General features: G+C 67.0%; 206 protein-coding genes, 4 tRNA genes, 1 other RNA gene and 4 riboswitches (1 of these 215 only partly in view). Of the genes, 108 read left to right on the top strand and 103 right to left on the bottom strand.

Features of this window, described 5'->3' with window-relative positions; all coding sequences use genetic code 11:
- Positions 1-71 precede the first annotated feature (71 nt).
- Positions 72-1,088: a universal stress protein gene (locus tag AC5RVS_RS02100; protein WP_494106938.1), complete on the top strand. Its 1,017-nt coding sequence runs from the start codon at positions 72-74 to the stop codon at positions 1,086-1,088.
- A gap of 97 nt (positions 1,089-1,185) precedes the next feature.
- Here the strand turns inward: AC5RVS_RS02100 and AC5RVS_RS02095 are convergent, their stop codons facing one another.
- Complete coding sequence (locus tag AC5RVS_RS02095) at positions 1,186-2,763, bottom strand: C40 family peptidase (RefSeq protein ID WP_494106937.1); 1,578 nt, start codon at positions 2,761-2,763, stop codon at positions 1,186-1,188.
- Positions 2,764-3,192: 429 nt separating this feature from the next.
- Positions 3,193-3,558, bottom strand: a complete 366-nt coding sequence (locus AC5RVS_RS02090; protein ID WP_494107297.1) for a metallopeptidase family protein — start codon at positions 3,556-3,558, stop codon at positions 3,193-3,195.
- Between the two features lie 152 nt (positions 3,559-3,710).
- Here AC5RVS_RS02090 and AC5RVS_RS02085 point away from each other — a divergent pair.
- The 10 genes from AC5RVS_RS02085 to AC5RVS_RS02040 all read left to right on the top strand — a co-directional run bounded on the left by AC5RVS_RS02085 (position 3,711) and on the right by AC5RVS_RS02040 (position 8,136).
- Positions 3,711-3,783 (top strand) — tRNA-Glu (locus tag AC5RVS_RS02085).
- A gap of 84 nt (positions 3,784-3,867) precedes the next feature.
- Positions 3,868-3,941, top strand: a tRNA-Asp gene (locus AC5RVS_RS02080).
- A gap of 57 nt (positions 3,942-3,998) precedes the next feature.
- Positions 3,999-4,074, top strand: a tRNA-Phe gene (locus AC5RVS_RS02075).
- A gap of 96 nt (positions 4,075-4,170) precedes the next feature.
- Positions 4,171-4,941: an MBL fold metallo-hydrolase gene (locus AC5RVS_RS02070; RefSeq protein WP_494106936.1), complete on the top strand. Its 771-nt coding sequence runs from the start codon at positions 4,171-4,173 to the stop codon at positions 4,939-4,941.
- A gap of 150 nt (positions 4,942-5,091) precedes the next feature.
- On the top strand, positions 5,092-5,643 hold the full coding sequence (locus AC5RVS_RS02065; RefSeq protein WP_494106935.1) for a hypothetical protein: 552 nt from the start codon (positions 5,092-5,094) through the stop codon (positions 5,641-5,643).
- 47 nt (positions 5,644-5,690) lie between these two features.
- Entirely contained in the window at positions 5,691-6,230 is a 540-nt protein-coding gene (locus AC5RVS_RS02060) for an Asp23/Gls24 family envelope stress response protein (protein ID WP_494106934.1), read from the top strand.
- A 31-nt stretch (positions 6,231-6,261) separates the two neighbouring features.
- Positions 6,262-6,453 (top strand): hypothetical protein, encoded by a 192-nt coding sequence (locus AC5RVS_RS02055; protein WP_493977246.1) that lies wholly within the window; start codon positions 6,262-6,264, stop codon positions 6,451-6,453.
- Positions 6,450-6,914, top strand: coding sequence for a hypothetical protein (locus tag AC5RVS_RS02050; RefSeq protein WP_494106933.1), 465 nt, complete (start codon positions 6,450-6,452; stop codon positions 6,912-6,914). The genes AC5RVS_RS02055 and AC5RVS_RS02050 overlap by 4 nt, the downstream gene beginning before the upstream one ends.
- Positions 6,911-7,528 carry a hypothetical protein gene (locus AC5RVS_RS02045; protein WP_494106932.1) on the top strand — a complete coding sequence of 206 codons (618 nt, stop codon included), beginning with the start codon at positions 6,911-6,913 and terminating at the stop codon, positions 7,526-7,528. Before AC5RVS_RS02050 ends, AC5RVS_RS02045 begins: the two co-directional genes overlap by 4 nt.
- The gene (locus tag AC5RVS_RS02040) at positions 7,525-8,136 is read left to right on the top strand and encodes a hypothetical protein (protein ID WP_494106931.1); all 612 of its coding nucleotides are present in this window, start codon (positions 7,525-7,527) and stop codon (positions 8,134-8,136) included. The genes AC5RVS_RS02045 and AC5RVS_RS02040 overlap by 4 nt, the downstream gene beginning before the upstream one ends.
- On the opposite strand, the gene AC5RVS_RS02035 is transcribed toward AC5RVS_RS02040, so the two are convergent.
- On the bottom strand, positions 8,133-9,986 hold the full coding sequence (locus AC5RVS_RS02035; RefSeq protein WP_494106930.1) for a glycoside hydrolase family 13 protein: 1,854 nt from the start codon (positions 9,984-9,986) through the stop codon (positions 8,133-8,135). The two genes, AC5RVS_RS02040 and AC5RVS_RS02035, sit on opposite strands and share 4 nt — an antisense overlap.
- Before the next feature lie 242 nt (positions 9,987-10,228).
- Here AC5RVS_RS02035 and AC5RVS_RS02030 point away from each other — a divergent pair, with 242 nt between their 5' ends.
- From AC5RVS_RS02030 to AC5RVS_RS02015, 4 genes are all read left to right on the top strand, one after another.
- Entirely contained in the window at positions 10,229-11,578 is a 1,350-nt protein-coding gene (locus AC5RVS_RS02030; RefSeq protein WP_494106929.1) for an ABC transporter substrate-binding protein, read from the top strand.
- Between the two features lie 97 nt (positions 11,579-11,675).
- The gene (locus tag AC5RVS_RS02025; RefSeq protein WP_494106928.1) at positions 11,676-12,641 is read left to right on the top strand and encodes a carbohydrate ABC transporter permease; all 966 of its coding nucleotides are present in this window, start codon (positions 11,676-11,678) and stop codon (positions 12,639-12,641) included.
- The gene (locus AC5RVS_RS02020; protein ID WP_493988524.1) at positions 12,638-13,594 is read left to right on the top strand and encodes a carbohydrate ABC transporter permease; all 957 of its coding nucleotides are present in this window, start codon (positions 12,638-12,640) and stop codon (positions 13,592-13,594) included. Before AC5RVS_RS02025 ends, AC5RVS_RS02020 begins: the two co-directional genes overlap by 4 nt.
- A gap of 7 nt (positions 13,595-13,601) precedes the next feature.
- The gene (locus tag AC5RVS_RS02015; RefSeq protein WP_494106927.1) at positions 13,602-14,612 is read left to right on the top strand and encodes a LacI family DNA-binding transcriptional regulator; all 1,011 of its coding nucleotides are present in this window, start codon (positions 13,602-13,604) and stop codon (positions 14,610-14,612) included.
- Between the two features lie 25 nt (positions 14,613-14,637).
- Here AC5RVS_RS02015 and AC5RVS_RS02010 read toward each other — a convergent pair whose 3' ends face one another.
- Positions 14,638-15,462, bottom strand: coding sequence for a DUF8083 family protein (locus AC5RVS_RS02010; protein WP_493988526.1), 825 nt, complete (start codon positions 15,460-15,462; stop codon positions 14,638-14,640).
- Position 15,463: 1 nt separating this feature from the next.
- Positions 15,464-16,267 (bottom strand): exodeoxyribonuclease III, encoded by an 804-nt coding sequence (locus tag AC5RVS_RS02005; protein WP_493988527.1) that lies wholly within the window; start codon positions 16,265-16,267, stop codon positions 15,464-15,466.
- Positions 16,268-16,438: 171 nt separating this feature from the next.
- On the opposite strand from AC5RVS_RS02005, the gene AC5RVS_RS02000 reads away from it, so the two are divergent.
- Positions 16,439-17,041: a uracil-DNA glycosylase gene (locus AC5RVS_RS02000; protein WP_494106926.1), complete on the top strand. Its 603-nt coding sequence runs from the start codon at positions 16,439-16,441 to the stop codon at positions 17,039-17,041.
- A gap of 151 nt (positions 17,042-17,192) precedes the next feature.
- Here AC5RVS_RS02000 and nadE read toward each other — a convergent pair whose 3' ends face one another.
- The 8 genes from nadE to AC5RVS_RS01960 form a co-directional block, all read right to left on the bottom strand.
- Positions 17,193-18,017, bottom strand: a complete 825-nt coding sequence (gene nadE / locus AC5RVS_RS01995) for an NAD(+) synthase (RefSeq protein WP_494106925.1) — start codon at positions 18,015-18,017, stop codon at positions 17,193-17,195.
- A gap of 348 nt (positions 18,018-18,365) precedes the next feature.
- Positions 18,366-19,361 carry a sugar phosphate isomerase/epimerase family protein gene (locus tag AC5RVS_RS01990; RefSeq protein ID WP_494106924.1) on the bottom strand — a complete coding sequence of 332 codons (996 nt, stop codon included), beginning with the start codon at positions 19,359-19,361 and terminating at the stop codon, positions 18,366-18,368.
- The gene (locus AC5RVS_RS01985) at positions 19,351-20,544 is read right to left on the bottom strand and encodes a Gfo/Idh/MocA family protein (RefSeq protein ID WP_494106923.1); all 1,194 of its coding nucleotides are present in this window, start codon (positions 20,542-20,544) and stop codon (positions 19,351-19,353) included. The genes AC5RVS_RS01990 and AC5RVS_RS01985 overlap by 11 nt, the downstream gene beginning before the upstream one ends.
- 86 nt (positions 20,545-20,630) lie before the next feature.
- A complete protein-coding gene (locus AC5RVS_RS01980) occupies positions 20,631-21,479 on the bottom strand; it encodes a sugar phosphate isomerase/epimerase family protein (protein WP_494106922.1) in 849 nt (282 codons plus the stop codon).
- A gap of 207 nt (positions 21,480-21,686) precedes the next feature.
- A complete protein-coding gene (locus tag AC5RVS_RS01975; protein WP_493988533.1) occupies positions 21,687-22,922 on the bottom strand; it encodes a substrate-binding domain-containing protein in 1,236 nt (411 codons plus the stop codon).
- Position 22,923: 1 nt separating this feature from the next.
- Positions 22,924-24,030 carry an ABC transporter permease gene (locus AC5RVS_RS01970; protein ID WP_494106921.1) on the bottom strand — a complete coding sequence of 369 codons (1,107 nt, stop codon included), beginning with the start codon at positions 24,028-24,030 and terminating at the stop codon, positions 22,924-22,926.
- Positions 24,027-25,076, bottom strand: a complete 1,050-nt coding sequence (locus tag AC5RVS_RS01965; protein WP_493988535.1) for an ABC transporter permease — start codon at positions 25,074-25,076, stop codon at positions 24,027-24,029. The genes AC5RVS_RS01970 and AC5RVS_RS01965 overlap by 4 nt, the downstream gene beginning before the upstream one ends.
- The gene (locus AC5RVS_RS01960; RefSeq protein WP_494106920.1) at positions 25,073-26,806 is read right to left on the bottom strand and encodes a sugar ABC transporter ATP-binding protein; all 1,734 of its coding nucleotides are present in this window, start codon (positions 26,804-26,806) and stop codon (positions 25,073-25,075) included. The genes AC5RVS_RS01965 and AC5RVS_RS01960 overlap by 4 nt, the downstream gene beginning before the upstream one ends.
- Before the next feature lie 116 nt (positions 26,807-26,922).
- On the opposite strand from AC5RVS_RS01960, the gene AC5RVS_RS01955 reads away from it, so the two are divergent.
- From AC5RVS_RS01955 to AC5RVS_RS01940, 4 genes are all read left to right on the top strand, one after another.
- The gene (locus AC5RVS_RS01955) at positions 26,923-28,125 is read left to right on the top strand and encodes an ROK family transcriptional regulator (protein WP_494106919.1); all 1,203 of its coding nucleotides are present in this window, start codon (positions 26,923-26,925) and stop codon (positions 28,123-28,125) included.
- A gap of 96 nt (positions 28,126-28,221) precedes the next feature.
- The gene (locus tag AC5RVS_RS01950) at positions 28,222-28,644 is read left to right on the top strand and encodes a hypothetical protein (protein ID WP_494106918.1); all 423 of its coding nucleotides are present in this window, start codon (positions 28,222-28,224) and stop codon (positions 28,642-28,644) included.
- Positions 28,645-28,773: 129 nt separating this feature from the next.
- Positions 28,774-29,352: an orotate phosphoribosyltransferase gene (gene pyrE, locus AC5RVS_RS01945; RefSeq protein ID WP_493988539.1), complete on the top strand. Its 579-nt coding sequence runs from the start codon at positions 28,774-28,776 to the stop codon at positions 29,350-29,352.
- 26 nt (positions 29,353-29,378) lie between these two features.
- Positions 29,379-30,389 (top strand): thioesterase domain-containing protein, encoded by a 1,011-nt coding sequence (locus AC5RVS_RS01940; RefSeq protein ID WP_493988540.1) that lies wholly within the window; start codon positions 29,379-29,381, stop codon positions 30,387-30,389.
- Positions 30,390-30,668: 279 nt separating this feature from the next.
- Here the strand turns inward: AC5RVS_RS01940 and AC5RVS_RS01935 are convergent, their stop codons facing one another.
- On the bottom strand, positions 30,669-31,160 hold the full coding sequence (locus AC5RVS_RS01935; protein WP_494106917.1) for a YciE/YciF ferroxidase family protein: 492 nt from the start codon (positions 31,158-31,160) through the stop codon (positions 30,669-30,671).
- Between the two features lie 379 nt (positions 31,161-31,539).
- On the opposite strand from AC5RVS_RS01935, the gene AC5RVS_RS01930 reads away from it, so the two are divergent.
- Positions 31,540-32,157, top strand: coding sequence for a TrmH family RNA methyltransferase (locus AC5RVS_RS01930; protein WP_493988906.1), 618 nt, complete (start codon positions 31,540-31,542; stop codon positions 32,155-32,157).
- Between the two features lie 206 nt (positions 32,158-32,363).
- Here AC5RVS_RS01930 and AC5RVS_RS01925 read toward each other — a convergent pair whose 3' ends face one another.
- Positions 32,364-33,461, bottom strand: coding sequence for an NUDIX domain-containing protein (locus AC5RVS_RS01925; protein ID WP_494106916.1), 1,098 nt, complete (start codon positions 33,459-33,461; stop codon positions 32,364-32,366).
- 336 nt (positions 33,462-33,797) lie between these two features.
- Between AC5RVS_RS01925 and fbaA the strand changes: the two genes are divergently transcribed.
- From fbaA to AC5RVS_RS01910, 3 genes are all read left to right on the top strand, one after another.
- Positions 33,798-34,820, top strand: coding sequence for a class II fructose-bisphosphate aldolase (gene fbaA / locus AC5RVS_RS01920; RefSeq protein ID WP_493977221.1), 1,023 nt, complete (start codon positions 33,798-33,800; stop codon positions 34,818-34,820).
- On the top strand, positions 34,821-35,243 hold the full coding sequence (locus AC5RVS_RS01915) for a DUF3151 domain-containing protein (RefSeq protein ID WP_494106915.1): 423 nt from the start codon (positions 34,821-34,823) through the stop codon (positions 35,241-35,243).
- Between the two features lie 192 nt (positions 35,244-35,435).
- Positions 35,436-36,122, top strand: a complete 687-nt coding sequence (locus tag AC5RVS_RS01910) for a cyclodeaminase/cyclohydrolase family protein (RefSeq protein WP_494106914.1) — start codon at positions 35,436-35,438, stop codon at positions 36,120-36,122.
- Positions 36,123-36,178: 56 nt separating this feature from the next.
- Here AC5RVS_RS01910 and AC5RVS_RS01905 read toward each other — a convergent pair whose 3' ends face one another.
- Positions 36,179-36,571 (bottom strand): VOC family protein, encoded by a 393-nt coding sequence (locus AC5RVS_RS01905; RefSeq protein ID WP_494106913.1) that lies wholly within the window; start codon positions 36,569-36,571, stop codon positions 36,179-36,181.
- The gene (locus tag AC5RVS_RS01900; protein WP_494106912.1) at positions 36,568-36,960 is read right to left on the bottom strand and encodes an ArsR/SmtB family transcription factor; all 393 of its coding nucleotides are present in this window, start codon (positions 36,958-36,960) and stop codon (positions 36,568-36,570) included. The genes AC5RVS_RS01905 and AC5RVS_RS01900 overlap by 4 nt, the downstream gene beginning before the upstream one ends.
- 9 nt (positions 36,961-36,969) lie before the next feature.
- Here AC5RVS_RS01900 and AC5RVS_RS01895 point away from each other — a divergent pair, with 9 nt between their 5' ends.
- Both AC5RVS_RS01895 and AC5RVS_RS01890 read left to right on the top strand, forming a co-directional pair.
- Positions 36,970-37,398, top strand: a complete 429-nt coding sequence (locus AC5RVS_RS01895) for an SRPBCC family protein (RefSeq protein ID WP_494106911.1) — start codon at positions 36,970-36,972, stop codon at positions 37,396-37,398.
- 169 nt (positions 37,399-37,567) lie between these two features.
- Positions 37,568-38,188: a thymidine kinase gene (locus tag AC5RVS_RS01890; protein ID WP_494106910.1), complete on the top strand. Its 621-nt coding sequence runs from the start codon at positions 37,568-37,570 to the stop codon at positions 38,186-38,188.
- 47 nt (positions 38,189-38,235) lie between these two features.
- Here AC5RVS_RS01890 and AC5RVS_RS01885 read toward each other — a convergent pair whose 3' ends face one another.
- Positions 38,236-39,099, bottom strand: coding sequence for a DUF72 domain-containing protein (locus tag AC5RVS_RS01885; protein WP_494106909.1), 864 nt, complete (start codon positions 39,097-39,099; stop codon positions 38,236-38,238).
- A gap of 569 nt (positions 39,100-39,668) precedes the next feature.
- Here AC5RVS_RS01885 and AC5RVS_RS01880 point away from each other — a divergent pair.
- From AC5RVS_RS01880 to AC5RVS_RS01850, 7 genes are all read left to right on the top strand, one after another.
- Positions 39,669-40,958, top strand: coding sequence for an adenylosuccinate synthase (locus AC5RVS_RS01880; RefSeq protein WP_493988550.1), 1,290 nt, complete (start codon positions 39,669-39,671; stop codon positions 40,956-40,958).
- A gap of 244 nt (positions 40,959-41,202) precedes the next feature.
- Positions 41,203-41,313, top strand: a riboswitch (TPP riboswitch).
- Positions 41,314-41,346: 33 nt separating this feature from the next.
- Positions 41,347-42,018: a YkoF family thiamine/hydroxymethylpyrimidine-binding protein gene (locus AC5RVS_RS01875; RefSeq protein WP_494106908.1), complete on the top strand. Its 672-nt coding sequence runs from the start codon at positions 41,347-41,349 to the stop codon at positions 42,016-42,018.
- A 16-nt stretch (positions 42,019-42,034) separates the two neighbouring features.
- The gene (locus AC5RVS_RS01870; RefSeq protein WP_494106907.1) at positions 42,035-42,661 is read left to right on the top strand and encodes an ECF transporter S component; all 627 of its coding nucleotides are present in this window, start codon (positions 42,035-42,037) and stop codon (positions 42,659-42,661) included.
- Positions 42,648-44,372 (top strand): ABC transporter ATP-binding protein, encoded by a 1,725-nt coding sequence (locus AC5RVS_RS01865; protein WP_494106906.1) that lies wholly within the window; start codon positions 42,648-42,650, stop codon positions 44,370-44,372. The genes AC5RVS_RS01870 and AC5RVS_RS01865 overlap by 14 nt, the downstream gene beginning before the upstream one ends.
- Positions 44,369-45,184, top strand: a complete 816-nt coding sequence (locus AC5RVS_RS01860) for an energy-coupling factor transporter transmembrane component T family protein (RefSeq protein ID WP_494106905.1) — start codon at positions 44,369-44,371, stop codon at positions 45,182-45,184. The genes AC5RVS_RS01865 and AC5RVS_RS01860 overlap by 4 nt, the downstream gene beginning before the upstream one ends.
- A gap of 129 nt (positions 45,185-45,313) precedes the next feature.
- Positions 45,314-46,711, top strand: coding sequence for a pyridoxal phosphate-dependent decarboxylase family protein (locus tag AC5RVS_RS01855; RefSeq protein ID WP_494106904.1), 1,398 nt, complete (start codon positions 45,314-45,316; stop codon positions 46,709-46,711).
- Between the two features lie 209 nt (positions 46,712-46,920).
- Entirely contained in the window at positions 46,921-47,727 is an 807-nt protein-coding gene (locus tag AC5RVS_RS01850; RefSeq protein ID WP_494106903.1) for a carbon-nitrogen hydrolase family protein, read from the top strand.
- A gap of 255 nt (positions 47,728-47,982) precedes the next feature.
- On the opposite strand, the gene AC5RVS_RS01845 is transcribed toward AC5RVS_RS01850, so the two are convergent.
- The 3 genes from AC5RVS_RS01845 to AC5RVS_RS01835 all read right to left on the bottom strand — a co-directional run bounded on the left by AC5RVS_RS01845 (position 47,983) and on the right by AC5RVS_RS01835 (position 56,105).
- Complete coding sequence (locus AC5RVS_RS01845) at positions 47,983-53,850, bottom strand: Ig-like domain-containing protein (protein ID WP_494106902.1); 5,868 nt, start codon at positions 53,848-53,850, stop codon at positions 47,983-47,985.
- Between the two features lie 285 nt (positions 53,851-54,135).
- Positions 54,136-54,633 (bottom strand): CoA-binding protein, encoded by a 498-nt coding sequence (locus AC5RVS_RS01840; protein WP_494106901.1) that lies wholly within the window; start codon positions 54,631-54,633, stop codon positions 54,136-54,138.
- Positions 54,630-56,105, bottom strand: coding sequence for an O-acetylhomoserine aminocarboxypropyltransferase/cysteine synthase family protein (locus AC5RVS_RS01835; RefSeq protein WP_494106900.1), 1,476 nt, complete (start codon positions 56,103-56,105; stop codon positions 54,630-54,632). The genes AC5RVS_RS01840 and AC5RVS_RS01835 overlap by 4 nt, the downstream gene beginning before the upstream one ends.
- 91 nt (positions 56,106-56,196) lie before the next feature.
- A riboswitch (SAM riboswitch) is annotated at positions 56,197-56,289 on the bottom strand.
- Positions 56,290-56,411: 122 nt separating this feature from the next.
- Here AC5RVS_RS01835 and malQ point away from each other — a divergent pair.
- Complete coding sequence (gene malQ / locus AC5RVS_RS01830) at positions 56,412-58,517, top strand: 4-alpha-glucanotransferase (protein ID WP_494106899.1); 2,106 nt, start codon at positions 56,412-56,414, stop codon at positions 58,515-58,517.
- 246 nt (positions 58,518-58,763) lie between these two features.
- Here malQ and AC5RVS_RS01825 read toward each other — a convergent pair whose 3' ends face one another.
- The gene (locus tag AC5RVS_RS01825) at positions 58,764-59,753 is read right to left on the bottom strand and encodes an ArsR/SmtB family transcription factor (RefSeq protein ID WP_494106898.1); all 990 of its coding nucleotides are present in this window, start codon (positions 59,751-59,753) and stop codon (positions 58,764-58,766) included.
- A 769-nt stretch (positions 59,754-60,522) separates the two neighbouring features.
- Here AC5RVS_RS01825 and AC5RVS_RS01820 point away from each other — a divergent pair.
- A complete protein-coding gene (locus AC5RVS_RS01820; RefSeq protein WP_494106897.1) occupies positions 60,523-61,350 on the top strand; it encodes an endonuclease domain-containing protein in 828 nt (275 codons plus the stop codon).
- 154 nt (positions 61,351-61,504) lie between these two features.
- On the opposite strand, the gene acs is transcribed toward AC5RVS_RS01820, so the two are convergent.
- The 5 genes from acs to AC5RVS_RS01795 form a co-directional block, all read right to left on the bottom strand.
- The gene (gene acs, locus AC5RVS_RS01815) at positions 61,505-63,601 is read right to left on the bottom strand and encodes an acetate--CoA ligase (RefSeq protein ID WP_494106896.1); all 2,097 of its coding nucleotides are present in this window, start codon (positions 63,599-63,601) and stop codon (positions 61,505-61,507) included.
- Complete coding sequence (locus tag AC5RVS_RS01810; RefSeq protein ID WP_494106895.1) at positions 63,577-64,497, bottom strand: ABC transporter permease; 921 nt, start codon at positions 64,495-64,497, stop codon at positions 63,577-63,579. The genes acs and AC5RVS_RS01810 overlap by 25 nt, the downstream gene beginning before the upstream one ends.
- Entirely contained in the window at positions 64,497-65,540 is a 1,044-nt protein-coding gene (locus AC5RVS_RS01805; protein WP_494106894.1) for an aliphatic sulfonate ABC transporter substrate-binding protein, read from the bottom strand. The genes AC5RVS_RS01810 and AC5RVS_RS01805 overlap by 1 nt, the downstream gene beginning before the upstream one ends.
- A 106-nt stretch (positions 65,541-65,646) precedes the next feature.
- Positions 65,647-66,486, bottom strand: a complete 840-nt coding sequence (locus AC5RVS_RS01800) for an ABC transporter ATP-binding protein (RefSeq protein WP_494106893.1) — start codon at positions 66,484-66,486, stop codon at positions 65,647-65,649.
- 470 nt (positions 66,487-66,956) lie between these two features.
- Positions 66,957-67,499: a helix-turn-helix domain-containing protein gene (locus AC5RVS_RS01795; protein ID WP_494106892.1), complete on the bottom strand. Its 543-nt coding sequence runs from the start codon at positions 67,497-67,499 to the stop codon at positions 66,957-66,959.
- A gap of 120 nt (positions 67,500-67,619) precedes the next feature.
- Here AC5RVS_RS01795 and AC5RVS_RS01790 point away from each other — a divergent pair, with 120 nt between their 5' ends.
- The 8 genes from AC5RVS_RS01790 to AC5RVS_RS01755 all read left to right on the top strand — a co-directional run bounded on the left by AC5RVS_RS01790 (position 67,620) and on the right by AC5RVS_RS01755 (position 78,518).
- On the top strand, positions 67,620-68,954 hold the full coding sequence (locus AC5RVS_RS01790) for an alpha/beta hydrolase (RefSeq protein WP_494106891.1): 1,335 nt from the start codon (positions 67,620-67,622) through the stop codon (positions 68,952-68,954).
- A 133-nt stretch (positions 68,955-69,087) separates the two neighbouring features.
- Positions 69,088-69,504, top strand: a complete 417-nt coding sequence (locus AC5RVS_RS01785) for a CoA-binding protein (protein ID WP_494106890.1) — start codon at positions 69,088-69,090, stop codon at positions 69,502-69,504.
- 151 nt (positions 69,505-69,655) lie between these two features.
- A riboswitch (SAM riboswitch) is annotated at positions 69,656-69,770 on the top strand.
- Between the two features lie 74 nt (positions 69,771-69,844).
- Positions 69,845-71,083 carry an acyl-CoA dehydrogenase family protein gene (locus AC5RVS_RS01780; protein WP_494106889.1) on the top strand — a complete coding sequence of 413 codons (1,239 nt, stop codon included), beginning with the start codon at positions 69,845-69,847 and terminating at the stop codon, positions 71,081-71,083.
- A 201-nt stretch (positions 71,084-71,284) separates the two neighbouring features.
- The gene (locus AC5RVS_RS01775) at positions 71,285-72,541 is read left to right on the top strand and encodes an acyl-CoA dehydrogenase family protein (protein WP_494106888.1); all 1,257 of its coding nucleotides are present in this window, start codon (positions 71,285-71,287) and stop codon (positions 72,539-72,541) included.
- Positions 72,542-72,557: 16 nt separating this feature from the next.
- On the top strand, positions 72,558-74,006 hold the full coding sequence (locus tag AC5RVS_RS01770; protein WP_494106887.1) for an APC family permease: 1,449 nt from the start codon (positions 72,558-72,560) through the stop codon (positions 74,004-74,006).
- Positions 74,007-74,069: 63 nt separating this feature from the next.
- Positions 74,070-74,160, top strand: a riboswitch (SAM riboswitch).
- Between the two features lie 88 nt (positions 74,161-74,248).
- Positions 74,249-75,664 carry an LLM class flavin-dependent oxidoreductase gene (locus AC5RVS_RS01765; protein ID WP_494106886.1) on the top strand — a complete coding sequence of 472 codons (1,416 nt, stop codon included), beginning with the start codon at positions 74,249-74,251 and terminating at the stop codon, positions 75,662-75,664.
- A 326-nt stretch (positions 75,665-75,990) separates the two neighbouring features.
- Positions 75,991-76,899: an ABC transporter ATP-binding protein gene (locus tag AC5RVS_RS01760; protein WP_494106885.1), complete on the top strand. Its 909-nt coding sequence runs from the start codon at positions 75,991-75,993 to the stop codon at positions 76,897-76,899.
- Entirely contained in the window at positions 76,899-78,518 is a 1,620-nt protein-coding gene (locus AC5RVS_RS01755; protein WP_494106884.1) for an ABC transporter permease, read from the top strand. The genes AC5RVS_RS01760 and AC5RVS_RS01755 overlap by 1 nt, the downstream gene beginning before the upstream one ends.
- 70 nt (positions 78,519-78,588) lie before the next feature.
- On the opposite strand, the gene AC5RVS_RS01750 is transcribed toward AC5RVS_RS01755, so the two are convergent.
- A complete protein-coding gene (locus tag AC5RVS_RS01750; RefSeq protein WP_494106883.1) occupies positions 78,589-79,428 on the bottom strand; it encodes a DUF1206 domain-containing protein in 840 nt (279 codons plus the stop codon).
- Positions 79,429-79,779: 351 nt separating this feature from the next.
- On the opposite strand from AC5RVS_RS01750, the gene AC5RVS_RS01745 reads away from it, so the two are divergent.
- The 4 genes from AC5RVS_RS01745 (at position 79,780) to AC5RVS_RS01730 (ending at position 82,071) form a co-directional block, all read left to right on the top strand.
- The gene (locus tag AC5RVS_RS01745; protein WP_494106882.1) at positions 79,780-80,184 is read left to right on the top strand and encodes an MmcQ/YjbR family DNA-binding protein; all 405 of its coding nucleotides are present in this window, start codon (positions 79,780-79,782) and stop codon (positions 80,182-80,184) included.
- A 3-nt stretch (positions 80,185-80,187) separates the two neighbouring features.
- Positions 80,188-80,733 carry a DUF1990 domain-containing protein gene (locus AC5RVS_RS01740; protein WP_494106881.1) on the top strand — a complete coding sequence of 182 codons (546 nt, stop codon included), beginning with the start codon at positions 80,188-80,190 and terminating at the stop codon, positions 80,731-80,733.
- Between the two features lie 158 nt (positions 80,734-80,891).
- Complete coding sequence (locus AC5RVS_RS01735) at positions 80,892-81,212, top strand: putative quinol monooxygenase (RefSeq protein WP_494106880.1); 321 nt, start codon at positions 80,892-80,894, stop codon at positions 81,210-81,212.
- A 58-nt stretch (positions 81,213-81,270) separates the two neighbouring features.
- The gene (locus AC5RVS_RS01730) at positions 81,271-82,071 is read left to right on the top strand and encodes an SDR family oxidoreductase (protein WP_494106879.1); all 801 of its coding nucleotides are present in this window, start codon (positions 81,271-81,273) and stop codon (positions 82,069-82,071) included.
- Positions 82,072-82,110: 39 nt separating this feature from the next.
- On the opposite strand, the gene AC5RVS_RS01725 is transcribed toward AC5RVS_RS01730, so the two are convergent.
- Positions 82,111-83,112, bottom strand: coding sequence for a LacI family DNA-binding transcriptional regulator (locus AC5RVS_RS01725; protein WP_494107296.1), 1,002 nt, complete (start codon positions 83,110-83,112; stop codon positions 82,111-82,113).
- A 214-nt stretch (positions 83,113-83,326) separates the two neighbouring features.
- On the opposite strand from AC5RVS_RS01725, the gene uriH reads away from it, so the two are divergent.
- The 3 genes from uriH to AC5RVS_RS01710 are packed head-to-tail and all read left to right on the top strand — an operon-like array spanning position 83,327 to position 86,750.
- Positions 83,327-84,373: a uridine-preferring nucleoside hydrolase UriH gene (gene uriH, locus AC5RVS_RS01720; RefSeq protein WP_494106878.1), complete on the top strand. Its 1,047-nt coding sequence runs from the start codon at positions 83,327-83,329 to the stop codon at positions 84,371-84,373.
- On the top strand, positions 84,370-85,794 hold the full coding sequence (gene uriT / locus AC5RVS_RS01715; protein WP_494106877.1) for a uridine transporter UriT: 1,425 nt from the start codon (positions 84,370-84,372) through the stop codon (positions 85,792-85,794). The genes uriH and uriT overlap by 4 nt, the downstream gene beginning before the upstream one ends.
- Positions 85,791-86,750: a ribokinase gene (locus tag AC5RVS_RS01710; protein WP_494106876.1), complete on the top strand. Its 960-nt coding sequence runs from the start codon at positions 85,791-85,793 to the stop codon at positions 86,748-86,750. Before uriT ends, AC5RVS_RS01710 begins: the two co-directional genes overlap by 4 nt.
- 2 nt (positions 86,751-86,752) lie before the next feature.
- On the opposite strand, the gene AC5RVS_RS01705 is transcribed toward AC5RVS_RS01710, so the two are convergent.
- The 4 genes from AC5RVS_RS01705 to purS all read right to left on the bottom strand — a co-directional run bounded on the left by AC5RVS_RS01705 (position 86,753) and on the right by purS (position 90,758).
- Positions 86,753-87,154: a VOC family protein gene (locus tag AC5RVS_RS01705; protein ID WP_493988584.1), complete on the bottom strand. Its 402-nt coding sequence runs from the start codon at positions 87,152-87,154 to the stop codon at positions 86,753-86,755.
- 134 nt (positions 87,155-87,288) lie between these two features.
- Positions 87,289-89,703, bottom strand: a complete 2,415-nt coding sequence (gene purL, locus AC5RVS_RS01700; protein WP_494106875.1) for a phosphoribosylformylglycinamidine synthase subunit PurL — start codon at positions 89,701-89,703, stop codon at positions 87,289-87,291.
- Positions 89,704-90,486, bottom strand: a complete 783-nt coding sequence (purQ, locus tag AC5RVS_RS01695; RefSeq protein WP_493988586.1) for a phosphoribosylformylglycinamidine synthase subunit PurQ — start codon at positions 90,484-90,486, stop codon at positions 89,704-89,706.
- Positions 90,486-90,758: a phosphoribosylformylglycinamidine synthase subunit PurS gene (gene purS, locus AC5RVS_RS01690; protein WP_494106874.1), complete on the bottom strand. Its 273-nt coding sequence runs from the start codon at positions 90,756-90,758 to the stop codon at positions 90,486-90,488. Before purS ends, purQ begins: the two co-directional genes overlap by 1 nt.
- 222 nt (positions 90,759-90,980) lie before the next feature.
- Here purS and AC5RVS_RS01685 point away from each other — a divergent pair, with 222 nt between their 5' ends.
- Positions 90,981-91,151, top strand: a complete 171-nt coding sequence (locus tag AC5RVS_RS01685; RefSeq protein WP_493988588.1) for a hypothetical protein — start codon at positions 90,981-90,983, stop codon at positions 91,149-91,151.
- 92 nt (positions 91,152-91,243) lie between these two features.
- Here AC5RVS_RS01685 and AC5RVS_RS01680 read toward each other — a convergent pair whose 3' ends face one another.
- Positions 91,244-91,585 (bottom strand): SSI family serine proteinase inhibitor, encoded by a 342-nt coding sequence (locus AC5RVS_RS01680; RefSeq protein ID WP_493988589.1) that lies wholly within the window; start codon positions 91,583-91,585, stop codon positions 91,244-91,246.
- Positions 91,586-91,908: 323 nt separating this feature from the next.
- Positions 91,909-92,931, bottom strand: coding sequence for a 3-methyladenine DNA glycosylase (locus AC5RVS_RS01675; RefSeq protein ID WP_494106873.1), 1,023 nt, complete (start codon positions 92,929-92,931; stop codon positions 91,909-91,911).
- Between the two features lie 320 nt (positions 92,932-93,251).
- On the opposite strand from AC5RVS_RS01675, the gene AC5RVS_RS01670 reads away from it, so the two are divergent.
- On the top strand, positions 93,252-96,431 hold the full coding sequence (locus AC5RVS_RS01670) for a S8 family peptidase (protein WP_494106872.1): 3,180 nt from the start codon (positions 93,252-93,254) through the stop codon (positions 96,429-96,431).
- Between the two features lie 121 nt (positions 96,432-96,552).
- Here the strand turns inward: AC5RVS_RS01670 and AC5RVS_RS01665 are convergent, their stop codons facing one another.
- Positions 96,553-97,014, bottom strand: a complete 462-nt coding sequence (locus AC5RVS_RS01665; RefSeq protein ID WP_493988592.1) for a MarR family winged helix-turn-helix transcriptional regulator — start codon at positions 97,012-97,014, stop codon at positions 96,553-96,555.
- Between the two features lie 94 nt (positions 97,015-97,108).
- Between AC5RVS_RS01665 and AC5RVS_RS01660 the strand changes: the two genes are divergently transcribed.
- Both AC5RVS_RS01660 and AC5RVS_RS01655 read left to right on the top strand, forming a co-directional pair.
- Positions 97,109-97,321: a hypothetical protein gene (locus AC5RVS_RS01660; protein ID WP_493988593.1), complete on the top strand. Its 213-nt coding sequence runs from the start codon at positions 97,109-97,111 to the stop codon at positions 97,319-97,321.
- Positions 97,322-97,395: 74 nt separating this feature from the next.
- Positions 97,396-97,608: a hypothetical protein gene (locus AC5RVS_RS01655; RefSeq protein WP_493988594.1), complete on the top strand. Its 213-nt coding sequence runs from the start codon at positions 97,396-97,398 to the stop codon at positions 97,606-97,608.
- 63 nt (positions 97,609-97,671) lie between these two features.
- Here the strand turns inward: AC5RVS_RS01655 and AC5RVS_RS01650 are convergent, their stop codons facing one another.
- The 5 genes from AC5RVS_RS01650 to AC5RVS_RS01630 all read right to left on the bottom strand — a co-directional run bounded on the left by AC5RVS_RS01650 (position 97,672) and on the right by AC5RVS_RS01630 (position 104,538).
- Positions 97,672-98,958, bottom strand: a complete 1,287-nt coding sequence (locus AC5RVS_RS01650) for an aspartate kinase (RefSeq protein WP_494106871.1) — start codon at positions 98,956-98,958, stop codon at positions 97,672-97,674.
- A 200-nt stretch (positions 98,959-99,158) separates the two neighbouring features.
- Entirely contained in the window at positions 99,159-99,755 is a 597-nt protein-coding gene (gene recR / locus AC5RVS_RS01645) for a recombination mediator RecR (RefSeq protein ID WP_493988596.1), read from the bottom strand.
- Between the two features lie 24 nt (positions 99,756-99,779).
- A complete protein-coding gene (locus AC5RVS_RS01640) occupies positions 99,780-103,352 on the bottom strand; it encodes a DNA polymerase III subunit gamma and tau (protein WP_494106870.1) in 3,573 nt (1,190 codons plus the stop codon).
- Positions 103,353-103,427: 75 nt separating this feature from the next.
- Positions 103,428-103,523, bottom strand: an RNA gene (gene ffs / locus AC5RVS_RS01635) — signal recognition particle sRNA small type.
- 7 nt (positions 103,524-103,530) lie between these two features.
- The gene (locus tag AC5RVS_RS01630) at positions 103,531-104,538 is read right to left on the bottom strand and encodes a hypothetical protein (RefSeq protein ID WP_494106869.1); all 1,008 of its coding nucleotides are present in this window, start codon (positions 104,536-104,538) and stop codon (positions 103,531-103,533) included.
- A gap of 483 nt (positions 104,539-105,021) precedes the next feature.
- Between AC5RVS_RS01630 and AC5RVS_RS01625 the strand changes: the two genes are divergently transcribed.
- A tRNA-Ser gene (locus tag AC5RVS_RS01625) sits at positions 105,022-105,109 on the top strand.
- 193 nt (positions 105,110-105,302) lie between these two features.
- Here AC5RVS_RS01625 and AC5RVS_RS01620 read toward each other — a convergent pair.
- The 5 genes from AC5RVS_RS01620 to AC5RVS_RS01600 form a co-directional block, all read right to left on the bottom strand.
- Entirely contained in the window at positions 105,303-105,608 is a 306-nt protein-coding gene (locus AC5RVS_RS01620; RefSeq protein WP_494106868.1) for a transcriptional regulator, read from the bottom strand.
- On the bottom strand, positions 105,601-106,071 hold the full coding sequence (locus AC5RVS_RS01615; protein WP_494106867.1) for a hypothetical protein: 471 nt from the start codon (positions 106,069-106,071) through the stop codon (positions 105,601-105,603). Before AC5RVS_RS01615 ends, AC5RVS_RS01620 begins: the two co-directional genes overlap by 8 nt.
- A gap of 237 nt (positions 106,072-106,308) precedes the next feature.
- Complete coding sequence (locus AC5RVS_RS01610; RefSeq protein WP_494107295.1) at positions 106,309-107,223, bottom strand: oxygenase MpaB family protein; 915 nt, start codon at positions 107,221-107,223, stop codon at positions 106,309-106,311.
- A gap of 268 nt (positions 107,224-107,491) precedes the next feature.
- Positions 107,492-108,523 carry an isopenicillin N synthase family dioxygenase gene (locus AC5RVS_RS01605; protein ID WP_494106866.1) on the bottom strand — a complete coding sequence of 344 codons (1,032 nt, stop codon included), beginning with the start codon at positions 108,521-108,523 and terminating at the stop codon, positions 107,492-107,494.
- Between the two features lie 131 nt (positions 108,524-108,654).
- Entirely contained in the window at positions 108,655-109,566 is a 912-nt protein-coding gene (locus AC5RVS_RS01600; protein ID WP_494106865.1) for a hypothetical protein, read from the bottom strand.
- Between the two features lie 73 nt (positions 109,567-109,639).
- Here AC5RVS_RS01600 and AC5RVS_RS01595 point away from each other — a divergent pair, with 73 nt between their 5' ends.
- The 5 genes from AC5RVS_RS01595 (at position 109,640) to AC5RVS_RS01575 (ending at position 114,676) form a co-directional block, all read left to right on the top strand.
- A complete protein-coding gene (locus tag AC5RVS_RS01595; protein WP_494106864.1) occupies positions 109,640-110,401 on the top strand; it encodes a hypothetical protein in 762 nt (253 codons plus the stop codon).
- On the top strand, positions 110,394-111,920 hold the full coding sequence (locus AC5RVS_RS01590) for a multicopper oxidase domain-containing protein (protein ID WP_494106863.1): 1,527 nt from the start codon (positions 110,394-110,396) through the stop codon (positions 111,918-111,920). Before AC5RVS_RS01595 ends, AC5RVS_RS01590 begins: the two co-directional genes overlap by 8 nt.
- Entirely contained in the window at positions 111,920-113,521 is a 1,602-nt protein-coding gene (locus tag AC5RVS_RS01585; protein ID WP_494106862.1) for a multicopper oxidase domain-containing protein, read from the top strand. Before AC5RVS_RS01590 ends, AC5RVS_RS01585 begins: the two co-directional genes overlap by 1 nt.
- A gap of 185 nt (positions 113,522-113,706) precedes the next feature.
- Positions 113,707-114,006, top strand: a complete 300-nt coding sequence (locus AC5RVS_RS01580; RefSeq protein WP_493977152.1) for a type II toxin-antitoxin system VapB family antitoxin — start codon at positions 113,707-113,709, stop codon at positions 114,004-114,006.
- Entirely contained in the window at positions 113,999-114,676 is a 678-nt protein-coding gene (locus AC5RVS_RS01575; RefSeq protein WP_494106861.1) for a LytR C-terminal domain-containing protein, read from the top strand. The genes AC5RVS_RS01580 and AC5RVS_RS01575 overlap by 8 nt, the downstream gene beginning before the upstream one ends.
- Before the next feature lie 61 nt (positions 114,677-114,737).
- On the opposite strand, the gene AC5RVS_RS01570 is transcribed toward AC5RVS_RS01575, so the two are convergent.
- Positions 114,738-115,928: an MFS transporter gene (locus AC5RVS_RS01570; protein ID WP_494106860.1), complete on the bottom strand. Its 1,191-nt coding sequence runs from the start codon at positions 115,926-115,928 to the stop codon at positions 114,738-114,740.
- A gap of 473 nt (positions 115,929-116,401) precedes the next feature.
- Between AC5RVS_RS01570 and AC5RVS_RS01565 the strand changes: the two genes are divergently transcribed.
- The gene (locus AC5RVS_RS01565; protein ID WP_494106859.1) at positions 116,402-117,037 is read left to right on the top strand and encodes a dihydrofolate reductase family protein; all 636 of its coding nucleotides are present in this window, start codon (positions 116,402-116,404) and stop codon (positions 117,035-117,037) included.
- Between the two features lie 59 nt (positions 117,038-117,096).
- Here the strand turns inward: AC5RVS_RS01565 and AC5RVS_RS01560 are convergent, their stop codons facing one another.
- Positions 117,097-117,801, bottom strand: a complete 705-nt coding sequence (locus AC5RVS_RS01560; protein WP_494107294.1) for a DsbA family oxidoreductase — start codon at positions 117,799-117,801, stop codon at positions 117,097-117,099.
- A gap of 186 nt (positions 117,802-117,987) precedes the next feature.
- Between AC5RVS_RS01560 and AC5RVS_RS01555 the strand changes: the two genes are divergently transcribed.
- Positions 117,988-118,641 carry a GDSL-type esterase/lipase family protein gene (locus AC5RVS_RS01555; RefSeq protein WP_494106858.1) on the top strand — a complete coding sequence of 218 codons (654 nt, stop codon included), beginning with the start codon at positions 117,988-117,990 and terminating at the stop codon, positions 118,639-118,641.
- Between the two features lies 1 nt (position 118,642).
- Here the strand turns inward: AC5RVS_RS01555 and AC5RVS_RS01550 are convergent, their stop codons facing one another.
- The gene (locus AC5RVS_RS01550) at positions 118,643-120,079 is read right to left on the bottom strand and encodes an amino acid permease (protein WP_494106857.1); all 1,437 of its coding nucleotides are present in this window, start codon (positions 120,077-120,079) and stop codon (positions 118,643-118,645) included.
- Positions 120,080-120,398: 319 nt separating this feature from the next.
- Here AC5RVS_RS01550 and AC5RVS_RS01545 point away from each other — a divergent pair, with 319 nt between their 5' ends.
- From AC5RVS_RS01545 to AC5RVS_RS01505, 9 genes are all read left to right on the top strand, one after another.
- Positions 120,399-121,745, top strand: a complete 1,347-nt coding sequence (locus tag AC5RVS_RS01545) for a hemolysin family protein (protein WP_494106856.1) — start codon at positions 120,399-120,401, stop codon at positions 121,743-121,745.
- Positions 121,746-122,786: a hemolysin family protein gene (locus tag AC5RVS_RS01540; RefSeq protein WP_494106855.1), complete on the top strand. Its 1,041-nt coding sequence runs from the start codon at positions 121,746-121,748 to the stop codon at positions 122,784-122,786.
- 175 nt (positions 122,787-122,961) lie between these two features.
- Complete coding sequence (locus AC5RVS_RS01535) at positions 122,962-123,294, top strand: ArsR/SmtB family transcription factor (protein ID WP_493988624.1); 333 nt, start codon at positions 122,962-122,964, stop codon at positions 123,292-123,294.
- A 13-nt stretch (positions 123,295-123,307) separates the two neighbouring features.
- Positions 123,308-123,805: an SRPBCC family protein gene (locus tag AC5RVS_RS01530; protein ID WP_494106854.1), complete on the top strand. Its 498-nt coding sequence runs from the start codon at positions 123,308-123,310 to the stop codon at positions 123,803-123,805.
- A 32-nt stretch (positions 123,806-123,837) separates the two neighbouring features.
- On the top strand, positions 123,838-124,245 hold the full coding sequence (locus AC5RVS_RS01525) for a VOC family protein (RefSeq protein ID WP_493988626.1): 408 nt from the start codon (positions 123,838-123,840) through the stop codon (positions 124,243-124,245).
- A 115-nt stretch (positions 124,246-124,360) separates the two neighbouring features.
- Complete coding sequence (locus AC5RVS_RS01520; RefSeq protein ID WP_494106853.1) at positions 124,361-124,990, top strand: CG0192-related protein; 630 nt, start codon at positions 124,361-124,363, stop codon at positions 124,988-124,990.
- Positions 124,991-125,217: 227 nt separating this feature from the next.
- A complete protein-coding gene (cycA, locus tag AC5RVS_RS01515) occupies positions 125,218-126,681 on the top strand; it encodes a D-serine/D-alanine/glycine transporter (RefSeq protein WP_494106852.1) in 1,464 nt (487 codons plus the stop codon).
- Positions 126,682-126,836: 155 nt separating this feature from the next.
- Positions 126,837-127,790, top strand: coding sequence for an acyl-CoA thioesterase (locus tag AC5RVS_RS01510; protein ID WP_494106851.1), 954 nt, complete (start codon positions 126,837-126,839; stop codon positions 127,788-127,790).
- A gap of 167 nt (positions 127,791-127,957) precedes the next feature.
- Entirely contained in the window at positions 127,958-128,398 is a 441-nt protein-coding gene (locus tag AC5RVS_RS01505) for a VOC family protein (protein WP_494106850.1), read from the top strand.
- Between the two features lie 70 nt (positions 128,399-128,468).
- Here the strand turns inward: AC5RVS_RS01505 and AC5RVS_RS01500 are convergent, their stop codons facing one another.
- Entirely contained in the window at positions 128,469-129,236 is a 768-nt protein-coding gene (locus tag AC5RVS_RS01500; protein ID WP_494106849.1) for a hypothetical protein, read from the bottom strand.
- Positions 129,237-129,549: 313 nt separating this feature from the next.
- On the opposite strand from AC5RVS_RS01500, the gene AC5RVS_RS01495 reads away from it, so the two are divergent.
- Entirely contained in the window at positions 129,550-130,572 is a 1,023-nt protein-coding gene (locus AC5RVS_RS01495; protein ID WP_494107293.1) for a 1-aminocyclopropane-1-carboxylate deaminase, read from the top strand.
- Between the two features lie 184 nt (positions 130,573-130,756).
- Here the strand turns inward: AC5RVS_RS01495 and AC5RVS_RS01490 are convergent, their stop codons facing one another.
- The 3 genes from AC5RVS_RS01490 to AC5RVS_RS01480 all read right to left on the bottom strand — a co-directional run bounded on the left by AC5RVS_RS01490 (position 130,757) and on the right by AC5RVS_RS01480 (position 132,046).
- Positions 130,757-131,020 (bottom strand): ribbon-helix-helix domain-containing protein, encoded by a 264-nt coding sequence (locus AC5RVS_RS01490; RefSeq protein ID WP_494106848.1) that lies wholly within the window; start codon positions 131,018-131,020, stop codon positions 130,757-130,759.
- A gap of 136 nt (positions 131,021-131,156) precedes the next feature.
- Positions 131,157-131,486 carry a hypothetical protein gene (locus tag AC5RVS_RS01485; protein ID WP_494106847.1) on the bottom strand — a complete coding sequence of 110 codons (330 nt, stop codon included), beginning with the start codon at positions 131,484-131,486 and terminating at the stop codon, positions 131,157-131,159.
- 47 nt (positions 131,487-131,533) lie between these two features.
- Positions 131,534-132,046: a hypothetical protein gene (locus AC5RVS_RS01480; RefSeq protein ID WP_494106846.1), complete on the bottom strand. Its 513-nt coding sequence runs from the start codon at positions 132,044-132,046 to the stop codon at positions 131,534-131,536.
- A gap of 146 nt (positions 132,047-132,192) precedes the next feature.
- Here AC5RVS_RS01480 and AC5RVS_RS01475 point away from each other — a divergent pair, with 146 nt between their 5' ends.
- Positions 132,193-132,510 (top strand): XRE family transcriptional regulator, encoded by a 318-nt coding sequence (locus tag AC5RVS_RS01475; RefSeq protein ID WP_494106845.1) that lies wholly within the window; start codon positions 132,193-132,195, stop codon positions 132,508-132,510.
- 109 nt (positions 132,511-132,619) lie between these two features.
- On the opposite strand, the gene AC5RVS_RS01470 is transcribed toward AC5RVS_RS01475, so the two are convergent.
- Entirely contained in the window at positions 132,620-132,814 is a 195-nt protein-coding gene (locus AC5RVS_RS01470; RefSeq protein ID WP_494106844.1) for a hypothetical protein, read from the bottom strand.
- 627 nt (positions 132,815-133,441) lie between these two features.
- Here AC5RVS_RS01470 and AC5RVS_RS01465 point away from each other — a divergent pair.
- Positions 133,442-133,780 carry a YciI family protein gene (locus tag AC5RVS_RS01465; protein ID WP_494106843.1) on the top strand — a complete coding sequence of 113 codons (339 nt, stop codon included), beginning with the start codon at positions 133,442-133,444 and terminating at the stop codon, positions 133,778-133,780.
- A 277-nt stretch (positions 133,781-134,057) separates the two neighbouring features.
- On the opposite strand, the gene aceB is transcribed toward AC5RVS_RS01465, so the two are convergent.
- Both aceB and aceA read right to left on the bottom strand, forming a co-directional pair.
- Positions 134,058-135,701: a malate synthase A gene (gene aceB, locus AC5RVS_RS01460; protein ID WP_494106842.1), complete on the bottom strand. Its 1,644-nt coding sequence runs from the start codon at positions 135,699-135,701 to the stop codon at positions 134,058-134,060.
- A gap of 97 nt (positions 135,702-135,798) precedes the next feature.
- Positions 135,799-137,115: an isocitrate lyase gene (gene aceA, locus AC5RVS_RS01455; protein WP_494106841.1), complete on the bottom strand. Its 1,317-nt coding sequence runs from the start codon at positions 137,113-137,115 to the stop codon at positions 135,799-135,801.
- A 128-nt stretch (positions 137,116-137,243) separates the two neighbouring features.
- Here aceA and AC5RVS_RS01450 point away from each other — a divergent pair, with 128 nt between their 5' ends.
- Positions 137,244-138,758: a helix-turn-helix domain-containing protein gene (locus tag AC5RVS_RS01450; protein WP_494106840.1), complete on the top strand. Its 1,515-nt coding sequence runs from the start codon at positions 137,244-137,246 to the stop codon at positions 138,756-138,758.
- 665 nt (positions 138,759-139,423) lie between these two features.
- Entirely contained in the window at positions 139,424-141,949 is a 2,526-nt protein-coding gene (locus tag AC5RVS_RS01445; RefSeq protein WP_494106839.1) for a DEAD/DEAH box helicase, read from the top strand.
- A 294-nt stretch (positions 141,950-142,243) separates the two neighbouring features.
- Here AC5RVS_RS01445 and AC5RVS_RS01440 read toward each other — a convergent pair whose 3' ends face one another.
- From AC5RVS_RS01440 to AC5RVS_RS01430, 3 genes are all read right to left on the bottom strand, one after another.
- Positions 142,244-142,546 carry a terminase small subunit gene (locus tag AC5RVS_RS01440; RefSeq protein WP_494106838.1) on the bottom strand — a complete coding sequence of 101 codons (303 nt, stop codon included), beginning with the start codon at positions 142,544-142,546 and terminating at the stop codon, positions 142,244-142,246.
- Positions 142,547-142,617: 71 nt separating this feature from the next.
- Positions 142,618-142,782 carry a hypothetical protein gene (locus tag AC5RVS_RS01435; protein ID WP_494106837.1) on the bottom strand — a complete coding sequence of 55 codons (165 nt, stop codon included), beginning with the start codon at positions 142,780-142,782 and terminating at the stop codon, positions 142,618-142,620.
- A 12-nt stretch (positions 142,783-142,794) separates the two neighbouring features.
- The gene (locus tag AC5RVS_RS01430) at positions 142,795-143,124 is read right to left on the bottom strand and encodes a hypothetical protein (protein WP_494106836.1); all 330 of its coding nucleotides are present in this window, start codon (positions 143,122-143,124) and stop codon (positions 142,795-142,797) included.
- Between the two features lie 395 nt (positions 143,125-143,519).
- Here AC5RVS_RS01430 and AC5RVS_RS01425 point away from each other — a divergent pair, with 395 nt between their 5' ends.
- From AC5RVS_RS01425 to AC5RVS_RS01415, 3 genes are all read left to right on the top strand, one after another.
- The gene (locus AC5RVS_RS01425; RefSeq protein WP_494106835.1) at positions 143,520-144,332 is read left to right on the top strand and encodes a BglII/BstYI family type II restriction endonuclease; all 813 of its coding nucleotides are present in this window, start codon (positions 143,520-143,522) and stop codon (positions 144,330-144,332) included.
- A gap of 12 nt (positions 144,333-144,344) precedes the next feature.
- Positions 144,345-145,061, top strand: coding sequence for an MT-A70 family methyltransferase (locus tag AC5RVS_RS01420; protein WP_494106834.1), 717 nt, complete (start codon positions 144,345-144,347; stop codon positions 145,059-145,061).
- Between the two features lie 122 nt (positions 145,062-145,183).
- Positions 145,184-145,483, top strand: coding sequence for a hypothetical protein (locus AC5RVS_RS01415; RefSeq protein WP_494106833.1), 300 nt, complete (start codon positions 145,184-145,186; stop codon positions 145,481-145,483).
- 408 nt (positions 145,484-145,891) lie between these two features.
- Here the strand turns inward: AC5RVS_RS01415 and AC5RVS_RS01410 are convergent, their stop codons facing one another.
- Both AC5RVS_RS01410 and AC5RVS_RS01405 read right to left on the bottom strand, forming a co-directional pair.
- Positions 145,892-146,332 (bottom strand): DUF7255 family protein, encoded by a 441-nt coding sequence (locus tag AC5RVS_RS01410; protein ID WP_494106832.1) that lies wholly within the window; start codon positions 146,330-146,332, stop codon positions 145,892-145,894.
- Between the two features lie 180 nt (positions 146,333-146,512).
- Complete coding sequence (locus AC5RVS_RS01405) at positions 146,513-147,466, bottom strand: hypothetical protein (RefSeq protein ID WP_494106831.1); 954 nt, start codon at positions 147,464-147,466, stop codon at positions 146,513-146,515.
- Positions 147,467-147,615: 149 nt separating this feature from the next.
- Between AC5RVS_RS01405 and AC5RVS_RS01400 the strand changes: the two genes are divergently transcribed.
- Entirely contained in the window at positions 147,616-148,089 is a 474-nt protein-coding gene (locus AC5RVS_RS01400; RefSeq protein WP_494106830.1) for a hypothetical protein, read from the top strand.
- 82 nt (positions 148,090-148,171) lie between these two features.
- On the opposite strand, the gene AC5RVS_RS01395 is transcribed toward AC5RVS_RS01400, so the two are convergent.
- The 7 genes from AC5RVS_RS01395 to AC5RVS_RS01365 form a co-directional block, all read right to left on the bottom strand.
- A complete protein-coding gene (locus AC5RVS_RS01395; protein ID WP_494106829.1) occupies positions 148,172-148,462 on the bottom strand; it encodes an aggregation-promoting factor C-terminal-like domain-containing protein in 291 nt (96 codons plus the stop codon).
- Positions 148,463-148,763: 301 nt separating this feature from the next.
- On the bottom strand, positions 148,764-149,141 hold the full coding sequence (locus AC5RVS_RS01390; protein ID WP_494106828.1) for a hypothetical protein: 378 nt from the start codon (positions 149,139-149,141) through the stop codon (positions 148,764-148,766).
- 59 nt (positions 149,142-149,200) lie between these two features.
- Positions 149,201-150,412, bottom strand: coding sequence for an AIPR family protein (locus tag AC5RVS_RS01385; RefSeq protein WP_494106827.1), 1,212 nt, complete (start codon positions 150,410-150,412; stop codon positions 149,201-149,203).
- A gap of 175 nt (positions 150,413-150,587) precedes the next feature.
- Positions 150,588-151,895 carry a 5-methylcytosine restriction system specificity protein McrC gene (locus tag AC5RVS_RS01380; protein ID WP_494106826.1) on the bottom strand — a complete coding sequence of 436 codons (1,308 nt, stop codon included), beginning with the start codon at positions 151,893-151,895 and terminating at the stop codon, positions 150,588-150,590.
- 3 nt (positions 151,896-151,898) lie between these two features.
- Entirely contained in the window at positions 151,899-153,674 is a 1,776-nt protein-coding gene (locus AC5RVS_RS01375) for an McrB family protein (RefSeq protein WP_494106825.1), read from the bottom strand.
- Positions 153,675-154,063: 389 nt separating this feature from the next.
- A complete protein-coding gene (locus AC5RVS_RS01370; protein ID WP_494106824.1) occupies positions 154,064-154,960 on the bottom strand; it encodes an Lrp/AsnC family transcriptional regulator in 897 nt (298 codons plus the stop codon).
- Positions 154,961-154,967: 7 nt separating this feature from the next.
- Positions 154,968-155,153 (bottom strand): hypothetical protein, encoded by a 186-nt coding sequence (locus AC5RVS_RS01365; protein WP_494106823.1) that lies wholly within the window; start codon positions 155,151-155,153, stop codon positions 154,968-154,970.
- A 24-nt stretch (positions 155,154-155,177) separates the two neighbouring features.
- Between AC5RVS_RS01365 and AC5RVS_RS01360 the strand changes: the two genes are divergently transcribed.
- Genes AC5RVS_RS01360 through AC5RVS_RS01345 form a run of 4 tightly spaced genes read left to right on the top strand, consistent with a single transcriptional unit; the run spans position 155,178 to position 160,915 of the window.
- A complete protein-coding gene (locus tag AC5RVS_RS01360; protein WP_494106822.1) occupies positions 155,178-156,545 on the top strand; it encodes an MFS transporter in 1,368 nt (455 codons plus the stop codon).
- Complete coding sequence (locus AC5RVS_RS01355) at positions 156,542-158,254, top strand: amidohydrolase (RefSeq protein WP_494106821.1); 1,713 nt, start codon at positions 156,542-156,544, stop codon at positions 158,252-158,254. The genes AC5RVS_RS01360 and AC5RVS_RS01355 overlap by 4 nt, the downstream gene beginning before the upstream one ends.
- The gene (locus AC5RVS_RS01350; protein ID WP_494106820.1) at positions 158,247-159,932 is read left to right on the top strand and encodes a thiamine pyrophosphate-binding protein; all 1,686 of its coding nucleotides are present in this window, start codon (positions 158,247-158,249) and stop codon (positions 159,930-159,932) included. Before AC5RVS_RS01355 ends, AC5RVS_RS01350 begins: the two co-directional genes overlap by 8 nt.
- On the top strand, positions 159,929-160,915 hold the full coding sequence (locus AC5RVS_RS01345) for a C-terminal binding protein (protein ID WP_494106819.1): 987 nt from the start codon (positions 159,929-159,931) through the stop codon (positions 160,913-160,915). The genes AC5RVS_RS01350 and AC5RVS_RS01345 overlap by 4 nt, the downstream gene beginning before the upstream one ends.
- An 87-nt stretch (positions 160,916-161,002) precedes the next feature.
- On the opposite strand, the gene AC5RVS_RS01340 is transcribed toward AC5RVS_RS01345, so the two are convergent.
- A complete protein-coding gene (locus AC5RVS_RS01340) occupies positions 161,003-161,509 on the bottom strand; it encodes a hypothetical protein (RefSeq protein WP_494106818.1) in 507 nt (168 codons plus the stop codon).
- A gap of 355 nt (positions 161,510-161,864) precedes the next feature.
- Between AC5RVS_RS01340 and AC5RVS_RS01335 the strand changes: the two genes are divergently transcribed.
- Together AC5RVS_RS01335 and AC5RVS_RS01330 are read left to right on the top strand one after the other, a co-directional pair.
- A complete protein-coding gene (locus AC5RVS_RS01335; RefSeq protein WP_494106817.1) occupies positions 161,865-163,040 on the top strand; it encodes a PP2C family protein-serine/threonine phosphatase in 1,176 nt (391 codons plus the stop codon).
- Positions 163,041-163,207: 167 nt separating this feature from the next.
- A complete protein-coding gene (locus AC5RVS_RS01330; protein ID WP_494106816.1) occupies positions 163,208-164,473 on the top strand; it encodes a glycosyl hydrolase in 1,266 nt (421 codons plus the stop codon).
- A 280-nt stretch (positions 164,474-164,753) separates the two neighbouring features.
- Here AC5RVS_RS01330 and bioD read toward each other — a convergent pair whose 3' ends face one another.
- Genes bioD through bioB form a run of 5 tightly spaced genes read right to left on the bottom strand, consistent with a single transcriptional unit; the run spans position 164,754 to position 170,145 of the window.
- Complete coding sequence (gene bioD, locus AC5RVS_RS01325) at positions 164,754-165,527, bottom strand: dethiobiotin synthase (protein ID WP_494106815.1); 774 nt, start codon at positions 165,525-165,527, stop codon at positions 164,754-164,756.
- Positions 165,524-166,615: a cytochrome P450 gene (locus AC5RVS_RS01320; protein ID WP_494106814.1), complete on the bottom strand. Its 1,092-nt coding sequence runs from the start codon at positions 166,613-166,615 to the stop codon at positions 165,524-165,526. Before AC5RVS_RS01320 ends, bioD begins: the two co-directional genes overlap by 4 nt.
- A complete protein-coding gene (locus tag AC5RVS_RS01315) occupies positions 166,612-167,742 on the bottom strand; it encodes an 8-amino-7-oxononanoate synthase (RefSeq protein ID WP_494106813.1) in 1,131 nt (376 codons plus the stop codon). Before AC5RVS_RS01315 ends, AC5RVS_RS01320 begins: the two co-directional genes overlap by 4 nt.
- Positions 167,742-169,073, bottom strand: coding sequence for an adenosylmethionine--8-amino-7-oxononanoate transaminase (locus tag AC5RVS_RS01310; protein WP_494106812.1), 1,332 nt, complete (start codon positions 169,071-169,073; stop codon positions 167,742-167,744). Before AC5RVS_RS01310 ends, AC5RVS_RS01315 begins: the two co-directional genes overlap by 1 nt.
- The gene (gene bioB, locus AC5RVS_RS01305) at positions 169,066-170,145 is read right to left on the bottom strand and encodes a biotin synthase BioB (RefSeq protein ID WP_494106811.1); all 1,080 of its coding nucleotides are present in this window, start codon (positions 170,143-170,145) and stop codon (positions 169,066-169,068) included. Before bioB ends, AC5RVS_RS01310 begins: the two co-directional genes overlap by 8 nt.
- Positions 170,146-170,243: 98 nt before the next feature.
- On the opposite strand from bioB, the gene AC5RVS_RS01300 reads away from it, so the two are divergent.
- The 3 genes from AC5RVS_RS01300 to AC5RVS_RS01290 all read left to right on the top strand — a co-directional run bounded on the left by AC5RVS_RS01300 (position 170,244) and on the right by AC5RVS_RS01290 (position 171,838).
- Positions 170,244-170,807 carry a TetR family transcriptional regulator gene (locus AC5RVS_RS01300; protein ID WP_494106810.1) on the top strand — a complete coding sequence of 188 codons (564 nt, stop codon included), beginning with the start codon at positions 170,244-170,246 and terminating at the stop codon, positions 170,805-170,807.
- 166 nt (positions 170,808-170,973) lie between these two features.
- Positions 170,974-171,489, top strand: a complete 516-nt coding sequence (locus AC5RVS_RS01295; RefSeq protein WP_494106809.1) for a nucleotidyltransferase family protein — start codon at positions 170,974-170,976, stop codon at positions 171,487-171,489.
- Between the two features lie 133 nt (positions 171,490-171,622).
- Positions 171,623-171,838: a HepT-like ribonuclease domain-containing protein gene (locus AC5RVS_RS01290; protein ID WP_494106808.1), complete on the top strand. Its 216-nt coding sequence runs from the start codon at positions 171,623-171,625 to the stop codon at positions 171,836-171,838.
- 22 nt (positions 171,839-171,860) lie between these two features.
- Here AC5RVS_RS01290 and AC5RVS_RS01285 read toward each other — a convergent pair whose 3' ends face one another.
- Complete coding sequence (locus AC5RVS_RS01285) at positions 171,861-173,825, bottom strand: transglycosylase domain-containing protein (RefSeq protein ID WP_494106807.1); 1,965 nt, start codon at positions 173,823-173,825, stop codon at positions 171,861-171,863.
- 386 nt (positions 173,826-174,211) lie between these two features.
- On the opposite strand from AC5RVS_RS01285, the gene AC5RVS_RS01280 reads away from it, so the two are divergent.
- The gene (locus tag AC5RVS_RS01280; RefSeq protein ID WP_494106806.1) at positions 174,212-174,541 is read left to right on the top strand and encodes a cupin domain-containing protein; all 330 of its coding nucleotides are present in this window, start codon (positions 174,212-174,214) and stop codon (positions 174,539-174,541) included.
- A 30-nt stretch (positions 174,542-174,571) separates the two neighbouring features.
- Here AC5RVS_RS01280 and mdlC read toward each other — a convergent pair whose 3' ends face one another.
- Positions 174,572-176,182 carry a benzoylformate decarboxylase gene (gene mdlC / locus AC5RVS_RS01275; protein ID WP_494106805.1) on the bottom strand — a complete coding sequence of 537 codons (1,611 nt, stop codon included), beginning with the start codon at positions 176,180-176,182 and terminating at the stop codon, positions 174,572-174,574.
- Positions 176,183-176,434: 252 nt separating this feature from the next.
- On the opposite strand from mdlC, the gene AC5RVS_RS01270 reads away from it, so the two are divergent.
- Positions 176,435-176,728 (top strand): antibiotic biosynthesis monooxygenase family protein, encoded by a 294-nt coding sequence (locus tag AC5RVS_RS01270; RefSeq protein WP_494075798.1) that lies wholly within the window; start codon positions 176,435-176,437, stop codon positions 176,726-176,728.
- Positions 176,729-176,797: 69 nt separating this feature from the next.
- Here the strand turns inward: AC5RVS_RS01270 and AC5RVS_RS01265 are convergent, their stop codons facing one another.
- Positions 176,798-178,045, bottom strand: coding sequence for an MFS transporter (locus AC5RVS_RS01265; protein ID WP_494106804.1), 1,248 nt, complete (start codon positions 178,043-178,045; stop codon positions 176,798-176,800).
- A gap of 58 nt (positions 178,046-178,103) precedes the next feature.
- On the opposite strand from AC5RVS_RS01265, the gene AC5RVS_RS01260 reads away from it, so the two are divergent.
- The 3 genes from AC5RVS_RS01260 to AC5RVS_RS01250 all read left to right on the top strand — a co-directional run bounded on the left by AC5RVS_RS01260 (position 178,104) and on the right by AC5RVS_RS01250 (position 180,136).
- Positions 178,104-178,706 carry a TetR/AcrR family transcriptional regulator gene (locus AC5RVS_RS01260; protein ID WP_494106803.1) on the top strand — a complete coding sequence of 201 codons (603 nt, stop codon included), beginning with the start codon at positions 178,104-178,106 and terminating at the stop codon, positions 178,704-178,706.
- A 26-nt stretch (positions 178,707-178,732) separates the two neighbouring features.
- Positions 178,733-179,617 (top strand): DNA-formamidopyrimidine glycosylase family protein, encoded by an 885-nt coding sequence (locus tag AC5RVS_RS01255; RefSeq protein WP_494106802.1) that lies wholly within the window; start codon positions 178,733-178,735, stop codon positions 179,615-179,617.
- Between the two features lie 111 nt (positions 179,618-179,728).
- Positions 179,729-180,136: a VOC family protein gene (locus tag AC5RVS_RS01250; RefSeq protein WP_494106801.1), complete on the top strand. Its 408-nt coding sequence runs from the start codon at positions 179,729-179,731 to the stop codon at positions 180,134-180,136.
- Between the two features lie 129 nt (positions 180,137-180,265).
- Here the strand turns inward: AC5RVS_RS01250 and AC5RVS_RS01245 are convergent, their stop codons facing one another.
- From AC5RVS_RS01245 to AC5RVS_RS01220, 6 genes are all read right to left on the bottom strand, one after another.
- Positions 180,266-181,909, bottom strand: a complete 1,644-nt coding sequence (locus tag AC5RVS_RS01245; protein ID WP_494106800.1) for a GMC family oxidoreductase — start codon at positions 181,907-181,909, stop codon at positions 180,266-180,268.
- Complete coding sequence (locus tag AC5RVS_RS01240) at positions 181,909-183,405, bottom strand: aldehyde dehydrogenase family protein (RefSeq protein ID WP_494106799.1); 1,497 nt, start codon at positions 183,403-183,405, stop codon at positions 181,909-181,911. The genes AC5RVS_RS01245 and AC5RVS_RS01240 overlap by 1 nt, the downstream gene beginning before the upstream one ends.
- The gene (gene betT / locus AC5RVS_RS01235) at positions 183,402-185,615 is read right to left on the bottom strand and encodes a choline BCCT transporter BetT (protein WP_494106798.1); all 2,214 of its coding nucleotides are present in this window, start codon (positions 185,613-185,615) and stop codon (positions 183,402-183,404) included. The genes AC5RVS_RS01240 and betT overlap by 4 nt, the downstream gene beginning before the upstream one ends.
- A gap of 240 nt (positions 185,616-185,855) precedes the next feature.
- On the bottom strand, positions 185,856-186,494 hold the full coding sequence (locus AC5RVS_RS01230; RefSeq protein WP_494106797.1) for a hypothetical protein: 639 nt from the start codon (positions 186,492-186,494) through the stop codon (positions 185,856-185,858).
- Positions 186,491-188,476, bottom strand: a complete 1,986-nt coding sequence (locus tag AC5RVS_RS01225) for an alpha/beta hydrolase (protein ID WP_494106796.1) — start codon at positions 188,474-188,476, stop codon at positions 186,491-186,493. The genes AC5RVS_RS01230 and AC5RVS_RS01225 overlap by 4 nt, the downstream gene beginning before the upstream one ends.
- Positions 188,473-188,874: a hypothetical protein gene (locus tag AC5RVS_RS01220; RefSeq protein ID WP_493988680.1), complete on the bottom strand. Its 402-nt coding sequence runs from the start codon at positions 188,872-188,874 to the stop codon at positions 188,473-188,475. The genes AC5RVS_RS01225 and AC5RVS_RS01220 overlap by 4 nt, the downstream gene beginning before the upstream one ends.
- A gap of 157 nt (positions 188,875-189,031) precedes the next feature.
- Between AC5RVS_RS01220 and AC5RVS_RS01215 the strand changes: the two genes are divergently transcribed.
- Positions 189,032-190,021 (top strand): nuclease-related domain-containing protein, encoded by a 990-nt coding sequence (locus AC5RVS_RS01215; protein WP_494106795.1) that lies wholly within the window; start codon positions 189,032-189,034, stop codon positions 190,019-190,021.
- Positions 190,022-190,156: 135 nt separating this feature from the next.
- Here the strand turns inward: AC5RVS_RS01215 and AC5RVS_RS01210 are convergent, their stop codons facing one another.
- The 3 genes from AC5RVS_RS01210 to AC5RVS_RS01200 all read right to left on the bottom strand — a co-directional run bounded on the left by AC5RVS_RS01210 (position 190,157) and on the right by AC5RVS_RS01200 (position 192,214).
- Positions 190,157-190,798: an NAD(P)-dependent oxidoreductase gene (locus AC5RVS_RS01210; RefSeq protein ID WP_494106794.1), complete on the bottom strand. Its 642-nt coding sequence runs from the start codon at positions 190,796-190,798 to the stop codon at positions 190,157-190,159.
- Positions 190,799-190,931: 133 nt separating this feature from the next.
- The gene (locus AC5RVS_RS01205; RefSeq protein WP_494106793.1) at positions 190,932-192,074 is read right to left on the bottom strand and encodes a N(5)-(carboxyethyl)ornithine synthase; all 1,143 of its coding nucleotides are present in this window, start codon (positions 192,072-192,074) and stop codon (positions 190,932-190,934) included.
- A 5-nt stretch (positions 192,075-192,079) separates the two neighbouring features.
- Complete coding sequence (locus AC5RVS_RS01200; RefSeq protein ID WP_494106792.1) at positions 192,080-192,214, bottom strand: hypothetical protein; 135 nt, start codon at positions 192,212-192,214, stop codon at positions 192,080-192,082.
- A gap of 458 nt (positions 192,215-192,672) precedes the next feature.
- Between AC5RVS_RS01200 and AC5RVS_RS01195 the strand changes: the two genes are divergently transcribed.
- Positions 192,673-193,344 (top strand): DNA alkylation repair protein, encoded by a 672-nt coding sequence (locus AC5RVS_RS01195; RefSeq protein WP_494106791.1) that lies wholly within the window; start codon positions 192,673-192,675, stop codon positions 193,342-193,344.
- A 33-nt stretch (positions 193,345-193,377) separates the two neighbouring features.
- Here AC5RVS_RS01195 and AC5RVS_RS01190 read toward each other — a convergent pair whose 3' ends face one another.
- From AC5RVS_RS01190 to AC5RVS_RS01160, 7 genes are all read right to left on the bottom strand, one after another.
- Complete coding sequence (locus tag AC5RVS_RS01190) at positions 193,378-193,953, bottom strand: CueP family metal-binding protein (protein WP_494106790.1); 576 nt, start codon at positions 193,951-193,953, stop codon at positions 193,378-193,380.
- A 124-nt stretch (positions 193,954-194,077) separates the two neighbouring features.
- The gene (locus AC5RVS_RS01185) at positions 194,078-195,976 is read right to left on the bottom strand and encodes an FAD-binding monooxygenase (RefSeq protein WP_494107292.1); all 1,899 of its coding nucleotides are present in this window, start codon (positions 195,974-195,976) and stop codon (positions 194,078-194,080) included.
- 301 nt (positions 195,977-196,277) lie between these two features.
- Positions 196,278-197,060 carry an SDR family oxidoreductase gene (locus tag AC5RVS_RS01180; protein ID WP_494106789.1) on the bottom strand — a complete coding sequence of 261 codons (783 nt, stop codon included), beginning with the start codon at positions 197,058-197,060 and terminating at the stop codon, positions 196,278-196,280.
- Between the two features lie 292 nt (positions 197,061-197,352).
- Positions 197,353-197,637, bottom strand: coding sequence for a DUF1540 domain-containing protein (locus AC5RVS_RS01175; protein WP_493988912.1), 285 nt, complete (start codon positions 197,635-197,637; stop codon positions 197,353-197,355).
- 139 nt (positions 197,638-197,776) lie between these two features.
- Complete coding sequence (locus AC5RVS_RS01170; protein WP_494106788.1) at positions 197,777-198,994, bottom strand: MFS transporter; 1,218 nt, start codon at positions 198,992-198,994, stop codon at positions 197,777-197,779.
- Between the two features lie 87 nt (positions 198,995-199,081).
- Positions 199,082-199,996: a matrixin family metalloprotease gene (locus AC5RVS_RS01165; protein ID WP_494106787.1), complete on the bottom strand. Its 915-nt coding sequence runs from the start codon at positions 199,994-199,996 to the stop codon at positions 199,082-199,084.
- A 237-nt stretch (positions 199,997-200,233) separates the two neighbouring features.
- Positions 200,234-201,457, bottom strand: coding sequence for an MFS transporter (locus AC5RVS_RS01160; protein ID WP_494106786.1), 1,224 nt, complete (start codon positions 201,455-201,457; stop codon positions 200,234-200,236).
- A 365-nt stretch (positions 201,458-201,822) separates the two neighbouring features.
- Here AC5RVS_RS01160 and AC5RVS_RS01155 point away from each other — a divergent pair, with 365 nt between their 5' ends.
- Positions 201,823-203,496, top strand: coding sequence for a ribonuclease J (locus tag AC5RVS_RS01155; protein WP_493969597.1), 1,674 nt, complete (start codon positions 201,823-201,825; stop codon positions 203,494-203,496).
- Between the two features lie 139 nt (positions 203,497-203,635).
- Here the strand turns inward: AC5RVS_RS01155 and AC5RVS_RS01150 are convergent, their stop codons facing one another.
- Together AC5RVS_RS01150 and AC5RVS_RS01145 are read right to left on the bottom strand one after the other, a co-directional pair.
- Positions 203,636-204,385: a TMEM175 family protein gene (locus tag AC5RVS_RS01150; protein WP_494106785.1), complete on the bottom strand. Its 750-nt coding sequence runs from the start codon at positions 204,383-204,385 to the stop codon at positions 203,636-203,638.
- A 166-nt stretch (positions 204,386-204,551) separates the two neighbouring features.
- Positions 204,552-205,748 carry a M14 family zinc carboxypeptidase gene (locus AC5RVS_RS01145; RefSeq protein WP_494106784.1) on the bottom strand — a complete coding sequence of 399 codons (1,197 nt, stop codon included), beginning with the start codon at positions 205,746-205,748 and terminating at the stop codon, positions 204,552-204,554.
- A gap of 351 nt (positions 205,749-206,099) precedes the next feature.
- Here AC5RVS_RS01145 and AC5RVS_RS01140 point away from each other — a divergent pair, with 351 nt between their 5' ends.
- Both AC5RVS_RS01140 and AC5RVS_RS01135 read left to right on the top strand, forming a co-directional pair.
- Complete coding sequence (locus tag AC5RVS_RS01140; RefSeq protein WP_494106783.1) at positions 206,100-206,540, top strand: helix-turn-helix transcriptional regulator; 441 nt, start codon at positions 206,100-206,102, stop codon at positions 206,538-206,540.
- Between the two features lie 9 nt (positions 206,541-206,549).
- Positions 206,550-206,954 (top strand): VOC family protein, encoded by a 405-nt coding sequence (locus tag AC5RVS_RS01135; RefSeq protein WP_493977066.1) that lies wholly within the window; start codon positions 206,550-206,552, stop codon positions 206,952-206,954.
- 84 nt (positions 206,955-207,038) lie between these two features.
- On the opposite strand, the gene AC5RVS_RS01130 is transcribed toward AC5RVS_RS01135, so the two are convergent.
- A complete protein-coding gene (locus AC5RVS_RS01130) occupies positions 207,039-207,683 on the bottom strand; it encodes a TetR/AcrR family transcriptional regulator (RefSeq protein WP_494106782.1) in 645 nt (214 codons plus the stop codon).
- 98 nt (positions 207,684-207,781) lie between these two features.
- On the opposite strand from AC5RVS_RS01130, the gene AC5RVS_RS01125 reads away from it, so the two are divergent.
- Together AC5RVS_RS01125 and AC5RVS_RS01120 are read left to right on the top strand one after the other, a co-directional pair.
- On the top strand, positions 207,782-208,828 hold the full coding sequence (locus AC5RVS_RS01125) for an agmatine deiminase family protein (protein WP_494106781.1): 1,047 nt from the start codon (positions 207,782-207,784) through the stop codon (positions 208,826-208,828).
- A complete protein-coding gene (locus AC5RVS_RS01120) occupies positions 208,825-210,543 on the top strand; it encodes an amidase (RefSeq protein WP_494106780.1) in 1,719 nt (572 codons plus the stop codon). The genes AC5RVS_RS01125 and AC5RVS_RS01120 overlap by 4 nt, the downstream gene beginning before the upstream one ends.
- 72 nt (positions 210,544-210,615) lie before the next feature.
- On the opposite strand, the gene AC5RVS_RS01115 is transcribed toward AC5RVS_RS01120, so the two are convergent.
- From AC5RVS_RS01115 to AC5RVS_RS01090, 6 genes are all read right to left on the bottom strand, one after another.
- Complete coding sequence (locus AC5RVS_RS01115) at positions 210,616-211,392, bottom strand: VOC family protein (protein WP_494106779.1); 777 nt, start codon at positions 211,390-211,392, stop codon at positions 210,616-210,618.
- A gap of 187 nt (positions 211,393-211,579) precedes the next feature.
- Complete coding sequence (locus tag AC5RVS_RS01110) at positions 211,580-212,851, bottom strand: ABC transporter substrate-binding protein (RefSeq protein WP_494106778.1); 1,272 nt, start codon at positions 212,849-212,851, stop codon at positions 211,580-211,582.
- Positions 212,852-212,909: 58 nt separating this feature from the next.
- Positions 212,910-213,941, bottom strand: a complete 1,032-nt coding sequence (locus AC5RVS_RS01105; RefSeq protein ID WP_494106777.1) for a branched-chain amino acid ABC transporter permease — start codon at positions 213,939-213,941, stop codon at positions 212,910-212,912.
- On the bottom strand, positions 213,938-214,822 hold the full coding sequence (locus AC5RVS_RS01100; protein WP_493988699.1) for a branched-chain amino acid ABC transporter permease: 885 nt from the start codon (positions 214,820-214,822) through the stop codon (positions 213,938-213,940). Before AC5RVS_RS01100 ends, AC5RVS_RS01105 begins: the two co-directional genes overlap by 4 nt.
- Before the next feature lie 3 nt (positions 214,823-214,825).
- On the bottom strand, positions 214,826-215,536 hold the full coding sequence (locus AC5RVS_RS01095; protein WP_493988700.1) for an ABC transporter ATP-binding protein: 711 nt from the start codon (positions 215,534-215,536) through the stop codon (positions 214,826-214,828).
- A complete protein-coding gene (locus AC5RVS_RS01090; RefSeq protein ID WP_494106776.1) occupies positions 215,536-216,306 on the bottom strand; it encodes an ABC transporter ATP-binding protein in 771 nt (256 codons plus the stop codon). Before AC5RVS_RS01090 ends, AC5RVS_RS01095 begins: the two co-directional genes overlap by 1 nt.
- A gap of 235 nt (positions 216,307-216,541) precedes the next feature.
- Here AC5RVS_RS01090 and AC5RVS_RS01085 point away from each other — a divergent pair, with 235 nt between their 5' ends.
- The gene (locus AC5RVS_RS01085; protein WP_494106775.1) at positions 216,542-218,212 is read left to right on the top strand and encodes a CocE/NonD family hydrolase; all 1,671 of its coding nucleotides are present in this window, start codon (positions 216,542-216,544) and stop codon (positions 218,210-218,212) included.
- 75 nt (positions 218,213-218,287) lie between these two features.
- The gene (locus AC5RVS_RS01080; protein ID WP_494106774.1) at positions 218,288-219,640 is read left to right on the top strand and encodes an aminomethyl transferase family protein; all 1,353 of its coding nucleotides are present in this window, start codon (positions 218,288-218,290) and stop codon (positions 219,638-219,640) included.
- A gap of 114 nt (positions 219,641-219,754) precedes the next feature.
- On the opposite strand, the gene purU is transcribed toward AC5RVS_RS01080, so the two are convergent.
- Positions 219,755-220,654 carry a formyltetrahydrofolate deformylase gene (purU, locus tag AC5RVS_RS01075; RefSeq protein WP_494106773.1) on the bottom strand — a complete coding sequence of 300 codons (900 nt, stop codon included), beginning with the start codon at positions 220,652-220,654 and terminating at the stop codon, positions 219,755-219,757.
- A 194-nt stretch (positions 220,655-220,848) separates the two neighbouring features.
- Between purU and AC5RVS_RS01070 the strand changes: the two genes are divergently transcribed.
- The 5 genes in view from AC5RVS_RS01070 to AC5RVS_RS01050 are tightly spaced (at most 51 nt apart) and all read left to right on the top strand, a layout consistent with a single transcriptional unit that may run on beyond the window.
- A complete protein-coding gene (locus AC5RVS_RS01070; RefSeq protein WP_494106772.1) occupies positions 220,849-221,583 on the top strand; it encodes a PIG-L deacetylase family protein in 735 nt (244 codons plus the stop codon).
- Positions 221,580-222,275 carry a 4-carboxy-4-hydroxy-2-oxoadipate aldolase/oxaloacetate decarboxylase gene (locus AC5RVS_RS01065; RefSeq protein WP_493988706.1) on the top strand — a complete coding sequence of 232 codons (696 nt, stop codon included), beginning with the start codon at positions 221,580-221,582 and terminating at the stop codon, positions 222,273-222,275. Before AC5RVS_RS01070 ends, AC5RVS_RS01065 begins: the two co-directional genes overlap by 4 nt.
- Positions 222,265-223,434 (top strand): 4-oxalomesaconate tautomerase, encoded by a 1,170-nt coding sequence (locus tag AC5RVS_RS01060; RefSeq protein ID WP_494106771.1) that lies wholly within the window; start codon positions 222,265-222,267, stop codon positions 223,432-223,434. The genes AC5RVS_RS01065 and AC5RVS_RS01060 overlap by 11 nt, the downstream gene beginning before the upstream one ends.
- Positions 223,431-224,393 carry a VOC family protein gene (locus AC5RVS_RS01055; RefSeq protein ID WP_493988708.1) on the top strand — a complete coding sequence of 321 codons (963 nt, stop codon included), beginning with the start codon at positions 223,431-223,433 and terminating at the stop codon, positions 224,391-224,393. The genes AC5RVS_RS01060 and AC5RVS_RS01055 overlap by 4 nt, the downstream gene beginning before the upstream one ends.
- Before the next feature lie 51 nt (positions 224,394-224,444).
- Positions 224,445-224,734, top strand: partial view of a GntR family transcriptional regulator gene (locus tag AC5RVS_RS01050; RefSeq protein ID WP_494106770.1) — the 5' end (the start) only. Its footprint extends 400 nt past the window's final position; only the first 290 of its 690 coding nucleotides appear in the window; its start codon is at positions 224,445-224,447; its stop codon lies beyond the right edge, outside the window.

Below are 224,734 nucleotides of genomic sequence, written 5' to 3'. Positions count from 1 at the left end.
GCACCTTGTTGCAGAGTAAGCTGAGGGTAACGGGCGAGGAGGCCCGCGCGACGTTGAGGGAGGCGGAACTAATGACAGAAGCCACAGGTTCAGACGCCGGACAGGGCGCCGCACCCCGCGGCATTGTCGTCGGAGTCGATGGCTCCGATCAGAGTATCTGCGCGTTGGTTTGGGCTGCGGAGGAGGCGCAACGGCGCAGGACCCCGCTGCACGTCGTGACCGCCTACACCGTTCCGGTCTTCGCTGCCTCCAGCATGGATGCCGGCTATGCCACGCTGGATGATTCGGTGATCCGCGAAGGCGCCGAAGCCGTGCTCGAGCAGGCAGTGTCCAAAGTCACCGGTTACGGCTTGGATATCGATGCCCGGGTGGAAACCGGCGACGCCGCCGGGGTCCTGCTGGAACTCTCCGAACAGGCCGAGCTGGTCGTGGTCGGTACGCGCGGCCGCGGCGGCTTCATGGGCCGGTTGTTGGGCTCGGTGAGCAGCGCTGTCCCGGCCCACGCCTCCTGCCCGACGGTGACGATTCCGCTGGCCTGCGCGCCGCGTCTCGGCGACTTGGACATCGAGGTTCCACGGTCGAAGGACCAGGCGATCCGCCCCGAGGACGTCCAGAAGGTGGTCGTGGTCGGGGTCGATGGTTCCGAGCAGGCACGCAACGCCACCCTGGTGGCCGCAGAGCAGGCCGAGCGGCTCGGCTATCCGCTGAAGGTCATATGCGCCGTGCCGCCGTTCACCGGCTCGCTGGCCTGGGTGCCGGCACCGCTGGACCGCGAGGCGCTCTATGCGGACATCCGTGAGCAGCTCGACGCCGGCGTGGCATGGCTCAAGAGCCACTTCCCCGGGCTGCACGTCACCGGTGAAGTACAGGACGGCTCCCCGGTGGAACTGTTAATTGAGGCGTCACGAACCGCCGAACTGCTGGTGGTTGGCACCCGCGGCCGCGGCGGCTTCGCCGGCATGTTGCTCGGCTCCACCAGCCAGGGTGTGCTGCACCATGCCAAGGGTCCCGTCATGGTGGTACCGGACAAGCACGATCCGCGCCTGGACGACCGCCGGAACTTTGGTCCCCTGCCGGACGTCGAATAGCAGTCCCCTGCCGGACACCGGATAGCAGCAGCTTGGAAACGGGCCGGGCCCGGAACCCCAAAGGTTCCGGGCCCGGCTCGGTTAAGCGGCGTCTGCCTTAGACGGCCCAGCGGGCACCGAACGTGTGCAGCTTGCCGTACATGTGGCTGATGTTGGTGACGGTCAAGCCGACCTCTGGATTCAGGGCGTGGACCACCTGCCAGTTGCCGACGTAGATGCCAACGTGCCAGAGGGCGTTCGGCTCGCCCCAGAAGACCAAATCGCCCGGCTGGAGCTGGGCAAGCGGCACCTTGTACGGTGCGTAGTCGAACTGGGCCTGGGCAACGCGGGGGAGACTGCGGCCTGCATTGGCGAACGCCTGCTGCGTCAGACCGGAGCAGTCGAATCCGACCGGACCGTTGCCGCCCCAGACATACTTTGCTTTCGGGTCGGCCTGCCGGGCCATCGCGTAGTTGATGGCAGCGTTGGCGATGCCCGCGTTGCTGCCGGGGGCCGGAGCCGGTGCGGGCGGTGCCGGGCTCGGCTTGGGCTCCGGGGCCGGTTGAGGGGCCGGCGGCGGAGGCGGGGCCGGGGCGGGCGTCGAGGGCCGGGACGGCGCAGGCGCCGCGGGACGTGACGCCGGTGGCGGAGTGGACGGAGCCGGCCGGGAGGTTGCCGGCGGGGTGGACGGAGCTTCCGGCCGGGAGGTTGCCGGCGGGGCAGCCGGCCGGGCCGGCGAGATGTCTTCACTGGCCGCCGCAACCGTGGAGTCCTGCGCGTTTGAACTGCCGCCGGAGGGCCGCTGGGCCGCAGCGGCCTCCTGCGCCGACTGCTCGACCAGGGCCTGGAGCGCTCGTTCCTGCTCGGCGCGCTCCAGAGCGGTGATGCGTGCGTCCTCTTCGCCGGTGCTGGTCCCACGCAGTTCGGCCAGATGCACCAGGAGGGCCTGCCGCTGTTCCTCGTAGCGCACGACGAGCTGCTCCTGTGCGGCGCTGGCGGCCTTCGCGTCCGATTCCGCGGCCTCCGCGGCTACTGCCGCGTCCCGCGCGGCCTCTTCGGCCTGCGTGACGTAGAGCTCCCAGGATGCCCACAGCTGGGCGGCCTGCTGGGATTCGCTCAGCGTCTGCGAGCGGTTCGTCGTCAGGGCGTCGAGAGTTGAGGCCTTGTACAGGACGTCGCCGGCTGCCCTGCTGTCCAGCAGCGAGCTGAGGGCGGGGTTGACGCCGCCGTTCCGGTACAGCTCACCGGCCAGCTGTCCCACCTGATTCTTGACCGACTCGAAGTACTCCGCGGCTTGCGACGCCTTGGCCTTGGCGTCATCGAGTTCGGCGGTCCGCTCCTGCTGCTTCAACAGCGACTCGCTGTAGGCGTTTTGCGATCGCATTGAATCGAACTGCGCGTTGGCAAGATTTCCAGAAGCTGCCCTGAGCTGCTCTTCGATCCGGTCCACAAGGGCCTGGGTGGCCGCTGCATCGCCCTTGGCGTCGTCGATCTCCTCGCCGGACGGCAGCGTGGGTGCCGCCGGCAGGATGATGCGCTGCGACGTCACCTGCGGCAACTGTCCCGCCGGTGCGGCTACGGCCGGCGCCAGGGCCGGAACGCAGATTAACAGGGCGGTAGCCGAGAAGAGCACGACGGCGCGCATCGGCCTCGTCGATCGATGCGGGGCAGGACGCCCCGCGGGAAGCAGCCTCATCCGAACGGGTCCTTACTAGGAGCGCTGTAAATGCACGCGCCCTTTCAGGACGGCCGGCCTTGGGACCGGAGCGGTCAATGTGCGAACTGGTGGCACCCCAACTAGACCGAACTGCATTCACACAGCACGTTGAGGATATGCAACTTCATTCACAGTTGCAACATTTGTCCCAGCAGTAACATAAACAACATCAGTGTCATTTGCGGTGTATTGCCGAGAGATCGGCGTGTCGGCCCCTCGTTTCCCATAGCAGTTGGATTGCAGGGCGGCGGAGGCCGGGCGCGCATGGTCCACCGAGGGAGTGTGGCCCTCCGCGCAGGTGCTGAGCCGCCGCGGTCATCCGAGTAGGCGTCGAGCCAGGCGGGTCGGCAGGCGAAGAAGCCGGCCAGCTTTCGCCGGCCAGCTGCGTTCAACTAGGCCGCGCGGCGGTCAGCCCCAGCCCAGTTCGTGGAGACGGTCGTCGTCGATGCCGAAGTGGTGGGCAACTTCGTGGATCACGGTGACCAGGACCTCGTGGACCAATTCTTCGCGGGAAGAACACATTCGTTGGAGTGGACCCCGGAAAACGACGATTCGGTCCGGCATGGACCCGGCGTCCCACCAGTGGTCCCTCTCGGTGAGCGGAGTGCCTTCGTAGACGCCCAGCAGTTCCGTCTCCGGGTCCTCCCAAGGCTGCGGGAGGTATTCCTCTTCGACGAAGATGCCCACGTTGGTCATCTCGCGCATGATGTCTTCCGGGATCTGGTCGATCGCGTCGTTCACCGCGTCCTCGAATTCCGGCAGGGACATCTCCATCGGCATGCAGCCGACTTTACCTGCGGGCGGCGGGCTTAAAAGTTCCCAGGCGTCGGCCGCGGCAGGTCACGGTGGCCGGTTTTGGTTTTTCCCCAGACAGGCCCTATAGTTTTATAGGTCCACAGCGGGGAAATGAATCCCAAGTGGTCCTGGCCCCCATCGTCTAGCGGCCTAGGACACCGCCCTTTCACGGCGGCGGCACGGGTTCGAATCCCGTTGGGGGTACGCGAGACGTCATGAATGGCAGCCGCTGGAGTGGTCAGAACCGCTTCGAAAGGCTGGTAGGATTGAGTCTCGTAAAAAATGCAAGGCCCTGTAGCGCAGTTGGTTAGCGCGCCGCCCTGTCACGGCGGAGGTCGCGGGTTCAAGTCCCGTCAGGGTCGCTTTGGTTTCCGGAGCGATTCGGAAGGCCATCGGTGATCATCGCAAGATGTTGCCACGGCTCTGTAGCTCAGTTGGTAGAGCGTTCGACTGAAAATCGAAAGGTCACCGGATCGACGCCGGTCGGAGCCACCAGCACAAACGAAGCCCCGCAGTCCTGGTTCAGGATGCGGGGCTTCGTCGTGTCCGGCCACTCTGTCCACCTCCGGCTTCGTCGGGCACCATGGGTGCATGAACGAAACCGCAATCACCCACATTGGCGGTCCGACAGCGTTGCTGGAGTTCGGCGGCTGGACGTTCCTGACCGACCCCACGTTCGATGAACCCGGCGAGTACCCGGGAGCAGCCGGAACGCTCGTGAAAACCGCCGGGCCTGCCGTTCAAGTCGCAGACCTGCCGGTGGTGGACGCCATCCTCCTCTCGCATGACCAGCATGCGGACAACCTGGATGCGTCCGGTCGGCGTCTGGTGGAATCCGGCGGAGCCAAGGTCCTCGGCACCCTGGAGGCGGCAGACCGGCTCGCGACGGTCACCGGCATGGCCCCGTGGGAGCGGACTGTACTCGAGGCCGCCGATCGGACCACGATCACGGTCACCGCCGTCCCGGCCCGGCACGGACCGGAAGGATGCGAACCGGTGACCGGTACCGTGACCGGATTCGTCCTGACAGGATCCGACCTGCCGACTGTCTACATCAGCGGCGACAACGCCTCGCTGGACGTGGTCGACGCCGTCGCGGTACGTTTCGCCCCGATCGGCACGGCGGTGCTCTTCGCCGGGGCCGCCCGCGTGGGAGCCTTCGATAATGCCGCGCTAACCCTCACCGCCGAAGCCGCGGTGGAGGCGGCGCGCAAACTGGACGCGGCCACCGTCGTGCCGGTCCATGCAGAGGGTTGGAAGCACTTGAGCGAAGGCCACGAAGAGCTCCGCGCCCGGTTCTCCGCCACCGGCCTCGAAGACCGGCTCCGCATCCCCACTCCGGGACGGACAGTGGCCCTGTAACCCGGCACGCCGGCGGCCGGCCCGCCCGCGGCGGCCGCTCCACGTTCCCAGTCTCCACTCAGGGTCACTGGCCTACCATGGAAGGGATTCCCGTGCCGCCTGCACCTGATGAGGCACCGGACGAGGGGGACGATTGGAGCGAGGAGCATAGTGCAGGCCCTTCTGAAGGCGACCGCGATCGGCCTGGCAACCGCCGTCCTGCTGACGTCCTGCAGCGGCGCGGACCCAGCGTTGGAATCAACGACGACGGCGCCCGCCCCCACTGCTTCGTCAGCCGCCGAAGCGACGGCTCCGGCGGAAACACCCCCCGCGGAACAACCGGCCACGGCACCGCCCGGCCAGGCGCCGCTGCCGGACTCCGCTGGCCCCGCCGACGGAAGCGGGGCAACCGGCGGAGGCTCCACCCACTGGGGCAGCTACGAAAGCAGGGACCACGCTTGCGCCGCCGTGGCCGCAAACGTCGCCTCCCTGCTGCTGGTCCCGCTCGGCTTCATGACCGGCGTGGAGGACTCCGACCTGAAGGCGCTGCAGGAGGAGCTGGACGAATTCAGCCGCGGCGTTCCGGCCCAGCTGGGCGACGACCTGGCCCGGGTGGAGGACCAGCTGGACCACGCAGCTGCAACCGGCCACCTCGACGCCGCCGGGTTTGCCGGCGCCCTGCAACCGGTGGAGGACTGGCTGGCCGAACACTGCGGGGAATGAGGCGTTAGGCTTGCCCTGAGAGTCATCACAGCGTCAGGGGAGAACAGATGCACAACGAGGATCGGCCGGCTGCCCCGTCCGCCGGAGTATCGCCCGGGGCACGCCCTGTCACCGCACCTGTCGACGTCCCGGGCGGGCCGGCGTCCGAGCAGTCAGCGGTGGACCTGAACCAGCCTGCAGCCGTTGGCATCCCGGACGCTCCCGGCCGTACCACCATTTCCGAGGCCGCCGTGGCCAAGGTGGCGGCGGTTGCCGCCCGCTCCGTCCCGGGGGTCTACGCGCTGGGCAGCGGCACGGCCCGTGCACTGAGTGCGCTACGCGATGTCGTGGGCGGCAGCGATGCGGGCCAGGGCGTCCATGTGGAGGTCGGCCAGACGCAGGTTGCCGTGGACATCAGCCTGGTGGCCGTTTACGGCAAGCCGTTGCAGGAGCTGGCGGGCGGCGTACGCGCGGCGGTGTACACCGCCGTCGAGCAATTGGTGGGGCTGGACGTGATCGAGGTGAACGTGGAGATCAATGACGTCCACGTGCCCGGCCTGGACGCCAAGGCGCCGGCCGAGAAGCCGGTCCGACAGGGCGCCCAGTAACAGGATGTTCGGGACGGCGAGAGGAGCAAGGATGAGCTACACGGTAGTCGGCATGGCCGTCGGTGCGGTGCTGGCGTGGGCCGCGCTGGTATTCAACTTCTGGGGCTTCCTGCTGATGGCGGTCTTCCTGATGGTGGGGGCCCTGCTGGGCCGGGCCGCGGAGGGCAAGCTTGACTGGCGCAGCATCCGCGATGCGCTGACCGGACGCCGCTCGTCTTCATGACGGACCCCGTTGTGGACGCCGACGAGATGCCTCCCCGCCCGGAGGGACCGCCGCTCGCGGAGCGCCCGGACTCACCGCCCCCGGCGTCGCTCCCCGCCGGGCCGCCCGGGCGACGCTACGCCGGACACACCCGGGTCAGCACGCAGGCGTTGACCAGCACCGCGCAGGGGGTTGCCGCAGAGCTGCTGGGAATTTCACCGGGCCTGATCCGCGCGACGTGGCGCGACGATGCCGGTTCCCTGGCCTTGTCCCTGGCGCTTCCCATGGGCATTCCTTCGCTGAACCGGGTGGTGCGGGACCCGCACCTGGTGGACGGCTTTGGCGGATCGGTCTGGGACCGGGCACACGCCGCCAAGGGAACCATCCTGGATAAAATCTCCCGGATCAGCGGTTCGAAGTTGAGCCGGGTGGACATCAGGGTGACCGGCATCCGCGTGCAGGAAGGAGGCCGGGTCCGGTGAGCAGCACCAACGTGAAAACCGGCGAGCGATCGGCTGACCAACGCCCCGCCGACGAGCGCCTGGCCAGCCGCGAATTGCGCAGTTCCCGCGCTACCGCAGCTGTGATCGCCGCGGTTCTCGTCGCACTGGCCTGCCTCTACCTGCTGCTCGAGGCGGCGTTGAAGGCGATCGGGCAGCGCCCGTGGTTGGCCTCGCCGGAAGAGATGGCGGGCTGGATCCACCAACTGCCGGGGAACATCGCGCCCACCGTCCTGGGCGCCTCCGGTGCGCTGATCCTGTTCCTGGGTTTGCTCTTCTTCCTGCAGGGCGTGCTCCCCGGACACCTGCACCGGCACCGCATTCCCGGCCGGCGCGGCGTGGTGGTGGTGGACGATGAAGTCATCGCCGCATCGCTGGCGCGGCGTGCCCGCATCGAGGCGCAAGTGACGCGCGAGCAGGTGCTGGTGGTCGTCTCGCGCGGCGTGGTGGACGTCCGGCTCCGGCCAACCTCCGGCCAACCGGTGGACGCCGATGCCGTCCAGGCGGCGGTGGAGGACGAGGTCCGCAGGGCGCGGATCAGTCCGGTTCCGCAGGTGCGCGTCTTCGTTTCCAGCTCCGGGGTGGTGGGACAGTGAACCAGACGCCCCGGACACTAAACCGTATCCTGATCACCCTTCTCGGGCTGCTGCTCATGCTGGCCGGCGGCACCGCGTTGGCGCTGGCGCTGGTTCCCGCGCTCGCCGGCTGGTGGCACGCCGCCACGGAGCAGGCCGGCGCCAACCTGCGGACGGTGCTGGACGCCGCCACCTTGCCCGGACAGCGGGACAGCTGGTTGTGGATTGTGGTGGCGCTGGTGCTGCTCCTGCTGGTGCTGCTGATGATCGCGTGGGCCGCCCAGCAGGGCAAGGGCCGCACCGGTACCATCGCCGCTGATTACGACGGCGCAGGCGAACCCGGCGCCGTCTGGCTCAGTGCCGCCGTGGCCGAGCAGGCGCTGCGCGACGCACTGCGGGAACGCGACAGCATCCTGCAGGCCACGGTCACCGCCTACGACTACGAGGGCGGCGGAGGCCTGCGCGTCCGGGTGGTTCCGCGCCTCGGGGTATCCCCGCAGGCGGTGGCGGACGAAGTCTCCGACCTCGTCGAAGCGCTGGACCTGACCCTCGGAATCAGCTTCCCGGTGGTCATCCACCTGGTGGCCGGCGCGCGCTCGCGGCTGGTCCGCGCCGACCGCGTCCGCTAGGCGGACTGCCCGTCGGCGGCAGGCGTCAGCCAGACGGCCCCGTTGGGCTGCAGCAACCCGTCGGCGACTGCGCCCTCCTGCGACGCCAGCACCAGGGAGGCGCCCGCGGGCAGCCGGATGGCGGAGCTGCCCAGGTTGGCCAGCACCTGAAGTGTCCCGTTGCGGTAGCTGAGGATTCCCGACGCCGGATCGTGCTCCGCGGCCCACTCCAGGCTGCCCTGGCCCAGCTTCTGCTCCGCACGCAGGCGCAGCGCCGCCCGATACAACTCGTAGGTGGAAGCGGCTACTCCCACCTGCTGGTCCACCGCATAGCGCGCGAAGCTCTCGGGCTGCGGCAACCATGGTTCGTGTTCGGTGGAGCCCCAGCCGCAGCCGTGTGCCTCCGCGCGCCAGGGAATCGGCACCCGGCAGCCGTCGCGGCCCCGCTCTTCGCCGCCGGTGCGGAAGAACGCCGGGTCCTGGCGCACCTCGGCCGGCAGGGTGGTGTGCTCCGGAAGGCCAAGCTCATCGCCCTGGTAGATGTAGGCGGAGCCGGGCAGGGCCAGCATCACCAGCGCAGCGGCGCGACCGCGGGCGTGACCGAGCTCCTCGTCGGGCTGTTCGTCGCCGGAGCCAATGCCCTTGGGAAACGTGGTGGGGTCGGTCAGCCCGTAGCGGGTGCTGTGGCGGACGGTGTCGTGATTGGACAGCACCCAGGTGCTCGGCGCACCCACTGAAGCTGCAGCGGCCAGCGAATCCTCGATGCTGCGGGCCATCCGCCGGGCATCCCAGCCCGCGAGCAGGAAATCGAAGTTGAAGGCCTGCTGCATTTCGTCGGGGCGGACGTAGGCAAAGAGCCGCTCGACCGGCTCGACCCAGGCTTCAGCCACCAGCATGCGGTCGCCGTCGTACTCGGCCAAGACCTTGTGCCACTCGCGGTAGATCCCGTGTACGCCGTCCTGGTCGAAGTAGGGCGGAGTCTCCGGATGGACGCCGGCCTCCGGCAGCGCAGCAACCTGCTGTGCCAGGGCTCCGGGGGCATCCGCCCCGGCTGGTACCAGGACCTGTTCACCGGAGGCACGGGCATCGGGGGTGGGCGAGGCGCCGGCGGGTTGGCCGACCGCGGCCCCGTCGCCGCCGGGCAGCGCGTCTTCGCCCGGGAGCCGCTCGTTGCCGGCCACCATCGAGGTCTTGGCCGCCCAATCCGGCAGACCCTCGGCCTTGACCAGGCCATGGGCCACGTCAATCCGGAAGCCGTCCACGCCGCGGTCCAGCCAGAACCGCAGGATGGAGACCATTTCGGCCCGGACCTCCGGGTTCTCCCAGTTCAGGTCCGGCTGCGTGGAATCGAACAGGTGAAGGTACCACTGGCCGGGCGTGCCGTCGGGTTCGGTGATCCGGGTCCAGGCATCGCCGCCGAATACCGACTGCCAGTTGTTGGGCGGCTCATTGCCGTCCGGGCCCCTGCCGTCGCGGAAGATGTAGCGGGCACGTTCCGGCGATCCCGCCTCGGAGGTCAGCGCGCTCACGAACCATTCGTGCCGGTCGGACGTGTGGTTTGGCACCAGGTCGACAATCACCCGCATGCCGAGCTCGTGGGTGCGTGCCAGCAGCGAGTCGAAGTCGTCCAGGCTGCCGAACAGCGGGTCGACGTCGCGGTAGTCGGCAACGTCGTAGCCTGCATCGTTTTGCGGGGAGACGTAGAAGGGCGACAGCCAGATGGCGTCCACCCCGAGGTTTTTCAGGTAGGGGATCTTGGCGCTGATTCCGGCCAGGTCGCCCATTCCGTCGCCGTTCTGGTCAGCGAAGGAGCGCGGATAGATCTGGTAGATGACGGCGTCGCGCCACCAGGGAACGGTTGCTGCGGTCATTGGCTCTCCTCGACTCGGGGGGTCAGGACCACTTCCAGCCTAATGATCATTCCCGCCGAACAGGCAGCATAGGCCGCGGATGCGGCGCAGATCACGATTCGGCATCGAAGGCCACCGCCCCAAAAATGTGCCTTGCGACACACTCCGTAAGCGTTTACGTTACGAGTTATCAGAAGGGTACTTGGTGGCTGCACTCTGACCTGTTCAGCTCTCTCGGAGCCACCGGACAAAGGAGTCACATCATGCACTTTGCACGCTCCAGAAAGGCCGTCCTGCCGGTGGCAGCGCTCGGCGCCATGGCACTGACACTTTCCGCCTGTGGGGGAGGGACAGAATCCGAGGAGTCGCCGGCGCCCGCCGCAGACTGTGCCGCCTACGAGGCCTACGGCACCTTTGACGGCGCCGAGGTCAGCGTCTACTCCACCATCACCGATGCCGAGCAGGATCTGCTGGAGAACTCCTGGGTGGACTTTGAGGAGTGCACCGGGATCGACGTGGTGTACGAGGGATCCAACGAGTTCGAGACGCAGATCGGCGTCCGCGCCCAGGCCGGCAACCCGCCGGACGTGGCGATCTTCCCGCAGCCCGGCCTGCTGGCCGCCCAGGCCGAGGCCGGGTACCTGAAGCCCGCGCCGCAGGAGGTATCCGACCTGGTCGACGAGAACTGGTCCGAGGACTGGAAGACCTACGGCACGGTGGACGGCACCTTCTACGCCGCCCCCATGCTGGCCAGCGTGAAGGGCTACATCTGGTACGTTCCGGCTACCTTCCAGGAAAAGGGCTGGGAAGTTCCGCAGACCTGGGACGAGATGATGGAACTCACCCAGACCATCGCCGACGAGGGCACCATGAAGCCCTGGTGCGCCGGGTTCGAGTCCGGCGAGGCCACCGGCTGGCCGGGCACCGACTGGATCGAGGACGCGCTGCTGCGCCAGGCCGGACCGGACGTGTACGACCAGTGGGTCAACCACGAGATCCCGTTCAACGACCCGCAGGTGGCCGAGGCGTTCGACGCCGTCGGCGACATCCTGAAGAACGAGGACTACGTCAACGGCGGCATCGGCGACGTCCGCTCGATCATCTCCACCTCGGTGGACGACGGCGGCATCCCGGTGATCGACGGTACCTGCGCCATGCACCACCAGGCCACGTTCCAGGCCGCCAACTGGCCGGAAGGCACCAACGTGGCTGAGGACGGCGACGTCTGGGCGTTCATCACTCCCGGCCAGGAGGCCGGCGCCACCGCCATCACCGGCGGCGGCGAGTTCGTGGCCGCCTACACCGAAAGCGAAGAGGTCTCGGCCTACCTGCAGTTCATGGCCTCCGCCGAGTTCGCCAACAACCGGGTGGAGCAGGGCGCCGCGATCAGCGCCAACAAGGGCCTCGACCCGGCGCTGGCCGCCAGCGACCTGGACCGCCAGTCCATCGAGCTGCTGCAGTCGGAGGACACCACCTTCCGGTTCGACGGCTCGGACCTGATGCCGGGCGCGGTGGGCGCCAACTCCTTCTGGAGCGGCATCGTGGAGTGGATCAACGGCAAGTCGACGCAAGAGGTCGTGGACTCCATCGAAGCCAGCTGGCCCAAGGACTAAACCGGTACCGGTAGCCCGGCCGCACCGCCTGTGACCCGATGCAGGCGGTGCGGCCGGGCACGGTCTGTCCCTTCCACGCACCAAGGAGGCAAGTGCCATGGAGGACGTTGGCGAGAAGCTCATGCAGGTGGCGATCGCCCTGGCGGTCTTCGCTGCGATCATCGCCGTGATCATGCTGTTGGTGGACCGGGCTCCGAAGTCGTTCCGCGATAAGGCGACGATCATCGGCTTCCTGGCCCCCGCCGTCGTACTCCTGGCCATTGGGTTGGTGTGGCCGGCCATCCAAACCACGTACCTGGCGTTCACGGACCGCACCGGAACGCCTAACGGCCTGGACAACTTCGTGTGGATGTTCACCCAACCCGAAGCGCTGGTCACGCTGCGCAACACGCTTTTGTGGGTCGTCCTGGTGCCGCTGCTGTCCACCGGCATCGGCCTGGCTTACGCGGTGTTCATCGACCGGGCGCGCGGCGAGAAGGCGCTGAAGGCGCTGGTGTTCATGCCGATGGCCATCTCCATGGTGGGCGCCGGCGTGATCTGGAAATTCATGTACACGTACCGCGGCGGCGAACGCGAACAGATCGGCCTGCTGAACCAGGTTTTGGTTTGGTTCGGCGGCGAACCCAAGCAGTTCCTGCTGGACGCGCCGGAGAACACGTTCTTCCTGATCGCGGTGATGGTCTGGATCCAGACCGGCTTCGCCATGGTGATCCTCTCCGCGGCGATCAAGGGCATCCCCACCGAAATCGTGGAGGCGGCCCGGCTGGACGGGGCCAGCGCCTGGCAGCAGTTCCGCTCCATCACCATCCCGTCCATCCGGGGGGCGCTGATCGTCGTGGTCACCACCATCACCATCGGCACGCTGAAGGTCTTCGACATTGTGCGGACGATGACCGCGGGGAACTTCGAAACATCGGTGGTGGCCAATGAGATGTACACCCAGGCGTTCCGCGCAAATGAGCCCGGACGCGGCGCCGCGCTGGCCTTGATCCTGTTCCTGATGGTGCTGCCGATCGTCATCTACAACGCCCGGCAGCTGAAGAAGCAGAGGGAAATCCGATGAGCGCAACGCCTGCCATCCCGACCGCTCCCGACGCCGTCCTGGCCAGCACCACCGAACAGCAGATCCCGATCACCCGGCGGGTGAAGCAGCGCCTGACCTCGCGCGGGGCCACCGCTGCGGCGATCATCATCGCCGTCATCTGGACCGTGCCGACCTTCGGCCTGTTCATTTCCTCGCTGCGCCCGGAGGACAACATCCAGGCCAACGGCTGGTGGAACATCCTGGGCGACCTGCAGTTCACCACCAAGAACTACACCGACGTGTTGGACTCCCAGGGCGGTTCCGCGTCCAACCTGGGCCAGTACTTCATCAACTCGCTGGCGATCGTCATCCCGGGCACCCTGATTCCCCTGGTGATCGCTTCGATGGCGGCCTACGTCTTCGCCTGGGGCAGGTTCCGCGGCAAGGACACCTTGTTCATCGTCGTGTTCGCGCTGCAGATCGTGCCGCTGCAGATGGCGCTGATCCCGCTGCTCTCGCTGTTCATCAACCTCAAGATCGGCGAGCTCCAGGTGCTGCCGGCCGGAACCTACGCCCAGCTGTGGATTGCGCACACCATCTTCGCGCTGCCGCTGGCCATCTTCCTGCTGCACAACTTCATCTCCGAGATCCCGGGTGAGGTCATCGAGGCGGCGCGGGTGGACGGCGCCGGGCACGCGACGATCTTCTGGCGGATCATCCTGCCGCTGTCCGTGCCGGCGATTGCATCCTTCGGCATTTTCCAGTTCCTGTGGGTCTGGAACGACCTGCTGGTGGCGCTGGTGTTCTCCGGCGGCACGGCCGACGTCGCCCCGATTACCCAGCGGCTGGCCGAGCTGACGGGCACCCGCGGCGACGAGTGGCACCGGTTGACCGCCGGCGCGTTCGTTTCCATGATCGTGCCGCTTGCGGTGTTCTTCGGCCTGCAGCGCTACTTTGTCCGCGGCCTGCTGGCTGGTGGCCTTAAGGGGTGAGCGCACCGTGACCGGGATCGACGACGTCGCGCGGGCCGCCGGCGTCTCGACCGCAACGGTTTCCCGTGCCCTTCGCGGATTGTCCGGGGTGTCCACGGCCACCCGCGACCGCGTGCTGGCGACAGCCGACTCGCTGGGCTACGTGCCGTCGTCGTCGGCGGCCCACCTGGCCTCCGGCCGCACGAGGGCCATGGGCGTGCTGCTGCCGGTGATCGACCGGTGGTACTTCGCGTCCGCCCTGGAAGGCGTGGATCGTGTGTTGCGGGCGGCCGGCTACGACCTGATCGTGTTCAGCCTGGGCGGCACCGGCACCAACCGCGAACGGGTGTTCCACCGGTCCATGCTGCGCAAGCGGATCGACGCGCTGCTGGTGATGTGCATGCAGCTGACCCCGGACGAACTGGCGGCGCTGCAGGCGCTGGAGTATCCGAACGTGATCGTGGGCGGGCAGGTGGACGGATTGCGCAGCGTGAGTGTGGATGACAACGCCGCGGCCGCCGACGCCGTCGAGCATCTCATCGGGCTGGGGCATACGCGGATCGCGCACCTGCAGGGCGGCGGCGCCTACGGGATCGACTTCGACGTGCCGCGCCGGCGGGAGCTGGCCTTCCGGGACACGATGGCCCGGCACGGGCTGCGGGTGCGGCCGGAATGGCTGGCCATGGGGGACTTCCGGTTCGCCGGCGGCAGGATGGCCGCCGGCACGCTGCTCGATACACCGGGGGAACGGCCGACGGCGATCTTCGCCTCCGCGGACGAGATGGCCTTCGGCGCGCTCAGGGCCGCGCAGGAGCGCGGACTGCGGGTCCCCGAGGACGTTTCCGTGGTGGGCATCGACGACCACGAGTTCGCCGAGCCGATGGGGCTGACGACCGTGAGGCAACGGCCGGACGAGCAGGGGGCCTACGCGGCGCGGCTGCTGCTGGCCGAACTGCAGGGGAAGGCCCGGCTGGACGTGCCGCGGATCCAGCCCCACGAACTGGTGGTCCGGGCCTCGACCGCGCCGCCGTCGTCGTAATTGTCGGCCGGCGTCATGCCGGCGGTCAGGACGCGCGGGCCAGCTGGCGGATCTTGATCCAGCGGCCGGCGAGGCGGCGGTACGCGGCGGCGGCGCCGGTCATGTCGCCGTCGGCCAGCGATTCGATGCCGGCGTGCACGTCCGAGGGGGATTCGTCCGGGTAGACCAGCTCGGCCACGCGGCCGTAATCCAGTTCCACGATGCCGTCCGCGGTGAAGGTTTCCAGCCATTCGGTCAACTCGGTCAGTTCTTCCAGCAGGTCCAAACCCGGGGCCGCGAGGGCCAGGGAAGCCGCTGCATAGCGGGCCCGGTCGATGCACTGCGGAACCGGGGCGGCCAGGCGGACCGTCTGCAGCGTGTGGTCGCTCTCCACCTTTTCGGTATGGTCGTCCTCGCGGAACAGCACGAACCAACCGAACGGGATGCCCCAGGTGGAGCTGCGCGTGTGCAGCTTGGCCAGTGCGTCCACGAAGTTGTCCGGGTCCAGCCGGGACTGCTGGGCGTCCCGCGCGGCTTCGGGCACCAGCAGCCCCAGCAGCGGATCGCGCAGGCTGCTGGAGAGCGATTCGGCGGCCAGGGTGCTGCGGACGGCCAGCTGGTTGGGGCAGTACCGCGGCGTGGTGATGCCCTCGGGCGTCGGATAATGCAGGACCCGGATCAGGTCGTCGCTGGAGTGCGGGAACGGGTCCGACACCGTGCGCGTGATCCGGCGCAGCGAGTCACCGCGGTCCATATCCTCCGTCACGTCCCGGCCGCGGCCGCGCTGGCTCATGATGAGCAGCTGCTGGTCGTCGTCGAACACATCCAGTGGTTCGAAGACCCGCAGGTAGGAGACGTACGGGAACTTCATCTCAGTCCAGCTCCGCGATGACCGGTGCGTGGTCCGAGGCGCCCTTGCCCTTGCGCTCTTCGCGGTCGATCATCGCCCCGGTGACGCGGGCGGCCAGCGCCGGGGAGGCCAGAATGAAGTCGATGCGCATGCCTTCCTTCTTGGGGAAGCGCAGCTGCGTGTAGTCCCAGTAGGTGTAGACGCCGGGCCCGGGCGTGTGCGGGCGGACGACGTCGACGAATCCGGCTTCTTCGAACGCGCGGAAGGCGGCGCGCTCGGGTTCGGTCACGTGCGTGGCGTTCTGCGCGCGGAACCAATCGATGTCCCAGACGTCGTCGTCCGTCGGGGCGATGTTCCAGTCACCCATAAGCGCGAGGTTGAGCGTCGGGTCCTCCTGAACCCAGCCGGCGGCCTCTTCCTTGAGGGCCTTGAGCCAATTCAGCTTGTAGGGCATGTGCGGATCGTTGACCGCCCGGCCGTTGGGCACATACAGGCTCCACACCCGAACACCGCCGCAGGTTGCCCCGATGGCACGGGCCTCGGCGGCGGTGCTGTCCTCCGACTTGCCGAAGTGCGGCTGGCCGTCAAAGGTCCGGACCACGTCATCCAGGCCCACGCGGGAGGCGATGGCCACGCCGTTCCACTGGTTCAGGCCGAAGTGAGCCACCTCGTAGCCGTTCTTCTCGAACAGGTCCCACGGGAAGTTCTCATCCTTGGCCTTGGTCTCCTGAATGGCCAGCACGTCCACGTCGGAGCGCTGCAGCCAAGACTCAACGCGGTCGGCGCGGGCACGAATCGAGTTCACATTCCAGGTAGCAATCTTCACAACAGCTACGTTACCCAACGGCGGCAGGCTGTGCTCGCCGTTCGGGGCGGCTGGGCTCGCCGCTCGGTGCGGTTGTGCTCGCCGTTCGGGGCGACCGGGCTCGCCGCTCCGGGCGGCTGCGCTCGCCGTCGGACCTCCAACGGCGTTCTGGCTTCAGGGTATGTTGGACAGATGTTTGCCGATAAGCCGCAGTCTTTAGCAGATCCACTCGAACGGCAGCGGCGGCAAGCCATGCTGTCGTCGGAGCCGTCCATACAGAAGCTTGAGGAATGGCGGGACGCCTACGCGCAGACCCGCACGGAGCCCGTTCCGCATTTTGACCCGGCGGATGCAGGCGTCGAGGCGCGGGTGCTCTTTCTGCTCGATAGTCCCGGGAGCCAAACGGTCCCCGCCGAGGGGCCGGGATTCGTTTCAGTAGACAACCCCGACCAAGCGGCCGAGCGGTGCTGGAACGAACGCCGGGAAGCGGGGCTGCACGAGGGGGTTCTCCTCTGGAATACGGTGCCGTTTTTCCTCGACGGCGCCGAACCGACAGCCGTCCAGACAATCGCCGGCGTCAAGGCACTGAAGTCCGTCCTGGGGCTGCTGCCTCGTCTCCAAGCCGTCGTGCTGTGCGGGACCTTCACCAAGACCCAGTGGGCGAAGCACATGGGTGCATTCACCCGCCCGACCGTCATCAAGGCGCCCAGCCCCGGCGGCAGGGCGATGATCAGCAGGAAGAACCAGGAAGAGTTCCGGAAGGCAGTGATGCGGGCGAAGAGCCTGGTCGGCTGACGGTTTAGCGGGTCGGCCGCACCTTACCTGGCCGGGTGACGGTTCAGCGGGCCGGCTGCGCTTTACCTGGCCGGGTGACGGTTCAGCGGGTGCCCGGGCCAACGGTGTCAAAGGCTTCGGCCAGCAGCGCCTCGCCGGCTGACGCTTCAGCCTAGCTCCGCCACCATTTGTCGAGGATTGACACCGGCGTGGTCCGCTTGTGCCGGGTCATCAGGTAGCGCTGCTCGATCTTTTCGGCGACCTCGTCGGGGATCGCGCGTCCCTCAAGGTAGTCGTCGATGTGGTCGTAGCTGATCCCCAGCTCGTCCTCGTCGGTGCGGCCGGGCGTGGTGTCCAGCAGGTCTGCCGTCGGGACCTTGTGCGCCACCTGGTCGCTGGCACCAAGGTGCTCCAAAAGCTGACGGTTTTGGCGCTTGTTGAGCCCGAACAGGGGCAGCACGTCGGCAGCGCCGTCGCCGAACTTGGTGAAGAAGCCGGTGACCGACTCGGCGCCGTGGTCCGTGCCCAGCACCAGGTAGTTGTGCTGGCCGGCCAGGGCGTACTGGGCCATCATCCGGGCCCGGGCCTTGATGTTGCCCTTGTTGAAGTCGGTGATCTCTTCGCCGGTCGTCGTCGTGAATTCGGCTTCGAAGCCGTCGACCGCCGACTTGATGTTGAACGTCCACGAGGTTTTCGGCCGGATGAAATCCATGGCTGCCTGCGCGTCGGCTTCATCGTGCTGGACCCCGTAGGGCAGGCGAACCGCGACGAAGTTGGCGTCGACGCCTTCTGCTTCGAGTTCGTCGACCGCCAGTTGGGCCAGCTTGCCGGCGAGGCTGGAGTCGACGCCGCCGCTGATGCCCAGCACAAAACCTTTGGTGCCGGTCGTCTTGAGGTAGTCCTTCAAAAATCCGACGCGCCGTGCGACTTCCTGCGACGGGTCGATGGAGGGCTGGACGCCCAGTTCGTCAATGATCGTGGCCTGAAGTTCGCGCATGGCCACAGCCTACTAAAGGATCCTGGCCAGCTGCAGAGAATCCGGCGGGCAGGTCCGCACGGCTCAAGCCAGAGGCCCCGGTTGTCCTTGTTTTGGGCGGCCGTTCGGCATCCTCGCAGGTCAGGGCCGCAGGTCCCTCCAAAACATGGACAGTTCCGGCTGAACTTGGACAGCCAGCGTGTTCGGGAGGCAGGGGGCTGGCAGCAGGCAGGGAGCACTTTCGCTCCCACGTCTTGAATAGGCTTCCGGCATCGCCGCAGTCAGCGGCTTGCGGGGTTCTTAGACGTGGGAAGTTAGGCCCATACCTGGGAGCGAACGGGTCGGCCACGGTGCCACCCGGCGCCGCCCCTACTGCTTGAACGCGGCGTCGAAGGACGACTGCGGCGGATCGAAGTCGAACCGCTTGAGGAACCGGAGGGCTTCCGGCGCCCCCTGCAGCCGGTCCATTCCGGCGTCTTCCCACTCCACCGAGATCGGCCCGTCGTAGCCGATCGCCGCCAGGGCGCGGAAGCTGGCCTCCCACGGCACGTCACCGCGCCCGGTGGAGACGAAGTCCCAGCCGCGCCGCGGGTCGCCCCACGGCAGATGCGACCCCAGCCGCGTGTTGCGCCCGGTGATCCGCAGCTTCGTGTCCTTGCAGTCCACGTGGTAGATCCGGTCCTTGAAGTCCCAGATCAGCGAGACCGGGTCGATGTCCTGCCACATCATGTGGCTGGGATCCCAGTTGATGCCGAACGCCTCGCGGTGCCCCAAAGCCTCCAGCGCCCGCACCGTGGACCAGTAGTCGTACGCGATCTCGGAGGGGTGGATCTCGTGCGCGAACCGCACCCCGCACTCGTCGAACACATCCAGGATCGGGTTCCACCGGTCGGCGAAGTCCCGGTAGCCGGCGTCGATCACATCGGCGGAAACCGGCGGAAACATTGCCACGTACTGCCAGATCGAGGACCCGGTGAATCCCACCACGGTCTTCACCCCAAGCCGCTGCGCCAGCCGAGCGGTGTGCTTCATCTCCTCGGCCGCCCGCGCCCGCACGCCCTCCGGCTCGCCGTCGCCCCACACGCGTGCCCCGACGATCGCCCGGTGGCGGAAGTCGATCGGGTCGTCGCACACCGCCTGGCCCTTCAGGTGGTTGGAGATCGCCCACACCCGCAGCCCGCAGCGCTCCAGGATGCCAAGCCGCTCGGCGATGTAGTCGTCGTCGTCCCAGCGCCACGCATCCAGGTGGTCCCCGGACACCGCGATCTCCAGGCCGTCGTAGCCCCAGCCCGCGGCCAGTTCCGCGATCTTCTCCAGGGGCAGGTCCGCCCACTGCCCGGTGAACAGCGTGAAATTACGTGCCATCTGTTGCTCCTGCGTAATCGGCGCGGGTGTCGGTTTCGGCAAGGACGACGGCGGCGCCCGCCTGCGCGGAGCTGCGCACCATGGCGTCCAGCACCTTTTGCACAGCCAGGCCGTCCTCGAAGCTTGGGCTGGGCGCCCGGCCGGCTGCCACCGCGGCCAGGAAATCGGCGGCCTGGCTGGTGAACGTGTGGTCCCAGCCGAGCACGTGCCCGGGCGGCCACCAGGCCTGCAGGTAGGGGTGCGTCTCCTCGGTGACCAGGATCCTCGCCGCACCCGCGAGCCCCGGCGGGGCACCGGCGTCGTAATAGGAGAGCTCGTTAAGCCGCTCCAGGTCGAAGCCCAGGTGCCCGGCGGACCCGTAGACCTCGATCCGCAGCGCGTTCTTGCGGCCCGCGGCCATCCGGCTGACCTCCAGGCTGGCCACCGCGCCGGAATCGAGCCGCAGGGTCGCCCACGCGGCGTCGTCGACCGTCACCGGTTCGGGCCCGCCCGGTCCCTGCCGGGTTTCGACGAACGTGTTGAGCGTTGCGGAGACCGACGTGACCCGGGCGCCGAGCAGGAAGTGGATCTGGTCCACCGCGTGCGAAGCCAGGTCGCCGAGCGCCCCGGAGCCGGCGGTCTCCCGGCGCAACCGCCAGGTCATCGGGGCGGTGTCGTCCGCCAGCCAGTCCTGCAGGTAGGCGACGCGCACCTGCCGCACGTCGCCGATCCTTCCTTCGGCGATCAATTGACGCGCCAGCGCCAGCGCCGGGACCCGCCGGTAGTTGAAGCCGACCATCGACCGGACGCCGGCCGCTCCGGCGGCGCGGGCCGCGGCCGCCATACGCTCGGCTTCGGCCACCGAGTTGGCCAGCGGCTTCTCCACCAGCACGTGCTTGCCCGCCTCCAGCGCGGCCACCGCCAGGTCGGCATGCAGGTGGCCGGGGGTGCAGATGTCCACGATCTGCACGTCGTCGCGCTCGAGCACGGCACGCCAGTCCGTGGAGCCCTCCGCCCACCCGTACCGGGCCGCGTCCGTGGCCACTCCGTCTGCATTCCGGCCGACCAGCACCCGCCGGGCCACCGCGGGCCCACCGGGATAGAAAGCGGACACGTTGCGCCAGGCATTGGAGTGCGCCTTGCCCATGAAGGCATGTCCCAGCACCGCCACCCCCAGCGGCGGCGACTCCGGATTGGCGGTCATCGTCTTCTCCTTCGTGCTCGTCGGTCGGTGGTGCGGCGGGATGGGCTGACGTCCGGGTCCGGGCTGCACCTCGACGCCGGGACGGGCTAGAGGCTGCGCAGGAATGCCAGCCCGTCCTCCGCCAGTTGATTCTGGCTCGGCGCCAGCGGCCGCCAGATCGATGCGGCGGTCGCGATGGCCGCGTTGTCCGCGGTGAAACTTTCGATGTTCAGTGGGCCGGCGTAGCCCACGTCGTCCAGCGCCTTGACCAGCGCCTGCCAGTCGGTCTGGTCGCCGCCGGGCGCCCCGCGGTCGTTGCCGCACACCTGCAGATGAACCAGGTGTTCACCGGCGGCGCGGATGGCGGCGGCGCTGGAGCGTTCTTCGATGTTCAGGTGGTAGCTGTCCAGCGCCAGCCCCACCCCGTGTCCGAGCAGCGGTCCCAGCGCGTCGAGCGCCTGTTCCACGGTGTTGAGCAGCGAGGTCTCGTACCGGTTGAGCGGCTCAATTCCCAGCACGACGCCGGCCGCCTCGGCTTGGGCGGCCAGCGGCGCCAGGTTCTCCCGCAGCTGGCGGTACGCTTCGGCGCGGTCTTCCGCGTCGATCCGCCACACCCGCCCCGTGCTGGAGTAGAAGGGACCGCACACCGCCCGCGCACCGACGTCGTGCGCCAGGTCGATGCAGGCCGCCAGATAGTCCTGGGTTGCCTGCACCGACCCGGCGTCGGCCAGGACCAATTCGCGGCCGGGTGCCATGGCGCCCACGATGTAGGGCTTCAAGCCGGCAGCCGCGAGGGCGTCCCGGGCGGTGCCGGCGGTGAAGTCGCCGACGTTCTCCAGCGGCAGTTCGACGCCGTCAAAGCCCATGCCGGCGATCTTCGCCAGCAGCCCGGGCAGCTCGGCGTCGCGCAGCGGCGACTGCCACACCCAGGTGTTGACGCCGATCGGCCGGTCCATTGATCCGTCTCCTTTGTCTGCGGCTGCTGGTGGCACCTCGTCCGGTTGCCGCCGGACGCTGTCGCGCCGGCCCTACGGGATCCCTCGGGAACGTGCCGGGCCCGCGCCGGCGGCCCGGGCTCGCGCCGGGCTCCCGGCGGACATGCGTCCGAACGGGAAGTTGCGGGCCGGCCGGGCACCCTCCCGGGCCCGGCCGGCCCGCAAGTTCTACGGAATCTGGCGTTGCTGCCAGACCTCCGGGTAGCCCGGCAGGTCCTCGCCGCCGAACTTGGCGTAGTGGCCGTCAGGCATGCCGTCGTTGCGTTCCAGCCAGTCGTCCAGCTCGTCGGCCGGGATCGGAACCTGCGGCAGCACCCACTCGGCCGGGATTTCCTCGCCGGCAAAGATCTTCTGCACGGCCAGCAGCGGCGTGCGCCACTGGAAGTTGGAGTAGACCGGAGCCAGCGCCTCGATGCCGGTGTCCTTCCACTTGCGCAGGAAGCTCAGCTCGTCCTCGCCGGTCATGACCGGCAGGTCCTTGCCGGCGTCCTCGAACGCCTCGATCGCAGCCACCGCGCCGTCGCCGGCATCCATCCAGACACCCTGGACATCGCCGGTAGCGAGCTCGTCGGAAATGATCTTCTTGATCTCGGTCGGGTCGGCGCCGGTGAAGTAATCGGTGGCTTCGATGCCGTTCTCCTCGAAGATCTTCTCCGCCGCCGCCCAGCGCTGCTCCAGCACATCCACGCCGGGCAGGATGCGCAGCGCCACCACCTTGTCGCCTTCCTGCAGCCGTTCGGTCAGGAAGTTGGCGGTGTCGATGCCCCAGGCGAACCCGCCGATCGGGTGGATGAACGTGGTGGCGCAGTCGGTTTCCACGCCGCGGTCGAACACCACCACCGGCTTGCCGGTCTCGCAGGCGCGCTCCACCGCCGGCGTTAGCGCCGCGGTAGCGTTCGGCGAGATAATGAACGCGTCGCAGTCGCCTTCACTGATGAAGTAATCGATGTCGGCAATCTGGGTATTCGAGTCGTCCTGCGCGTCGCGGGTTTCCATCTCGGAAATCACGCCCTCGTCCTGCAGCACCTGCAACTGCTGGTTCATGGTGATCCAGCCGGTCTGCCGCCACGGGTTGGAAATCGACGCGTTGGCGAAGCAGACCTTCTTGGCGCCCTCGGAGGCGAAGTCGGCGGTGTCGGTCATCTCGCCGTCGATGTACTGAAGCCACGGCTGCTCCGGATCGCCTTGGAATTCCGCCGTCCGCTGTTCGAACTGTTCGTCGTAGACGGCCTGGTCGAACCATTCCGTGGAAGCCTCGGTGGTTTCCGCCGGTGACGGGCTGGCCGCGCCGCCGGGGCCGCCGGTCTCCTCGGTGATGGACGGATCGGTGGTGCAGCCGGTCATGGCCATTAACGACGCGGCCGCTGTGAGCGCGACCGCGGTACTTAGACGTTTTCCCGTCATGTCAGTTCCCTCCCTTGTCGGTGCCCTCAGCGGGCTCTGGTGCCGCGATGATGTGTTGTTCGGAATGCGCGGCCGCAGAGCCCCCGCGCCGCTTGCGCTGCCAGGACTGCGCGGCGGCAGCAACAGCGACGATGATGATGGCGCCCTGCACGGTGTCCCGCCAGGTGGACGCCACGCCCAGGAAATTCAGCAGCGTGAACAGCAACTCCAGGGCGAACGCACCGGCTGCGGCAGAGAGCACCCAGCCGCGGCCGCCGCCCAGCACCACCCCTCCCAGGACGACGGCGGTGATCGCCGTGAACTCGTAGCCTTGGCCCACCGACGGATGGACCCCGGCATACCCGACGAGCAGGATCCCCGAGACGGTGGCCGCGAGCGACGAAAGCATGAAGGCCCGCGTGCGCACCCACCAGACCCGGGCGCCGGTCAGGGCCGCGGCCACGTCGTTGTCGCCGACGGCGACCAGCGTGCGCCCGTAGGGCCGGCGCATCATCCAGACGGCGAGCACGGCGACGGCCGCCAGGATGATCACCGGATAGGGGATGACCTCCAGCACCGGCACGTTTTCGATGCCGCCGCGGCCGATTTGCCGGAAGCTGTCCGCCGGGTTGCCCTGGGCGGCGCCGCCGGTCCAGTTGAGCACCAGGCCCAGCAGCGCCAGCATCATGCCCAGGGTGACAATGAAGCTGGGGACCTTGAGCAAGGTGGTGACCAGGCCGTTGATCAGCCCGATGAGCGCCCCGAGGACAAACATCAGCACCAGCACGGGGAGGACCTTGGCGTCGTCCTGGCCGATCAGGTTGCCGGCCACGATCACCTGCATGGTCACTACCGATCCCATGGACAGATCGAACTCGCCGGAAACGATCACGAAGTACTGCCCGATGGCGGCGATCGCAATCGGCGCGGTCCGGCCGATGAAGCGGATGAAGGACCCGGGCTCGCCGAACGACGGGTTCAGGATGATGATGGCGACCAGCAGCGCGGCCAGGAGCACGAAGATGCCGCCGCCGGGAGTCCGCAGGCCGCGCAGGAAGCGTTGGCCGAGGCCGGCCCGGTTGTGCTGCAGGACCCTGCCGCCCGCCTCCGAGTCCAGAACTGTGCTCATGCCTGCGCCTCCTGCTGTTGGCCGCCGTGCCCGTAACGCGGCGGCCGGGCGACGATGGTTCGGCGGGCATAGACGGCGACGGCGACTACGATCACCACGCCGCGGACCACGTCCTTAAGGAACGGGTTGATCTGGAGCACGGACATGATGTTGTCCAGCATGGCGAAGATCAGCACGCCGCCCAGGGTGCCGGTAACGGAGCCCTTGCCGCCGGCCAGCAGGGTTCCGCCCAGGACGACGGCGGCGATCGAGAGCAGGTCATAGCCGCCTTGCGAGCCCACGGTGGGGCTGCCGACGCCCAGCCGGCTGGCCAGCAGCAGTCCGGCCATGCCGGAGAGTGTGGAGCAGATGACGTGGGCGGTGATCACCGCTCCCGGGACGCGGATGCCGGACATCCGGGCCACGTTGCTGTCGCCGCCCACGGCGTAGATGTGATGCCCCATGCGGGTGCGGTGCAGCATCAGCAGCACGAGGGCGGCGCAGGCGAGCATGATGAGGGTGGAGATCGGCACCGGCCCTATGCCGGTGGCGCCGATCAGCCGGAAGGAGAACGGCGTCTGGCCGAAACTGCCCTTGTAGTTGGTGCCCAGGTAGCCGCTGATCACCAGGCCCATGCCGAGCGTGGCGATGAAGCCGTGCACCTTGAGGCCGGCAACAATCAGTCCGTTGGCCAGACCGATGACGGCGGAGACACCCAGTGCCAGCAGCACGGCGGCCGGCACGTTTTCGCTCCGGTTGGCCATCACCCCGGCAGCTATCAGGCTGGCCAGGCTGGTCACGTAGGGCACCGAGAGGTCCAGGCTGCCGACCAGGATCACCAGGGTCTGGCCGATGGCGATGAAGCCCAGCACGCTGGTGCCGGTCAGGATGGCGGAGATGTTGCCCGGGCTGAAGAAGTTCCGGCCGGCCGTGGCCACCAGGATGCTGCCGGCGATCAGGGTCAGCAGGGCCACCAGGTACACGATCTGGGTGGAGGTCAGCCGCGCGAAGATGCCGCCGCCGGCCCGTGCCCGCTTGGTTCGGGCCGGGGTTTGCGTGGTCGTCATGGTGTCCCTCCCGTGGTGCCGCGGTCCTCCGCGAGGTGTGACCCGCCCTCGTGCCCTGCGTCCGCCAGGCGGGCACCGCCGTCGTGCCCCGTTTCCGCGCGGCGATCCCCGCCGTCGTTCCCCGCGTCCGGAAGAGGGGCGCCGCCGTCGTTATCCGGAGCCGGCGGCGGGCCGTCGGAGGCCGCGCCCGGTACCCGCGCGCCGGTGGCCAGCCGCAGGATCTCCTCCTCGGTGGCGCCGGCCGGCAGTTCGCCGGCAATCTGTCCGTCGCGCATCACCAGGATCCGGTCGGACATCCCGATCACCTCCGGCAGCTCGCTGGAAACCATCAGGACGCCCTTTCCCTCGGCGGCCAGCTGGCGCATCAGCCGGTACACCGCCACCTTGGCCCCGACGTCGATGCCCCGGGTCGGTTCGTCCAGCAGCACCACGCCCGGGGACACCGCCAGCCACTTGGCCAGCACGATCTTCTGCTGGTTGCCGCCGGAGAGGTACTGCACCTCCTGATCCAGGTCCCGGGCCACGACTTCCAGCGCGCTGAACGAGCCGGCGACGGCGCGGCGCACCGTGGCGGTGCGCTTGGGGAACACGGCGCGGACCACGCCCAGCGCGTTGTCCAGCAGGGACTGGTTCAGGCTCAGGCCCTGCGCCTTGCGGTCCTCGGTGATCAGCGCGATGCCGTGCCGCACCGCTTGGCGGGGAGAATGCGGACGGACCGGACGGCCGCCCAGCCGCATGTTGCCGCGGTTGAACGGCGCGGCGCCGAAGATCGCCTGCAGCAGTTCGGTGCGGCCGGAGCCTTGCAGGCCGGCGATGCCGACGATCTCGCCCGGCATGAGGCGCAGGCTGATGCCGTCCAGCTGGTCGTTGCCGGCGTCGGCGAGTTCGAGCAACGGGGCGTTGGTATCGGGGCTTGGTGCCGCGGGCGCGGGCGGAAGCTTGTCCGGGAAATAGGCGGAGATGGGGCGGCCGACCATCATCCGCACCAGCGAGGCGTCGTCGAGTTCGGCTGCCGGTTTGGTTCCGACGATCCGCCCGTCCTTGAGCACGGTGATGGTGTCGCAGAGGTCGAAGACCTCGCGCAGCCGGTGCGAGACGTAGAGGATGGCGGTGCCGCGTTCGGCCAGCCTCCGCACGATCCCGTACAGCAGGGACACTTCCGGCCCGGACAATGCGGCGGTCGGCTCGTCCATGGAAATGATCCTGGCGTCGTAGCTGACGGCCTTGGCGATCTCGACGATCTGCTGCTCGGCCACGGAGAGCGACCGGACCAGCGCCGTGGGTCGGATGGAGCCGATGCCCAGCGACTCCAGCAGTTCCGCGGTGGCGGCGTTCATCTTGGCCCGGTTGACCAGCAGGCCCTTGCGGGGCTCGCGGCCCAGGTAAATGTTCTCCGCCACCGTGCGGTCCGGCAGCAGGTTGAATTCCTGGAAGACAGTGGACAGGCCGGCTTCGTGCGCCTGGGTGGGATGGCTGAACTGGACGCTTTGGCCGTCCAGCAGCACCGTTCCCGAGTCGCGCTGGTACACGCCCGCCAGGATCTTCATCAGGGTCGACTTTCCTGCCCCGTTTTCCCCGACGACGCCGTGGACCTCGCCGGCATGCAGCGTCAGTGACGCGTCCTGCAGCACGGGATTGCCGAAGAAACTCTTGGTCAGGCCGCGGACTTCGAGAACGGGTTCCCCCCGTCCGGCGCCGCTGTCGGCCACGGTGTTGCTCGTCTGCTCCACCCACTCACTGTGGCACGGGTCACATAGTTTTGTCGAGAGTCAGGCAAAAGTTGTTTGAACACGAATTGTTAGTTTCGCTAGAGACAAACAGAAGTGGTGCGTGCTGTACTGAAAGCGTGTTGAAGTCCGATGTCGCCCCGCCGCAACGCCTGGCCACCCAGCCGGCCGCCGGAGCAAGCGAGGTATTCCAACTCCTGCGCGACGGCCAGCCGCGCACCCGCGCCGAGCTGGCGCAGTTGACCGGCCTGGCGCGGTCCACGGTGACCGCCCGGGTGGATTCGCTGATGCGGCTGGGGCTTATTGCCCCCATTGGGGGGGCGACCTCCACCGGCGGAAGGCCGCCGTCGTTGTTTGCGCTCAACCCGGCCGCCCGCCTGGTGATCGGCGCCGACCTCGGCGCCACGCACGCCCGGGTCGTCGTGGCCGACCTCTCCGGCGACGTGCTGGCCGAGGAGCGCGCCGAGCTGAGCATCGCCAGCGGCCCGGACATCGTGCTGGGTTGGCTGACCGACGCCGTGGCGCGGCTGCTGCACGAGGCCGGGCGGAGTGCCGCTGACCTGGGCGCGTTCGGCATCGGGCTGCCGGGACCGGTCGAGCATGACACGGGACGGCCGATCAATCCGCCGATCATGCCCGGCTGGGACCGCGTGGACGTCCCGGCGCTGGTGCAGCAGCATTTCGCCGTGCCGGTGTTGGTGGACAACGACGTCAACATCATGGCGCTGGGCGAGCAGGCCATGGCCTGGCCCGACACCGCCGACCTGATGCTGATCAAGGTGGCCACGGGGATCGGGGCCGGCATCATTTCCTCCGGACAGCTGCAGCGCGGCGCCCAGGGCACCGCCGGGGACCTGGGGCATGTGCGCGTGTCCCGGGGCGACGACGTGGTGTGCCGGTGCGGGAACACCGGCTGCCTGGAGGCGCTCGCCGGCGGGCCGGCGCTGGCGGCCAGGCTCTCGGCCCAAGGGAAGAAGGCCGAAAGCAGCCAGGACGTGATCGATCTGGTCCGCGCCGGCGACCCGCAGGCGATCCAGGCGGTGCGCCAGGCCGGCCGGGACATTGGGGACGTGCTGGCAACGTGCGTGAACCTGGTCAACCCCTCGGTCATCGTGATCGGCGGGCGGCTGGCGCAGGCGGGCGAGCACCTGTTGGCCGGGATCCGGGAAGTGGTTTACCGGCGCTCGCTGCCGCTGGCGACCGAGCATCTGCGGATCGCCCCGTCAGTGGCCGGGCAGCGCGCCGGCGTGCTGGGGGCGGTGGCGCTGGCCATCGGGCACGTGCTCTCGCCCGAGGCGATCGAAGCGGCCGCGTCCGCCTGACTGCGAAGTTATCGCTTCGTAACGGGGCGAGCCTCCCGGGCGCGTGCCAGCGCGGCTAGCGTGGGACAAAACGTCTATCGAGGGGGCTGGGGCGCCATGCGCAGATTAACCACATTGGCGGCCGGTGCCGCCGTCCTGCTATCGCTCGCCGGCTGCGGGGGACCGACGTCCGGAATCGGCGCGCTGGAGGCCCCGGCCGGCCCGGATGACAAGCTGGTCGGCGGAGCCGAAGTCCTGCGCGTAGCGGCAGGCAGCGTCCGGTCCTTGGCGGAAACGAGCGATTTCGCCTTCTATGCTGCCGTCCCGGACAACCCGGCCGAACGCGGCGTGTGCGTGATCATCGTGGATGTGGAGGCTGCCGGGGCGTCAAGCAGTTGCGGCGGTACTGGGCGGGAGCCTGTTGAACTCGGCACCTCCGGAGTGTGGGCCAAGCTGGTCCAGGACAACTACGACGCCGGCAAAGACCTCGCCGAGGGCTGGGAGCAGCTGCACCCGAACCTGCTGGTCCGCGGGCTCTAGCCGGCTCAGGCGCCTCCCGACGGCGTCCGGTCTGGGGGCCGGCGGCGTCGGGTCTGGGGCCAGCCCTGGGCCCGCACGACCTGTCATGGATTCCGGGTGCGGCGGGGGCAACCCCATAGACTAAGAGCCATGACCCAGACTCCTGCGGCCGATCCAGCGGCCGACCGCGCCCGCCTGCTCGAACTGATTAAGGAACTGGCCGTGGTGCGCGGCAAGGTCACCCTCTCCAGCGGCGCCGAAGCCGACTACTACATCGACCTGCGCCGGGTCACCCTGCACCATGAGGCGTCCCGCCTGGTCGGCAGGGTCATGCTGGCGATGCTCGACGAGGCCGGAATCCAATTCCAGGCGGCCGGCGGCCTGACCATGGGGGCCGATCCGGTGGGGACGGCGCTGATGCACGCGGCCGGAGACGACGGGCGGGCCGTTGACGCCTTCGTCGTGCGCAAGGCGCAGAAGTCCTACGGCATGGGCCGCCAGGTGGAGGGCCCGGAGGTGAAGGATCGCCCCGTCGTCGTGCTGGAAGACACCTCCACTACCGGCGGCTCCGCGCTGACCGCGGTGGAAGGCGTGCGCCAGGCCGGCGGGCAGGTCAAGGCGGTGGCCGTCATTGTGGACCGCGACACCGGCGCGAAGGAACGCATCGAGGCCGAAGCCGGCGTGCCGTATCTCTTTGCTTTCGGCAAGGACGAACTGGAGCTGGACTAGCCGCCGGTGGCCGGCCAGCTCACATGATGGATGTTCGCAGGAACCACGCCTTCCGCCAGCTGCGCCTGGCCAGCAGCCTGCACCGGGTTTCGCGCCGCTCGTTCCTGATCGGTGCCGCCTTCGGACTGGGCACCGCCGCGGACCTGGCGGCCACCCGGGTCATCCAGGAGATGCGCAACGAAGCGCAGATCCTCACGCTGGACGACGAACGCGCGGACCGGCGCTTCCCCCGCACCAGCTGGGTGCTCTTCCCGGGGTACAAGACCAGCTGGGAAGAGGGCCTGTGGATCTTGAACTCCTTGCGTGGCGGCCTGGTGGACCGCGGCCGGCTGGCGGTGGCGGGGTATTCGAACCGCGGCCTTGACCTGGCCGAATTGACCGAGGTGCTGCAGAAGCACATCCAGGACAACGACCTGCAACGGCTCTACTTCTACGGGCACAGCTTCGGCGGCATGGTGGCCGTGGAAATGACCGCACGGCTGCGCGCCAAGGGCTTCCCGGTGGAGCTGATCCTGATGGATTCGTCCCCATACAGCCGCTTCGATGTGCTGGACAAGACCATGTTCGAAGGCGTGGTCTTCCTGTACGAGGCCGGCTACCGGGTGCCCAGCTACCTGCGGGGCGGATACGAGCTGGGCGAGCGGATCGTGCACAAGGACGAGCGCACCTGGCGGCAAATCGTGGAGCAGACCATGGAGCAGCTGTCGCCGCTGGCCGTGTCCAGCACGCTGATCCAGTCCCAGTCCTCGTACATCTATCACTTCGACGCGCATCGCTTCCGCCACAGTATCGGCGACACCCGCATCGCTTGGATGGGCAACCCGGGAGACCAGACGGTCAACTATTCGACCGCCCGGCGCAGCTGGCAGGTGAACTACGAGGCGAACTTCCTCACCAACAATCTGGTCACCGAAGGCGCCCGGCCGGCGCATGCCAGCCCGCAGTGGAATTCAGCAATCTACGTGCCGATCATCCAGCAGGTGGCGGACGAATTCTTCCCGCTGCCGGTGGTCGGCGCCCGCAAGCGCTACTACTGACAAGAGCAGCGGCGACGGCGAGGTTCCACCGGCCGAGCGTCACGGGAAGCGGGGCGGCAGGCACGCGAAGGGGAGCGGCGCCGCTGGAAGCTGAGGGGCCGCCTCGGGCAGCGGAGCGGCAGACACGCGGAGGGGAGCGATGCCGCAGGCACGCGAAGGGGAGCGGCGCCGCTGCACGGCTCCGCTCCCCTTTGGTATGTCCGCGTGGGCCGGCCGGGTTAATTACGTGCCGGCCGCGTTATCCGTGCGCCGACCCGGCCCTCGCGCTTCCCGGCCTGCCTACTTGGCGACGGCTTCCTGGGCGAGCTTCCGGCCGAACTCGGTCAGCTTGTCCCGGGTGCTCTCCTCCTGGCCCAGGATCTGCTGAAGCAGCTCCACGACTTCGGTCTGGCCCTGGGCCTCCGCGGAGGTAATCAGCGTGGTGTAGCAGGCGACCTCATGGTGTTCCGTGTCCAGCGCCCCGGCCACGATGACCATGTCCACCAAGCTGGGGTCCACCTTGTCCAAGGCGGCCTGCGCTTCCTCGGCCAGGCCTTTGCTCACCGGGGAGCGCTGCTCCTTGGCCTCCAGGCCCAAGACCTTGAAGCACTTTTCGATATACGTGATCTGTTCGCGGGTCTCGTCCTGGTGGTGGCTGAGCATTTCCTTCAGCTCTTGGCTCCGTGCAACCTTCTGGTTCTCTTCGAGCATCTTGAGCACGTCATGTTCCGACCGCAGGGCGACGCCCAGCTTGAAAGCGAAAAGTTCCTCGGGGGTGGTCAGTTCAGCCATTGAAACTCCTTTTCCGATGAATCGTTACTCAGCATGCTTATCATCCCCGATTGATCGTGCACAACCTGCCGCAGGCCCGTCGGGCGGCTCCTGCCGCGGCCCTTCCGCGCCACGGTGCATGGGGCTGCGGTCTGTCCCCTAGGCTTGTGGGGTGGAAGAAAAAGCAGGTGAAACCGGGGGTGGACCGAGGTTGACCGGCGGTTCCGGCGAACGGCCGGCCGCCCCGGAGGCGGCCCCCAATGACTCCGAAACCGACGGGCCCGAGGCTGCCCCGAACGGCTCCGAAACCGGCGCGCGCGAAGCCGCCCCGAACGGTTCCGAGACCGGCGCGGGCGAAGCCGCCCCGAACGGTTCCGAGACTGGCGGGCCGGAGCCGGCCATCGGCGTCGGACCGTGGGACGGGCCGTTGCCCGAAGGCGACCATTGGGACCCACAACTGCTGGCCGAAGGCGACCGACGCAACGTGACTGACCAGTACCGCTACTGGAAGCACGAGGCGATCGTCGCGGACCTGGACACCCGCCGGCACAACTTCCACGTGGCCATTGAGAACTGGCAGCATGACCTCAACATCGGCTCGGTGGTGCGGTGCGCCAACGCCTTCCTGGCCAAGGAAGTGCACATCATCGGACGACGGCGGTGGAACCGGCGCGGGGCAATGGTCACCGACCGCTACCAGCACGTCCGGCACCATCCCACCGTGGAGGACTTCGTGGCGTGGGCGCAGGGCGAGGGCCTGCGGATCATCGGGATCGACAACTTCCCCGACTCGGTGCCGTTGGAGACCTACGACCTGCCGGAGAACGCCGTGCTGGTGTTCGGGCAGGAGGGGCCCGGGCTGACCCCGGAGGTCCACGCCGCAGCCGATGCCACGCTGTCCATCGCGCAGTTCGGCTCGACACGATCGATCAACGCTTCGGCCGCCGCGGCCATCGCGATGCACGCGTGGATCCGGCGCCACGTTTTCGCCCAGCCGGTGGTTCCGACCGCCCCTTAGCGTGCAGGTCACGCGTCCGGCCTCGGGTAGCCGGCCCCAGCGGTCGGTCCCGCGGCTAACTTCCCAGCTTTAGCCGTATCTGCCCATGTTTGGGGCTGTCCATCTGTCCCTGACGTGCGGAAACGTTCTGGGGGCCGTCCGAAACGTGGGAGCGCAGGGAGCGGGTGCGGGACGTGCCGGGTGCCGCTGCGGGAAAGGCCCCGCAGTCAGCCGAGCAGGTCCAGCAGCGCTCCGGCGCCGACGGTGCGCGCCCCGAGGCTTTCAGCCCGACCGCGCAGCCCGCGGTCCGACGTTGCCACTGTCACCGGCGCCTCGGGGTCGGTGCCGAACGCCTTCTCCACCTGGGCCACAATCTCGTCGTCGCCGGACCCGGCCGCGTGCACCACTTCCAGTTCCACACCTCGGCGGCGCGCGGCCGAGGCCTGGGCTGCTGTCTCGCCGTCCTGAGCCGTCGCCGGGGAGTCCGCGGCGACGCCGGCCCGTGCCCGGTCCGCCCCGCCGTCGTGCCCATCCTGGCTTGCTAATTCTGCCGGACGTGTCTGCCCGTCCGGGTTCCCCGCCCCTGCGGCAGCTGCAGCACCGGCCGGAGCCGCCGGACCCGCCAGCCCCGCCGGGGCGGCCTCCTTCGCGGCGCCTTCCAGCACGACGACGGTGCGCGGCCACACGGTGCCGGCGGGCACCTCCAGCAGGTCGGCGGGAAGCCCCGCCTCCAGGGTGGCGTGCAACGAGGCGAGCAGCCGGCGCGCCGCGCCGGGGCGGTCCTTCCACCAGCCGTCCGGCCGGGAGCCGACCACGTTTGCCGCGTCGACCACAAGCACCGGCGGGTGCTCCAGCAGCGTGCGGAGCCGGGGCCACGCCTCGCCGAAGTGCGGATGCAGCGGCAGCTGGTCCACCTCATCCAGCGGGACCCAGGCCAGGGCCAGGCTCTCGGCGTCGGTGATTTCCGGTTCAAAGGGGCGAACGGTCCTGGCGGCGGCGGTTGTGTAGGACCAGAAGCCCAGGTCCAGGACCGAAGTGAACAGCGGCGCCAGCGCGTCGACAGGGACGTCGGCTTCTTCGTTTGCCTCGCGCAGGGCGGCATCAACGGCCGGCTCGTCCTGATGCCGGGCCCCGCCGGGAATTCCCCAGGTGCCGCCGAAGTGGCTCCACTGCGCGCGGTGCTGGAGCAGGATGCCGCGCTCGCGATCCACCGCCAACAGCCCGGCGGATCCGAACCGGCCCCACATCCGCGTGCCGTCCGGCCCCTCCACCCAGGCGTCGCCGGGATCGCGCGGACCGTGGAATGGCGGCGGGGTTTCAGTCATGATTCCAGCTTGCCACGGTCGGCGGCGCCACGTGGAGAGCGAGGAACGGCCGGGCGGAGAGTGAGGAACGGCCACACGGAGCCTAGGAACGGCGAGGTGGAGGGTCGGCACGGCCGAGGTCGAGACCGAGGAACGGCCACATGAAGAACGCGGCACGGCCACATGAAGAACGCGGCACGGCCGAGGTTGAGAGCGATGCAAGGCCCGCCGGCTCCACCAGGCAACGGGTGTAACCCCGCTTCACAGTCGCCGCCGCCGCTGCTGCCCGGACACGAGTCGATAGGATGGGCTCAGAGGCAACGCCTTCGAATCCGTATCGCTAGCCAAGGAGTCAGCATGCCCGTTGCAACCCCTGAGATCTATGCCGACATGATTGACCGCGCCAAGGCGGGCGGCTTCGCCTACCCGGCCATCAACGTGACCTCCTCGCAGACCCTCAACGCAGCCCTGCAGGGCTTTGCCGACGCCGGTTCCGACGGCATCATCCAGGTCTCCACCGGCGGCGCCGCCTACTGGTCCGGCGCCGGGGTCAAGGACATGGTCGCCGGCTCGCTGGGCTTCGCCGCCTTCGCCCGCGAAGTGGCCAAGAAGTACCCGGTCAACGTGGCGCTGCACACCGACCACTGCCCGAAGGACAAGCTGGACGGCTTTGTGCTGCCGCTGCTGGCCGAGTCCGAGGCTGCCGTGAAGCGCGGCGAGGACCCCATCTTCCAGTCGCACATGTGGGACGGGTCGGCGGAGACGCTGGAGGAGAACCTGCGCATCGCCGAGGACCTGCTGGCCCGCACTGCCGCGGCCAAGATCATCCTGGAAGTGGAGATCGGCACCGTCGGCGGCGAGGAAGACGGCGTCGAAAACGAGATCAACGAAAAGCTTTACACCACTGTCGACGACGGCCTGAAGACCATCGAGGCGCTTGGCGCAGGGGAGAAGGGCCGCTACATCACCGCGCTGACCTTCGGCAACGTGCACGGCGTGTACAAGCCGGGCGGAGTGAAGCTGCGCCCCGAGCTGCTCAAGCAGATCCAGGCCGAAGTCGGCGCCAAGATCGGCAAGACCAATCCCTTTGACCTGGTCTTCCACGGCGGCTCCGGATCCTCCGAGCAGGAGATCGCCGACGCCGTGGCCTACGGGGTCATCAAGATGAACGTGGACACCGATACCCAGTACGCCTTCACCCGCCCGGTCGCCGGCCACATGTTCAGCAATTACGACGGCGTGCTGAAGGTGGACGGCGAGGTCGGCAACAAGAAGGCCTACGACCCGCGTGTCTGGGGCGCCGCCGCCGAGAAGTCGATGGCCGCCCGGGTCGTGGAGGCCGCCGAGCGCCTGGGCTCGGCCGGAAAGTCGGTGAAGTAAATGACCGAGCCCTTCCGCACCAACCTGCTGGGCCCGGAGCCGACCTACCTGCCGGAGGAGACCGACGTCCTGGCCCGGCTGGAGGCCGGCGACGAAGCTCTGGACCTGGCCGCGAAGTTCCCCACCTCCTCGCTGGTCTGGGCAATCCTTGCCGACGAGGCCTACTCCGAAGGCCGGACCATCGAGTCGTACGCCTACGCCCGCGTGGGCTACCACCGCGGTCTCGATTCTCTGCGCCGGGCGGGCTGGCGCGGAGCCGGCCCGATCCCCTGGGAGCATGAGCCCAACCGCGGATTCCTGCGGGCGCTCTACGCCCTGGGCCGCGCCGCCGGCGCCATCGGCGAGGCGGAAGAAGTGGACCGGATCGGCAAGTTCCTGGCCGACTCGGACCCGAACGCCAGGGCGGCCATCGAAGGCGCCTGAACCGCAATAAATTCCTCGGGTGGAAACGGGAGCTCGCCGCACGGCAGCTCCCGTTTTCGGTGCCGGGGTGGTGGCTGTCCTGCGTCCCCCCGCCCGTCGGGCACTTTCCTGTCGACCCGTTGTTGGGCATGATGCAGACATGGGAGCAGGCAGCAGCGGCACGGCCGCTGGATCAACGGAAGGAGCCGGGGCGTGAGCGGATCGGAGACCATCGACGAGTACCTGGGTCGGCTCGGTTCCAACCAGCCGACGCCCGGCGCCGGAGCGGTCGGCGCGATCCACGCGGCGCAGGCAGCGGCGCTGATCGGCATGGTGACGCGGTTTACCGAGCGGAGCGCGGCGAAAAACAACGACGGCGGTGCCTCCGCAAGTGCGGCGCACGACGACGGCGGTGCCTCCGCCGACTCCGGCCCGGGTCCGGACCTGGACGCCATACTGGCCGAGGCCGGCGAACTGACCCGGGCGGCAGTACACGCGGCGGTGTCCGACGAGGAGAAGTTCCGCAGGGTCGTCGACTGCTACAAGCTCCCGAGCACAACAGACGACGAACGCAGTCGTCGCAGCGCGGCCATCCGGGAGGCGCTCGTGGAGGCGACGCTCCCGGCGAGGGCGCAGCTGGACCTGGCTTCGGCCGTCGTGCGTCTCGGGACAGAGCTGGTGGGCGTGTGCAATCCGAACGTCCTGAGCGACATCGCCGTGGCCGCGGAGGCGGCGCGGGCCGCCGCCGCCACCGCACGCATCACGGTGGAGGCCAACCTGGCGTCGATCCGGGAGGAATCCATCCAGGAGTCGCTGAGAGAACACACGCAGAAGGCGGACGACATGGTGCGCCGAGCCGAAGAGCTCTCCGCGTCGGTCCGGCGCCGCGTCCTGGACTGACCGGGCGCGGGGGACGGAGCTCGACCCCGCCTCGCGCTTGACGGAGCGGGCCCCGGCTACGCCTCCTTCGTGCTGGCAATCTGAATGAGGTTGCCGCAGGTGTCGTCAAACACGGCCGTGACAACCGGTCCCATGTCGGCCGGCTCCTGAACGAACTGCACTCCCAGCGCGGTCAGGCGCTCGTATTCGGCGTGCACGTCGTCGACCCCGAAGCTAGTGAAGGGGATGCCGTCGGCGACCAGGGCTTCCTTGAACGGCTTCACCGCCGGATGGCCGGACGGTTCCAGGAGCAGTTCCACGCCGTCCCGGGCCGATGGTGAGACAACGGTCAGCCAGCGGTCGTCGCCGACGGGCACATCGTTCTTGAGCTGGAACCCCAGCTTCCCGGTGTAGAACTCGAGGGCCTTCTGCTGGTCGTCCACAAAAATGCTGGCGGTGGTGATGATCATGGTGTCTCCTTCGAAGAGGGCGGGAGATTGGCGAGCCATTCCCTCGCATTGCTGAGCGGGGCAGTATCCAGATGGTGGATGGTGGTGCGCCCACGGTTGCTGGCGGTCACCAGGCCGGCCTCACGCAGAATCGCGAGGTGCTTGGTGACGGCCTGACGGGTGATGGCGAGATGGTGGTTGTTGATCAGGCGCACGGTCAGCTCGAACAGCGTCTGGTCGTTGTGCGCGGCCAGTTCGTCCAGCAAGATCCGCCGAGTCGGATGACTTAGGGCCTGGAAAACCGTGTCCACGTGTCCATAATAGGCAACCTTCAGGTTGCCAATCAAGCGTCGGGCGATCTTGCCTTCGATCCGCCGCGTGGGCTTTCGCCGCCGCATCCGGGCAGGCATGATGCAGGTATGGGTGCGAACACGGCATTCACGGCCTCCGAGCAGATTTATGTGCCGCCGGCGCGGGCGTGGGCGCTGTTGACGGATTGGGCCGCGGCGCCCGCATGGATGCCCGGCGTGAACGAGATGCACGCCGAGGGGCCGCTGGCGGTCGGGCAGGCCATCAGCTTCCGCTCCCAGGGCCACGACCGCAGCAGCACGGTGACCGAGCTCGACGTCGGCCGCAGCATCACCATTACCTCGTCGCAGGGGGACGTGCGGGCTGACTACCGCTACGTATTGGACGGCGACGGCGGCGCGACCCGGCTGACGCTGACTGCCGATGTCGTCGTCAGCGAGGAGCTGGCCGCCATGGCAGAACAGATCCGACGGGCGATCGCCGAGGCCGATGCCGGCCAGCTGGCCAGCTTCAAGCAGTTTGCGGAAGCTGCACCGTGATCCCGCCAAGGCGCTTCGCGGAAGCCACGCTGATCGCGGTCGTGCGCTGCACGTAAGCCGCCCTGATCCCGGTCGTGCGCTGCGCGGAAGCCGCGCGCCGACCCTGCTCCCGCCCACCCGGCTACCGGCTCAGTAGAATCGACTGCTGGGACCGCTTGAAAGGACTGCGTTGGCCAAGCTCTACTTCCGCTACGGGGCGATGAACTCCGGCAAATCGACCGGACTGCTCCAGGTAGCCTTCAACTACGAGGAGCGCGGGCAGCGCGTGTTGCTGGCCAAGCCGCAGATGGACACCAAGGGGGACAGCAAGATCGTCTCCCGACTGGGCATGGCCCGGGACGTGGACTTTATGATCCGACCGGGTGAATCCGTTCGCGACCACTTCGGCCGGGTGGCCGCCGGCGAGGATCCCGAAGCCCTGCTGGAGCATGTGGACGTGCAGCCGGTGGCGTGCCTGCTGGTGGACGAGGCGCAGTTTTTGGAGCCGGAACAAATCGACGACCTGTTCCGCATCGCGGTGATGGACAACGTGCCGGTGCTGGCCTACGGCATCCGCACCGACTTCCGCACCCAGGCCTTCCCCGGTGCTCGCCGGCTGCTGGAAATCTCGCACTCCCTCGAGGAGCTGAAAACCATCTGCCGTTGCGGACGCAAGGCGGTCTTTAACACGCGCCGCGTGGGCGGGGAGATTGTGTTCGACGGCGAGCAGGTCGCCATCGACGGCGAAGACGTCTGGTACGAATCGCTTTGCGGCACCTGTTACCTCGAGGCCTCCGGCGGCACGCTCTAGCTCTGAGGGCGGCACGCAATAGGTTTGACGGCGGCGCTTCCCCCGGGTCACGGGCCGGTAGGCAGGCCCAGCCTTTGCGCCAGCCCGATCGCGTTGAACGGCGCGTGGACCTTGACGTCGTTGTCGAAGTACACGTAAGCATCCCGGCCCGCGCCGTCGGGGCAGCCCGAGCCGTCCAGCCATCCGGCGACCGTCGATGCCAGCCTGTCCAGGTCGCCGTCCGGGTAGCCGCCAACGTAGAGTTCGTCCTTTCCGTGCAGCCGCACGTAGGTGAAGTCGGCCGTGATTTCGTCCAGCATCGGCCACTTGTCCGCGCTGTCGGCCAGCACCAAAGCCGTGTTGTGCCGCCGCAACTGGTCGTAGAACTCCTCGTTGATGAACGTGGTGCTGCGGATCTCGAGGGCGTGGCGCAGCGGCCTGTCGGCCCCGTCGTCGGGGATCCAGGTCCTGTCCTTCATCAGGTCGGTGTGCCCGGCGGCCAAGGCGGCTGCGGCGTGCGTGCTGCGCGGCAGTTGGACCAGAAACTTTTCCATCACCTCGGCGTCGTAGTTGGCCCGCTCGGGCAACTGCCACAGGAACGGTCCGAGCTTTTCGCCGAGACCGAGGACCCCCGAAGCGTAGAAATTCGCCAAGGCGTCCCGGACGTCCTTCAGGCCCTTCATATGGGTGATGTACCGCCCGCCCTTGACCGCGAACACGAAGTCCGGAGGCGTCTCGGCGTGCCACTGCCGGAAGCTGGAGGGTCGCTGCAGCGAATAGAACGTGCCGTTGATTTCGACTGAATTCAGGTGGCCGGAGGCATACTCCAGCTCGCGGCGCTGGGGCAGGCCCTTCGGGTAGAACGTGCCGCGCCAGCGCGGGTATCGCCAGCCGGAAATGCCGATCCGTGCCATCGGTTGAGAGGCGGCCATGTTCCGCAGGCTACCCGGCTCCGCCGGTACAGGCCAGAGCAGGCAGCGCTCCGCCGTCGTGCTGTGGGGCGTTGCGCAACCTCTAGAGCGCTGCCGCATCCGGGCGCGAGAGCCCTCGCTTTTCGAGTGGAGAGAAGATGTAGGTTTACGCCCGGTTTCGCTGCATCTTCTCTCCACTCGACGTGCCGTCCCGGTTCCGCCCCGGGATCGACGTCGCGGGTGCGGTAGTTGGAGGGGCTGCAATAGCTGAGGGGCTGCGACCGCTTTCCTGTTCAGCCCGGGATCGATGTCCCGCTCCGGGAGCCGGAGGGCTGCGATCGCTTTCCGGCTCCCGCCCCGGGGAGCGACGTCCCGCCTCGGGCGTCTGAGGGCTGCGATCGCTTCCCGGTTTCCGCCTTGGAACCAATCAGGCGGCGCGGATTCCGGTCGATTGAGGCCCATCCGCTAAACTTGGCGGGTAAGAGCCCCAAATACTCCGCCCGGAGTGAGGGGCGTTCTCATGCGCGGCAGCGGCTCCTTGATGTGCAGTCTGTCCGGGGCTTCCGCCGCATCGAATGGGGGAGGATCCCATGCCAGCAATTGTGATCGTCGGAGCCCAGTGGGGCGACGAAGGAAAAGGCAAGGCTACCGACCTGCTCGGCGGCCGCGTGGATTACGTGGTCAAGCCGAACGGCGGCAACAACGCGGGGCACACCGTCGTCGTCGGCGGGGAGAAGTACGAGCTGAAGCTGTTGCCGGCCGGCATCCTGTCCCCCAACGCCACTCCGATCATCGGCAACGGCTGCGTGGTCAACCTTGAGGCCCTCTTCGAGGAGATCGACGGGCTCGAGGCCCGCGGCGCGGACACCTCGCGGCTGCGCGTCTCCGCCAACGCACACCTCGTTGCCCCGTTCCACCAGACCATGGACAAGGTGACCGAACGCTTCCTGGGCAAGCGCGCTATCGGCACCACCGGCCGCGGCATCGGCCCCGCCTACATGGACAAGGTGGCCCGGCTGGGTATCCGCGTGCAGGACGTGTTCGACGAATCGATCCTGCGGCAAAAGGTCGAAGGGTCGCTGCGGCAGAAGAACGAACTGCTGGTCAAGGTGTACAACCGCCGGGACGTGCACGTGGAGGAGGTCGTCGAGTACTTCCTGTCCTTCGCCGAGCGGCTGCGCCCGATGGTCATCGACTCCACCTACGTGCTGAACAAGGCGCTGGACGAGGGCAAGGTCGTGCTGATGGAGGGCGGCCAGGCCACCTTCCTGGACGTTGACCACGGCACCTACCCGTTCGTGACCTCCTCCAACCCGACGGCCGGCGGCGCGTCCGTGGGCTCGGGCATCGGCCCCACCCGGATCAACCGTGCCGTGGGCATCATCAAGGCGTACACCACCCGGGTGGGCGCCGGGCCGTTCCCCACCGAACTGTTCGACGACATGGGCGAGTACCTGCAGAAGAAGGGCGGGGAGTTCGGCGTGAACACCGGCCGGCCGCGGCGCTGCGGCTGGTACGACGCCGTGCTGGCCCGTCACGCCGCCCGGGTCAACGGCTTCACGGACTACTTCGTGACCAAGCTGGACGTGCTCACCGGCATCGAACAGATCCCGGTCTGCGTGGCCTACGACGTGGACGGCGTCCGGCACGACGAAATGCCGATGACCCAGACCGAGTTCCACCACGCCAAGCCGATCTTCGAGTACTTCGAGGGCTGGACCGAGGACATCACCGGCGCCAGGACCCTGGAAGACCTGCCGGAGAACGCCCGCAACTACGTGCTGGCGCTCGAAAAGCTCTCCGGCACCCGGTTCTCCGCCATCGGCGTGGGCCCCGACCGCGACCAGACCATCGTGGTCCGGGACCTGATCAGCGAATAGCAGGACTAACGACGGCGATGGCCGGCTTAGCCGTCGGACCGTCACCGATGGAGTACGACGGCGGGGGCGCAGTTCGGCCGTCGGACCGTCACCGATGGATGACGACGGCGATGGCCGGCTTAGCCGTCGGACCGTCACCGATGGATTATGACGGCGGGGCGGGGGCGGCGATGTCCGCGCCCCGCTGCGTTCCCGGCCCCGCGCTTAAACCTTTTCGTGTCCGGTGCGCGCCATGGGTTAGACTCGTGGGCAACACGGGAGTCCGGTGAGCCGGGCTGAGAGGAAACTTCTCAAGTTTCGACCGTCGAACCTGATCTGGATCATGCCAGCGCAGGGACGTTGACTCTTTACTACCCGTGCCCCGTTTAACAAACCTAAGGGCGCGAAAATGCGAACATCAGACTCGATCGTCACAGCGACGAACACCCCCACTGCTGCCCCCGGCAGCGATAAGTTCACCGCCACTCCCCGCGAGTTCGGCGTGGGCGCGAGATTGACCCTGGCGGTGATGGCCGACAACTATGCCGACTTCATCCTGGCGGCACTGGACGAGGCCGACGCCACCGGCCTTGAGGTGCAGACCGGTGAGGTGAGCACCTACCTGACCGGCGCCGAGCAGGACGTGCTGCGCTACCTGAGCCAAGTGATTGCCGCGGCGGGACGCACCGGGGCGCATGTCTCGGCTTCCGTGCTCTTGTCCCGGGGCTGCCCCGGCGGCGTCAGCTGCGAAATACCCGAGGGAGGCGCCGCCCTGTACTCGGAGATCCCGGAGCTGGAGCCCACCGGAATCGAGGCCGCGGCCGACTGGGCGCTGTATCCACTGGCCGACGCCGGTACCGGCGGCGCCTCAGCCGACCACATGCGCGATATCTACGCCGCCATCGACTATGCAAAGTCCACAGGTGTTGCCGTGCAGGCGGAGCATTTTGTCACCCGCTTGGACGGCGATGTTGCCCAGGTGCTGCAGGCCGTTGCCGCCGGCTGGATACTGGTGGGCCGTTCCGTCCAGCACGTCACCACGCACGCGACGCTGTCCATCAACAGCCCCAGCGCCTCCTGAAGCGGAAGGACCAGTCATGTCATCATCGTCTTCGCAGCAGCATGCCCTCCCGCGCGGTGCCTGGACCCTGAAGGACCTCGTCCTCCTGGTTGTCCTCGGCGTCGTCTTCGGTTTTCTCTACTGGGTCTTCGTCCAGGCCTGGACCGCCCTGTCCCTGCTGATGGGGCCGGCCGGAGACCTGTCGCAGCACTTCCTGGCCGGAAGCTGGCTGCTGGTGGCTCCGATCGCCATCGCGATTGTCCAGCGTCCCTTCGCCGGCGTGCTGGCCGAGGTCCTGGCCTCGGTGATCGAGGTGGTGTTCCTGGGCTCCGCCGTCGGTCCGCTGCTGTTCGTGGCAGCCGCGATCCAGGGCATTGGCAGCGAGATCCCGTTCGCGGCCACCCGCTACCGTTCCTACGGCTGGCTTACCTACGCCCTGTCCGGACTGTTCGGCGCCGGCCTGGTCTTCTTCTATTCGGCCTTCCGGTCCGGCTGGTACGGACAGGACTTGTTCTGGACCCGCCTGGTCATCCACCTGATCTCCGGCGTGATTTTGGGCGGGCTGCTGGGCAAGATCATCGTCGAGGGGCTGGCGAAGACCGGCGTGGTGGACAACTTTGCGATTGGCCGCGCCCGGATGGGCACAACCGATGCGCACCGCTGACCCGGTCCTGGAGCTCGATGACGTATCCGTAGGCTTCCCCCGGCGGGACACAGCCGTGCTGCGCAACGTCATGCTGCGGCTCAAGCCCGGGGAACACCTGATCGTGTTTGGTGCCTCCGGATCGGGAAAGTCCACGCTGCTGCAGGCCGTCACGGGGGTGGTCCCGCACTCGGTGGTCGCCACCCTCACCGGCACGGTGTCGGTCAACGGCTTGGCCACGACCGATTCCTCGGTCGCCGAGCTTTCCCGCCACGTCGGCGTGCTGGCCCAGGATCCCTCCTCCGGGGTCTGTCTTCCGGACGTCGAACAGGAGTTGGCGCTGCCGCTGGAGAACCGTGCGGTGCCTCCGGAGGAAATATCGGCACGGATCGACGCAGTGCTGGCTTCGGTCGGTGCCGCCGGCCTCCGCGGCCGCCCAACGGCCCAGCTGTCCGGCGGAGAAGGCCAGCGGGTGGCGCTGGCTGCCGGCCTCATCGCCGAACCGGACCTGCTGCTGCTCGACGAACCCACCTCCATGCTCGATCCGGCAGGCCTGGCCGCTGTGCGGGACGCCGTCGCCGCTGCCACGGCCGCCTACGGGCCGGCAGTGGTTTTGGTCGAACACCGGCTGGACGACTACGCCGGTGAAGCGGGCATAGCCGGCCTGCCGCACCGGGCGGTCGTCCTGGGCGGTGCAGGCCAGGTCCTGGCCGACGGCGTGACCGCCGAAGTGCTGGGGGCCCATGCCGTACGGCTGAATGAGGCCGGATGCTGGCTGCCGCTGGAGACGGAACTGCTGGCCGTCACGGGCCGGACCGGCGGTCTCGACGCGCCCGACGTCTGCTCGGCCTTGCGGCAGCTGGCAGCGCCGGACCACGCCCAGGATGCCGCGGCGCCCGCGGTCGGCGAGACGGTGCTGGCCGCGGAGAGTCTCTCCGTCTCGCGGACGGTACCCGGGCGGAAAAAGCGCCGGAACGCGGGGGATGTCCGGCCGGAATCGGCCATTCTCCATGATGTGACCCTCCGGCTGAAGCGCGGCGAAATTGCAGCCCTGCTGGGAGCCAACGGGGCCGGCAAGACCTCCTTGCTGCTCACCCTCGCCCGGCTCCTGCAGCCGGCGGCGGGAACCATCCGCGGGGAACGTCCGGGGATGGTGTTCCAGAACCCCGAGCACCAGTTCGTGGCACACACCGTCCAGGACGAAGTCCGGCACGGCCTTCCCGACGCTCCCGCCGAACGGTTCGGCCGCCTCCTGGCGCAGCACCGGCTCACCCATGTGGCGGACCAGAGCCCCTTCCGGTTGTCGGGCGGCGAAAAGCGACGCCTGAGCGTGGCGGCCATGCTGGCCCACGAGTGGCCTGCGCTCCTGGCTGATGAACCCACGTTCGGCCTCGACCGGCGGGACACGATCGCCACGGTGGCAGCCTTCAAGGAGGCCGCCGCCGCTGGCCGCGGCATCCTCTTCTCCAGCCACGACCTGCGGACCGTCGCGACGCTGGCTGACCGAACCATCGTGATCGCGGACCGCACGGTAATTGCCGACGGCCCCGTCTTCGACGTCCTGCGCGACCCTGAGGTCCTGCAGCGTGCCGGCCTGCGGCTGCCGCCGCTGATCGAATGGCTGCTGGCCGAGTTCGCCTCGGCCCACGAGATCCGGCGGGTCCTTGACCGGCTCGATGCTGCGGTATCCCGCGCCGGTACGGTTCATCCGCAGATCGGAAGCCGGGCATGAGCGCCGCCTTCGCCCCCGGCCCGGTTTCCGCCGTCGCCGGCGGCGTCCTGGCGCGGCGCAATCCGACCATCAAGCTCGCGCTCCTGTTTGTGGTGTCGCTGACCCTGATCTTCATCTTCGATCCGGTGACGCCTGCCGTCCTCTACCTGGTCGCCCTGGCCGCTGTCGCTGCCTCCACACGCCTCAGGCCCAGGACCATGGCGCTGGCGCACGTACCCTTCGTCGCCTTCGGGCTGGGGATTTTCATGGTCAACGCGCTGAGCCGGCCCGGCGAGGTGTTATGGGAGTCCGGGCCGCTGCGGATTACAGTCGAGGGCCTCGCCGTCGGCGGTTCCCTGGCCCTGCGCACCCTGGTCATCGGGATCCTGGCCATCGGTTTTATTGCCTCGACCGACGGCGTTGCGCTGATGGGCAGCCTGCACCAGCACGCCCGGCTCGGGCCCCGGATCACCTACGCCATCCTGGCCGGGTATCGGATGCTGCAGGAAATGCCGCGGGAATGGCTGACCATCCGGCAGGCCCACGCCGTCCGGGCCCGGCTCCGTCCGGACGGTTCCTTGCCGTGCGGCTTGCGCGCCCACGGGAATGCGGCGTTTGCCCTGCTGGTCGTCTCTGTGCGCAAGGGCGAACGGATGGCACAGGCGCTGGAGTCGCGGGGCCTGGGCCTGAGTCCGCGGACTATTTGGCGGAGGATCCCGCTGACCGGCGCGGACTGGCTGATGGTCGCCGGCGTCCTGGCGGTCCTAGCGGCCGTCCTGCTCACCAGCCATGCCCTGGGGTACCTGGCGGGCTTTGAAGCGCTCGGCAGCTGACAACCCTTACGATCGGCGGCCATCCCGGACCCCTGGTCGACCCCCGACGCTGCTGGAACCTGCCGCCAGCAAGAGCGTGCCGGCCCTTCCGCCTGTCGCAGGGCAGGGTCCCGGCGTAACATGCTCGTCATGGGGGACGACGAACTTCTCCGCCGGACGGCCGAGCTGGCCGCAAAATACCTGCAATCCCTGCCCGGGCGCCCGGTGAAATCGGGGCTGGACGTGGCGGCCCTGCGCCGCGAGCTGGCGGGAGAGCTACCGCGGCGGGGCGAAGACCCGCAGGCGGTCATTGAGCATCTGGCCGACGTAGGCGGGCGGGCTGCCGTGGCCATGGCAGGTCCGCGTTACTTCGGCTTCGTGATCGGCGGCGCCCAACCGGCCGCGCTCGCCGCGGACTGGCTCACCTCCACCTGGGACCAGAACGCCGGACTGTATGTGGCCGGTCCGGCCGCCTCCGTGGTGGAAGAGGCAGTGGGCGCCTGGCTGCTGGACTTGTTCAACCTGCCCGCGGATTCCGGCTTCGGGCTGGTCACCGGCTGCCAGATGGCCCACTTCACCTGCCTGGCCGCGGCACGGACGGCAGTGCTGGAACGCACGGGCTGGGACGTGGTCAGCGACGGCCTGTTCGGCGCGCCGGACATCGCCGTCGTTGTGGGGGAAGAAGCCCACAGCACCGTGCTGACCGCGCTGCAGTACCTGGGCCTGGGCCGCCGCAGGATCTATTCGGTGGACACCGACGCGCAGGGCCGCATCACGCTGGACTCGCTCGACGCCGTGCTGGACCGGATTCCCGTCCACCTGCCGCTGATCGTTAATCTGCAGGCCGGCAATGTGAACACCGGTTCCTGCGATCCCATCCGGCCGGCGGTGGAACGAGTACGACGGCGGGACGGCGCCTGGGTTCATGTCGACGGCGCGTTCGGGCTGTGGGCCGCCGCCAGCCCGGATTACCGGCACCTGGTGGACGGCGTGGAGCTGGCAGACTCCTGGGCCACCGACGCGCACAAGTGGCTCAACGTTCCGTACGACTCCGGCGTGGCCTTTGTCCGCGACGCCGAGGTGCACCAGCGCACGATGTCCCCGCCGCATGCCGCCTATCTGGAGTACGGCGCCGAACGGGACGAGGTGGCGTGGGTGCCGGAGTTCTCCCGGCGTGCCCGCGGCTTCCCGGCCTACGCCGCGCTGCGGACGCTCGGCCGCGAGGGGGTGGCGGACCTCGTGGGGCGCTGCTGTTCGCTGGCGTCCCGGATGGCCGGGCGGCTGGCCGAGGCGGACGGCGTGCAGATCCTCAACGACGTGGTGCTCAACCAGGTGCTGGTCCGGTTCACGCCGCAGGACGGCTCGGACCCGGACGACTTCACCCGCGAGGTGGTGCGCCGGGTGCAGGAGGACGGAACACTCTGGCTCTCGGGGAGCACGTGGCACGGCCGGGCCGCCATGCGGATCAGCGTCAGCAACTGGTCCACTACCGAAGAAGACGCCGACCGCTCCGTGGAAGCCATCCTGCGCTGCGCCGGTAGCCGCTGAAGCCGGCCGGGATTGCCGGGGCACTCCGCAAGTCGGCCCAAGGATTGGCGCCGGTAACCACCAAAGCCGCCCCCGGGATCGACGCCACTAACCACTGAGCCGGCGCGCCGCCGTCGGGCGGTGAATCCACTGCGCCCGCGGAAGCGCCGGGCAAGTTGGTCTTAGGTAGGCTGGAAGGACACACACCGCCATCAAGACGGGAGCGCATTATGAAGATCAGCGTCGGACAGCTCAACCCCAGCGGGGACGTGACGGAGAACCTCCAGACGGTGCGCTCACTCGCGGAAGAAGCCAAGGCCGACGGCGCCGAGCTGGTCGTGTTTCCCGAGGAATCGATGTTCACCGTTCGCCACGTCGAGGGCGACCTGGCGGCGGCCGTCGACGCCAACTGGACCAAGTTCGTGCAGCAGCTGTCCTTCATCGCCGCTGAAGTCGGCATCGCGATCATCGCCGGCGGCTACGAATCCAGCGGCGAGGAACGGCCGTACAACACGCTGGTGATCGTCGATGCCACGGGCCGGATCGTCGACACCTACCGCAAGCTCCACCTCTACGACGCGTTCTCCTACCAGGAGTCCAAGCGGATCAAGCCCGGCGACGGCGGCCTGAAGATCGTGCAGCTGGGCGACCTGAACATCGGGGTGCTCACCTGCTACGACCTGCGCTTCCCCGAGCTCGCCCGCGCGCTGGCGTCGGAGGGCGCCGACTTGCTGTGCGTGCCGGCCGCCTGGTTCAAGGGAGACCACAAGATCGAACACTGGGAAACGCTGCTGCGCGCCCGTGCCATCGAGAACACCTGCTGGGTGGCCGCGGCCGGAACGTCGAGCACCAACACCGTGGGGCATTCGGCCATCCTGGACCCGATGGGCATTCCGAAGGGCTTCCTGGACGATGAACTCCGTGGCGTGGTCACCGTTGACGTGACCAGGCGCCGGATCGACGAGGTGCGCGAGTTCCTGCCGGTGCTGAAAAACCGGCGGCTCGCCAGCAGCGTGGAGATCGTCGCGGCGCACTGATGGTGCCCGCGGCCGGCGGCGGCCGAAAACTCTTTCAAAAAGTTTCGCCGAACCCGTAACTTTTCCGTACCCGGCCGCGATTACGTAGATGAGGAAGCCGCGCCACAGCTTATCCCCCCAACAAGCTGTGGCGCGGCTTCTGTCATCCCGCCGGACGGGGACGCGGCGGCTAGCGTGAGCCCCCGGCTCCCGGCACGCAAGAGTCCAGGCCCCGGATTTCTCCGAAGCCTGGACTCTTCCTGTTTGAGCGGTTATTTACCGTCCGGTCCGGAAGGACCAGCTGGTGGCCGACAGCCGGTTGCCCGAGGCATCCTTGATGCTGGTGCTCAGCCGAACTGTGTAGCTGGCATTAGCCTTCAGGTTGCCCGACGGATTCAGGGTTGCCGTCCGGGTCCGCGAGTTGTAGCTGACCTTGGCTGAAACCGTTTTGCCCTTGCTGTCGACCAGCTTGAGGCTGGAGCCGCTAACACCGGAGACTGCCTTGCTGAACGTCACCGAGACGTTGCCGCTCCGGCTGACCGACTTGGCTCCGGCTGCTGGCGTCCGCTTGGACACCCTGGGCCGGCTCTCCGTCGTGAAGCTCCAGCTGGAGGCCGGCAGGCGGTTGCCGCTCATGTCGGTGATGCCGTTGGTGAGCCCGACCGTGAAACGGGTGCTGCTCGGCAGGATCGCCTTGGGCTTCAGCGTGGCCGTGCGCTTCGCAGCGTCGTAGCTGACCGTCGCCGGTACGAGCGTGCCCGCGGCGGTCCTCAACGTCACCGTGCTGGCGCTGACGCCCCGGACCGGTTCGCTGAACGTCACCGCCAGATTACGGTTGGTGGCCGTATTGGCGGCGTTCACCCCCGGGGTCCGTCCGGCGATGGCCGGCGCGGCTTCGGTGGTGAAGTTCCACGTGGTGGCCGTGATCGGGTTACCCGTTGAGTCCGTAATGCCGTTGGTCAGCCGCACGGTGTAGGTGCGGCTGGTCAGCAGGTTGGCGTTCGGGTTGACGGTGGCCGTCCGGGTTGCAGCGTCGTAGCTCACTGCTGCAGCCACTGCCGTGCCTGCCGAGTTGGTGACCCGGAAGGTAGTGGCGTTGACTCCGATGACCGGTTTGCTGAAGGTGGCGGTGATGTTGCTGTTGGTGGCCACGTTGGTGGCGTCCACCGCCGGCATGCGTGCGGTGATAACCGGCGCGGCTTCGGTGGTGAAGCTCCACGTGGTTGCCGTGATCGGGTTACCCGAAAGGTCCCGGATGCCGCTGGTCAGCTGCACGGTGTAGGTGCGGTTGGCCAGCAGGTTGGCGGGGTCGAGGGTAGCCGTCCGGGTCACATCGTCGTAGCTGACGGTTGCGGTCACTGCCGTGCCGGCCGCGTTGGTGACCCGGAAGGTGGTGCCGTTGACTCCGGTGACCGGTTTGCTGAACGTGGCGGTGATGTTGCTGTTGGTGGCCACGTTCGTGGCGTTCACCGCCGGGGTCCGTTCGGTGATGACCGGTGCGGCCTCGGTGGTGAAGTTCCACGTAGTGGCCGGCAGGGCATTGCCCTGCAGATCCCGGATGCCGCTGGTCAGCTGCACGGTGTAGGTGCGGTTCACCAGCAGGTTGGCGGGGTCGAGGGTAGCCGTCCGGGTCGCGTCGTCGTAGCTGACGCTAGCGATCACTGCCGTGCCGGCCGCGTTGGTGACCCGGAAGGTGGTGCCGTCGACTCCGGTGACCGGTTCGCTGAAGGTGGCGGTGATGTTGCTGTTGGTGGCCACGTTCGTGGCGTTCGCCTCAGGGCTGCGCCCGGTCACCGAGGGAGCCGGTCCGGCTGTGGTGAACGTCCAGCTGGTGGCGGCGAGCGGGTTGCCCGCCGCGTCCCGGATGCCGTTGGCGAGCGCAACGGTGTAGACCGTGTCGATCGCCAGGTCCGCCACGGGGTCGAGCGTCGCCGTTCGGGTCACCGGATCGTAGGTTACGGTGGCCGCGGTCGGTGCCGTTGCTTCCGCGGCCGTCAGCGTGGCCGTTGTCCCGGAGATCCCCTGGACGTCCTCGCTGAAGGTCGCCGTGATGTCGGACCCGACTGCCACATTAGTTGCCCCGTCAGCCGGAGAGCGGTCCGTCACCGTAGGTCCCTCGGTATCTTCCGGGGCGGTGAGGTCGACGGTCCGATCGGTAAACCGGAGGCGCTCGACGTTGGTGATGGTGTCGGTGCCGTCGTCCCCGGTGCCGCGGACGTGGGCCACAGTTGTGACTCCGTTGGCGGTGGTGATCTCGTATTCATCGCGTGCGCCGGAGAAGTTGGCGGTGTCGATGTCAGTGGGAGCCGCGCTATTGAGGATTTCCCGCACGATGACCACGTCGCCCGGGTCAATCCGGCCAGCCATGATGTCGGCCTGAATGCTCTTTAAGGTGGTGACAGACCGCAGTTCAGCGCCCCGGGCGTCGCGGACGCTTAGCCGCACGTTCAGCCACTTGTCGCCATCGATGATGTCATCCGCGCCGTTGCCCCAGATCTGGTCGCTGCCGGAGCCGCCGATGATGATGTTGCCGGCGCCGAAATCGGTAGCACCGGCGGGTAGCAGGTCGGCCAGGCCGGCGATCCGCTTGATGCCCTCGGCGTCGAGCGTGTTTGTGAGGCCGGGCACTTCGACCTCATTGTCCGGATCGGCGGGAACGACGTCGTCGCCGCGCAAGACGTCGTCCTTGTCCCAACCGGAGAGGGCCTCGACCAGCAGGAACCGGTCCTTTAGCGCTTTGGGGCCCTCCACGATGACCATGCGCATATCGGAATCGGCCGCTTCCACGGACCGTGCATGGGTCACCCAGTCGAAGCCGTAGACGCCGTGATTGCGCTCGATCCCGGGGCCGGCGACCATGATGTCGTCACCGCCCTCGGCGTCGTAGTCGTCCTCGCCGCTGTCGCCGATGAGGACGTCGTGGCCGGGGTTGTTGATGTCGTCGAAGAACGGTGCGCCGCTGTCGCCCTGGAGCAGGTCGTTGGCGTTGCCGCCTTCCTGCCAGTCATCGCCGCCGCCGCCGAACACCGTGTCCGGTCCGTCGCCGGCTATCACCAGGTCATTGCCCTCGCCGGCGAAGGTCTGGTTGCCGTTGAGCCCGCCGTTGGAGAAGTCGTCTCCGTCGCCCGACATGATGATGTCCAGGCCGGGACCGGCGTCGATTGCGTCGTTGCCCGGCCCGCCCTTGAGCACGTCGTCCCCGTGGGAGTCGGTGATCCGGTCGTTGCCGGCGCCGCCCAGGAGGGTGTCCGCGCCGTCGTTGCCTTCGATGATGTCATCGCCGCCGTTGCCCCAGACGGTGTCGTTGTCGACGCCGCCCCAGATCCGATCCGTCCCGTCGGCGCCGCCGGCGTCGTCCTTGCCGTTGTAGGTCGCCTGGGCGTTCAGGCCCGGACGGTCCACGCTGTTGGAGACGCGGTAGCGGATGGTGCCGTCCGCCATCCGGAGCAGCAGTGCCGACTCGTCACAGGCAGAGGTGGGATCATCGGCCACATTGTTGCCCGTAGTGTGGACGATGTTGCGCATCTCGAACTCGCAGTCGGCGACGCCGAAGACATCCGCCTTGAGCGAAGCGGCGTCGGTATTGCGCATCACCAGCTCGGCCATGGAGTTGCCTTCGAGCTGGGCCCGCAGGTTGAGGCCCGAGGTGCGGGACAGGTAGTAAAGCCGGTCCCCGTCCTGCAGGTCCGTCATCTGGCGTTCGAAGATGTAGTTGAAGGTGGAGCCGAGCAGCCCGCCGAAGAGGTTCTGCGCCTCGGCCAGGCCTCCCACCCACAGATCAACCGTGTCGAGCCCGGTCTTGGAGGCGGCGCCGTCGTTGTCCCAGTCCCCGTTGCTGTTGACGAAGTCGTAGGCATCGGCCGGAGTTTCCGCCGCCGGGTCGGGGCTCATGTCGAAGAGTTTCTGCGCCGCCGCGCGCTTGGCATCAATGCTCGTCGCCCCGGTGATGCTGGGGTGCGTGCCGTAAGTGGCCATGAAGTTGACCACCGAATCCGGATGCTTCAGCGCCTGCCCGAAGTCCACCCAGCTGCTGTAGGGCTTCAGGGACGACTCGCTCGTCTTCGCGTAGAGGTCCTTGCGGAAATTGTTCAGCGACGGGACGCCGGTCTCCCGGCCGCGGGCGATGTTGAGCGCGGCCAGGTCCAGGGGCAGGCCCAGAACGCTGTTGCGCAGCGTGTCGGTGACGAACTCGTCGAGTTCAGCGCCCACCTGGTCGGTCATGCCCATCGCGATCGCGCCTGCGGCCTGCTCGGGAGTCATTGTGCTGTCCCCGTTGGCGTAGTAGGCCGGTGGATTCAGGAACGCGTCCAGCAGCGGCAGGCCGATGTCGGCGCCGGTGTTGGTCTTCCGGTCCACAGTCTCCGTCAGCATGGAGTGTCCGAAGCGGTAGGTCGCGTGGGCGAACTCCGCCTCAATCGCCGGGTCAATTGCCGTGTCCGCCTGGGTGAAGACGTTGAACGGATTGATGCCCGGTTGGATCTTGCGCGCGAAGTCCTCGAAGACGATGTGCTGGTACTCCATCTCCGTGACGAACCGTGCGGCCTGGAAGAGACGCTCCCCGTTCCATTCGCCGTTGGGGAGCTTCCACTCGTTCAGGTCCAGGTTCAGGGACGTCAGCAGTTCTTCCATGTAGGTGACCAGCCGGTTGTGCTCCGAGTGGAAGACCTGGTGGACGGCGGTGAGTCCGATGTTCTCGTTCACGCGGCCGTCGCCGGCAACGAAGTGCGCGTTGAGCATTTCGTCGTCGTAGGTGCCCGGGTCCTGCCGGCCGCTGGTGGGGGTGATGCCGTCGTCTCCGTCGGGTGCCAGCGCCGCGCCGCGCGAGTCGAACGGTGCCGCAAAGTGGGAGATATCGTCCAGGAACGCGATGCCGATCCGCTGGACATTCTCCGGCGGCGCAACGGGGCTTTCCACGTTCCCTTCCACGAACTGTTTGTCCTGCGTGATGTACTGCGGCAGCCCGTTGGGACCGCGCAGGAAGCGCCCGTACTGGTCGGTGGCCAGCATCGGGATGTTGACGACGTCGGCGTCGGAGAGCCTCAGGCCGAGCATGGTCTCGGCCTGGGCCTTGATGTCCGCCCAGGTGGCCATGCCGCCGGGGGCGCCTTCGGCCAGTTCGCCGGTCGAGACCGGGTCGCCCTCCTCGTTGAGCTCGTACTCCCGGAGGAAGACATGGTGGGACGGGTTCGAACCGTAGGTCTGACTCTGGTCGACCCACGGAGAGTCCGTGTTCGTGGCGTCCTGGATATCGTCGGCGGTGCCGAGTTCACCGTCGGGGCCGGGCTGGTTCTCCGCCCGGTTGAGCAGCATGAAGTTCGTGGGCGAGCCCTCGACGTACAGCGGGTCGTCCTTCGCCAGGGGCATCATGACGACGTTGCTGGTCTTCTTGGTGAAGTCTATGCCGTGGTCGAAAAACTGGCCGAACAGGGCAAAGAAGCCGTTGTATGGTGGCGAGAGCCCAAAGTCGGTGGTGACATTCGGGATGTCAAGGGTCTCGCCTTCGGGCACGCAATTCAGGGGCCGGCCCTCGGCGTCGCAGGGAACCGCCGTCGGGCCGTCGTTCACCGTCCGGTGCGCCTTGCCGGCCGCAGCGATCGCGGCCGGATTGCTGGAGGTCTGGTCGACGATGACGTTGCTGACGAAGCGCGGGTCCGCGTCCCGGATCATCGGAACGTTGACCGACTTGTACGACTGGCCCCCGGCGGTGGTCCGCCATTCCGGTTCTGCCAGTCGCGGGAAGGGCAGGCTGGCGGCGCCGAAGTGCCCTTGGTTGGGGACCAGGTTGTTGTCGGACCCGTCCACGGTGCGCAGCCCGTAGGGCAGCAGCGGATTGGCTATCTGGTTGGGGCCGGGGCCGAGGAGCGGCTGACCCGGCACGGGCTTGCCGTCGGCGTCTTCCTTGGTTGCGTGGTTCTCCGCGATCTTGATCTGCTTCAGGATGAACCTCATGTCCCCGGCATTGAGGGTCAGGCCTTGGCCTACCGGCGCTGCCAACGCCGCGGGGGCGAGGGCGGAGGGCAGTACGCCCGCGCCCAACACCAGCGCGGCGAGCCCTGCCGTAACTTTTTGGGGGAAGGATGGCTTCCCCTTGTGGGCACGTTCGGTGCCCCTCCTCGGTTGTGGATCGGTTGGTGCAGTAAACACGGTGACTCCCCCTAGTCGTGTGATGTGTGGCTGGCCACAGCATCCGATGAGGACCTTGGGGAAATCCTTGGAGGCTTCTTCTAGCTACTTTCGGGCAGGAAAAAACCCGCCCCATGCTCCGGCCATCCACGTGGGAGGACGGGGACAAGGGGCGGGCTTTCGCTGCGATCGGCGGCGGCCTCGCGCCTGCCGGTCCTAAGCCGTCGACGGCGCGTCCGGGCAATGGCGACCACTCCGCCGTCGTTAGTACAGCGTGGCGCCGTCGTTGGGGAAGCGCCTCGCGCCCTAGGCGGTCAGCTGCCGCTTGGAGGAGATCACGCCGGTGTCGAAGCCGGCCAGGTGCAGGCCGCCGTGGAAGCGGGCGTGCTCGATCTTCACGCAGCGGTCCATCACCACGTTCAGCCCGGCGGCCTCGGCCTTGGCCGCGACCTCCTCGTGCCAGGAACCCAGCTGAAGCCAGAGGGTCTTGGCGCCGACGGCCAGGGTTTCCTCCAGCACCGTGGGCAGGTCGTCGTGTTTGCGGAACACGTCCACCAGGTCCGGTACCTCGGGCAGGTCCGCCAGCGACTTGTAGACCGGCTGGCCGAGGATTTCCTTGGCCACCGGGTTCACGAAGTACACCTTGTACGGCGAGCTGGAGAGCAGATATGTCGAAACGAAGTAGCTGGCCCGGCTCGGCTTGTCGGAGGCGCCGACGATGGCGATGGACTTGGTGTTGCGCAGGATGTTCAGACGCTCCGCCGCGGACGGGCCGATCCGGGTGCGTTCTGGTGTCGCGGTCACTTGGCGGCTCCTTCTTCGGCTTCGATCAGTTCTTCCACGGACTCGACTACGCGCGTTCCGGGCTCTGTCCGGGCGGCACGCGCTGCCGGGATCGTGCAGGACTCGCCGGCATAGCTGGGCGAGGCGAACTCGGAGGTGTTGAACGCGTCGTCCTCATGGTCACGGCTGGGGCCGTGCTCGGCGCCTGCTTGCTGCGAGGCGGCCAGCGCCTGGTCCAGGTCCCAGAGAATATCGTCCACGTCTTCCAGGCCTACGGAGATGCGGATCAGGTCCTCCGGCACGCCGGCAGCCACCAGCTGGTCGGCGGTCAGCTGCTGGTGGGTGGTCGATCCCGGGTGCAGCACCAGGGTGCGGGCGTCGCCGATGTTGGCCAGGTGGCTGGCCAGCTGCAGCGATTCGATGAACTTCTGGCCCGCGGCGCGGCCGCCCTTGACGCCGAAGCTGAACACGGAGCCCACGCCCTTGGGCAGGTACTTCCGGCCCCGCTCGTAATGCGGGTGCGCGGGCAGGCCGGCGTAGCTGACCCAGGAGACGCGCTCGTCGGCATCCAGCCACTCGGCCACCGTGCGGGCGTTGGCCAGGTGTTCGTCCATCCGCTGGGCCAGCGTTTCCACGCCCTGCAGCAGCTGGAACGCGGACTGCGCGGACAGCGACGGGCCGATGTCGCGCAGCTGCTCGGACCGGAGCTTGGTGAGGAAGCCGTACTCGCCGAAGTTGCCCCACCAGGACACGTTGCCGTAGCTGGGCACCGGTTCGGTCATCTGCGGGAACTTGCCGTTGCCCCAGTTGAAACGGCCGGATTCGACGACGACGCCGCCCAGGGTGGTGCCGTGGCCTCCGAGGAACTTGGTGGCGGAGTGGATCACGATGTCCGCGCCGTGCTCGATCGGGCGGATCAGGTAGGGCGTGCTCAAGGTGGCGTCCACGACCAGGGGGATCCCGGCGTCGTGCGCCACGGCGGCCAGGCCCGCCAGGTCAGCTATGTCGCCGGACGGGTTGGCCACGATCTCCGTGTAGACGGCCTTCGTGTTCTCGTTGATGGCCGCGGCGAAGTCGGCAGGGTCGTTGGAGTCGACGAACGTGGTCTCCACGCCGAACCGGCGCAGCGTCACGTCCAGCTGGGTGATGGTGCCGCCGTAGAGCTTGGACGAGGCCACGATGTGGTCGCCCGCCCCGGCCAGGGCGGCGAAGGTGATGAACTCGGCGGCCATGCCCGAGGACGTGGCCACCGCGCCGATGCCGCCCTCGAGCGAGGCGATGCGCTCCTCGAACGCCGCGACCGTGGGGTTGCCGATGCGGGAGTAGATGTTGCCGTACTTCTGCAGCGCGAAAAGGTTGGCGGCGTCGTCGGTGTCTTTGAACACGAACGAGGTGCTCTGGTAGATCGGTACGGCCCGGGCGCCGTGCTCGGCGTCGGGCGTGCCGCCGGCGTGCAGGGCACGGGTGCGGAAACCGAATGTGCGTTCAGCCATCAGGCAGCTCCTTCAAAACTTGGGTTCCCGGGCAATGACGGTCCTGGCGGCGCCGCGCGGGCGTCGTCCGGATCAAAGATTGCTTGCGCTCTCTCCATCGCTTCTGGCGGTAGCACCTTTCCGGTAGGCCGGATGGTTGCTGCGGTGTCAAAGAGCCAGATCTCTCAACCGCTCGGGATGGTCGCGTCCATTCTCGCAACCAACTGCCGCGGCGCCAAAAAATGTTGAGCCGCGTTGCGTCCGCCTAGCCTGCCGGTTGCGCCGACCTCCCGGCAAAGGTCCGCCTAGTTCCCGTAGATTGGGTCTATGGCTGAGCTCTCGGCGTTGCAGCGCCTCGCACAGGAACACGGTGTCGGCATTACCTTCCGCGGTTGGGACGGCGGCGAGAAAGAAGTCGGACCGGCAACCCTGGTTGCCGTCCTCACCGCGCTTGACGTCCCCTGCGCGACCGACGACGATGTCGCCGCATCCCTCCGCGCTGCCGAGCTCGAGCCGTTGCAGCGCACGCTGCCGCCCGCCGTCGTCCTTCGCCAAGGCGCCGCCACCGAGGTTCCTGTCAATGTCGCGGCGGGCCTCCGCCCGCGTGTCAGGGTCCTGTTGGAGGACGGGTCTTGGCGCGACGTCGAGGTGGTGTCCGGCAGTTCCGGCGCGGAAGGTGACCCCGGCGGCCGTTTCACGGCGGTTCTGCCGGCTGACCTCCCGCTCGGCTGGCACACGCTTGAGGTTGCGGAACGGTCGGAGGCGCCCGGAACCGACGCGGCCGCGGAACCATCCGGCAGCCTGGCACAGTGCGCGCTGGTGGTCACTCCGCGACGGCTCACCACCGCCGACAAGCTTCCCCGGACCTGGGGCCTGATGGCACAGCTGTACTCGGTGCGCTCGCGGTCCTCTTGGGGCATCGGTGATCTCGCGGACCTTGCCAGCCTCGCCGAGACGGCTGCCGCCAAGGGCGCCGGCTTCGTCCTGATCAACCCGCTGCACGCGGCACAACCCATGCCGCCGGTGGAGCCCTCGCCCTACCTGCCCGCAACGCGCCGGTTCGTCAATCCGCTGTACCTGCGGATTGAGGACGTGCCGGAATCCCGGGACATCCCGCTGGCCAACAACTTCCACGAGGCAAACCTGGACACCGGCATTCTGGACCGTGACCCCATTTTTGCGGCCAAGCTGCAGGCCCTGGAAGCGGTCTTTGCGGTGCCCCGATCCGCCGAACGGCAGCAGCGCTTCGAGGCCTTCCGCAGTCACGAGGGCGAGGGCCTGGAGCGTTTTGCCCTGTGGTGCGCGCTCGCCGAAACCCTTCCGCCAGGCGCTCCCGAGTGGTTGGATCCTGCGTTCATCGAGTCGCAGCGCAGCGCACTGAAGGACCGCATCGAGTTCCACCAGTGGCTGCAGTGGCTGTGCGACGAGCAACTCGAGGCGGCGCAACGCCGCGCCGTCGAAGCGGGAATGAACATCGGGGTAATGCATGACCTCGCGGTCGGCGTCCATCCGACCGGCGCCGATGCCTGGACGTTGCACGACGTCCTGGCCCCCGGAATCTCGGTGGGCGCGCCGCCGGACATGTTCAACCAGCAGGGCCAGAACTGGTCCCAGCCGCCGTGGCACCCGCGCCGCTTGGCGGAATCCGGCTATGCCGCCTACCGGGACATGCTGCGGACCATTCTGCGGCACGCCGGCGGCATCCGGGTGGACCATATCCTCGGCCTGTTCCGGCTGTGGTGGATCCCCGTCGGCGGCCCTCCCGGCGAAGGCGCCTACGTGTATTACGATCACGAGGCCTTGATCGGCATCCTCGCCTTGGAAGCGGAACGGGCCGGCGTCGTCGTGATCGGCGAGGACCTCGGGGTCTTCGAGCCGGGGGTGCAGGACTACCTGGCGGAGCGCGGCATCCTGGGCACCTCCATCCTGTGGTTCGAGTACGACGGCGGCAGCCCCCGCCCGCCGGAGGGGTACCGCCGCTCCTGCCTCACGAGCGTCACCACCCACGACCTGCCGCCCACCGCCGGCTACCTCGCCGGTGAGCACGTGGACCTGCGCGAATCCCTGGGCCTGCTGAACCGGCCGGTGGAGGAGGAACGGGCTTTGGACCAGGCAGCCCAGGAGGCAGTGCTTTCCCTGGTGCGCTCGCGGGTTCCGGCTGCCGAGCACGACGACGGCGCCGGCACCACCGCCGAACAACGCACCGTTGAGGCACTTCACGCTTACATCGCCCAGACCCCTTCGGTGCTGCTGGGGGTTGCCCTCACCGACGCCGTGGGGGAGAGGCGGACCCAGAACCAGCCGGGCACCGCGGACGAGTACCCGAACTGGCGTATTCCGCTGGCCGGGCCGGACGGGGAAGCCATCCTGATCGAGGACCTGCCGGGCAACGAGAGGTTCGACTCGCTGGTGCGCGCCCTGCGGGAGCGGTAGGCGGGTCCACGCGGGGCGCGCCGCACCGGCGCCGGCCGGGGTTACCTACCCCTGGACGGAAGCGCACCGTCGCCCGCGACGAGTGGCCTGACCCACCCTGCCAAGGAACGGGGGCGCTGCTGAAGGTGACAGTTGTCCACGTTCAGCAGGAACTGTCCATATCTTGGAGCGGGGTCTGGCGCTGACTAGGACAAAGGCAAAAGCTTTCCCCAAAACGTGGACAGTGCCGGGGGCGTGGCCGGGTCGCTACAGCCGGGCCAGCAGCGCTTCGCCGGTTTCGGCCCGCCGATAAAACACTTCGCGGCCCGATCGCATGGTGGCCGCCAAACCGCTCTCGGACATGACCTTGAGATGCTCGTTGACCGTCCCGGCGGCGAGGTCCAGGCAGCGGGCGAGCTGCGTCGTCGTCATCGGGACATCGAGTTGGGCGAGGATCTGCGCCCGGGTCTTGCCGAGCAGCCGCGCCACCGGGCTGTGCGTCGCCTCGCGGCTGGCTTCCCAGAGCCGGCCGACGCCGCGCGGCGCGTAGGTCAGCGTGGGCACGAACGGCCGCACGTTGAGCACCAAGGTGTTGGGCCAGACGAACGCGTTGGGCACCAGCAGCAGCCCGCCGCCGGGTTCGGGCACGTCGTCGGCCTCACAGCCGCGCATAATTTCCAAGCCGGTGGGAGTGGGACGGACGCTGGGGTGCAGGCTCTTGAACACTTCCAGGATGCCGTCGCGCGCCAGCTGGGCCAGCCGGCTGTCGATATCGGCCAACAGCAGGGAGCGCAGGCGCGGCCATACCGGCTCGACGGCGGTGCCCCAGTACCACTCAAGGGCGGCGGTGATGCGTGGGATGCCCGCGTCGATATCCTCCGCGAGCCGCTGCAGTTCCTCGCGGGCGTAACCGACCGGACTCTGGTTCAGCAGGTGGGCGACGTCACGCTGCCACAGCTCCGGCGGCACATCGGCGACGGCGGCGAGCCCCTCGGCGAACGTGTCTTGGTACCTCGGGGTGGGGGTGATGGAGTCAGCCAGGAAGCCCTTCGGTGGAACCAGCGCAGTCAGCAGGCGCAGGTGGCCGCGGGCCTGCGGGTCGGCCGACTCGGCGATGCGCCGCTTGGTGGCTTCGATCCATGGGCGGTGGATGGGAGTGCCCACCTGCAAGGCGCGCAAACTGGCGACGGTTTCGCCCAGCGGCGCCGCCTCAAACCGGACCTTGGTGAGGTCCTCGCTGCTGAGCGTAATGTGCATGGAAACAGCGTAAGGTTGCCGGTCACGCCAGTCGAGGATTCGGGCTGGACCGAATCCGGGAGGGCCGGGGGTGGCGTCGTTGCTTCGGACTTCCGGCTTCCTGTGGCCTTCCGCTCGCGTGCACCTTCCGCTTCCTCGATCCCTCGGCCCCATGGGCCCGCCGCTTCCCGGTTTTCTATCCACCAGGGCTCCCGGGATTATTCCCGGATTCGGGTTGTGCCGAATCGTGGCTGGCGATGTCCGATGGGCGGAATCTGAAGTCATGACTACCTGCACCCAAACCCCGCACCACATCCTCGACGCTGATGGCCGGTCATACCGCTCCAGCCAGTCCTCCACTGCCGCCTTGCTCCGTGCCACGACTGCAACGGGCCGTCCGGCCACTGCCACCGCTCGCCCTAGCAATGCAGGCGCGCCGTTGAGCCTGTCGCAGCCGGTGCACGCGGCTACACGGACTGGCGTCTTCAGCGCTACCGGGAATTTCGTAACCGCCACTTTCCATGGCCTGGCCGCGGCGGCCCGCTGGCTCCGTTCAGCCTGGCAAGCCGGGGCCGCGAAGGAAGCCTTGATGGAGGAGCACAGGGACAAGGTCCGTACGCAGATTTATCAATTCGGCGGCCGCTACTGACGCACACGCCTGGTGCGCCCCTCCTGTAAAGGCACGCCCACCTCATCTCAATCCCAAGGTCTGCCCAGGCCACCCAGCACGTTGTCCACAGGGAGTGCGGCCGTCTAGCTGTCCGCGGCCGCAGCCTACATGCTCGTGGATATGGACGAGGCGATAGCTGGTTACGTTGAACGGCGCGGTGGAACACTCCCGGCCAGCGAACTGGCCCGCTGCGGTTTCAGCCGAGACCAGATCCAGGCAGCCATCAAGAACGGCGTGATCACTGTGCTCCGCCAAGGAATCGTCGGTACGGAGAAGGCTGATGCGAACGTACGCGTAGCCGTGCTGGCCAACGGATTGATTACCTGCATTTCAGCGGCTCGGGAACTAGGGCTTTGGACGATCAAAGACCCGGATCGACTGCACCTGTGGACGCTCCATAGCCGGCAGCCGCCGTCCACCGTCAAGCACCGAGGCGAATTGCTGGGGAGGCAGCGGCCTGGGAGCTACGTGAGCATCCTGGACTGCGTACTGCACGCCATCCGATGCCGGCCTCGGCTGGAGGCGTTGGTCGTAGCGGAATCAGCCGTGCGCAGGGGTGTCGTCACCAAAGCTGAACTGGTGGAGCTGCTTCCTGGCAAACGCAACGGCATGCGTCGAGCAGTCGTTTTGAGCATCGGTGACGACGCCGATTCGCCGCTCGAGATTATCGCCCGCGACCTGTTCCACACGGTCGGGCTTCGGGTGGAAACCCAGGTACCGATTCAGGGGCTTGGACGAGTGGACATGGTGGTGGAAGGCCGAATCATCATCGAGCTCGATGGGTTCGACTTCCACTGGAACCGGGCGACTTTCAAGAAGGACCGCAGAAGGAACAACGCCGGCATGCTCAGCGGGTTTCCAACCCTGCGGTACGTGTACGAGGATCTTGTCTTCACGCCCCAGAACGTTGTCGCCGAGGTCATGACGATGTTGCGGCGTGTTGCCTGAGTGCCAGAGGTTTTCTCCGGAGCCATGCAGGCGGCAGGCCGGCTGTCCAAGTTCTGCAGCAACTGTCCATCTTTTGGAGCGGCCTCTAGCGCTGACTAGGGAAAACGCTCAGCGGTCCGCCAAGACATGGACAGCCCTGACCGGTGAAGGGGGTTTACCGTGCGTCGCAGATGGCCTGGATCTGCGCGATGCACGGCTCGTTCTGCAGGCTGGTGGTGTCGCCCAGCTCCGTCCCCTCGAACAACTGGGTCAGCAGCCGCCGCATGATCTTGCCACTGCGGGTCTTGGGTACGTCGGGCACAAACACCACGTCGCGAGGCTTGGCGATCGGTCCGATCTGCGTGGTCACGTGCTCCCGCAAGGCCGCAACCGCGGCGGCCCGCTTTGCCGCAAGCTCCGCCGGCTGTCCCTCGGACTGCCCGGCCGCCGCTCCGATCAGCGACTTGTCGCGCGGCACCACAAAGGCCGTGGCCGCGTGGCCGGTCTTGGCGTCGTAGGTCGGGCAGACGCCGGCCTCCACCACCGCCGGGTGCGAGACCAGCGCGGACTCGATCTCGATCGTGGACAGCCGGTGCCCCGAGATGTTGATGACGTCGTCGGTGCGGCCCAGGATCCAGGTGTCGCCGTCGGCGTCGAAGCGGGCACCGTCGCCGGCCAGGAACCAGCCCTGCGCCGCGTACTTTTCCCAGTAGGACGTGAAGTAGCGCTCCGGATTGCCCCACACCGTCCGGGCCATCGCCGGCCCGGTGCTGGTGACCACAATGTTGCCCTGCTCCCCGGCACCCACCCGGGCGCCGCCGTCGTCCACAATGTCCGTGGCCAACCCCGGCAGGGCGCGGGTGGCGCAGCCGGGCTTGAAGGACGCATCGGTCTGGCGCGGCGAGAGCACGGTCGCGCCGGTTTCCGACTGCCACCAGGTATCCACCATCGGCACGCCCGACGACGGGTCCCCGGCGACCAGCGAATCCCGCCCCACCTGGTTGCGCAGCCAGCGCCAGGCCTCCGGGTTCACGGCCTCGCCCACGGTGCCGGCCAGGCGGACGGAGCTGAGGTCGTATCTGGCGGGAATGCCGTCGGGGAACCAGCCCATCAGCGACCGGACCAGCGTGGGCGCGGTGTAGTAGCTGGTCACGCCGTAGCGCTCGATGACCTCGAAGTGCCGGCCGGGGTGCGGGGCGTTCGGCACTCCCTCGTAGATCACCTGCGTGACGCCGTTGCTCAGCGGCCCGTAGATCTCGTAGGTGTGCGCGGTGACCCAGGCCAGGTCCGCGGTGCACCAGTGCACGTCGTCCTCGCGCGCGTCCGGGTCCGGGTTGCTGAACAGGTACGAGTGGCTGAACGAGGCCTGCGTCAGGTAGCCGCCGGTGGTGTGGACCAGGCCCTTGGGCTGGCCGGTGGTGCCCGAGGTGTACATGATGAACAGCGGCGTCTCGGCGTCGAACGCCTCGGCCTCGTGGACGCGCGGCTGCGTCTCGACGACGTCGTGCCACCACACGTCGCGGCCTTCCACCCAGTTGATGTCCGTGTGTCCGGTGCGGTTGATCACCAACACGTGCTCGATCGCGTTCTCGCCGGAGACGGCCGCGTCCGCGTTGGCCTTGACCGGGACGGCGGTGCCGCGGCGGTACTGGCCGTCGGTCGTGACCAGCAGCTTGGCGCGGGTGTCCTCCACCCGGAACTTCAGGGCCTCCGCGGAGAAGCCGCCGAAGACCAGGGAGTGCACGGCCCCGATCCGCGCGCAGGCCAGCGTGATGACCACCGTTTCCACCAGAACCGGCAGGTAGATGACCACCCGGTCGCCCTTGCCGACGCCCAGCGCCAGCAGCGCATTGGCGGCCTGCGAGACCAGCTCCTGCAGCTCGCGGTAGGTCACGGTGCGGCGGTCACCGGGCTCGCCTTCGAAGTGCAGCGCCACCTTGTCGCCCCGCCCGGCGGTTACGTGCCGGTCGGCACAGTTGATCGCGGCGTTCAGCTTGCCGCCGTCGAACCAGCGCAACTCCGGTCCCCGCCGCGCCGCGGTGTCCACCGGGCTGGCGGAGTGTGCGGTGTGCCACGGCTCGGCCCACTCAAGCCGGGCCGCCGCGCGTTCCCAGAAAGCAATCCGGTCGGCCTCGGTCTGCGGCTCCGGCCAGTCGGTCACCTGGTCGCGGTACGGCGCCAGGCCCTCTTCGAGCACGACGGCGGTGCTTCCGGCGGTGCGGCGACCGCCGGCGGTTTCGGCTACTTCTATGCCCATCTCTTGACTGCCCATTTCTCCGCGACTCCCAGGAGCGCATCGGTGATCTTGCCGATGATGGCCAACAGGACGATGGCCAGCAGCAGCCGGTCGGTGCGGCCGTTGTTCTGCGAATCCGTCAACAGGAAGCCCAGGCCCATGGAGGAGGCGATCAGTTCCGCCGCCACCAGGAACAGCCACGCCTGCGCCAGGGCCAGCCGCAGTCCGGAGAACACGGCGGGCACCACGGCCGGCAGTTGCACGGTGGTCAGCAGCTTCACGCCCTTCAGCCCGAAGGCGCGGCCGGCCTCCACCAGGTTCTTGTCCACGTGGCGCAGCGCCAGCGAGACCGTCGTGAACACCGGGAAGAACGCGCCAATCAGGATCAGCGTGACCTTGGAGTCTTCGCCGATCTTCATCCACAGGATCAGCAGCGGCACCCACGCCAGCGACGGCACCGCACGCAGCGCGCCGATGGTGGGGGAGAGCAGCACATCGGCTACCTTGGACAGCCCGATCAGCGCGCCGAAGACCAGGCCGAGGGCGGCACCGAAGGCGAAACCGAGCAGCACACGCTGGGTGGAGATGGCCACGTGCTGGGCCAGTTCGCCGCGCTGGATCAGGTCGACCGCGGCGTCGATGACCGCACCCGGTGCCGGCAGCTGGACCGAGCTGAACAGGCCGGCGGATGTGCTCCACTGCCAGGCTGCCAGCAGGGCGGCGGGCAGCAGCAGGCCAAGGATCAGGCGGGCCCAGCCGTTGCCGAGCACCCCGGTCGGGGACCCCCCATTGGCCGGGGACTCCGGTGAGGGGCCGTCCTGATCCGGCCTGGGCGCGCCCGCGGTCTTGAGGACGCCGGCGGCCGCGAGGCCTTCCTGGCTGGCCGGGTAAACGCTGTTGCCGGATGCGCCGGGGTTGCCGAGGTGCGTCATCAGGATTCCTTGATGGCCGACGGATCGGCCTTCTTCACCAGCGAGTCGTCAAGCAGGGTGGCGAGGGCCTCGTCGATGTCGGCCTGACTCTTTACGTCGCCGGTCTCGACGAACGCCGGGCCGACCTTCTCCAGCACGGCGCGCTGCTTCTCGCCGGGGGCAGCCTCCACATTCAGGTTGCTGCGCTCGCTGATCACCTTGGTGGCGACCTCGAGGTCCAGGCCGGCAACATCGGCCAGGATCTGCGCGGTTTCCTCGGGGTTTTCGGCTGCCCAGGCGCGGGCCTTCTCGTAGGCGTTCACCACGGCCTGCGCCAGCTCCGGTTCCTCCTCGAGGAAGGACTCCGTGGCGTTCAGGAAACCGTAGGTGTTGAAGTCCAGGTTCCGGTAGAACAGTTCGGCGCCGTCCTGCTCGGCTCCGGCCATGATCGGATCAAGGCCGGACCAGGCGTCGACGGAGCCCTGCTGCAGGGCGGTCAGGCCGTCGGCGTGCTGCAGGTTCTGCACGGTCACGTCGTCGGCGGAGAGGCCGGCTTCTTCCAGGGACTGCAACAGGAAGAAGTAGGGGTCGGTGCCCTTGGTGGCGGCCACCGACTTGCCCTTGAGGTCCTGGACGGACTCGATGCCGGAGTCGGGCAGCGCCACGAGGGCCGCCCATTCCGGCTGCGAGTAGAGGCTGATGGTCTTGATCGGCGAGCCGTTGGCGCGGGCCAGCAGCGCCGCGGAACCGGCGGTGGAGCCGACGTCGACCGCCCCGGAGCGCAGCGCCTCGTTGGCCTTGTTGGAACCGGCCGACTGCAGCCAGTTCACCTCGACCCCGTCGTCGGCAAGGGTGGCCTCCAGCCAGCCCTTTTCCTTGATGATCAGGCTCAGCGGGTTGTAGGTGGCGAAGTCGATGTTGAGCACGCCATCGCCGGTGCCCTGGGCGGCGGTGGCTTCGGAATCCTCACCGGCAACGCAGCCGGTCAGGGCCAGCGAGGCGGTGGCGGCAACGGCGGCTGCGCCCAGGAGCGGGCGGCGGGAGAAACGGCTGGCAAGAGACATGGTGGTTCCTTTGAACGGTGTGCGGAACAGGAGAAATTCCGCGACGGATGATGTTGGGCGCGTACGGCCCGGGAATTGCTTGGCTTGATGAGGGGTGACGGCGGCCCTAATGGCCGTCGACGCCGAGGCTTTCGAGCAGCGAGCGGCGCATTCGGGCCAGCTCGACCGATCCGCGGTCCCGCGGACGGGCGCCGGGGACATCGACGGTGCGCACGATCGTGGCGCCGTCGTCCTCGCGGCCTTCTTCCTTGCCGAGCACGATGATCCTGTCCGCCAGTTGCAGGGCTTCGTCCACGTCGTGGGTGACCAGCAGCACGGTGGTGGGTTCAGCCGCGTGGATATCGAGCAGCAAATCCTGCATCTTGATCCGGGTCAGCGCGTCCAGCGCGCCGAACGGTTCGTCCAGCAGCAGCACGCCGGGGTTGCGGGCCAACGCCCGGGCCAGGGATGCCCGCTGGGCCATGCCGCCGGAGACCTCGCGCGGCCGGTGCTTGGCGAAGGTGGCCAGGCCGACCAGTTCCAGCAGCCGGGCGACCTTGGTCTTGCCCTGCTTGGCACTGGAGCTCTTGGGCAGGCCGATGGCCACGTTGGCCTGCAGGGTGTGCCACGGCAGCAGCCGCGGTTCCTGGAACGCGACGGCGCAGCGGGAGTCGATGCCCTGGACCGGCGTGCCGTCGATCTCCACGGTGCCGGCGCTGGGCGCGTCGAGGCCGGCGGTGGCGCGCAGCAAGGTGGACTTGCCACAGCCGGACGGGCCCAGGATGGCCAGCACCTCGCCGGGACGGACATCGAAGTTCACGTCGCGCAGCACGGTGTGGGCCTGGGCTCCCGTGCCGAACGTCCGGTTCAGGCCGCGGAAGGAAACGGCCAGGGCGGAGTCGGAACGGGCCGCGGGTGCAGCGGAAGCGGGAGCCGCGTGGCGGGACGACGACAGTACTGCAGTCATGGGATCACTCCATCGATCCTGGCAGTAGCACCCTACGGATCAAGCCGTGCGGCCCGGCTTCCGCCGGCCGTACCCGTGGCTTGTCACCTCGTTATCACCGGCAGTCTGGGTGGGCTTCCGGTGACCAGGGTTGCTGCGGCGTCGTCGATCCAGGTCTCTCGGCCGCTCGGGATGGTCACCACCAACTAAACGGCACGCGCGGGGCTCCCGGCAAACTGCCCGTAATAATGACCCGTAACAAACGCGACGATAATCTGCCGTAACAAACGGGCGATCCGCTCGTTGGGGAACCGGCCGGTGAAACAGCCACGCCCCGCCTATCCATGGACGCCGGTTGCCCGCCCTCTGAGGTCATTACGACGGCGATGCCTCCTGTCGGAAGGAGCCGCCGACGGCGCGGCCTCCTGTCGGAAGGAGCCGCCGACGGCGCGGCCTCCTCCCGTCCACGAGCCGCAGGCGGCGGCAGGCGGTCAGGCGGGCGGATCCGCCGGGATGAGGACCGTGGAGAACAAGCGGCGGTGCCGCCCCTCTTCCGGTCCGTTGGCCGCCACCTTCTGGGCGGCAGCCCTGATGGCGGAGGTGAATTCGTCGAACTCTTCGTCCGTCATCCAGAGGGCGGTCTGCCGGTAGCCGGCCCCGTCGCGCAGGAAATCCGGATTCTCCCCGGCGATGTACTGGTCGAAGGCCTCCAGCAGCCCGGCCGTGAAGGCCATGAAGCCGCGCCGGTGATCCTCGGCGGTCATGGAGGCCAGATCGTCCTCGGCCACCGAACTCTTGGCCACGTCCAGCCGGAAGGTGCGTTCGGTGGTGCCGCGTACCGGCCTTTCCTGGGCCACCGCCAGCACGCCCGCCTTGGAGAGCGTGCCGATGTGGCGGTAAAGCGTCGCCGTGGGAATGTCGGGGAGTTCGGCGGAGATCTCCGCCGTCGTCAGCTCGCGGTTGCCCAGCAGCGTCTGCACAATCCGCAGGCGTACCGGGTGCAGGATCAGGTCGGCGCTCGCTGAGGAGGACATGGCTCTACATTCTCACAGTTGACATTGTTCCCACAACTGATAATAATCGGACTGTCCGGCTACCGAAGCCGGGCTCGAACGGCCAAGACACGAGCAATAAACGACCCGAAGGGAGGCGCAGTGGCGGCGATAGTGGTGGAGAACAAGGAGGACGTTCTGCTGGAGTTGGACCGGTTTGAAAAGGTTGCGGGGCTGCTCGGCGACCAAAGTTTCCCGCTGTCTGCGGTGACCTCAGTCCGGGTGCTCGCGGACGCGTTCGACGGCGTCCGCGGCCTGCGGGCTCCCGGGCTTGCAATCCCGAGACGGACTCGGGTGGGAACGTGGCGCGGCCGAGGCAAGACCCTCGCCGTCGCCCGCCGCGGCACCCCGGCAGTGCAGCTTGACCTGGACGGGCAAAAGTACGCCCGAGTCGTTGTGTCGCTTCCCGATGCGGAGGACGTTGCGGCCCGAATCCGTGCCGCCGCCGGCCTGCCCGCCGGGCAATCGGTCACGGAAGAAGAGGTCCGCTTCCCCTCCGGGACCGTGCAGTTGGCGGGAACCTGGGCCGAGCCGGCAGGAACGGTCCGTGCCGTGGCGCTGATCCTGCCCGGTTCGGGACCGATCGACCGCAATGCCGACCATAAACGGATGCCTTTGGGCATCAGCCGTGACCTGGCAAACGCGCTGGCCAACCACGGGATCGCTTCGCTGCGCTACGACAAGCGCGGCACCGGCGCCTCGGATGGAACCTTTTGGGCGGCCGGTTTCCGTCAGAACACCGACGACGCCGCTGCCGCCCTGCGATGGATGGTCACGCAAAAGACAGGGGACCTGCCGGTGTTCCTGGTCGGCCACAGCGAAGGCAGCTACCACGCAGCGGCCGTGGCGGCAGATCCCGGCACGCGGGTGGATGGTGCGGTGCTGCTTTCGGCCTCGGCACAGACCGGCTTTGAGACAGGCAGGTGGCAGACAGCCCAGATCAGCGACTCGCTGCCCGCATTCCCGCGCTTGCTGCTGAAGCTCTTCCGCCAGAATCTGGTCAAGATCCAGGCGAAGTCGGTGGAAAAACTTCGGACCACCACCGAGGACGTGGTGCGCATGCAGGGCCGTAAAATCAACGCTCTCTGGCACCGCGAGTTCATTGACTTCGACCCCGTTCCGTACCTGGGGCGCTTGCAGCTGCCGGTGCTGGCCATCACGGGCGCCAAAGACGTGCAGGTGGACCCGGCCGACCTGGACATCATCGCGGCCACCGTTCCCGGCCCGGTGACCACGCGGAAGATGGAGGATCTGTCGCATCTGCTGCGCCGCGACCCGAAGGCTCCGACCCTCTCCGACTACAAGCGCCAGATCCGCGAGCCCGTGGACGCTGAGCTGCTGGAGCTGGTGGGACGTTGGATCTCCAAGCAGGCCGGCACCGCCTCCGGGGCGTCCGGCGGGGCTGGAACTTCTGCCCCCGGGCAGCTGGCTCGTTAGCCACTGAGTGCACGGAGGGCCCCAGAGCTGCCGGATGGCATTGGAGGCGCCCGAGACGGGATTGCCTACCTCTCGGTGAGGCGGCAGTTCGCGGGCGGTTCCGGTGCAGAAGAGTCGCGGGTAGGGTCGAGCCATGGCACACCAGAATGACCCTAAAGTCGTCCGGCGGCTGCTGGAAACCCCGGGCCGCTGGGCCGTCGTCGGCCTGTCCACGAACCCGCACCGGGTGGCCATGCGCATTTCCCGGTACCTGATGGACCAACTGGACATGGAAGTCGTCCCCGTCAACCTGAAAGGCGACGACGTCCTCGGCCTGACCGGTTACCAAAAGCTCGCGGACATTCCCGGCGAGATCGACGTGGTGGACTGCTTCGTGAACTCGCAGAAGGTCGGACCCGTGGTGGACCAGGCCATCGAAGTCGGTGCCAAGGCGGTGTGGCTCCAGCTGGGCGTGGTCGACGAAGCCGCCGCGGACCGGGCCAAGGCGGCCGGCCTGGACGTAGTCATGGATACCTGCCCGGCAATAGAGGCCCCGCGCTTCGGCCTCTAGCCCGCGGCGTCCGCCCGGCAGCCCTCAACATTCCGCCCGCCGGGCATCGCCGCCTTCACATGATGAGGCGCCCGTAACATTACGCCGTCGAACGTCACGGCCTGTCACGTGCTTCCCGGCGCCGGATCGGCCCCGGCATACTCAACTCCGAGATCAAGAGTCCCAACGACAAGCTCTGGCTGGTTGGGCGGCAACCCTCTCCCGTAGCGGGGTGCCCCAGATGAGGATCCGGCCGCGCACAACACCGTGCCCGGCAAGTACGGCCCCCGCCAAGCTGCGTCCCCAACCGTGATGGTTGCTGCGCCGCAGGCAGGCGGGAGCCCCGCCTCGAGGAGCGAACATGACCGCCGTCGTGACTGAAATCAACCCGCAAACCGGCCGATCCCCGTGGGCCGGGCAGGCTACCGCCGAAGAACTGGCCCACTGGCAGCAGATAGCCGAAGGCGTTGCCGCCGCACTGGCGCCGGACGTGCTGGAGCGCGACCGCCGCAATGCCGACCCGCACGCCGAGGTGGAGCTGCTGCGCAACTCCGGGCTGCTCAACCTGATCATCCCGGCCGAATGGGGCGGCGAGGGCGGGCACTGGGAAAGCGCGCTGCACGCCGTGCGCATCCTGGCCCGCACCGACGCGTCGATCGCGCAAATTCTCGGCTACCACTACGCGAACCTGGGCGCCGTCGTCTTCTACGGTGATGCGCAGGTCCAGGAACGCTTGCTCCGTCGCTCCGCGCTGGGCCGCTGGTCCTGGGGCGACTCCGTGAACCCCGTGGACCCGAATCTGGAACTGGTTCCCGACGGCGACGGCTACCGGCTGAATGGCATCAAGCACTTCTCTACCGGCGCTTCCGTCGGTGACGCCATCCTAGTCAACGCCGTGATCGCTGCCGGGCCGGAGCAGGGCACGTTCCTGGCCCTCGCGCTGGAGCATGACCGAACGGGCATCGAATACCTCGGGGACTGGGACGCGCTGGGCCAGCGCCTCTCGGCCAGTGGTTCGGTGAAGTACGACGGCGTGCAGATCACCGCCGCGGACATCATCGGCGAGGTAGGGGACGAGCCTTTCTCCACACTGGTCACCCCGTACATCCAGCTGGCCTTCGGCAACCTCTACCTGGGCATCGCGCAGGGGGCGCTGGAGCGCGGACGCCGGATCACGCTGGCGCGCAGGAACTCCTGGTTCCTCAGCTCGAAGGAGACCTATGCCCAGGATCCGCTGACCCAACGGGTCTACGGCGAGCTGGCTTCGCGCGTTGCCGCGGTGGAAGCCCTGGCAGATCGGACGAATGCAAGGTTCGACGCGGTCATCGCCGTCGGCGCGCAGCTGACCGCGGAATCTCGGGCGGACATGGCGATCGAGATCGCGCGGCTCAAGGTCGTGTCCACCGAGGTCGGTGTCGACGTGGCGAACCGTATCTTCGAGACCACCGGCTCGTCCTCCGCGAAATCGGAGGTTGGGCTGGACATTTTCTGGCGCAACATCCGCACGCACACGCTGCACGACCCGGTCGACTACAAGAAGGTCGAGGTCGGCGCCAACTACCTGCTCGGCGACGTCCAGCCGATTTCGCTCTACACCTGAGCCGCGCCTAACGCTGCCATTACAGCCCGGTGGCCCGCGGGCCCCATAGCGACTCCCGCCGACCGCGGGCCCATCATTACTACCCGCTGACAGGCGGGCCCCATCCCGACTACCCGCTGACCGGCGGGCCCCATCACGATTGCCCGCCGACCGCGGGCCCGTCACCCCCGCCCTCGCGACAGAACCTCCAGGAGAACCAGCATGACTGAAACCATTGACGACATCGCCACGGCCTTCGGCGCCGCAGCCGCCAAATACCGTCCGATCTTCGCGCGCGTCGCAGCCGGGGCGCTGAGCCGCGAGCTCACCCGCGAGCTGCCGTATGAACAGATCCGCTGGCTGAAGGAAGCCGGCTTCGGTGCCGCCCGGATTCCGGCCGAGTTCGGAGGCGACGGGCTGGACTGGGAAGAGTTAACCCAACTCCTGATCGAGCTGGGCGCCGCAGACAGCAATATTCCGCAGGCACTGCGTTCGCACCTTGCCTTGGTGGAGGAGAACCTGTACCACCACGGCCGCACCTCGGACCGCAGCGCCTGGCTGCGGCGCTTCGCCTCCGGCGAGCTGGCCGGCAACGCCTGGACCGAACCGGGTGCCGGGGGAACCGCCACCGTGCTGTCCGAGTCCACCGGCAAGCTGCTGCTGAACGGCCGCAAGTTCTACACCACCGGAACCATCTTCGCCGACTGGATCGATGTCACCGCCAAGCGCCCGGACGGCTCCGATGTCTCGGTGATCATCTCCGCCAAGACGCCGGGCGTGGAAACCTTCGACGACTGGGACGGTTTCGGCCAGCGGCTGACCGGCAGCGGCACCACTGTGTTTACCGACGCGGTTGTGGCCCCGGCCAACGTGTCAGCCTTCGCCGACCGCTTCCCGTACCAGACGGCGCTCTACCAGCACATCCTGCTGGTCACCCTGGCCGGCATCGCCCGGGCCGTCACAGCCGAAGCCGCAGACAACGTGCGGGACCGCACGCGGGTGTTCGGCCACGGAAACGCCCCGCTGGTCCGGCACGACGCGCAAGTCCTGCAAGTGGTCGGCGAAATCAGCGCCAAATCCTACGCCGCGACGGCGACGACCCTGAGTGTGGCCCGCAGCCTGGACAGGGCTTTCGAGGCTCGGCGCCTGGATGCCGACGCCGAAAAGTCGGCCAACATCGCCGTCGAACTGGAATCGGGCCGGGCGCAGATAGTGCTCAGCACCCTGGTCCCCGACGCCGCGGGCGCCCTCTTCAACGCGCTCGGTGCTTCCTCCACCAGCACGGACAAGGCGCTGGACCGGCACTGGCGCAACGCCCGCACCGTGGCGACGCACAACCCGTTCATCTACAAGTCCCGGATCGTCGGCGACTGGGAAGTCAACGCCACGGAACCCCCCTTCGTGTGGACCATCGGCGAGGCCAATGCCGACGCCGGCCGCCCGCCAGTCAACCCCGCCGCCCGTTCCGCGGCCGTCTAGGAAGAACCCACACACCATGTCTGTATCCACCCAAAACCCAACCCTCGCGGCACCCGAAGCCGCGGCCGGCGCTGCCGGCGCTCCGCGGCTCTCCGGCCGGCTGGGTGTCGCCAGCATTGTGCTCATCGTGCTGGCCGCCGCGTCGCCGCTGGGTGTCATCGGCGGAACCGTCCCGCTGGCCATCGCCAGCGGCAACGGCGCCGGCCTTCCCTTCATCTACCTGCTGGCCATGGCCATTCTGCTGTTGTTTGCCGTCGGCTTCACCACGATGACACCGCATGTGCCAACGGCCGGCGCGTTCTACAGCTACGTCGACAAAGGCCTCGGCCGCAGGGCGGGCCTGGGGGCGGCCTTCGTTGCCCTGCTCTCCTACCTCGCCCTGGAAGCAGGCGTCTACGGCCTCTTCGCCCCGGCGGTCGACGAAGTGGTCCGCGCCTACGGCGGCCCCGAACTGCCCTGGTGGGTGTGGGCCGCGGCCGCGCTGGCGGCCGTCGCCTGGCTGGGACACCGCAACATCGAGCTCTCCGGCAAGGTGCTGGCCGTGCTGCTCGTGGCCGAGGTGCTGATCGTGCTGGTTTTGGACGCCTTCATCATCTTTGGCGGAGGCGGTGCCGGCGGCCTGTCCACCGGGTTCGCCACCCCGACCACCGTCCTGTCCGGGGCGCCCGGCATCGCGTTGCTGTTCGCCATCCTGAGTTTCATCGGCTTCGAGGCCACCGCTGTCTTCCGCGACGAAGCGCGCGACCCGGACAAGACCATCCCGCGCGCCACCTATGTGGCCCTCATCGTGGTGGGCGCCTTCTACGCCCTTTCCAGCTGGCTGCTGATCAGCGTCTGGGGCGACGAGGGAGTCGTCCAAAAGGCCACGGACGCGCCGGGCACCTTGCTCTCGGAGACCACGATGCTCTATCTGGGCACGGCCGGCAGCCACATCATCCAACTGCTGCTGGCGACCAGCCTCTTCGCCTGCATCCTGTCCCTGCACAACATCGGTTCCCGCTACTTTTTCCAAGTCGCCGGGCAGGGCATCTTCCCGGCCAAGCTGGCCGGCACCCACGGCCGGCACCGCTCCCCGCATCTGGCTTCCGCAGCGGCCAACACGGTGGTGGCCCTGTTCCTGCTGGCCGCCGTCGTGGCCGGCTGGGATCCGATCATGCAGTTCTACACCTGGTTCGCGGGCTTCGCGTCGTTGGGAATCGTGGTGCTGATGACGTTGACCAGCGCAGCCGTCCTGGTCTTTTTCCGCCGGAACGGTGCGCCCCTCCGGAACTGGAAACGCACCGTCGCCCCGGCCCTCGGACTCATCGGGCTGCTGGGAATCCTGGGGCTGATCCTGCAGAACCTCCCGACCCTGGTCGGCAACAGCGTCCCGCTGGCGGTCGCCGTCGTCGTCCTGATCCTGCTGTGCTTCGCGGTCGGAGCAATAGCGGGGGCGAAGAGGCGGGAGGGCGCACCGGCGTCGTAATTCTTACCTCGCGTGACGGCGAACATTTCCCTCCGGGACGCCCCCGGGTGTCCAATGGAGGGGTACCCATCCAGAGCGGCCGAGAGACCTGGCTTGTTGACGCCGCAGCAACCCCCTCCTTCGAGGAAGGTGCTACCGCCAGGACCGATGGAGAAGCTCGATCTCTCGTTGGTCTTCCGTTGGCAGCCGCATGCCCAACGGAGGGCCGGCGCGGGCTCTTCTCATCAGAAAAGGAGCCTGACATGACCCTGAATAACCCGAACCCTAACCCCCGGCGCCAGATTCGTTTCAACGCCTTCGACATGAACTGCGTGGGCCATCAGTCGCCCGGACTGTGGCGCCACCCGCAGGACAAGTCCGCCACCTACAACACTATCGGCTACTGGACCCACCTGGCCAAGGTGCTGGAAAAGGGCCTGTTCGACGGCCTGTTCATTGCCGACGTGCTCGGCACCTACGACGTCTTCGGGTCCTCCAACGAGACCACGCTGCGCGCCGGCACACAGGTCCCGGTAAACGATCCGTTCATGCTGGTTTCGGCGATGGCCGCGGTCACCGAGAACCTCGGCTTCGGCGTCACCGCCGGCACCGCCTACGAGCACCCGTACCCGTTCGCCCGCCGCCTGGCCACGCTGGACCACCTGACCAACGGGCGGGTCGGCTGGAACGTGGTCACCGGTTACCTGCCCTCGGCGGCGCGCAACATGGGCCAGGAAGACCAGCTGGAGCACGACGAGCGCTACAACCACGCGGACGAATACCTCGAGGTCATCTACAAGCTGCTCGAGGGCTCGTGGGAGGACGACGCCGTGGTCAAGGACGTCGAAACCGGCGTCTTCACCGACCCGGCCAAGGTCCACGAGATCCGGCACGAGGGCAAGTACTTCAAGGTTCCCGGCATCGCGATCACCGAGCCGAGCCCGCAGCGCACCCCGGTCATCTTCCAGGCCGGGGCCTCCAAGCGCGGCACCGAGTTCGCCGCCGGGAACGCCGAGGCGGTGTTCGTGACCTGCCCGACCAAGGAGATGCTCGCGGCGTCGGTGAAGAAGATCCGCGACGCCGTGGAAGCGGCGGGCCGCGACCGCTACGACGTGCGCATCTACGCGATGCAGACCGTGGTGACCGGACCGGACACCGCCACCGCGCAGGCCAAATTCGAGGACTACAAGTCCTACGCGGACATCAACGGCGCGCTGGCCCTGATCTCCGGCTGGATGGGCGTTGACCTCTCCACCTACGGCCCGGACGACGTGATCGGCGGGAACGTGAAGTCCAATGCCATCCAGTCCTCGGTGGAGACCTTCCAGAAGGCTTCCGGCGACAGCGGCAAGCCGTGGACCATCCGCCAGCTGGCCGAATGGGTCGGCGTCGGCGGCTTCGGCCCGATTACCGTCGGTTCCGGCGCGGAGGTGGCCGCCAAGCTGGTGGAGTGGGTCGACGAGACCGACGTGGACGGGTTCAACCTGGCCTACGCGATCACCCCGGGCACCTTCGAGGACATCGTGGAATACGTCGTGCCGGAGCTGCAGAAGCTGGGCGCCTACCCCACGGAGTACGCGCCGGGGACCCTGCGCAACAAGCTCTTCGGCCGCGGCGACAAGCTGCCGGAGAACCACCGCGCCGCCGGCTTCCGGCTGCAGAACGCGCTGGTCGACTAAGCGTGGACAACAGCAGAACCTTCTGAACAACGACGGCGGTGGCCGCCCCTTGAGGGACGGTCACCGTCGTCTGCACAAACATCGCTAACGCCAGACGCTCCGAATTCCAGGAGAAAGCGGTTGTCCCGGGCTGAAGAGTTTTTCAAGGGGCCTAACGCGCAGCCTGACCGGCGTTGGTCGCTCTTCCCTGGCGGGTCGGACCGGACGTAGTCTGTGGATCGGATAGCCGGGAAGCCTGGTCGGCCCGGGGGTAACAGTGGGAGAGTTCCCGCGGAACGCCGTGGCAGCCTCGGTCGTCGTCGCTGGACCGAGGGAGCGGGCCCCACATGACATCAGCAGCAGATCCGGTCATTGACGTCACATGTCTCGCGAAGACCTTCGGCAGGACCCGTGCCTTGGGAGGCCTTGATCTGCGCGTGACTTCGGGCGAGGTCCATGGATTCCTTGGTCCCAACGGGGCCGGCAAATCGACAACCTTGCGGGTGCTCCTCGGTCTCATCCGCCCGACCTCAGGAACTGCGCGCGTGTTCGGGCTGGATCCTTGGCGGGATCCGGTCCGCGTCCACAAGGACATCGCTTACGTTCCCGGGGACGTGAGCTTATGGCCGAACCTGTCCGGTGGGGAGGTCATTGACCTGCTCACCGGATTGCGCGGCGGCCCCGAGGAGCGGCTGCGCCGGGAACTGATCGATGAGTTTGAGTTTGATCCCCGGCGCAAGGCCCGGACGTATTCGAAAGGCAACCGGCAGAAGGTTGCACTCATCGCTGCGTTCGCTCGCCCGGCCCGGCTCTACCTGCTCGATGAGCCCAGTGCCGGCTTGGACCCGGTGATGGACTCGGTGTTCCGTCGGCAGGTCCGGCGCGTCAGCGCTGACGGTGCGACTGTACTGCTCTCCAGCCACATCCTCAGCGAAGTCGAGCAACTGTGCGGCAGGGTGACCATCATTCGTTCCGGCCGGGCCGTGGAATCGGGGACCCTGGCGGAGCTGAGGCATCTCAAACTAACCCATTTCCGCATCGAGGGGTCTGATGCCGGGCTGTTGAGGTCCCTGCCCTGGGCGCAGGGCGTCCTGACCGACGGTGACGTTGTCGAGTTTGACGTGGACGCAGCCGACCTCGCACCTGTGTTGGAAGCGGTTACGGCGGCAGGGATCAGCGGTCTGCAAGTCTCCCCGCCATCGCTGGAATCCCTGTTCCTGAGCCATTACGGTGACTCCACCGGCCAGGTTCTCTGATGTCCGGCATCATGCGCCTGGTGTTGGTCCAGGCACAGCGGGACCGAATTATTCTGCCCGTCTGGATCCTAGGCATCGCCTTTCTGGGATTCGCCGTGGCAGGTGCGGTGGCCACGGAATTCGCGGACGAGGCCGACAGGGCGGCGATCATCGGTGTGGCGGCGGTGAACCCGGCGTTCCTGTTCCTCCGCGGCCTGCCCGACGGGACCGGTATCGGAGCAATGGTGTTCTTTCAGGGCTATGCCTTCACCGCCGTGCTCGCAGGACTGATGAGCACGTTCTTGGTCATCCGACATACCCGTTCCGATGAAGAGCTGGGACGCGCGGAGCTCATCGGCTCCGTGCCGATCCCGCGGGCCGCGTCACTGACAGCAACCCTGACGGTGGGGGCAGCCGCGAATCTGGTGCTGGCTGTCTGCGTGGCCGCCGGTTTCGCCGCCGCCGGGCTGCCCGGACCGGGGGCAGTCACGGCCGGGGCGGCCGTCGGCGCTGTCGGGGCTTTTTTCGTGGCCGTCTCTGCGGTCATCGCACAGGTCATGCCCTCGGGGCGGGCCGCCAACGGAGCGGCCGCGGGGCTGGTCGGTGCAGCATATTTCCTTCGCGGTATCGGCGATGCGTTCGGTACCCCGAGCGCCGATCTGACCCAGGTCACCAGCGGTTGGGTTTCGCTGCTCTCGCCCATCGGGTGGGGCCAGCGCTCCCGGCCCTTCTCGGCCGCCGATCCCGCGCCGCTGCTGGTCTTGCTGGCGGCGGCCGGCGCCCTTGCCGTTACCGCACTAGTGGTTAGAAGCGGGAGAGATCTGGGCGCCAGTCTGCTGACTGAACGTGTCGGCAGAGCGCGTGCCGGTGCCGGGGGTAGCTCGTTCCTTGGTTTGGCTTGGCGCCAACAGCGGCCCACCCTGATCGGCTGGTGCGTCTTCGCAGCCCTGCTGGGTGGGATCGCAGGGGGGCTCGGGCCGGTGGTCGGTGACGTGATTGGCGGCAACGAATCGCTCCGGGAGCTGATCCTCCGGCTCGTCCCTGGCAGCCGGGCGGAGATCATCGATGTGTTCACGGCTGCCCTGCTGGGCATCGCCGGTGTCCTGGCCGCGGCCGCCGGTATCCAAGCTGTGCTGCGGTTGCGCGCAGAGGAAGCGGAGGGCCGGGCCGAGCTTCTGCTGGCCACGCCCCGCTCCCGGGCACGGTGGCTTGGCGCGAACCTGGTACTTGCTACCGCCTCGGTGGTGATCGTGACCGTCGTCGCCGGGACCGCAGCGACCATCGGCCTCACCCTGTCCGGCGTGGTGAACGGCCCCCCGGGCCTGCTCGTGGCTGCTGCCTTGTCCCACGCCCCGGCCGCGGCCGTGTTCATCGCCGCAACGGCGTTTCTCTTCGCAGCGGCGCCCAGGTTAAGTATTCCGGTGGGCTGGGGCATGTTGGCCGGTGGCCTGGTCCTAGGGCAGTTCGGTGAACTGCTGCGCCTGCCTGCCTGGCTGCAGGATGTGAGCCCGTTCCGACACTCCGCGGCGATGCCGGTCGAGCCGTTTGACCCAGCAGCTGCCCTGATCATGTCTGGTATTGCCCTCGCCTGGGCAGGGGTCGCTGCCTATCTGCTCCGGCGCCGCGACCTCACCGCGTGACGCCGACCGCTCGGATAAGTGGTGCCCGCTGTATGCGCGGAGTAGCGGTGGAGCACGCTGCCCGGGCGCGCTACATCTTGGCGTAGCGTGCCCGGGCGCCCATGTACAGGCCGTAACAAATCAGGCCAACGGCGACGAGGGCGAGGGCGGCCGGGCCGAAGGCCTGGTCGCGCAGCGCCTTGAGCGCCCCGTCCAGCCCCTTGACCTCCTGCGGGTCGTGCTGCACCGCGGCCACCGCCAGCAGCAGCCCCAACACGAACAGTGCCAGCCCCTTGCCCACATAGCCCACGACGCCGAGCCACGTCACGGCGGTGCCGGTGCTGCCGCGGGGGAGCCTTTTGAGGTCGCTCAGGAACTTCTTCTTCAGGCCCTTGAACACGTAGTAGACGCCGGCGCCCATGATGACAGCGCCAATCAGGAACAGGACAACGACACCGCCGGGCCATTGCATCAGCCGGGTGCTGGCGTCCTGGGAGCTCTGGCTGCTGTCGGCGCCGGAGCCCAGCGCGAAGCTGCCGAACGACACCGCCACCACCGTGTAAGCGATGGCCAGTCCCACGCACTTGGCCCGGTAGCCCCATTTCTTCTTAGCCTGGCGGCCGCGTCCGCCGAACACCGCTTCGCTAATCTGCCACAAGGCCAAGGCCGCGGCGGCAAGCATGCCCGCCCAGAGCAGGAACATTCCGCCCGGGCGCTGTGCCAGGCTTGAGGCGGCCCCGGTCTGGTCCGCCTCGCCACCTCCGCCGAAGGCGAGCCGGAGCGCGATTGCTCCAATCAGCACGTGCAGCAGGCCGCTGGCCACGTATCCGAACCGCGCTACCCGCTCGAAAACCTTGGAATTGGCAGCGTCCTCGGTCTTGTCCTTCGCCCTGCCGGCCGCCCGCTTCGCTTCCCTGCCGGTGTCTGCCATGGGTCTCCTCTCTAAAGCCGTGGCCCATTCCGAAACCCGCCGGCGGCACGGAAGCCCCGCCGTCGTTCCCCGTGAAACAACTGTGAAACCATCCTGCCACCGAAGTTGCCGCCGCGCACCGGGGGGACTCGGGCGGGCGCGGGGCACGGGCGCGGGCGTACACCTGGTTCTCCCCGAACGGTGACGCGGACGGGTGCGGGACGGGCAGGCACCTGGGTCTCCCCGGCGGGCGCGGGGTACGGGGTGCGGGCGTACACCTGGTTCTTCCCCGGACGGTGGCCCGAGCGGGGCGCCACCGCGGTTCCCGCAGAACCGTGACCCGCGCGGGCGGGGAGCAGTAGGCTCGTGCCTATGGACGCAACCGCGCTGCGCGCATTCTGCCTGTCCCTGCCCGGGGCGTTCGAGGATTTCCCGTTTGGCCCGGAGGCGTCGGTGTTCAAGGTCCGGGCGGCGGGACGGGCCGGCAAGATGTTCGCGCTCTCGGACCTGCAGGCGCCACAGCTGAGCATCAGCCTCAAGTGTGAACCGGTGCTGGCGCAGCAGCTGCGCGCGGCGCATCCGGAGATCACGGGTGCCTATCACATGAACAAAACGCACTGGAACGGCGTGCGCTGCGACGGCGGGTTGCCCGACGACATGCTGCGCGACATGATCGAGGACTCCTACGATCTGGTGGTGGCATCCCTGCCGCGCCGCGACCGCGAGATGCTGGGCTGGATGGGCCTGGCCAGGGGCGAAGATGCGCGGCAGGGCTGAAGGATGAAGTCCAAGGACCTGGGCAGCGCCCCGCTGACGTACGACGGCGTGGGGCTGAGTCGGGAACGCACCTCGCCGCCGGGATACCGTGTCGTCGACCATCGGGTCGGTGTCGGTGTGGGGGAAGATGCTTTTCACCGGCTCGCCGAAGGGCTGGTGGGGTGGGAAGTGCATCGGCTGGCCGGGCTGCGGGTCGATGCCACGGAGCCGGTGGCCGCCGAAGGCGTGGAGGTGGTGTGCGGGTTCGGAGTCGGTCCGCTGCGGCTCGCCATCCCGTGCCGCGTGGTGTGGACGGAACGGACGCCAACGCGGACGGGCTTTGGCTACGGCACGCTGCCAGGGCATCCGGAGTCGGGGGAAGAAGGCTTCGCTGCTGTGCTGGAGGGGAACGGGCGGGTGGTCTTCGAGGTGTTCGCGTTCAGCCGGCATTCCAACTGGTTCTACCGGACAGGCGCGCCGGTGGCGGAAGCCGCCCAGCGGCTGGTCACGCGGCGCTATATTGCAGCAGCCAAGGCGCTCGCCGGCGGACAGGCCGGGCAGCGCCGCTAACTGACTGGCCGTCGACAGGCACCGGCGGGCTGGCGGACGGGCCGGGCAGCGACGCCAACTGACGCTGGGCCAATCCTGCCTGGCCGCACCTGACCTGACGGACCGCGCGGTGCATGGCAGGATGAAAAGACATCCCAAAGAAGAAAGGCTGATGCCGCGTGATTTTCATTGTGGTCAAGTTCAAGGTCAAGGACGAGTACGCCGACAGCTTCCCCGAACTCGTGCGCGAGTTCACCGAGGCAACGCGTGCCGAGCCGGGCAACCTGTGGTTCGACTGGTCACGCAGCGTGGACGACGCCAACACCTACGTGCTGGTGGAGGCCTTCCGGGACGACGCGGCCGAAGCACACGTGAAGAGCGACCACTTCAAGAAGGCCATGCAGGAGCAGCCGCAGTACCTGCAGGAGACGCCGCGGATCATCAGCCGGCAGGTCGAGGGCGAAGACTGGGACCTGATGGGTGAAATGACCGTCGCGTAGCGGTCCCCGGCGGCCGGAGGGGCTGGCAAGCGGCCGGTTCTTCGCCACAATAGGGCGCATGGAACAGTTCACGCCCCGCACAGCCATCGTCACCGGTTCCGACTCCGGCATCGGCCGGGCCACCGCCGTCGCCTTGGCCCGTGCCGGCATGGATGTCGGGATCACCTGGCATTCGGACCGGGACGGAGCCGAGGACACGGCGAAGGAGGTCCGCGCGCTCGGCCGCAGCGCCGCCGTCGCCCGCTTGGACACCACGGACCTGCCCGGCTGCGGGGACGTGGTCGATTCGCTCGCGGAGCAACTCGGCGGGCTGGACGTGTTCGTCAACAACTCGGGCACGGGCGCCTCGGAGCCGTTCCTGGAGCTGGACTACGAGACGTGGCGGAGAGTGGTTGCCACCGACTTGGACGGCGCGTTTGTCTGCATGCAGCGGGCAGCCCGGCGCATGGCGGAGGCCGGCCGCGGGGGCCGGATCATCGCCGTGACCAGCGTGCACGAGCACCAGCCGATGATCGGGGCCGCCCCCTACGACGCCGCCAAGCATGGCCTCGGCGGGCTGGTGAAGAACATGGCGCTGGAGCTCGGCCGGCACGGCATCACGGTCAACTCCGTCGCGCCGGGGGAGATCGCCACCGCCATGACCGGCAACGAGGACGAAGACCCGCACCGCATCGACCGCCCCGGCATCCCGCTGGCCCGCCCCGGCGACGCCCGCGAGGTCGCCGCCGTGATCGCCTTCCTGGCGTCCGCGGAAGCCGGCTACGTCACCGGGGCGTCGTGGGTGGTGGACGGAGGCATGCTGCAGATGGGGCCGCAGGCCGGGGCGGCCGTGACCGGCCACGACTGGCGCAAGGTGTAGCAGTAGCAGTACAACGGCCCGGACCGCTTCCGTCGTTAATTAGTTGGCGTAGTTGGCGGCGATCCGCTCCGTGGAGCCGCGCACAATCAGCGAGGCCTCCAAGGTGAGCTGGGGCTGCTCGAGGTCGCGGCCTTCGATCAGGCCGCGCAGCTGTTCGCCGGCCTTGAGGCCCAGGCGGGCGGCGGGAAGGTGGACGCTGGTGAGGCCGGGGTTGCTGGTGGCGGAGTAGGGCAGGTCGTCGAAGCCGGCGACGGCGAGTTGGTCCGGGATCCGCACGCCGGCAACGCGCGCTTGCTGCAGCACGCCGTACGCGTGGGTATCGGTGGCGCAGACGACGGCGGTGACACCGGACTGCCGCCACTGGGGCCAGGCGGCTGCAAACGCCTCGGTCGACGCGCCGACGTCGATCGTGCTGCTGATCAGGTGGGCCGGGTCCACGGTCATCCCGCGCGCGGCCGCCTCCGCCAGGAAGGCCGTCCGGCGAATGGTGAAGGTGGCTGTGCCGGTCACGCTGTCCAGGTACGCCACCCGCTGGTGGCCGGAGGCGGCCAGATGCGCCGCGAGTTCGCGGGCGCCGTGGGCCACGTCGAGGTTGACGGACGGCGCATAAGCCTCCAGCCCGGGCGCGTCGAGCAGCACCAGGGGGCCCGTGGCGGAGAGGTCCTCGAGGAACGCGGCATCGGGGGCATCCACCAACAGGCCTGCCGGGCGCAGGGCGAGGATCCGGCGGATGTCATCCGCGCGGGGGAATTCACCGGCTTCGGTGACGGAGAGCAGCAGCTGGAAGTCCGCGCCGAGGGATTCCCGGACGCCGGCAACGACCTTGGCGAAGAACGGGTTGGAAATGTCCGGCGCCACCAGAACCACAATGGAGCTGACCCCCTTGGCCAGCGAACTGCCCACGCTGTCCACCACGTATCCGAGTTCGGCGATGGCCTGGCTGACCCGGGAGATGTTGTCCGCGGAAACCCGTCCGCGCGTCTTGCCGTTGGCCACCAGGGAAACCGTCGCAGTGGAGACCCCGGCGCGTGCCGCCACCATCGCCGCGGTCACCCGCCCACCGACGCGCGGCGGGTGCTGAACGGGAGGGCGGGCGGAATCCATGAGCCCATGATAAGCACGGTCAAGCAAGACAAGGCATCAAGCGCTTGACGCATGTTTACGTCAAGCGTTTGACGTGAACCGGAAAGGGGTGTCACACTTCCTGAGACTGAATCCCCGCTGCGGCGGACCCCGATGACGTGGAGAGAAAAACATGGACGCCACTTCCGCGACGCCCGGACCGAAAAAGATCATCTTGGACTGCGATCCGGGGCACGACGACGCCGTGGCGCTGCTCCTGGCCCACGGCAACCCGGAGATCGAACTGCTCGCCGTGACCACCGTTGTCGGCAACCAGACCTTGGCGAAGGTCACCAAGAACGCTCTGGCCGTGGGAACCATCGCCGGCATCACCGGTGTCCCGTTCGCCGCCGGCTGCGACCGCCCGCTGGTGCGCACCATCGAAACGGCGCCGGACATCCACGGCGAGTCCGGCATGGACGGCCCCGCGCAGCCGGAGTCCAGCATTGAACTGGACCCGCGCCACGCCGTTGATCTCATCATCGACACGATCATGGGGCACGAACCCGGCACCGTAACCCTGGTCCCGACCGGCGGCCTGACCAACATCGCGATGGCCGCCCGCAAGGAGCCGCGCATCGTCGAGCGGGTCAAGGAAGTCGTGCTGATGGGCGGCGGCTACCACGTGGGCAACTGGTCCGCCGTGGCCGAGTTCAACATCATGATCGACCCCGAGGCCGCCCACATCGTCTTCAACGAGAAGTGGCCGGTGGTCATGGTGGGACTGGACCTCACACACCAGGCGCTGGCCACCCCCGACGTCGTCGAGCAGATCGAAGCGGTCGGCACCGGTCCGGCCCGCTTTGTCCGCGAACTGATGGACTTTTTCGCCCAAACCTACAAGGACGCGCAGGGCTTCGACCATCCGCCGGTCCACGATCCGTGCGCCGTCGCCTACGTCATCGACCCCACGGTGATGACCACCCGCAAGGTCCCGGTCGACATCGAACTGCAGGGCAAGCTGACCCTCGGCATGACCGTCGCTGACTTCCGCGCCCCCGCACCGGACGACTGCCACACCTCCGTGGCCGTGGACCTTGACCGCACCAAGTTCTGGAACCTGGTGACCGACGCGCTGGTCCGGATCGGCGAGGTAGAGATTGGAACCGCCGCCACCACAACAACGACGGCGTCACCCGCCTCCGCGGCGCCCCAGAACTCCGGGATGGCAGCGAAATGAGCGCCGTTCTCCACGAAGCCAAGGCAACCCGCCGCGGCACCACCGCCTTGATGGTTGCCCTGCTGACGGCCTGCGTGGCCTTCCAGCTCAATGCCTCCATGCTCAGCCCCGCCCTGGTCACCATGGGGGAGGAACTGCAGACAGACCAGGCCTCGATCGGCCTGTCCCAGACGTGGTTCTTCACCACAGCCGCGCTGTTCTCCCTGTTCCTGCCCCGGCTGAGCGATATTGTCGGCCGCAAGCGGATCCTCGTCGGGATGATGCTGCTGACGGCCGCTGGCTCCGTGATCGCAGCGCTGGCCCCGGACGTTACGTGGCTCTTCGTGGGCCGGATCATCCAGGGCGCCAGCGGCCCCACCGTGCCGCTGTGCCTCATCATGCTGCGCACCGCCGTGCCCAACCCGCGCACCTACGGCACCCTGATGGGCGTCATCCTCGCGGTCAACGGCGGCGTAGCCGGCGTCGATGCCTTCCTCGGCGGCTACATGGCCGAGCACTACGGCTTCCGCAGCATCTTCTGGTTCATGGTGGTCCTCGCCGTGATCGCCGCGGTTCTCGTCGCCGTCCTGACGCCCGAGAGCAAACCGCAGGCCGGGACGCGGATGGACTGGACCGGCGTCGTCTTTATTGTTGTCGCGGTCGGTGCCCTGCTCACCGCGCTGAACGAGGCGGCCAAGCTGGTCGGCGGGTTCTCCAGTGAAACCCTGGTCCTCTCGCTGGTGTTGATCGCCGTGGCCGCCGCCGCGTTCGCCGCCTTCTGGGTCACCGAAAAGCGCGCGAAGCAGCCGATGGTCGAGATTGTCCATCTGCGCCAGCGCTCCACGTGGGCGCCGCTGCTGACCACGGTCCTGACCATGACCGGCATCTTCGCCGTCATCAACGGGATTGTCCCCGCCTACGTACAGGCAGCGGCACCCGGCTTCGGCCTCGGCCCCACCGAAACGGCGCTGCTCATCTTGACCCCCTACGCGCTGCTGGGCTGGGTCTTCGGCCCGATCAGCGGACGGCTCGCCCCGGTACTGGGCTACACCAATGTGCTGCGCATCGGCATGATCGGCAGCATTATCTCCCTGGTGATCATTGTGCTGTTCGGCCTGAACAGCCTGCCGGTGATGGTCGCCGCCACTGCGCTGCTCGGCATCATGTACGCCGGCACCGCGAACATTATGCTCAACGGGCTCGGCGTGGTGCTCTCGCCCCCGGGCAACCCCGGCTTCCTGCCGGGCATGAACGCCGGAGCCTTCAACCTCGGCGCCGGGCTGAGCTTCCTGGTGCTGCCGGCGGTGCTCGTGGGCACTTCGGCGCTGGGCGACCGCGCCTCTTACCTCACGGTGGTGGTGGTCGGCCTGGTCATCACGGTCGCGGCCTTCGCCGCCTCGCTGCTGATCCCCAAGCCCGTCGATGCCGAGGTGGAACAGTGAATCCGCAGGCCGGACGCATCGTCGTCGTTGGTTCCCTGAACGCGGACCTGACCATCTACACCGAGCGGCTGCCCAACCCCGGCGAAACCCTCCGCGGGGAAGGGTTCGCCGTGAACCCGGGCGGCAAGAGCGCCAACCAAGCCGTGGCCGCTGGCCGGCTCGGCGGCAACGTCGCCATGATCGGCGCGGTGGGCGAGGACTCCAATGGAGACATGCTGCTGGCCTCCGTTGCAGGGGCCGGCGTGGACGTTTCCCGTGTGCGCCGCGCCGCCGACGTCGAGACCGGCGTCGCCGTCATTACCGTTGACGCCGCGGGGGAGAACAGCATCGTCATTTCCCCTGGCGCCAACGGCACCGTAGTTCCGGATGACGTAGTCGCCGCCAGGGACGTTTTCGATGGCGCAGCCGTGGTTTGCCTCTGCCTCGAGGTCGGCCTGGACGCCGTGGAGGCGGCAGCAAGATCGGGGCACGACGCCGGATCAACAGTGCTGCTCAACCTCTCGCCTTACGCGCCCGTGCCGCAGAGCCTGGCCGAACTCACCGACGTCCTGCTGGTCAACGCGCACGAGGCTTCGCAGTTCCTCGGCGGCGCCGCAATGCCCGGCGCCGATGCCGCCGTTGCCGACTGGGAGCAGGTGGGCTTGAAGTTTGCGGCGCAGGGGATGGAGCGCGTCGTGGTCACCCTGGGCGCCGACGGCTCCATCGTGCTGGATGCGCAGGCCGAGGAGGGGCGCTGTTTCACCCGGATCGCCCCCACCAAGGTTGACGCCGTGGACACCACCGGCGCCGGCGACGCCTTCACCGGGTCCCTCGCGGCACGGCTTGCCGCAGGGGAGACCTTGGCCGAGGCGGCGGCGTTCTCTTCGGTCGCTGCCGCTCTGGCTGCCACGAAGAAGGGAACCCAGGCCGCGTATCCGCGATTGGCAGACGTGGAGAGTCTGCGGCTAGGCGCCTGACGTCACGGCGCTGGTTCGTAGCCGACGAGCCAGTGAAGCCCGTGACGATCGATCACCTGGCCATCGGAGGCACCCCACGGCTTCGGGGCAAGGGGATCGACCACCCGGCCGCCAACGGCGAGCTTGTCGAACCATTCGTGCAGCACCTCGGGCTCGGCGGTCCCGAGCAACGAGAGCATGACGCCCTCGAGCCGGACGCTCTTCTCGCCGGGGGCCGCATCCGATCCGGCCAGGGCGACCACGCCGTTGAGCATTCCGTGGGCTATGTGCCCCGGCGGTCCCTCGCTGTTGCCGAAGTCCTCATTGGTGTGCAGGGAAAGCTCTCCGCCGAAGACGTCCGCGTAGAAGCCCAGTGCTTCGCGGGCAGTGCCGGGGAAACTGACGTAGATCTGGGGTGCCGTCATACGCACAGCATACAGATACGGATTTCCGGCAGCGGCGCGGTGCCGGTCCCCGAGGGGGAAGACGAAGAGGGATGTTCCCTGCACAGCGGTGCGGGGAACATCCCTCTTTCGTTTGCCCTGAGGCAGGGCGGAACCTACGCGAAGTGCTTCGGCAGGGTGCCCTCGTGGGCTTCCTTCAGTTCGGCCAGCGGCACGGAGAATTCGCTCTGGAAGTCCAGCGCGTCGTTCTCGGTGTCCACCACGCCGATGCGCATGAACGGGAAGCCCCGCGCACCGCACATGTCCTTGAAGCGGACCTCTTCGCTGCGCGCAACGGACACGACGGCGCGTGCCTGGGACTCGCTGAACAGCAGCGTGAACAGGTCCACGCCGTCGCGCTCGCAGACCTCGCCCAGGCCGATCCGGGCGCCGACGCCGAAGCGCAGTGCCATCTCGGACAGGGCGGCGGCCAGGCCGCCTTCGGAGAGGTCGTGGGCGGCGTCGATCATGCCGTCCCGGGAGGCATTGATCAGCAGCTCGCCCAGCAGCTTCTCGGCGGCCAGGTCCAAGACCGGGGGCTTGCCGCCCAGGTGTCCGCGCAGGTTGGCCCACTCGGAGCCGTCCAGCTCGTCGCGGGTGGTGCCCAGCAGGTAAATCGCCTGGCCGTCCTCGCGCCAGCCGGACGGGGTGCGGCGGCCGACGTCGTCGAGCTTGCCGAGCATCGCCACGACGGGAGTCGGGTGGATCGGGGTGTTGCCGGTCTGGTTGTACAGCGAGACGTTGCCGCCGGTGACTGGGACGCCCAGTTCCATGCAGCCGTCGGAGAGGCCGCGGATCGCTTCGGCCAGCTGCCACATGACGTCCGGGTCTTCCGGGGAGCCGAAGTTTAGGCAGTCGGACACGGCCATCGGCACGGCACCCACGGTTGCGACGTTCCGGTAGGCCTCGGCCAGGGCCAGTTGCGCCCCCTGGTAGGGATCCAGGTAGGTGTAGCGGCCGTTGGCGTCGGTGGCCAGGGCAACGCCGAGACCGGTTTCCTCGTCCACCCGGACCACTCCGGCGTCGTCGGGCATGGCCAGTGCGGTATTGCCGCCCACGTAGCGGTCGTACTGGTTGGTCACCCAGTCCTTTGAGCACATGTTCGGGGACGCCATCAGTTCCAGCACGGCTGCCTTGAGGTCCTCGGCGCTGGCCGGGGGGTTGGCGCCGGCCGCGGAGGCGCGGAAGCTGTCGGCCTGGACCCTGTCCTGCCATTCCGGACGGGCGTAGGGGCGGTTGTAGACCGGGCCGTCGTGGGCGACGGTGCGCGGATCGACGTCGACGATGGTCTCGCCGTCCCATTTGATCACCAGGCGGCCGGTGTCGGTGACCTCGCCCAGCCAGGAGTATTCCACGGCCCACTTGGCCATGACGGCCTCAAACGCCTCGACGTTTTCGGGGGAGACGACCGCCATCATGCGTTCCTGCGACTCGGACATCAGGATTTCGCCCGGCGTCAGGGTCGGATCGCGCAGCAGCACCGACGTCAGCTCAACGTCCATGCCGCCGTCGCCGTTGGAGGCCAGTTCCGAGGTGGCGCAGGAGATGCCGGCGGCCCCCAGGTCCTGGATGCCCTCGACCAGCGAGCCCTTGAACAGTTCCAGGCAGCACTCGATGAGCACCTTCTCTGCGAACGGGTCGCCGACCTGGACCGCGGGGCGCTTGGAGGGCTTGGTGTCGTCGAAGGATTCCGAGGACAGGATGGAGGCGCCGCCGATGCCGTCGCCGCCGGTGCGCGCGCCGAACAGCACCACCTTGTTGCCCTTGCCGGAGGCGTTGGCCAGCCGGATGTCCTCGTGGCGCATGACGCCCACGGCCAGGGCGTTCACCAGCGGGTTGCCCTGGTAGACGGAGTCGAAGACGACCTCGCCGCCGATATTCGGCAGGCCCAGGGAGTTGCCGTAGCCGCCGATGCCGGCGACCGCACCGTGGACCACGCGGGCGGTGTCCGGGTGGTCGATCGCGCCGAAGCGAAGCGGGTCCATCACGGCCACCGGACGCGCGCCCATGGAAATGATGTCGCGCACGATGCCGCCGATGCCGGTCGCGGCGCCCTGGTACGGCTCCACCATGGTCGGCGAGTTGTGCGACTCGATCTTGAAGGTCACGGCCCAGCCGTCACCCAGGTCCGTCACGCCGGCGTTCTCGCCGATGCCCACCAGCATGTGCTTCTTCATGTCCTCGGTGACCTTGTCGCCAAACTGGCGCAAGTGGACCTTGGAAGACTTATAGGAGCAGTGCTCGGACCACATCACCGAATACATGGCCAGCTCGGCGGCGGTCGGGCGGCGGCCCAGCACCTTGACGACCTCGTCGAACTCGTTGCGCTTCAACCCCAGCTCTGCCCAGGGCAATTCCGTGTCCGGGGTCTGCGCGGCATGCTCCACGGTGTCGATGTTGAACTGGCGTCCCTCGACGCGTTCGACGGCGTCGGCCGCCCCGCCGTAGCTCTGCACGTGCTCATTGCGTGCCTCGGCCTCGGTTTCCAGCCGGGTATCCACTGATGCGCTGGTCGAATTGGTCTCGGTCATTTACTTGGCACCTGCCACAATCTTCGTCAATACGGAGGTGAAAATTCCCAGGCCGTCGGTGCCGCCGCGCAGCGCGACGTCGCCGAAGGCGGAGGAGTCCGGGCCGAAGCCGGCTTCCACGGCGTGCTCGGGGTGCGGCATCAGGCCCACCACATTGCCTGCGGCGTTGCTGATGCCGGCGATGTCGCGGCGCGACCCGTTCGGGTTCCCGTCCGCATAGCGGAACACCACGCGGTTTTCAGCTTCCAGCTCGTCGAGGGTCTTCTCGTCCGCGACGTACTGGCCGTCCTGGTTCTTCAGCGGCACCACAATCTCCGCGCCGGCTTCGTACTGGCTGGTCCAGGCGGTGGTGTTGTTCTCCACGCGCAGCCTTTGGTCGCGGCAGAGGAAGTGCAGATGGTTGTTCTTGATCATCGAGCCGGGCAGCAGGTGTGCCTCGGTCAGCACCTGGAAGCCGTTGCAGATGCCCAGCACCGGCAGCGGATCGTGCTGCGCGTTGGCGGCATCGGCGATCTGCTCCATCAGCGGGGCAAAGCGGGAGATCGCGCCCGCGCGCAGGTAGTCGCCGTAGGAGAAGCCGCCGGGGATGATCACGCCGTCCACGCCCTGCAGGTCGTGGTCGCCGTGCCACAGGCTGACCGGCGTGCCGCCGGCAATCCGGACGGCACGGGCCGCGTCGCGATCGTCCAGCGTGCCGGGGAAGGTGACGACGCCGATGCGCGCGCCTGAGAGGCCGGCGTCGGGGGCGGGCGAGAAATCGCCGATCAGGGGAGTCTCAGTCATTATTTGCCGGCCCCGATGGTCGCCTCGGTGATGACCTCCACCCGGGTAACGTCTTCGATCACGGGGTTGGAGAGCAGCGTGGCGGCAGCATGCCGGGCCTGTTCCAGGAGTTCCTCGGTCACCTCGCCGTCAACCGTCAGTTCGAAGCGCTTGCCCTGGCGGACTTCGCTGAAGCCGGTCAGGCCCAGGCGGTTCAGTGCGCCGGCAATGGCTTTGCCCTGCGGATCAAGGATTTCGGGCTTGGGCATGACATCAACAACGATCCGGGGCATCCGGCCACTCCTGTGCTTGGATTGTGCTCTTCAAACGAAGCGAGGCGCGCGGAACTCAGTGCAGTGTCAATCCAACAATTGGTGCCGTCTCACGCTGACCCAGCGCTCCGCGAGCTTGCAGCACCATTCTACCGGCATCACGGGGTGCTGATTTTACGGGACGACGACGGCGGATCCCGGCAAAACCGTGCCGTTGACGAGCGGGGCTCGTAGCATGGCTCTATGACTGAAAAGCCGCAGTCCATGCTGCTGCCCATCCTGGCCGCCGTCGTGCTGGGCGGTCTTGGGCGGATGGTCATCCAAAAGAAGCGCGAAGACCGGCGGACCGCCCGCGCCGCAAGCGAGGATCTTGGCCGCCGGGTGAGCGACATCATGCGCGACGGCCGACGCTGACCTGGTCGAGGCTGCGCTGGCCGACACCGCCCCCGTCGAACATCAATACGTCGAGCCGGGTTTGGGCGGGCAGCCGGGTGCCGCTGCCGGGCTCAGGCTTCGCCGGCGCGGCTGCCCAGCAGGGCGGCCATGGCGTTCCACTCGGAAATCTTGCACCCGTCGGTGAGGGAGAAATGCTTGTTCACCTCGCGGCCGTTGAAGGTGCCGGTGACGTGGGCCTGCTGCGGACCGCCGTATTGCTGGGTGCAGAGGCGGTTGGGATCGGGCAGTTCGAAGAAGACCTTGTCCCCGTGCTTGGCCAGCGCCGCGCACGCCGCCTCCGCGTCGCTGACCGTGGAACCTGCGGCGGGGCGGGAATCCCGGCAGACCAGCAGTTGCTCAAACCGGGCGGTGCTGTCCGCGGAGGTCAGCATGATGGATAGTTCTGCATCCACGGCTACTCCTTTCTGGTCGTCTGTCGGGGCGGGTTCCGACGGGCCGGGTTCCGACGGAGCCGGTTTCGAGGGTGCGGGTTCCGACGGAGCCGGTTCCGATGGGTCGGGTTCCGACGGGGCAGGCTTCGAAGTTGCGGGTTCCGAGGGGGAAGGGGTGTCGCCGTCGCCGGGGGACGCGGGAACCGCGATGCCGGGGGAAGGTTGCGGCTGGCCGTCCTGGGCGCAGGCCGCCAGCCAGGGCAGGAAGAGCAGGCAGGACAGGAGCACGGCCGCTTGACGGGGTGCCCGCCGAGGTCCCGGACGCTCCGCTTCAACCGTCATGATCAGTCCTCCGTTCGGATGGTTTCCGGAGCGGTGTGCCGCGCGCCGGCACGGTGCGACGACGAGTCCCCCTCCGTCCCGCGGTCCAGCCCGTCAAGCGCTTCCAGCGCGTCCAGAGCTTCCAGGAGCCGCAGGCGCAGCGCCTGGGCCTCGTCGGCAAACGCCCGCTGGGCCGCCACGTACTGCGCGCGGCCCTCGGTGGTCTCGATCCTGACCGGTTCGTAGCCCCAGCCCGACAGGTCGTAGGGCGAGGCCCGCATGTCCAGCTCGCGGATCCGCCAAGACAGCTCGAAGCAGTCCATCACCAGTTCGCTGGGCAGCGCCGGGGCCAGCTTGTACGCCCACTTGTACAGGTCCATGTTGGCGTGCAGGCAGCCGGGCTGTTCCATCTGCCGCTGGTTTTCACGGGTGGGCCGAAGCGTGTTCAGCGGTACGGCCTGCGGCGTGTAGAACCGGAAAGCATCGAAGTGCGAGCAGTTGATCCGGCTGCTGTCCACCACGTGGTCCGTTCCATCGGCGCCGAGCCGCAGGTCCAGGTAGTCGTGGCGGACGCCGTTGAGCCGTGACTTGTAGGCCATGGCCCACTCGTGCAGCCCGAAACAGCCGAACCGGGCCGGCCGCGACGCCGCACCGGCGAGGATTTCCCGCGAGAACGCCACCGCGGTTCCCCGCGCCGCAAGGAAAGCTTCCGCGTCGAAGGTGACGGCACCGGCGTCGTGCTCCACGCCCGCCGTGCGGCACTCCGCGGCGGTCAGCGCCCGGTAGAACTTCCACCCGTGGCGCTCGCCGGCGTCGGCGCCGGTCAGCACCACGCCCGCGCCGGGATGCCAGCGCACCAGCTGGCCCGGCTTGAGGCTGTAATAGGTGAAGAGAAAGTCTTCCACCGGGTGTTTCAGCCCGGCCGAACGGCGCTGCAGGTACGGCTGGGTGAAGCGCACGGCGCGCTCGCGGTGGGCCCGGGCGCGCGGCAGCCACTGCTCCGGTTCGAGCACCCGGAGCCGGTCGAGGAGAACCTGCGGCGCCATGGTTCCATTGTTCCAGCCGCCGGGGCAGATTGGCACCCGGCTTATAGCACCGCCGGCCTCGGCAGGGAAGTACCCGCAGGAGATTTCCGCCGCGGCGCAGAAAACTAGGGTGAAACGGTTCTTTCAGACCTCCCGGTGCGGTACTTTGATCCCACAGACGCACCAATGTGGCTGTTGTCACAGTTGGGGATGGGGCCGGCCTCGCACGCCGGGGAAATCCAATACCCTGCGGGCCGTACGGCCCGCAGGATAGGCATTCGGCTGCGTCTGCGGGCCGGCCAAAGCGGTCGGGCCCACCGGATGAAAGGCATTTCCTTCTCATGACACAGCAAAGCAGCAGCTTTGTGCACCGGCAGGGATTGCGCTCTGCCGCAGCACTCGCACTGGGGATACCGCTGATCCTCTCCGGGCTTGCCGGCCCGGCGGCGGCCGCACCCGCCGACCTTACCCGCACCATCACCTCGAATCCGGACGGGCAGCAGGCCGTCTACGAGGACGGCCGTTACATCGTGATGCTCTCCGGCGATCCGCTGGCCACCTATGAGGGCGGCGTGTCCGGCATCGCGGCAACGAAGCCCGCGCCCGGCGAAAAGCTGAACGCAAACAGCGCCAACGCCAAGAAGTACCGGGCACACCTGCAGGAGCAGCAGAACGACGTCGCTGCCTCCGAGGGCGTGAAGATCGGGAAGAGCTTTACGACGGCGGTGAACGGCTTCGCGGCGGAGCTGACCGGGCTGCAGGCAGCCGAGCTGGCCAAGAAGACGGGCGTGGCGGCGGTAGCTCCGGACGAGCAGCACCACCCGGACTACTCCAGCACGGATTTCTTAAACCTGCCCGGCGGCAACGGCGTCTGGGCCGAACAGTATGGCGGCGCACAGAACGCCGGCAAGGGGACCGTGGTCGGCGTGATCGATACCGGCTACTACCCGGACAGCGATTTCCTGGCCGGCGAGGAGGTCAAGCCGCTGAGCGGCAAGGCCAAGGTCGGCGAACCCTACCTGACGCCGGACGGCAGGATCGCCATGCTCAAGGCGGACGGCAGCACGTTCCTGGGCGAATGCCAGCCGGGCCAGGAAGGCTCCGGCTTCGACGGCTCCGAATGCAACTCCAAGGTGCTCAGCGCCCGCTACTACGCCGACGACTTCCTGGCCTACGTCCCGCCGGAAGACAGGCACCCGCAGGAGTCCATCTCCCCGCTGGACATCTCCAGCCATGGCACCCACACCGCCACGACGGCCGCCGGCAACAGCGGCGTGACGCAGACGGTGGACGGCCGCGACTTCGGCACCGGCAACGGCGTGGCTCCGGCCGCCAAAGTCGCCGTCTACAAGATCTGCTGGGAGGACAACGACGCCGCCACCGGCGGCTGCTACACCTCGGCCTCCGTGTCCGCGATCGAGCAGGCCATCCTCGACGGCGTGGACGTGCTGAACTACTCCATTTCCGGCAACAACAACTCCGTGCTGGACCCGGTGTCGGTGGCGTTCCTGAGCGCGGCCGAAGTGGGCATCTTCGTCTCCGCCTCCGCCGGCAACTCGGGCCCGGCCCCCGCCACCGTCAACCACAGCGCGCCCTGGGTGACCACGGTGGCCGCCAGCACGTTCTCCAACGAACTGCAGGGCACCGTTGAACTCTCGGACGGCACCAAATACCGCGGCACGTCCATCATGAACCGCGAGGTTCCGCAGACGGCGCTGATCCTTTCCGCCCAGGCGGGGGCGGCCGGGGCCACCGGGGACGAGGCACGGTTGTGCTACCCCGGCAAGCTCGATCCGGCCAAGGTCGACGGCAAGATCGTCATCTGCGACCGCGGCGTGATCGCCCGCGCGGACAAGTCGGTGGCCGTCGAGCAGGCCGGCGGTGTGGGCATGGTGCTGGTCAACGTGGCGCCCGGGTCCCTCGACCTGGACCTGCATGCCGTCCCCACCGTGCACATCGACGACCCGTCCATCAAGGAGAAGGTTGCGGCAGATCCGTCGCTGACCGCGGCGCTGCGCGACCGTGACACCACGGGACTGCCCCAGAGCCCGGTCCCGCAGGTCGCCGAGTTCTCCTCACGCGGTCCGTCCACAGCGGCGGACTCGAACCTGTTGAAGCCGGACGTTGCGGCCCCCGGCGTGAACGTGCTCGCCGGCGTTTCCCCGGTGGTTGGCGGCGAGACCAGCGGCTTCATGTCCGGTACCTCGATGGCCGCACCGCACGTGGCCGGCCTCGGCGCGCTGCTGCTGGCCAAGAACCCGAAGTGGTCCCCGGCCACCGTGAAGTCGGCGATGATGACCACCGCCGGCGACCTGGTCACCGAGGACGGCTCGGTGAACGAAGACCGCTTCGCCACCGGCGCCGGCCACGTGGATACCGCGCGCATGGGCGATCCCGGCCTGGCCTACGACGCTGATGTCAGCGACTGGCTGGGCTTCATCCAGGGCACCGGCGTGGACCTGGGCCTGAAGAAGCGGGACACCGTCGAATCCAAGGACGTCAACGTTCCGTCGTTCGCCCTCGGGAAGCTGGCCGGCCAGGTCACCGTGGAGCGCACGCTCACCGCCCTGGAACCCGGCACCTACACGGCGGACGTGGACCTGCCGGGCGTGAACGTGAAGGTCTCGCCCGCGAAGCTGACCTTCAAGAAGGCCGGCCAGGAACGCACGTTTAAGGTCACCTTCGAGAACGCCGATGCGCCGCTGGATCAGTTCACCATGGGCGAGCTGGTCTGGACCGAAGAGGGCAAGGCCGGCAAGCCCGGCGCCCGGGGCGGCGGGCAGCACGTGGTTGCCTCACCCATCGCCGTCCGGCCGGTCACCGCGGTGGCACCGGCCAGCGTGGCGTTCGCTTCCGACGGCGGTGACGGCACCGGCTCGATCGAGGTCACCTCGGGCACCAACTCGCCGATCGACCTGGCGGTCGAGGGCCTGGCGAAGGCCAACGCCACCCAGGTGGAGAAGGTTCCCGGCCAGCCCGCCGTGATCGGTTCCAACGGCAGCACCGGTTATGCCCCGCAGGCGGTGCCGGCAGGTGCCACGCTGGCGCAGTTCTCCATCACCGCGGCCGACCCGGGGGCAGACTGGGATCTGTACGTCTTCACGCCGGCGGGGACCGTGATCTCTGCGGCCACGGCCTCGGCCAGCGAGTCCCTGGTCATCAACAATCCGGCGCCGGGCACCTACTATGCCATCGCGCATCTGTACAGCAGCCCGGACGGCAAGGCGAGCAAGGGGACCATCGACACGGTGGCGCTGAGCGGTGACGCCGGCAACCTGGCGGTCAGCCCGGATCCGCTGGAGCTGGCCAACGGCGAGACCGGCACGGTAACCGCCACCTGGTCCGGCCTGACCGCCGGCAGCTGGGTTGGACTGGTGAAGTTCGGCGAGGGGTCCTCCACGGCGGTGACGGTCAACGTCTCCGGCAACGGGGCCGCGGCGCAGGCGCCGGCAAGTGAAGGTGCCGCTGTGATAGTCGACGGCAGCGCCTCGCCGCAGCCCGGGCAGCGCTCGGGTCGCTAACGGCACACGCGGTCCTGGCCGCTGACAACACCTGAACAAGCGGGAGGGTGGCCGGTGGAAACGTCCACCGGCCACCCTCCCGCCGCATCTACCGGATCTACCGGCGGTACCGTGCCTCGGGCTAGTCTGTGGCTGCCCGCGCGGCCTTGATCAGCGCATGCATCGAGGCGTTCAGCTCGCGCAACTGCTCCCGTTCAAGCCCTAGACGCGCCAGCATGGTGCCGGGCACGGCCACGGCCTCCTCCCGCAGCGCCTCTCCGGCGACGGTCAGGCCCACGGCCAGCGCCCGTTCGTTGCCTTCCACGCGCTCCCGGGTCACCAGCCCGGCCTGCTCCAGCCGTTTGAGCATGGGGGACAGGGTGGCCGGTTCCTGCTGCAGCGCCTCGGACAGGTCCTTGACCATCCGCGGGCTCTGCTCCCACAGCGCCAGCATCACCAGGTACTGCGGATGCGTGAGGCCCAGCTTCTCCAGCACCGGCTTGTAGGAGGCCACCACGCTGCGCGATGCCACCGACAGCGCGAAGCACAGCTGGTGCTCCAGCAGCAGGTCGTCCGTCGTGCCCGCTGTCGCCGTCACGGCCATCACTCTCCATTAGTTCGTGCGCTAATTGTTCATGCCCTATTATGGGGTTGAGCGCCCGCAGAGTCCACCGGGCACCGGAAGAAGGATCACGCACATGGCCGAGAAGAAGTCCCGCGTCAACGCATTCATGCGGGCGACCGGCAAGTTCCGCATCGTCTTCGGCCCGGCCCAGAAGAGCGGCGTGGACCATCCCATGACCGAGGAGAACAAGGCCCTGCTCAAGCAGCGTGAGGCCGAGGCGTCGCAGTGGGAAACGGTCACGCGGGCGGACGGCAGCACCTACATCGTGCCGAAGAAGCCGGCCTAGCCGCGCTCTGTTCTTGCGTACCGGTCCTCGTTAAACTGATGCCACGGATTCTTCTGAGCAAGAAGGTGATTCAGATGGCTGGAAATGGGCGTTTCATGGACCGCTTTATGCGCGCCACGGAGAAGGCCGCGAAGGTCTGGGGCCCTGCCGATCGGATCGAGGCTGACTCCCCGGTGGTGCACCGGCACGACGCGGCCGAGAAGGCGTCGGAGGAACAACTGGCAGAGATCGAAGTGGAGCGCGGGCCCGGCCACGCCTACGCATACCGCAGGCCGCGCAAGGCCTGACACACGGCGAAGGGGCCGTCAGCTAACTGCTGACAGCCCCTTCCCGATTCCGCCCGTACGGCGTCAGCGGCCGGTGCCGCCGTAGACCGTGGCTTCCTCATCGGTGTCCAGGTCGAAGGCCGCGTGCACTGCGCGGACCGCGGTGTCCAGCAGATCGGCGTGCGTGACAATCGAGATGCGGATCTCGGAGGTGGAGATCATGTCCACGTTCACGCCGGCCTTGTGCAGGGCTTCGAAGAACTTGTAGGAGACTCCGGGGTTGGAGCGCATGCCCGCGCCAATCAGCGAGAGCTTGCCGACGTTCTCGTTGTAGAGAATGCCCTCGAAGCCCACCACGTCCTGGGCCGCGTTGAGCGCTTCGAGCGCTTCCTTGCCCTCCACCATGGGCAGCGTGAAGGAAATGTCCGTCTTGCCGGTACCGCGGGTGGAGATGTTCTGCACGATCATGTCGATGTTCGAGTGCGCGCCGGCCACGATGCCAAAGATTTCCGCGGCCTTGCCGGGGATGTCGGGCACGCCCAGGATGGTCACCTTGGCTTCGGAGCGGTCGTGGGCAACGCCGGAGATGATGGGCTGTTCCAAGGGTTCTCCCTCTTGAATCTTGATCTTGTCGTCGGGGTTGGGCAGTACCCAGGTTCCCTCGTTCGTGCTGAAGGACGAGCGCACGTGCAGCTTCACGCCGAAGCGGCGCGCATACTCGACGCAGCGCAGGTGCAGGATCTTGGAGCCGGAGGCCGCCATTTCCAGCATCTCCTCGCTGGAGATGGTATCGATCTTCCGGGCGCTGTGCACCACCCGCGGATCGGCGGTATAGATGCCGTCGACGTCGGTGTAGATTTCGCAGACATCGGCGCCCAGGGCGGCCGCCAGCGCCACCGCGGTGGTGTCGGAACCGCCGCGGCCAAGCGTGGTGATGTCGTTGCTCTCCCGGCTGATGCCCTGGAAGCCGGCCACGATGGCGATCTCGCCCTTTTCGATGGTCGTCATCACCCGGTGCGGCGACACGTCGATGATGCGTGCCCTGCCGTGGATGGCGTCGGTGACCATGCCGGCCTGGCTGCCGGTGAAGGACTGGGCCTTGGAGCCGAACTCCTGGATGGCCATGGCCAGCAGCGACATGGAGATGCGTTCGCCGGCGGACAGCAGCATGTCCATTTCGCGGGCGCTGCTGTTGGAGGAGACTTGGTCGGCCAGGTCAAGCAGTTCGTCGGTGGTATCTCCCATGGCAGACACGACGACGACAACTTGGTTGCCGGCGGTCTGGGTGTCGACGACGCGTTGTGCCACGCGTTTGATCCCCTCCGCGTCCGATACTGAGGAACCGCCAAACTTCTGCACTATCAGGCTCATGTGTTCTCTAAACAACTCCTGGGTTGGGGCCCGGACCGCGGCCGCTCGGGGCGCGCCGCCGGGCTCATGGATTGCTGCCGCGGGTCCCGGCTGCGCACCGCGCGGCAACCGCCATTCTAGCGCCGCAGTGGGTGCGGCGGAGAATGCGGGCGGGCAGTATGACTGGTCAGGGTAATAACGACGACGGTGCCGGGCGGGTGTCAGGTGAGGGCGCGGCGGCCTTCGAAGGCGCGGCCCAGGGTAACCTCGTCCGCGTACTCGAGGTCGCCTCCGACCGGCAGGCCGGACGCCAGGCGGCTGACGGGGATGCCGATGGTCTTGAGCATCCGGCCCAGATAGGTCGCCGTCGCCTCGCCTTCGAGGTTCGGGTCGGTGGCGATGATGATTTCCTCGATCTGCCCGTCCGAGAGGCGGCTGAGCAGCTCACGGATGCGCAGTTGCTCCGGGCCGACGCCGCCGATCGGATTAATGGCGCCGCCGAGCACGTGGTAGCGGCCCTTGAAGGAACGGGTCCGCTCGATTGCGATGACGTCCTTGGACTCTTCTACCACGCAGATAGCCGTCGGATCCCGGCGCGGGTCGCGGCAGATGTTGCAGGTGTCCTGTTCGGAGACGTTCCCGCAGATGGAGCAGAACTTCACCCGCTCCTTGACGTGGGTCACGGCGTCAACGAGCCGCTTCATGTCGGCCGGATCGGATTCCAGAATGTGGAACGCGATTCGCTGGGCGGACTTCGGGCCGATTCCAGGCAAGCGGCCGAGCTCGTCGATCAGCTCCTGGACAGCACCTTCGTACACTGAACCTTCAATCTCCGCGGGCGGTTAGGAACCGTCGAGGCTTCGTTCTTCGATCAGGCGTCCGCCGAGGAGCCTTTCAATGGCAGCGCGGCCCACCAGTCCGGAATCTTCGATGGCCTCGTCGTCTTCGCTCGGGATGTCCTCGACGTACTTCAAGTTTAGGTCACGGGCTGCCGGGGACGGCGCCGCGGCGGCCGATGTCGCCTGCGTGGCCTTCGCCTGGTCCAGCAACTGCTGGTAGCGGCTGCGTTTTTGCCCGGCCATGTGCCGGTCCGGCGTCGTTTCCCATTCCTCGGCAGGCGGTTCGTCGTTGGCGTATGGGATGTCGTCGTACGGAGACGGCTGCGCCGGGGCGGAGGGGGCGGACGTGCCTGGGTGTGCCGACAGGGTTCCGGTGGGCTGGCTGTTCGGTTGGGCGGCGGCCCCGTGCACCGCCGCTGCGGGAGCTGCGGAAGCTGCTGGGACTGCGGGGGCGGGGAAGCCGGCCAGCGCCGGGCCGGAGTGGTTCGAGGCCGATGGCGCACCGGCTGCCACGGGGACGGCGACGGGAGCCCCCGGGGACGCCATCCGCTCGGCCAATTTTGCAAACACCGGCTTTTCCCCGGGCAGGGCCGGCGGTCGCTGGCCATTGCCGGAGGCACTGTTCGGTGATTCGGCCGACGGCGCTGATGCAGCGGTGGCCGCGGACATGCCGCTGGGGGCTGATGCCCCCGACGCGGCTGAGGTAGCGCTGGGGGCTGAAGCGGCGGTGGGCGCCGACATCCCGCTTGCTGCTGAAAGCCCCGTAGGCGCGGAGACCCCGCTGGGCGCAGACGGACCGGAAACAGCCGAAGCAGGGGACACGCCCGATCCCCCCGACAATGCAGAACCACCCGAGAAGCCGGACGCGGAGACGGCCGGAGCGGCCGGGGCAGCCGGCATCGCCGGTCCAGCCGAAGGCGCAGAAGGCACAGAGGGCACAGAAGGCGCATAGCCGGGGCTGGCCGTGGAGCCGGTCATCCCGGCAGCGGCAGGTGCAGGCTGCTGATGGATAGCTTGCCCAACCGGTTCCGAAACCGGCGCGGGCGCACCTACCGTAGCGGTGTTGGCGGACCAACCTCCGTCTGCCGGCTGCGGCCGGCTAGTAGGTACTTTTGGGTTTGACTCACCCGCTGTCACCGACGCGTCTTCGACGGTTTGGATCTGCAGGTCAATGCCGAGCACTTGCTGGATGGCCTGGCGCACGTTGTCCGCGTGGTCACCATTGTTGAAGTTGGTGGCAGAACCTTGGTTCTTGAAACCGAGCGTCAGCGCCGTGCCGTCGAGGCTGAGCGGCGAGGCATTGGTGCTGACGTTCATCCACGTCACCTTGCGGATGCCGCTGAGCGTGTTCAGGATCTCCGGCCAGGCGCGGCGGATCATTTCGATCTGCCCGGAGGCCTGCGGGCCGGTTTGGCTCTGGCGCGGAGCCTGCGCCGGTGGCGCGGCCTGTTCGGGGCGCGCCGGAGACTGTTGGGCCGGCGCCTGGGCCTGTGGTGCAACCGGTTCGGGCCGTGCCGGTGGCTGCTGTTGGGCCGGCGCCTGCGCGTGTGGTGCAACCGGTTCGGGCCGTGCCGGTGGCTGCTGCTGGGCCGGGGCCTGCGCCCGTGGTGTGACTGATTCCGGTCGCGCCGGAGCCTGCGGTGCTTCCTGTGTCTGCCGCTGCGTTCCGGGCTGCTGCGCCGGGGACTGGCCCTGTGCCTGCGGCCGCTGGTCGGATGCTGCTGCCGGCGCTGCCGTGGTCCGGGGAGATTGAGCCTGCTGGCCCGATGCAGGAGCCTGGCTTCCAGCCGGCTGAGCGGGTCGCCGGGCTTCGGGCGCCGGAGCCGGCTCCGGCATGGCGCCCCAGCTGCCGCCCCAGTCGGCCGAGCTTTCGCCCGAGGAGCCGCCAGCAGCTTCCTGCGGACCGGCCGCGTCGGACGTGACCTGCACGCCGGCGTCCTGCCTGCCGCCGTCCCGAGGGTTTCCGAACACCGACGACGGGACGGTCGGACGGTTGGAATCGGCGTCAGCTGCCGGAGCGGAAGGCGCCTGGGCGGAAGATGCTTGGGCCGCGGAGCCGGCTGCGGCGCCGGCCGCATCCGGAGATCCGGAGGTTCCGGCCGCCGCAGGTGCCGTACCCCCGGAGCCAGCGGGAGCTCCGCCGTCGTGCTGTTGGGCAGGCTGGCCTGCGGGCTGGGAGTTGTTGGCGGAGGGAGCAGCGGTACCCTGCTGGTCTTCCCGGGGCCAGTCGGTGGTGCTCACCCGCGGGGGAGTGAGGCGCTCGGCGTCCGGGCGGGCGGGCTCGGCCTTCTGGGCGTTGGATCCCCGGAGCGCGGCGCGCGCAGCCTCGGGCCCGGAGAGCGGGGGCTCCGTGGCGGCATGCACGGCGGGCGCCTGCCCCTGGCCAACTGCCGGGGAGGGAACCGGGGCCCCGCCGTAGCTGAGCCGGCGCTCGATCCGGTCCACCCGTGCCGCGACGCCCTGCTCGCCCTGGTCGGCGGCAGGCAGCAGGATTCGTGCGCACAGCAGTTCAAGGTGCAGGCGGGGGGAGGTAGCGCCCGTCATCTCGGTCAGCGCCTGGTTGGTGATGTCCGCGGCCCGGGAGAGTTCGGACGCGCCCAGCTGGTTGGCCTGGGTCTGCATCCGGGCGATCTGGTCCTCCGGGACGCCGCGCAGGATCGCGTGGGCGCTTTCCGGCATGGCGCGCACGATGATCAGGTCGCGGAAGCGCTCGAGCAGGTCCTCGACGAAGCGGCGCGGATCGTGGCCCGTCTGTACCACGCGGTCCACCGCGCTGAACACGGTGGAGGCGTCACCCGCGGCGAAGGCGTCGACGACGTCGTCCAGCAGGGAGGCGTGGGTGTAGCCGAGCAGGGAAACGGCCAGTTCGTAGTCCAGCCCGTCCGGTCCGGCGCCGGCCATCAGCTGGTCCAGCACGGAGAGCGAGTCGCGGACCGAGCCGCCGCCGGCCCGGATCACCAGCGAGAGGACGCCCGGGGCCACCGGAACGTTCTCCTGCCGGCACAGCAGTTCCAGGTACTGCATCAGCGGTTCCGGCGGGACCAGCCGGAAAGGATAGTGGTGCGTCCGGGAGCGGATGGTGCCGATGACCTTGTCCGGCTCCGTGGTGGCGAAGATGAACTTGATGTGTTCCGGCGGCTCTTCGACGATCTTGAGCAGGGCGTTAAAGCCGGCCGACGTGACCATGTGGGCCTCGTCGATGATGAAGATCTTGTAGCGGTCGCGCACCGGGGCGAAAGTGGCCCGCTCGCGCAGGTCGCGGGCGTCGTCCACGCCGCCGTGGGACGCGGCGTCGATCTCGATGACGTCAAGGCTGCCGGGTCCGCCGCGGCCGAGTTCAACGCAGGAGTCGCAGGTGCCGCAGGGGGTGGGCGTGGGGCCCTCGGCGCAGTTCAGGCAGCGGGCCAGGATGCGGGCCGAGGTGGTCTTGCCGCAGCCGCGCGGGCCGGAGAACAGGTACGCGTGATTGACGCGGTTCTTCTGCAGCGCCGCCATCAGCGGGTGGGTTACGTGTTCCTGCCCGATAACGTCCGCGAAAGTGTCCGGGCGGTAGCGACGGTAAAGGGCTGTACTCACGATCAAACCCTATCGGTTGAAACTGGGCCCGTGCACGCCGAAGCGGCCGGGCTGGGGATAGGCGGCATGGGGGTAAGTAAAGACCCCTCATGCACCTGACAGAGCCCGCTTACCCTTGCTACCTTCCGGTCCTGGGGGAGTTCACAGGATGACACCGCATGAGGGGCCGACGAACAGTCTACCCGACTTCAGGCGGCGGCCCGAAATCACCGCCGGGGCTCGTCGGGGAGCCGACGGCGGTGTTGGGGGCGGCGTCGGGAGCATCCCACCAGCGCAGCACGCGGGAGCATCGCAGCGTGGCCCAACGGCCGATGTCCTCGGCCGTCCAGCGGAACCACATCCGCCCCGGATACGGGCGGTACCCGCCCCAGTTGCCGGGGCTGCGCCGTCCGTGGGCCACTACTTTGATGGCGGGCGTCATCCGGTCATCGTGCGGGCAGCCCTCGGCCCGGAAGTACTCCAGGCCGCGCAGGATGTCGTAGTGCCACTGCGGCGGGAACCGGAACTGGGACAGCGAAGGATGCGCCACAGCCCCGGTCCGGTGTGACCGGTAGAGCGAGTGCATCAGCAGGAATTCGCGGCCGCGGGCCTCGGCAACGTCGACCCTGATCGAGCCGCCGCTGTGGCGGTAGGCCGCCAGCGCCTCCAACGTGCTGATGGTGGTGTGGAACGAGGCGTGCTTGGCCCGTGAGCTGTGGGCCTCGCAGTTCCAGCCGCCGTCGTCCAGTTCCTCGGCCAGCAACCAGGACACTGCCTTGTCGATCCGCGGATCGCCGTCGAGCCGCCGGCCCAACTCGGCGCCGACCAGCACGGCCATGGCAGTGATGCAGTTCTCGGCCCGGTCCTGATGCCGGCCGAAGGTCAGCCCGCCGTCGAAGTACTCTGCCCCGTCCAGCAGCCTACGGCAGCCGGCCACGGCCTGCGGGTGCCCCGGTGGCAGCCCGAGCCAGTGCAGCAACAGCAAGGTGAACATGGTGGAGGTCCACTTGGGGTTGTAGAGGCCGCCGCCCCAGCTGCCGTCCGGGTCTTGCGCCTGCAGCAGCAGTGCGCCCCAGCCGGAGCCGGCGATTTGGCTCTGCGCGTCCGCCACTTCGCCTTCCGGCGCGTCGCAGAGATCACGCAGGGTCTGGAACCGGATTGACGCATCCCCGGCCAGCAGCCAGTCCAAAATGTGTGCCGGTGGCACGCTTCCTACCGCTGACTCTGTACCGGTGGCCATGTTGTTCAGTCCCCTTGGAAAAGGGCCTGCCCCCAGCCCTTCACCTCACCCATGGCGTAAGTTTGCCACTGCCGGTCGCAGCCTTCCAGAGCTAAACCGCGGAGGTGCCCGCCGGGTCTCGGATTCAACTTTTGAGCCCTACCCGGTGCGGGTGGCGACGGTCTCCGGAGGGCTCCGATCGTCCAACCTCAGCCCCTTGGAGGCCTGCGCCTCGGCTCCTTGGACTCCCGAGCCCCGGTTCCCTGGGCTCCCGTGCACCAGCCGCTGGAGTCCTCGGCCCCAGCCGCTGGAGTCCTCGGCCCCAGCCGCTTGAACTCCCGTGCCCAGCCCCTTGAACCCCTAGGCCCCCGCCCCTTGAAGTCCTAGACCCCAGCGCTTGGACTCCTGCCCGATTCGGCACATGGGCCCGGTTTCGGGTACTCTGGTATCTGCTCTTGTGAGCAAGCATCTGGAGGATTCGCCTAGCGGCCTATGGCGCACGCCTGGAACGCGTGTTGGGTTCACGCCCTCGGGGGTTCAAATCCCCCATCCTCCGCCAGCAAGAAAGCGGCTCTGACTAGTGAAAATCTAGGCAGGGCCGCTTTCGTTTTGCCTCGCAAGCAACAACCTCTGCAAATGCGTGAGGAAAGCAGCTGACCCAGCCTGTCCAGAGCATCCGGCTGCATAGTCGCCGTGACGTGCGAATAGATGTTCATGGTCGTGAGGCGGTTGCGTCACTTTGCACTTCGCGTTCAGTTGGCAGTGCCTACTATTTCCCTCAGTGCACGCACGTGCCCGTCGAAGGCGTTCCGCCCGACCGGGGTGAGAGTCACCCAAGTCAGGCGGCGGGCATCCTTGCGCGCCGCCGATGCGGCCTTGGTCAGGCTGACGTATCTGGCTTCCACGAGGGTCTTCAGGTGCTTCGAGAGGGTGGCGTCCGAGACGTCCAGCGTGTCGCGCAGCACAGCGAAGTCCATCTGCTCCACCGGCCGCAGTACTCCGCAAATCCGTAACCGTAGCGGCGCGTGGATGACGTCGTCGAACCGGGCCCTAATCACGACGCAGCTGATCCAGCGCCGAGCGGTAGACAATTCCTGCGAGCCACGTAACCAGACCAAAGGCGCACAGGCTGGCCAGCACTACGGCCCAGCGGGCGCCTAAGGAAACCAGACCGAGTGAGACCGAGAACAGGGCTAGGCAAACCAAAAGAATCGCGATCGCAGCCATCACGGCGCGTGGGCCCATCTTGCGGAATCGGATTCCGGTTTCGCGGCGGATCAGGTGAACTATCACTAGAACTGCGACCAAGCCCAACCATCCGGAAGTCGGGGGCTCGTAGTTCTCCCCAGGGGTGGCCGTCGCGGCTCCTGCCACCCACCAGGCCGCCACGCCCCCCAGCGCGGCCAGCAGTGTTTTGGAAACCTGCACGCCGTCGGCCAGCGCCTGACGGTCGGAAGCGAGGTTGCGGAGGCTGGCGGCGGCATCCTCGACCGACGGGCGCCCTTCAAAGTTATTTTCCATATCGGAAAGTCTATAGACTGACTTTCCGCACCGGCAAGTGATGTGCAGTGACGATTGAGTATCCGGATGGAGCAAATGCCGGATCCGAGCAATCGTTGGGGTGGCGACTACATCGGGCAGCATCTGCCCATGTTTAGCCCTAACTGTCCACGTTTCGGAGAACGACAGGCCCCTGACCTGCGGGTTTGTTCGAGGGCGTTTTAAAACGTGGACAGTTGCGTCCCGTGAGTCGCGACGTCAGGCCTGCTGCCGGAGCCGGGCGAGGCGGCGGCGCGCTGCGGACTCGCTCGGCCCGGTCTTGCTCAGGCCCAGCCGGACGACGCCGAGGACGATCTGAGTGGCGGGCTTGATAAGGATGCGTAGCGGCAGGGGAGTGTTCGGGCGCAACCCCAGCAGGCGGCGGTACTCCTCGGGCAGCGTTTCGACGGCGGCGGCGAACAGGACGCTGTAGCCCAGCCGTTGGGAGCGGGGCAAGGGTGGATGGCGGACGAACTCTACTGTTTCCTGCATGGCGGCCGAGGCGGTAAGTTCCGGCCGGTAACTGTCCAGCTGACCGCGCAGTTCGGCGAAGGTGCGGGGCGGGTCAGCAATCTGCATGAGTTCGCCGGCCTTGGCCCATTCGGCGACGTAACGGTCGGGACCGCCGGGCAACCGCCTGCCGTACGTGAGATAGGAAGTCACAAAAGCATCGGTAAAGGTCAGGTGCACCCAGCGCAGCAGATGCGGATCATTCGCGTAGTATGGCCGTTGCTCGCCGACCGAGTCAGTGTACGTGCCGCGGACACGTTCGTGCAGTTGCAGCACCAAGTCGCAGGCAGACCTGGCCGCGGCAGTGTCGCCGTAGGTCACGGTGAAGATCCACCGGATGGTGTTGGCCAGCCGGGCTAGCGGAGCAGCACGGTACGCGGAGAAATCATCAACACCGGCCAACGCCCCAGGGTGCAGCGTCTGTGTGAGCAGCGAGCGGATGCCCGCCACCAGGGTGGTCATCGAGCGGTGGACCGTCCAGACCGCGGAATCCGGCGCGAAGTAGCCCGCATCGTCGCCGTTCTCCAGGTCCAGCTCCCACTGCGGGATCGTGTCGCTCTGGCCGGAAAATGTGCCGCGCAGTTCGTCGCGCCAGCGGGTCAGGATGTTCGCCACACAGCCCATTATGGGCGAGCGGGAACGGCCGCGCACGGGGTGAGCAGAGCCTGCACCACGAAGAATGGTGTGTGCGACGTCGAACGTCGCACACACCATCGGGGCAAGCAGCCCGGATGCGCGGAAGCTCGGGGGCCCGGAGCCTTGGAGGCGCGGAAGCCCCGCAGCCGGAGACCCGGACCCGGAAGCCCGAGCCCTCCCGGAGAGAAGACTCGCAGCCCCGAAGCCCCGAAGCCCCGGAGCCAGGGAAACCCGGACCCCCGGCGAGGTTGCCCGCTTACTTCTTGGCGAGCAGCTCCGGGTAGAACTTCTCGGTTACGTCCGGGTGGGCGCGCAGCCGGCCCTTGAGCATGTTGGCGCCGAAGCTGGAGAGCATCGGGTTGGTCGGGTCGTCGGTGCGGCCGCGGGAGCTGGCCTTGAGCTCGTCGGGCAGCGGGACCGGGTCGATCACGGCATCCAGGCGCGGCGACCAGAAGAACGGCACGGAGTAGCGGTCCACGCCGGGCGGCGGAGCCTGCACGCGGTGGACGGTGGCGGTGATGTAGCCGTCGGTGGCCACCTCCAGCATTTCGCCCAGGTTCACCACCAGGGCGCCCTCGATCGGCTCGACCGGCAGCCACTCGTCGGACTCCGGCGGTCGCACTTCAAGCCCGCCGACCATGTCCTGCAGCAGCAGGGTGACGAAGCCGTAGTCGGCGTGCACGCCCACGCCCTGGTCGCCGGCCTCCTCGACGACGCCGCCCACGTAGTGGACCAGCTTGCCCATCCAGTGCGGGGTGCCGGCGAACGGCTCGTCGAAGTAATCCTCCGGCAGGCCCAGCCCGACGCCGATGGCCGAGAGCAGGTCATGGCCCACGGTGGACATCAGCTCGGCCCAGGCCATGGCCTTCTCGCGCAGGTCCGGCTGCACGGCATCCGGCCACTGGTTCGGGCCGCGGAGCAGCCAGTACTTCTGGTCCTCGGGGTAGTCGGCGACCGGCTCGCTCTCGGGCGAGTAGTCCAGCTGCTCGCGGGCGTCGGCGCGGCCCTGGGTCCGCTCGGTGCCCATGCGGGTGTAGCCGCGGAAATGCGGGGAGTTTCGGTTGTCCAGCTTCAGCCGTTCTTCCAGCGGCAGCTCGAAGAAGCGCTTGATCGCGTCGAAGAGCTCCGCCACCTGGCCCTCGGCCGCGCCGTAGCCGGTGATCTGGAAGAACCCGACGCGGTGCGCGGCGTCGCGCAGCTGGTCGATGAAGTCCGGGTTGAAGCTGCCGTCCGCCAACCGGGCGGTGCTCATGTCGAGTACTGGAATGCTCCCCTGAAGTGCGTTCATGGAAGGCAGACTAGCACCGGGCCCGGAGTCAATTGTTACGGACGTTACGTTTTGCTGCGGCCGCACGGTTTTGCTTGACTCGCGAGAGAAATGGGCGTGGAATGCGCCCCGTATTTCGCCGTGTTACGCGCCTACAGCGTCTGGGCGATCGCCGCCCACGTCCGCAGGAACGCCGCGCCGGCCTCCTCGTGCACGGCCTTCGGGAAGCCCAGGTGCGCCGCGGTCAGCACCGGGTACGGCTTCTGCGGGACCCCGTCGTCGGGGCGGACGTCCACGTGCAGCACAGCATGCCCGCTGTGGTGCAGCAGGTCGGACATCGCGTAGTCGGTGCGCGAATCGCCCATCGTCCGCCAGGCGTGCGGCACCACGCCGTCCGCGGCCAGCATTTCCAGTGCCCGCTCGGCGCCCAGGTCCTTGCCCAGCTGCACCGATTCGATGTCGGTGGCGATGATGTTCGGGTCCACCCGGTAGTCAATCCGGTCGTCGCTGTCCGGCAGGTGCTGATCGAGGCGGGTGGCACCCATGCCGAACCGGCCCATCAGAGCCAGGACCTCGGCGTCGAACTTTTCCTGCACCTGGCGGTACTCCCGGTTTTCCGTTCCCACCACCTGCTCCACGGAGACCATGGCCCGCTTGCTTTCGTCGAAGAACATGTGGGTGGAGTAACCGGAGCTGACCAACTTGCGCACCTCGGCGGCGAACTCCTGCGGCGGGGCCAGCGAATGGTCCACATGGATGGTGCCCGGGCCGGCCGCCGTGAAGCTGAACCAGACGGCGCCCTTTTCGCACACCGCATAGCAGCGCACGCCCGGCGGCATCCCCACGGCCAGCATCGGCTCCATCACCTGCTCCCGGATGAACTGGTCCGACCGTCCGGTGTTGAACACGATCGGCCAGCCGCGTTTGGCCATCACCAGCAGCGAGTGGATGATTCCGGACGGCACCGTGCGGGTCACCGGCGAGGAAACCGGGCCGTCGACGTCCAGCAGCAGGCCGATGGGCGGCTGGTCCGGGCGGGCAGGGAGACCGGCTGTGAGGCTCATGGTCCCAGTATGACGGGGCGGCACGGCGGTTTGCATCCCACCAGTTTTTCCCAAGCCCGCCCGGCAAGGATGAGTGCCTACAGGCATGGGGATGGGAAGCGGTAAAGCAATGACGACGCTCTACGGGGATAGCGCGGTCGTGCCGGGGCCGGACAGCAGCGCGAGCCTGCCGTCCGGCCTTTCGCGCCGTGTTTTTGGGGTACTTGTTGGAGCCGGCGTCGCCGGCGTGGCGGGAGGCGCAGGCCTGCTCACGGCCAGCCATCTGCGGGCGGGCAACCTGGGTTCGGGCGGCGTGGAAACGTCCTTCGGGAGGGTGAAGCTGGTGTCCGCGGAGCGCCAGCATCGGTTGGCGTACGACGGCGGTGTTCCCGCCACGGGTGCGGAGTCCTCCGCGGCGGGGTGGCCGGCAGCGGCCGGCGCCGCTTCGGGTCGGGGCACTGCTTCGGCTGGATCCGGTCACGCCGGCCACGCCGGCCACGGCGCCATCCTGACGGCGGCGCCGCAGCCGGCGAACATGACGTGGGGCGACCACCTGTTGGTGGAGCTGGAGGTGCAGAACGCTTTGGAGGACGAGGTGTTGTTCGCCCCCGGGCAGTTGCGGCTGAAGGTCGGCGACGGCGGTCCGACGGTGACCAACCGGGAATCGGGGGACGCCGTGGCGCTGGCGCCCCTCAGCGCCGAGCGCTTCTGGATCAGCTTCCTGGTGCCGGCGGACGCGCAGCGCTTCTCCGCGGAGTTCACGGATCCGTGGCTGCACGCGGCGCCGTTGCAGCTTGACCTGCCGCGGGTGGCGCTCCGACCCGGGTGGCTGGACGAGAGCGGCCATCATGACTGAGCACGTGCCCGAGCCGGACCGTGGCGCCTTGGGCCGGGACAGCGTGGGCCGGGACAGCGTGGGTCGGGACAGCGTGGGCCGGGACAGCGTAAGCCAGGACAGCTTGGGCCGGGACAGTGCGGGGAAAGCCCACGTCGGGCGCTGGGATTTCGTGAAATACGGGGCAGCAGCCGGACTCGGCGCGCTTGCCCTCGGCGGGACGGGCAGTGCCGCCGCGGCACCGGCAGCGGCCGCTGCGCCGCTGGCAGGGGTGCGGCCCGCCCCAACCCGGCGCTCCGCCGTCGTGCCTATCCCGGGCGTGCTGGACCTCTACATCAACGAGGGCTACCTGAAGATGGTGGATGACTCGCTGGTCTACCACCGCGGTTTCGGCGACCGGCCCACCGGCCTGCGGGACGCCTCGCCGAGCCTGGCCGTGACGCCCAAGGTGTTCACCGCCGACGGGCGGCTGGTGGAGTCGCGGAGCTATCCGCTGGGCGCGGCGCTGCCGCCGCGCGGCACCCCGCAGCCGTACGGCCCGGACCCGGCGAACCCCGGGCAGTATTTCATCCGCCGCAACTACTGGGCCAGCTACTTCCCCGCGCGCACCATCATCGCCGAGGTCGGTTCGACGCTGCGCTTCCGGGTGCACAACCGGCTGGCCAAGGACCATGAGTTTGTCCTGCACGACGTCGGACGAGACCACGCGGACGCCCGGACCGGTCCGATTGCGCCGGGCGAGAGCGCACTGCTGGAGCTGCCCTGCCCGCCGGCCGGATCGTACATCTACAGCGATCCGACCAACGCGCCGGTCGAGCGGACCCTCGGCCTCTTCGGCGCGCTCGTGGTGATGGATCCCGTGCACCAGTGGGACATCACGCCCGGCAGGGCAACCTTCGAACGGCAGTGGGTGTGGATCTGCCACGCGGTGGAGTCGAACTGGGCTGCCACCGAGGCCGCCGGCGGCACCGTGGATCCGCTGAAAACCAAGGCCGTACCGCGGTACTTCACGCTCAACGGGCGCAGCGGCTACGAGTCGCTGGCGATGACCCGGAACGAGGCGCTCAACCTGGCCAGCGACGAGGAAACCCTGGTCTCCGGGTATCCGCGACAGCTCGATGTGCGCCAGTTTGGCGAAGGCAACACCGCCGGCACCCTCCGCGGCGGCCAGTTGGTGCGGCTGATCAACCCCGGAATCGTGTACCACCAGATCCACTTCCACGGGAACCACCTGTGGACCGTGCGGCGGAACAACTACCACTGGCCGCGCCGCGACGGGTACGTGGACAAGCAGGGCCACGTGGTGCTGCAGCAGTGGGAGGACGTGGTGGAGCTGCAGCCGATGGACCGCAAGGACTGCATCATGCCGGTCAAGCGGCCGCCGGATGCCCTTGATCCGGTCTGGTACGCCCGGACCACCGACTGGGAGTACCCGATGCACTGCCACGCCGAGCCCTCGCAAACCGCCGCGGGCGGAATGTATCCGGGCGGGCTGGTGGCGCACTGGAACCTGAAGGCACCGATTCCCGGGGAGGGATGATGAGCAACCTGAGAGTCCCCTTGCGCTCCGATAACCAAGCCGCGAAACGGGCCGAAGAGCAGCGCAAGCGGGCCGAGTCCGAGCGGAAGCAGGAGGAAGCTGCCCGTCGGCGCGAGGAGGACCGGAAGAAGCGGGAAGCCGAACAACGGAACAAGAAGACGGCGGATAACCGCAAAGGCGGGGCCAGGTCCACACCCAGCGCGACGCCGAAACCGAAACCGACCGCGACACCGAAACCGAAAGCGACCGCGACGCCGAAACCGACCGCATCCCCAAGACCCACCGCAAAGCCCAAGCCGTCGGCGACGCCCCGGCCCACGGCGACGACGGCGCCCACGGTGGAACCGACCACCTCGCCCACGGGCAATCCCACCGCCGCACCGACGCCGAAGCCCACCAACGAGCCCACGGAGGCACCGACGTCGTCCCCCACCGCGGAACCGACCCAGCCGACCGGGCAGCCGACGCCGAGCCCGCGTCCCACCAGCGACGACGACCGCCCGCGCCACCGCTTCCGGAGCCAGGTGGACTTCAGCTCCGACCAGTTGGACCTGGACCGCCCGGTCACGGAGTTCCGGCAGACGCCGCATTCGTCTGTCTACCTGGAGGTCTTCAACCGGGACCTGCGGTTCGACGACGGCGCGCAGTTCGAGATGTGGAGCTTTGACTCGCGGGAATCGGGCCGCGGCTTTCCCGGCCCGCTGATCCGGCCGCTGGAAGGGCAGATTTTCCACGCCACCGTGCATCCCTCGATGGGGCCGCACACCATCCACTGGCACGGGCTGGAACCCGACCCGCGCAACGACGGTGTCGGCCACACCTCATTCGAGATCGGCGGCACGTACACGTACCAGTGGGCGCCGGAACCGGGCCGGCCCGGAGATCCCAACTACGGCGCGGCCGGCACCTACTTCTACCACTGCCACGTCAACACCGTGCTGCACGCGCAGATGGGGATGTTCGGCCCCGTGATCGTGGATCCGGTGGTGCACCCCGACTATCCGGTGACGCCTGGGGCGCGGCGGGCGTTCGTGGACGGGCCGGAGTACGACATCGACACCGAGTCCATGCTGATCCCGTACTCGGTGGATCCACGCTGGCACGAAATGCACCACGCCGCCGGGCTGTCCGGGGAGGACGTGGGGCTGAACCGGTACGAGCCCAGGCACTTCTACCTGATGGGCGGCGAGCTGATCCGCCGGCGCTCCGGCGACAACCGGGTGTGGAGCCTGTCGGCGCTGCGGGCCAACGTTGCCGGCGGTGAGAAGAAGCCAACGCTGCTGCGCATCCTGAACGCCAACTACCTTCCCAACCGCATGTACTTCACGGCCGTGGACGGGGAGCCGGTGCGGATGGCCGAGCTGGTCGCCCACGACGGCCGGCCGTTCCGTGACACCTCCGTACCGGGTGCGCCGTCACCGACGTGCCGGGAGGCCGGGTACCCGCTCATGACCGACGTACTGGCCTTCGGCGCGGCCGAGCGGTACGACGTGATGCTGCATCCGCCGGAGCGGGGGGAGTACCGGCTGCGGGTCGAGTGGGAGGACTGGATCACCGGCGAGACCGTGGGCGTCCGCGAAGTGCCCATCACCGCGGCCTGACGGCGGTAGGCGCGGACACCGCAGCCTCCCAGGCGGGAGACGCCAGACACCGCGGCCTGCCAGGCCGGAAGCGCCAGACACGCCCAACACGTGCGCCCCCCCCGGACAGTAACCTTTTGGCTACGGGTCCGCGGCACGCTGGGGCGCACGTTTCCTTCGTGGGCCGACTTCCTTAGGCTGGGTTCGTGATCTTCAAAGCCGTGGGCGACAGCCGCCCCTACCCCGAACATGGCCACGTCAGCCCCAAGGATTGGGCCGAGGTGCCGCCGCGCCAAGTGCGCCTGGACGAGCTGATCACCACCAAGTCAACGCTTAACCTCGATGCCCTGCTGGCCGAGGACTCCACGTTCTTCGGGGACCTGTTCCCGCACGTGGTGCAGTGGCAGGGGAACCTTTATCTGGAAGACGGGCTGCACCGCGCGGTCCGCACGGCGCTCCACCAGAGGGCCGTGCTGCATGCCAGGGTCCTGGTGGTCGATGACTGAAACCAGCGTTCCGCCGCCACCCCGACGCAAGCCCAAGCAGATACTGAGCTGGCAGGGCCAGCGCGTCATCACCGAAGAGGATCTTGACCGCGTCTTCGTCGACGACGGCAATGTGGAGAGGCCGCACATTTACCACCGGCGGATCCTGCACGGTGTGGTGTTGGTGCTGCTGGTCGGCCTGGTCATCGCCGCGGTGCTCGCCGCCCTTGCCGTCGCCCGCGGCGATCTGAAGGTCCCCGGCTGGGGTCCGCCGCCGCCCCCGGAACCGGTCACCTGCCCCACCGGCACCTACGACTACCCGGACAACGGTTCGTTCCGGCTTAACGTCTACAACGGCACGCAGCTGGAGGGCCTGGGCAGCAAGGTGGCCGCCGCGTTGTCCGACCGCGGCTACGACATCGGCTCGGTGGGCAACAAGACCTTGAGCATCTACGGGATGAGCGCCGTGGTCGTGTCGGGCAAGGCCGGCGAAGCCAACGCCTTCAATCTGCAGCGGAACATCCCTGACTCGGAATACGTGGCCGACGACCGCACCGACGACAGCGTGGACGTGGTGGTCGGCGCCGGCTACAAGGAACTCGTGCCGGCCAACCGGGTGGACCAGACACCGGGGACGCTGAGCTGCCCGCGGCTGTCGCCCACTCCCAGCGAACCGGCGGAGCAACAGTAGCGCTTCCAGTACGACGGCGGAGCCTGGCCGGGGTGCCCGCCGCACCGCCGCGAGGGGTGGTTTAGGCGCCGACTGTGCCGGCGGCGCCCTTCCGGCGGCCGTGCGCGAAGTAGTAGAGCACGGTGGTCAGCACCATCACCACGGCCAGCAGGGCGTACATGCCCGGGTAGTCGAGAACCGGAACCAGCGTGCCCAGGATGATGGGTCCGAGCCCGGAGCCGACGTCGAGCATCAGGAAGAAGGTGGAGGTGGCCGTGCCAATGCGTATGGACGGCGACACCTTCACCGCGATCGCCTGCGCGCCGGACATGACGGTGCCGAAGCCGATGCCGCTGAAGATCGCCGAGCCGATGATGGTCAGGAGGGTGGGGTCCGGGATCAGCAGCGCCAACCCCAGCACGAAGGAAATCAGTGTGGGGTACATGACGCTGTTGTCGCCGCGGCGGTCCTGGATCCGGCCGGCAAACAGGCGGGTGACCAGTACCGCCCCGGCGTAGACCAGGAAGAAGACGCTGGCCGCGGCGGTGGAACCCCGCGACTCCGCGTAGGAGGTCAGGAAGATCAGGATGCCGGAGTAGGAGGCCCCGGCCAGCAGGATGATGCAGGAGATGGGCAGGGCCGCCGTCTCGAAAATATCGCTCAGGCTCATCCGGAACCGGCCGGACCGCTTCGCCGCGGGCAGCTCCGGCACCCGCAGGAACAGGGCCACCACCAGGGCAACCACGGAGGAGGCGGCGCAGAAGTAGAACATGGCGTCGTAGTTGCCCAGCCCCGCCAGCAGCACGCCCACGAACGGGCCCACCGCCGTCGAGAGCGTGGTGGACAGGCCAAAGTACCCGGTTCCCTCGCCGCGCCGGGTGTGGGGGATGAGGGTCTGGGCCGAGGCCGCCACCGCGGTGGTGCCCGCACCGAAGGCCATGCCGTGCACGATGCGGAGCACCAGCAGCCAGGCCAGCGAGCCGGTGGGAATGTACAGCAGCGAGGCGGCCACGAACACCGCCATGGTCACCAGGATCATCTTCCGGCGGCCCACGACGTCCAGCAACCGGCCGGCGAAGATCCGCGCGATGACCGAACCGAGCACGAACGCGCTGGACGTGAAGCCGGCTGCGGTGTCGGAGGCCTGGAACCGGTCCACGGCGTAGAGCGCCATGGTGGTCATCAGCATGTAGAAGACCAGGGAGATGAACAGGTTGACGACGATGGCCAGAATAAAGTTCTTGGTCCAGAGCCTCGTCGGTTGCTGATCCATCCCGCTATCAGTCCTCTCTCAATCGGGCCGAAGCCTCGGCCAGCCATTGCCAGTACATGCACCTGCGCACGCGGAGGAACCGCAGGTGCGCAGCCAGGGGTGCTTCGCCGCGGTCGTCCAGGGGACGGCGGTCGCCACAGTTAAGGGAAGCGGACCTTCGCGGGCCGGCCGTATGCCGCCAGGCGATGCAAAAGGGTCCGTGGCAGAATCCTCGGCGACGAGGTGCCAAGCCTTTTCACTCTACTGCGGGTCCCTGTTTCACGCCGGTGGGCAGCGATATGAGCTTCGACACGGGAAACTCCGGGCTTGGGCGCCCGGCGCACACCCTTCAGCAACCTATCGCTTCGGGAGTAGCATGTCGGCCAAGCGCCGCCAGGGGACCAGCGGCGTGGGAGACCGGTCAGTCAACAGACCCGGGCCCGGTCGGTCAACGGACCTCGGTGGCGGCCGGGGAGCAGAGCGAGGAGCAGGCGATGGGCGAGGCCACTGCGCAGACGCAATCGGCGGAACTGATGGTCGACCTGATCATCTCCCTGGACGGGTACGCCTCGGCCGAGGGCTGGCCCGGCTGGTGGGGGCTGGAGGGCCCGGAGTACCTGGCCTGGCTCGAGCAGGAGGGGGAGAAGGACTATACCTTCCTCATGGGCGCGAACACCTACCGGCTGATGTCCGGCATGTCCGAGGAGGCCGCGTCCGGTGGCTCAAAATACTCGGAGGATGAGGGCGCCAGCCTGACCGGCCTCGCCGCTGTGCCCAAGGTTGTCTTCTCCTCCACCCTGCAGGCGCCGCTGGCCTGGCCAAACTCGGAGCTGGTCACCGGGGACGCCGTCGAGGCGGTGGCGGAGATGAAACGCACCGGGACCGGGCCGCTCAGCACCCTCGGCAGCGTCAGCCTGTGCCGGTCGCTGCTAACCGCGGGCCTCGTGGACAGGTTCCGGCTGGTCGTCTTCCCGGTCATCACGGGCCGCGCCGGCCGGGAGCGGATCTACGACGGCTACCCGGACGTCTCGCTCGAGATGGTGGACAGCAGGATCTTCGACGGCCGGCTCCAGCTGCTCGAGTACGTCCCTACTGTGCTCGACGGCCCGCCGGGCAACCGTCCGTCGTAGGACACAGAAAACCGGCGGGCCGCTCCGGGAAGCAGCCCGCCGGTTTCGCGTAAGTCAGGTCAGTTGCAGCCGTCCGGGCCGCACACCGCGCCGTCGTCGGTCTTCGACTGCGGCAGCACGGTCAACGGGCTGCGCTCGTTCCACGCCTGCCGGATCGCCTGCGCGAACGCCTCGGCGGGCTGCGCCCCGGAGATCCCGTACTTGCGGTCCAGCACGAAGAACGGCACCCCGTTCACGCCGAGCTCGCGCGCCTCGGCGATGTCGGCGCGGACCTCCGCGGCAAAGCGGTCGCCCGCCAGGGTTTCGCGGATCTCCGCTTCGGGAAGACCCAGTTCGACGCCGATGCCCACCAGGTACTCGGCGTCGCCAATGTCTTTGCCCTGCTCGAAATGGCCGGACAGCAGGGCTTCCTTGGCCCGATCCATCACGCCGTGCTCCTTGGCCAGGTGCAGGAAGCGGTGGGCGGTGAAGCTGTTGGCAACCACCACGGAGTCGAAGTCGTAGTTCAGGCCCTCGCCGGCGGCCTGCGCCGTGACGTGGCCGAACATCTGCTTGACCTGGTCCTGGGGCATGCCCTTGATCCGGGACAAGTACTCGGTCTCGGTGCCGTCATAGTGCTCCGGCAGCGTGGGGTCGAGCTGGTAGCTGCGCCATTCGACGTCGATCTGGTCCTTGTGTTCGAAGCCCTCCAGGGCCGTCTCGAAGCGGCGCTTGCCGATGAAGCACCAGGGGCAGGCAATGTCGGACCAGATCTCAATCTTCATGGACACGTCAACAAAGAGTGCGGGCCGGCTATTCCGCGGGGGCCAGCTCGCGGCTGATCCCGGGAGTGAAGGAGGGAGGTTGCGGCCCTTCGGCTGAGGCCGGACGGGGGATAAAGTGTGCTCACCGGCCGAGTGCCTGCTCGCCGGCCAAATACCTGCCCACCGACTCTGGATCAGGAGGGCGACATGGCATCTGACGCACCAGGCGGCACCGGCCACGTGGTGCTGCTCGGCGATTCGGTGTTCGACAACGCTGCCTATGTTGCCGGGGGCCCCGACGTCGTGACGCAGCTTCGGGGGCTGCTGCCGCGCGGGTGGCAGGCCACGCTCCTGGCTCTCGACGGCGCCGTCATCAGCGGGGTCGCCGGCCAGCTCCGCTCCCTCCCGCGGGACGCCACGCACCTGGTGATCAGCGTCGGCGGGAACGACGCCCTGGGATTCGCCTACCTGCTCAATGAACCGGCCGTGTGGGCGGCCGAGGCCCTGGCCATGTTCGCCGATGCCCAGGACAAGTTCGGCGCTGGTTATGCCGGGATGCTGGATGCGGTGGCGGCCACCGGCCTGCCGACGGCAGCCTGCACCATCTACGACACCCCGCCCTCAGGCCCCGACCAGCGGATCATCAGGGCGGCCGCCGCCCTGTTCAACGACCACATCACCCGGGCCGTCTTCTCCCGGGGGCTGGCGCTGGTGGACCTGAGGCTCATCTGTCCGGAAGACGACGACTACGCGAATCCGATCGAGCCTTCCGTCCAGGGCGGACGCAAGATCGCGCACGCCATCAGCGCCTACCTGTTCCCCGAGCAGGCCGCCCCTCGTTCCCTGGTGATCGGGGCCTGAGCTACTGCTCCGCCGGCGTCCGCGACGGTTCCGCGGCCACGTCCACGCCGGTCTCGTCCACCAGCTCCGCGCGGCGCCGCCCGGCGCCCTTGATGCCGAAGCGGTAGGCCACGAACAGCAGGGCGATCCACGCACAGCCCACCAGCAGCGCCACCCGGGTGTCCGGCATGATGCCCAGCAGCACCACGATGAACACCATGAAGCCCAGCGCCAGGTAGGACGCGACGGGCCAGAACGGCACCGGGAATTCCGACGCCGGCAGCCCCTTCCGCGCAATCTCCCGCTTCATCGCGATGTGCGAGAGCAGGATCATCATCCAGACCCACACGGTGGCGAAGGTCGCGATCGACGCAACGATCAGGAACAGGGACTCCGGCAGGAGCGCATTGAGCACGACGCCGGCCAGCAGCACCGCTGCCATCGTCGCCACCGTCATCCACGGCACCCCGTGGCGGGAAATCTTCGCGAAGGCCTTCGGCGCGTGGCCCTGCTCGGCCAGCCCGTACATCATCCGCCCGGCGCCGAACGTGTCGGAGTTGATCGCGGAAATGGCCGCGGTGATCACCACGGCGTTGAGGATGTGCGCGGCCGCCGGGATGCCCAGCATGTCGAAGATCTGCACGAAGGGGCTGGTGGAACCGTCGATCCGGTCCCACGGCGAGATCATCATCAGCACAGCCAGCGTGCAGACGTAGAAGAGCAGGATCCGCACCGGCACCGTGTTGATCGCCCCGGGGATCGCCTTCTTCGGGTTCTTTGCCTCGCCGGCCGTGATGCCGATGGTTTCAATTCCGCCGAAGGCGAACATCACAATGGAGAAGGAGGCCAGCAGCCCCCAGAACCCGTTGGCGAAGAAGCCGCCGGACCCCAGCATGGTCTCCAGTCCCGGGTTGGCGCCGTCCGGCAGCCCGAAGCCGAAGATGATGATCGCGGCGCCGCCGGCAATCATCGCGATGATCGCCGCGACCTTGACCAGCGACAGCCAGAACTCGGTCTCGCCGAACACCCTGACCCTGACCAGGTTGAGGGCGGCGATGAAGAACACGACGGCGAGGATCCAGATCCAGCGCGGCACCTCGGGGAACCAGAAGCCCATGTAGATGCCGAACGCCGTCACGTCCGCGATCGCCACAATGGCCATCTCGAACGCGAACGTCCAGCCGGTGATGAAGCCGGCGAACGGCCCCAGGTAGCGGCTGGCGTACTGGCCGAACGACCCGGAGACCGGGTGCCGCACGGCCATCTCGCCCAGCGCCCGCATGACCAGGAACACCGCGGCGCCGCCGATGGCGTAGGCCAGCAGCACGGCCGGGCCGGCGGCCTGGATCGCTGCGGCCGAGCCGTAGAACAGGCCGGTACCGATCGCGGAGCCGAGGGCCATGAAGCGGATGTGGCGGACAGTCAGGCCACGCGCGAGCGCGGACGCGAATTGCGGCATCGGAGAAACTACCTTGCTGGAGGGAGACGGCCGGTCAGAAAATGCGGCCAATCAATTCTACGCCCCGCCCGCAACCTGCGCGGGCCACCGCCGGTTCCACCCGCACCCCGCTTCGACGGCCGGAAGGGTACGGTCCTTTTGCAGTGGACGGGTCGGCAATGGCAGAATTATGCTGTCCACGACGTCAGGTCGCGGACTTTTTCTGTCTTTGATCTTGAGAGGATCTGATGTCCACTCCCGGTGACAGTCCGGGGCATAGTCCATGCCCCCTGCTGACCCTCGAAAATACTCCGAGAAACGCAGCAGGGGGTGTTTGTAAGTGGAACTAATGTCGATCCTCGGTGGCCTCCTCCTGATAGCTGGCTGTGGCTTGTTCGTTGCGGCCGAGTTCTCCCTGATCACGGTCAACCGCAACGCGGTCAGGGACGCCGCAACCGCCGGCGACAAGAAATCCGTCGGTGTCTTGAAGGCGATGAACACGCTGTCCACCCAGCTGTCCGGCGCCCAATTGGGCATCACGCTGACCAACCTCGGCATCGGCTTCCTCGCCGAACCGGCGATTGCCGTCCTCGTATTGGGCCCGCTCATGGATGCAGGGCTGGCGGAGCCGGCAGCCCGCTCCGTTTCCATCACTATCGCCTTGGTTCTGGCAACGGTCTTGACCATGGTCTTCGGCGAGTTGGTTCCGAAGAACCTGGCGATCGCCAAACCACTGGCCACCGCACGCGCCGTTTCAGGCTTCCAGCGCGGATTCAGTGCCGCGACCAAGCCACTGCTCGTGTTCTTCAATGGCACGGCCAACAAACTGGTCCGGGCGATGGGCATTGAGCCGCAGGAAGAACTCGCGTCCGCCCGTTCCGCCGAGGAGCTGACCGTTCTGGTGCGCCATTCGGCCCGGCAGGGTGTACTGCCGGTGGAGACCGCCGAACTGGTCCGCCGGTCGTTCGCGTTCGGGGCCCGCCGTGGCCACGACGCCATGACTACCCGAACGCGGATAGTTTCTGTCGCCCCCGATCAGAGCGTTCAGGAGATGCTCGACATCGCCGCTGCCAGCGGCCACTCACGCTTCCCCGTCATGGAGCCCGGTTCCCATGAGGTGCTGGGTATCGTGCATATCCGGCGCGGCCTGGCCGTGCCCTTTCCCGACCGCGGCCGCCGCACCGTCACCGAGATCATGGATGCCCCTACGCTGATCCCGGACACCGTTGAACTCGACGACCTGATGGACACGCTGCGGGCCGGCGGCCTCCAGATGGCAATTTTGATCGATGAGACCGGTGACGTCGCTGGTCTGATCACCTTGGAGGACCTCGTCGAGGAGCTCGTGGGTGAAGTCTTGGACGAACACGACCCCGACGACGGCAGTAGTGAACGGCTGCCCTTCGGTGTGTGGCGTCTCGACGGCGCGCTGCGCCCCGATGAGGCGACAGAGATCTTGGGTCACGCCATTCCGGACGGCACCGAGTACGACACCATCGCCGGCCTGTTTACCCTCCATCTGGGCCGTATCGCCGAGCCCGGAGACACCGTCGAGCTGGTGACGGAGCAGTCCCATGGCCGCCCGGCAGCCAAAATCGAGCTGCGCGTCGAGGAGATGGACGGTGCAAGGATTTCGAAGCTCCTGGCCACCGCCACGCCCCTTGGAACCGAAGAAGAGGGCCGCTAAATGGATGCCACCGGAATCATTCTGACCATCGTCCTGCTCGCCGCGAACTTCTTCTTCGTCGGCGCCGAATTCTCCCTCATCGCCGCACGCCGAAGCATTATCGAACCCCGGGCAGAGCAAGGCGGACGGGCCGCCAAAATGACCCTGTGGGCCATCGAGAACGTCTCGCTCATGATGGCCGGCGCGCAGTTGGGCATCACCGTCTGCTCCCTGGCGCTGGGCTACGTCACGAAACCCATGGTGGTTTACGCCCTCGAAGGGCCCTTCAGCGCCTGGGGAGTCCCGGCCGCCTTGATCGACCCGATCGCCTACGCCATTGCCTTGAGCGTCGTGACGTTCCTGCACGTGGTCCTCGCCGAGATGGTGCCGAAGAACATCGCCTTGGCCGGACCTGAGCGGATGGCCTTTGTCCTGGGCCCGGTGCTCGTCGTCGTCGTACGCATCCTGCAACCGCTGCTGTGGTGCATGAATGCCATCGGCAACGGGATTCTGCGCCTGTTCAAGGTGGAACCCAAGAACGAGGTCGCCAGCACCTTCACCCGCGACGAGGTGGCAGGCCTGGTCGAGGAATCACGCGAGGGCGGGCTGCTGGACAAGCAGGATGAACGGCTCCTGCTCGGCGCCCTGACGTTCGAAGAACGGTCGGTCGAGAGCATCGTGATCCCGCTCAGCAAGGTCACCACCCTTCCGTCCGGATGCACCCCGGAGCAGATCGAACAGGTTGCCGCCAACGGCTTTTCCCGCTTCCCGGTTCAGTCCGCCACAGGGGAACTGGACGGATACGTCCACGTCAAGGACCTGCTCAAGCTCGACGCCACGGCCAGGAACCGGCCGTTGCTGGCCAGCCTGGTCCGCGCCCTGCCGCAGGTGAACCTGAACGCTGCGCTGCGTTCCTCGTTGCACCGCATGCAGCGCGAAGGGGCACACCTGGCGCTTGCCATCGACGGCTCCGGCCGCCCGTACGGCATTGTGACGCTCGAGGACATGCTGGAAGAGCTCGTCGGACAGATCCGCGACGACAGCCGAAGCACCCGCGCCTGAAACGGCAGGGCAGCCGGGGACCTGAAGCTGCATAGGGGAGAGGCTGCTCCGGTCCGCGGTGGGCTCGCCGAGTCGGGCGTTGAGCCGGACTCGGCGAGCCGTGCTCCGACGTCCGCAAGAGAATCTACGCCAAACCCTTGACCCTATGTCCAAAGCAGGACTAACCTGCAACCAAATGGTTGTAGATCAAGTCAGTGACCTCGAGTTGGACCGCCTCTTCCAGGCGCTCGCCGACGCTACCCGCCGCGACATCGTCGCCCGGGTACTCACCGGCGAGTTCTCGGTGTCGGGTCTGGCGGCGGGGTACAGGATGAGTTTCGCCGCGGTACAGAAACACGTCGCGGTCTTGGAACGGGCTTCCCTGGTGGTTAAGGAGAAGCGCGGAAGGGAGCAGATGGTGCGGCCTCATCCTGAAGGAGTGCGGAGAGCGCGTCGCCTGCTCGACGAATACGAGATGCTCTGGCGCCAACGCGTTGACCGGATCCAGGACATTCTCGCCAAGGGATAGGAAGGACACCGACATGCCGATTACCGACACCAAACAGGACCTCGAGGGCCTGACATTCACCATCGTGGCCGAGTTCGACGCACCCGTCGAGCGGGTCTGGCAGCTCTGGGCAGATCCGCGCCAGTTGGAACGCTGGTGGGGACCGCCCGAGTGGCCCGCCACTTTCGACAAGCACGAGTTCTCTCCCGGCGGCAGAGCCAACTACTACATGACCGGTCCGGACGGCGAGACATCCGGCGGCTGGTGGAAAATCACCGCGATCGAGGCCCCGCACCGGCTGGTCTTCGAGGACGGGTTTGCCGACGACGACGGCGAGCCGGTGGCGGACATGGGCACCACCTACGCCACCGTGACGCTGGAATCCATCGACGGCCGCACCCGGATGACCACCGAGTCCAGGTTTGAGTCCGCGGAGCAGTTGGAAAAGATGCTCGAGATGGGGATGGTCGAGGGCGTGCAGGGGGCCATAGGCCAGATCGACGCCATCCTTGCCGAGTCCGCGTCCGTCTGAGCCCGGGCATCCCGCGAGCGAAAGGAGCACCCGTGTCACTCGTGCCATCCGGCCAGCCCGCCGTCCTGGCGTTGCCGACGGCGGACCGCCGCACATCGTTCGATTTCTACCGGGCACTCGGCCTGGCTGCCGTCGGTGAACCCGCCGACGACGGCATCCCCGAGCCCCTGCAGTTCGAGGTGAACGCCGGCCTGCGGCTGATGTTTGTGCCGCACGGAGGCTTCGGCTGGGTCACCGCCAACCGGCCGATGGCCGCCGGCGACCAGACGGAATGCCTGCTGGGCCTGCCGGTCTCCTCGCCGGAGGAGGTGGACGCCACAATCGACGCGGCACTCCATGCCGGGGCGAAAGTCGTCATGGAACCTGGCCGGCAGCCGTGGGGTTACTCGGCCGTCTTCGCCGACCCCGACGACCACCTCTGGCAGGTCACCGCCTCCTAGTCCGACAGAGGCAATGCCGGGTGTGGCTCCTGCTACGGGAGCCGCACCCGGCCTTCGTCCTGCGCGCCGACGGTGGCACCATCCGGGCGACGCCCCGGCGTCGTAGGCTACGAACATGGCCATCATCTACGACGCAGTGCTGAAACCCACCAAGCTCGAGCTTCTGGCCGCGTGGTTGCCCGGGCAGCCGTGGTTCCGGGAACTCGGGGCAGACGCCGCCGAGCTGGAGCACCTTGGTGCCTTCCGCTTCGACGATCCGGACGGGGAAGTCGGCATGGAAACCCACCTGGTCCGGGCCGGCGACGGTCCGGTGCTGCATGTCCCGTTGACCTACCGCGGCGCGCCCCTGCCCGGCGCCGAACAGTTCCTTGCCGGGACCATGGACCACTCGGTGCTCGGCGACCGCTGGATCTACGACGCCTGCGCCGACCCGGTTTATGCCGCCGCGCTGGCCACGGTCATCATCCAGGGCGGTGCCGGCGCGGAGGTGTTCCGCGACGTGGACGGGAAGCTTGAGCCGGCGACCGGCGCCCTCCCGGTGCGCGGCAGCGGCGGTCCCGGCGGCATCGTCCCCACCACGACGACGGCGGTGCCCACCACCGAGGGCAGCGTCACCACCATCGACGCCAGCCCGCTGACGCTGACCGTCTACCGCACTCCGGGTTCCGGGGAGCGGCCGGGCACCGCCCTGACCCTGACCTGCTCGCTGGCTGAGCAGCCGCTGATTCTCGCCTCGGCCTGGTAAACCGGCGGCGGGACTGGAAAATGCCTTCGTCAGAGAAGACCCGCAATACGTGGTGCTCGATTTGACCCGCGGGAGGCGCGCCGGATAGGTTTTCGTGGCGTAGCTCACCAGCCAGCCCGTACGGGCGAGGGGAGCCTGCAATCGGCCTGACCGGATGGCGATGGAGCCATTGCCCGGCCGTCCAAACGGAAACTTCCGCAGATGCGCAGTCCCACCCTAAGGAACACATGAGCACCGCGAGCACCACCAACGAACCGCACCTCCAGCGGTCCTTGTCCAACCGTCACATCCAGTTAATCGCCATCGGCGGCGCGATCGGTACCGGGCTCTTCATGGGCTCGGGCAAGACGATTTCCGTCGCCGGCCCCTCGGTCATCTTCGTGTACATGATCATCGGCTTCATGCTCTTCTTCGTCATGCGGGCGATGGGCGAGCTGTTGCTGAGCAACACCGAGTACAAGAACTTCGGCGACTTCGCCGGCGACATCCTGGGGCCGTGGGCGGCGTTCTTCACCGGCTGGACGTATTGGTTCTGCTGGGTGGTCACCGGCATCGCCGACGTCGTCGCGATCGCCCACTACGTGGCGTTCTGGTGGCCGGACCTGCCGCTGTGGATCCCGGCGCTCGCCTGCATCCTGCTGCTGCTCGCGCTGAACCTGCCCACCGTGCGGGCCTTCGGTGAGACCGAATTCTGGTTCGCGCTGATCAAGATCGTCGCCATCATGGCCCTGATCGTCGTCGGGCTGGTCATGATCATCACCGGCTTCGAACACGACGGCGCCCGCGCCTCCTTCGGGAACCTGTGGGAGCACGGCGGAATGTTCCCCACCGGCTTCATGGGCTTCGTGGCCGGGTTCCAGATCGCCGTGTTCGCGTTCGTCGGGATCGAACTGGTCGGCACCACCGCCGCCGAGACCAAGGACCCGGAAAAGAACCTGCCGCGGGCGGTGAACTCCATCCCGATCCGCATCCTGATTTTCTACGTAGGCGCCCTCATCATCCTGATGGCAGTCCAGCCGTGGACGAATTTCAACGCCGACGAATCCCCGTTCGTGGGCATGTTCGCCCTCGCCGGCCTCGTCGGTGCGGCCGGCGTCGTGAACTTCGTGGTGCTCACTTCGGCGACATCGTCGGCAAACTCGGGGATCTACTCGACGTCGCGCATGATCTACGGCCTCTCGCTGGAGGGGGATGCTCCGAAGCGCTTCGGCAAGCTCTCCAGCCGCGGTGTGCCGCGCAGCGCGCTGCTGTTCTCCTGCATGTTCCTGCTCGCCGGCGTGGTCCTGCTCTACGCGGAGGGCAGCGTTTCCGAGGCGTTCACCATGGTCACCACCGTCTCGGCGCTCTGCTTCATGTTCGTCTGGACCATCATCCTGGTGAGCTACATCGTGTACCGCCGCCGCCGGCCGCAGTTGCACGAGGCCAGCAAGTTCAAGATGCCGGGCGGCTCGTTCATGCCCTACGTGGTCATGGCCTTCTTCGCCTTCATCCTGTGGGCGCTGACCACCCAGCCGGACACGTTGGCGGCCCTGCTGTTCACCCCGGTCTGGTTCGTCGCGCTCGGCATCGGCTACCTGTGGCTGCGCCGCAACCCGGAGCACACCGCCATCCGCGCGGCCCACGACGCCAAGGTCGCCGAGGAAAAGGCGGCGCTCGAAGGCCGCGAGGACGCAATGGCCGGCCAGCGCTAGCGGAGCCGGCTGCCAGCTTCACAGAAACGTCCGTTCCCCGGGGAGCGGACGTTTCTGTTTCTGTCCCTCTGCAGCCCAGCCCCTGTCCCTCAGTGCCCGTCATGTCCGCAAGCCGGTAAAGGCGGCCACCCAAACGCGCAGCTACGATGGGCGCCATGGAAGATTCGATCACGCTGCGCTTTCTCGCCGCGCCCACCGATGTCGCGGCCGACGGCACCACGGTGCAGGCCGGGAGGGTCCTGGAATGGATCGACAAGGCCGGGTACGCGTGCGCCGTCGGGTACTCGGGCGGCTACTGCGTCACCGCGTATGTCGGCAATGTGCACTTCACCCGGCCGATCCACAACGGCGACCTGATCGAGGTCAGTGCACGCATCGCGCACACCGGCCGTTCCAGCATGCAGGTGGTCGTCACCGTCGACGCCGCGGATGTGCGCTCGCGGCAGTTCCGGCCCGCCATGGACTGCATCCTGGTGTTCGTCGCCATGGACGAGCAGCGGCGGCCCCGGCCAGTACCGGCGTGGGCGCCCACCGACGACGCGTCGGAGCGGCTGGCGCGCGGGGTCGCCGGCCGGCTCGAAGCCCGGCGCGAGATCCGCGAGGTGATGAGCGCCCAGGCTTACACGGACGCGGGCACCACTCCCTCCGAAAGCTTCCGTTTCCTCGCCGCCCCCACGGACGTGAACAGGGGCGGCCACGCCCACGGCGGGATCGTGATGCGCTGGATCGACGAGGTGGCCAGGGCATGCGCCATGGGCTGGTGCGGCGCCGACGCCGTGGCGGTCTACTCCGGCGGCATTCACTTCCTGAACCCGGTCCACATCGGGGACCTGGTGAAACTCTCCGCGCGGATGATTTACACCGGACCGCACTCCATGCACATCGCTGTCCACGTTCGGGCACGCGACCCGCGCGGCGGCGACTGGCGGGACACCACTCAGTGCATGACCGTCTTCGTCACCCGGGACGACGCCGGCCACGCCGCCAAGGTTCCGCAGCTGGTGCTGCGTTCCGATGAGGACCGGCGGCTGGCTGCCCACGCCCAGGACCTGGTCCGTCGTCGAGCCGCGCTGCCCCCGCTGGAGTTCGGCGTCGAGCGGACGTACTGACCATAACCTCGCGGCAAAAGTGCGGAGCACGATGAACGGTCCGAGGTTGGACGTTCCACTTTAAGGTCAGGTGCAGCCGTGGCCCGCCACCCCTTCCCGCGCGCGGTTCAAGGCGCAAGAATGAACGCGGCACGGAACGCGCCGCATCCACTACGGAAGGCAAACCCATGGCACTGGACCTTAACCCCTACCTGCAGTTCAGCGGCAACGCCGCGGAGGCGATCGAGTTCTATCACTCGGTTTTCGGCGGTGAGCTGCAAAAGATGACCTACGCCGAGGGAATGGGCGACGAGAACCCCGAGACCGGCGCGAACATCATGCACTCGTCGGTGTTCGTTGACCGCGGCTTCCTACTGATGGCCGCGGACGCGCCGCCCGAGATGCCCTCGTCCGGAAACGGCTCCATATGTCTCAGCTCCAGCGGAGAGGACCCGGGCGACGAGGCCAAGTTGCGGACCTATTGGGAGGGCCTGAGCGACGGCGCGACCGTCGACATGCCGCTGGAGAAGGCGCCGTGGGGTGACTACTACGGACAGCTCACGGACAAGTTCGGCGTGAGCTGGATGGTCAACATCACCGGTCCCGAAAACGCCGACGCAGCACGGTAGAGGCCAGTCGGCCGGGCAGTACGCCCGTCCGCTCCCAACTCCGAGTAGGGCCACCCGTTGAGCTGTGACCCTACTTAGTAACGGTGAGGGTCTGCGTCGACGTCTTTGTCAGCTCTTTCGACCACACCTTTTTCGTCTCTGCGAAAGTGGTGGTCTTGTAGACCTTCCGCTCCAGAGGGTAAACGTTAGTGCTGAACTTTGCACCGATGATTGGTCGGACAAAGGGCTGTTGGGGAAAGGAGTCTCCCCAGAGATTCGTGCCGGCCCAATCCATCCAGATGTTTTCCTCGGTGTACGGGAAATATCCTGCACGGGCATGGTAAACGCCATCGAAATTGCCCGTGCACTCAAGGAACATCAGTTCGATCTCGAAACCGTCCATGAAGTGGGTCTCAACATCTGCGACCTCGCAGTTCATCTTGACTAGCTTGCTGCCGTCAGAGACCAATGTTTTCTTCTTGAGCTTCTTGCCAGTCGGTTTATCCGTCCAGGTCTTGTATTTCACGGTCGTGGTGACTGAATACTTGCCGGGCTTCAGCGAGACAGTGGAAGCGTTCTTCGCTAGCGTCTTCTGCCCCTGCTTCACTGTGAGCTTAGCGGAGCTGAGTTTGGCCTTGCCGCTAGTTTTGACTGAAGGCTTGATGATCGCCTTCCCTGTCTTTTTCGAGGCTTTGACTGTCTTGAGCTTATTAATGGTGACAGTCGGCGCAGCGCTCTTTGAGGCCTGTACTGATACGACCGCGGGCGCGGAGGCGGTGGCCGCTGGCACAGCGCTGCCGGCCACAAGCCCTAAGGAAATGGACAGCACCACAAAGGGCGCAGCTAGGCGACGAAACATGTTTCCCCCAACGTAAATTTACTGTAAGCAAACAAAGCATATGTGCGCTGAGTCACTCGTCAAAATCCATAGGTTGTCCGTATATTTATGAGGGCTTGGTTCGCGGTGTCTTGCCTTCACGCTCGCCTACACCGACAGGCAAAGTGCGTGGTCATGTCGCCTCTGTGGGAGCTCGAAAATTCGGGCAAGCTTGCAATAACGGTGCAGCGTTGGAGATTGCGGATATTGCTGCCGCCTCTATCTGCCGGTCCCCGAACGGACAAGAATGGAGTCGGAACTGAGCTTCACCGACTTCGGACAGAACGAGGACCACATGGCCATCACGGATTTCGATCGCTACCCGCTCACTTTCGGCCCCAGCCCGGTCCACCACCTGCCGCGGCTCAGCAAACATCTGGGCGGCGCGCAGATCTGGGCCAAGCGGGAGGACGTGAATTCCGGCCTGGCCTACGGCGGCAATAAGACCCGCAAGCTTGAGTACATCGTCCCGGACATCCTCGCCGAGGGCGCGGACACCATCGTGTCCATCGGCGGCTTCCAGTCCAACCACACCCGGCAGGTGGCAGCAGTGGCCGCGACCCTCGGCCTGAAGGCCCTGCTGGTGCAGGAGAACTGGGTGGACTGGCCGGATCCGCTCACCGACCGCGTGGGCAACATCCTGCTCTCCCGGCTCATGGGGGCTGACGTGCGGCTCGACCCGGCCGGCTTCGACATCGGCATCCGTGACTCCTGGCAGAATGCCATCGCCGAAGTCGAGGCGGCCGGCGGCAAGCCCTACGCCATCCCGGCCGGCGCCTCCGAGCACAAGCTCGGCGGGCTGGGATTCGCCAACTGGGCCTACGAGGTACAGGAGCAGGAGAAGGAGCTCGGCGTCTTCTTCGACACCATCGTGGTCTGCACCGTCACCGGCTCCACCCACGCCGGCATGATCGCCGGGTTTGCCGCCCTGCAGGACGCCGGCGGCCGCCCGCGCCGCGTGCTCGGCATCGATGCCTCCGCCACCCTGTCCAAGACCCGTGACCAGGTCGGCCGCATCGCCCGCAACACGGCGCAGCTCATCGGGCTCGAGCGGGAGCTGCACGACGACGAGATCACCGTGCTGGAAGGCTGGGCCGGCGACCTCTACGGCATCCCGGTCGAATCCACCCTGGAAGCCATGCGGCTGAGCGCCTCGCTCGAAGCCATGATCACCGACCCGGTCTACGAAGGAAAATCCATGGCCGCCCTGATCGACCTGGTCAGCACCAAGCAGATCCCGGCCGAGAGCACCGTGCTCTACGCCCACCTCGGCGGCCAGCCGGCCCTCAACGCCTACAGCGGCCTGTTCCGGAGCTAGGAAACAACGACGGCGGCGCCACAGTGCCAGGGGTGTCCGGGTGCCGACCACCCGCCTTTATGGTGACGGGCAGAGGGTGGTCGATCGTGGGAGGGCACCTACGGGAGAAGATCGAGCATTCCGGGCCGCGCCTTTATCGCATCCACAGGGAGGATGCCGTGCTTGAGTGCGGAATCGTGGACCTTCACGCAGCGTACGCGGCCAGAGCTTCACGGATGACGTCGGAACGCGTCTTCCCTTCACGCGCCGCCCGGTCGTCGATAGCGGCGAGCTCTTCCGACGTGAGGCGGAGGGCGACGACCTGCGAGGGCTTCGCGCCGCGCCCCGGCCGTCCGCGGCCGCGCTTCTTCAATGCGTCGACGTTGTACCCAGCCTCGGCCTCGGCTGCCCATTCCGCGATTTGCTCCTCGGAGACCGGCACACCGTTGATCGCCTCGCCTGTACTCATAACGATATCGTAATACGTAATTGGCTGCGCATCAATGCCGCCACGCGAAGCTTGCTTGTTTCGGAGTTAGCAAACAACGACGGCGGCGCTCGCCTGAGCGCCGCCGTTCAGCGGGTCCCCGGCCGGCAGGGGAGCGCTAGCGGGCCAGCTGGATCAGGCTGATGTACAAAATGGTCACGGCAAGCGCAGCCAGCACCTGCCACAACACAACGGTTTTCCGGCCGGCGGGCCTCCGGTGTACCTCGTGCTGGTACTCGACGGCATCGAGGGCCAAGCCGATGAGGATGGCACCGCCAAGGTTCATCCAAAAACCGTTGCCGGCCATATTGAAAAGGGTGATGAACAGAAAGATGAAGGCAATGCCGAGCACATCGCGAAAGACCTTGCCGCCGCTGGAGAATTTCCACTCCAGGTAGCTTTTCGGCTTTTGCTGCGTTTCTGAAGTCGTTTGATCGTGGGTTGTCATGCATTTCCTCCGGGCTTAGTCTGCCGTCATTGTGCCATGACCGCGGACTAGGTCGAAGTTTGAGCCAGCTTTACGATCCACTCGGGGGTCTGGTGCCCTTGCTTCTTGTCTGTCACTACACGCAGCTTGGCCGCTTGAACTCTGATGTGCTCCTGCTGGAAATTCTCAGTAGCTATAGGGGACGGCGGCTCGATCTCCACGTCCTCAAGAGCCGTGACCTTTTGAACCAAAACGTCGGTTGAAGCGACCTGGAGGATCCTCGCCTCTTCTTCGCCGGCGAGATTGCTTTCGGCGAGGAGCGCCAACACGCCGAGCCCGACGACCTTGCGGTCCATGCTGGGCGACATGGACGCATCCAACGCCCACTCCGCCCTCGCCCACCACTGAGCACGACGATCGGCCTCGGCCTGAGCCCGCATGCTGCGCCAGCCTATGTAAGCGGCGATGAGGGCAGCCAAGAGGATAGCCAGCGGACCGAGGGACGCGAGGACATCCCAGACATCATGGGCGTCGTTGCGGACCACAACCTCGAGCGGATCCGGAGCTTGCAGCGGGATCATGGCTCCAACCTAGGGCATGCATCGGTTGATGTGGCTTAGGACATCGGGTTATTTGTGTGTTCGGTATTTGCTCAACACAGGAGGTGGCGTTCCGGAAAACGGAAACGGCGGCTGCATCTTTTCTCAAAGACTGGGATGATCAGGCCATGAGTAAGTCATCGATGATCATTCCTTCAGATCTTGCACGTGCGGCCCGCGCACTTACTCAGGTCTCGTCCAAGGTGATCGGCAAGGCAGCCGGTCTGGACAAGAAACAGGTGCGCGACTTTGAGAAGGGCAACCAGGCACTGACTCCGGAGCAGAACTGGCAATTGCGCCGTGCCTTGGAGCAGTTCGGCGTCGTCTTCATCGAGGACGACGACCACGGCGGCTACGGAGTGCGTCGGAAATTCAACGCTTCCAAGATTGCGCGTTTGGAAACCTGGGAAGGCGAAGGCGGAGCGGCTCACGAGGACGACATCTAGCTGGGCGCATCTTGTCAGCCGCTTGCGCTGACAAGTACGGGTGGTGCTCCCCGCTGTCAGAACCGGTCGCGCAGCCAGGACCGGCCCAGCCCGTCCTGGCGCAGAATGCTTAGCTAACTTTCCCTTCGGCGACGCGCACGATGTAGTCATCGGTCTTCTTGCCGGTCTTCTTGTCCAGCTTCACGATCAGCGCGGCCTTCATCTGGCGCACCTGACGCTCCAGAGACTCCTCGTTCGCCATGGTCGGCGAAGTGGTCTTCTGGCTCTTGCCTTGGACTGTCTGCCGCTCGCTCGTTGACATCATCAGCCTCCAAGTCTTCTCTCTCAAGGTTAGCTTTCGCTTCGTGCCCGGGAAAGGCATCGAACTTCAGGACGGAACTGATCATCTCCAAGTCCCGACTGGTTACCCTCCAGCGTCTGCGCCACGTCCATGGTTTGTGCGCAATTCGGGAATTTTCAGTAAGGTGATCGAGCATTTTCGTGCCGATGGCCTGAGTTTTCAGCGAGTCAGATTCAGATTTGCCGAGTGCGAATTGCACGCGTTTCCACCATTCGTCGCTGGCATCGGCGCGTGTCCGTTGCCGTACGGTGGCGAGGGCCGCCAGCGCTGCAAGGAAACCAACCAGTGGGAGCAAGAGCGGTGCGTAAGGCAGGAAGATATCAGCCCCTGGTTTTAGCCAGTGCAAGATCGCCTCGACAGCGTCTGAGAACCAACCCATACAAGGAGCCTATGCGCCGCTACTGACCGTATTGGGCGCGATGAAGCCCCACGCGCGTCAGCCGGTATGGGCCGGGGAGGCCAGCGATTCGATCAGGTCGAGCGAATTCTGCGGGCAACAGCATCCCGCGGGATCGCGCAGATTTTTGTGCGGAACGGTGGCGTCCGCAAGGATGCAGGTGATCCCCGTGCTGCGAAGAAGGAGTCGACGCGATGACAAAGTATTTGATTTCGTTTCCGAGTGCCGCCATGGTCGTTTCGAAGGAAGAGTTGCCGGCCGTTTCAGATGCGTCGCACGCTGTGGTTCAGGAGGCGAAGGATGCCGGCGTGTGGGTGTTCGGCGGCGGCATCGATAAGAGTATCCGGCCTGTCATGGTCGACGGCGATGGGACCGTGCGGGAGGGCACCTACCCGCAGACGGCGCAGCTTGAAGGCGGCTACTCGGTGCTGGAGTTGCCCTCGTATGATGCGGCCTTGGAGTGGGCCGCGAAGATCGCGGTCGCTTGCCGTTGCGCGCAGGTGCGGGCCTTCCACTACGACCCCGCCAGCTAGGACTCGGATGGACGGCCCGGCTCGCTCGGCCCGTGACCACACCGCTGGATAGGCTCGAAGTCCACCCAGAACATGCAACGAAGAACGCCGTGTGCGGCTCTCAAGGTAGAGCCGCACCCGGCGTTTCGTCTCACTATGCTTCCGCAGGGCCGCCGGTCCGCCCGACCGTCGGGCTGCTTGTGGCGAAAGATGCGTGGACCTGGCGGCCCTGCGGAAAGTTTTGGTGCCGGCGGCGAACCGGGAGCTGGCTATTGACCCGGGCCCGCCGCCGGACTGATCAGGCGGCCGCGGGCTCCCTGACCGACGACGGCTTCTCCAGCAGGTAGTTCTGGTAGGCCGGGATCGTCAGGAAGGCCGGGAACTCTTCGCCGAGGGCAACCTCTTCGAAGATCTCGCGGGCGTCGTCGAACCGGTCGCCGTCGAACCGGGGCAGGCCGGCGAACTCTTCCTCCAGCAGTTCGCGGACCCATTCGCGGGTGATGATCTCGCCGTCGTCGGTCACGGCGTGGGCGTGGATCCACTGCCAGATCTGCGAGCGGGAGATCTCCGCCGTCGCCGCGTCCTCCATCAGGTTGTGGATGGCCACCGCGCCGTTGCCGCGCAGCCAGGACTCGATGTACTGGATGCCGACTTCCAGGTTGGTGCGGATGCCGGTCTCGGTGATGGTCCCTTCGGTGCCGGCAACGTTCAGCAGGGCGGCGTCGTCGGGGATGACATCCTCGCGCTGGCGGTCCAGCTGGTTCGGCCGGGCACCCAGCACGCCGTCGAACACCTCGCGGCAGACCGGCACCAGATCCGGGTGCGCCACCCAGGAGCCGTCGAACCCGTCGGAGGCCTCGCGGGTCTTGTCCGCGTGCACCTTCTCCATGGCGATGGCGTTGGCCTCCGGGTCGCGGCGGCTGGGGATGAACGCGGCCATCCCGCCGATGGCCATGGCTCCGCGGCGGTGGCAGGCGCGCACCAGCTGCTCGGTGTAGGAGCGCATGAACGGCGCCGTCATGGTCACCTGCGTCCTATCCGGCAGCACGAACCTCGGCCCGCGGGCCCGGAAGTTCTTGATCACCGAGAAGATGTAGTCCCAGCGGCCGGCGTTCAGCCCGGAGGCGTGATCGCGCAGCTCGTACAGAATCTCCTCCATCTCGAACGCGGCCGTGATGGTCTCGATCAGCACGGTGGCCCGGATGGTGCCTTGCGGGATGCCCAGCAGGTCTTGCGCCAGGATGAACACGTCGTTCCACAGCCGGGCTTCCAGGTGCGACTCGATCTTCGGCAGGTAGAAGTACGGTCCGCGGCCCTGACTGATGAGCCGCTGGGCGTTGTGGAAGAAGTACAGGCCGAAGTCCACGATGCCGCCGGCCACCGGTTCGCCGCCGATCAGCATGTGCTTCTCCGGCAGGTGCCAGCCGCGCGGCCGCACCACGATGGTGGGCAGGTCGGTCAGCGTCTGGCCGGTCAGCTTGTATTCCTTGCCGGTATCGGAGACGAAGTCGATCCGCCGCTCCAGCACGTCGGTCAGGTTCAGCTGCCCGTTGATGACGTTGGACCAGCTGGGCGTGGAGGAGTCCTCCATGTCCGCCAGCCACACCTTCGCGCCGGAGTTCAGCGCGTTGATGGTCATCTTCTTCTCCACCGGCCCGGTGATCTCCACCCGGCGGTCCTCCAGCCCGGGCGCCGGGGGAGCGACCTTCCAGCTGGAGTCCTCGCGGATGTGCCGGGTGCCGGGCAGGAACTTCGGGTCGTGCCCCCGGGCGATCGAGCGCCGGCGGTTCTCCCGCTGGACCAGCAGCTCGCGCCGCCGGGCCGCGGTGGCCTGGTGCAACCGGGCCGCGAACTCCAGCGCCTGCGGCGTCAGCACTTCCTCCTGCCGGCACACGGCCGGGCCCGTCAACGTAATCCCGTTCAAGGTAATCGGATCGTTCATCGCTCATTCACTCCTCAAGAAGTGCATCGACTGATCAGCTGGCGCCCTTCCCAGCCCTGAGAAGGGCGCCTGCTGACTCCTCGATGCGGCAAAAGATTTAGTGGAACTGGCCCTCTTCGGTGGAGCCGACCAGTGCCAGGGTGCTGCCGTTAGGGTTGAGGGCAGTGGAGATGGTGTCGAAGTAGCCGGTGCCCACTTCGCGCTGGTGCTTGGTTGCGGTGTAGCCGCGGTCTTCGGCGCCGAATTCACGCTCCTGCAGGTCCACGTAGGCGCTCATCCCATTGCGGGCGTAGCCGTGGGCCAGATCGAACATCGAGTAGTTCAGGGCGTGGAAGCCGGCCAGGGTGATGAACTGGAAGGTGAAGCCCATCGCCCCGAGCTCGCGCTGGAACTTGGCGATCGTCGCGTCGTCCAGGTGCTTCTTCCAGTTGAAGGACGGTGAGCAGTTGTAGGAGAGCATCTGGTCCGGGAACTCGGCCTTGACCGCCTCCGCGAACTTGCGGGCCAGCTCCAGGTCCGGGGTGCCGGTCTCCATCCAGATCAGGTCCGAGTACGGGGCGTAGGCCTTGGCCCGGGCGATGCACGGCTCGATCCCGTTGCGCACCTTGTAGAAGCCCTCGGGGGTGCGCTCGCCGGTGATGAACTCGGCGTCGCGCTCGTCCACGTCGGAGGTGAGCAGGGTGGCGGCCTCGGCGTCGGTCCGGGCGATGATCACGCTCGGGGTGCCGGCGACGTCGGCGGCCAGGCGGGCCGCATTCAGCGTGCGGATGTGCTGGCCGGTGGGGATCAGCACCTTGCCGCCCAGGTGGCCGCACTTCTTCTCCGAGGCCAGCTGGTCCTCCCAGTGCACGCCGGAGGCACCGGCGGCGATCATTGACTTCATCAGCTCGTAGGCGTTCAGCGGCCCGCCGAAGCCGGCCTCGGCGTCGGCCACGATCGGCACCAGCCAGTCCTCAACGGTCTGGATGCCCTCGGAGAACTCGATCTGGTCGGCCCGCATCAGCGCGTTGTTGATCCGGCGGACCACCTGCGGCACCGAGTTCGCCGGGTACAGCGACTGGTCCGGGTAGGTGTGGCCGGAGAGGTTGGCGTCCGCGGCCACCTGCCAGCCGGAGAGGTAGATGGCGCGCAGCCCGGCCTTGACCTGCTGCACCGCCTGGTTGCCGGTCAGCGCGCCGAGTGCGTTGGTGTAGCGGCCCTCGGCGGCCTCCTCGGTCAGCTGCTTCCACAGCTTCTGCGCGCCGCGCTTGGCCAGCGTGTGCTCTTCCTGGACCCGGCCGCGGAGGCGGACGACATCCGCTGCGGTGTAGTCGCGAGTGATGCCCTCCCAGCGGGAATCGGCGGCCCACTCGAGCTCCAGTGCCTTGGCCGCTTCCTCAGCGTTCATCGGGGCCGGCTCAAATGATGCAGTCATTGCTGTCTCCTGTTCGGTGTCGGGTCCGGCAGGTTCCGATCCTCGGTGATCGGTCCGGGCCAAATCCTTCGTGAAACCGACTATTCCGCACTCTGCAACACCCAAACCAGAGAAATTGCTGGAAAGATTTGCAGTTCTTCTCGTATCCTCAAGAAATGACAACCACCAGCTGGAATCGTCCCGCCAAGCACGACGGCGGTGCCTCCGCAGAGCCCGAAATCGACGTCATCAGCCTGGGCCGGCGGGTGCGGCACCTGCGCAAGGCCCAGGGCATGACCCTGGACGATCTGGGTGCCGCCGTCGGCGCCGCGCCCTCGCAGCTATCGCTGATCGAGAACGGCAAGCGCGAACCCAAGCTCGGCATGCTGCAGGCGCTCGGCAAGGCGCTGGGCGTGGGCATCGACCAGCTGCTCGGGGCCGAGCCGCCCAGCCGCCGCGCGGCGCTGGAGATCGAGCTGGAGCGCTACCAGCGCGGGCCGCTCTACGAGTCGCTCGGACTGCCGAAAGTCCGCGTCAGCTCACGGCTGCCCCTGGACGTGCTGGAGTCACTGGTGGGGTTGCAGCACGAGCTGGAGCGCCGGCTGGACGAGCAGGCCGCCACCCCGGAGGAGGCCCGCCGGGCCAACACCGAGCTGCGGGCGGAAATGCGCGCCAGGAACAACCACTACGAGGACCTCGAGGCCCAGGCCCAGGAGCTGCTCAAGGCTGTCGGTTTCAAGGGCGGCCCGCTGTCCCACCACGTGGCCGCGGACATCGCCGAGCACCTCGGGTTCAGCCTGCAGTACGTCGGCGACCTGCCGCATTCCACCCGGTCCGTGACCGATTTAAAGAACAACAGAATTTACCTCACCCAGGGGCACCGGTCCGAACACGACCCGCGTTCGGTGCTGCTGCAGGCCGTGGGGCACTACGTCCTGGGGCACCAGACACCCACCGACTACGCGGACTTCCTGCGGCAGCGCGTCTACACCAACTACTTCGCCGCCGCCCTGCTCATGCCCGAGCACGCCACCGTGGACTTCCTGCAGAAGGCGAAGGCCGCCAAGGAACTGGCCATCGAGGACCTGCGCGACGCCTTCAGCGTCTCCTACGAGACCGCCGCCCACCGCTTCACCAACCTGGCCACCCATCATCTGGGCATCCCGTGCCACTTCCAGAAGGTCCACGTTTCCGGCATCATCCACAAGGCCTACGAGAACGACGGCGTGAACTTCCCGGCCGACCACACCGGCGCCATCGAGGGCCAGCCGGTCTGCCGCAACTGGACGTCCCGCGCCGTGTTCGACGTGCCGGACAAGTTCCGTGCCTTCAACCAGTACACGGACACCAAGGCCGGGACCTTCTGGTGCACCGCCATCACCGAGCGGCACTCATCGGGGGAGTACTCGCTCAGCATCGGCATCCCGTACAAGGAGGTGAAGTGGTTCCGCGGCCGCGACACCACCGAACGCTCCGTCTCCAACTGCCCCGACGAATCCTGCTGCCGCCGCCCACCCGCCGATCTAGCCGCCCAGTGGGCCGGCAAGGCCTGGCCCAGCGCCCGCGCCAATTCCCACCTACTGGCCGCCCTCCCGCCAGGCGCATTTCCCGGGGTGGATGAGACCGAGGTTTATCGGTTTTTGCAGGTGCATGTCGGCAAGTAGCTGGTTTAACGCGTACCCGCATTCAAACGACTGATAGCCGCACAAACGTAGGCCCGAGGACACTTTGGCCTCTAATATCATGCTGCATACCCGTCGCATAGCCCTGCACCCGCGAGCCCACATTCTGCCTCGCGAGGAGCCGTGCGCGCTGGAAGCCGGAATTGCCTTGCGCTTCTGCTCGCATCATTTGCGTTTGGCTGAATGCCCCGGGGTTTTCGGAGCGTGGAGCCATAGCAAGCATATTCTGGTGTGGATTCGCCGTCTCCGGACGGCAAGTTCTATTGTCAGTGTAATCTGAACCGTGGATATCCGGCCGGGCGGGCGGCCGCGGTGTACCGCAAGCTCCCGGGCTTAGAATGTGCCCGAGCGGAACTGCGCGCCGCACGCCAGTAGTTCGCGTGACAGGCGTCGGCTTTGGTGCCGGGCGATCAAGTTATGAACCTATTTACGTCACGCGGTGGGTGTTTGCGTTCAAGCGCCTCCTTACAAGCCAGGCACCTCTTTACTCGGCGGTATCTGCGGCCTCGGAGAACAGGTAGATACGCTTCCGGGAGCAGCTGTGCGAGTGTACAGTCAAGGTCGACATAGTATGTACCTTGGAAAAGCTTCGACAATTTTGAGTGCGGAGCCGCAGCTGAATATTTAGGGGAGTTTTGGCTATAAATTTGAAAGGGCTGGTACCCAGTTCCACGGCTTCGATGATCGTGCCACGAGATATCTTTGACGCCTTACCTGGGAAACCGTGGCCGCGGCTGCGGCTTGAGCAGGGTGAGGTGCTTCAAAAGTGGTTTTTGAACCGGGACCGACGAGATAACGTCATCAAGCAAAATACGGGGGGCGGCAAGACCGTAATCGGCTTGTTGATTGCCAAGAGCAGCCTTAACGAAGGAATCGGACCAGCTGTCTATCTGGTTCCTGACACTTACCTAGTCGATCAGGTTGTTCGGGAGGCGAGCGCTCTGGGCATCGCCACCGCTATTGACGTTAACGATGTTGACTTCCGAGCCCAGCGCGCGGTCTTGGTGACCACTTTCCACAAGATGGTAAATGGTCGGTCAGTCTTCGGTGTGCGGGGGGATGACCGTGAAACAATGAGCGTCGGGACTGTGGTCGTCGACGACGCCCACGCAGCCTTAAATGCTGCCCGAGGTATCTTCACAGCAAAAATTGCCCGCAACCGTGAGGCCTACGACAAGTTATTGAACTTATTCAAAGGCAATCTCCGACAGCAGAGCCAGCGCATATGGGCGGATATTGCTGCTGGGGATTACTCGAGCTCATTGCGTGTGCCGTTTTGGGCCTGGTCAAGCCAGCAGGACGCCGTGCTCGAGATACTGCGCGATGAGGGTGGCGATAAAGAGAACAAGGACTTCTACTTCTCATGGCCCCTTATACGGGAAGCACTTGTGCATGCCGTTGTAACCGTCAACAGCCGGGCTATCGAAATGCGCATGCCTTGCCCCCAAATAGACCTGATTCCGTCGTTTGCTGAAGCCCAGCGAAGGGTTTACTTGACTGCTACGCTCGCCGACGATGGCGTTCTCGTCACTGAATTGGACGCCAGGCCTGATGACGTCCGAAATTCTTTGACACCTGACAGAGCGGCTGATCTGGGTGATCGGATGATCTTGGCCCCGCAGGGTATCAATCCAAACATTTCAGACGAAAATGTTCGTATCCTGGCTTTTCAATTCTCCAAGGGTATCCGGGATGGAGGTGACACTCCCACGTCCGATCCCGTAAACGTTGTTGTCGTGGTCCCGAGTGTGAAGAAGGCACAGTCTTGGAAGTCCTTCGCAAACGTAACCTGCGACGTGAAAACGCTCGCGCCTGTGGTAGAACGTCTTAAGAACGGCGAGCATCTTGGACTCATCGTTCTGATCAATAAATACGATGGAGTTGACCTTCCGGGTGACGCTTGCCGGCTCCTCGTTCTGGACGGCGTCCCGACGCCGCTGGACGCCTCCGAGACCAGGGAATCTGCTGCACTCTCGGGCAGTAACACTTTCTTGGCGAAAAAGATTCAGCGTCTTGAGCAGGGGCTGGGGCGAGGAATTCGGGATGCCCATGATCATTGCGCGGTACTGCTGATAGGGCACGAACTCGCAGTAGCCATCGTAGATCCATTGGCGAGGAATCTGTTTTCTCCCGCAACGAGGGCGCAAATCGAGCTCAGTCAGCAGATCGCCGAACAAATCGCGGGCGAAGACATCGGTTCGATACGTGAAGCCATGGATATTTTTCTGCGGCGCGAGCTGGATTGGGTGACTGCGAGCAGCCAAGCCAGGGCCGGCGTCGTCTACGACACTGAAGGGCAGGTCAGCGAACTCGCTATCGCCCGACGAACGGCCTTCGATCGCGCCACGGCCGGTGATCCTGGAGGGGCGGCTGGAACATTGCTCGCTTCCCTGACTCCATTATCCCCCAAGGAGCGAGGCTGGCATGGAGAGGAAGCGGCATCATTCCAACACCAGGTTGATCCAGCCCAGGCGCAAGCTATCTTGGGGCAGGCTCGGAGGGACAATGCCTCGGTTTTGATGCCTCTAGTGGCCACACCAGTAAGGCAAATCCGGCCAGCTGGCCTACAAGCTAAAGCCTGCGCAGCCTTCTTAACAGAAAGATACTCGAATCCAACCTTGTTGGTTTTAGGGATCTCAGCGCTCCTTGACCGTTTGATTTGGGATGAAGACGGAGCGGACGCGGCAGAACAAGCCATGGAAGATATTGGTTCACATCTCGGATTCTCTTGCCAGCGGCCCGACAAGGTCTACAAGACCGGGCCAGACGGCCTATGGGCTATCAATGATGATGTGCATGTAGTCTTCGAACTTAAGACAGAGGTTACTCGAGCTGAGAACCGGATCCACAAGAAGGAAATTGACCAGCTGGCTGGCCACTTGAACTGGCATGCGAATAATTACCCAGGCATCCCGAGAGTAATTCCTGTCATGGTGCACCCAAAGGAGTTCCTAGATACCGTTGGTTCTGCCCCACAGGGGTGTCGTCACATCGGACCCGAGGAGCTCATCTCAATGAAGAAGAGCATCAGTGATTTTGCCAAGGCCATCTCACTGGACCGAGGCTGGAAGAGTCACGAGGTAGTGGCGCGAAGGTTGGAAGAGTTCAAACTCACGCTCGATCACGTAGTGCTTAGGCATTCAAAGCCCTTGCGACAAGAGCAGAGTTGCTGACTTCTTTTATCTGATAGCGGCAGGGGGGTGGGGGGCCCACCCTGGCAAGCTCTAGCTGCGCCTGACGGCGAATGTAGGCCTGCCCATGCATGCACTACTTCTCTGACGCCAAGCGTCGCAGCTCTTCAGCAGACAGCTGTGCATAGGGATTCAGCGTCTGGTCCTTGCTCGTAGGTTCAATCTCTTGCCGATCCCGCCAGCCCCAGTTGTTCTTGAGGCTGAAGGCTGCACCGCTATTCGCCTTGCCGTAAAGCTGCTTCTCTGCGAACTCGTGGCAGCGTTCGCGAGCTGCCTCTAGCGTGTCCAGAAACTCGTCGCGTTGCTGTAGTCGAGCAAGGTCTGGCGGCTGATGCCTATAGCTCGTGCAAGTCCGGATACCGTGTAGGGCTGCTGCTCGGTCAACACGGCGCGATTGTTGTAGATCATCTCGCCGCGCTCGTTGACACCGGCCTCTACGACGCGCTGCTCAGTGTGCGGATCGCACATATCGAAGTAGGCCTGAATAGCTCGGTCAAGCTCATCTACCGTCTTGAACTTGAGCGGTCGTCCGCCCTTGTTCTTTTCCTCAGGTGTGTCTGGTGCTTCTAGGTCTGCCATGAAATGCCCCTATTTAAGCACAAAGGCAAAAAAATGAAAGAGCCCCATTGCTGGAGCTCTTTCATTACATGCTAGTCGTTCTTCTTACCCCGAGCTTTAGGAGTCGCCGCCCCCAGGAAAGCCGTTATCTTGTTCTTGTCGTCGGAACTGAACTGCGACTTTCGAATGGTCGACGGGATCTCACTCTTCGGTACCGCGTTGTATTTGGGCTTATCGTCTTTCTTCTTGTCAGCCATTACGGCCTCCTTCTAAATCCAGTTGAGTGTATCCAGGCCAACGATGACGACCATGGATGCCCACATCGCAAGAAGGATGCCGTACCCGATCTTCAGCCTGACAGCAATCTTATCGAGCAGGGACATCTCCCCCCTCATCGCTGCGAGGTTATCCTTCACGATGGTCCATTCGACCGAGTATGGGTCCTTGGTTAGGTACTTCTCGAAGAGGCCTGTGGGATCGCTTTCATCCCCAGGCCTAGGCAACATGGTCCAAAGACCCACCGCGGCGGCAACGACGGACAAACCAATGCTGATAAACATCCATCCGTTGGCCAAGCTTGTGGTCTGGATGGTGGCCAAGATACCGGCAGCGCCTACCAGGACGGCTGCTCTTGTGTGCATGGCGTTTCGTCGGGCAGCGAGAGCAGCACGTTGACGATCTACCTCGGAATGAACGATTTTGAGCTGTTCAGTTGGATGAGGGAGCTCATCAGGCTCTGTGGACAGCTCAATCCTAGGAGCCACGAAACGAAGGTGAAGTGAGGTCATCAAAGGGACTCTCGCCTAACCGCGACGCTTCAGTTCATCCCAGTGAACGCCGTAGATAGCCTCGATGATCTCTGTTGCGTCTTCCACTACGTACCTCCGTTGTCTTGAGTGACAGCTTTGATCGTAGCTGAAGGGGCGGTTTGATCCGCTGTTCTAAACCGAGCCGCTCCCTTATTTTGTCCGAGCCTTCTAATAGGGTCAGAGGCATGTACATCACCTCCAGTTACGACGACCCCTCGGTTGTCCCGCCCATCATCCGCGACCGCTACAAGTGGCTGGAGACCGGTAACGCTGCAGCCATCTTGCGCGCAGTTGCACCGGAGGAATTTGACGATCTCCTGCAGGTGCTTGATGAATTCGAGCTGACGCCGAACGAGTGGCTGGTGAAGGGCGGCAACAAGGGCGACATTGCCGCAAACTTGGACGGTCGGTTTAGGAAGCTTGGCTGGAAAGAGACCCGGATCGACACAGAGACCAGGGGTTACTTCTTCACCGACTTCCAGAAGAAGGGCAGAAGTTATGTGCCACAGACGGCAGAAGAGGTGCTTTCCGTCTACAGCAAAGGCTTCCGAGTGGACAACCACAAGGGTCGCATGATCGTTGACATCGAATGGAACGCCAAGGACGGCAACCTTGACCGCGACCTTGCGGCCTACCGCTCCTGGTACGAGTACGGACTGATCGACGGCGCGGCCATCATCACCAAGGATCGGCTGCCTCTCCTCAGGCTGGCTCGGAAAGTATGGAGCGATTTCCAGGAGACGCTTCCCCAACACAAGCGCAAGAAGGGACTGCCGATCGACTTGAGCACGTCCACAGTAACTGCCTTCGATAAGGCAGAGATTCGAGTCAACCGCGGCGGCGCCGGCAACTGCCCTGTGATCATCATTGGAGTGACGGACAAGACGTGGGATGGCACACAGTTTGATGCGTACGAGCATGACGAACTGGAGGATCCCGAGAGCCCGGAAGAGATGACCGACGAACAGTTCGCGGCCTTCCTCGAAGAGAACGAATAGAATCTACTGATCATGACTACTCCCCCGCGCCCTGCCCCGCTCCGCGCTGATGTTACACCTACACCGTTCACCCCGCTGCCCTCCGTTGAAGGCGGATTTCAGACCGTATTGGCTGACCCGCCGTGGCGTTTTCAGAACCGGACGGGCAAGGTAGCGCCGGAGCATCGCCGGCTAGACCGCTACGACACGATGACCTTGGACGACATCAAGGATCTACCGGTCGAGCCTCATCTGGCGAAGAACGCGCACCTCTACCTCTGGGTACCTAACGCGCTGCTTCCTGAAGGCTTAGAAGTCATGAAGGCTTGGGGCTTTAGGTACGTCAGCAACGTCATTTGGGCCAAGCGTCGCAAAGATGGTGGACCCGACGGTCGTGGTGTCGGCTTCTACTTCCGCAACGTAACCGAGATTCTCCTCTTCGGCGTTCGTGGTTCGATGCGGACGCTCCCTCATGCGCGCAGTCAGGTCAACATGATCGAGACTCGCAAGCGCGAGCACTCGCGTAAGCCTGATGAGCAGTACGAGTTCATTGAGAACTGCTCGCCTGGCCCTTATCTTGAGATGTTTGCTCGCTACCCGCGTGAAGGCTGGCATGTCTGGGGTAACGAGTCTGACCATGAGGAGACTGCGCCTCGTGGCAAGGTCCACAAGGGCTATGAGGGTGGCGCCATTGAGCGCCAGACCGAGGCTATTGACGACGAGCTGGTCGCGAGCGTTCGATCCGAATGAGTGCTACAGGTGTGGACAATAGGCCGGAACAGCCTCAATCCGAAACGATGCTCTCTCATGACCCTTTTTTCAACCGGGATTTTTGGAGAGGGGTAGTTGGGAGTGTCACGGCTGGCGCAATCATGGCCGTTGCCGGACTTATCGCTGCAGCAGTGATAACCGATTTGATCGATTTTCAAGCAGCTGTTGCAGCGGTGCTGATGTTCGTACCGATACTCTTCGTCGTGGTCGTTGCCTTCATTATTTTAGGACTGGTGGTAACTGCTCCGCGCTTCCTCCGAAGCAGCCGCAAGGAAGAAGTTCGCGTTACTTGGAATCAGTCCGGCGGCGTGCCCACGCCAGTGCTTGCGGTTATGGGAGTTATCAGTTCAGTAATCTTGGTCGTCATGTACGTCTTCGGCCAGATTCTTAATTCGTCCTGACCGTCGCTTGTCTGGATTGAACCACTGCTCCAGCATGGCATTCTCTTCATCCGTTACTGAACGCATCTCGCCGCGCCTGATATCGGCTTCTACACGTTGCCAGAACTCCATGGGCGCTAGGCTACTAGCAGCCAATCGGTTAAGGGGAGAACGTGTCACAAGATTCGAGGCTCACGTGCCTAGACAGATCGAAGACATGGTTGGATGGGAGGCCGCGGTAGCGACTGCGGGGATCACTGATGAGGCAGTGGATCATGCGGATAAGCGTGGTGATGAAGCTGGTAGCCAAGTACCGAAAGACTGTCGGCTCAGAAGAATCCTTCGTTTCCGTACCTGTGACGCATGTTCTACGATGCCTGAGACCGTAAAGGAACGGCTAGAGGCTGAGGGGACCAAGTAAAACCTCTCCTACCCAGCCCTTACGATCGCAGTCATTATGCGCTCCCTGTTCTGCGCCCATCCGCGCTCTGGGTTCCGGTCCAGCACCTCGACGCGGATTAGGTGCGGCATGCCAATAGTTGGAAGCACCAGGTCTTTTATTGCGTCGTAAAACGCTCGTTGCCTCGTTCGGCTCTTAGGCCCAAAGTTCGAGGTAGATTTTGAGGCCCACCCCGAGCGATCTACACGCGGACCATGGAGCCGGCAGAGCGTCTTGTACTCCTCCAGCTCATACCCGCAGTCGGATGGTTCGTAGAAGTCGAACGTCTTGAGGCGATGGCTGCTGAAGTGCTGGACCTCATCGATTTCAATGTGCAGGCCCGTAGGCTCGTGGAGCAGGTCAAAGCCCGCCCGACTGACCCGCTTCGGTGACCGCATAACATCGATCAGAGCATCGAGCTCAACCGCCATGGCTAGAACGGTTTCAAATAACGGTCCTGACTGCACCGGTAGACCGAACGGACCTCTCGTACCTATCCATTCGTAAGTGGGAGCAGGTACAAGCTCTAGGCCATCTTTTGCCGCAGCCTCCAGAAACCGTGCCTCGCACACTGATAGCCGTCTCATCTGTCGACCTCCTCCCGGTGACACTCAGAGGTTCTGCATCGCCCGCTGCATCATTGCGTTCAGCGCTTCGATCCCGCGTTGAACGGTGCCGGTTGCTGCGAGTTCGCCTAGCTTGATAAGCAGCGCCTTCACCCGGCCAGCATTAGGTGCCGGTGCCTGGATCTCTTGCTCCACTTCCCCCACGACACGTTGAGCGTCAGCTGCCACCTCATCAGTCACACCGATAACTGTCGGATTCAGTAAGGCCCGGACGGAGCTAAGAAACCGCTCGACCCCTTCGATCTGCCCCTGCGTCATGGTGTTGGACTGGTTGACGTTCGAGCTAGCCACTGCCACGTTGACGCCCTGCGAGCCGGTGATGTTGACCTCGTTCACGGTTACTCCTGGTGCCGAAGAAAGCGCTTGATTGACCGACTGCTCAGCCTCAATGACTCGTATCCCTTTGGTTGTGATCTCTGGTCTGGCGAGCCCACTGCCGAACGTTCGAATACCGTCGACATACTCTTCGTCGAGCAGCCACTGAGTGGCTCGTGACAACTCGTCCTCTGTGTAGGGAACGCCGAAGTACTGATTGTTAGGGCTCTGCAAGAAGTCTTCGATGCCTGAGACGCTTCCGCCACTCAGATGTTCATCATAGAGCCAGTTGAGGACGGCATCTCGAATCTGCTTGGCCCGACGTCGACGGTCGCTCCTCAGCCTGGCGAATTCATGCGCCGCATCAAGACCGGGCTGCTTGATAAACACGGTGCTGACTCCAGCCACGGACTTGAAGAACATGACCATGCCGCGCGATTCCAGGTACTGCAAATCGCTGTCGATGGGACCAGACTCAACACCCCATTGGTTGTCGTCCTTCCGCAGAGGCGCTAGGGACACCTGATGGTCACCGTCTAACGGTTCCAGTTCTGTGAGAGCTTGGATGAGCCGAAGCTTCCTCAGGCCGGCTGCACTTTGAGCGAGCGATTCAACGATGGACAACGAGTCCCCCTAGGGAATGAGATTGACGCTGCTACTCTAGCTCCCAGCTCGGACAAGATTGCGGGGAGCAATGGTTGACGGCTCGATTTAGCCGTGCAGTAGTAACAAGCGACGTTTTGTCGCACCCTACCCCTAGAATCAGGAGGAACTTGATTACGGGGGATATCGTGAAGCATAAAAAATCTAGCTTTCTGCCAGCAATCGGCCTCGTGCTCGTTGGTCTGCTAATGAGTGGTTGCGCTGTATCGAAAGCATCATCTGCGCCGGTGGCGCTACACGCCGACACACCGGAGTATGAGACGGCATCGGTAGATTCGCTCAAGTCCAAGAAGGCCACCGGATTCGTCCGGGCGCTGAGCCGAGGCGGCGATGGGCGCAGAGGGCATTTCATCTCTGGGAGCGCGCTTTTCAACAGCGATAAGGCTATGGCCGCCCTGAGCGGATGCACACTCAGCTCGGAGTGGTACACAGTTGACTCTGGAGAGACACTCAGCGGCGAGATGGACTGTACAGATGGCGACGTCGTCGCGGTCGACATCACCTTCGACGAAACAAGCATGATCACAAAGATGACCGCCGAGGGTATCTACAGGTCGTACGATTCAACTGTTCCAGGGCCATAAATATCCCGTTACGAACGCAAAGGAAGGCCCTCGCATAGCCTTCCCTTTCTTCACTGGCTACCACCAGTGGCCTACGTCTCTCCTATTGATCAATACGCGTGAAAGTCAGTGCTTTCGCCGCTGCCCAGGTTTCGTACCTCGATTCCATGTACCGATCCCCGTAGGCGTCCTGACATGCGTAGTCCGTGTGCCAGTTAGGACAGTCGATGACCAGCTGTCCGTTGCAGTCCTGGCCGAGCCCTTTACAGCCCACGCTGTTCCCAGCGTCTAAAGGGTTACTGCTTTCCTTGAAGTAGATGAAGGCCTTAGCCTCTGCTTCAACGTCGCTTGTGCCCTGCGGAGAGGCCGGCAGCGTCTGTTCGGTTGCGATCACCGGCTTGCTAACCGCCTTTGGCTCTACTGGCTTAGGTACGCGCTCTGGTGGCTGTGCTACCTTCTTGATCTGAACAGCACTGGTAGCGGCTACTGTTCGACGCTTTCGAAGCGACCTGGATGTCCTGGACTACCGCTTGACGTTCCTGACTGTGCAGACTGATCGAGGCGAAGTAGCTACCGATCAGGCCGATGAGGCCTGCCATGAGGACTCCCAGCGCCATGCTCTGGAAGTAGGTCGCGAGCGTGACTGTCCGGCGGCGCTATGTTGTTGTGGTTGTACGTTTGTTGCTTTCATTCTTCTAACCCTGCCCATAATGGGCTTTTTCCGCGCAGTCGATCGTGAAGCTGAACGCATGATTCGTCTTTTCAAGGAGGAGGAGCTGCGTCGCAAAGATGAGGACTAGGACGTTCTCGTTCTTCTGCTTACGGCAGGCGACCTTGCCTTGCTGTATCAAGACGGCCAAAGCATACGGGAGCTCGCTGACATCAGCGGTTTCTCCATCCGCAGGGTCAGGGAATTGCTCGACGAAGAGGGTGTTGAACGCCGTTCTCCGGGACGCCCAGCTGTGGCGCACTAATCTGACGTAAAGGGCGCCGTAAGCGGAATCCCCGGACGCAAACAAGAGGATTGCGTCCGGGGAGCCGCATTTCAGCGATTGCTGCCGCAACGTCAGCACCCTGAAGGCATCGTCAGCTTCGAGTAATGGCTAACGGCCAACGCAAGTACGCTGGACTGTCAGCCTGCCGCCGACTTCACATCCCTCATTACCTCAACGAGCGTTGCGGGGTAGATGCGCAAAGCGTCGTAGATTCCGGCGCTTCGCCCCATGATGATCGGGTCGCTACCAACACCGCGGAACTGCTGGATAGCCCTGGCAATCATCTCCTCGGGCTTGAAGATGGCAGGCTTGTCGATCTTCCATGTGCTTTCGCCATCCTCTACCACGAACTCGCTCATTGCGCCGAGGATCGGGAAAATGAGCGCGGGAGACACCCACGTGATTTTTCCATCACTGTCGCGACGGCACGCGCGCCCCTTCTTGGTCTCTTCCCAGACCCTGTGACCGTTCCAGGCAGGGTGTGATTCCCAATACCGGTACTCGTCGTACGCCGCTGACGCCATCTGGACAGTGAACTCGTACTTGCGCCTGGCTTCCTCGTCGATGCCTTTGGAATCGAACCAACGGGAGAAGTCGGTCAGGCATTGTTCGGCCATCTTATAAGCGCGCACCTTCTCAGAGTCCGAGCCATTCAAGGAAACCGAGGGCGGCATCAGGAGCCGGGTGTACTGCAACAGCTTCCTGGTGTCAAAAGCATCGATGTCGGTTTCGCTCTTCTGAATGCGCAAGCCAGGATGTAGGCGGGACACGTTGAGTTCCAACTCGTCCAAGTGGCCGCGGGCGCCTGCTTGGGAAATCGACTTCACCGGAGTGGCGGTGTTGCGGGCAATAGCTGTCTCGACCACTTCTTGTTCGTCGGGGTCGACGATAATCTCTGCCCGCACGTAGAACGGTACGTCCTCAAAGAGATCTTCAGTGCCCTCTGGGTACAATTCGGTGATCCATCGCTTGATTTCGCCCTGCGTCTGGGCTCCATTAAGGATTGACGCATGGGTCAGGGTGATGATCTTCGCGTTGTCGTCTACCTTGATGTCTGAGGCGCAGATAACAAACCCTGAGTTCCTCGTGATAAATCGTTGCGGCTCGGTAAGAATCGTGTTCCGGATGGCGTCGTGGACGCGGTTCCGCTTCTTCGGGCTATATTCCGCGATGTAGTTCCGCAGGTTGTCGCGTGTGTCCAGTCCAACGATTTCAAATGCGGACAGATTAGCTACATAGGACCGGACCCCGGTCGCTTGTTCGTCAGGGCTCGTGGTGTTGCGAACAAGCTGGTACTGCAAAGTGCTGATTTTCGGGCGCTTGGAGCGCGCGGCGTGGTGCTGACCCATGAGGGCCTCCATTTCTAGTTGTCGTGTACCTGCCCATCGTCGGATCGCCGCATCTGCAGCGCCCAAAGCAGTCGTACAGGAGGAGCATAACATCCGCGACCATCGAATTCTCGGACAAAGGGGAATCACGTTGCTCATGACGCGCCGTGCCCGCGCCATCTGAGGAACCGACTGCCTAAACAGACTCGAGGGTCTTGATGAATTGTGAGAGGTTGGATCGGGCGGATGGGCCCACATCGACGAAAACCAATTTTAAGGGCTCGCCGAAGCCTTGCACTTCGTAGGGTGCCGGCAAAGCTTCGTCCGCTCCGAGAACTACTGGATATGCGAGAGCAATGGAGGCATCTTGCCATGCCGGGTGTTGCCGATATGCGACCATTTGGTAGATGTCCGACCGGGATACTTTGAGACTAGGACCGCGAGAGCTAATGAGTAGGTTGTCGTCTGGTCTTGATGGCCCCAGGGCATCCTTGTACTTCGCATCAAGAAGAAGTGTCCCCCGTCCATTGGTTAGGACATAGTCGGGGTCGATACGAGAGGATCGGAGCCGGAGACCATAGCCGTCGAAATATCTGGCGCTTGGTCGCCGGCTTCCGTCGAGGGTGAATCTGGCCGACTCTTGAATGATTCCGCGGAGGGCTTCCTGAAAGAGGTCGGGCATGCTCCACAGGAACGACTGGATTTGACTGCTTCCTAGAGTATGACTTAGAAAGCGGCCGTGAAGAAGATCAGTCGTGGTTTGCAAAATCGCAGCGTAATGTCTCTCGGGCCCATTGATGGACGTTTCCCGTAGTTCTGCGGGACCAACCTCGATATCGGATACTTCGGCGAACTTCGGCAGGACAGCGTTGACAGCCACGCGGACCCTCTGGCGAGCGTCAACGATAGGTAGATCGCGGGCAAGCTTGGCCACCCGCCGTAGACCCGCTTTCAGCACACGGTTGTTAGGCGTATCAATGGTTCGTTCAGTAACGACACAGGGAACGTTTGCATTTCGCGCTGCTGCAAGGTTCTGAGAGACATATTTCGTGACTAGGAACCGGCCTCGAACATGACCTTTAAGAGTCATGCGGTTAGACGTATAGCTCCTGCGAAGCCATCGGGTCGCAAACTCCGAGAGAGCCTCGACATACCAGAGAAGGAGTGTCGCGATCGGCTCCGCATAGGAACTGTCTACGCCCACTCTGTCCAGCTGGGGCCGTCGGAGAGGATTGCCCCGTTGCCCGTAAGCATGATCTGCGAGGAAGGACACATCTGCCTTCTCAAGCTTGGGACGGACATGGACAGTCAGGTCCAGCCCGGCTTGCCGTAGACGGGCGATGCCGGCCAAAGCATCAGGCCTAATACGCCAATAAGCATCTCCTGGTGCCCTGATTACTTTAATCGCCAGCGCGTCCCAGAACGATGAATCTACCTCACGGACAATATTGTCTTCGATTAGCGATTCTTCGTACTCGACGAGCTCGAGCACCTCTACGCGCACCGGTTAAGCCTGGAGGGCATAAGGGTCCTCGGGCTGCAAGTCTTCTTCTTCAACTCGCTGCGTCTGCAGGCTTTCAGTAAGGAAATCAGTTAGAGCGTTGATCATTTCAATTTGCGAGACCTGCCCGGCTATTCCTAGGTCTTCCTTGAATGCCGCGAAACTTGCTTCCTCAAGATCGCCCTCGAGTGCATATTCCGCCAGAAGGGGAAGAACTTCGTAGATCAGGCTTGAGGCGAGGGCTCGGATGTTCTCGAATTCATTTGTGCTGCTGCGACGGGGGAGAAAGTACGAGGGGCCGACTTGGATCGCAGGAGGCGCGTCCTGCAGCAAATCACTGACCAGTTCGAACAGGCGGAGTGCCGCCGCACGGTCAACATTCCCGTGGAAGTCGGGATGATGAACGATCGGGTCAGCAGAAGCGGGGACATTAAGGAAGACGAACCGTCGTCGAAGCGCATAATCGATAACGGCGATCGAACGGTCGGCTGTATTCATTGTGCCGATGAGCTTCAGGTGGCGGGGAATCGTGATTGATGCGTCGCCGTCTATTGCGTAAGGGGTGGCGACCGGCTCGTCCCGGTATTCGAGAGCGTAGAGCAACTCACCGAAAATCGATGGGATGTTGCCTCGGTTGACCTCATCGAGGATGAGCACAAGTTCGGTTGCAGAGCCTCGAGTTGACAGCTCCATCCCCACTGCCGCGATAAAACTCAGGACGCGGTGGCGTGGCACAAAGGTGACGCCAGCGGCTATAGGCTCGGCGACGAGTGTTCGGACGAAGTCGTTGTACTCGTAGGAGGGATGGAACTGAACGATTTCCCATATCGCCGACAACCCAAGGCTCTCCACCATGTCTGCGACACGCGAAGGTATGCGTTCATGCATGGGAAGGTCATCCAGGAGTTTCTGCAGGCGACTTTCCTGCTGCCGGTCACTTGTGGCCCACTCGACGTAACTCTTAGCTAAGTGTGTCTTCCCCGTACCAGGAGGGCCTTGGAGTACAACCTGCCCCCTGTTCTCGAGCTGTGTAGCGAGTTCCTCCAGATGGATCGGCGGCCTTGACCGCCGCGATTGAGGGCGGGTGCCAGATTCTTCCGCGGCTCGTTTGAATTCGTCACGCGTAAGACCCAGCCAGTGATTGGCTCCCAAGGAGAGGGCGAAATCCAGAAGACGAGCTTTATCCGGCGGGGAAAATTGGGGTCGCCAGTAGTCGATCCTGTCCTTGAGCAGGCGGAGAAGCCCGGGCACGGCCGCCGAGGTAGGTAGAAATTTTTGGACCCCAAGAACGCTGGATCCTGACTCGTTGGGCACGAAAAGCTGGCACTGCACCATGTCGCGGAGGATGTTTGTAGTGATCTTGTTAGGTTCGTCGCCGAGCCCACGGTCGCTAAGAGAGGCGAACAGTGGCTGCCGGCCTATGGAAGCGCTGTCGAAACGGCCGTCAGGATGGGTGAGTATTTCGCGAGTGATTTCCTCAAGGCGGTCGTCTGCTATGAGAAGGGCACACCAAGCCAGCAGGAACCTGTCCGCCCGTTGTTCTCGAGCTGCAGTCAGCAGTTCGTCATCCATCACAACCTGAGTTTGAGCCGGATCTCGGTCGGACTTCAGTGGAGGATCGTAAAGAACCAGATCATTCCATAAGGGCTTAAGAACGGGGATGCCGTAGACGTCAGCGGCCGTGGATTCTCCGGGCACAAGTTCTGCGAGGCTATGGAGGACATCCGCAATACGTTTAAACTTGGTCAGCGAGATCTTTCCCAGCGGCTGGATCGGCGTCATTCTTCCCCCCGGTGCTTAACCTGTCTCAGTATCGTATGTCTGAACCTTATAGGCCCTGTCCGCTTCAAGTGACATTGAGACGATTTCCTGCTCGCGTCCCGGCTCGCTCGACGCAATCTGAAACACGAGCGTCGAAACGTGATGTGGCAAGTCGCTGGATTCTAGCCAGCCGTAAACGTCACTTTGAATCCTGCCGACACCGCACCAAGTTGCATGGCTGGAGTGGTTTTAAATGCAGCCCGGTCAGACGCAAGGAACGGTACGTCCCAGTCATAGTAATGGGGGCTATGACCCTCGTAACGGAAAAGCGAAGGGAGGTCGGTCCTGAGTCGCTGGAGAAACTGGCTAACGCTGTAAATAGTGGGCGCCGAGCACCTGGTAGTTCGAGGTTAGGAGATCCGCCTTGCATAGTCCTCTTTGACGACTTCGAGGTGGAGCCAGGCGTCGGTGCGGCTGACTGCGGGGAGGCTGCGGATTTCTTCGAGCTGGGCGAGGAGGTCGCGGGGGGACTGGGCGGCGAGGGTTGCGATCGCGTCGAAGCGGCCGACGGTCTGGGCGACGAACTCCACGTGGGATGAGCCGCGCAGGAGCTCGAGGACAGCGTCATTGTCGCCCGAGAGGTTCAGGCCGACGCCCATGGAGAGCTGCCGGCCGCCGGCGCCGCGGGACTCGACCGCGCTGATTCGGATGATCCGCGCGTCGAGCAGGCGTTGCACCCGGGAGCGGACGGCGGTGGGCGTGAGTCCCACGGCGGCGGCGAGGTCCCGGTAGCTGGTCCGGCCGTCCTGCTGCAGGATCTCGATGAGCTGGGTGTCCACGTGGTCGATGGTGACCTCGCCGGCGTACTGCGAGATGAAGAGGCCCTTGACCACGCGGGTGTAGACCAGTGTGTCGATGTACGCGACGTTGGGGTGCTCGCGAAGCCGGGTGAGCACGGCGTGCAGTTCGTCGTGGGTGGCGACGCGAATCTCGGCAATCAGGTCGTGGGTACCGCCGACCGCGGAGACCAGCACGGCCTCCGACCATTCGGCCAGCCGCTGGGCAATGTGGCGGACCGGCCCGGAGGCCACCACCGAGACGTGCGCGATCACGTGCTGGCCGAGGAACGCCGGATCCACGGCGGCCACCACCCGGACGGTGTGGCTGTCCAACAGCTCCCGCAGCCGGGCGGAGACGGTGGCCCGCGGCAGGCCGAGCTCGCGCGCCAGTTCCTGGTAGCTGGCCCGGCCCTCCTTCTGAAGGGCGCGGACGAGTTTTGTGTCGATCATTTCGATGTGGTCCGCCAAAGTTTCCTTAACCTCCCAAGTGAGCACCGCCGTCGTCAATTATCCAGTGATGCTGCGCACAAGCAAGCTCTTCCGCAAAATTGTGCGCAAGAATCAGAGCAGAAGTGAATCCGGGGGCATGTAACGCAATATTTGTGCTCTTGTTGGATTGTGATTTAGGCCCTACAGTCGCAGAGATCACATCGGCACTCATGCCCACACCTTAAGGTGGAAGACCATGTCACACACGTCAGCAGCCCGGCCGCAGTTCAGCCACGCCCGGGCCCGCCGCGCCGGATTCGCGGCCTTCGTCGGCACCGCCATTGAGTGGTACGACTTCTACATCTACGCCACGGCCGCGGCCCTGGTGTTCGGCCCGCTCTTCTTCCCGGAAGCGGACCGGATGACCGGAATCGCCGCCGCCTTCGCCACCTACGCGGTCGGGTTCTTCATGCGCCCGCTGGGCGGCATCATCTTCGGCCACATCGGCGATAAGTTCGGCCGTCGCCCCTCGCTGGTGATCACGCTGCTGATCATGGGCCTGTCCACCGTGTTTGTGGGCCTGCTGCCCACGCACGAGAACATCGGCTCCTGGGCCGCCGTCATGCTGGTGGTGCTGCGCGCGCTGCAGGGCCTGGCCGTGGGCGGCGAGTGGGGCGGCGCCGTGCTGATGGCGGTGGAGCACGCGCCGGAGAAGCACAAGACCTTCTACGGCGGCTTCGCGCAGCTGGGCAACCCGGCCGGTGCGCTGGGCGCCACCCTGATTTTCGCCTACCTGTCCGGGATCAGCGACACGTTCCTGGTGGACGGCGGCTGGCGCATCCCGTTCCTGCTCTCCGTGGTGCTGATCGGCGTGGGCTTCTGGGTCCGCTACCGGGTGGAGGAATCCCCGGTGTTCGAGGAGAAGGTCGAAGGCAAGGTCCAGACCCTGCCGCTGAAGCACGCGCTGGTCACCAACTGGAAGCCCATCCTCATCGGCATCGGCCTGCTGCCCATCTCCACCGGCGGCTACTACCTGGCCACCACCTTCGCCACCGCGTACGGCACCGACCCGTCGGTGGGCCTGAGCGAAACCATGATCCTCAACGCGCTGTCCGTGGCCGCCCTGGTCGAGCTCATCTGCACCCTGGGCGTCGCCTGGCTGGGTGATCGGTGGGGCCGCAAGCGGGTCATGTTCGTCGGCCTGGTGGGCTCGATCGTGCTCATCGTCCCGCAGTTCCTGCTGATGTCCACCGGGCCCGAATGGCTGATCTTCCTGGCCTTCGCCGCGATGCGCCTGGTCATGACCGCCACCTACGCGCCGACCGCGACCATCCTCTCCCAGCTGTTCCGGGCACAGGCCCGCTACACCAGCATCTCGCTGGCCTACGGGATGGCCAACGCCATCTGGGCGGCCCTCTCGCCGCTGACCGCCACCTTCCTGTACAGCAGCACCGGCAGCATCTGGCCCGTCCTGATCATGTTCGGCGCCATGGGCGTGCTGAGCATCATCTGCCTGGCGATCGCTCCCCAGCACCGCGACGAGGACGAATACGACGACGCCGACTTGGCCGACGACGCCGCACGCACCAACAACAGCAACACCAACCTGGAGGCCTTCCGGTGAGGAAACTCAAGACATTCGACGCTCCCGCGACCAGCTTCATCCCACAGCTGATCACGGCCGCAACCATCCACACCATGGATGAAGAGCGCCCGACGGCGGAGGCCATGCTGGTGCACGACGGCCGCCTGCTCGCCGTGGGCACCGAGGCACAGTGCCGCGCCGCCGCCGTCAACCTCGGCCTGCCGGACCCGAAGGAACACAACGCCGGCGGGGCAACGATTGTGCCGGGCTTCATCGACGCGCACGCGCACCCGCTGATGTACGGGCAGCTGAAGACCTGGGTGGACTGCGGGCCGGAACGCGCCGGCAGCATCCCCGAGATCGTCGCGCTGCTGAAGGAACGGGCGGCCGAGACCCCCAACGGCCTGCCCGTGCGCGGCTTCGGCTACGAGCACACCAACCTGGTGGAGGGCCGCCACCCCACCCGGCAGGAGCTCGACGAGGTCGCCACCGACCGCGAGGTCTACCTCATGAACGCCTCCGGCCACGGCGGCGTGGTGAACTCCTACACCTTTGAACTGCACGGCGTCACCAAGGACACCCCCAACCCGGCCGGCGGCGAATTCTTCCGCGACGCTTCGGGTGAGCTGACCGGCGAGCTCTCCGACGCCGCCTGCAACATCCTGACCGGGCTCGAGGGCGTGAAGATCGGCCACCACGGCCCGAACTTCCACCTGGCCGACGCCCCCGAGGAGCACCTGCGCCAGCTGCAGATCGCCCAGGAGAACTTCCTGGCCGGCGGCGTCACCACGATCGGCGACGCCCAGGTGTCCCGCCGCGAGTTCGACATGTACCTGCGCATGGCGGAGGAAAACCAGCTCAAGTTCAGGGTCAGCATGTACCTGCTCTCGCACCTGCTGGACGAGGCGGCGGAGATGGGCCTGCACGGCCAGTTCGGCAACGCGCGGCTCAGCTTCGCCGGCTTCAAGTTCTACGCCGACGGCACCCTGGGCGGCTGGACCGCGTACTTCCCGGACGGCTACGTGGGGGACCCCTGCCGCACCGGGCAGCTCTACCACGACCCGGCCGACTACGCGGCCCTGATTTCCAAGGCGCACCGGCTGGGCCTGCAGACCGCCACCCACGCGCAGTCCCCGACGGCCCTGGAGATGGTCATCTCCGCCATCGAGGCCGCGCAGGCGGAACGTCCCGACACCGATGCCCGGCACCGGATCGAGCACTGCGGACTGCCCACGCTGGAGCAGATCGACCGGATGGCCGCCGCGGGCATCCACCCGGTGAACCAGCCGCAGCACTACTACAACTGGGGCGAGGGCGTGAAGGAAGCGGTCGGCACCCCGGGCGAGCGCTTCAACCCGTTGGGCGAATTCGTGGCGGCCGGCGTGCCGGTGACCATCAGCTCCGACGCCCCCGTGGCCGAGCCCAAGCCGCTGGAAGCCATCCAGGCCGCCACCAACCGCATCACCCGCTCCGGCGTCCGTCTCGGTTCGGACTCGCTGCTCATCACGGCGCGCCAGGCGCTGGCGGCGCATACCATCAACGCCGCCTATACACTGGGCCGCGAGGACGACCTCGGCTCGCTGACCGCGGGCAAGCGGGCCGACTTCGTGGTCCTCGCCGGCGACCCGCTGGCCGTCGACGCCGCCGAGATCTCCGATATCCAGGTCCTGGAAACCTGGGTGGACGGCATCCAGCGCTTCGCGGCCGACCGCCCTGTACTCCGCACGGAAGAGGTCCAGCATGTCTGAGCACAACCCGACGGCCACCCCCACCGTCACGCTGCCCGAGGGAGTCGTCGCCGATAACACCGGCCTGGCCGTCATGACGGTCCTGCGGAACTACGGCATCGACACCATCTTCGGCATCCCCGGCACGCACAACCTGGAGTTCTACCGGCACCTGGCGGCGCTGGGCATCCGCCCGGTGACCACCCGGCACGAACAGGGCGCCGGCTACGCCGCCGACGGCTGGGCACAGCAGACCGGCCTGCCCGGCGTCGTCATTACGACGTCGGGGCCCGGCCTGCTCAATGCGCTCTCCGCCGCGGGCACCGCCTACTGCGAGTCCCGGCCGCTGATCATCCTGTCGCCGGGCGTGCCCGAGGGCGAAGAGTTCGCGGACATCGGCTCGCTGCACGAGACGAAGGACGCCACGGCCGCCGTCGGCGCGATCGTCGAGTGGTCGCGCCGCGTCACCTCCGCCACCGAGGCGGTCCAAGGCATCCACGACGCCTTCGAACTCTTCCGCTACGGGCGCCCGCGGCCGGTGCACATCGAGGTACCGCTCAACGTGCTCGAGGGACCGAGCGACGCTCCGGCGGATCTGCTGCAGGCTTCGCCCCGGCGTGAGCCGGCGGGAGCGTCCGCCCAGGCCATCCGGCATGCCGCCCAGCTGCTCGCCGAGTCGCGCCGGCCGGTGCTGCTGGCCGGCGGCGGTTCGCTGCGTGCGGGCAGCAACCTGCTGCAGCTGGCCGAAGCGCTGGACGCCCCGGTGATCACCACGCTCAACGGCAAGGGTGCCATCCCCGAATCGCATCCGCTGGCGCTGGGCTCCGACATCCGCCTCGATCCCGCCCAGCAGCTCTGCGAGGAGGCCGACGTGCTTCTGGTCATCGGCTCCAAGGTGGGCGAGGCCGAGCTCTGGTTCAACCAGCTGCAGCCGCGAGGCACGGTGATCCGCGTGGACATCCTGGCCGGGCAAATGGCCAAGAACATCGCCGCCGACGTTCCGCTGGTCGGTGACAGCGCCGCCGTCGTGCCCCAGCTGCTCGCCGCACTGCAGGAAAACAACGGCGGCGGTGTCCCGCCGCGGGCGGAGAGCGGCGCCGACCGCGCGGCGCGGCTGCGCCCGGTGCTGCGCGACGCCGCCCGTGAGCTGTCCCCGGAGTTCGCGGCTCTCGCCGAACAGGTGGCGGCCGCCGTGCCGCCGTCGACGATTATCGGCGGCGATTCCTCCCAGGCCACGTACCTGGGCACGGCCAGCTTCGTGCCGCAAGACCGGCCGCATTCGCTGCTCTACACCCCGGCCTACGCCACGCTCGGCTACGGGCTGCCGGCGTCGATCGGCGCCCGCATCGGCGCGCCGGACCGACCGGTGGTCTGTGTGGTGGGTGACGGCGCGCTGATGTTCGCGGTACAGGAGCTCGTCACCGCTGTCGAACAGCGCCTGGACCTTGTAGTGGTGTGCGCCGACAACGGCGGCTACGGCGAGATCCGCCAGAACGAGCTGGACCGCGGCATCGAGCCCGTGGGCGTGGAGCTCGTGCAGCCCGACTGGGCCGCCCTGGCGACCGCCTTCGGCGGCACCGGTCAGCGGATCCACGACGCCGCCGAGCTGGCCCCGGCCATCCGCCAGGCCCTGGCCGACGGCGGAGTCCAGCTCATCCACGTCCCCACGCAGCTGTTCGCGCAGGATGGCCAGGCATGACGGGTAACCCGCGCGTCGTTATCACCGACGCCGAGGACCTCGACTACTCCGTTGCCCTGGAGTTGCTGGCCGAGGCCGGCGTCGAGGCGCAATACCTCAACACCCGGGACCGCGGCGCCATTCTCGACGCAGCGGCGGGGTGCGAGGGGATCATCCTCGGCTACGCCACCCTGGACGCCGAGATGATCGCCGCCATGCCGAACCTGAAGGCCGTGGCCACCATGTCGGCGGGCTTCGACATGGTTGACCTGGAGGCGGCGGCCGCCCGGAACATCACGGTCTGCAACGTGCCCTCGGTGGCCACCCGCGATGTAGCCACGCATGCCTTCGCCGGCATGCTCTCGCTCATCCGCGAGCTCCCGCGCTCCCAGGCTGCCACCCGACGCGGAGACTGGACGGGGGAGGGGATCCCGGTCCCGCCGCGGATCAGCGAGCGGACCCTGGGACTGGTCGGGTTCGGGCGCATCGCCCAGTACCTGGCGGGCCTGGCGGCCCCGGTCTTCGGGTCCGTCATCGCCTACGACCCGTTCGTGCCCGACGAGGCCTGGCCGGCCGATGTGCGCCGGGGCGAGCTCGCCGAGGTCCTGGCGGCGTCGAACGTGGTCAGCCTGCACACTCCGCTCACCGAAGAAACCCGGAACCTGCTCGACGCCAGGAACCTCGCCGTCCTGCCGGCGGGCAGCTATGTGGTGAACGTGTCCCGCGGCGCGCTCGTCGACGAACAGGCGCTCTGCGCCGCCCTGGACTCCGGCCACATCGCCGGGGCCATGCTGGACGTGCTCTCGCAGGAACCGGCCCCGGCCGACCATCCGCTGGTGGTCCATCCGTCGGCGATCGTCACACCCCACGCGGCGTACCGCAGCAACGTGTCGCTGCGCGAATACGTGGCGCTGCCGGCCCGGAACATCATCGCCTGCCTGCAGGGCCGGCAACCGGAGACCCCGATCGCCGCGGCCCCGTCCCTCGCCCCGGCGGCCCGGTAGTCAGGCACGCTGAACACGCAACGGCGCCCGGCCTGCATCAGCAGGGCCGGGCGCCTTTCGCATTCCTGGAGCTTGCGCGATGCGACGTTAGGCGGCTGGCTGCTCAGCAACGGGTGCTTCGACAACCGGCTCTTCAACGACGGGTGCTTCGATAACCGGCTGCGCGGCAACCAGCTGCGCCTCGTAGGCGGCAGCGATGGCCTGGTAGGCGGCGCGGGCCTCGCCGACGATCACTCGGTTCTCGGCGCGTAGTTTCTTCAGCGCAGCGGCCTGGGCTGCACGCAGGTTCTTGACCTCCAGTTGCGCAGCCTTCACAGCCTTGCCCTTGGCGAGCTTCGCCTTCTTGGACAGCGACTTCAGCTCGGCGGCAGCGGTGGCACGGGTCTGCTTCTCAGCAGTCTGGGCTCCGATTTGCGCGTCCTTGAAGGCAGCCTTTGCTGCTGCGACGTCGGCGTTGGTGAGGGGGGCTGACTCAGTGGCAACCGGCGCGGTGGTGACGGGCACAAGGTCAGCGGCGGATGCGGCGGTGGCACTTCCACCAACCAGGAGGCCGGCGGCGAGGAAGCCAGCGGCGATCTTGCGAATTGCAGTCATTCTTACTCCGTATTCGGATGAGATAGCTGGCCCAGCGCCAGCCACCTTTCGAAAGTAACGAGCGCACTCGACGCAAAAGCCAACCTTGCGGCTAATCTGCTGAAAGACTGTCGCTGCTTTCCAAAAGCTGCGCTTTTGCTGGGACAAGCCGTGCCCGGAAATGGCCGTGCAAACGAAGGCGGGCATCGCCGTCGTGATGATTTACGCGACTTTTCTGCCCGGCTCTGTGGCCTAGGGCGCTGGCACGGCTATTCCCGTGCCTTTGCACGGTGTGTGACACCTGGTGGGGCAGACGTAGGGATTAAAGAGGTAGCTGATCCTCAGAGGGCAGGGTGCCATGACTAGGATGTGGGGCATGCCGACAAGCTCAATCCCCGTGACCGACGCTGCCCGCGCCGACGCTCTCCACGCCCTGGATATTCTCGATACCCCTCGAGAGGAGCGCTTTGACCGGATTGTCCGTGCAGCACGGGCCGTCTTTGATGTGCCGATGGTGGCCCTGAACTTCATTGATCTGGACCGGCAGTGGACCAAAGCGGAAGCCGGTTTACCGGGCTTGGAAAACACGCCGCTCGATGAAGCGATCTGCTGGTATACCGTCCGGAAAGGCGACGTCCTGGTTGTGCCCGACGCGTCGGTCGACGAGCGGTTCAGTGACTACCCGTTCGTTACCTCGGATCCTAATATCCGCTTCTATGCAGGGCAGCCACTGAGGGCGTCGGGCGGCGAACCTGTCGGCTCGCTGTGCATCCTGGACACGAAACCACGGCAGCTCAGCGACAAAGAAGCCCAGGTGCTGGCCGAAATGGGGCGTTGGGTCGAGCAGGAGCTGGAGTTGCAGCGGGAGCTGGACCACGCGGCCGAGGTGCAGCGCGTACTTTTGCCCCGTACCGTCCCGGATCTTCCCGGCTACCAGCTGGCTGGCCGGTGTGTGCCGTCGAGAGGGTTGAGCGGGGACTTCTTTTACTGGCACGCCTTGCCCGACGGTAAGCTCCAGTTGCACGTGGTGGATGTGATGGGCAAGGGGATCCCCGCCGCGCTCATTGCGGCGTCGCTTCGGGCCACCTTGGTGGGAGCTGCACGGTTCAGCGACCAGGGTCAGGCATTCCATCGGGCGGCGGTCGCATCGGAACAGTTGCTTTCCGACGCCGACTCCTTCGGCACTGTCTTCTCGGCCCGCCTTGAACCGTCCACTGGGCGGATTGACTATGTAGATGCCGGACACGGTCTGGCTTTCGTCTTCAGCGCCGGCGGATACCGCCGGCTGCACCGTTCCGGGCCTCCCCTGGGAGCGCTGCCCGGCCAGCAGTGGGAGGTCCACAGCACGGTTCTGGAACCTGGGGAGACCTTGGTGGTGGTGTCAGACGGTTTCCTCGATTTCTTCGCCACCTTGGAAGAAACGCTCGAGCAGGCGGTTGCCGCCGGGATCGTAGCCTTGCCACCGCAGGAGCTGGTTGACCGGGCCGTTGCCTACGCCGGCATGAAGGGACACGACGACGACATCACCGTCGTCGCGCTCCGGCGGGAATAGGACGACCGTGGGCCCTAAATTCCGGGGCTGGAATGGTGTCGACTTATGTACCTCGCGGTGCATTTGATCCGCCTCGATCGGTTCGGATAGTGTTGCGCCGCACGTGCCGTTGATAGTTCCGCCACTGCTCTTCCCTGTCTCGCCTTCTTCCACTAGAGAGTCCTCCCATGCGTCTGGCGTTAAACGTTTTGATGGTTCCGGTCCTGGTCGCACTCGCGCTGATGTCAGGCGGGGTTGCCCCGGCGCAGGCAGCCACGGCCGCGATAACGCTTAGCTCCTCGTCGGGTCCGGCAGGAACTTCGGTGACAGTTACCGGCACGGGCTTCCCCAAGAAGTCTTCCGGAACTGTGACCGGCGGAACTGAACCGGTCAAGTTCGTCACCAGTGCCTCCGGATACTTCCAAACGGCGTTGGTGATACCTCCGGCCGAGCAGGCAACTGTCTCCATCGAGGCTAAAGCCGGCGCCACCCGCGCATCGGCTCCCTTCACGCTCACCTACAGCAGCCCCTCGGTGACGCAGGAGGAACCAACACAGCCCCAGCAGTCTCCCGCCCCCACCGCGCCATCGATCAGCAAGGCGCCGCTTCGCTTCGGCCTGGGAACGCCGGGCGGACCGCTGGCCTCCGCCGAACTCGACGCGGCCGCCGCCCTGGTCGGCGAAGCTCCGTCGATCATCCTCTCCTACAAGGACTTCAACCAAGCCCCGCCCATCGCAGAACTGGAAGCGGTCCGCACCCGCGGTGCGGTCACCTTGCTCACCTGGGAGCCATGGACCTGGGGCGGCGGCACCGGACAGCCCGCCTACTCCCTGGACCGGATCACCGCCGGAGACTTCGACCCCTACCTCCGCGAGTGGGGCACGGCTCTGGCCCGGTGGGGCCATCCTGTGATGCTGCGCTTCGGCCATGAGATGAACGGCAACTGGTACCCCTGGTCCGAAGGAATCAACGGCAACGCGGCCGGGGACTATGCCGCCGCTTGGCGGCACGTTCACGACGTCGTCTCTTCCACCGGCGCCCAGAACATCACCTGGGTGTGGAACCCGAACGTCCCCTACGCCGGATCAACGCTTCTGGACGGGCTTTACCCCGGCGCGGGCTACGTGGACGCGGTTGCCCTCGACGGGTACAACTGGGGAACCTCCGCAGCGTGGAGCACCTGGACCCCGCCGTGGGCGCTTTTCGCCGACGGCCTCGGACAGCTCCGGTCGCTGGCCCCGGGCAAGCCCATCCTCATCGCCGAAACAGCCTCCGCGGAAGAGGGCGGCTCCAAGGCAGCCTGGAACAAGGACCTTGTCTACTACCTGTCCCAGCAGCCCGACATCACGGCCTTGGTCTGGTTCCACTACAACAAGGAAACCGACTGGCGCATCGACAGCAGCAAAGCCTCTGCCAGCGCGCTCGCCGAAGCCCTCGCCGCCCGGCCCAAATAGCTGTCTGACGCGCGAGCTTATCGCTCCGAACCTGCAGCACCGGCGACTACAAGAGCAACGGAACCCGCAGTTGTACGTCTGGGGTGCAGCTTCGATGCCTGAAGCCGCTCGGACGCGATCCTAGGCTCCGCGCAGGCGACGGCGGACAACCTGCCGGCGCGGGTGGCGCAGATCCAGTACTCCTGACGCGGCCCCACGCTGGAACTGGCCGAGCACCTGCTGGCCGTGCTGGACCGCAACGCCGAGCACTCCGCCGCAGCGCACCGCCGGGTGGAGATGTTTAGGCCAAGTCCGGTCCGCCGAACCATCCGGGAGTCAGGGCGCGGAATTCTTGCGGATGCAGCGCTGAGGCTCCCGCAGGGACCATCCCCAGGAACGGGACGGGAAGATCGCTCAGGTACCGCTGGTTGTCCAACTCAATGTCGGTGGGCTCCTGAGGCCAGGCACCGATCACCAGCCCCGCGACGGGAAGCGACCGGCGCTGCAGTGCCTCGAGGGTCAGCAGGGTGTGGTTCAACGTCCCGAGCCCGCTGCGGCACACGACGACGATGCCCGCCGTTCGCTGGCTGTCGCCGGCGCCGGCCGTCGTTGTCCCGTCGATGAAGCCAGCAGCCAGATCCGCGAGGCAAAAACCCGGCTCTAGTTCGACGAGCAGTCCGCCGGCCCCCTCCACCAGCACGTGATCGAAATCCTCGGCTAGCCTCCGGATGGTCTCGGTGTGCTTCACACGTCTTGGGAGGGAAGCGCCCTCCCGGGCGGCTGCGGCAACCGGCGCCATCGGTAACCGGAGCCGGGCACCTTCCAAGACGTGGTCGATCCCGGCCAGCCGGCGGACTTCCTCGATGTCCCCGGCCTCCTCCTCCAGAACGCCCGTTTGGACGGGTTTATAGACCGCGACCGAGGGGCGGCCGCTGAGCGAGGCAGCCGCGCGGGAACCCGCCGACAGCGCCGCCGCAAGCGCCGCCGTCGTCATCGTTTTGCCCACGCCGGTATCCGTGCCGGTCACGAACAGGATCCGGGGCAGGGCGGGCAGGCCCGCGTCAGGGTGCCTCACCGGTTGTTCCTTTCCGGTGACGCGGCTTCCACCGTGACGGACAGGGGCGCCTGGAAGGACAACAGCCGCAACCAGTCCGGTTCCGGCCCAATCAGCCGTATATCAGGCAGGGCACGGGCAGTTTCCTCCAGGGCCAGGACGGTTTCGAGTTCGGCCAGCCTCGCCCCCAGACAGCGGTGCAGCCCGTAGCCGAAGGACAGCGAGTAGGCCGTGGGGCCAGCATCGGGCGGGTGGTGGCCGGCCAGTTCCAGCAGGATTTCGGATCCGGCGGGCAGCGCCGTGCCGTCCAAGACGGTATCGCGCGGGACGGCCCGGCGCCAGGTGTGCACGGACGGTTCCTCGGCCAGCACCCTGCGCACCAGCGTTGATCCAGTGCCGCCGGAGGCCAGCGATTGCCAGCAAGCGGGATCCTGCAGCGCCCGGTACAAGGCTGTGCCGATCAGCAGCGCGGTGGTTTCCTGCCCGGCGATGAGCAGGAAGTAGCCCAGCGAGCAGACCTCGGCGGTCCGGAGCCCGGCCGCGTGCAGTGCGCCGAAGAGGTTGTCGCGCCCGTGGCTGGCGATGACCTCGGCCCGCAGCCAGGTGTAGAACTCGGCGGCGGTTTCGGCCAGTTCCACCTGGCGCTGCGGATCCGGCCAGCCCCAGAAAAGTTCCAGTGAATCCCGGCTCCAGCGCTTGAGCACTTCCGGGTCCGGCAGTTGGAAGCCGGTCAGTTCCTGCATGATCACCGGCGGGATGTGGGCGCCAACAGCCCGGGCAAGGTCCACCGGGCCGTGCGCGATCTCCGCGGCGGCAGCTTCGGCATGTTTGCGCGTTAGTTCGCGCACCCGCGGGCCGATGGCGGCGACCTTGGCGGGGGTGAAGAACCCTGCTACCACCGAACGCACCGTCCGGTGCAGCTCCCCGGTGGCCGAGGCCAGCACCGGCGGCAGGGCGAACCGGCTGCGGCTCAGGATCCGCAGTGCCGCCGGGCTCAGCGGCACCACCGAGGTCAAGGCGTTGGTGGGCAGGAAATCATCCACTCGGCGCAGCACCTGGCGGACCTGCTCGGGGTCCCTGATGACCTGATAGCTCGTGCCCTCGCTCACGCGGGCACCTCCATGTGTGATAGCAGCGTATTAATAAGGTCGGTGACGTTCCGCAACTGCTCCGGGGCCAGGTCCGCGCGGGCGGTCAGCCTCAGCCGCGAGATCCCGTCCGGCACACTCGGCGGACGGAAGCAGCCGACCAGCACGCCGGCGTCCTCCAGCCTGGCGGCCAGTTCCGCGGCGCACCGCGGTGAGCCGGCGGGCACGGACTGCACCGCGCCATCAGCCTGCTCGATGCCCAGACCGGCGGCGATCAGCGCCGCGTTGTGTCCGACGGCAGCCACGCGCTCCGGCTCGTCGGCAATGATGCGGCAGGCCTGCGCGGCGGCAGCGGCCGCGGCCGGGGCCAGCCCGGTGTCGAAAATGAAGCTCCGCGCGGTGTTGACCAGATGCTCGCGCAGAGCGGGGGAGCCGAGTACCGCCCCGCCCTGGCTGCCCAGGGCCTTGGACAGCGTGGCGGTAACCGCCACATGCTCCGCTCCGGCCAGTCCCGCGGCGTACACGGCGCCGCGGCCGTGGCCGGCTACGCCGATCCCGTGCGCCTCGTCCACCACCAGCAGCGCGTCGTGGTCGGCGCACAGTTGCGCAGCGGCGGACACGTCGGCGGCGTCCCCGAGCACCGAGTAGATCGATTCGATCACGACGACGGCGCGCGGCTGGCTGCGCGCGGCCAGCCGCTGCTCCAAGGCATCCAGGTCGTCGTGCGGGAAGACCTCGACCGGGGAGCGGGAGAGCCGGGCGGCGTCGATCAGCGAGGCGTGGATGTGCTCGTCGGTCAGAAGCAGGGTTCCCGGGCCGCCGAGAGCGGTGAGGATGCCCAGGTTCGCGGCGTAGCCGCTGGAGAAGGCCAGCGCCGCGGGGCGGCCGGTGAGCGCGCACAGTTCGGCCTCGAGTTCCTCGTGCACAGCGTGCGTGCCGGTGACCACGCGGGAAGCGCGGGCGCCGGTGCCGTAACGTTCCACGGCGGCGATGGCGGCGGCCTGCAACCGGGGGTCAGCGGCCAGGCCCAGATAATCATTGGAGGCCAGGTCCAGCACGTCGCCGCTCCGCGGTACCGTGTGCCGTGTGATGCCGCGCCGGGCGCGCACTCCCGCCTGGGCTGCGAGCCAGTCCTGCATGGAACTCATCAGCCGTGCACCTCTTTAACGGCGGCACTAATGCCGGCGCCGATCGCCGCCACGTCAGCCGGCGTGCAGATATATGGCGGCATGGTGTAGACGAGGTTGCGGAACGGGCGCACCCAGACTCCGTGCGCCAGGGCCGCGCGGGTCACGGCCGGGATGTCCACCGCGTCGTGGAGTTCGACGACGCCGACGGCGCCGAGCACCCGCACGTCCCGGACGGATCCGAGTCCGGATGCGGGGGCCAGGGAAGCGCGCAGGCCGGCTTCGACGCCTCGCACCTGCTCCTGCCAACCGGCGCTTTCCAGCAGTTGAAGCGAGGCCGAGGCGACCGCGCATGCCAGCGGGTTGGCCATAAAGGTGGGCCCGTGCAGTAGGGCCCGGAATTCGGAGGCGGTGATGACTTCCGCGACGGTCGTGGAGCACAGCACCGCGGCCAGGGTCAGGTAGCCGCCGGTCAGGGCCTTGCCCACGCACATGACGTCCGGGACCACCCCTGCCCATTCGCCGGCGAAGAGCTTGCCGGTGCGGCCGAAGCCGGTGGCGATTTCGTCGAAGACGAGCAGTAGCCCGTGCGCGTCGGCCACCCGGCGCAGGGCCTGCAGGCATTCGGGCGCGTAGGCGTACATTCCGCCGGCGCCCTGCAGTACCGGTTCCACAATGATCCCGGCCAGCTCGTGCCCGTGCCGGGCGACGGCGGCCTCCAATTCCGCGGTCCAGGCGGCAACCGCTGCGCCGTCGGAGACCAGACCGCCGCCGTCCAGCCGCGCGGCCGGCGGCCGGGGCAGGAAATGCTGGACCGGCAGGGATGGGAAGGCCGAGTGCATGCCGTCCACCGGATCGCACACGCTCATCGCACCGAAGGTGTCCCCGTGGTAGCCGCCGCGCAGGGCCAGGAACGCGTGCCGGCCCTGCCGCCCGGCTGCGGCCTGGTACTGGATGGCCAGCTTCAGCGCGACCTCCACCGAGACCGAACCGGAGTCCGCGAAGAACACGTGCCGCAGCGGTTCGGGGGCCAGCTCCGCCAGCTGCTCGGCCAGCCGGACGGCAGGCTCGTGCGTGAGGCCGCCGAACATCACGTGGCTGAACCGCTCCACTTGGCGGCGTACTGCGTCGTCGAGGGCCGGATGCCGGTAGCCGTGGATGGCGGACCACCAAGAGCTCATGGCATCGACCGCCTCGAAGCGCGCCCCGTCCGCGGCTTCCAACTGCAGCCGCACGCCGTCCGCGGCGGCAACCGCGTAAGGCGTGGGGCCGTCCAGCGGGGCGTACGGGTGCCAGAGCAGGCCGCGGTCACGCGCAAGCAGCGCAGCGCCGGACAGCGCTGCCTCAGGCATTGGGGGCAAGCTCCGTCCCCGCGCCGCGGCGCCGGATGGAAATCTCTGTCGGTGCGCCGTCGTCGTCAGCGGCCGCAGCGGGCACCGGGCCGGCGGGAGCCAGAACAGTGAAGCCGGCGTCGGCAATCATCTCCAGGTCCGCCTTCGCGGCCTGGCCCTCGCTGGTCAGGTAGTCGCCGAGGAAGAGCGAGTTGGCCACGTGCAGGGCCAGCGGCTGTAGCGAGCGCAGGTGCATCTCGCGGCCGCCGGCCATCCGCAGTTCGGTGGGAGGGCAGGCGAAGCGCACCAGCGCCAGGATCCGCAGGCAGTGTGCAGGGGTGAGCAGCCAGGTGCCCTCCAGGGGGGTGCCCTCGAAGGGCATCAGGAAGTTAACCGGGATCGAGTCGGTCTCCAGTTCGCGCAGGGCGAAGACCGCGTCGATCAGCTCTTCGTTGCTCTCGCCCATTCCCACGATCAGGCCGGAGCAGGGGGAGAGGCCGGCGTCCTTGGCATGGTTGACCGTGCGAACGCGGTCCGCGTATTCGTGGGTGGTGCAGATGTCGGCGTAGTTGGATTCGCTGGTGTTCAGGTTGTGGTTGTAGGCGTCCACTCCGGCGGCCTTGAGCTTGTCTGCCTGCCCGTCCTTGAGGATGCCCAGGCAGGCGCAGACCTCCACCTGCGGATGCTCGTCCTTGAGTCCGGCGACCATGTTGGCCACTCGATCCACGTCCCGGTCCGTTGGGCCCTTGCCGCTGGCCACGAGGCAGACCCGGGAGGCGCCGGCGCGGATGCCGCTGGCGGCCTGTTCGGCGGCCTCTTCCGGTTTGAGCCAGGTGTACTTGAGGATTTCGGCGGCCGAACCCAGGCGCTGCGAGCAGTAGGTGCAGTCCTCCGGGCAGAGGCCCGACTTGAGGTTCACCAGGTAGTTCACCTTGACGGTATTGCCGAAGTGGGCCCGCCTCAGCGTCGCTGCCGCCGCCGTCAGCTGCAGCAGCTGTGAATCGTCGGAAGCGAGGATGGCACGCGCATCGTCGCGCGTCAGGGTGCCGCCGGCCAGCTGCCGGTCGGCCAGATCTTGGAAGGAATTGAACACCGTTCAATAGTGGATGCGGCCGGAGTGGTTGTCAAGGATGGTGCATGATGGACGCGATAACGTGACATCGGCTGGAGACGGAGAGGACGGAGGCCGACGTGGCCCTGACGCGCCAGAAGATTGTCGATACGGCCTTGGAAATTTTGCGCTCGTACGGTCTGGCCGATCTCTCGATGCGCAGGCTTGCGCGCGATCTCGGCGTGCAGCCCGGAGCGCTGTATTGGCATATTAAGAACAAGCAGGAACTGCTGGTGGTGTTGGCCGAGCGAATCCTGGAGCCAGTAGAAGTGGGTGACGCCGGCGGCGACCCGGAGGGCGCCGTGCGGCGGTCCGCGCAGGATCTGCGCGCGGCGCTGCTTGCCGTGCGCGACGGCTCGGACGTCGTTTCCCTCGCGCAGGCGCTGGCGCCGGAGTCCCTCACCCCGCTGTATGGGATGACCGCGCTCTTGGCTGAGAGTGGACTGAGCGAGCTGCACGCGCGCTGGGGGGCGAAGAGCCTGACGCACTACATCCTCGGCGCGGTGGCGGAGGAGCAGACCCGGGCCGAGCTTGCCCGATCCGGCCTGCTGGAACCGGGCCCTGATTCCGACACTAACGGCGAAGCGTTCCTCTTCGGCATCAATACGCTGCTTGAGGGGCTGCAGATGCATCGGACGCGGTGATCCGAGTCCTGCCTTAGGGTCCGAGGGTCGAGCTCGCGGGTGATGCAGGAGGCGATGTTGCTCAGCTGCGGCTGGAGCCTCTCCGACAAGTTCGCGACAATGCGCCGCGCATTAAAGGATGTACAGATTTATGTTCATCCTCCACTGCCGAAACTAGGCTGGCATTATGCTCGATGAGCTGAAGGCTGCTGCAGGCCAACTGAATGTTCAGCCGGACGTTGACGTCCTGACCGTAGCTGAGGCTCGCGCCGCCTTGCCGGCAACGTTGCGGCACTTCCGAACCGTCCCGGGTGCGCGCCCCGTACTGGTTGGATCCCATCGAAAAGCTGATGCCGCGATTGTGCCGATCCGCCTCTACCGCAGCATGGACGCGGACCGGGTCGGTGAATCGATGCCGTTGCTCGAACTCCTCAGACAGCGGCGCCGGTTGATTTCCCGCCTGGCCACACTCAACCGAATTGAGGCTGTCGCAGTCTTCGGGTCGGCCGCCCGCGGAGAAGAAAAGCCGGACAGCGACCTGGATCTAGTGGTCGATCCGCAGGATGCCGCGAGTCTGTTCGATTTGGCGCAGTTCGCCGAGGATATGGAGCAGCTGGTCGCCCGCCCGGTGGATGTCATCTCCCGCCGTGGGCTCGATCCCCGCCGCGACGCGACGATCCTGGCCGAAGCTGTGCCACTGTGACAGACCTTCCCAATCGCACGCAACGATGGCTGGCAGACCTGGCGGTCAACCTGGATCTGGCGGCCGAGCTCGTGAACCGGGGCCGCGAAGCGTTCGACTCCGATCCGGCGCTTCGTCTGGCCTTTGAGGCTTTGTGCAACCGTGTCGGAGGCCTGTGCAAGAGGCTCGTTACCGCGGATTCCGTGACCTTTCCGAGCCGCTCTGGCGGCAGGCGGCCAGGAACAGGGACTTTATCGTGCACCATTATGACCGCGTCGATGAGCAGGCACTGTGGGTGACGGTGTCGGTTGGTTTTCCGGAGCTGCGCGATCGGCTCGGCAGGATAGCCTCGCGGCCAAGGGAGCACTGACCGCGGAGGCCTGCCACAGGGTTCATTTGGTCATCGAGCGGTGGGCCTCGGGCAGCGGGACTTTCTTTTCGCCCTTGAGCGCGCCTTCCATTGTTTCCTTCCAGACCGGGGCGGCGACTTCGGAGCCGGTCAGGTCGGTGTACGTGTTGCCGTAGGCCGTGAGACGGGTGAGCGGGTACTCCGCCCCGCCGCGGGGATCACCAAGCCAGACGGCGGTCATGAGCTGGGGAGTTCCGCCCACAATCCAGTTGGCTGCGAAGTCGTTCGTCGTTCCGGTCTTGGCGCCGGCTTCCCGGTTGCCCTCGAGTTCAATGCGCGGTCCCAGGGTGCCCCTCGGGTTGAAGGGCTCCTTGAGCACGTCCGCGACGGTGTCCGCGACCTTGGGATCGATGGCGTCGCGGCAGCCGGGGTCCGGCACCGGCAGCTCTTCATCGGTGTCGGTCCGGACTGCCTTGATGACCGTGACCGGGTTGCACACCGTGCCGTCACTCATGAAGGCGGCGTAGGCGTTGGCCATTTCCAGCGGGGTGACTTCGTAGGCACCGAGGGCGATGGAGCCTTCCCTGCCGCCCAGCTTCTCGGGGTCGATAGAGGTGATGCCCAGGGTGTTGGCCATCTTGGCGGCATTGACGACGCCGACGCGCTCCACGAGGCGGATGAAGTAGATGTTCACCGAGGCGCGGATAGCCTGGTACGCATTGATGACGCCGTAGTCCTCGTTGTCGTAGTTGATGTACCCGCCCCGCGGATTGTCCAGGCTGCGCGAGCGGTAGGGCCCGTCGGCCCGGAACTTTTGGGACGTGGGGATGCCCTGCTGGAGGGCGGCGGCGAGCACGATCGGCTTCATGGCCGAACCGACCTGGAAGGCGTGCTTGGCGTAGACAACCTGGGTCTTGCCGTCCCCCTTGCCCCAAACCCGGTTCTGCGCGATGGCGACCACATGACCGGTGCCCGGCTGCACGATGGCGGTTCCCAGGGCTGCGCGGTTGTCGTTGCCGAGCGCCCGCTCGACTGCCTTTTGGGCTGCGTCGGCAGCCTTCCGGTTCAGCGCCGTTGTCAGCCTCAGCCCGCCTACGTAGAAGCGCTCCTGCCGGGCGTCGGGCGTCTTGCCGAAGGCCGGGTTGCTCAGGATTTCTTCCCGGACGACCTCGCAGTAGAACGGATACTTGGACCCGCCGCAGCTGGACGGCACGGAGCCGCGCTTGACCCCAAGCGGGGCCTCGCGGACGGTCTGCGCCTCGCGGGCGGACAGGACTCCCTCCTGTTCCAGCACCTTGACCACGGTGTTCCGCCGCGCGCTGGCGGCATCCGGCTGGGTGAACGGGTCGTACGCGGCCGGCGCCTTGAGCAGGCCGACCAACAGGGCGGACTGCGCGTGGTCGAGTTTCGCCGCCGTTGTGCTGAAGTAAACGCGGGCCGCAGCCTCGACGCCGTAGGCCCGGTTGCCGAAATAGACCGCGTTCAGGTAGCGCGTGAGGATCTCGTCCTTGGGCAGCTGCTTTTCCAGAGCGACGGCATACTTCATCTCGCGGAGCTTGGCGTTATAGGTATCGCCGACGGCGACCTTGTCTTCCTCTTCATTGCGGGCATGGTTGACCAGGATGTTCTGCACCAGTTGCTGGGTAATGGTGGAAGCTCCTTGGACGTCGTTGCTGGTGACGTTGTTGATCAGCGCGCGGGTGATGCCGAGGGGATCGACTCCGCGGTGTTCATAGAAGCGGGCATCCTCCGTGCTGATCAGGGTCTCCTTGAAGGCCTCCGACACCTGGTCCAGCTCAACGTCGATCCGGTTCTCACTGTAGAGCCGGGCGAATTCCTTACCGTCCTTGTCCAGCAGGACGGTGTGCTGCGGCAGCGGGCGCTCCATCGGCAGATCGGTCGGCAGCTCTTGCCACATGTCCAGGACGGAATTGCCGACGACGGAAACGCCCACCGCCGCAGGTGCGACGATCGCCCCGGCCCCTAGGGCCGCCACGGCAACGCTCACCAGCCACAAGTCGAGGCGCCGACGCCGGAGCTTCTTCTTCGGACGACGGGCAGACGCCATCAGTTCGTCGAAATCGACCTGTTGAAACCTGTTTCGTCGAAAGGGCCACATGATGCGTTATGCGGGAAATCCAGGTGACGGATGCATCCGCGCGCAGCCTTCGGGCGGGGCGTTGGGGAGCATTTCCTGACGATGGATCCCACACCCCTCCTTCCCCGCAATGGAGCAGTAGAGAAAATGGTAGAAGCTCAAAACCCCGTTCGGTAGAGGCTGGCCTACCCTGTTTTGGCCAGGGGAGGGGGCACCGTTGTGGAGCGCTGCTGCAGGATGGCCGAGGCGCCGGATATGGTGGCCACGAACAGCCATTTCCTGACCGAAGGAGAAACATGCAGCGCGACGTGCAGACCGGTTTCGTGGACCAACAGGCGGCAGGCGGGCGCCCTGCCGCGGTGGCCACCGTACAGATCGACAACGACCGGGTGACGGTGACCGAGTGGCGGTTTCCTCCCGGCGCGGAAACCGGTTGGCACGTGCATCCCCTGGACTATGTCGTGGTCCCCATGAGCACCGGTGCCCTGACCTTGGAGACCCGCGAGGGGAAATCGACCAGCGAGTTGACCGCAGGCGTGTCCTACACACGCGAGGCGGGCAGTGAACACAACGTCGTCAACGAGTCCGACGACGACTTTGTGTTCGTTGAGATTGAGTTGAAGTAGACAGTCGACAGTAGCCCGGCCGACGGGCGGTCAGCCGCCGACCACGTGCGCGTCGATGAGGACGGGGCCGCTGGCAGTGAGTGCTTTTTGGTAGGCGGCTTCGAATTCTTCGCGGGTGCTGGTGTGTTCGGCGGGGACGCCGTAGCCCTCGGCGATGGAGACGAAGTCGATGCCGCCGACCTTGAGCCCGGGGACGTCGGGCACGCCCATGCGCTGGGCGAAGCCGGCGAGGGCGCCGTAGCCGGAGTTGTTGACGATGACGAACACGGTCCGTGTCTGCCGTTGCGCTGCGGTGTAGAGGGCGGTGATGCCGTAGTTCGCGGAGCCGTCGCCCACGGTCGCGACGATCGTCTTCGCCGGGTCGCCCAGGGACATGCCCACGGCCGCCGGCAGGCCGAAGCCCAGGCCGCCGGAGGCCGGGAAGTGGTACATCCCCGGCCGGTCGATCGCGATGCGTTCGAGGTAGTCCAAGTCCAGGGTGGTGGTTTCGTTGACGTAGGCGACGGTGTCGTTGACGTGGGTGTTGAGGACTTCGAGGATTTCGGTGCCGGTCATGCCGTCCGGGGAGGTCTTGGCCGCGGGCAGTTGCCGGGAGCCGGGTTCGCCGCGCCGCCTGCCGCGGTCCCTCACGCCGTTGGCCAGGGTTTTGGCCGCGCCTGCCACGTCGGCGACGACGGACCGGCCGAACGGTGCCCGGGTCGCCTCGCGCGGGTCCTGGGTGAGGTGGATGATGCGGGTTCCTTCTTCGAGATAGTTGCTCGGTTCCCAGCGGTGGTACCTGAACAGGGCGGCGCCGAGGACGAGCACGACGTCGTGGCCGGCGAGCCGGTCGCGCACGGACTTGATGCCCGGGACCAGGACCGCCTCGAAGTTCGGGTGGGTGGTCGGAAACGGGCCCCGGGAGGGGGAAGGGGCGACATAGACGGAGGCGTCGGCCTTCTCCGCCAGGGCTACCACGGCATCGAACACGCCCGGGTCCTCGACCGCTGCCGCGTCTACCTGCGGGCCGACGACCAGGGCCGGGTTCTTGGCGCCGTCGATCGCGGCGATCAGTTCCCGGGCCAGGTCCTCGGTGAGGCCGCCGGCGGTGGCGACCGAGCGGTCGGTGAGCAGGGCGTCGTCGTCGAGGGCGGGCTCGGCCCAGTCATCGAGGGGGACCGAGACGTAGACCGGTCCGCGGGGCTGGGTGCAGGTTTCGAACACGGCCTGGGACAGGGTGCGCGGCACGTCGGCGGCGGCCAGCGGTTCGTGCGCGTACTTGACCAGCGGCGCCGGCAGGGCGGAGGCGTCGGCGCTGGCGAGCATCGTCTCCTGGCCGACGGTGCGGCGGACCTGCTGGCCGGCGAGGATGACCATCGGGATGTGCCCGTAGTGGGCGTTGGTCAGGGCGCCCATGGCGTTGCCCGACCCGGAGGCGGCATGCAGGTTTACCAGCGCCGGCCGTCCCGTTGCACGGGCGTAGCCTTCGGCCATGCCCACGACCACCTGCTCGTGCAGTCCGAGGACGAAGTCGAAGTCCCCGCCCAGGCCGGCGAGGAACGGAAGCTCGTTCGACCCGGGATTGCCGAAAATCGTGGTCATCCCGTGTGCGCGGAACATCTCCAGCGTCGCCTCGAGAACCGTCTTCTTTATCTCCGTCACTCGTCTGCTCCTCAACTTCGCGAACCAGGCGGTCATTCCTAGTGACCGGCCGCGCCGGCCGGCGTCATGCCCTTGGACGCAGCCTATGTGCAGCGAATCACTAAATCCAACAAGCGGTTTCCGGGCTTCCTGAAAGCCTGCCCCCGGTCAATAGCAGCGGTATCGTACGCATGCGAGGCAACAAGACGGCCCGGACGCGATAGCGTGGACGCGTGATGGTCCGGGCGGTTCGGACCCGAAAGGAGCAGCATCGTGTCCATCGTCGTCATCAACGCGCTCAAGGTCCCCGAGGGCTCGGGCACCGAATTGGAGGCGCGCTTCGCCGCGCGCAAGCACGCCGTCGACTCCGCTCCGGGGTTCGAGGGCTTCCAGCTTCTGCGTCCGGTCGCGGGCGAAGACCGCTACTTCGTGTACACACAGTGGGCCACGCGTGAGGACTTCGAAAACTGGCGCGATAACCGTGCGCCACGCGATCACGGCTCGAAGACCCCGGTTGCCAGTGGTTCAGAGCTGCTCGAGTTCGAGGTTGTAGAGCTCGCCGACTGACAACAGTGGTGGGCCCGCCGCGCTCCGGGTCACAGGACTTGCGGCTGGGTGGAACCGATGCTGCCCCGTTTAGGGAGCTTCGGGACCTACAGGGCTTCCGCTAGAAGATCCGCGGGATGAGGATCTCCCAGCGTAGTCGCGCATCCGGACCAGTCCGGTCATGCCGCCCAGAACGAGGAGGCCCGAGGCCAGGGCCGCCAGAACAATGGGGGACAAGGCCCCGTAAGCCAGTCCAAAGCCGGCGGACCCCAGCGCCTGTCCAATGGCCAGCGCGATAAAGAGCCACGAGGTCCCTGCTCCGGCACTCCCGGGCCACACGCTGCGCGCCCAGAGGATGAGCACGCCGGACAGGCTCATGTAGCCGGCACCGAAGACGGCCATGCCGGCATAAGCGACCCAAGCGCTGCCGGTGGCTACTGATACCGAGACCCCTGAAGTGGCGATGGCCAGGACGATGGCGAAGAAGCACCATGCGGCCCGCATGCCCATGCGCCGGACCAAAGCCCCGGTGAGTATGCCGAGGACCCCGCCCAGACCCAAGGCGATCCACAGCCATCCGACCCGAGCGGCAGCCACGGAACCGGCATCCGTAACCAGCAACGGCCCAAACGTCCAGACCAAGGCCGAGCCGGCGCCTGCAATGACCGCGGCCCCGACGGGGACGATGAGAAGATGCCACGGGCCGTGACGACGTTCGGGGCTCGTAGCCGGCGCGGAGGCTGGGTGGGAAGAGGTGCCAAGATCCGCCCGTGCCCGGACGGGATACCACGCCGCGACCGCCGCCGCCGCGCAGACCAGCGCCATGAGCACCCATGCCCCGGCAATCGAAGCGGCCACCGAGGCGACTATGCCGGCTCCCACCACCCCGACCGCCGTTCCGGAGTTCACCAGGGACTGTGCTGTCGCACTGGTGCGGCGTGCAACGAGCGCGTCAATAACCGGCACCAATGCGGGTGAGGCGAAGCCCCCGCCCATGCCGCCGACGAAGACAGCCGCCACGAACATGCCCGGAGCTGAGGCAACAGCCACTCCGAAGCAGCCTAGGGCCGCAGTGCCTCCGGCGAGAAGGAGGCCGGCCCGAGGAGCGCGGTCGACGAATCGGGTGGCCGCGACGGCGGCCACCGAATAGGAGGTGAACTGCGCAGCCGCAGCCCACCCCAGTACTTCGGTAAGTTCCGGCCGTTGCGCGGCCAAGAGCGGAGCGAAGAGGCCGACCCCGAACCGGGCCATGCCATAGGTGGCCGCGATCAACAACATTCCGGCTAGCGCCACGCCAAGGCCGGAGCTGGCTCGGCGACCCACCATGGTCCTGCCCATGACCCGGCACCTCCAGCCATAACGCCCGTTTCGCCATAACGATCGTTATACTAGCCCCATGGCTGACTCCCTGACTACCCGCGACCGCATCCTGAATGCCGCCGAAATGCACTTCTTCCAAGAAGGCATTGCCGTTACGGGCGTGGACCGCGTAGCCGCATCGGCCGGGGTGGCGATCGTGACCCTGTACAAGCACTTCGGTTCCAAGGACAACCTCCTGCGTGAGGTACTGTCCCGCCGACTCGAGGCTTGGACCCAGCACTGGGACGACGCCGTAGGGGCCGCTACATCCGCGGAGGCAAGGCTGTTCGCGGTTTTCGATGCCGTCGGGTCCTTCCGTGCGGCGGCGAACCCAACCCAGTGGTGCAGTTTCCTGGCCACAGCCTCGGAACGCCCGACGCCCAAGGACGGAGAAGCCGATCCGGTCTTCGCACTGATTCGCCAGGACACGCGGATGGTCACCGAGCGGCTGGCGCGGCTGGCGCGGGAAGCCGGGTGCCCCGACCCGGACTCCGTCGCCTCCGCGCTGCTGCTGCTCTACAACGGCGTCCTCAGCAGCCTGCTGCGGGGAGCCCCGGCCGATCCGGTGACGCATGCCCGCAATGCTGCCCGCATGATCATCGAGTCGGGGATAGGTCCGGAGCAATCCGCCCGGTCATAGGAGCAAGCTTCCGTTATCGTTAGGGCATGCCCGAGATGCCCGAAGTGCAGGGACTCGTCGACTTCCTGCGGCTGAAGCTCATCCCACCCGGCGCCCCGCCGGCCCAGGTGGCCAAGGTGGAGGTGCTGTCCTTTTCCGTGTTGAAAACGGCCGACGTGCCGCCGGAGATGATGGCAGCCGAGCCGGTGTCCGCGGTGACGCGGCGCGGCAAGTTCATCGTCATCACCGCGGGGCAGACGCACCTGGTGATGCATCTCGCCAAGGCCGGGTGGCTTCGCTGGTCGGATGCGCTGAAGCCCGAACCGCTGCGGCCCGGCAAGGGCCACATTGCGCTGCGCATGCGGTTCGTCGCGGCCGATGGCGCGGGTCAGCCCGGGTTCGACCTGACCGAAGCGGGCACGAAGAAATCGCTGGCCGCCTACGTGGTCAAGGACCCGATGGATGTGCCGGGCATCGCCCGACTGGGACCTGACGCGCTCGACGTCGACCACGCGGCTTTTGCGCGCATGCTCGCCTCGCACTCGGGGCAGATCAAGGGGCTGCTGCGGGACCAGTCGGCCATTGCGGGTATCGGTAACGCCTACAGCGACGAAATCCTGCACGCGGCGAAACTGTCCCCGTTCGCCAACGCCTCGAAGCTGGACGCCGAGGACGTGGAGCGGTTGTTTTGGGCGATGCACCAGGTGCTCGAGTCGGCGATTGACCACGCCTCCGGCCGTCCGGCCAGCGAGCTGAAGGATTCCAAGCGCAAGGCCATGCGCGTGCACGCCCGAACCGGCGAGCCCTGCCCGGTGTGCGGGGACACGGTCAGGGAAGTGTCCTTCGCGGATTCCTCGCTGCAGTACTGCCCCAGCTGCCAGACCGGCGGGAAGCTGCTGGCCGACCGGCGGATGTCCAAGTTCCTCAAGTGAACCTGCTGCGTCCGGTCCTCCTACCCTAGATATTTGGTGTTCCTTGATGGGTGGTTCCTCCGACCGCGGTAAGTTCAAGGGGACAACGCGTACCGCGGGAGAAGAGGGGGCATGGTCACTGAACCATACGAGGCAATCCCTCGAGCCACTGGCTTTGGTTTCGGGTTACACCACATTCAGCTCGCACTGCCGCCGGGTGGTGAGGATGATTGCCGAAATTTTTACGTGGAAGTCCTTGGGCTCACGGAGATTCAAAAGCCACCGATTTTGGCTGCGCGTGGTGGGCTGTGGGTGCGCGCCGATAACTTAGAGATTCATCTGGGAGTCGAGGAGAATTTCCGTCCTCAGCGGAAGGCACATCCGGGGATCCTCGTGCAGGACATCGATGCACTGGCCCGGCGGATAGAAGCTCATGGGCATGTACCCGACTGGGATGACAATTTTCCTGGAATGCGCCGGTTCTACCTATGGGACAACAACGGTAATCGACTCGAATTCCTCTCGCCTCATAGCGGGTAGCAAGAGCAATCAAAGGGGTTGTGCTGTCGAGCACCAGCTTGATCCTCAGTAGTAGAAGTTGGGACAGCTGTCACAACCAGCGGGTGGCGGAAGCATTGCTTGCTTCCGCCACCCTCGCTGCACCACTGATCAGGCGTGCGCCGCGCCGGATCCGGCTGCCGCCGTCGTCGTTGTTTCCGCAGCAAAGCTGCCGCGGATGAGGTCGGCGCAGCGTTCGCCGATCATCATGACGGTCAGGTTCGGGTTAACGGTCACGTGCTCGGGCATGACCGATGCGTCAGCGACGCGCAGGCCGGTGACGCCCTTGACCCGCAGCTCCGAGTCCAGCGGCGACATGGCGTCGTCGTCCGGGCCCATGCGCACGGTGCCGACCGGGTGGTAGACGGTGTTGTGCGTCTTGCGGATGTAGTCCTGCAGCTCTTCGTCCGTCTGCGCTTCGATGCCCGGTGACAGTTCCCGGCCGGCCCACTCGGCCATCGCCGGCTGCGCGGCAATCTCTCGGGCCTTGCGGATGCCGGCCACCATCACGCGCATGTCGTGGCCCTCGGGGTCGGTGAAGTACCGGGGATCGACCATGGGCTTGTCGCGGAAGTCGCGGCTGCGCAGCCGGACCGTGCCGCGGGAGCGGGCGTGCGTGACGTTCGGGGTCAGGCTGAAGCCGTTCTCCGTGGTGGGGTAGCCGTGCCGCAGGGTGTTCATGTCGAACGGCACCGAACCGTAGTGCATCATCAGGTCCGGCCGGTCCAGGCCCTCCTCGGTGGGCGTGAAGATGCCAATCTCCCACCACTGGGTGGAGGTCTCAACCATCGGCTGCTTCGCCTCGAACTGGACCACGCCCTCGGGGTGGTCCTGCAGGTGTTCGCCGATGCCGGGGGAGTCGACCAGGACCTCGATGCCGTGCTCCGCGAGGTGCGCGGCCGGGCCGATGCCGGAGAGCATCAGCAGCTTCGGCGAATCGATGGCGCCGGTGGACAGCACCACCTCGCGGCGCACGGACAGCCGGTGCGTCCGGCCGAAGGCCGAGTCCACGATGTCCACGCCGGTGCAGCGCTTCTCCGCGTCGAACACCAACTGGCGGGCGCGCAGGCCGGTCAACAGGGTGAAGTTCTCGCGCTCGATGATGGGGTGGATGTAGGACACCGAGCTGGAGGAGCGGGTGCCGTCGGACCGGCTGTTGATCTGGAAGAAGTTGGCGCCGTTGACCACGGTGGTGCCGTCGTTGAACTTGGCCCGCGGGATGCCGGCCTGTTCGCAGGCATCCAGCAGTGCGACGCCGGTCGGGTCGGCCGGCGGGACGTTCATGACGTGCACGGGGCCGGAGTCGCCGTGGTGCGGGGCGTCGGGGCCGGCGTCCTCGTTGGTCTCCAGCCGCTTGTACAGCGGGTAGGCGGCCTCGGCGTTCCAGCCGGTTACGCCGTGCTTGGACTCCCACTCGTCCAGGTCCTCGCGCGGGGCCCAGAAGGCGATGCAGGAGTTGTGGCTGGAGCAGCCGCCCATGACCTTCGCCCGGGAGTGGCGCATGAAGGAGTTGCCGTTCTCCTGAGGTTCGATCGGGTAGTCCCAGTCGTAGCCGGATTCGAGCAGCTCCATCCAGCGGTCCAGCTGCAGGACCTCGGGCACGCCGCGGTCGTCCGGGCCGGCCTCGACTAGCGCCACGGATACCGCGGGGTCTTCGCTCAGGCGGGCGGCGACGGCGGCGCCGGCGGATCCCCCGCCGACGACGATGTAGTCGAATTCCCGGTCGATGAGGTTCTCGACGTTGTCGATGTGCATCAGTTCTCCTTGCCGTGGTCAGCGAACCAGCCGGTCACCTGCGGGCTGGTGTTCTGGTAGATGTGCTTGGCTTCCTGGTACTCGGCCAAACCGGTGGGGCCGAGTTCGCGGCCGACGCCGGACTGGCCGAAGCCGCCCCATTCGGCCTGCGGGAGGTAGGGGTGGAAGTCGTTGATCCAGATGGTGCCGTGGCGCAGCCGGCCGGCCACGCGCTGGGCCTTGCCGGCGTCCTGGGTCCAGACGGCTCCGGCCAGGCCGTAAATGGTGTCGTTGGCCGTGGCCACGGCCTCGTCCTCGTCGCGGAACGTCTCCACGGTCACCACCGGGCCGAAGGCCTCGTCCACGACGACGGACATCCCCCGCTCCACGCGGTCCAGAACGGTGGGCAGGTAGTAGAAGCCGTCGTCGTACTCGGAGCCCTCGGGGGCGGCGCCGCCGCAGCGCAGCCGCGCGCCCTCCTCCACGCCGCGCTTCACGTAGGCGTCCACCTTCTCCCGGTGTGCCGCCGAAATCAGCGGACCGGTTTCCGCGGCCTCGTCGAACGGGCCGCCCAAGCGGATGCCCTCGGCGCGGCGGACGAGCTCGTCCACGAAGCGCTCCGCGATCGACTCCTCGACCAGCAGGCGCGCGCCGGCGGAGCAGACCTGCCCGGAGTGGACGAAGGCTGCGTTCAGCGCGTTGTCGACGGCGGCGTCGAAGTCCGCATCGGCGAACACCACGTTCGGGTTCTTGCCGCCGAGCTCCAGTGCCACCTTCTTCACGGTGCCGGCGGCGGCCGCCGCGACCACCTTGCCGGTCACCAGGCCGCCGGTGAAGGAGACAAGGTCGACGTCGGGGTGCTCGGAGAGCGGGGCGCCCGCCTCCGCGCCGGGGCCGGTGACCAGGTTCGCGACGCCGTCGGGGAGGCCCAGGTCCTTGAGCAGTTCCATGGTCAGGATTGCCGTGGACGGGGTGAGCTCGGCGGGCTTGAGCACGAAGGTGCAGCCGGCGGCCAGCGCGGGCGCGATCTTCCACGCCGCCTGCAGCAGCGGGTAGTTCCAGGGCGTGATCATGCCGCAGACGCCCACCGGCTCGTGGACGATCCGGCTGACGACGGCGGGGTCCCCGGCGTCGACCACGCGGCCGGCCTGCTGCGAGGCGATCTTGCCGAAGTACTCGAAGCAGGCGGCGATGTCGTCCATGTCGATGCGGCTTTCGACGATCCGCTTGCCGGTGTCCAGCGACTCGGCCCGGGCGAACTCCTCGCGGCGCTCGCGCAGCCCGGCGGCCACCTTGAGCAGGAAGTCGCCGCGCTCGGGCGCCGGGACCGCGGCCCAGACGCCGGAGTCGAAGGCGGCGCGGGCCGCGGCGATGGCCCGTTCGGTGTCGGCCCGGCCGGCCTCGGACACGGTGGCGACGACCTGGCCGTCGGCGGGGTTGCGGATCTCGCGGGTGGCGCCGGAGGCGGCCGTCTCCCAGGCGCCGTTGATGAACAAGGTGGAGGCGGTTGTGGTCATGGTGTCTCCTTCGGAAGTGCGGCGACGGGTTCGTCGACGGTGTCGTAGTCGGTTTCCCAGTCCGCCTTGGGCGGAACGTTTTCCGCGGCGGTGCTGTAGGGCAGGGTGGCGCGGTGCTGGTGCAGGAACTCGAGGTGCACCTCGTAGTGGTCCAGCACGTCCGCGATGACCTCGTCCTTGCTGTACCCCATGAGGTCGTAGCCGTGGCTGCCCTCGAGCGAGAACACCTCGATCCGGTAGTACTTGCCGCCGGCGGCGGAGGAGCGCGCGTAGGACGGGACGTCGTTCTGTACCGGGTAGATCTGGTACTTGAAGGTGCGTTCGCCGTCGAGCTCCACGCAGAGGTCGGCGGTGTCGATCCCGAAGGCCTCCACGGTGCTGGTCTTCAGCGTGGCTTCCAATCCGCGGGCGGCGAGGTCGGCGCGGACGTCGGACAGCGCGGGAACGGCGACCTCGGACACGAAGCGCTGGGCCTGCCGGCGGCCCGGGTAGTTCATGGCCCGCGCCAGGCGCTGGCGCCAGCCGCGCCGGCCGTCAGCCCCGTGCGGCACGTTGGTGCGGGAGTTGAGCACGGCGTGCAGGCCGGCCTGGTAACTGTCCGCCAGTGCGGTCTCCAGCCGCAGCGCCTTGTACAGGCCCAGCATGATGAAGACCAGCACCACCGAGAACGGCAGGCCCATGATCACGGTGGCGCTCTGCAGCGTGGGCACCCCGCCCACCAGCAGCATCGCCAGGGTCAGTAGGCCGGTGGCGACGGACCAGAAAACGCGCAGCCACTTGGGGCCGTCGGAATCGGCGTCCTTGAGGTATGAGGTGAAGTTGCTCATCACGAGGGCACCCGAGTCGGCGCTGGTGACGTAGAACAGCAGCCCGGTAAAGGTGGCGATCGCGGCGCTGAGCGGGGCCATCGGGTACTGCTCCAGCAGACCGTAGAAGGCGCGCTCCGGCTGGCTCATGGCCACCTCGCCGAAGGCGGTGTTGCCGCTCATCACGATCTCAAGGGCGCTGTTGCCGAAGATCGAGATCCACAGCAGGATGAACGCGAACGGCACCACCAGCACGCCGATGACGAACTCGCGCAGCGTGCGTCCCCGTGAGATGCGCGCCAGGAACAGGCCCACGAAGGGCGCCCAGGCGATCCACCAGGCCCAGAAGAACAGCGTCCAGCCGTTCAGCCAGTCGTCCGGCCGGTCGTAGGCGAAGGTGTCCAGGGCCATCGACGGGAAGCGGGAGAGCGTGTCGCCGATGTTGGTCACGATCCCGTCCAGCAGGTAGCGGGTGGAACCGGTGATCAGGATGAAGACCATCAGGGAGATCGCCAGGACGACGTTGAGTTCGGACAGCCGGCGGATGCCCTTTTCAATCCCGGTGAGCACCGAAATCGTCGCCATCAGCACCGCGACGGCGATCAGGGCGATCTGCACCACCGTGTTTTCCGGGATGCCGAACTGGAAGCTCAGGCCGTAATTGAGCTGTGCGACGCCGATGCCCAGGCTGGTGGCAATGCCGAAGATGGTGCCGAGCATGGCGGCAATATCGACGGCGTGTCCCACCGGCCCGTGGATGCGCTTGCCCAGGATCGGGTAGAGCGCCGAGCGGATGCTCAGCGGCAGGTTGTGCCGGAAGGCGAAGTAGCCCAGTGCCAGCCCCATCAGGGCGTAGAGACCCCAGCCGAGGATGCCGTAGTGGAACAGGGTCCAGACCATGGCCTGCCGGGCGGCTTCGACGGTGGAGCCGTCGCCCGTGGGCGGTGCCAGATACTGGGTGACCGGCTCCGCGACCGAGAAGAACATCAGGTCGATGCCGATGCCCGCTGCGAAGAGCATCGCGGTCCAGGTGAAGATGTTGAAGGTGGGGCGCGAATGGTCCGGCCCCAGCCGCGTCTTGCCCACGCGCGAGATGGCCACGAAGAGGACAAAGACGAGGACTGCGACGACGATCAGCGAGTACCACCAGCCGAAGGTCTCGCCCACCCATGCGACGGCGGTTCCGATCACCGCATCTGCCGACTCCCGGTCCAGGATGGCCCACAGCGCGATGCCGAGGACACCAGCCGCGGAACCGATGAAGACGGTCCAGTTGACCCGCGTCCGCGGCTCGGGTGCGGCGGCGGTGCCGGCGGGAGGCTCCGGCGGGGCGGCTCCGGGCACCGGGCGCTTGCTGTGTTCATCGTCGAGCGTGGGCTCGCCGGTTTCGGGCGGCGTACTCATATCGGTCTCGTACCTCGCATCGTAGGAGTGCTGGTCGCGGTCTCGCTGTTGTCTTCGCCGGGTGAGGGCAACTCTCGACGCTAGCAAGAGCAGGAATTAACCCCGCCTGCGCGCGTATAGCACATGGAGTAAGTGAGGAAGATTACTTGATTAAGTGGGGAGACTCACGCCTATTCCCCCGCGTGTTCTGTTTACGGGAGGGTATGGGAGGTTCGGGCGCGCCCCAGGAAGGGGTGACTGTCACGCGCCGTCGTCGTAATACTGGCTGTTCATCCCGTACTCGGGGTCCTGCTCTGAGCGGATCATCCGGTGGTCTTCGGGGTGGTCCAGGCAGGGGCTGGTGAAGGAGAGGACGACGGCGCCAACGCCGCCGGCCACGTGGTGGGCGGCGGTGGCGCCGAGGTCGCCGTTCCGGAAGTAGAGCGTGCGGACGTCGCCGGTTTCGGCGGTAGCCTCGTTCATTTGCTCCCAGCCATGTGCGGTCAGGTAGCCGGCGGCGGCGTCGAGGGCGGCGTTGGCCTGGTCCGCGTCGGCGACCTTGCCGGTGGCGCGGGCGATCCAGGCGGTCTGGGTCTGCGGTTGTTCGTCCTCGGGGCGCAGGCAGGTTTGTTCGCGCAGCAGGTTGATCTTCAGGTCGGCGGCGGTGGACGCCTCCGCGATGGCCTGGGGGAGCAGCTGCTCGAGCTGGCGGCCGTAGTCCTGCGACGTCGGTTGTATCTCCTGCGGCTGGTTTTCCTGCGGCATGGCGCAGCCTCCTAAAATGACGGCGGAAAGGGCGGCAGTCGCGGTGAGGGCGGCGGCGAAGCCGGGGCGCCGCCGTCGTTCTTCGCCGCGCGGGCGGGCCGGGCGGTGCCAGGGGGAGCGAGCCCGCATGTTCATTTCTCCAGACTTTCGACCGTCACGGTTTCAAGGTTGCCATATGCGTAGTCCTCGGGATTCTGCTCGAGCGGACTGGTGATGAGCGGGCCGTAGGGGGAGTAGGTCTGCTGGATCCGGTTCTCGACGAACGGGCTGACGCTCGTGTCTTCGACGACGCCCTGGATGTTGGTGGCCGAGGTGGAGCCGGGCCAGAAGTAGTCCGTGTGCCCGTCCATCAGCGAGCCGGGGTCCTCCGGCTTGAGGAATCCGGTCTCGAGCCGGACCGGGTCCATGGCGGTGGGGCTGCCGCCGCGCCAGAACGAGGCTCCGTGGTAGCCGCCGCCGAGGATCTGGGCCGCGCTGATCGGGTCGTCGCGGGTCTGCAGCCAGTAGCGGTGGGCATCGGGGTTGGCGGTGTCCGCGGGACTGCCCACGTTGTGCCCGGTGCCGGCCGGTGCGACGTAGACGATGTTGGTGGAATCCAGGCCCTCGCGTTCGGCGGTGCCCAGCAGCGAGCCGCCGGCGCTGTAGCCGATGTACGTGGTGCGGGCGTCGGGCCGGGTCTCAAGGTCGAGGGCGTGGTCGAAGGCGGCCAGCAGTGGCCCGCCCTGCTCGTTGAACGAGGTGGTGATGTTGTCGGGGACCTCATCCGGCAGGTCGGTTCCCTGCCAGTAGAAGGAGACCGTGCCGGCGGCCGGTTCGCCGTTCACGGCGTCGAGCCGGCGCGAGTATGCCTCCAGTTGGCCAAGGTCCGCGCCGGTGCCCGGGACCAGGGCGGCCACGGTCCTGGTGTCCGGCATCAGCGTGCCGTTCATGGTAACGATCCGGCCGTCGCCCTCCAGGCTGACCAGGATCACCTGGGAGTGATGGCCGACGGCGTAGTCCAGTCCCGTTTTCAGCGTTGCCAGCCGGTCGTGTTCGGACTGCCAGGTTTCGAGGTCGGCGGTGTACTGCCGATAGGCCTGCTGGTAGACCATCCGCGGGTGGCCCGGCTGATTCCCCGCGGCCACGAGGTAGTCATTGAGGTCGGGCTGTGGCCCCAGCTGTGCCTGCCGGGTCGCCACTGTTTCGCGGTAGCCGGCGGCGGTGACGGTGTTGGCGCGGATCCGGCCGGCGAAGGGGATGCCGTTCAGGCCGCCGAACACTGCCGGGTAGAGCAACAGCAGCCGTTCCTGCTCGGACGGCGCCAAGGTGAGCCAGGCCTCGCGGATTCCCGCGATCCCGCCCTCGGTCAGTGCGGCGTCGCCGGCCATCGCCTCCGCCATGACGGCCTCGGCCGAGCCGGGCATCCGCCACGCGGGGAGCTTGTTGGCGGCCAGCAGGGCGGCGCCCTCGGGGTTGGCCGCGGCCCAGGCCCGCAGTTCCGCGTCCGTGAGGCCGGCCAGGGATGGCAGGTATGACTGCGGCGTCAGCGGACCGAACCGCTCGTCGAGCCCGCTGGTGAAGTGAGCCCATGGCGGGGATGACGGAGCGGCGGCGGCAGCGGCCAGCAGCGGGGTGGGCGGCAGCGAGCCGACGGTTCCGCCGCTGATGGCCCGCAGAACCGCGGTGGTTTCCGTGGTCAGCGCCTGCCAGTCGGCCCGCAGGGAGCGGACGCGTCCGTTGAAAGCCTCCGCCCGCTGCTCCGCTTGGTCCGCCTCGGCCCCCTCCTGTGACCCGGCGCCGTTCAGTTCCCTCGCCAGACCGGGGCGTGCCGCCGCGAGTTCTTCGGCCTCTGCCTGCAGCGCCCGGCCCGAGGAGACGAAGGCCGTGACGGCTTCCCGGGCGGCGGCCAACGCTGCAGTCCATTCCTGCGAGGGACCCTCCAGCTCATCCAGGGCGGAATAAACCTCCAGCTCGGTGTCCGGCTGCTGATAAGCGACGCTCAGCCCTGCCCACGCAGCGCCGGCATCGGCCAGGTAGTTTGCCGCGGACGCGGCGCGCAAGGACATCTCCTGGACCGCATCGCCGAGCTGGTCCCAGGGGACGTTGATCTCCGGGACGCTGCCCAGCCGCACGGTCACGGCTGCGGCACCGGCCCGAAGCCGCGCGAGGTAAGGACGGCCGAGTGGCCGGCGTTCAGGGACTCGGCGAAAGCGGCGGCGTCGCCGGACATCCGTCCGTCCGCCTCGACGAACAGCTCGGCGGTTTCGGCGACCACCCGCGACTTGTTGTACACGAGGCTGGCCATCCTGTGGCCCACGTCCCGCCGCGGCGACCAGAACCCCGCGAACGCGTCGGCCACGTCCGTGGCGCTGCCGAACAACGACGCCGCCTCGTCGCCTGCCGCCGCCGTATCACCTGCCGCCTTGTCCAGCGACTGGCCGTCCGCGGCCACGTCCACCAGAACCATGTGGAGCTGCCTCGGATTGATCCGCCAGCTGCCCATCCCGCCGCCCTCCCGCTTAACCGTTTCTCTCACACTGTCCCATGCGGCAACGCGAAACTGAATGGGGACGACTACCCATGGTTTATCGATTTGGCACTCGCGGCGGCTTTGCGGCCAGGAACCTCTGGCCCCCGAAGCAGGGCGGGGACATACTGGGGCTCCTTGCTGAAACGTGAACGGGGGAAACTGCATGGAACGTCCGGAACAGTGGGGGGCCGCCAGCCGGCCGACTGGACCCGAAACCTTGTATTCGCCGCTCATGGAATTCGATCCGGGCCAGCTGTCGTGGCGGAACCAGCCCGCGCCCGCCGCGGAGCGCATCGGCCGCAGCTACAACGGAATTCGCGCAGTGGTCGTCATCGTCCTGTTACTGGTCGGTTTCGGACAGTCATTGATGCTCATCTCGACGATGCCGAGCGTCGCTTTAGGCGACGCTCCCGCTCAGTTGCCGGTCGCCGTCGTCCTTGCGTTGGCCTGTTTCCTGGGCCTTGGTGCGATTGGCAGGCACTGGGGTGTTGCGGCGCCGAAAAAGGTTGCCCGGCAACTGGTCTTCGGTGAGGGCGGCGCGGCCCTGTCGGGCGGATGGTCCCGCTTTAGGCGGGAGGACATCGCTAAAGGTGCAGAAGGTGAGCGGTGGACGGCGCAGGCGCTGGAGACACTGCTGGCCATCCCCGGGACCCGGATCTTCCACGGGCTGCGGTTCCCGGGCAGCCACGTGGCGGACATCGACCACGCCGTCATCAACGGGGACCGGGTGGTTTATATTGACTCCAAGTTCTGGAAACCCGGGCAATACCAGTGGATCGACCGGGAGACGTTGGCCTCCGTCCATCCGCGCGGGTTCAAGCGGCGGACCATTCACATGGACGTTGTGCAGACCCATCGGCGCACCGCCAGGGTGGCGGCCGAGGTAGCCTGCCACGTCATTGCCCATGCGAACGCCCCGGGCCCGCTCACGTTCACGCCGGGGCACCAGATTTCTCCCACGGGCATTCCCATCACGGGGGTGCAGGCCGGCGTCGACGGGATCGGCCACTGGCTGCTGCAGGGGCAGAAAGTGGGAACGGTGAACCGCTACGCGTTGGCGAGGCTGCTGGCCATGCAGAAGAAAGCATCGGCCGGTGCCGGTGCCGGTGCCGGTGCCGGTACCCGCCCGACCGAACGCGGGCACCGGCGCTGATCTTCCAGCGGGCGGGGGCGCGTGGACAGGGGCCTGACGAGACGGCGAACGACGGCCGCCGCGCTGTCTGCGACCGGGCTCAGGTTGCCCGGGCCGGACCAGCTGCGGCGGCCGTCGTGTTGTGGCAGGGGAGCTTTAGCTGTCGCTGACCGTAAAGCGGGTCTGCCGGTGCTCGGGCTTCTCGATCTCGTCCAGGATGGCGACGGCCATCGTGCCGGTGGTGGTGTGTGATTCGCCGTCGCCGGCAAAGAGGAGCCGGTCTGCGCCCAGCACCGGGGCGGTGGCGTCGCCGGGCGTGAACAGCGCCGAGGGGGACACTCCGACCCAGTCGACGTCCGTGACGCCGCGCAGGTATTCGAGTTCCTTCAGTTGGTTCTCCGGGATGGAGATCCACGCCTCGGCGCCGGGGATGTTGCGAATGTCCTCGACGAACAAGTGGTTGTCGTCGCCGGTGGTCAGGCTGCCGGCGCCCAGAATGAAGACCAGGCGGGGAGTGGTTTCCCCGGCGAGTTCGACCAGCGAGCGGGCCAGGTCCACGTGGCGGTAGGCCTCGTGCGGAGCCGTGCCGAAGGCATTGACGACGACGTCGAAGGCGGCGATGTCCTCAGCGTCGAGGGAGAAGGCATCGCGTTCCAGCACCGCGGCGTCCGCGCCCAGGACGTCCGCGGCCTTGGCGGCGCTCCGGACGATGGCCGTTGTCTGGTGGCCGCGTTTGGCCGACTCGTGGAAGAGGGCGCGTCCGGCGTTGCCCGTGGCTCCGATGATTCCGATTTTCATGCTGTCCTTACGTTGGCTGGATGTCTCTCAAAAGGCTTAGCCTCCGCTTGGTGCAATCGATTGAAGCATCAACTTATTCCGGCGCACGTGTCGCCTCGGCGACGCACCGCCGGTCCGCGGCCCGCCGTCGTCGTTAGGCGGTCAGGTGTGGGTACTCTTCCGAGCGGTTCTGGAAGGCGAGGACTGCCGGGTTGGCGATGACGCCGTCGCGGATTTCGATGGCCCGGCTGATCGTCTCGTCCCCGAGCCAGCTGTCGGGTCCGCTCATGACGGTGCGCAGGAACGGGATCAGGGCCGTGCTGATCTCCCAGGTCGCGGAATTCCACAGGTACGACGGCGTGTGGTCCACGGCGTAGTAGCTCACGTGGTCGCCGACCTCGAAGGTGGGTTCGGCAAACGTCGTCATCTTCGCCCAGCTGAAGCCCATGCCTTCATCGCAGGAGACATCGACGATCAGGCTGCCCGGCCGGAAGCCGTCCAGATCCGCCTCGTCGAGGTAGATCAGCGGGTTGTTGGGGTCCTGCAGGGTGCAGTTGACCACGATGTCCCGCTCCGCGAGGAACGGGGCCAGCGGCACCCGTCCGTCGTCGGTGATGACGTGACTGAGATGCGGGGCAGTAGCGTCGTGGTCGAACTGCGTGATCCGCGCCGAGTGGATCGGGGATCCGACGGCGGCCGCCGCGCGGTTGGTCAGGACCTGGACGTCGTGGATGCCGTGCGCGTTCAGCGCGGTGACCGCGCCGCGGGCGGTGGCGCCGAAACCAATGACGACGGCGGTGAGCGGGCGGCCGTAGTCGCCGGTGGATCCTGCCAGTTCCAGTGCGTGCAGCACCGAGCAGTAGCCGGCCATCTCGTTGTTCTTATGGAAGACGTGGAGGGCGAACCTGCCGTCCGCGGCCCAATGGTTCATGGCTTCGAAGGCGATCAGCGTCAGCCGCTTGTCGATGGCCAACTGGGTGATGGCACGGTCCTGGACGCAATGCGGCCAGCCCCAGAGGATCTGGCCGTCACGGAGTTCCGCAAGGTCTTCCGGCTGCGGCTTGGGCAGCACCACGACGTCCGCTGCTTCGATGAGCTCCTGGCGCGGCGCGATCCGTCCCACCAGTTGTTCCAGGTGGGCGTCGGAAATGCCGAAGCGCTCGCCGTAGCCCTGTTCGAGGATGATCCGCTCGCGGAGGTCGGCGTCGAGGCGCTCGATGTGCGCAGGGTGGAGGGCCAGCCTGCGCTCATCGAGCTTGCGCGTCGTTGCCAGGACTCCGAGCGACAGCAGAGTCAAGAGCCTCAGCGCTTCTTGATGGAGGACAGGGTCTCGGAGGCTGCGGTGCCGGCGGCCTTGGCCTTCTTGTCGCTGCGCTTTTCCTTGATGGACTTGCCCGATTTCTTTGATGCGGTCTGTCGGGGAGATTTGTCGGCCATGAGTGCCTCCTTGGCGCCAGCAAGATTGCTGCGCTCTAACGGGAACAAAGATTTTGTTCCGTACCCCTGACCATACGCCATTGCGCGTCAGGCAGGTGCTCCAATGGCCGTCGGTGGTGCACGTTGCCGCACGTCAGCGGGGAAGGGGCGGCGGCAAGGGCAGCTCTGCATCCTGGTCCCATCGACAGCGGCCGAAAACGCCGAAAGCGGCCGATAACGTCGTCGTCCTGTCGGATATGAGCCGGTTTCGACGCGCGTGCCTTGAATTAGGACGTGGCGGGGGCTGAGGGGCTGGAGAAAACCAGGGCACAGTGGCTTGGAGCACCAGGGCACAGAGGCTTGAAGCACAAGAGCCCCGCGAGGCTCGGAACACCAGAACCCTAGGGCTTGGAGAACCTGAGCGTCCCTGATTGAACACCAGTACGCTGGATTTCAGACACGAGCAACCGGGAGGGTGGATGTCCGAGACGACGGTGGCGGAGGTGATGGCCGAGCTGGCCACGCTTGAGGACCCTAAAGTGCGCGAGGCGAATGAGAAGCGCGGCGACGACCACGGCGTGAACCTGACCAAGCTGCGCGCTGTCGCCAAGCGGTTGAAGACCCAGCAGGATTTGGCGAGCGGGCTGTGGGCCACGGGCAACACGGCGGCACGGCTGCTGGCCCTGCTGATCTGCCGCCCGAAGGCCTTCGAACGCGACGAACTGGACGCCATGCTGCGCGAGGCGAGAGCCCCCAAGGTGCACGACTGGCTGGTGAACTACGTGGTCAAGAAGAGCCCGCACGCCGAAGAGCTCCGCGTGGCCTGGACCGGCGACGCGGATCCCGTGGTCGCCAGCGCCGGCTGGGCGCTGACCACCGAACGGGTGGCGAAGAAGCCGGAGGGACTGAACCTCGAGGGACTGCTGGACACCGTCGAGGCGGAACTGAAGCACGCACCGGACCGCCTGCAGTGGGCCATGAACCACACCCTTGCCCAGATCGGCATCGAGCACGCCGAGCACCGCGCCCGCGCGATCGACATCGGCGAACGCCTCGAGGTGCTCAAGGACTACCCGACACCGCCGAACTGCACGTCCCCGTACGCGCCCGTCTGGATCAACGAAATGGTGAGCCGCCAAGCGAACGCCTGAGACCTGCGGCCGTGCGGCAAGGTCCCGGCGGCCTTAAGTCAGCCGGAGATCCGTGATGCAGGTGGCGCTGTCGTCGGTCGTCGAAAAATCCGCCGAGCCGGAGTGCCCGTCGTAACTTACTTCGATGGTGCCGTGGATGTCGCCGGGAACCCAGAACCCTGCGAACCCGTTGCTGAAGGTTTCAATCCGCTCATCCACCAGCGTCTCCCCGGTGGTGTCGTCGATGATCTTTACGCTCATGTCTTCATTGCCCAGTTCGCCGAGGCAGGTCGTCAGGCTGTGGTAGAAGCAGTCGTGGGTCTGGTTGAGATACGGGGCGACCGAGATGTACGAACTGTCGTCCGGCAGGTCTAGCGTGACCTCGTTGTGGCCGCCGTCTGTGAGGAATAAATCGCCCTGCCGGACAGATGCCATCAAGTCGGTGGGCCGTTCGGCGATGTCCAGCCGGTCGAGGTGGTCGATGATGCCAACCGCGTCCATATCGTCAAGACCGAAGCCGGCGAGGAACTCGGCGTCCGTGGCCTCCCCTGCGGGGGTAGTTTCGGGGGCTGGCGCACAGGCGGTCAGCATCAGGGTAAGCGCCGCCGCGGCGACGACTGGCCGTTTCATATCCATCTCCTCATGCCCGCGCCAGGGAGGTGGGCAGCGCGGGGCCAACGGTGGTGGTCTGTTTTTCAGAAAAGGACGACGACGGCACTTTCGCGCCGTCGTCGTTCTACCATTTTAGGCTGGATCAGTGCTGCGGCTCGCGGGCCTTCAGCAGGGGCGCGAAGAACCCGGCGAGTTCCGCGGTCGCGGACAGCGGCAGCACGTTCGCCACGTACTGGTCCGGCCGGACCACCACGATGGCGCCGTCGCGCGAGATGCCGCGGACGTCGAAGATGTCCTCGTCCTTGGCGGTGCCGAAGACCTTCTCGAGGTTGGTCAGCTGGAACGGGCCCACCTCGGGCTTGAACACGGCGGGCACGGCGTTGATGTCCACCTCCTCGTGATGCTGCTGGTAGACCACCTTCACATCGAACCAGGCGTCGAGGTCAGCGCCCTCCGGCGTGGCGGCGAGCGGGGAGTCCGGCGCGTTCACCAGCCACTCGGACAGGTTCGCAACAGCCGTGGACTCGCCGGCCTTCGCCTGGTCGGCGAAGACGTAGATGCGCCAGCGCCCGTCGGCCTCGGCCAGGTGGCCCAAATGCAGCGGGTTGGTGTCGCAGACGCGGGAGACCTTGGCCGACTTGAACCGCTTGCCGACGGGGAAGCCGGTGGCCAGGTCCTGGTGGTTGCGCGCGCCGGTCAGGATCGACTGGGCGTACTCGGTCATGAAGCCGGCCGGGAATTCGGCGGTGCGGACGTAGAAGTCCTCGAGTTCCGACGGATCGGCGAACTCCTCGGGCTTCTTGGCCATCATCGTCGACCACTCCTTGTCGAAGTCGATGAGGTCCTTCGCGACCACCTGGCGCTCCGCAGAGTAGGTGGAGAGCAGGCTCTCCGGGCTGCGACCCTCCAGCACGTGTCCCAGCTTCCAGGCGATGTTGAAACCGTCCTGCATGGAGACGTTCATGCCCTGGCCGGCCTTGGCGCTGTGCGTGTGGCAGGCGTCGCCGGTGATGAAGACGCGCGGGGTGCGGGTGCCGACGTCCTCGGGCAGCAGGTCGTCGAACCGGTCCGTGAGGCGGTGGCCCACCTCGTACACGCTGTGCCAGGCGACGCTGCGCACGTCGACCGTGTAGGGGGTCATGATCTCGTTGGCCTTGGCGACGATCTGCTCGATGGAGGTCTGGCGGATCTTGCCGTTGTCATCCTCGGGCACCTCGCCGAGGTCCACGTACATGCGGAACAGGTAGCCGCCTTCGCGCGGGATCAACAGGATGGTGCCGCCGTCGTGCGACTGGATGGCGCACTTGGTGCGGATGTCCGGGAAATCGGTCTGGGCCAGCACGTCCATGACGCCCCACGCGTGGTTGGCGCTGTCGCCGGCAAGGGTGCTGCCGATCGAGGCGCGGACCTTGCTGCGTGCGCCGTCGCAACCGACCACGTACTTGGCGTGGACGACGCGCTCGGTGCCTTCATCCGGGCCGGCGCTGCGGATCAGCGTCACCTTCACCGGATAGTCGCCCTCGTCGGTGACCTCGAGGGTCTTGAATGCCCAGCCGTAATCCGGTGTCAGTCGGGTGGGCGAGTTGGCTGCGACCTCGGCGAAGTAGTCCAGCACGCGGGCCTGGTTGACGATCAGGTGCGGGAACTCGCTGATGCCCATCTCGTCGTCGACGGCGCGGCCGCCGCGGACGATGTGCTTGGGGTTCTCGGTGCCCGGGCGCCAGAAGTTCATCTCGGTGAGCCAGAAGGCCTCGGCGGTGATGCGCTCGGCGAAGCCGAAGGCCTGGAAGGTCTCCACGCTGCGGGCCTGGATGCCGTCGGCCTGGCCGAGCACCAGCCGCCCGTCCCGGCGCTCCACCAGCCGCGTGGTGATGTTCGGGAACTGGGCCAGCTGGGCGGCCGCGAGCATGCCCGCGGGACCGGAGCCCACGATGAGCACATCGACCTCGTCGGGAAGCTCCTCGGGGCGGTCGATGCCTACGCCGGCTGCCGGCTTGACGCGCGGGTCTCCGGATACGTAACCGTGGTGGTGGAACTGCACGGGTGTCCTCACTTCTGTTGCCATCTGCGGCCGTCGCCGTTGTTCTGTATTTGAACACCGGGTTCTATAACTGAATAACCGTTCGGTTGCAGATACTGTACGGCAAACATGACGCAGCTAACAAGTAACCCGGGTAACGGAAGGGGTCCGGGCGGCGTGGGATCGCGCGTCTGCCCGGATCCCGAACCGCGGTTGGAAATTCTTAAACGAAAGGACGACGGCGGTGCTCGGGCGCCGCCGTCATCCTCCTTTTGGGGGATCGCCCTCGAATGAGGTGCCGATCAGAACCAGAAGCTATGGATTAGTACTTGTAGGACTGGCCGCCGTCGATCGGGATGACGGCGGCGTTGATGAAGCCGGCGTCGCCGGACAGCAGGAAGGCGACCAGCTGGCCGACCTCTTCGGGCTTGCCGAAGCGCTTCATCGGGTTGGGTTCGACGAAGACCCTGCCGACCTCTTCCCAGTTCTCCGGGTCGATCTGCTTGAGCGAGCCTTCGACCATCGGGGTCATGATGGCGCCGGGCGCGATGGCGTTGATCTGTATGCCGTACTGGCCGTATTCGATGCCGGAGTTGCGGGTCAGGCCGACCACGCCGTGTTTGGAGGCTGCATAGCCGGACTGATTGCCGACTCCGCGGATGCCGCCGACGGACGCGGTGTTCACGACGGCGCCGGAGCCCTGTTCCTTCATGACCTTCAGGACGTGCTTGAGGCCGTAGAAGACGCCGTTGAGGTTGATGGACACGACCTTGGAGAATTCGTCGGAGCCGAAGTCCTCGGTGGGACTCTGCTTGCCTTCGATGCCGGCGTTGTTGAAGAAGCCGTCGATCCTGCCGAAGCGCTCGACGGCCTGGGCGACGTAACTCTCGACGGCGGCCTCATCCGCTACGTTCGCGGTGACGGTCAGGACGTCGGCGTCCGGGGCAACCGCGCGGATTTCCTCGACCGTGTCCTTCAGGCCGGCCTCGTTGAGGTCGACCAGGGTCAGGTTGCCCTGCTCCTTGGCGATCTGCAGCGCTGCCGACCGACCCAGGCCGGAACCTGCACCAGTGATGATGACGGACTTGCCGGAGAATCTCTGCATGATACTTTCCCTCTTCCTGGATGGAGTGGGCGCTCGTACCGGTGCCCACATCTATGCAAACGCATAAAAACCCGGGGCATTCCGGAAACCGGTGTGATGTCGGCGACCGCGGGGGCCAAACCGCAGGGCCCGGGGCACGCGGGCTCAGGGCGGCGGGCTCCGGGCGGCGGGCGGCGAGTGCGCCGGTCACGGGCCATGGCATGGCGTGGCGTCGCGGCGCGGCGGCTGGTTCCGCGGGTGAGGGGGAGGGTAGCGGAGCCTGGGTTACTACGGAACCCAGGCGTGGTGCGCGTTACCGGTGTGAGTACGTGAGGCAGTCCGCGTTGTCCGCGCCGGGACCCACGTGCACTTCCGGTGCCTGGCACATGAGGTGGTCGTTGTGCGTGCACTCGCTCCGCTGGCAGGCGCCGACGCTGGCCAGCACCTTGGGGAGCCCGCCGTGCACGCCGGTATCGATGAACGTGGCGCATTCGGCGTGGTTCTCGCCGCCCGCCACGGTGATTGCGGCGGCGTTGCATTCGCTGTGATCGTTGAAGGAACAGTTCGTTACTGCGCACTCGCTGACGTGTGAAGTCACGGTCATGGCACTTCCTTCCATCCTGGGGCCGCCCCGGGTTGAGCGGCTCCACTCACTACGGTAGGCGCGTTGCGGCCGATCAAAAAGGCATAAGACTGTGAGGTAATTGCCGGCACGACAGCAGGCGCCGAGTCTCCGGTCAGGCGGCCGCCCGGCTGGCCGCCCTGCCGTGCACCAGGTAGTACAGCAGGATGCAGGCGAGCATCAGCAGGCCAAGCCAGCCGTACATGCCGTCGAAACCGGTCAGCGGCACCAGCAGGCCCAGCAGCACCGGGCCGAAGCCGGTGCCGATGTCGAGCATCAGGTAGTAGGTGGCCAGGGCAGTGCCGAACCTCCGCTCCGAAACCAGCCGGACGGTAATGGCCTGCGTGCCCGGCAGCAAGGTCCCGAACCCGAGGCCGCTCAGCACCGCGGAGACGACGACTATCCAGGTGGCCGGTCCGAGCGCCAGCAACGCCAGGCCGGCGGCGAACAGCGCCAGCGCGGGATACAGCACCACGTTGTCACCGCGGCGGTCTTGAACCCTTCCGATGCTCAGCCGCGACACCAGCACCGCGGCGGCAAACACCACAAAGAACAGGGCCGCCGCATCCGCCGCATTCGCCGCCTCCGCATACGAGGTCAGGAACGAGAGCAGGCCGGAAAAGGCCAGCCCGCTCACCAGCAGGACCGTGGTGATCGGCAGGACCTCCGGCGCGAACACCTTTCCCAGCAGGGCCGCGGGCGTCCGGCGCTTCTTATCCGGGTCGCCGCCCGGGATGCGCTGCTTGACGACGGCGGCCGGCTCCGCTGGCGCTTCGGGCAGTTTCAGGGTCAGGGTCACCACCAGAGCCGCGACGGAACAGGCCGCGCAGAAGAGGAACGCGCGCTCGTAACTGCCGTCTACAACCAGCACCACCGCCAGCAGCGGCCCCAAGGCGGTAGCCAGCGTGGTGGAAACGGCGAAGTAGCCGGTGCCTTCACTGCGGCGGGCGGGCGGAATCAGTGCCTGCGCACCGGCTGTGACGGCGGTGTTGGCGAGGCCGAAAGCCACGCCGTGGGCCAACCGCAGCACCAACAACGAGGCCAGGGAGTCCGCCGGAACGTACAAGAGGGAAGCCGCGGCGAAGGCGGCCAAGCTGATCAGCAGCATCCGCCGCCGGCCCACGTTGTCGATCAGGGGCCCGGCAAAGAACCGCGAGACGAGCGCCCCCACGATGAAGGCACTGGACGCGAAACCGGCCGCGGTGTCGGAGGCCAGGAACCGTTGGGCCGCGTAGAGGGCCATCGACGTCATCAGCAGGTAGAACACGATGTAGATGAACAGGTTCGCGCCGATCGCCAGCACGAAGTTCCTGCTCCACAGCTTCTCCTGCACGCGGGCGGCCTCCTTGCCTGCCTAGGCCGGTCCCCGTTGTCCGGCAGCGTTCCGGATAAACCAGTAGTCCTGATTATGCCGTTGGGCCTATACTTCCGGCACGCACGGTCCGGTGCCCAGCAGCGCCAGGCCAGCCCGGTCGCCGTCGGCCAATGACGTCACGCTGTTTGCTCCGGCAAACATCAATTGCTCCTCATCATCCACGTGCGCCAACCCGAGCACGTGGCCGAGCTCGTGGATGATGACGGCGCGCACATGCTCCCGTCCGTCGGGATACGTGAGGACGTTCCGGAGCGCCGGCGCATCCAAGGTGATCTGGCCCGCGACGAGAACGTGCGGCGTTCCCCGTGCGCCAACCGAGGAGCTGCCGCCAAGTCCGGCGATATCTCCGGCGAGTCCGGACACTTCGCTGGGATCCGACCAGGTGATCAGCACCGGCGCCCACCGCTTGCCATAGCGATCCGGTTGGAAGCGTTCGCGGCCTTCCTCGGCGAATGCCTCGTCGGTGAATCCGTCGTAAAGGAACTGCAGTCCGCTGGCCGAGGAGACCTCGGCGATGGCTTCTTGGATGATCGTGTCCGACCCAGGCGGTGCATTGTCCGGACGGACCACGTAGTGGATGGGGCGGCAGGGGTCATAGGCGAGGAAGGGCTGCGAGGACTCCGGCGGTGTCGCGTACAACTCGTAGGCGTCCGACTCCGCGACGGCGGGCGGTTGGCCCAGGGGGCTGTCGGCGGCTTCGACACCGCGGGGCGGAATGTCCGCGCCGGGAAGATAGGGGGCAACCGCCGGCATGACGTGCCGGCTGAATACACCCGGGGCGAAGCACAGAGCGATGACGAAGGCGATGGCCAGCCCGGTCGACAGGCGGCCGGCGCGGCGGGGGGAGGTGCGCCGCCATCTTGCTGCTTGTGGTCGCGTCTTGGCTTGCGGCCGCGTCCTGCCCGCGGTGAGACCTTCGGCAGGCCGGGGCGGGGTGGGTGCCCCGATTGCCTCGTCCAAGGCCCATTGAGGAATTCGCCCGCTGGGTGACCGCTTAACGTTCGGTTGTCTTAGCGGGGTTTTCGCGCCGGGGGATGAGTCCCTTGCCAGTCCCTCTGCCCGGTGCGGCATCTGCTTCCCCCAACTACCCCGATTCGGCCTCGCCGAACGACGACAAAATTATACGATTCATCAGAGGAGAGGGACATACAAGTGCTGGCATCTGCCGGTGCTTCCGTCGCAAATAATTCGCGGCGTTTACTGCCGCTCGGACGCCCGCACGGCCAGCAAGCCGCCGGTAGCGAACGCCACGGTGCAGGCGAAGACCAACGACAGGGGCGCGGCCCAGCCGCCGGTCACCGTATTCAGCCACCCGGCCAAAGGCGGGGCGCAGGTCGCGGCCAGGTATCCGCCGGTCTGGATCCGGGCGGAAGCGGAGGCGGCCTCCTGGTCGTTGCGCGCGACCCGAGGGATCACGGTGAAGATCGCAGTGAAGCCACCGCCTTGGGCGATGCCGCCCGTAATCGACCAGAGAATGTAGGCGTCGGGTGCCAAGAGCAGGCCGATGGGGAGCGTCATCCACAGGATCGCGATGCAGGCGGTGGGCACCCAGAGTCGGGTCCGCTCGGCCAGCAGCGGCACCCCGAATGCGCCGACAATGGCGGCGATCTGAAAGAGCGAGGCGGTGGCTCCCGAGCCGGCAAGGGACAGGCCCCGAACGTCCGACAGCAGCAGGGGCAGCCACGTGGTCGTGGCGTAATAGGCAGCAGACTGCCCGCAGAAGGCTAGGGTCAACAACCCAACGATCCACTTGTTGCCGCGGCCGCCGGAGGTCTTCGGCGAAGGGGTGGCGGCTGTCGCCGGCCGGCCGGCATCGCGCGGTTCCGCTGCCGCTTTACCGGCAGGAGAATCGTTCGCCGCGCTGCCCAGCCCGGCTGCAACTGCCTCGCGACGCCGTCGCGCCATCGGCAGCCAAAAGGCGAGGCCAAGGACGGCCAACACGCCCCAGGCCACCAGTGCCCACCGCCACCCGACGAGCGCGGCGAGCGGTGCCGTGCCCAGCAGGGTCGCCATGGACCCTATGTTCATGGTGGCCGTGTAGGCGCCGGTGACGGCGGAGACCCGCTTCCAGGGCACATCGCGCCGGATCAGCACCGGCGCCACGATGTTGCCGAGCGTGATGGCGGCGCCAATGATTGCGGTGCCGACGAGCACCACGGACACCGGGCCCAGGGACCGGATCACCGTGCCAGCCAGCACGCCGCCGAGGCACAGCAGGACGGTGGCCTCGGGCCCCCATCGGCGGATCGTGCGGGTGGCCAGCGGAGTGGCCAACGCGAAGAGCAGCACCGGAAGACCGGTGAGCAGGCCCACCCCGGTTGCCGTCAGGCCGGTGTCGGACTGGATGGCCGGGACCACGGCGGTGGGAGCGATGATCGGCGCGCGCAGGCTCAAAGCAAGGACGACAATGCCCAGAATCACCCACGGCAACGCCGGCCGTGAGGCGAATGCGCGGACCGTGGCTGGCTCCTTCGGGTCGTAGGGCGGGCAGCGGGGAATTCCCCGCGGGAAATCTCCCCAGCCACCCTAGCCGAAGCGATCCTTGCCTCCGCTGATGACTTACCTGGAGGGTGCCGGCGCCGTCATTATTCCCGGCAGGCCGGAACCGAGGCGGCATTCCTTCTGCCCGGTGGTAAAGTCGGGACAAGTGTGCTTTCCGTCCGCACCTGCTGCGCGGAACGCCGTCGAAGCGCCCCCGGCGCCTCGGCCACCCAAGACTTCAGTGCCGGCAACTCCGGCTTCGGGCGTTGACGCCCGGCAACACACCGCACCACAGATCGGAATCCATGAACACCAAGCCGTTGCAAACTCCTCCGAAACTCGCCAAGGACGCCTTGCGCATAGTCCCCTTGGGCGGACTGGGCGAGATTGGCCGGAACATGACGGTGTTCGAGTTCGGCGGCAAGCTGCTGATCGTGGACTGCGGCGTCTTATTCCCCGAGGAGCAGCACCCGGGCGTGGACCTGATCCTGCCCGACTTCTCCTACATCCGCGAACGCCTCAACGACGTCGTCGGCATTGTCCTCACCCACGGGCACGAGGACCACATTGGCGGCGTGCCGTACCTGCTGAAGGAACGCGCCGACATTCCCGTGATCTCCGCGAAGCTGACGCTAGCCTTCGTGAAGACCAAGCTGCAGGAACACCGCCTGAACGCCAAGATGGTGCAGGTCAAGGAAGGCGACCGGAAGAAGTTCGGTCCGTTCGACCTGGAATTCCTGGCCGTCAACCACTCCATCCCGGACGGACTGGCCGTGGCCATCCGCACCGGAGCCGGGCTGGTGCTGGCAACCGGTGACTTCAAGATGGACCAGTTCCCGCTGGACCGCCGGATCACCGACCTGGCCGGTTTCGCGCGGTTGGGCGACGAGGGCGTGGACCTGTTCCTGCCGGACTCCACCAACGCCGAAGTTCCGGGTTTCCTCGCTGCCGAGGCCGATTTGGTGCCGGCAATCGATACGGTCATGCGCACCGCCCCGCGCCGCGTGATCGTCTCCAGTTTCGCCAGCCACGTGCACCGCATCCAGCAGGTCATCGACGTGGCACACAAGTACGGTCGCAAGGTCGCTTTCGTGGGCCGGTCCATGGTGCGCAACATGACGACGGCGCGCGAGCTCGGCTACCTGAACATCCCGCGCGGTGTGCTGGTGGACTTCAAGGAACTGGAGAAGCTGCCGCCCACCAAGGCCGTGCTGATCTGCACCGGCTCGCAGGGCGAGCCGATGGCGGCACTGGCACGCATGGCCGGCGGCGACCACATGATCGACCTGACCGAGGGCGACACCGTGCTGCTGGCCTCCTCGCTGGTGCCCGGCAATGAGTCCTCGATTTACCGGTTGATCAACGACCTGACCAAGCGCGGCGCCAACGTGGTGCACAAGGGCAACGCGAAGGTCCACGTCTCCGGCCACGCCTCCGCCGGCGAGCTGGTCTACTGCTACAACCTGGTCCGCCCGAAGAACGTGCTCCCCGTGCACGGCGAGCACCGCCATCTGAAGGCTAACGCGGAACTGGCCGTCCGCACCGGCGTGGACCCGAAGCGGGCGCTGATCGGCGAAGACGGCATAGTGGTGGACCTCAAAGACGGGGTGGCACGGGTCTCCGGGCAGATCGCCGCCGACTATGTCTACGTGGAGAACATGGTGGCCGGGGCGGCTACCGAAGCCTCCCTGCAGGACCGGCTGCGGCTGGCTGAAGACGGCGCCGTCACCGCGCTGCTGATCGTCAACCCCGACACCGGGCGGCTGGAGGAAGAGCCGGAGTTCTTCCCGGTCGGCTTCGCCCCGGCGGTCGAGCAGCTGGAGAAGGCCACCGGCATCGTGGAGAAGACGCTGATGCAACTTCGCGGGGACAAGACCGGCCCGGACGCCGAAAAGGCGATCGCCCAGGCACTGATCCGCTGGTCCGACCGGGCCCTGCGGCGCAAGCCCGTGGTCACGGTCATCATCGTCGAGGCCTAGCCGGCCGGATTCGCCACAGCGAAGAAGAAGGGACGGACGGGCACAGACCCGTCCGTCCCTCCAGCTTTAGGAGCCCTCCCGCCTCAGGCTCACGGGCCAGGGGTCGGAAAGTTCCGGCAGTCCGTGTAGGAATTCTTGGTCACCGGCGCTCCTTCCGCCGTGCATCAGCCGTTGGCCGCCGGCTTCCCCGCGCGGCGAGCCTGCCCGAAAGCGGCCCCAGCACGATGAGCGAGGCCCAGGTGAGCTTTCCTGCTGTCCCGCCTGCGGCGAAGGCCACCGGAATCGAAATCGCGAAGACCAGCGGCGGGACGAGGGAATCGAGCACGAACGCCCGATGTTGCCTGCGGTGCATCGGCTCGATCTCGAGGCGGTTCCGGCGGGCGATCTCGAACATGGCCAGCTGGGCCAAGGCCGCCAGCGCAAGGTTGGCCGCGTACAGCACAGTCGACAGTTCCAAGGACGACGTCTCGGGGTCGCTGATGCCCTGCGTGGTGAACGGAATCAGGATGACGAATGAGGCCGCCACCAGGTTCGCCGTCGTCGTTGCGGAATCAAGAGCCGAGAGCCGTTGTATCAGGCGGAGGTTCATCCGCCAGAACACGGCGATCACCACGAAGCTCAGGATGAAACCGGCAAGCTGATGCACGAGGCCGGAGCCCGCCAGCGACCGGAGGTCTTGCCATGCCTCCGGCGAAGGAGCATCCAGGTTGGTGATCAGCAGCGTGATGGCGAATCCGTAGATTACGTCGTAAAAGCCGATGCCGCGGTCAAACTCGGGGGACTCCCGGGCCAACCTGGCGGAATTGCGCTCCAGCGGTTCGGAACGTTCCGCGGAGTCTTCGGGGCCCGCGCCGTGTGCGGGCGGTTCGCCGTCCCGGGGTTGTGCCACGAGATCAGCGTGGCGCAAACCGTGGACACTATGCAATGGGCGCAAGGCGCGACGGCGGCGCCCGCCTCTGGTCGGGACTGCGGCCATCTGGTGTGCTTGCACCGGCGTCGTTGTTGGCGCAGTGGCGCAGCGCGGCAAAGCACCGCGCCACTGCTGGCGAGGCCGGCTACGGGATCGGGATGGTCCCGGCGTAGTCGGTGTTGTAGCCGGTGACCGGCTGATGCGGGATCTCCTCCCAGCGGTCGGCGTCCTCCTGCTGGACTTCGCCGGTGGCCAGGCCGAGGAGCAGTTCCTTCATGGCGAGCAGATTCTGCTGGACGCTCTTGCCCCTGGCCTTTTGGCCGAGGCTGCCGTCCGACGTGTTGCCGGAAGTCTCGAAGAAGACCACCGGGTTGGAGTGGCCCTCCGGGTTCATGCCCTGATAGTCCAGGCCGAGCATCATCGCCGAGACCACGCCGCCCTTGATGTCGATCTCCAGGCCGTTGCCCACCTGGTAGCGGTCCATGTTGATGGATCCGTACTTGGAGAGTTCGTCGTAGACGTGGACGTGCATCTGGCGGGTCAGTTCGTCGTAGGCGCCGTCCTTGATCCCCGGCAGGGTCGGACCGCCCGGGGCCAGCGAGATGCCCAAGGACAGCGTGACGTCGTCGCCGGTGCCCCATTCCTTCTTCAGGCCCTGGTGGTGGATGTCGATACCGTAGGCCGGCTTCACGTCGGTCCAGTACTCGTAGAAGGCCAGCGACTCGTTGGCCACGAATCCGGTGGGCGTCCAGTCCCGGTTCAGGTCGATCCGCTGTTCCCGCCCGTTGGCGCCGAACTCCGGCAGATCGGCTGCCTGGTCCCAGAGAACCGTGTGGCGGATGTTTGCCTCTGATCCGTCCGGGTTGTACATCGGGATGAAGTGGAAGGTGAACTTCTCGCGCAACAGCTGATAGTCCGCCGAACCGTTGGTGCCCAGGTCCTTCAGTAGCGACAGGATCGACTCGGTGCCGTAGGGTTCGTTGCCGTGGATGCGGCCCTGAATCCACACATGCTCGGCGCCGGTGCCGACGGTGGCCACCCAGAGGTCGCGGCCCTGCTCGGACTTGTTGACCTGCGTGCCGGCCTCTTCGAGCGTGAAGGCGTCCACGCCGAAGCGGCTGTTCTTTTCCAGCTTCCGCAGTTCCTTCACGAGGTCGTCATACGTCAGGATGCTGGCGGTATTGGTGTTGCCCTCGGTAGAGGGGAAGTTGGCATCGGCAAGGACCGGAGTGGCGGCGCTAAAGGGAATGACGACGGCGAGGGCCGCCGCAGCGGCCAGGCTGCGGTAGCGCCGGGGCTTGGCCGAACTGTGGTTGGTGGTGCTCTTGGGCTGGTGCGTCACTGCATGTCCTCCAAAGGTTGAGCGATTCATGCGCCAGCGCAGCCGGGTAATGCGGCTGCGCTGGCGGGATCGACAGCCCGAGAGAACTGCCGGTAACGAGACGCTAGCCGTGGTTCCCGGGATTGCGCCAGAGTTCAGGGTCGGATTCGGGCGTACCGATCCGAAATTGCGGCAGAGATGTCCAACTGCCCGTGATGGCTGCCCTCCGGGGGGCCCGGAGAGCACGCGCTGGCCGCCCTCCGGGGGCCGGGAAAGCACGCGATGGCTGCCATCCGGGCCGGGAAAGCACGCGCCGACCCTGCCGTCGCCGCACGGCTACCCGCCGATGCGGGTTGGGGCTAACCTCAACGTGTGACTCCTGAGGAGCTGGCCAACGTGGCGCATCTGCGCCGGGCGCGGGACCTGATCGACCGGGACTTTGCCCGGCCGCTCGATGTGCCGACGATGGCGGCGAAGGCGCTGATGTCGCCCGCGCATTTTTCGCGCCGCTTCAAGGCCACCTACGGGGAGACGCCGTACAACTACCTGATGACCCGCCGGATTGAGCGGGCGATGGCGCTGCTGCGCGCCGGTACGAGCGTCACGGACGCCTGCATGCAGGTGGGCTGTACCTCGCTGGGATCGTTCAGCACGCGGTTCACCCAACTGGTGGGCGAAACCCCCAGCGCCTATCGCAGCCGGGAGCATCCGGCGGCCGAGGCCATGCCGCCGTGCATCGCGAAGCTGCTCACCCGGCCCGTCGACCCGAGATCGAGCAGGATCGAAGAAGCGGCAACTCCGGCCCCGGCGTAGTTTTGCCGCATGACTATTTCACTCCAGTACTGCAACATCACCGTGAACGATCCCGCGGAATCCATCCCGTTCTACCGGGACGGCCTCGGGCTTGAGGTCCGCAACGACGTCGCCAACGACGGCTTCCACTGGATCACCATGGGCAGCCCCGACCAGCCCGAACTGGAGCTGGTGCTGTCCGCACCCCATGCCGGGCGCTCGCAGGCCGACGGCGACCAGCTCCAGGAGTTGCTGGTCAAGGGCGTCCTTCCCATGCTCGTGTTCCGCACGGATGACCTGGACGCTGCGTTCGAACGGCTGGTATCGATCGGGGCAGAGGTCCTGCAGGAACCCATGGACCAGCCGTGGGGACCGCGGGACTGCGCCGTCCGGGACCCATCGGGCAACATGATCCGCATCAACCAGGACAAGTAACCCAACACCCGGAACGACGGCGGGCCGCTCACCTCCCACGGCGCGCGGCGGCCGTCGTCCTGCACGCCGGTAGGCGGCCGCGGGTTATTTGTCCGCGACGGGCGCCGCGTGCGGCAGCAGCGAAGACGGGGCCGCTCCGACCATCACTTCCACGGCACGGGCGAGGTGGGTGTGCCGGTCGTTGACGCCGTTCCAGCGCACCAGCCCCTGGGCGTTCAGCCCGTCGATCATGCCCAGAACCTGCCAGGCCACGGTTTCCGCGTCCGGCGTCGTGAACTCACCGGCGGCAACGCCCGCCTCGAGCAGATCCCGGATCACCGCCTGCCAGGCATCCATCTGTGCGCGCACGCTCACTGCCAGCGCCTCGTTGCGGCGGCCCAAGGACCACGCTTCCACCCACACCGCCGTGACATCGAGCCGGCGGTCGTCCAAAAGCGTGTCGAGCAGCAGGCTCAGGCCCTGCCGCGGCGTGGGCCGCCCTGCCACCATGGCCGACACCTCATTGATTTCCGCGGCCACGATGGAGGTGAAGGCGCCGGCCACCAGGACATCGATGGTGGGGTGGTAGTGCGCCACCAGGCCCGGGGCTACCCCGGCCCTGCCCGCCACGTTGCGCAGGGTGATCGCGGAAAGGCCCTGCTCGAGCCCGATGGCCCGGGCCGCTTCGGCGATTTCCGCGGCCCGCTCGGCGGGCGCCTTGCGCGGAGTGCGTTTGGGTGTGCTTGACATCACAGAACAGTCTAGAGTAGCTTCGCTGCATTATTGATCATGCGATCAACAAGGCGGGTCGGACGTCCCTTCCTGTTCCTCACGAGACGGAGGCCCCTGTGGCTTGGAGAATGCCGGCGGAAACCGATCCCCACGAGCGCACTTGGATGGCGTTCCCCCGGGCCGGCCTGACGCTGGGCGCGGATGCGGCGTCGGCCGAGGAAGCGTACGGTGCCTGGGCCGCGGTGGCGCATGCCGTCGCGGAGTTCGAACCCGTTGTCATGGTGGTCGACCCGGCGGAACGGAAGCGCGCCGGCCGCATGCTGGACAGCGGCATCGAACGGCTCGAGGAACTGCTGGATGAGTTCTGGATGCGGGACATCGGCCCGACCTTCGTGGTCGACGACGAGCGGCCGGACGTGCTCGGAGCGGTGGACTGGACCTTCAACGGCTGGGGCGCGCCGGCCTGGGCCGAGTGGGAGAAGAGCCGCGGCATCGGAAGTTTTGTCGCCGCGCAGGCCCAGGCCGAACTCGTCACCTCCTTGCTGGTGAACGAAGGCGGCGCCATCCACGTTGACGGCGAGGGGACGGTGCTAGTGACCGAAACCGTGCAGCTCGATCCTGATCGGAATCCGTATGCGGACAAGGGACGGGTTGAGGCGGAACTGGCCCGCACCCTCGGCGCCACGCATACCGTGTGGGTACCCCGGGGACTGACCCGCGACTACGAGGACCTGGGCACGCGCGGGCACATAGACATGGTGGCCACCCTGCCCTCGCCCGGACGGATCCTGCTGCATATGCAAAACAACCCGGCACACCCCGACTTCGACGTCAGCCGGTCCCTGCGGTCCTTCTTCGAGACCCAGATCGACGCGGCAGGAAAGCCGTTCGACATCGTTGAGTTGCCCGCCCCGGACACCCTGAAGGACGAGGAAGGATTCGTCGACTGGAGCTACGTCAACCACCTGGCGGTCAACGGCGGCGTGATTGCCTGCGGCTACGGGGAGGAACGCGCCGATGCGCTGGCAGCCGAAATCCTCGCCGAGGCCTATCCCGGCCGCCGCGTGGTCACGGTGGACGCGCGGCCGATACTGGCCCGCGGCGGCGGAATACACTGCATCACGCAGCAGCAACCCAAGCTCGGCGCGAAGGCGGCAGGATGAGCCGGATTGACGTGGTGGAGGCCTCGATTGCGCAGCTGCGCGAGGCGCTGCAAACGGGGCAGGCGACCAGCGAGGAACTCACGCACGCCTACCTGGAACGCATCGCCGCCTACGACCACGGCGGCATCCGGTTGAACGCCGTCGTCGTCATGAATCCCGAGGCGCTCGCGGACGCCCGCGCTTCCGACCGGCGGCGTTCCCGCGGAGAAACCCTGGGACCGCTGGACGGTATTCCCTACACGGCGAAGGACAGCTACCTGGCCCAAGGCCTCACCGCCGCCGCAGGCTCGCCCGCCTTCGAGCACCTGGTGGCCCGGCGCGACGCGTTCGCCATCGAAAGGCTGCGCGCGGCAGGGGCGGTGCTCCTGGGACTCACCAACATGCCGCCGATGGCCAACGGGGGCATGCAGCGGGGTCTCTACGGACGTGCCGAAAGCCCCTACAACCCCGACTTCCTGACGGCCGCCTTCGGCTCCGGTTCATCCAACGGATCGGGAACCGCGACGGCGGCAAGTTTCGCCGCCTTCGGCCTCGCCGAGGAGACCTGGTCCAGCGGCAGGGCGCCCGCGTCGAATAACGCGTTGTGCGCCTACACCCCGTCGCGCGGCATCATCTCGGTGCGGGGCAACTGGCCGCTGGTTCCCACCATGGACGTGGTGGTGCCGCACACCCGGACCATGGCCGACCTGCTGGAGGTGCTGGACGTGATCGTGGCGGACGACCCCGAAACGCGCGGCGACTTCTGGCGCCTGCAGCCCTGGGTTCCCATCCCCGCCGCCTCGTCGGTCCGGCCCGCCTCCTACCCGGGCCTGGCGCCCCGCGGACTGCAGCAGGCACGGGACGCGCTGCAGGGAAAACGCTTCGGCGTGCCCCGCATGTACATCAACGCCGACCCCGATGCCGGCACCAGCAAACACCCCGGCATCGGCGGTCCCACCGGGCAACGGATCGAGACCCGGGCGTCCGTCATCGAGCTGTGGGAAGCCGCCCGCCGGGACCTCGAGGCCGCGGGGGCCGAGGTGGTTCCCGTGGATTTCCCGGTCGTCTCCAACTACGAGGGCGACCGGCCAGGTGCCGCGAAAATCGGCACCCGCGGCCTGGTCAGTGCGGAGTACCTGCGGCGGGAGATCCTGGATCTCTCCGCGTGGGCGTGGGAGGACTTCCTCGCGGCCAACGGGGACCCGGCGCTTCGGACTTTGGCCGACGTGGATGGGTCGCAAATTTTTCCGCATCCGCCCGGAGCCCTGCCGGACCCCTACGACGATTTCGACGACATCGCGTCCTATCCGGCGCACGTGCGGGAACACGGCGTTGGCTCGGTTACCGACATCCCCCATCTCGCGGAGGGAGTGCGCGGACTCGAGGAAACCCGCCGTGTGGACCTGGAAGCCTGGCTGGACCACCACGCGCTGGACGCCGTCGTCTTCCCTGCGGTGGCGGACATCGGCCCCGCGGACATGGACGTTAACCCGGCTTCGGCAGACCTCGGCTGGCGCAACGGCGTCTGGGTGGCCAACGGGAATCTCGTCCCGCGCCACATGGGCATTCCCACCGTCACCGTGCCCATGGGCACGACGGCGGACATCGGCATGCCCGTGGGACTCACCTTCGCGGGGCGGGCCTACGAGGACAACGCACTGTTGGCCGTGGCGGCCGCCTTCGAGGTGACCGGCGTCCGCCGCACCGAGCCGCCCCGGACCCCGCGGCTGGGCTGAAGGCAGGACCAGCCAACGAGGGGCGGGTTCGACGTCCACCCCTCCCCTGACGAAACGCCGCAATCCGGAGGGCTACGGCTGCGGCAGCGCCTGGACCACGAGGAACATGGCGCCGGTCGGGTCGGTCAGGGTGGCGACGCGGCCGAAGGGCGTGTCTTCGGCGGCTTGGACCACGCTCCCGCCCAGGGCAGTGGCCTTGTCGACAGCCGCGTCGGTGTCCTCGACGGCGAAGTAGATGCGCCAGTGCGCTGGGACGCCTTCGGGCAGCCAGGCGCCGGCGTCCATGATGCCGGCCGCCGCGGTGTCGCCGGAGCCGAGCGTAATGTAACGGAACTCGTCGGTATCGCTCATGACGTCGGTGTCCCAGCCGAACACGTCCTGGTAGAACTTCACGGTGGCGGGGTAGTCGCGGGTGAAGAGTTCGTGCCAGGCGGGGGAGCCCGGCTCGGCGGCCAGCTGGTAGCCGGTATGGCCGGCGAATTCCCACAGGCCGACGGCGGCCCCTCCCGGGTCGGCGATCATGCCCATCTTGCCCTGCTCCGGGACATCCATCGGCTCCATGTGCACCTGGCCGCCGTGGGCCGCGGCGATGCGGGTGATGGCGTCGATGTCGTCCACCCGCAGGTAGGTGCTCCACGTATCCGGGTTGCCGGCCTCCTGGCTCTGCATGATGCCCGCAACGGTTTTGCCGTCCTTGAAGGCCATGATGTAGCCGCCGTACGTCTCCTGGTCTCCGGTCTCATACGTCCAGCCGAAAAGCTCGGTATAGAACTGCTTGGCTCTCTCCGGATCGGAGGTCATCAAATCCACCCAGCAGGGTGCACCGGGGGCGATGGTGGGCTTGGGCATGGCTGGCTCCTGTTCCGCGGGGGGTGGGTGGAAACAAGCGCGAGCCTACCCGGGGCCGGCGACGGCGGCAATGGAAACCGGCGCCGGAAGCCGGCGACGCAAACCCCAAGGCGCCGCGCACGCGAAGGCGCCGGCACCGCCGTCGTGATGCGTGGATGGCGGAACCGGCGCCGTCGGCGTGATCGCGTCACGGCGTGAAGGACTCCGCGGGCACGTACCCCTCGCCCGTGTGCTCCTGGACCTGCACCTCGGAAATCGGGGCCATGTTGGTGGTGGTGTCCACGCTCAGTCCGTCGAGCAGCAGCGGCGGCTCAAAGTCCTTGACGTTGCGGACCGCTTCCATCAGGGCCTCATGGGTCGGCTCGGCCATGTTCTTGAACGCCTCCTCGAGGGTGGCCGCGGTGGCGTAGCCCCAGAGGCAGTGCGGGATGATCTGGTCGGCGGTATCCGGGGCGTACTCCTCGATGTCGGCCAGGAACTGCTTCACTTCCTCGTCGTCGGTCTGCGTGGGTTGCTTGGTGAAGCCGGTGCTGTACACGTTCGGGAAGGCGCTGGCATTGCCCGGTTCCAGGACGTCCCGCTCGTTGGCGGCGACGGCTGCCAGGAAGATGGACGGGGTCCAGCCAAGGTCCTGGGCGCGGACCATCGACGACGCCGTCAGCGCCGGCACCGTGTTGGCCGAGAAGAAGACGTCGGCCTCGCTGTCCGCCAGCTGGGCCATCTGCGCGTCGACGGTCGGGTCGCCCGGCTCGAACGTGGCCCGCTGGACGATCTCCACCTCCGAGCCTTCGATGGCGTCCTCTAGCCCGGCGACAAACTCGTTGCCGGCGTCGTCGTTCTGTTCCAGCACGGCGACGGTCACGGCGTCGCCGGAGTCCACCAGGAACTTGCCGAACGAGTTGCCTTCGGCGTAGTAGGTGGGCATCCAGCCGATGGTCCACGGGTTGGCCTCGGGGTCTTCGCTGAACACCGAGTCTCCGGAGGCCACGAACACCTGCGGGAACTCTTCCTCGGTGGCCACCGGCATGACGGCCAGGTTGGTCCGGGTACCCAGGCCGTTGACGTTGGCGAAGACACCCTCGGCGATCATCTGCCGGAAGTTCGCCACGGCGCGGCCGGGATCGTAGGCGTCGTCGTACGCCTTGAGTTCCACTGTGCGGGTCTTGCCGTCGCCGAATTCCACGCCGCCGTCGGCATTGGCCGCGCCGAAGTAGGCCTCCATGCCCGCGACCAGGCAACTGCCCGGCGCTCCGGCCACACCGCTGAGCGAGGTGGTGCTGCCGAGCAGGATGCTGGTGTCGGTAATGCCCTGCTCGGCTGCGCCGCCCTCGGTAGCGCCCGGGCTGCCCTCGGGCGAGCCGCCGCCGTCGCCCCGGCCGCATCCGCTGAGCGTGATGGCGAGGGCTGCCGCGGCGGCCAGGGCACCCTTGGCGCCGCGTCCGATCTGCCGTGTTCGCATTGTTTTCTCCTTAGCCTTGTGGGCCTTGTGCTGGATCGAAATGCTTGCCCCTGCCGGCTCACATCGCTGTGGTGGTCGGGGTATGGACTTCCGGGCCGGTGTCCGGAGCCTTGATGGCGGCCTCCGGCTCGGTGCGTTTGCGGCGCATTCGCCGCAGCAGCGCCGGCAGGGTCACCAGCCCGCCGGGGGCCAGGAACAGGATCACCAGCAGGGCGGCGCCGTAGATGATCGGCGTGTGGGAGGGGTCGATTTGCCCGGCCAGGACCGGAATGAAAACGAAGAAGAGCCCGCCGAGCAGGGAGCCGACCATGCTGGCCGACCCGCCGATGATCATGGCCGCCAGCATGTTGATGGAAACCACGAAGCTGAGGGTGGCGGGGGACATGTACTGCACGGCGGCCAGGTAGAGGAAGCCCGCGATCCCGCCGTACAGGGACGCGACGGTGAACGCGAGGACTTTGTACCGGTAGTTGGAGACGCCCATCGCGGTGGCCACGGCCTCGTTCTCGCGGACGATGGCGAAGGCCCGCCCGATCCGGCCACGGGTCAGGTTGGCCGCCAGCAGGAAGAACACGGCGGCGATGCCGAGCACCACGTAGTACCGCCACTGATCGTCGGCGAGGCCGCTCCAGTCCGGGGCGTTCATCCACTGCACGGTGATGCCGACGGAGCCGCCGGTGAAATCGGCCAGCCGCTTGGCCAGCCGGTCCGCGATGATCGGCAGCGAGATGGTGACCATGGCCAGCGACACGCCGCGCAGCCGGACCGCGGGAAGGGCGACCAGGAAACCGACGACGGCGGGGATCAGGGCGGCGAGCACGAAGGTCAGCGGCACCGGCCAGCCCTCGGTGACGCCATACGCGGTGACGTAGGCGCCCAGCCCCACGAACGCGCTCTGGCCCAGCGAGATCTGCCCCGCGTAACCGGTCACGAGGTTGAGCCCCAGGATCGCGACGGCAAAGGCGGCCACCACGGTCAGCTGGTAGTTCACATACGGAATGAGCTGCAGCGGTGCCAGGACCGCCACCACCAGCACGACGACGGTGGCCGCGATCCGGAACCAGCGCGAGGCGAACACCTGGCGCCTCATACCCGCACCACCTCTTTCTGCCCGAAGAGGCCCTGGGGCCTGACCAGCAGCACGATGAACATGGCGACCAGCGGCACGGCGATCTTCAGGTCATCGCCGATGAAGCCGATGTAGGCGCCGGCGAGGTTCTCCACCACGCCGATCAGGCCGGCGGCAACCACCGCGCCCAGCGGGCTGTTCAGGCCGCCCAGGATGGCGGCGGCCAGGGCGTAGACCAGCACCTGGTCCAGCATGTGCGGGGACAGGAAGACCTTCGGCGCGATCAGCACGCCGGCGATGGCGCCCAGCACCGCGGCCAGGGCCCAGCCCACCATGAGCAGCCGGCCCACCGGGATGCCCGAGAGGGCGCTGGACTCCGGGTTGTCCGCCACCGCCCGCAGGGCCAGGCCGAGCTTGGTCTTCTTGAACAGCAGCTGCAGGGCCAGCACCACCAGCAGCAGCACGACGATGTTGCCCAGCGACTGATAGCTGATGAAGGCCCCGGCGACCTGGAAGGTGCCCAGCGGGAAGAGCGAGGGGAACTGCTGGGAGTTGTAGCCCCAGAACAGGCCGGCCAGCCCGGTGAACAGCACCAGCAGGGCGACCGTGACGATGATGGCGGTGTCGGGCAGCCCTCGCTCGAAGCGCCGCATGATCAGGCGTTCCACCCCGGCGCCCAGCGGCGCGGAGACCAGGATGGCCAGGGGAATGGCGAGCGCCGGCGGTACGCCCGCCTGCCACAGGGTCCAGGCCAGGAAGGTGGAGAAGACCGCCATGGCGCCCTGCGCAAAGTTGATCAGCCCGGTGGCCCGGTTCACCAGCACGATGGCCAGCGCCAGGGCGGCGTAGATGGCCCCGTTGCCCAGGCCGTCGATGATGAGCTGCAGGAACAGTGAATCCATGGCTCACCCTCCCAGGTACGCTTTGCGGATGGCGTCCATGCCCATGAGCTCTTCGCGCGGTCCGGACAGCACGGTGTGCCCGGTTTCCAGGACCGTGGCCTCGTCCACGATGGAGAACGCCAGGGCGGCGTTCTGTTCCACCACCACCATGGACAACCCCGTTTCGGTGCGCAGTTTGGTGATCGCTTCGTAGACCTGGCTGGCGGTGCTGGGCGCCAGCCCCAGGGATGGCTCGTCCAGCAGCACGAGTTTGGGGCCGGACATGAAGGCGCGGCCGATCGCGAGCATCTGCTGCTCGCCGCCGGACAGCGCGGCGGCGGGTGTCTTGCTCCGCGCCGCGAGCTGCGGGAAGAGGTCGAAGTAGTGGTCCCGGTCGGCGGCGACGCCGCGTTGGTCCTTGCGCCGGTAAGCACCGACCAGCAAGTTGTCCTGCACGCTGAGGTTGGCCAGGGTGCCGCGGTCCTGCGGCACGTGGGCAATGCCCAGCCGGGCCACCTGGTCAGGCCGCATCCCGGTGATCCTGCGGCCCTCGAAGGTGATGTCCCCGCTGGTCTTGACCATCCCGCTGATGGTGCGCAGCGTCGTGGTCTTGCCGGCGCCGTTGGCACCCAGGATGCCGGTCGCACCGCCGTCGGCCACGCTCAGGTTGATGCCGTGCAGCGCCATCGCCCGGCCGTACCAGGCGCGCACGTTGGAGAGTTCGAGGAGGCCCATTACGCCGCCCCCTGCCCGAGATAAGCCTCGATCACGCGCGGGTCCTGCCGGACCTCGGCCGCCGTGCCCTCCGCCAGCTTCCGCCCCTGGTTGAGCACGGCCAGGCGGTCCGTCACCGCGGAAATCAGGCCCATGTGATGTTCGACGACGACGATGGTCAGCTCGAATTCCACGCGCAGGTTCCTGATCCAGCCGATCAGGTCTTCGACTTCCGCGTGGGATAGCCCGGCGGCCGGCTCATCGAGCAGCAGCAGTTTGGGCTGGCTGAGCAGCGCCCGGCACAACTCCACGCGCTTGCGGAAGCCGTGGGCCAGCTCGCCGGCCGGCAGGTGGGTGGCCCAGTCCAGGTCCAACCGCGCAAGAACGTCATGCGCCTGCCGCCGGAGCGTGCGCTCGCCGCGGACGGCATGCGGGAGCCGGAGCGCCCAGGACAGCGCGCCGCCGGACAGCCGCGAGTGGCCGCCGAGGAGCACATTGTCCAGCACCGTCTTGTCCAGCTGCAGTGCGGGATGCTGGAACGTGCGGGCCAGCCCCAACCGCGCCAGGGCGGACGGTGCCCGGGAGAGGACGTCCGCGCCGTCGATGCCGATGGACCCCGACGACGGCTTGTAGTGTCCGCTGACGCAGTTGAACAAAGACGTCTTGCCGGCGCCGTTGGGGCCAATGAGCCCGAAGACCGTCGACGGTTCCACCTCGAACGAAACTGAATCCAACACCTTGATGCCGCCGAAGTGCAGAGAAACATCCTCGACGGTCAGCCTGGCCGTCATGGCCGCACACTCTCTGCCATACGCCACATGGATTCAACGCTTCCTGGAGGCGGGAGACTGCTCAATTCCGGCGCCGTTGGCCGGCTGGTGCTAACAAGAATGTTGACATTGAAGCTAACGATGTGATCTATCTCATGTCAAGGTGGTTACGGGAACGTTATGGCCGCCGTCGTAAGGCAGGGAAACAACAGGCGTTCGGCGGCTGCCAGGGCTGCACCGGGGAAAGGCGGACACGATGTCTGGCTCCATCCCTTATCTCTTCAGGGGACACCGCCATGCTCCCGAAGAGCGCGGCGGACGTCCGCCACAGCCGCGGACCGAACATCTGCCGGGCATGGTCATCGAGCGGGACGTCGCCGTGGCCGCGTCGTCCGGCGCGGTGATCCGCGTGGATGTGTACCGGCCCGACGGCGCGGAGCCCGCCGCTCCGCTGGTCAGCTGGTCGCCGTACGGAAAGCACATCACCGAGCAGCTGGGCGTGGTCCGCCCCACCAGCGGAGTGCAGGCCGGTTGCACCAGCGACCTGACGACCTTCGAGGCGCCAGATCCCGCCTACTGGGTGCCGCACGGCTACGCCGTCGTCGTGGCCGACATCCCGGGCACCTGGTACTCGGAAGGCGCGGCAACCTACTGCTCTCCGGAAGAAGCCAGGGACTTCTACGACCTGATCGAGTGGGCCGGCGGGCAGGAATGGAGCAACGGCAAGGTCGGGCTGTCCGGCGTCTCCTACCTGACCGTGTCCCAGTGGCGCGTGGCGGAGCTGAACCCGCCGCACCTTGCCGCGATCAACCCCTGGGAAGGCTGGACCGACACCTACCGGGAAGTTGCCCGCCACGGCGGCATCCCGGAAACGTGGTTCTGGCCCTACATCTGGGAACGCTGGGGGTATGCCACCGGCCCCATCGAAGACCTGGAAGCCGAAACGGCCGCGCATCCGTTCTACGACCGCTTCTGGGAGTCCAAGAGCGCCGACCTGGAGAAGGTCACCGTCCCGGCGTTCGTCGTCGCCAGCTGGTCGGACCAGGGGCTGCACACGCGGGGGACCCTGGAGGGCTTCCGCCGGATCGCCTCCGAGCGGAAATGGCTTTACGTGCACGGCCGGAAGAAGTGGGCAGAGTACTACCGCCCCGACATGGTGGAGCAGCAGCGGATCTTCTTCGACCACTTCCTCCACGGGCGGGACAGCGGCCTGGCGGACTGGCCGCCGGTGCGGCTGGAGGTGCGGGACCGCTACTACGAGGGGAGCACCCATGCTGCCGCGGAATGGCCGCCGCCGCAGACCCGGTACCGCACCCTTTACCTGGATGCCGCTGGCGGTGCGCTCGCGGACGAGCCGCCCGCGGCGGAAGGCACCGCCGGCTACGACTCGCTGGCCAGCGGGCTGCGGCCGCACCGGGCGGAATTCAGCCTGGCCTTCTACGAGGAAACCATGCTCGTGGGCCACGCCAAGGCCGTGCTTTTCCTGTCGGCCTCGGACGCCGAGGACATGGACGTCTTCGTCGCACTGTTCAAGAAGGGCCGGGACGGCACGGTGGTCGGCTTCCCCTACTACGCCATTTTCGACGACGGCCCCGTCGCCGTGGGCTGGCAGCGCGCCTCCCACCGCGAACTCGATCCGGACCGCTCCACCGACTACCTGCCGGTGCTGGCCCACCGGCGGGCCCTGCCGCTGCCCCAGGACGGCCCGGTCCGGCTGGAGATCGAGATCCTGCCCTCCGGTACCCGCTTCGAGGCCGAGGACACCCTGGTCCTGGTGGTGCAGGGGTCCGACGTCATGCGCTACCCCAAGCCCGACCTCTACGCCCGCCACGAGGACTTAGTCAACCGCGGGGAGCACCGCATCCACACCGGCGGGCAGTCCGCCTCGCACCTGGTGATCCCGGTGTTCACCGAAACCTCCGGCTAAAAAACAGGCGGCCGCCGCCCACGCCGCGAGCCGGCGGCCCCGGCCGCAGAACCAGATCACGGAATGGAGAGCGACATGCCTGCCGAAAACCTCGAAAACGCCATCCAGCGCACCGGAAACCCGGTGGAGCTGCTGCGGAACCTGCCCGCGCTTCCCATCGTCTTTCCGATCCAGCCGGAGTTCACCAACTGGCGGTCGGAGCAACGTGCCTGGGACCAGTCGGTCGCCTTGCTGGACCAGTCCCACCACATGACAGACCTGTACCTCAACGGGCCGGACGCCCTGACGCTGCTCAGCGGCCTGGGCGTGAACAAGTTTGCGAACTTCAGGCCGAACACCGCGAAGCAGTTCGTTGCGGTCAACGAGGACGGCCACCTGATCGGCGACGCCATCCTGGCCTACCTGGCCGAGGACAGCTTCAACCTGGTGGGCCACCACATGGTCCTGGACTGGGTGCAGTTCCACCTGGAGAAGGGCGGGTACGACGCGACCGCCGAGCGCGATGGCAACTCCCTTGTCCGCAAGGGCAACCCGAAGATCTACCGGTATGAGCTGCAGGGGCCGCAGGCGCTTCCGCTGGTGGAGAAGCTCATCGGTTCCCCGGTTCCCGACGTGAAGTTCTTCCACATGACCGACTTCACGATCGCGGGCTGCCGGGTCCGGGCGATCCGGCACGGCATCGCCGGCCAGGCCGGGTTCGAGATCTTCGGCCCGTGGGAGGAGGGCGAACGCGTCCACCAGGCCATCCTCGAGGCGGGTGAAGAGTTCGAGCTGCGCCAAGTGGGGGCGAAGGCCTACTCCACGTCCCCGCTCGGCTCCGGGTGGGTCCCGACGCCGGTGCCTGCCATCTTCAGCGGGGACCGGCTCGCCGAATACCGGACGTGGCTGCCGCTCGCGTCCGCCGGGTCGCTCGGCGGAAGCTTTGTCTCTCCGGACATCGAGGATTACTACCTGACGCCATGGGACCTGAACTACGGCCGGGTGGTCTCCTTCGACCATGATTTCATCGGTCGCGAGGCCCTGGAGCGGATGCGGGAGAACCCTGCCCGCGAAAAGGTCACCCTGGTCTGGAACAGCGACGACGTGGCCAGCGTGTTCAAGTCGCTCGGCGAGGACGGGCTGCCGGCCAAGTACTTCGACATGCCCAAGGCACGTTACGCGTTCTACCAGGTGGACCAGGTGCTGGCAGGCGGAGAGCCCGCCGGCCTGTCCTTCGACTGCGGCTATGCGACCAACGAGCAGGCCTTCCTCTCGCTGGCCACCCTGGACAAGCGGCACAGCGCACCGGGCACTGAAGTCACCGTGCTCTGGGGCGAGGAACCCAACACCCGCAAGCCCCAGGTCGAGCCGCACCGCCAGGTGGAGATCCGGGCGACGGTCGCCCCGGTGCCGTACGCCGACTTCGCGCGGAAGGCCTACCGCTCCTGACCCTGACGCGCCCCCGCCGTCGATGGTCAACGGGCCATCGGAGGCAGCAAGGGGAGCCGGGCTGAGGCGGCGGCGCCTAGAACACGAACGGGAGCCGGGCCGCGCCGGCGGCTCCTAGAACACGATCGTGCTGTTGCCGTCGCGCAGCACCCGGTCCTCGCAGTGTGCCATCACCGCACGGGAGAGGACGCTGCGTTCCACGTCGGCGCCCAGCCGGGCGAGGTCCTCGGCGGAATCGCTGTGCGAGACCCTGATGACGTCCTGGTCGATGATCGGCCCCTCGTCCAGGTCTTCCGTGACGTAGTGGGCCGTGGCTCCGATGAGTTTGACGCCGCGTTCCTTGGCCTTGCGGTAGGGCGCCGCGCCGATAAAGGCGGGGAGGAACGAGTGGTGGATGTTGATCACCGGAACGCCCACCTCCTCCAGGAAGCCCGGCGAGATGATTTGCATGTACCGGGCCAAGACCACCAGGTCGACGTTCCCCTTCAGCAGCTCGAGGTGGCGCCTCTCCGCCGCGGCCTTGTCCTCCTTGTCCACCGGCACGTGGAAGTAGGGGATCCCGAACTGGCGGACATCCGAGCTGAGGTCGGGGTGGTTGGAGACAACCATGGCAATGTTCACCGGCAGCTCGCCGCGCCGCTGCCGCCAGAGCAAGTCCAGCACGCAGTGGTCGGACTTGGAAACGAAGATCGCCACGCGCTTCTGGCGGCTGACTTCCACCAGCCGCCACGACAGGTCGGGGTCGCCGGACAGTTGCTGCTCCAGGCTGTGCGCCAATTGCTCCACCCGGGCCGTGAGATGGGGCAAATGGAAGACGGTGCGTTGGAAAAACCGGCCGCCTTCCGGATTGGTGGAGTGCTGATCGAGCGAGACGATGTTGGCGCCGGCCTCGGTCAGCAGGGTGGAAACGCTGGCGACGATGCCCGGCCGGTCGGTGCCCTGAACGATCAGTCGACCCTGGTCCTCTGCCGAGGGCGCGCCTGCCGCCGGGGGCTTCTGCGGGTAGGTGCTCATTGCGTCTCGATTCGTCGGCCGGTGCAGCGACAAATTTGTTGCCAATAACTTAGCAGGCCCGCGGCCCGGAGACGGAGGTCCATAGGGGACGATTTTGCCGATGCTGTGTGCCTTCGGGAAGTGAAACCAGAATTGTTGACGATTCTGGTTCCCGGTGGTTGACTTCCCCTAGGACAACGACACCGGGAGGACTGTTGAGCGACACCGAGCCGGCCCTGTTGGTGGTCAGCGCGCACGCCGGAGATTTTGTGTGGCGGGCGGGCGGGGCCATCGCTGCCGCGGCACAGCGCGGCGAGCGCGCCGTCGTCGTGTGCCTGTCCTACGGCGAACGCGGCGAGTCCGCCAAGGCCTGGCGCGAAGGCAAGAAGCTTGAAGAGATCAAGGCGCTCCGCCGGCAGGAGGCGGAGAACGCTGCCGCCGCGCTGGGGGCCGAGGTCCGGTTCCTGGACGCCGGCGATTATCCGCTGGTGCCCACGCGGGAACTGGTGGACGAGCTGGTGAAGATCTACCGCGAGGTCAAGCCCACGGTGGTGCTGACCCATCCGCTGGCCGACCCCTACAACGGGGACCACCCGGCCGCGGCCCGGATGGCGCTGGACGCTCGGGTGCTGGCGCAGGCCATCGGCTACGACGCCCCGGGCGACCCGCTGGGCGCCCCGCCGGTGTTCTTCTTCGAACCGCACCAGCCGGAGCAAAGCGACTTCAAGCCCAACGTGCTGCTCGACATCACCGAAGCCTTCCCGGCCAAGCGCAAGGCGATGGAATGCCTGCCGGCGCAGCAGCACATGTGGGACTACTACACGGACCTGGCGACCCGCCGCGGCGTGCAGGTCAAACGCAACGCCGGCCCCAACCTCGGCTTCCCCACGGACACCAAGGGCGAGGCCTACATGCGCTACTACCCCCAAGTGACCGGCACGCTGGCATGAAAAACGTCATCGTCACCAACCCGCCCCGCGCCGACCTGGCCGACGCCAACGCGCTCGCCGGCTTCGGCGTCGCCACGGTCCACGAGGCGATGGGCCGCACCGGCCTGGCCGGGCCGCAGTTCCGGCCGATCCAGTCCGGCACCCGGGTGGCCGGCACCGCCGTCACCGTGCTTTGCTGGCCCGGCGACAACCTGATGATCCACGCCGCCATTGAGCAGTGCCGCCCCGGCGACATCCTGGTGGTCACCACAACCTCCGAATGCACCGACGGCCTGTTCGGCGAACTGTTCGCCACCGCCCTGCAGTACCGCGGCGTCCGCGGCGTGGTCACCAGCACCGGGGTGCGCGACGTGGCCGAACTGCAGGCGATGGGCTTCCCCGCCTGGTCGGCGGCCGTCCACGCCCAGGGCACGGTGAAGGCGAGCGCCGGCGCGGTCAACGTCCCCATTACCCTGGGCCGGGTCACGGTCCGGCCCGGCGACGTGATCGTGGCCGATGACGACGGCGTGGTCTGCGTGCCGCGGCTGGAAGCACCGGCAGCGATCGAGGCTTCGCAGGCGCGCCTGGACAAGGAAGAGAAGACCCGGTCCCGGTTCCAGGAGGGGACGCTGGGGCTGGACTACTACGGTTTGCGGCCGCTGCTGGAGAAGCTCGGCGTTCAGTACGTGGCGGCCGAGGACTATGACGGCTGATCACGGCGGCGATGCCCGGCGCATGGGCGCGGGTGCACCTTTCGGCGCCGGCGGGGACCACGAGGACGGCGTCCGCTGCATGCTGATGCGCGGCGGCACGTCCAAGGGCGCCTACTTCCTGGCCGAAGACCTGCCGGCGGATCCTGCCCAGCGCGACGACCTGCTGCTGCGGATCATGGGCAGCCCGAACGCCCGCCAGATCGACGGGATCGGCGGGGCGCACCCGCTGACCAGCAAGGTGGCGGTCATTTCGCCGTCGGCCGGTGAAGAGACCGACGTGGACTACCTGTTCCTGCAGGTCGCCGTGGACGAGGCGACGGTCACGGACAGCCAAAACTGCGGCAACATCCTCGCCGGCGTCGGCCCCTTCGCCGTCGAACGCGGCCTGCTCCCGGCGCAGGGAAGCACGACGGCGGTGCGCATCCGAATGGTGAATTCGGACAGCATGGCCACCGCCACCTTCCCGACGCCCGGCGGCGGGGTGGACTACCGAGGGGACGCGGCCATCGACGGCGTGCCCGGTACCGCCGCCCCGATCACCCTGGACTTTGCCGACACGGCCGGCTCCTCCACCGGAGCGCTGCTGCCCACCGGGCAGGAGACGGACGTGGCGGACGGCGTCGACGTTACCTGCGTGGACAACGGCATGCCCTCGGTCCTGCTGCGCGCGGCCGATCTCGGGGTCACCGGCTACGAGGACCCGGCCGAGCTGGAAGCCAACACCGCCCTGGCGGACCGGCTGGCCCGGATCCGGGTTGAGGCGGCGAAGCTGATGGGCATGGGGGACGTGTCCGGCAAGACCGTGCCGAAGCTGGTACTGCTCTCCGCACCGCGGAACGGGGGCACTGTCAACACCCGCAGCTTCCTGCCGGTGCGCTGCCACACGTCCATCGGCGTGCTCGGCGGCACCACCGTGGCGGCCGGCATCCAGCTGCCGAACGCCGTCGGACACGAACTGGCCCGGCTTCCCGCGGACGGGAGGCCGCTGCGGCTGGAACACCCGACCGGCTACCTGGATGTCGGCGCGGAACTGGCCGAAGGCCCCGCCGGCATCACCACCACTTCCTCCACGGTGCTGCGGACGGCGCGAAAGCTGTTCGACGGCACCGTCTTTCCCCGAGACCGGGTGGCCCAGCAACCAAGTGAAGGAAGACCATGACACCCCACCACCGCGATATCGCCCACCTGGGCAACATCGAACTGTTCACGGATAAATTCGACGAGAGCTACTGGTTCTTCAACGACCTGCTGGCCATGCGGGAGATCGGCCGCGCCGGGGACTCGGTCTTCCTGCGAACGTGGGACGACTACGAGAACTGGAGCATCAAGCTCACCCCGCGCCAGGCCTCCGGCGTCGGGCTGGTGGCGCACCGGGCGGCCTCACCCGAGGCGCTGGACCGGCTGGTCGCTTCGATCCGGGAGTCCGGGCAGGGCGGTCAGTGGCGGGACGGGGAATTCGGTGTCGGACCGTCGTTCCACTTCACGGACCCGGATGGCCACCCGATGTCCGTCTACTACGAGACCGAGTGGTACCGGGCCACGGACGACAAGCCGGCCTTGAAGAACCAGGCCTCCCGCTTCCCCGGCCACGGGGTCAACGCCCGCCGGCTCGACCACATCAACTACCTGGCCGCCAACGTGGAGGAGAACGCGAAGTTCTCCGCCGAAGTGCTCGGCCTGAAGGACAGCGAACTGATCCGGCTGGACAACGGACGCATCGCGGCCCATTGGTTCCGGTTCGGCCAGAAGTCCTATGACCTGGTCTACTCGGCGGACAACCTGGGGGCTTCCGGCCGGCTGCACCACATCGCTTTCGCCCCGGACACACGTGAAGACATCCTCAAGGCCGCCGACATCTTCCTGGAAAACGGCATCCACATCGAGTCCGGCCCGCACAAGCACACCATCAACCAGACGTTCTTCCTGTACGTCTACGAGCCGGGCGGAAACCGCATCGAGTTCGCCAATGCCGGCGCGCGGCTCCTGCTGGCGCCGGATTGGGAGCCGGTGGTCTGGACCGAGACGGAACGGAAGAAGGGCCAGGCCTGGGGGATGCAGACCATCTCGACGTTCCATACCCACGGCACACCGCCCGTCGAGGTTCCGGACACGCACTGAGAACCGATGGGCTAGGTTATTGGCAACAACTTTGTCAGCACACTATCCAGCATGGAGCAACCTCCCGTGAGCACCGCCAGCCAGACTGCCGTACCCCGATCAACCGACTCGGCCGCCGTCGTCGCCGGGCTCAAGAGGGCGATCGACCGGGGCGAACTCGTGCCCAACCAGCGGTTGGTGGAGGCGGATATCTGCGCCGAGTACCATGCCAGCCGGGCCACGGTCCGGGCGGCGCTGGCGGAGCTGACGCTGGAGGGGCTCGTGGAGCGCATCCAGAACCGCGGCGCCCGGGTGCGCGCGGTCGCGGTGGAGGAAGCGGTGGAGATCACCGAGGTCCGTGC

Source organism: Arthrobacter sp. Y3221048 (assembly GCF_059092685.1).
Note: the sequence above shows the minus strand (reverse complement) of the source record. Positions and strands in the feature narration are given on the sequence as shown.

What these genes read in the sequence shown, in the direction of transcription:
- AC5RVS_RS01520 (WP_494106853.1), top strand. Translation starts at nt 124,361, where the DNA reads ATGGCCATCATCTACGACGCAGTGCTGAAACCCACCAAGCTCGAGCTT.
- AC5RVS_RS01705 (WP_493988584.1), bottom strand. Translation starts at nt 87,154, where the DNA reads ATGACGGCACCCCAGATCTACGTCAGTTTCCCCGGCACTGCCCGCGAA.
- AC5RVS_RS01255 (WP_494106802.1), top strand. Translation starts at nt 178,733, where the DNA reads ATGCCCGAGATGCCCGAAGTGCAGGGACTCGTCGACTTCCTGCGGCTG.
- AC5RVS_RS01900 (WP_494106912.1), bottom strand. Translation starts at nt 36,960, where the DNA reads ATGCCTGCCCGGATGCGGCGGCGAAAGCCCACGCGGCGGATCGAAGGC.
- AC5RVS_RS01785 (WP_494106890.1), top strand. Translation starts at nt 69,088, where the DNA reads ATGGCACACCAGAATGACCCTAAAGTCGTCCGGCGGCTGCTGGAAACC.
- AC5RVS_RS01155 (WP_493969597.1), top strand. Translation starts at nt 201,823, where the DNA reads ATGAACACCAAGCCGTTGCAAACTCCTCCGAAACTCGCCAAGGACGCC.
- AC5RVS_RS01230 (WP_494106797.1), bottom strand. Translation starts at nt 186,494, where the DNA reads ATGAACATGCGGGCTCGCTCCCCCTGGCACCGCCCGGCCCGCCCGCGC.
- AC5RVS_RS01925 (WP_494106916.1), bottom strand. Translation starts at nt 33,461, where the DNA reads ATGACTGAAACCCCGCCGCCATTCCACGGTCCGCGCGATCCCGGCGAC.
- AC5RVS_RS02060 (WP_494106934.1), top strand. Translation starts at nt 5,691, where the DNA reads ATGCACAACGAGGATCGGCCGGCTGCCCCGTCCGCCGGAGTATCGCCC.
- AC5RVS_RS01975 (WP_493988533.1), bottom strand. Translation starts at nt 22,922, where the DNA reads ATGACGGGAAAACGTCTAAGTACCGCGGTCGCGCTCACAGCGGCCGCG.
- AC5RVS_RS01965 (WP_493988535.1), bottom strand. Translation starts at nt 25,076, where the DNA reads ATGACGACCACGCAAACCCCGGCCCGAACCAAGCGGGCACGGGCCGGC.
- AC5RVS_RS01585 (WP_494106862.1), top strand. Translation starts at nt 111,920, where the DNA reads ATGAGCAACCTGAGAGTCCCCTTGCGCTCCGATAACCAAGCCGCGAAA.
- AC5RVS_RS01510 (WP_494106851.1), top strand. Translation starts at nt 126,837, where the DNA reads ATGGAAGATTCGATCACGCTGCGCTTTCTCGCCGCGCCCACCGATGTC.
- AC5RVS_RS01675 (WP_494106873.1), bottom strand. Translation starts at nt 92,931, where the DNA reads ATGGCGCCGCAGGTTCTCCTCGACCGGCTCCGGGTGCTCGAACCGGAG.
- AC5RVS_RS02030 (WP_494106929.1), top strand. Translation starts at nt 10,229, where the DNA reads ATGCACTTTGCACGCTCCAGAAAGGCCGTCCTGCCGGTGGCAGCGCTC.
- AC5RVS_RS01870 (WP_494106907.1), top strand. Translation starts at nt 42,035, where the DNA reads ATGTCATCATCGTCTTCGCAGCAGCATGCCCTCCCGCGCGGTGCCTGG.
- pyrE (WP_493988539.1), top strand. Translation starts at nt 28,774, where the DNA reads ATGACCCAGACTCCTGCGGCCGATCCAGCGGCCGACCGCGCCCGCCTG.
- AC5RVS_RS01120 (WP_494106780.1), top strand. Translation starts at nt 208,825, where the DNA reads ATGAGCCGGATTGACGTGGTGGAGGCCTCGATTGCGCAGCTGCGCGAG.
- AC5RVS_RS01100 (WP_493988699.1), bottom strand. Translation starts at nt 214,822, where the DNA reads ATGGATTCACTGTTCCTGCAGCTCATCATCGACGGCCTGGGCAACGGG.
- AC5RVS_RS01135 (WP_493977066.1), top strand. Translation starts at nt 206,550, where the DNA reads ATGACTATTTCACTCCAGTACTGCAACATCACCGTGAACGATCCCGCG.
- AC5RVS_RS01280 (WP_494106806.1), top strand. Translation starts at nt 174,212, where the DNA reads ATGCAGCGCGACGTGCAGACCGGTTTCGTGGACCAACAGGCGGCAGGC.
- AC5RVS_RS01190 (WP_494106790.1), bottom strand. Translation starts at nt 193,953, where the DNA reads ATGAAACGGCCAGTCGTCGCCGCGGCGGCGCTTACCCTGATGCTGACC.
- AC5RVS_RS01555 (WP_494106858.1), top strand. Translation starts at nt 117,988, where the DNA reads ATGGCATCTGACGCACCAGGCGGCACCGGCCACGTGGTGCTGCTCGGC.
- AC5RVS_RS01730 (WP_494106879.1), top strand. Translation starts at nt 81,271, where the DNA reads ATGGAACAGTTCACGCCCCGCACAGCCATCGTCACCGGTTCCGACTCC.
- AC5RVS_RS01800 (WP_494106893.1), bottom strand. Translation starts at nt 66,486, where the DNA reads ATGACTGCAGTACTGTCGTCGTCCCGCCACGCGGCTCCCGCTTCCGCT.
- AC5RVS_RS01760 (WP_494106885.1), top strand. Translation starts at nt 75,991, where the DNA reads ATGACATCAGCAGCAGATCCGGTCATTGACGTCACATGTCTCGCGAAG.
- AC5RVS_RS01410 (WP_494106832.1), bottom strand. Translation starts at nt 146,332, where the DNA reads ATGGCGGTTGAGCTCGATGCTCTGATCGATGTTATGCGGTCACCGAAG.
- AC5RVS_RS01540 (WP_494106855.1), top strand. Translation starts at nt 121,746, where the DNA reads ATGGATGCCACCGGAATCATTCTGACCATCGTCCTGCTCGCCGCGAAC.
- AC5RVS_RS01365 (WP_494106823.1), bottom strand. Translation starts at nt 155,153, where the DNA reads ATGAGTGCCGATGTGATCTCTGCGACTGTAGGGCCTAAATCACAATCC.
- AC5RVS_RS01810 (WP_494106895.1), bottom strand. Translation starts at nt 64,497, where the DNA reads ATGACGCACCTCGGCAACCCCGGCGCATCCGGCAACAGCGTTTACCCG.
- AC5RVS_RS01885 (WP_494106909.1), bottom strand. Translation starts at nt 39,099, where the DNA reads ATGGCCGCCTCTCAACCGATGGCACGGATCGGCATTTCCGGCTGGCGA.
- AC5RVS_RS01795 (WP_494106892.1), bottom strand. Translation starts at nt 67,499, where the DNA reads ATGTCCTCCTCAGCGAGCGCCGACCTGATCCTGCACCCGGTACGCCTG.
- AC5RVS_RS01570 (WP_494106860.1), bottom strand. Translation starts at nt 115,928, where the DNA reads ATGGATCAGCAACCGACGAGGCTCTGGACCAAGAACTTTATTCTGGCC.
- AC5RVS_RS01485 (WP_494106847.1), bottom strand. Translation starts at nt 131,486, where the DNA reads ATGACAACCCACGATCAAACGACTTCAGAAACGCAGCAAAAGCCGAAA.
- AC5RVS_RS01615 (WP_494106867.1), bottom strand. Translation starts at nt 106,071, where the DNA reads ATGGAAAATAACTTTGAAGGGCGCCCGTCGGTCGAGGATGCCGCCGCC.
- AC5RVS_RS01650 (WP_494106871.1), bottom strand. Translation starts at nt 98,958, where the DNA reads ATGAGCCTGATAGTGCAGAAGTTTGGCGGTTCCTCAGTATCGGACGCG.
- AC5RVS_RS01420 (WP_494106834.1), top strand. Translation starts at nt 144,345, where the DNA reads ATGACTACTCCCCCGCGCCCTGCCCCGCTCCGCGCTGATGTTACACCT.
- AC5RVS_RS01115 (WP_494106779.1), bottom strand. Translation starts at nt 211,392, where the DNA reads ATGCCCAAGCCCACCATCGCCCCCGGTGCACCCTGCTGGGTGGATTTG.
- AC5RVS_RS01315 (WP_494106813.1), bottom strand. Translation starts at nt 167,742, where the DNA reads ATGAGTTCCATGCAGGACTGGCTCGCAGCCCAGGCGGGAGTGCGCGCC.
- AC5RVS_RS01105 (WP_494106777.1), bottom strand. Translation starts at nt 213,941, where the DNA reads ATGAGGCGCCAGGTGTTCGCCTCGCGCTGGTTCCGGATCGCGGCCACC.
- AC5RVS_RS01095 (WP_493988700.1), bottom strand. Translation starts at nt 215,536, where the DNA reads ATGGGCCTCCTCGAACTCTCCAACGTGCGCGCCTGGTACGGCCGGGCG.
- AC5RVS_RS01250 (WP_494106801.1), top strand. Translation starts at nt 179,729, where the DNA reads ATGGTCACTGAACCATACGAGGCAATCCCTCGAGCCACTGGCTTTGGT.
- AC5RVS_RS02050 (WP_494106933.1), top strand. Translation starts at nt 6,450, where the DNA reads ATGACGGACCCCGTTGTGGACGCCGACGAGATGCCTCCCCGCCCGGAG.
- AC5RVS_RS01905 (WP_494106913.1), bottom strand. Translation starts at nt 36,571, where the DNA reads ATGATCATCACCACCGCCAGCATTTTTGTGGACGACCAGCAGAAGGCC.
- AC5RVS_RS01530 (WP_494106854.1), top strand. Translation starts at nt 123,308, where the DNA reads ATGCCGATTACCGACACCAAACAGGACCTCGAGGGCCTGACATTCACC.
- AC5RVS_RS01880 (WP_493988550.1), top strand. Translation starts at nt 39,669, where the DNA reads ATGCCAGCAATTGTGATCGTCGGAGCCCAGTGGGGCGACGAAGGAAAA.
- AC5RVS_RS01660 (WP_493988593.1), top strand. Translation starts at nt 97,109, where the DNA reads ATGGCCGAGAAGAAGTCCCGCGTCAACGCATTCATGCGGGCGACCGGC.
- AC5RVS_RS01180 (WP_494106789.1), bottom strand. Translation starts at nt 197,060, where the DNA reads ATGCAGAGATTCTCCGGCAAGTCCGTCATCATCACTGGTGCAGGTTCC.
- AC5RVS_RS01360 (WP_494106822.1), top strand. Translation starts at nt 155,178, where the DNA reads ATGTCACACACGTCAGCAGCCCGGCCGCAGTTCAGCCACGCCCGGGCC.
- AC5RVS_RS02100 (WP_494106938.1), top strand. Translation starts at nt 72, where the DNA reads ATGACAGAAGCCACAGGTTCAGACGCCGGACAGGGCGCCGCACCCCGC.
- AC5RVS_RS01855 (WP_494106904.1), top strand. Translation starts at nt 45,314, where the DNA reads ATGGGGGACGACGAACTTCTCCGCCGGACGGCCGAGCTGGCCGCAAAA.
- AC5RVS_RS01935 (WP_494106917.1), bottom strand. Translation starts at nt 31,160, where the DNA reads ATGGCTGAACTGACCACCCCCGAGGAACTTTTCGCTTTCAAGCTGGGC.
- AC5RVS_RS01940 (WP_493988540.1), top strand. Translation starts at nt 29,379, where the DNA reads ATGGATGTTCGCAGGAACCACGCCTTCCGCCAGCTGCGCCTGGCCAGC.
- AC5RVS_RS01895 (WP_494106911.1), top strand. Translation starts at nt 36,970, where the DNA reads ATGGGTGCGAACACGGCATTCACGGCCTCCGAGCAGATTTATGTGCCG.
- aceB (WP_494106842.1), bottom strand. Translation starts at nt 135,701, where the DNA reads ATGAACGATCCGATTACCTTGAACGGGATTACGTTGACGGGCCCGGCC.
- AC5RVS_RS01575 (WP_494106861.1), top strand. Translation starts at nt 113,999, where the DNA reads ATGACTGAAACCAGCGTTCCGCCGCCACCCCGACGCAAGCCCAAGCAG.
- AC5RVS_RS01745 (WP_494106882.1), top strand. Translation starts at nt 79,780, where the DNA reads ATGGACGCAACCGCGCTGCGCGCATTCTGCCTGTCCCTGCCCGGGGCG.
- AC5RVS_RS01725 (WP_494107296.1), bottom strand. Translation starts at nt 83,112, where the DNA reads ATGGTGGCGGCACGCGCCGGGGTCTCCACTGCGACGGTTTCCCTGGTG.
- AC5RVS_RS01310 (WP_494106812.1), bottom strand. Translation starts at nt 169,073, where the DNA reads ATGCCTGAGGCAGCGCTGTCCGGCGCTGCGCTGCTTGCGCGTGACCGC.
- AC5RVS_RS01435 (WP_494106837.1), bottom strand. Translation starts at nt 142,782, where the DNA reads ATGGCTGACAAGAAGAAAGACGATAAGCCCAAATACAACGCGGTACCG.
- AC5RVS_RS01265 (WP_494106804.1), bottom strand. Translation starts at nt 178,045, where the DNA reads ATGGGCAGGACCATGGTGGGTCGCCGAGCCAGCTCCGGCCTTGGCGTG.
- AC5RVS_RS01950 (WP_494106918.1), top strand. Translation starts at nt 28,222, where the DNA reads ATGCGCAGATTAACCACATTGGCGGCCGGTGCCGCCGTCCTGCTATCG.
- betT (WP_494106798.1), bottom strand. Translation starts at nt 185,615, where the DNA reads ATGAGTACGCCGCCCGAAACCGGCGAGCCCACGCTCGACGATGAACAC.
- AC5RVS_RS01240 (WP_494106799.1), bottom strand. Translation starts at nt 183,405, where the DNA reads ATGACCACAACCGCCTCCACCTTGTTCATCAACGGCGCCTGGGAGACG.
- AC5RVS_RS01780 (WP_494106889.1), top strand. Translation starts at nt 69,845, where the DNA reads ATGACCGCCGTCGTGACTGAAATCAACCCGCAAACCGGCCGATCCCCG.
- AC5RVS_RS01990 (WP_494106924.1), bottom strand. Translation starts at nt 19,361, where the DNA reads ATGGCACGTAATTTCACGCTGTTCACCGGGCAGTGGGCGGACCTGCCC.
- AC5RVS_RS01090 (WP_494106776.1), bottom strand. Translation starts at nt 216,306, where the DNA reads ATGACGGCCAGGCTGACCGTCGAGGATGTTTCTCTGCACTTCGGCGGC.
- AC5RVS_RS02010 (WP_493988526.1), bottom strand. Translation starts at nt 15,462, where the DNA reads ATGAAGTTCCCGTACGTCTCCTACCTGCGGGTCTTCGAACCACTGGAT.
- AC5RVS_RS01850 (WP_494106903.1), top strand. Translation starts at nt 46,921, where the DNA reads ATGAAGATCAGCGTCGGACAGCTCAACCCCAGCGGGGACGTGACGGAG.
- AC5RVS_RS01440 (WP_494106838.1), bottom strand. Translation starts at nt 142,546, where the DNA reads ATGGCAGACCTAGAAGCACCAGACACACCTGAGGAAAAGAACAAGGGC.
- AC5RVS_RS01330 (WP_494106816.1), top strand. Translation starts at nt 163,208, where the DNA reads ATGCGTCTGGCGTTAAACGTTTTGATGGTTCCGGTCCTGGTCGCACTC.
- AC5RVS_RS01765 (WP_494106886.1), top strand. Translation starts at nt 74,249, where the DNA reads ATGACCCTGAATAACCCGAACCCTAACCCCCGGCGCCAGATTCGTTTC.
- fbaA (WP_493977221.1), top strand. Translation starts at nt 33,798, where the DNA reads ATGCCCGTTGCAACCCCTGAGATCTATGCCGACATGATTGACCGCGCC.
- AC5RVS_RS01605 (WP_494106866.1), bottom strand. Translation starts at nt 108,523, where the DNA reads ATGAACGCACTTCAGGGGAGCATTCCAGTACTCGACATGAGCACCGCC.
- AC5RVS_RS01505 (WP_494106850.1), top strand. Translation starts at nt 127,958, where the DNA reads ATGGCACTGGACCTTAACCCCTACCTGCAGTTCAGCGGCAACGCCGCG.
- AC5RVS_RS01295 (WP_494106809.1), top strand. Translation starts at nt 170,974, where the DNA reads ATGCTCGATGAGCTGAAGGCTGCTGCAGGCCAACTGAATGTTCAGCCG.
- AC5RVS_RS01350 (WP_494106820.1), top strand. Translation starts at nt 158,247, where the DNA reads ATGTCTGAGCACAACCCGACGGCCACCCCCACCGTCACGCTGCCCGAG.
- aceA (WP_494106841.1), bottom strand. Translation starts at nt 137,115, where the DNA reads ATGACTGCATCATTTGAGCCGGCCCCGATGAACGCTGAGGAAGCGGCC.
- malQ (WP_494106899.1), top strand. Translation starts at nt 56,412, where the DNA reads ATGGCTGAGCTCTCGGCGTTGCAGCGCCTCGCACAGGAACACGGTGTC.
- AC5RVS_RS01670 (WP_494106872.1), top strand. Translation starts at nt 93,252, where the DNA reads ATGACACAGCAAAGCAGCAGCTTTGTGCACCGGCAGGGATTGCGCTCT.
- uriT (WP_494106877.1), top strand. Translation starts at nt 84,370, where the DNA reads ATGAGCGCCGTTCTCCACGAAGCCAAGGCAACCCGCCGCGGCACCACC.
- AC5RVS_RS01335 (WP_494106817.1), top strand. Translation starts at nt 161,865, where the DNA reads ATGCCGACAAGCTCAATCCCCGTGACCGACGCTGCCCGCGCCGACGCT.
- AC5RVS_RS02055 (WP_493977246.1), top strand. Translation starts at nt 6,262, where the DNA reads ATGAGCTACACGGTAGTCGGCATGGCCGTCGGTGCGGTGCTGGCGTGG.
- AC5RVS_RS01535 (WP_493988624.1), top strand. Translation starts at nt 122,962, where the DNA reads ATGGTTGTAGATCAAGTCAGTGACCTCGAGTTGGACCGCCTCTTCCAG.
- AC5RVS_RS01980 (WP_494106922.1), bottom strand. Translation starts at nt 21,479, where the DNA reads ATGGACCGGCCGATCGGCGTCAACACCTGGGTGTGGCAGTCGCCGCTG.
- AC5RVS_RS01490 (WP_494106848.1), bottom strand. Translation starts at nt 131,020, where the DNA reads ATGAGTACAGGCGAGGCGATCAACGGTGTGCCGGTCTCCGAGGAGCAA.
- AC5RVS_RS01750 (WP_494106883.1), bottom strand. Translation starts at nt 79,428, where the DNA reads ATGGCAGACACCGGCAGGGAAGCGAAGCGGGCGGCCGGCAGGGCGAAG.
- AC5RVS_RS01425 (WP_494106835.1), top strand. Translation starts at nt 143,520, where the DNA reads ATGTACATCACCTCCAGTTACGACGACCCCTCGGTTGTCCCGCCCATC.
- AC5RVS_RS02095 (WP_494106937.1), bottom strand. Translation starts at nt 2,763, where the DNA reads ATGAGGCTGCTTCCCGCGGGGCGTCCTGCCCCGCATCGATCGACGAGG.
- AC5RVS_RS01860 (WP_494106905.1), top strand. Translation starts at nt 44,369, where the DNA reads ATGAGCGCCGCCTTCGCCCCCGGCCCGGTTTCCGCCGTCGCCGGCGGC.
- AC5RVS_RS01865 (WP_494106906.1), top strand. Translation starts at nt 42,648, where the DNA reads ATGCGCACCGCTGACCCGGTCCTGGAGCTCGATGACGTATCCGTAGGC.
- AC5RVS_RS01375 (WP_494106825.1), bottom strand. Translation starts at nt 153,674, where the DNA reads ATGACGCCGATCCAGCCGCTGGGAAAGATCTCGCTGACCAAGTTTAAA.
- AC5RVS_RS01055 (WP_493988708.1), top strand. Translation starts at nt 223,431, where the DNA reads ATGACACCCCACCACCGCGATATCGCCCACCTGGGCAACATCGAACTG.
- AC5RVS_RS01565 (WP_494106859.1), top strand. Translation starts at nt 116,402, where the DNA reads ATGGGCGAGGCCACTGCGCAGACGCAATCGGCGGAACTGATGGTCGAC.
- AC5RVS_RS01210 (WP_494106794.1), bottom strand. Translation starts at nt 190,798, where the DNA reads ATGAAAATCGGAATCATCGGAGCCACGGGCAACGCCGGACGCGCCCTC.
- uriH (WP_494106878.1), top strand. Translation starts at nt 83,327, where the DNA reads ATGGACGCCACTTCCGCGACGCCCGGACCGAAAAAGATCATCTTGGAC.
- AC5RVS_RS02090 (WP_494107297.1), bottom strand. Translation starts at nt 3,558, where the DNA reads ATGGAGATGTCCCTGCCGGAATTCGAGGACGCGGTGAACGACGCGATC.
- purS (WP_494106874.1), bottom strand. Translation starts at nt 90,758, where the DNA reads ATGCCCCGGATCGTTGTTGATGTCATGCCCAAGCCCGAAATCCTTGAT.
- AC5RVS_RS01495 (WP_494107293.1), top strand. Translation starts at nt 129,550, where the DNA reads ATGGCCATCACGGATTTCGATCGCTACCCGCTCACTTTCGGCCCCAGC.
- purL (WP_494106875.1), bottom strand. Translation starts at nt 89,703, where the DNA reads ATGACCGAGACCAATTCGACCAGCGCATCAGTGGATACCCGGCTGGAA.
- AC5RVS_RS01080 (WP_494106774.1), top strand. Translation starts at nt 218,288, where the DNA reads ATGCCTGCCGAAAACCTCGAAAACGCCATCCAGCGCACCGGAAACCCG.
- AC5RVS_RS01340 (WP_494106818.1), bottom strand. Translation starts at nt 161,509, where the DNA reads ATGACTGCAATTCGCAAGATCGCCGCTGGCTTCCTCGCCGCCGGCCTC.
- AC5RVS_RS01820 (WP_494106897.1), top strand. Translation starts at nt 60,523, where the DNA reads ATGGACGAGGCGATAGCTGGTTACGTTGAACGGCGCGGTGGAACACTC.
- AC5RVS_RS01385 (WP_494106827.1), bottom strand. Translation starts at nt 150,412, where the DNA reads ATGGGTCAGCACCACGCCGCGCGCTCCAAGCGCCCGAAAATCAGCACT.
- AC5RVS_RS01415 (WP_494106833.1), top strand. Translation starts at nt 145,184, where the DNA reads ATGGCCGTTGCCGGACTTATCGCTGCAGCAGTGATAACCGATTTGATC.
- AC5RVS_RS02070 (WP_494106936.1), top strand. Translation starts at nt 4,171, where the DNA reads ATGAACGAAACCGCAATCACCCACATTGGCGGTCCGACAGCGTTGCTG.
- AC5RVS_RS01755 (WP_494106884.1), top strand. Translation starts at nt 76,899, where the DNA reads ATGTCCGGCATCATGCGCCTGGTGTTGGTCCAGGCACAGCGGGACCGA.
- AC5RVS_RS01060 (WP_494106771.1), top strand. Translation starts at nt 222,265, where the DNA reads ATGACGGCTGATCACGGCGGCGATGCCCGGCGCATGGGCGCGGGTGCA.
- AC5RVS_RS02000 (WP_494106926.1), top strand. Translation starts at nt 16,439, where the DNA reads ATGTTTGCCGATAAGCCGCAGTCTTTAGCAGATCCACTCGAACGGCAG.
- acs (WP_494106896.1), bottom strand. Translation starts at nt 63,601, where the DNA reads ATGGGCAGTCAAGAGATGGGCATAGAAGTAGCCGAAACCGCCGGCGGT.
- AC5RVS_RS01970 (WP_494106921.1), bottom strand. Translation starts at nt 24,030, where the DNA reads ATGAGCACAGTTCTGGACTCGGAGGCGGGCGGCAGGGTCCTGCAGCAC.
- AC5RVS_RS01560 (WP_494107294.1), bottom strand. Translation starts at nt 117,801, where the DNA reads ATGAAGATTGAGATCTGGTCCGACATTGCCTGCCCCTGGTGCTTCATC.
- AC5RVS_RS01775 (WP_494106888.1), top strand. Translation starts at nt 71,285, where the DNA reads ATGACTGAAACCATTGACGACATCGCCACGGCCTTCGGCGCCGCAGCC.
- nadE (WP_494106925.1), bottom strand. Translation starts at nt 18,017, where the DNA reads ATGCGCGAACTTCAGGCCACGATCATTGACGAACTGGGCGTCCAGCCC.
- AC5RVS_RS01345 (WP_494106819.1), top strand. Translation starts at nt 159,929, where the DNA reads ATGACGGGTAACCCGCGCGTCGTTATCACCGACGCCGAGGACCTCGAC.
- AC5RVS_RS02035 (WP_494106930.1), bottom strand. Translation starts at nt 9,986, where the DNA reads ATGACCGCAGCAACCGTTCCCTGGTGGCGCGACGCCGTCATCTACCAG.
- AC5RVS_RS02020 (WP_493988524.1), top strand. Translation starts at nt 12,638, where the DNA reads ATGAGCGCAACGCCTGCCATCCCGACCGCTCCCGACGCCGTCCTGGCC.
- cycA (WP_494106852.1), top strand. Translation starts at nt 125,218, where the DNA reads ATGAGCACCGCGAGCACCACCAACGAACCGCACCTCCAGCGGTCCTTG.
- AC5RVS_RS02025 (WP_494106928.1), top strand. Translation starts at nt 11,676, where the DNA reads ATGGAGGACGTTGGCGAGAAGCTCATGCAGGTGGCGATCGCCCTGGCG.
- AC5RVS_RS01200 (WP_494106792.1), bottom strand. Translation starts at nt 192,214, where the DNA reads ATGGCCGACAAATCTCCCCGACAGACCGCATCAAAGAAATCGGGCAAG.
- AC5RVS_RS01470 (WP_494106844.1), bottom strand. Translation starts at nt 132,814, where the DNA reads ATGATGTCAACGAGCGAGCGGCAGACAGTCCAAGGCAAGAGCCAGAAG.
- AC5RVS_RS01875 (WP_494106908.1), top strand. Translation starts at nt 41,347, where the DNA reads ATGCGAACATCAGACTCGATCGTCACAGCGACGAACACCCCCACTGCT.
- AC5RVS_RS01245 (WP_494106800.1), bottom strand. Translation starts at nt 181,909, where the DNA reads ATGCACATCGACAACGTCGAGAACCTCATCGACCGGGAATTCGACTAC.
- AC5RVS_RS01215 (WP_494106795.1), top strand. Translation starts at nt 189,032, where the DNA reads ATGGAACGTCCGGAACAGTGGGGGGCCGCCAGCCGGCCGACTGGACCC.
- purQ (WP_493988586.1), bottom strand. Translation starts at nt 90,486, where the DNA reads ATGACTGAGACTCCCCTGATCGGCGATTTCTCGCCCGCCCCCGACGCC.
- AC5RVS_RS01195 (WP_494106791.1), top strand. Translation starts at nt 192,673, where the DNA reads ATGTCCGAGACGACGGTGGCGGAGGTGATGGCCGAGCTGGCCACGCTT.
- AC5RVS_RS01915 (WP_494106915.1), top strand. Translation starts at nt 34,821, where the DNA reads ATGACCGAGCCCTTCCGCACCAACCTGCTGGGCCCGGAGCCGACCTAC.
- AC5RVS_RS01610 (WP_494107295.1), bottom strand. Translation starts at nt 107,223, where the DNA reads ATGGGCTGTGTGGCGAACATCCTGACCCGCTGGCGCGACGAACTGCGC.
- AC5RVS_RS01825 (WP_494106898.1), bottom strand. Translation starts at nt 59,753, where the DNA reads ATGCACATTACGCTCAGCAGCGAGGACCTCACCAAGGTCCGGTTTGAG.
- purU (WP_494106773.1), bottom strand. Translation starts at nt 220,654, where the DNA reads ATGAGCACCTACCCGCAGAAGCCCCCGGCGGCAGGCGCGCCCTCGGCA.
- AC5RVS_RS01550 (WP_494106857.1), bottom strand. Translation starts at nt 120,079, where the DNA reads ATGCCGCAATTCGCGTCCGCGCTCGCGCGTGGCCTGACTGTCCGCCAC.
- AC5RVS_RS01685 (WP_493988588.1), top strand. Translation starts at nt 90,981, where the DNA reads ATGACTGAAAAGCCGCAGTCCATGCTGCTGCCCATCCTGGCCGCCGTC.
- AC5RVS_RS01835 (WP_494106900.1), bottom strand. Translation starts at nt 56,105, where the DNA reads ATGGCTGAACGCACATTCGGTTTCCGCACCCGTGCCCTGCACGCCGGC.
- AC5RVS_RS01480 (WP_494106846.1), bottom strand. Translation starts at nt 132,046, where the DNA reads ATGATCCCGCTGCAAGCTCCGGATCCGCTCGAGGTTGTGGTCCGCAAC.
- AC5RVS_RS01985 (WP_494106923.1), bottom strand. Translation starts at nt 20,544, where the DNA reads ATGACCGCCAATCCGGAGTCGCCGCCGCTGGGGGTGGCGGTGCTGGGA.
- AC5RVS_RS01590 (WP_494106863.1), top strand. Translation starts at nt 110,394, where the DNA reads ATGACTGAGCACGTGCCCGAGCCGGACCGTGGCGCCTTGGGCCGGGAC.
- AC5RVS_RS01260 (WP_494106803.1), top strand. Translation starts at nt 178,104, where the DNA reads ATGGCTGACTCCCTGACTACCCGCGACCGCATCCTGAATGCCGCCGAA.
- AC5RVS_RS01740 (WP_494106881.1), top strand. Translation starts at nt 80,188, where the DNA reads ATGAAGTCCAAGGACCTGGGCAGCGCCCCGCTGACGTACGACGGCGTG.
- AC5RVS_RS01500 (WP_494106849.1), bottom strand. Translation starts at nt 129,236, where the DNA reads ATGTTTCGTCGCCTAGCTGCGCCCTTTGTGGTGCTGTCCATTTCCTTA.
- AC5RVS_RS01665 (WP_493988592.1), bottom strand. Translation starts at nt 97,014, where the DNA reads ATGGCCGTGACGGCGACAGCGGGCACGACGGACGACCTGCTGCTGGAG.
- AC5RVS_RS01770 (WP_494106887.1), top strand. Translation starts at nt 72,558, where the DNA reads ATGTCTGTATCCACCCAAAACCCAACCCTCGCGGCACCCGAAGCCGCG.
- AC5RVS_RS01085 (WP_494106775.1), top strand. Translation starts at nt 216,542, where the DNA reads ATGTCTGGCTCCATCCCTTATCTCTTCAGGGGACACCGCCATGCTCCC.
- AC5RVS_RS01655 (WP_493988594.1), top strand. Translation starts at nt 97,396, where the DNA reads ATGGCTGGAAATGGGCGTTTCATGGACCGCTTTATGCGCGCCACGGAG.
- AC5RVS_RS01600 (WP_494106865.1), bottom strand. Translation starts at nt 109,566, where the DNA reads ATGAGCCTCACAGCCGGTCTCCCTGCCCGCCCGGACCAGCCGCCCATC.
- AC5RVS_RS01465 (WP_494106843.1), top strand. Translation starts at nt 133,442, where the DNA reads ATGACAAAGTATTTGATTTCGTTTCCGAGTGCCGCCATGGTCGTTTCG.
- AC5RVS_RS01130 (WP_494106782.1), bottom strand. Translation starts at nt 207,683, where the DNA reads ATGTCAAGCACACCCAAACGCACTCCGCGCAAGGCGCCCGCCGAGCGG.
- AC5RVS_RS01805 (WP_494106894.1), bottom strand. Translation starts at nt 65,540, where the DNA reads ATGTCTCTTGCCAGCCGTTTCTCCCGCCGCCCGCTCCTGGGCGCAGCC.
- AC5RVS_RS01065 (WP_493988706.1), top strand. Translation starts at nt 221,580, where the DNA reads ATGAAAAACGTCATCGTCACCAACCCGCCCCGCGCCGACCTGGCCGAC.
- AC5RVS_RS01475 (WP_494106845.1), top strand. Translation starts at nt 132,193, where the DNA reads ATGAGTAAGTCATCGATGATCATTCCTTCAGATCTTGCACGTGCGGCC.
- AC5RVS_RS01110 (WP_494106778.1), bottom strand. Translation starts at nt 212,851, where the DNA reads ATGCGAACACGGCAGATCGGACGCGGCGCCAAGGGTGCCCTGGCCGCC.